Here is a 230686-nt window from a genome sequence, read left to right as displayed (position 1 = left end):
TACAAGCCGCTGCGCGAATGGATCGTCAAGGACATGGCGAAGATCGGCATCGAATGTTCGGTCGATAACGTCTTCATCACGTCAGGTTCGCAGCAGGCGTTGGATTATCTTGGCAAGCTGTTCCTGTCGCCGAATGATACCGCCTTGGTGACATGGCCGACCTATCTTGGTGCGCTTTCGGCCTTCAATGCCTATGAGCCGACCTACGATCAGCTGAATCCAGGCGGCAATCGCACGCCCGAGACCTATCGCGACAACGCGACGAAGGCCGGTGGCTCTGTCAAATTCGCCTATCTCTCGGCAGACTTCTCCAACCCGACAGGGGAGACGGTCGATCTCGCGGGCCGCAAGAAGCTGCTGGAACTCGCCGATGAACTCGATATCGCTGTCATCGAGGATGGCGCCTATCAGAACCTGCGTTTTGACGGTCAGCCGGTCACGCCAATCTTGGCGCTCGATATCGAACGCAACAGTGGCATCGAAAAGACGCGCACGATCTATTCCGGCAGTTTCTCCAAGACCTTGGCGCCGGGTCTTCGCGTCGGCTTCGTGGTCGCCGCGATGCCCGTCATTCGCAAGCTGGTGCTGATGAAGCAGGCGGCGGATCTGCATTCCTCGACCATCAACCAGATGGCGATCGAGCATGTCGCCTCGCGCGGCTTCGACAGCCAGGTTGCCAAGATTAAAGCCGCCTATAGCGCCCGCCGTGACGCCATGCTGACCGCGCTCGACAAGTACATGCCAAAGACGGCGCGCTGGACAAAGCCGGAAGGCGGCATGTTCATCTGGGTGACGCTGCCGGAAGGTCTCGATGGAGCGGAGCTTCTGGCGCAATCGCTCTCCACCGAGCGCGTGGCGTTCGTTCCAGGAAAAGCCTTCTTTGCCGATGGTTCGGGCAGCAATACGCTGCGTATCAGCTTCTCCTGCGCTAATGAGCAGATGATCGACGAGGGTATCAAGCGTCTCGGTCGCCTCATCGCCAATGCCGAAACCACGACCAGAGCGACGATGCCGATCGTGTGAGGGAAGGGAGGCAATCTCCTTTCTCGTAATGACAAAATGGTGCTGGCCGACTTTCAAAGCGGCCAGCACTCTAAGTAAGCCCTCGCTCCATCATCTTGATGTCTTTGCGCTGGTGCCACGCATCACGCAACACGTCCGCTTCCCATTCGAAGGATATGCGCTATGACGAGAACCTACCCCTTCCATCAGGTCGATGTGTTTTCCGCCAAGCCTTTGAAGGGCAATCCGCTTGCGGTGGTGTGCGATGCCGATGACTGGTCGGATGAGGAGATGGCGGCTTTCGCCAACTGGACGAATCTCAGCGAGACGACATTCCTGATGAAGCCGACGGTGGCTGATGCGGATTACCGTGTGAGGATATTCACCCCGACTGGAGAGCTGCCTTTTGCCGGTCATCCGACACTCGGAACCTGCCATGTTTATCGCTCGCATTCGGGAAACACCCACAAAAGCGAGATCGTCCAGCAATGTGAGGCGGGTCTGATCAAGATCAGGGTCACCGGCGAAAAGCTTGCTTTTGCCGCTCCGCCATTGCGGAAGTTCGGGCCGGTCGACCCGACATCTGTTTCGCAGGTCGCAGCGGCGCTGGGGCTAGCGCCCGAGCTAATCCTGGATACGAGCTGGACGGACAATGGGCCGGGCTGGCTCTCGTTGCTTCTTAGGAGCCGCGCCGATGTTCTTGCCATCGAGCCGGACTTCGTCGCGCTCGGCGGCTTCAAGGTGGGCGTTGTGGCGCAGTGCCGCGCTGAGGATGGGATCGATGCGGATTTCGAAGTGCGGGCGTTTTCGGACCGGGTGGAGGATCCGGTGACGGGCAGCCTCAATGCCGGTCTTGCGCAGTGGCTGATTGGTGCTGGTTTGGCGCCTGAGACCTATGTGGCGAGCCAGGGAACGGCTCTGGGTCGGGCAGGGCGTGTCAGCGTCGACAGGATCGGCGAGGATATCTGGATCGGTGGGCAGGTAACGACATTGATCGAGGGAAAGATCACGCTTTGACAGCGAATGTGACGGTCAAATCCTGTCTGTCACATACATGTTATGCAGGTATGTTTTAGCGGTCCCAGCTTCAAACGGGGACTGGACTTATGAAAACCCTTCTTTCCGCCTTCACCGCCATCGTGTCGCTCGGTCTATTGCTGGGCAGTGCCAATGCTGCCGATCTGGTGCTTTACACCAGCCAGCCGAATGAAGACGCCCAAGCGACCGTCGACGGCTTCAAGGCCGCCAATCCTGGCATCGATGTCGAGTGGGTCCGCGACGGAACCCCGAAGATCATGGCGAAGCTGATGGCCGAGATCGAGGCGGGCAATCCGGTTGCCGACATTCTGCTGATCGCCGATACCGTGACGCTGGAGCGCATGAAGCAGGCGGGCCAGTTGATGGCCTACAAATCGCCGGAAGCGGCCCATTACGATGCCTCGCTCTATGATGCGGATGGTTATTACTATTCCACCAAGCTCATCACCACCGGCATCATGTATAACACGCAAGCCGCGATGAAGCCGACGAGCTGGAAGGATCTGGAAAAGCCGGAAGCCAAAGGGCTCGTGACCATGCCAAGCCCGCTGACCTCGGGTGCGGCTTTGATCCATGCGCAGACGCTGGCGGCCGTACCCGGCCTCGGCTGGGATTACTATAAGGCGCTGAAAGACAATGGCGCGATCGCCGCTGGTGGTAACGGCGCCGTTCTGAAATCCGTCGCATCCGGCGAGAAGGCTTACGGCGTCGTCGTCGATTACATGCCGATCCGCGAGAAGGCGAAGGGCGCGCCGATCGAGTTCGTCTTCCCGAGCGAAGGCGTTTCCGCCGTGACCGAGCCGGTCGGCATTCTTGCCCACACCAAGCATGCGGACGCGGCCAAGAAGTTCGTGGATTACGTGCTCTCCACCAACGGCCAGGAAGGCTTCGTCAAGCTGGGCTACATCCCTGCGCGCAATGATGTCGCCCTGCCAGCTGGCTTTCCCGCTCGCGACCAGATCAAGGTGCTGCCGCTCAACCCGGCAGAAGCGCTCAAGAATTCCGAAAAGGACCTCAAAACCTTCTCCGATATCTTCGGCGGCTCCAAGGGCTGAACCTTCTCTATGCCAGCCTCTTCATCGCATGGAAACAGCCAGCCGCGCTGGCTGTTTCCTTTTGTCGTCACGGTCGTTTTCATGCTCAGCGCGCTGCCGCTGGGGCGACTGGCCTATACCGGCATCATCTCGTCACTCAAGGGTGACATGTGGCCGTTGCTGAGCGATCCGGCACTGTGGCAGGCCGTGCTCAACACGCTCTCCACCTCTTTCTTCGGCATGCTGATCTCGCTTGCGATTGGCGGCGGTTTTGCGCTGGCGCTGACGCTCTGCAATATTCGCGGGAAGTCCGTGTTGAGCTTCCTCTTCATGCTGCCGATGATGATCCCGCCGCAGGTGACGGCGCTCTCCTGGATCGGCATGACCGGGCCGTCCAGCACATTGTTGAAGGCAATCGGTCTTGCCCCGCCCATCGGCTCCGCCCAGCCGCTCTATTCAATCTTCGGCATTGCGCTTCTGCTCGGCGTTCAGCATGCGCCGCTGGTCTATCTCTCCTTGCGCGCCGGGCTGTTGGCACTGCCTCAGGATGGGATTGAGGCGGCGAAGCTTTCCGGCGCATCCTCATGGCAGGTGCTGAAGGATATCATCCTGCCGCTCTCCATGCCGGGGCTGATCGCCGGTGCCGCGATCGCCTTTGTCTCCGGTGTCGGCAATTTCGGCATTCCCGCCATTCTCGGCATACCGGCTTCGATCTTCACCCTGCCGACGTTGATCTATAGCCGCTTCTCCAGCTTCGGCAGCAGTACCTTTGGCGACATCGCGATGCTATCCGGCATGATCGCGATCATCTCCGTCCTCGGTCTTGCCATTCAGGAACGGGCGATGAAGGGACGCGACTACCGCATCATTGGTCTGTCGGGTAAGGCCGCCACGTTTCAGCTTGGCGGCTGGCGCTGGATTGTCGAAGCACTTCTTTGGCTCTCTATCCTCATCATCCTCGTTGCGCCTCTGACGGCGCTCGTCGCAAGCTCGCTTGCTCCGGCCTATGGCGTACCGCTGACGCTGAAGACGGCGACCATCCACGCCTATGAGGAAATCCTCTTGCGGCAGGCCGTGACCCGCACGGCCTTCATCAATTCGCTGTTTCTGGCCTCGGCCACCTCCTTATGTCTCCTTCTGGTGACTGTACTGACGGCCTATTTCCTTGTGCGTGGCAAAAGCCGGTTCATGTTCCTCTTGTCGGCGCTAGTGGATATTCCTTATGCGCTGCCCGGAGTGGTGATTTCCGTATCCTATGTGCTGCTCTTTGCGGCTCCGATCCCGCTCGTCGGCATCACGCTTTACGGCACGCTGTGGATCATTCTGCTGGCCTACTTCTCCTCCTTCTTCGCCGTGAGCCTCAAGCCGATGGTCAGTGCTTTCACCCAGTTCGACCCGGTGTTGGAGGAGGCGGCGAGGTTATCCGGTGCGGGCTTCTGGAGGCGGATGAAGGATATCATTCTGCCGCTCGTCGGCCCCGCCGCAGGCGCCTCCGTCATTCTGGTCTTTCTGATTGCCTGCAATGAATTGACCGTCTCCGCGCTGCTCTGGTCGGCGGGTACGCAGACCCTCGGCGTGGTGATCTATAATCTCGATGATAGCGGCAGTTTCGATCTCGCCTCGGCACTCTCGGTGCTGGTGGTGGCGATGGTGATCGTGCTGATGCTGCTGCTCGAACTGCTCGGCCGCAAGCTGCCGAAGGGAGTTGTGCCTTGGCGAAACTGATCCTCAACCGCCTGTCGAAAAGCTTTGGTGGTGGCAAGCCTGCGGTCAATGATGTGTCGATGACGATCCGCGAAGGCGGTTTTCTGGCGCTGCTTGGTCCTTCCGGCTGCGGCAAGACGACGGTGCTGCGGATGATTGCAGGTTTCGAGCAGCCGAGCGACGGCGCGATCCTTCTGGGTGAGCGGGTGCTGGCGGATGCCGGTAGCATGGTGCCGCCGGAGCGGCGCAATATGGCGATGGTCTTCCAATCCTATGCGCTGTGGCCGCATATGACGGTGGCGGAAAATACCGGCTATCCGCTAAAGGTGCGCGGCATTACCGGCGAGCGTTACCGCCGCAAGGTGATGGATGCGCTGGCAACCGTGCGGCTCGACGCTTACGCCGAGCGTCGCCCATCGGAGCTTTCGGGCGGACAGCGTCAGCGCGTCGCGCTTGCGCGCTGCCTCGTCACGGAGCCCGACGTCGTGCTTCTCGACGAGCCGCTTGCCAATCTCGATCGGCATCTGCGCCAGGAGATGGAAGAGACCTTTCGCGAGTTCCACGCCACATCCGGCGCGACAATGGTCTATGTCACGCATGATCAGGCCGAAGCCATGGCGCTTGCGACAGATGTTGCAGTGATGTCGGAAGGCAGGCTGTTGCAAATGGCGCCACCGGCGGAGCTATATGCAAGGCCTGAGGGAAGGCTCGTCGGCTCGCTGGTCGGGCAGGGCGCGATCATCTCGCTCGGCCTGCCCGATGACGCGCCACGGGCTTTGAATTGGAATGTACTAGAGGCGGCCATACAGGCTGATGCGCCTATGTCTCCAGCAAGTGATATTCTCATCCGCCCCCAGGATGTGCTTCACGACGCTGAGGGTGTCGCCTGCCGGGTGAGCAACATTCTGTATGAGGGCGAGCGTTATGCGCTGCGCCTCACCTTGCCCGATGGGCAGGTGTTGCGGGCCTATTCCCGGGAGCCTGCGGCACTCGGGGCGATCTATCCCATCGCCATCCGCTCGGCTTGGCGATTATAGCACGGGTCACTTGGCTTCCATCGAGAAGCGACTAAGTTGGGCATTCATTGGGAATGATTCATGTCGCTGCGGCTTGCCACCTTCAATATCGAAAATCTGATGACCCGGTTTGATTTCACCGGGTTTCGCAACCAGACCCGTCGCGATCGTGCCATGCAGCTTTTCGACGTGCGCGACGAGGCGACCTATAATGCGCTGGAAAGCGCGCGCATGTTGGCCTCCACCGATGACACGCGCCAGCTTTCGGCGCTCGCCATAGCCGATGCGGATGCCGACATTCTCTGCCTGCAGGAAGTCGATAACATGGCTGCCTTGCAGGCCTTCGAATATGGCTATCTCTACCGCATGGTTGGCAATGGCTACCGCCACAAATATCTCGTGGAAGGCAATGACAGCCGCGGCATCGATGTGGCGGTGGTCATGCGTGACGAGACCTTGGATGGCGAGAAGATCGAGCTTGTCGATATTCGCAGCCATGCGGCGCTCACCTATCGCAATCTCGACCTGTTCAATGACGAGCTGTCACTGACGAACGCCATCGATGACAAGATCTTCAAGCGCGACTGCCTGGAGCTTGAACTCAAGATTGGCGGCAAGCCATTCTCTCTCTTCGTCACACACCTGAAATCCATGAGCAATGCCCGCGAATCCACCGACGCGCGGCTCGGCACCATGCCGGTGCGCGAAGCGGAAGTGCGCGCCATCCGCCGTATCATCGAGGAGCGTTTCGGCGTAGATCAGGCGCGCCACAGCAATTTCGCCATCTGCGGCGACATGAACGATTATCAGGAGCGGGTGGTTATCAATGGCAATCGCCGGACCGGCTACAGCTTCACGCCGGTAGCGGAAGCGCGCAGCGCGCTCGACCTTCTGACCAAGGATGGCTTTGCCATCAACCCCATGCAGCGCCGGGACGTGATGGACCGCTGGACGCTGTATCACTCCAGAGGCCCGCAGGAGCAGCATCTTTGCCAGCTCGATTACATCCTGCTTTCGCAAAGCCTCGCCGAGCGGAATGCGTCACGCGTGCCGGAAATCATTCGCGGCGGTCAACCTTACCGCACCGTCTTCCCGCCGGGGCAGGAGGTGGAGCGCTATCCCCGCACCGGCTGGGATCGGCCGAAAGCATCGGACCACTGCCCGGTGGTGATGACGCTGGATCTGGGGTGAGGCCATTCGCCGGGCGTCGACGTAGGGGTAATCTGCGGGGCAGAGGCTCTAAAGGCCGGAAATAGAATTGTCTCGACCGAAGCCCAAGCGAGCCAACTTCTCTTGCAGCGCATCGTCCGTCGCTACCTCCAGGGATAACAGGCCTCGATAGGAATCGCCTGTTTCCCCGAGCGCCGACCAAAAGGCGGGCTCGGTCTTCAACCCTTGTTGCCGTAATAGCTTGATCGCGTTTTTGAAATTCTCACCGCCGAGAGCAAGAAGCCGCCTTTCGATCTCGAAGTGACGCCAGCCATTTTGAAGGGCAACCGGCTGAGGGCTTGCGAAGATCTCGAAATCCCAGCCATGCGTATGAAACGTCACGATGATTGGCCGGTCTTTGGATATCCATTGCCATATGCGCAAGTCGCTGATCGTGCCGTAAGCGTTCTGAACATCCGTCAAAAACGCGTTGGCGTCCGGCGCATGGCAGAGAATGTCGATATCGCTCTCCTCTGTCTCAACGCCAAGAGGCGGGGTCCCGGCGACCCTGGGGTCATAGGCTCTCAAGGCTTTCAGAACGCCAAGTTGCTGGACGGCGATTTCGAAATGAGGTCGCGTGATCTGCGTCATCCTAGCAGAAAGCCGTAAAAGCGTCTGATGTTCTGGCTTTGATCGGCCATTGCCACGGCCAAGTTTTCAGCGAGAGGCACCAAATTGAAGGCGCTTTACACGCCTTCGAACTTCACCGTCACGCCGCGCTGGCGGAAATAGGCCTGCATCAACTTCCGCCCGGAGCGGTTGTTGTGCGAAAGCTTCGACGCGTCGAAGGTCGCGTCCTTCAAGCCCTCGCGCTTCAGCGCGGCCTTCAGATTGGCGATGTGCAGATCGATATCGGCATTGTCCGCGCGCAGCGATTCGTAAATGCGATCCGTGGCGTCCGCTACCGTCAACTCGCTCATCGTCATGCTCCTGTTGGTTCCGGCTGATGCTCAACCCAAATAGGGTTGTCAGAGCCATACTTTTTCCAGCAGCGCAAGCTTTTTGCCAGCGCGTCGAGCGAATGCCGTGAACGCACAGAATAGCCAATTCCGATAGTTACGATGACATCTTGAAGGATTTTGAGGAGAAAGCTTCCTAAAAAGGAAACGTGACTGGTGCCCCCGGCAGGGTTCGAACCCGCGACCCCCTGATTACAAATTAGAGGATGACGACCCTCGCAAGCTGTTGGTTTTGTTGGGCGACGTTCCTAAACCCGAAAAACGACACGAAATCAGTGCTATATCATTTGACAAAACAAGACAACAGTAGACAATGAAGTCATGTCATTTGCCGCATTGTGTGTGGACACGATGTGGACACGGGGAATTTTTGAGGCATTGTGTATGGTTGGAAAGAGCAGTGGCTTTGTTAGTGACAAAGATATCGCAGGGTTGCCAGCACCTGCCACCGGCAACAAGATCTACTACGGAACGAAGGTGAACGGATTCGGTGTCCGAGTGACCGCAGCTGGCGCGCGATCGTTCATTCTCACCTATCGCATCGGCAGGCGTCAGCGCCGCATGACCATCGGGAGCTATCCAGCTTGGTCGCTAGCAAGTGCCATCAAAGAAGCAAAAGAACTCAGAAAGAAAATCGACACAGGCATCGACCCCCTTGGAGAAAGAGAGCAACAGCGTGACGCGGTAACAGTCGACAAGCTCTGTGACATCTTCATTGAAGAACATCTCCCGAAGAAGGCCTGGACCACTCAGCGGGACTACAAACAAATCATCGACACCTATATCCGACCAGACCTAAAGCATGTGCCTGTGGCTGATGTCGATTACATGCATGCCAACAAAATTTTCAGGAAGGTGAGCAAGTCAGGAAAGAAAACGGCGGCAAACCGCGTGATGTCGGTCATGTCGAAAATGTTCACCGAAGCTCAAAAAATGAAGCTCGCCACGATCAATCCTACAAAGGGCGTCGAGAAGAATGATGAGGCGAAACGCGAACGCTTCCTCGATTCTGCGGAAGTCACGCGGCTCATTGATGCCTTGGCGACCTTGGAGGATAAGCAAGCCGCCAATATCTTTCGGTTCATTCTGTTGACGGGCTGCAGAAAGACAGAGGCACTGGCGGCTGAGTGGTCGATGATTGATCTGTCAGATGGTACCTGGACGAAGCCAAGCCACCACACAAAGCAGAAAAAAGTGCATAAGGTTCCCTTGTCAGCCCCGGCTCGGCAGTTGCTCGCAGACATCGTTGCAGAACAAGGAAGCGAAGATGTTCGTTTTATATTTCCCGCGAAATTTGAATCGACCAAACCATCAACGACACAGCACCAAGGCCATCGCGTCAACGTCAAAAATCAATGGGCTCAAGTGCTGAAATCCGCAAAACTGAAGGATCTTAGAATCCATGATTTAAGGCATTCTTTTGCGAGTTTCCTCGTCGCTGAAGGTATGTCTCTTGCCCTCATCGGCAGGCTTCTGGGCCACACCCAGGCAGCAACGACACACCGTTATGCTCACCTTGCACTTGATCCTTTGCGGGCTGCTACCGAGCGCGTGGGCACAATCGTCAGCGCGAAATCGGGTTCGAGCAATGTTATCGATCTCAGAAAGGAATTGAAGTGAGCAAGGGATATCCGACCGAGTTGACGACACGCATCGAGCCAATGCGCCAGCCGCCGTTAACTGCTGACGCCGATGCTTTCCTTAAGGAGCAACTGGCACAGCGGGAGAAGGAGCTTCGTTCGAAGTTTTCTTTGCTGCTCCATCATTACGGCATTGAGCCGAACGATCCACAGATGCAAGGGAAACTGCTTTGGGCTCTGATTCATGATCATGTTCCCGGCTTCCAAATCAGAGATCATGAAGCGCTGGACAAAGGCCGTCCCGAGAAAACGATCAGTGAGAAGCTCCAACTGATCAGTGATGTTGCCCGCCTGCGCCTCGACAGCGGCAAGTCGATAATATCGGCGTGCAAGGAATTGATCGAGTCGGGTGCTTACAAAGGGCAATCGCCCGAGTCGCTCCAGAAGCGCTACAACGAAGCCCGGCGTATGCCGGTCGCTCAGATGTTCTCACAGTTGGGCCTCACAGATGAGAGACCGGATCTTTGGGCTTCGTTCGCAGACGCATATACCGGTAGCCGCGAAATCGAAGACCAAAACACACTAATGAGCAATCTTCCGAATAAAACAATATAATAAACGGAAGCATGTAATGTACCGTTTGTTTCGAACTTCTTCCGAGAAATAGTTTCGGATTATTCGGTATTATGATGATCGATCTGTCAATCATAGTGTCGTCGCTGTCAAGTTAACCAGCGAAAGCGACATATGATGACTAGCACAGATTTGCTCTCGGACTACGTTACTCGCGATGAGCTATCGAAAATCCTGACGATCAGTCCGCGCACGATTTACCGGTATAGCCAACTTCCAAACGGCTTGCCCTATGCAATGATTGGCGGGCGGGTCCACTACCGTATCAGTTCAGTCAAAAAGTGGCTGGAGTCGAGAGAGCGCCAACCGAACCCAACAGGCGCCAAGAATCGCCGGAGCGCCTGATATGACCGGGCGCAACTTTGAGAAGCTTCGCAGGGATCAGGCTGTCTTGCGTCTCGGATATGAGCCGCGTGACGGGATGAACCTCATCCCAGGCAAGATCCGAAAGAAAAAGAAGACAAAGGCGCAGCTCCGCGCTGAAGCCGCGAGCCTGACCAATCCAGACACGATGATTACGAAAATGATCGAGTGCCGCTGCGGCCATCGCGGGCGGGTTCGAGTTCCTTTGGCTCGCTCTGAAGGTCCATTCAAGTGCGTCGTGTGCGGTGAGGTGGCGCGATGAATGAATGGGTGGAGAAAGCACGCGGCCTTTCGTTTGGCATTGCCACTGGCTTCCGCGCTGCTGACGGTCGATTTGAAGAGGCATCTCGCGGTCATCAGTGGCTGATGTTCGAAGAGGATGAAGACACCGCGTTCTGGTGTCCCTTCAACAATCAAACGGCAACTTTGGAAGGTCGAGCGTTCGCCCTTAATGAGAGGGCAATCGTGAGGGCTACAACCTATTCTCTCGGCGCCAGCCTCGTTATTCACGGCAGCGTTGCGAAATGGATTCTGGCGCGGGGTCGAGGGATTTTCGTTCTGAACTGGCGCCACGCGTTCGACAAGCTGCGAGACGCGCCACGCATATCCTGCGACGACACAATCGTCTCTCTTTACCGTTCCCACATGAGACCTGAACGCATGCCTGTCATGACCGTTCGGAGAACCAGGCAAGCCGCATGAACGATCAGGCACAATTCGATAGGCCGTTGACGCCGCTGTCGGCCTACGAGCCTGACATGCGCGAAGGGCAACCAAAGACACCTATGATCAACGAAATCAAATGGTTTGATGATCTATCGCCGGTGCTTACTAGCTTGTTCCTCATCAAAGAGATGCTCGACCGTGGCACGATGTCGGTGGTCTACGGGCCTTCCAACTCTGGCAAAACGTTCTTCAGCCTGGATATCGCGTATCATGTAGCGGCTAGATCGACGTGGCGCGGTCGTCGCATCTCGGGCGGCACGGTGCTGTATCTTGCGGCAGAGGGTGGACGCGGAATTAACAACCGCATTAGCGCCCTCCGGTTGGCTCATTCAGATACTAGAGTCCCCCTCGCGATCAGGAGTGCCGGGCTGGACCTGTTGCACCCCGAAGCCGATGTGCAACGTGTAATCGATCTCGCTAATGAGATCGGCCCTGTAGCAATGATCGTCATCGATACCTTGTCGCGAGTTCTTGCGGGCGGTGACGAGAACGGACCTGTCGACATGACTGCTTTCGTCGGCAACGTGGATCGGATCCGGCAGGCGACTGGCGCACACATCATGATCGTTCATCACACAGGTAAGGATGCTGCCCGTGGTGCGCGTGGACACTCATCTCTGAGAGCTGCGACCGACACCGAGATCGAAATAAGTGCCGATGCCGGGACCGGCATGCGTACGGCAACCGTTCAGAAGCAACGTGATTATTCGGGTGGCCAGGAATTTCACTTCCAGCTTGAAAGCGTCGAACTCGGCCATGATCAGGACGGCGATCCGGTTCGCTCTTGCATCGTGGTTGACGTCGAGCAGCCCGACGCATCAACGGGGCGCAAGAAGATTTCGCCGGCTGATCAAGAAGCGCTTCGCTCGCTCGATGACGCTCTACAAGCGCACGGTCTTAAGCGCCAAGGCCCAGACTGGCCATCCTGCCAAGTCGTCAGCACTGAAAATTGGCGCACCCACTTCTACAAGCATTTTGATGACGACGAGCCAGAAACGAAGAAGAAGGCATTCCAGCGCGCTCGCAAAAGATTGCGGGACGGCGGGCATATTCAATTCTTCGATGATCATTACTGGATGTGCTTCGGCTGATCGGGACATACGGACACCCCTGTAGGGGGTTGTCCCGTCCCGTCCCGGTATTCAGCGGGACATTTGCCCCGATTGTCCCGTCCCGTCCCGATGTGTCCCGGTATGGATTGTATGTGTGGGGTGGTGTTTCGAACGCAGCGGACAGCAGCGCCCACATTTCCAAGGGCTGCAGAGATGGCATCTGATAAATAATCAGGGGATGATTGATCGAATTTCGTTGCATTATTCAATGATTTCAGTGCTTAATCGAAGTGTAGTGCGAGCGATATGATTCCGTGTCCACGCTGTGTCCAGTTTCCAGCGACGTTTTTCGCGGATTTCCATCAGTCGATGCAAATGAAACCGGCAAAGGAGACCTCAGCAATGCTCGAAATGGTGAAGATTTATCGGGTGACCGGCGACGAGGCAGAGATGCACGGCATTGATGCCAAGCGTGCTGTGAAAGAGCATCCGAACGAATGGTCGTTCCAGCCATGGTCGAAGGAAGAGAACCAAGCGGCGATGGCCAGGATCCTGAGGGAAGAACTCGAAGCTGACGCTTAGCCCATAGCTGGCCTTCAGCCAGGTGTGGTGCTGAGGATTTTGCCCCCGTACCCCCTTCACTCTGTCTGGGCCATCGCAAGCCGGGGGGTGGGGGGCAAAATTCCCGCCGAGTTCTGTAAGTCCACCCTCACACAATAGAGGCGCACATCACGGTATCCGAGCCTAATTTTTTTTAACTGTAGGAGAAATTCGATGTCCGGCATGATGCCATTAGATCGCGGAAGAACTGTCCAGGGACAGGCACAGGTAGTTCTCTTCAGCTCGGCTGGCGAGTGCTTCTGGATGGAAATAGGTGACGCACGCCGCGCGCTCGCGGAGCGCCCTACCGAATATTCCAAAGAGCCTTTTGCCGGGAAGACTTATGGTGCACCTCGTGATGTCTACGCAGTGACCATTTTTCACGGCGGCGCTGGTCCCCTCGAACGCCCATGGAATTGGTGATCCATGGCGGCAAGGCATGATGCTTTCCCCTACAGCACTGATCGCAGCGCGCGACCGTGAGGCCGCGAAACCTGGGCGGGTGAAGAAAAGCGGGCGCGGGTCCGGGGCCACGCCGAAGGTCAAGTCTGCAATCGAACTGCTGGTGTTTGGTGAACTCGAACCCAGGGACCGTTTGCGACAGGCTGCGGAAGGTGCTGGCTTGTCCGTCCGAGCCCTTCGCGCAGCAATGCTGAAGCCTGCCGTTGATGCCTACTACAAGCAGCAGCTCTCAAACTACCGGAACGGGCTGAAAGCCTCTGCGCTCAACACCGTCGAGAACATCATGACCGATCCGCAACTGATGAACACGGCGGCGGGAGCGAAAGTGCGCCTCGATGCGGCAAAGACCGCATTGAGTGACGATGCAGCAACCGGGATCAGCGTGCATGTGAACACGCAAGTAAACGTCACGCCTGGCTATGTCATCGATCTGACAGATCACGGCCCGTCGCCGGAAATCATCACCGTGGAGAACACATAGAATGGCCAAGCTGCCCACCATCCAGCCGCGCGGCTCGGTCACTCGCGGCGCTCAGTCTTCGGTATCTCCCAGCGAGATTTTGAACGTCTATCAGAGCTTGGCGTCCGGTTTCGATGCCATCGGGCAGACGTTCGAGGCCAAAGCGCTAGACGACGCCCGGATCGAAGGTGAGCAGGCGGTATCGCGTGATCCAAACGGCGCGCTGAAGGTGGATCTCAAGTCCAACATCACCGCGGCGGGTCGGATGTATAATCGGCAGGCCACTGTCGCATATGCAGCCAAGGCCGAAATCGACGCGAAGCAAGGCCTGCAGCAGTTGCAGCAAGAGGCGAACGGCGACCCTGAGTTCTTCAAGACCGGATCAAAGGCTTTCCGGGACCAAATGCTCGTGAACACGCCAAGAGAACTGCGAGGCACGGTAGGGACAATGCTCGACACGAACATCGGTGCCTATCAGGCCGGTGTCGAACAGCAGAAGTACCGCGCCGAAACCAGCATGCAGAGAAGCACGCTGATCGAATCCATCACCATGAAGGACAACGACCGCGCTGCCTTGGCGAGACAGGGCGGCTTGGATACCGAAGAGTACAAACGAGCTTATTCAGAAACGCGGACGCTGTGGAATGAGCTTTCCGCCAATCCGGTTTTCCAGATCAGCCCCAAGGAAGCTGAGCTAAAGCTGAAGCAGGCTGCTGATCGTGATGCTGGCGAAGCCATACTTGGCGAAGCCGAGCGCGCTCTTGAGAATGGCGGCGAGCTGGAAGCGAAGAAGCTGGCGGACCGGATTCTCACCGACACCAGCCTGTCTTTATCGCCCGCGTCCCGGCGACAGTATGCGGGTCTGGTGACTGGTATGATCAAAACCCACAAGTCAGAAGCGCGCGCAGCTGTCGAGCCGCTGAAAGACTTGGCAAAGGATCGCGTGAAGTCCTGGGAAGCCGGAATCGGGATCGACTCTGCTGATGACGTCGATCTCATCGAAACTATTCGCAAGGGTGATCCGGCATTTGCCCATTACCTCACGGGCAAGATGGCTTCTTCCCGCGAAAACCGTGCCATAAAGGCACTGTCTGACGGCCAGCAAGTCCAGCTGCTGGAGCAAACACACGGCGGCAACATTGTAGATCGCATCATCGGGGTAGAGAGCGGCGGAAACGCGAACGCGAAGAATCCGAACTCGTCGGCAACCGGCGCGGGCCAATTTATCGGCTCGACCTGGATGAACATGATGCGCCAGTATCGCCCTGATCTGGTCGCAGGGAAAAGCGCTGATCAGGTTCTCGCCATGCGCAGCGATCCGGCGCTCTCGCGAGAGATGACCGCTCGTTACGCTCAGGAGAACGCTCAATTCCTTCGCAATCAGGGCGTCGATACCACCGATGGGAACATCTATCTCGCTCACTTCCTCGGGCCGCGTGGTGCTGCCCAGGTTCTGAAGGCTGATCCGGGAGCTTCGGTCGCAAGCATCGTTGGCGAGGGTGTCGTCAATGCCAACGGTTTTTTGCGAGGCATGTCCGTCGCGGACCTTCGCGCATGGTCGATCAAGAAAATGGGCGGAGGATCTTCCCCCATTACGGCGGAGGCTGCGAAAACGCTACAGGGTGAAGTCACTTCAGACTTGAAATCGTCGCTCACCGACTGGAAGGCGCGTGTGGCACGCGGCGACATCCCTGACGCGTCGTCTCTCAGCCTCATGTCCCGGCAATTGTCGCTTGTCGATGATCAGAACCTCCGGGATGAATATGCCAGCATCTTCCGGAACAGTGAGGCATATCAGGGTGGATATGCTGGAGACCCTGCCGCTGTGGAGATGTTCATTTCTTCGCTTCAGGCGCGCGCTGCTGGACAAGGCCTATCGTTGGCCGAGCTGGAAGTCATGGATTCCTTCAAAGCTGGCAGCGAGGCGGCAGAGAAGGACAAGAAAAGTGACGGTCTCGGCTACGCCATGAAGGCTTACGAGGGATTCCCTCAGATGCCTTTGCTCGATGTCAACAATCCGGGCAGCTACGAGCAGACGCTGCGGCAATATCAGAGCGGGGTGAACATCGCTCAGTCGCGCGGCGAAATGCAAAATATCCCTGCATTTCGACCGGCTCAAGCGCAGGCCGTCGCAAGGATGTGGCAGACCGGCAATCCCGATCAGCTCAACTCGTTGACCAATGCAATGGCAACGTCGCTCACTCCTGAGACGCTGCGAGCGACACTTACAGACAAGCCGATCAAGGAGGCGTTGTCCGGCGCGATCCTCTCAAACGATCCCGTCAAGCACGCCGCCGCGATGCAGCAGCTCGATCTCCTGTCAGAGCGGTTGTCGATGCCGCAGCTCGAAGCCGACTTCGGCAAAGACGCTGTTGATCGCCTTCAGGATTGGCAGGCGAAAGTTCGGTATTTCACGCCAGAAGAGACGGCGGAATGGCTGAAGCAGCGCAATGATCCGAAGTGGTCGGAGCGCACGAAACCGCTGGTCCGTAAAGGCCAGGATGAGGCCCGCAAGGTCAGCGCTGCCGATGTTATCGACAAGCTCGACACGAACCGCCTGTTTGATGCTGGCGCTCCGCTGGATGAGCAGACCCGCCGAATGATGATGAACGATTACGTCACTCTTGTCGGGGAGCGAAATGCATCCCTCGATAATGTTGACACTGCCAAGAGCCAGGCCGTCGAGCGCATGAGCAAAGTCTGGGGCGTGACCGGCGCATACGGTGATCGCGGTGGCCGGATCATGCCGTATCCGCCAGAATCGTTCTATCCTGATGTGAATGGCTCGAAAGACTGGATCGGCAGAGAACTCGCGGGCATCGCGCAGGGCCGCAACATCGACGTTACTAACCTGTCACTGGTCAGTGACCAAAAAACGGAAGCTGCCGCCCAGCGTGGCGAGATGCCTGGGTATATGATCACAGCCATCGATCCGGCAACTGGCATGGAAGAGCTGCTGACAGATGAGCAAGGCCGTCCGATCCGCCATTTCTTTGATCCGAAGGCGGCACAACAGTCAGCTCTGATCTCTGCGCAAGAGTCGCGTCGGACGCGGAATGATCCATGGATCGTTCTCCCGGGCGGCACTGCCGTTGGCCCTCTCTATCTTGGCGGCGCTGATCCAGCCGACCTTCAGAACAGGCGGGAACGCATCAAGGAAATCCGTGGCGAGCAGAGCAATCGCATGGACCAGAAGCGCCGCGCCCGCGAGCAGATGCGGAATGCTGATATCCCGGGTATGCCGGTCGAGCCAGGAGCGAACTGATGCCTTCCATTGCTGACGAGTTTGTCCCGCTTCGGACCCGCGCACCACAGCAGGCGGAACAGGCTGAGCCTGCCCCAACTGTGATGCAGACATTGCGGGCTGCAGGTGTGTCGGCAAACATGCCTTACCGTGTCTGGTCGTACATGGCGAACCGTCAGAACGTCGCGACTGATCCGGCTTACAATCCCTTCGAAGACATCAAGGGCACAAAGTTCGAGACAGATCCCCAGCGCTTCGCGTACGCTCGGAATCGCGAAGAGACGCAAGCCATCATGCAGGAGCGTGATCGTGATGAGGAAGCCAGCGCCGTTCTCAGTCGATCCGGTTGGGCTGGCACTGTCGCTACCATCGGAATGGGGATGGCCGATCCCACCTTATTCTTTCCGGTCATAAAAGCGTTTTCCGGTGCCGCTGCTGGCTTCAATGCCTTGCGGCTTGGAGCTGATGTCGCGCTCGCTGGCGCAGCCGGATCGGCAATCAGCGAAGCTGGAATGATGGCAACCACACCCGACATGACGGCGGGTGATTTTGTCACGAACGTTGGAACTGCGACGATCCTTTCAGGGATACTCGGCGCGGGTGCAGGCGCACTGCTGACGGGTGCCGAGCGGAAGGCTGTCGAAGCGAAACTTCATCAGGATCGCATCGCGTGGGGAGATGATCTATCACCTGCACCGCAACCACAGTCAGCGGGTGCCGCTGCCAGCGACAGCCGAAATGTGCAGTTGGTGAAGACGCCGCTCGACATGCTCCCTGGCGGCGATCCTTTCGGCAAGCTGTCTCCCCCGCGTCGCCTTCTCAACTCCCCGTTCCAGTCGGCGCGGCGGGCGCTGGTCGATCTTGCGGAAACACCCTATCTGTTTCAGGGCAATGCCGATGGCGTGGCTGTGACCAGCGGCCCAGCGCTCGACCGCCAGATGAAGCTCATCATTCGCCGGAACCGTGTTGGGCTGTCCGACACGCTCGACAGCACATTCACGCGCTACCGGCTCGGCCAGGACGATGCCAACATCATGCAGAAAGCTGCGATGGGCATTGCTGACATTCGCGGCGCGACAGGAGGCAAGCTCACACGACAGGAATTCAAGTCTGCAATCGATGACGCGCTGCGCAGCGGCGACGCTCACCCGATCCCGGAGGTGGCTGAAGCCGCAACCTACATCCGCAACACAATCCTCAATCCTATGAGGGACCGAGCCATCAAGGCAGGCTTGCTGCCGGAGGGTGTCGAGCCGGAGACCGCCGCCAGTTACATGATGAGATCGTGGGACAAGGCGAAGGTGACGGCGCAGCGGCCCGCGGTTGTCGAACGCTTCACAGACTGGCTCGAAAGCGAGCAGGTTCGGAAAGCTTCTATACAGGACACGCTCTCTGACCTTGGTGGAAAACTCGATGCAGCAGAGGCTCGCATCATCGAGCTTGAACGCAAGGCCCAGGGCGGCACGCCGGACCATGTTGCGGCCCGAGCGGAGGCGGATGTTCTTCGAGGGCAGATCGAAACCCAGCTGACACAGTGGAAGGGAAAGAGCGCGACAGAAGCCCTGTCAGCGCTGAAGGCTCGCGATAAGGCCGGGGCAAGAGCGCCAGATCAAGCGCGGCTGACATCTGCGGACAAGGCCGTTACATCGGCCATGCGCCGTATTGTGGGCGGCGACAGAAACCTCTCGCGCGCGGAACTACGCGGCAGAGCCAGCGAGATCGTTGATCGCATTCTCGGCAACCCTGACGGCAGGCTCCCATATGATGACCAGTCTGCGCAGGGAAGCATGTCGCTCAGCGGCGATGCGCGCGGCCCGCTTGCATCACGTGAGTTCATGATCCCCGACGAGATGATCAGGGAATTTCTCGATACAGACATCGAGCGCACCCTGCAGCAGTTCCTCGACACCATCGTTCCCGACATCCTGCTGACCGAAAGGTTTGGTGATGTCGATATGACTGAGGCGTTCCGCAAGCTCAGAGATGAGCATGCTGCGCTCTCAGAGGGCGCGAAGTCCGAGAAGGCGCGCGGCAAGCTGAAGGCTCAGTATGATGCGGCAGTGGCCGATTTGGCTGCGATTCGCGACAGAGTCCGCGGAACCTACGGCAACACGACCGATCCTCGCATGCGCTTCTGGGGCCGAATGGCGACGAACGCCATGAAGGCAAACCAGATCACCGACATGGGCGGCGTGGTCCTGGCATCAATCCCTGACCTCGCGGGGCCGATCTTTCAATACGGTTTCACCGGTCCACTCAAGCATCAATTCAATCCGCTCGCGAAGCTGCTCGGAAGTCGAGAAATGAAAGAGCTCGCCAAAGCGTCGAAAGAAGAACTGCGCGCGTTGGGCATCGGTGTTGAAACCGTTCTTCAGGCGCGCAATGCTGCCATCTCGGATGTCTTCGACAAGATGCATGGTCCGACCAATCGGTTCGAGCGCGGGCTCGATAAGGCGAGCAACGCATTTTTCATTCTCAACATGCTCTCTCCTTGGACTGACGGCATGCAGCGCATAGCCGGCACCACAGCCATGGATCAGTTTAGCCGTGCCGTTGAAGCATCTGCTAAGGGGCGAGTGAGCAAGCCGCAGGCCCGTAAGCTGGCAGAAGCCGGTATCGATGGCACTATGGCGCAGCGTATCTGGTCCGAGCTGTCGTCAGACACCGGATCTAGCATGATCGACGGCGTGCGCCTCTCCAACACTGGCGAGTGGAAGGACGCAGGCGCACGTGACGCCTGGGAAGGCGCCATAGCGCGTGATGTTGACATGATGGTCATAAGCCCAGGTCAGGAGAAAAGCCTGATGCCCTCGCGCAATCCGGCTGTGGCGATGCTGCTGCAATACAAGACCTTCGTCATGGCCGCGAGCGAGCGTATTCTGTTTCGTGGACTCCAGGCGCGTGACGCTCAAGTGCTGCAGGGCTTCATCGCTGTGACCGCTCTCGGAATGATTGGCGAGTATGCCTATTCGATTGCCAGTGGTCGCGACATGCCAGCCAGCACCGGAGATTGGATCAAAGCAGGGATGAGCCGCAGCGGCGCCCTGGGTTGGATCGAAGAGGCCAATGCCATCGGGGCAAAGTGGACAGGCGGAACGACAGACCTTTACCGCGCCATCGGCGCCGAGGGTCAAGGATCCAGATATCAGAGCCGGGAGAAGCTGGGAATTCTTCTGGGTCCGACTGCCAACAAGCTTGAAGGTGTCATTCGGGCCGGAGCGAACGCGATCAATGGCGATTGGTCCGACGCCGACACGCGCCGGATGCGCCGCCTCGTCGCGGGCCAGAACCTTTTCTATCTCCGCCAGCTATTCGACAAGATCGGTGAAGAGTGACCAACGTTCACACAACAAAGGAGACGTGACATGCCCCAGACAGATTTGATCAACGCCATCAACTCCAAGAAAGCAGAGTACATTGCCGCGATCACCGCAGCGGAAACGGCGATGGAAAACCTTCGCGTGGCCCTCGACGCCGTGAACGGCGCCGGTGCAGCGCTGGAGAAGCTGGAGACACTCGCAACTCAATATGCGTTTGGGCGGGCTCCCAGCGGTCCGGCGTTTAACATGCAAAGCCTCACGCTACGCATCTCGGAGCGGATGGGGCGATCACTTGACCGCATGCCCAACCGATTCCAGCAGGGCTATTATGGTCGGCTGAGCTGGGTGACGGAAAATCCCCGCGCCGAGAACTGGACGGCGGAAGAGACCGCTTATGTCAACAACGCTTTCTCACACCTCTTGACGAAGCTCGCGGCCTGACATGACCGATATCAAGCATCCCGACGATATAGTGCTCGACCCGTTGCGCCACCCCTCAGTCGCCGGGATGCGATACAATGGCTACTGCTGGGTTGACGAACTAAGCGAAGATCGCCCGTTCGTTCCGATCATCAGGCAGGAGCAGCCTGGACAGGACATGTTCGGCGGCAGCGGTAAGCGCACACCACCGCGCGCTAAGAAAGTCCTGAAGACCCGCCGTCGCGGCCCACTGGCTTGAATAAACAATAGCTTACGTGATCTGTTCACCAGATTTCGGCTGTGCTTTGCGGTGCGATTTTCGAAATGTCACAGTTTGACGCAATCGAATGTCACACCGGAGCGAAGAATGTCTTCACAGAAAAAGCGACTGTCGTCACAGGATCTCAAAGCTCAGAAGCAACAGGCCGAGAGCAAGCTCGATGAGCTTCGTCAGCAGCAAGTCGAAGCCCTCGAAGAAGGTCGAGAGTTCGAGCATAACAGCGAAATCCTACTGGTCTCGGAACGGATCGACGCCCTCACTAAAGCGGTGGAGCGCGCCGACAAGCGCGAGCAGCAGGCCCGCGAGCAAGAGATCATTGATCTTGAGCGCAAACGACTCATTCAGATCAGAGATAAGGCTCTGTCGCTCCAGGAAAAGAGAGTCGAAGCATTGGCTGATGCTGAAGTCGCCATGGCATCGGTTGTCGAGTCACTGAAGCGGTTCCTTGGAGCGAGCGACGATATCGCTGCTACTATGGTCAAGGCAACGCCAATCCTCGAACGGCACAACGTGCAGTTTTCTGAGATCCAGGATTTCAGTCAGCCCAATGTCCATGCCCGGGCAGGAAGCTATTTGAGTTCTGCCCTGGCCGACCTCCTGCCGCTATACAACTCTCTTGGTCAGCTTGTTTGGCAATCCAGTCCGCCTCGTCATTCGTCCTGGAGTGATGGAGAAACGCGCGCTGTGTCCGGCGCTCTTTCTGGTGTGTTCGTGAAGAGCATCGACCGCGTCGTTGAACGGCTCGCGGAGACGCCTGATGAAGAAGGCTGAGCAGTATCTCTCCTTTCCAGATTTCTGCGAACGGTTCCGCATCACCCGGCGCACGCTCTACCGATGGATGGCCGATGAAACGTTTCCGAAGCCAGTTGTCGTAAACAAGCGCCGCTACTTCAAGCTTGCCGACATCGAGAAGTGGGAGCTGCAGCGATCTGGCGTAGACACAGATCTGCCTGCTGACATCGATGGTCTGCCAGTCGTCTCGAAGGTCATCACCGACTACAATCAGTTTGCTGATGCGCTCCGCAAGCGTCGTGAGGCTATGAAGATCACCTGCGCCGAACTCGACATGCTTGCTGGCATGCAGGAAGGATACTCGAACAAGCTCGAAAATCACCACCGGCCAGGATTTGGCCGCGGTGTCGGCAAGGACACATTCCCGCTCTGGATAGGAGGCCTGCGCGTCGGCATCATCCTTGTCGATCTGCCCAGGCGCGCCAACAAATTCAAAGCCAAAGCCCCTCCACCAGAAGACCCTGGTTCAACCCCCGCCCAGGAGAACGCGCATGCCTGACTTAACGCCCCTCGACATCGCCGGTATCGAACGTGACGCCGCATGGTTCTGGATCGACGCATTTCTGCTCTCTCAGGAGCACGGTATTGTATTCGATGCAGCTTACGTCGAAGATCGACTATTGCACCTGCGGCAGCACGACCCAGACGAGACAGCGAATATCATTGATCCACAGCAATGGGATCTCCATAACTCAGTTCGATACCCTTACATCGAGGCTGCGGCGAAAGAGATCGTCACCAAGATGACTCAGAAGTCCTGAATTTACCAAATTCCGTTTCCATCACTCAGCCCCGAGCTGGGCTGAGTGATGGAGAACGGTAATGTCGAAATCGGATAAGCTTTTCGTCACCGATGCCGAGTGTGCAGCTCGCATCGGTATTTCAACTGAAGACTTCAAGGCGATGCTGCCCACGCTGGAAAAGTCTGGTTTTCCCGTGAAAGACCCGTTGTTTAACGAGATGCACTATTGGCCTGCAGCCAAAGCATATCTCGATAAAAGGGCCGGTCTCGCATCGTCGTTCACTCGGCGCCGACCGCCTGAACCTGTTGTGAAGGATGGTAAACTCTGGTGAGCCGGGTGCGGCACCCCTAAATAGCCACTACTTTTGCTTGTCGTCAGCATAGCTGAGGCGTCTGCTGTTGCGGTCCGCGAGCCATTCCCCTGGCGTGCGAACCCGCTTCTGATCCATCCGGATATACGGGTAGCAGAGCGTGGAAAACTTGACGGACCAAGTGTCAATTCGACCGCTAATTTCGGCCACCTCCTCGATGAGCTTATCGCGCGCTGACCATGCCACTGACTGCGAATCGATTCGTCGGACCTTCATAATGACTTTCGACATATCCTCGATCAGCGTCTGCAAATGTGCGAGGACTTCATCACCGAACAAGAACCGCGCTTCTGATGTAGCGATCTGAAGTTTCATGCGGGCCTGAAGCGAAACGTCTACGGGGCCGCTATTCGAAAACTGATCCACTGCCTCTATGACGGCATCATAGATCTTCAGACGCCGTTCAAACAGATCCAGAAGAACTTTCTGATGAGCTGTGCGCCATTGCAGGAAAGCGATGATTCCTACACCTAGGGCTATGGCGGGTGTCAACAGTGCCTGCAGAACTTGGATCCATGCGGGGACTTCATTCATGGGGTCTTCCCGGCAGCTCGCAGTATCGCATCGCGAACCCAATCGCTAACTGATGCGGACCCAGCCTGTTTTGCAGCGTCGGCCAGCGTTTCAGCCTCTTCTTCTGTCAACATTACTACGAGTCTTTTGTCGCGCTTCAAGCGCGTAGGCACAGGCGGTCTTCCCATGAACGATGTCTCCTTATGTTGTGAAAATACAGCGAGCAGCTTTCGCACGCAATAACTACTGCAATAATTATTGACAAAGAATTAAATATGGTAATAACTATGCACATCAAAACAGAGGAGATTACCATGTCGAACATCACCGTTCCGGCAACCGCCGAAGGTATGTCTGAAATCCACATTGAGAACAGGATCACCGAACTGGCGTCGGAGATCTCGAAGCTGATGGAGCGCACCACCCAGCCAGCCACGCTTATCATCTTCCAAGCATCGACAGGCCTAAAGCCGCGCTATGAGGCGAGCGTCGGTGTCGGAGAGTCCCGGCTCTCAAGCGCTCTCACGGACGGAGTCGATAATCTGGACGCCGCTCGCTCGATCCTGGATCTGTTGAACTTCGCTTTGGATGCCATGAGCGGCGATGCGAACCTTAGAACCGAGGTCAATGCGCTACAGTTCGGAATGAACGGCCTGGGAAAACATCTGTCGGAAGCGAAGGCGGAGATCGAGAAGGCGCGGTCACTGGTAACGTGATTTTGCTGACACAGTGTGGACACGAAATTCGCGCTTGTGTCCACACGACTTCCGTAAACCCATAAACCATTGAATTATTTGTGGAAAACTGGTGCCCCCGGCAGGGTTCGAACCCGCGACCCCCTGATTACAAATCAGGTGCTCTACCAACTGAGCTACAAGGGCAAGCCAGTGCCGCCGAATTAGCAGATTCTCCTTTCATGTAAAGGGAAAACTTATCTGTGGCGTCAAAAGGCGAAACGCTGGCCTGGGATTCGTCTGAGCGAACGGCCTTTACTGACCGATCGATGTGGAAAGCGAGGAGCGCATGTTGGCGCCTGGAATGATGGGCAATCTTTTTTCGATGCCGCTTTCCACAATTTTGTCTCTCCTTCGCCTATCATGGTCACGCGCCGGACAAATTTGCGGGTGATGGGCTTCGGCGCGGCGTTTCAGTTCCTGTGCCTCTTCGGTGGTTCGGCGTTTTACGTTCAAAACCGCAGGCGAGGGGTGCCGTGGCGGGTGAAAATTGCGTATGATCCCGTTAGCCTTTGTGCGTGGTATCACCTGCAAAGGCGGATTTCGGTAATGCGAGTACAGGTGTTTCGGTGATCGATCCTTATGTTTTGCTGGGTGTTGAGCGCGAGGCTGATGAGGCTGCGATCAAGGCTGCCTATCGAAAGGCGGCGAAGAATGCCCACCCGGACAGCGGCGGCGATGCCGATCAGTTCGCCAAGCTGCAACTGGCCTATGACCTGTTGAAGGACCCGGTGCGCCGCAAGGTGTTCGACGATACCGGCTATGATCCGCAATTGGCTGACCCCAAGGATCTTAAGGGTCTGTTGATGCTAGAAACGCTGGTGAATGAGTTCATTCTCGATGAGCGTGAGCCGGGCAGTTTCGATCCCGTTGCCGCCATGCGGCGCAAGCTGACCGACGATATTCTCAAAAGCCGCTTCCATATCCTCGAGCTCGAACGCCATCGCACCCGTGTGCGCAAGCACATGGACCGGCTCGGCATGAAGCCGGAAACGGATGTGCTGGGCTCCATGCTGCGCGCACGCAGCCAGTCGCTCGCCGAAGCGATCCGCAATGCCGAGCATCAGATCGAGGTCATCGAGCAAGCCTATACGATGCTGGAAGGCTATTCCTATGAGCTGGAACGGGCGATCATGGCCGAGCCGGTGCTGAAGGGCGAGGCGGCGGAGTAAATCCGTCTGTCTCAGCGCCGCGGTGCAATCCCTGTTCGCGTGGATGACTCCGTCGCTCCGCTTCACGTTCATGTCCGGAACGTGATCGGCCTACACCGGACGTTTTTCAGGGGCCGTTGACCAGGGCGAGGATGAGCTGATGCACCGCGCCGCCATTGGTGAGTTCGACCTTGTCGAAATCCCGCCCGCGCTGGCGCTGCTCGTCGGAAAGCTCCTTCAGCCGCTGCTGTAAGACGGCGCGCACCTTCTGGCACTTCGGATCGTCTTCGGCGCGCAGACCGACGCTATAGGCTTCGATCTTCTTCACCATGTCGAGAATATGCTCGCCATGCACGCGTTCGTGCTTTTCCACGCCGGCAATGAAGCGCTGCCAGCTGGCGGCGACATCCGATGGCAGTTTCGCGGGCGCCTTCGGCCATGTGTAGATGATCGTCAGGTTGGGACGCGCGGTCGCCAGGACGCAGGAGCCATCAGGCTGCGGGCGGTAATCGCGCCGCCACGTCAGCTTGAAGGTGGTGTGGGCAACGGCCTGGACACCGGCCTGTGGCCCACGCTCGCCGATGGATCGGTAGAGCTCGATGCCGGAACTGCCCGATATGGCGTAGGTCTTTATCTGTTCGGAGGGCTGCCAATTGCCGGTTTGCGCCGTTGCGGCCATGGGTATCAGCGATGCCACGAGAAAGCCCGCAAGGGCGGCGAGGGGGCGCGAATGGGGCAAGCGGAAAGTCCTGTTGATCATTGAAGGGACGATAAGCGATGGGAGGGTGAGCGGGCAAGCGGCTTGCGAATGTGCTCGATGCTCATGTGCTTTGCCTGCGCACACCGCATGTTCCTCACGGAACGAGCGCCGGGACAATCGGCATACGGCGATGCATGGGACGTTTAGCGGCTCAATGGTCCAAGCCTCAATCGTGCATGAAAAAGGCCCCGGCGCTGAGAGCGCAGGGGCCGCTGATCGATCGCCCGAGGGCGCGTGCGATCGATCAATCGTCGAGCTTGTCGTAGTCCAGCTTCGGCGCGTTCTGCAGCGCTTCCTTGGTGGTGTCGACGTGCGCCTTCCACGTGCCGTTGTCATTGTTGATGGCAACGGAGGTCGGGTCGAGAACGACATAGCTTTCGTTGATGCCAAGGAAGCCGCCGACGCTGGCAACGATACCGATGACAGCCTTGCCATCGCCGATCACGACGTCTTCGATTTCGCCGATTTCTTCGTTCTGGGCATTGTAGATGTTCATGCCTTCGAGCTGATCAGCGGTCAGGTCGGTCTTCTGCACGTTTACAAACTTCAGCGGGCCAGCTGGCTTGGTGCCCATGGTGAAGCCTGGACCGGAGAGCATCGCGTCAGAGCCAGCAGCGGCAGGCGCAGGTGCAGCCGGAGCGGCAGGTGCAGCCGTCTGTGCGAAAGCGACGGAGGAGGTCAGTGCTGCAACGGCAGCGAGTGCGAAAACCTTGTTTTTCATGAATGTTTCTTCCCTTTTTTATGCTGAACCTTTCGTTCGGGGGAAGAACGGGTGGGTGCGGGTTTTGTTCCATATATTCAAAATTCAAACGATCCTAATTGATTTGTTTAGTTGTATGTCTAAGCTCGTTAAAACTGTGGGGTAGAGGACGTTGTTTTGAGAAGTTCGCTTAATAATAAAAAAATTCTTTCGGAAGTCGTGAGCTTGGAGGCTTGGCAACAAGCCACCGAACGAGCATCGCACATGAGCCTTCATGCGGACGTTGTCTTTAGGGAGGGGCGCATTGGTGGAGAAGATAACTCGAAATTGCGCTTCAAGTTGAGGGTGAAGCGCGCCGAACTAATCCTAATAATTCCGGAAACTGAACCAGTTTCAGTCGTTCGAAGTTCTGTTTCAAGAGATACTATTCTGGTGGCAGGAACGAAAGTTGCTACGCACAAAAAGAGCGCACTGAGCGCATTAAAGGCCAAGATGGGGATAGGGACACCAAACGGCGGCTATCCGCTTTCTGGCAACGCTGGATTCTCAGTCGATGGATCTAAAAGTTTAGAAGAGGTCATCGAACAGAAGCAGGCTTTTTCTGCCATCGATGTTGAGCAGTCGCTAACTCAGGAGGGACACTACAAATGGGAGCTGACTACGATTGTCGGACCTGCTCTCAGTGGTAGGCCTTGGGACTGTAATTTGCAGCCCCGTCTGATCCTGATTGATGAAAGAAAAGATCGAAGCAAAGGAATCCCACCGGTTGTGAACATACGTATTCGCTGCCTGAGGGAGGATCTACTAATCTCTGATATCGCGATTAAAGACGAGAGTAAGTGGAGGAAAATAATAGAAGGAAATGGCTTCAAAAATCGCTACATCGCTGCCGAAGCCTATATTAGGCAAATGTTGGCCAGAGAAGGTTTCGATCAAGCCGACATCTCAGACCCGTTTTGCGCGATAGACTTAGCTTACGTTTCCGTTGATCAGTCTGGATTATGAGATGCATTGGGCGGACAAGATTTTAGAAATATTTGACGCTGATACGACGGATCTCCGGAAACTTGCAATTATTGCTGGCGTAGATCCTCGTTACTTTTACGTCGGAACTGATCTTGAGGGCGCTGATATTCGGGGCCAAGACCTAAGGGGTATGCTTCTGACAAACCTAGATCTGTCTAAAGTAATTTATGACAGAGCAACACAGATCGATGTTGATACAGACACCGATTTTTTGGATGAAATAAAAAAATTAGAGATAAAAAAAGATGTTGTTGTGCTAACGAAACTAGGGGCGCAGGAGGAGAGGCTGGTTTGCTTCTTAAAATTATATATCGAAAATCCTGGATACGAAAAATTTATCGATGGATTTGTCAGCGAAAGGAGCGAGTTCTCCGCAAAATCGATATCTAATTTCAGGCAAGTATATAGAAGAGACTTGTTTGGGGAAACGATAAGTAAGCCTCAATTTTATCGATTCATAGACGTAATGATCAACATGTCTTTTCCTAAAAACCGAGCGAAATTGATCTTCAATTTAGCTAAGCACCTTGGTTATGATAAGAATGTTGTCCAGCTACTCAATAAAAGGCTTGTGCCCAACGCAACGATGTCTCCCTATTTAGGGAAAATTGAAGAAATGTTAGCTGAATGGAAAAGTAAGCGCTAAAAACAACGGTGCCTTTCACCACTCCCCATCCACAAACTTCAACGCATCGACTATCGACACCTTCCACAGCGACCAAACATGATCCCCATCGGTAATGCGCAATTCCGACTTGCGGTCATCGGCCTGTAGCGTTTCGTGCAGGGCGACTGCGCCGCGCCAGAGGTAGAAGCCGTCGTCGTCTCCGACGGTCAGGTAGGTGGCGGGGAGGTCCTGGGATTCGGCGATGTGTTGGGCGACGAGGGTGAATACATTTTTCTCATTGAACAGCCTTGCGTCGAAGGGCGTGCCGAAGGCGCCGGAGAAGTGGTCACCGGTGGAGGGGAGGACGATGCCGCTGGTGATGGTGGCGCGATCGACCCGGTGGAAGAAAGCGCTGTCCTGGATGAGTTTCAACTCGGCGGGTGTCTTGTCGAGATCGGAGGCGGGGACGTTCTGCCAGATGGCACCCGATAGGCTGGCAACGGCGGCGTAAAGATCTTCATGCGCATAGGCCAGATGCAGCGCGCCGAAGCCGCCCATGGAGAGGCCCGCAATGGCGCGGCCTTGCCTATCCTTGCGCACCGGCAGCGTCTTTTCCACATGCACACGCAGATCGCCGGTGATGGCGGTCTCGTAATCGCCGGGGCCGTCAACGGCGGCGGAATCCACATACCAGCTGTTCTTCACGCCCGGCATGACCACGACCAGCGGGCGGATCGAGCCTGCGGCGATCATATCGTCCAACGTCTTTTCGATATTACCGAGGTCGCGCCAGCTGTTCTGGTCGCCATCATGGCCGTGCAGCAGATAGAGAACCGGCCAGCCATTTTCCGGCGGCTGACCATCCGGGCGATAGATGTTCACCGGAAGATCGGCGTTCAGCGCATTGCTGTGGAAGGTGGCGTCAGTGAGCGTGCCGGCAAGGGCGGGTGCGGTGAGGCAAGCGAGAGCCAGGGCCGAAAGAGCAAGGGGGTGTCGCCGCATATCGCTTCTCCTTCCGTTTCATTGCGCGCAACGGGAATGCCGTCGCACGCTCGAAAGTTCCCGCGTTTCGTAAGGGCAACTATCGGCCCGGTCTGCCCGTCTTGCCTTTGGTTCGGCTCTTACGCTTCTGTTCGCCGGGGTCTTCATAGGAGCCGACGCCGACCTTGCCGCGTTTCAACGGGCGAGGATCGTCCTTGTCGCCGCTGGCGCGTTCCGGTTGGCCTTCCAGAAGTGGCGAGAAGCGCTTGCCGGATTCGGTTGCTGGCTTTTCCGGCACCGCGCCGCGAACGGGTTTTTCCGTGCGGCCGACGGTCATTTCGTCCAGCGTGTTCTTGCGGAACAGCGGTTTCACCATGTCCGTGCCGGGGCCCATGTCGTCCAGTGAGGGTTTGGCGAAGAGGGATTTGCCGTTGGTGTCGGCGGATGGGGTGCCCCCCTCTGTCCTGCCGGACATCTCCCCCTCACGGGGGGAGATCGACTCGCGGTTGGCGCTCGATCCAGTTTTTCTGGACCTGCTTCCGCTCTCTTGTGATCGTGCTTCGTCTTTCGCGATGGGATCGTCCATGGCGGCGAGTTCGGCGGCTTTGAGGCGCTTGATTTCGTCGCGCAGGCGAGCAGCCTTTTCGAAGTCGAGATCGGCAGCGGCATCGCGCATCTGTTTTTCCAGCGCGTTGAGATGGGCCTGCAGATTGTTGCCGACGAGGTGGCCGCCATCGGCAAAGCCCTTGCCGGAAACGCCGGAAATATCGGCCCTTACGTGGTCGCGTTCATAAACTGAATCAAGAATATCGGAGATCTTGGCCTTCACCGATTCCGGCGTGATGCCGTTTGCTTCATTATAGGCCATCTGCTTTTCGCGGCGGCGGCTGGTTTCTTCCATCGCCCGCTTCATCGAGCCGGTGATGTTATCCGCATAGAGGATGACCTTGCCATCGACGTTACGCGCCGCACGGCCAATCGTCTGGACGAGTGAGGTTTCGGAGCGCAGGAAGCCTTCCTTGTCCGCATCCAGAATGGCGACGAAAGCGCATTCAGGAATGTCGAGGCCTTCGCGCAGCAGGTTGATGCCCACCAGCACGTCGAAGGCGCCAAGGCGCAGGTCGCGGATGATTTCGATACGTTCCAGCGTGTCGATATCCGAGTGCATGTAGCGGACGCGCACGCCTTGCTCGTGCAGATATTCGGTCAGGTCTTCGGCCATGCGCTTGGTCAGCACGGTGCAGAGGGTGCGGTAGCCCTTGGCGGCAGTCTCGCGGATCTCGCCGAGAACGTCGTCCACCTGCGTGCGTGCGGAGCGTACTTCCACCGGCGGATCGATAAGACCGGTCGGGCGGATGACCTGCTCGGCAAAGACGCCGCCGGATTGTTCCAGCTCCCAGCCGCCGGGCGTGGCGGAGACGGAGACGGTCTGCGGACGCATGGCGTCCCATTCCTCGAAGCGCAGCGGGCGATTGTCCATGCAGGAGGGCAGGCGGAAACCGTATTCGGCCAGCGTCGCCTTGCGGCGGAAGTCGCCGCGATACATGCCGCCGATCTGCGGAATGGTGACGTGGGACTCGTCGATGAAGATCAGGGCATTGTCCGGGATATATTCAAACAGGGTCGGTGGCGGCTCTCCGGGGCTGCGGCCGGTGAGGTAGCGCGAATAGTTTTCGATGCCGTTGCACGAGCCGGTGGCTTCCAGCATTTCGATATCGTAGCGGGTGCGTTGTTCCAGGCGCTGCGCTTCCAGCAGGCGGCCCGCCTTTTCCAGCTCGGCCAGACGATGCTTCAGCTCTTCCTTGATGGACTTGATCGCGCCGTTCAGCGTCGGGCGCGGGGTCACATAGTGCGAGTTGGCGTAGATCTTGACCGATTGCAGATCGCCCGTCTTCTGGCCGGTCAGCGGATCGAATTCTGTGATGCTCTCGATCTCGTCTCCCCACATGGAAATGCGCCAGGCGGCATCTTCCAAGTGGGCGGGGAAAAGCTCAATCGTATCGCCGCGCACGCGGAAGGAGCCGCGCTGGAAATCCATGTCGCGCCGCTTGTATTGCTGGGCCACGAGGTCGGCCAGCAGCTGGCGCTGGTCCAGCTTGTCGCCCACCTGCATCTGGAAGGTCATGGCGGTGTAGGTTTCCACCGAGCCGATACCGTAAATGCAGGAGACGGAGGCGACGATGATACAGTCGTCTCGTTCCAGAATGGCGCGGGTGGCGGCGTGACGCATCCGGTCGATCTGTTCGTTGATCGAGGATTCCTTCTCGATATAGGTGTCCGAGCGCGGCACATAGGCTTCCGGCTGGTAGTAGTCGTAATAGGAGACGAAGTACTCGACCGCGTTGTTTGGGAAGAAGTTCTTGAATTCGGAATAGAGCTGGGCAGCCAGCGTCTTGTTCGGCGCCAGGATAACAGCGGGGCGCTGCGTCGCCTCGATGACCTTGGCCATGGTGAAGGTCTTGCCGGAGCCGGTGACACCCAGCAGCACCTGGGAGCGGTCGCCGGAATTGATGCCTTCCACCAGATCGGCAATCGCCGTCGGCTGGTCACCGGAGGGCTTGTACTCCGTCACCATTTCGATGGCGATGCCGCCTTCGGATTTCGGGGGGCGGACAGGGCGGTGCGGCGTCCACAGCTTCCCGTCCTTGAACAGAGGGTTGCCGCTTTCGATCAGCTTGGAGAGCGCATCCACCGTGGCCGTCACGGCACCGGGCGCCAGAGATTTGGCGTCCTCCAGCGAGACATCCATGCCAGCGACCGGGTTGAGACCGGCGGCGGCGCGGGTCTTCGGATCGGATGAGCCGCCGATGGACACGCCGCGCGAGGTCTTGGACGCCGTCGGCGTCTTGCTGGCCTTGGCGGCAGCCTTCTCGGCTTCCTTGCGCGCTTCGATCTCGATCTTCTTGCGGTGCTTACCCGCCTTTGAGGCGACTTCGCGCTGGGTTTCCACGGAGGTCGCTTCGGCTTCCGCTTCCAGCTGCTTCACCCAATCGGCAACAGAGCCTGAGAGGGGAGCGCCTTCAAAGGATGCCTGGGGCATCTCTTCGAAACCATTGGAGCTGGAGTGTTCGGAGGATTTTTTGGGTGATCTGGCCATGGGCAGAATATGGAGAGGATCATGTCCAAAAGGAAGGGGTGAAGGCTAAAAAACGAGTACAAAAAGGAAACGATGGGCGTGTGGAACAAGAGGTCGTCAACGGCGTTTCCACCGGCTTTTTAGCCCGCTTCGACGGGCAATGCGGTCCGACTGATGTCCGTCTTATCAAAACGTGTCTTCCATGGCTTACGAAGGAAAAGATAAACAGATATTGGTTTGGCATCGCCGTGGACGGCGGATCGAGGCCAAGTTTCAAGGCTTGTAGATAAGAGGTGATTCCATGCTCACGGCGCCCTGCAACGGTAGAGGATGCGCCAGGAATGGCGGCGGTGCAGAACGAGATCTTTGCGGCGGGCCTTCGAAAGGCGCCGACGGATGTCGCGATCGTCACGAAGACTTATATTTCGGACCCCGACCGGATCGCCTGCACGGTCGCTGTCGATGAGGATGGGGGCATTCTTGGCTTCCAGTCGCTGAAGCTCGCGACGGCTGCCGGTAATCCCTATGGCGTGGCAGAAGGTTGGGGCATCATTGGAACGCATGTCAGCCCTTCTGCTGGGCGAAGAGGTGTCGGTAAGGCTTTGTTCAAGGCTACGCTCGAGGCCGCCGAAGCTTTCGGGCTGAAAGATATCGATGCCAGCATCGGGGCGGATAATGAGATGGGCCAGGCCTATTACGAGGCGATTGGATTCAGGACATACCGAACGACGGAAGACCGGGTTTGCAAGGCTTACAGGATCGGGTGACGGCGATTGCTCGTCACCCTCATGTTCAGTTACTCAAGATCGTAGCGACAGAGACTTGTTTCGTCGCTGGATTTTCTGCACGGCAAGATCCAGCATCAGCATCACGATCAAACTGGTGCCGACCAGCGGGAAGATGACGCCGCCAATGGCGAGGATGGCGGCAAGCCCATAAAGGGTGCGTTTGCTCTGAGGCATGGGCGGAACGCCGAGCGAGCCTTTCGGGCGTCGCTTCCACCACATGACGCCGCCCGACACGGCGAGCAGGATGATGGCCACGCAGGCGAGCGCCAGCACGATCTGGTTCGCAAGGCCGAATTGCTGACCCAGATGCACATTAATGCCCCATTCCAGCCCGCGGCCAAGCGGCCCGTAATCGGCGTAGCGCATGTCGATCAGTGGCTTGCCGGTGTATTGATCCAGATGGATGACCCGCTGTTTGGAAAGATCGTCCGGGTAAATCGATCCGCTATAGACGCCCTCGGGCTTCGTCGGAAGCGCCACAGCATAGCCGCCAGCGAGGCCGAGATCATCGAAGCGCGCTATGGCTTTGTCTATCCCGATGGCGGCTGGCGTCTGGTTGCTAAGGTCATGGTTCATCGCCATGTGATCCATGGGCATGGCGGGCGAGGGCTCCATATGCTGACCATGATCGTGACTGTCGGAGGTCGGTATCTTTGCCTGTTCCAGCGACCATGAGGTTTTCGATACATCGTCGAGCCGCTCGCCCGACATCGGTACGTTGACGCGCACGCCTGCCGGATAGCCGAAGTTGCTGCCATTGGCCCATTCATTGACCTTCGCGCCCCAGACCCCGGACCATGGCATGCCGGTGATGGCGAGGAAGACGATGAAGGCGCCGACAAAGATGCCGGTCACGGCATGCATATCCCGCCAGAAGACACGCTTCTTCGGTGTGCCGCGAACCGAGACCACGCCGCCGGTCTGGTTGCGCGGCCACCAGAGATAGATGCCGGTTGCAACCAGCAGGATCGACCAGCCAGCGGCGATCTCGATCAGGTAGCGGGCATAGGTGCCGAAATATTTGAGGCTGTGGAGGGTGCGGACCGTCCACATGACGGTGCCGCGATCCGGCAGGGAGCCGAGGACTTCACCCGTATAGCCATTCACGTAGACGGCGCGCTTGCCCTCCGGGGTGCTCACGGTGACTTCCGTCGACGCGCCGGGATCAGCAGGTTTGGTGAGTTTGACGGCGGTGCCGGGGACAGCTGCGACAGCGTTGGCGATGATTGTGGAAGGTAGGGCGGCTGTCGCCGTATCTGCCACCTCTATCCGCTTCAGCTTGGAATGGAAGGCATTGTCCAACTCATCCCTGAAGAGATAGAGCCCGCCGGTGATGGCCAGCGTCATCATGAAGGGCAGGACGAAAAGACCGGGGTAAAAGTGCCAGCGCCAGACGGCGCGATAGAGATTGAGCGATGACTGCGCGCTCACGCGCTCACCCACGGAGGTGGTGCTGATCGACATTATTGGCTCCATAAAACGGTGCAGGCGGTCGCATCTATCCTGTTGGCGACGTGCCCGCTGGAGATTTCAACGCAGGTCGCATCGCAAAATTGCCGGGAGGGACCGGCAATTTCGGCGCGATACGCCCGTAATCAGCCAAGAGGCCGATTGTTCTCGGCGCCTCTCCCTATGCGGGGAAAGCGCCTTGGATCATGCGTGAGACGGAGAGGGTGGCCCGCGAGGCTGTTGCTCGCGCGTGGGCGGTGCAGAGATCTTGTTTTTGTTCCAGCGCCACAGGGTGACGTGAACATGCGGAACGACGCGCCCGGCAATTTCGGTCGGACTTGCCAGCAACGCGGTGAAGGACGCGGAGGCAAGGCGGCAGAGTGTGCCACAGCAGCTATTGGCGAGCTTTTCCGCAGGCGACTGCTTCTGCGTGCCGCCATCCGGCATATGAGCCGCGCAGATGATGTCATCGGCTGCAAGGGCCGTGGCCGCCATACTGCCGTGAGCCACGCCATTCGCAAGGCCTTGCAGCAGAAACAACAGCAAGGCCAGCACTGCGACAGCGCCAGCCGAACTGCGATCCTGCATGATCCTGCGAATAAGTTTCATGGACAATGAAGTGGCACAGTTTCGCCATCATGTCACTGCGGCAAAGGCGACACAGGAGGTCCTGCACCGGCTTTGCAAGGGCTAAGGCTTTTAGCAATTGATACAGCCGATCGAATGTGAGCTGCTCTGACGGTGTTTGGTCTATTCGCATTGCCGTGGTGGATTACAAATTGTCCATGTCGGCAAAATGCCGCAGTTTTGCAGCTTTTCCGCCGGAATTGGCTGGAATTCTCCCCTCCATCGATAGTTGGCAGGAGTGGCAGGCATGGCTCCGTTTTCTCCAACGATGGCGGCGATCCGCTATGGTTACGGTCTTGCGCCGGACCAGATACTCAGCCGCAATCCTGACGATCTGCTGGTGCAGCTCGTGGATGCGCCCTTGAAAGACAGCTTCTTTCCCGTCGGCGGTGCCTTCGATGCGCGGCAAAGGGCCGACGACCTCGCCAAGGGGTTTGAAGCGCTGAATATCGCCAAGAAAGATGCGGAAAGTGATCGCGAAGCCAGGCAGCAATTGCAGCGCAAGGCAGAGCAGAGCTTCCAGCGCGATAGCCTTGCCCGGGTGCTTCAGGCGGCATTCTCACCCTATGGGTTTCATGAGCGGCTGGCCGCATTTTGGTTCGACCATTTCTCTGTCAACGGACACAAATCGTTTCCGATGCGGATGATCACGCCACTCTATGAAGTGGAGGCCATTCGTCCGCATCTTGCGGGATCGTTTCGCGATCTGTTGCAGGCGTCAGTGCTGCATCCGGCGATGCTGATCTATCTCGATCAGGCGCAGTCGACCGGCCCGCAATCGGCAGCGGCGAAGAATCGCAAAAAGGGCCTGAATGAAAATCTCGGGCGCGAGTTGATCGAGTTGCACACGATGGGTGCAGGCAGCGGCTATACCCAGACCGATGTCCGATCCGCAGCACTGGTTCTGACCGGAATGACTGTGGATGATCGCTACGAGATGCTGTTTCGTCCTGGCATGGCAGAGCCGGGCGAGATGAAGGTATTGGGCGTCAAATATGGTGGCGAGCCGCGCTCTGCCGATGACTGTCTTGTCATGCTGGACGATCTGGCAAGCCGGACGGAGACGGCGCAGCACATCTGCCGCAAACTTGTCACCCACTTTATCGCCGACGATCCGCCGCCGGACGTGATCACCGCGATGGTCAAAGAATGGAAGGCGAGCAATGGCAATCTGGCCAAGGTCTACGCCGCGATGCTCGACCATCCGCGTGCGTGGCAGGACCCCGGCGCGAAGATGAAACTGCCATTCGACTATGTCGTCTCCGGACTTCGAGCGTTCGGCATTACCCGGAAGAATTGGCGCGAGCGAATGTCTCCGGATGGTGATGATAGCTATACGCCGTTCGATACGCCAATCGCAGCCGCAGCCCAGGAGGCGCTGAAGAGCAGCGGCCCAGGGATGACGCCAGTACTGTCGACCGACGGCGGACAGATGGTGATGGAAAAGCCGGCTGCGGATATGAAGGCTGCGATGCCATCCGCTCCGGCGCAGCTGCCAAAGCCAAAGGCCAGCCTTGCGCGCACGCTGACGCTTGCAGCCCTTCGCCGCATGGGCCAGCCGGTCTGGCAACCGCCGAGCCCAGCCGGTTTTGAGGAGGGCGTCGCGTCGTGGCTTTCGCCCAGCCAGATGAGCGAGCGCATCCTTTGGGCGCGCAAGGCATCCGGCACGCTTGGCAAGGATATGGAACCGAAGAAGCTTCTCGAAGTGTCGCTGGCCGATCAGGCGCGCGACGACACGATCCGTGTGGTGGGGCAGGCGCCGAACCGTGTCAGCGGATTGACGCTGGCGCTGTCTTCCCCCGAATTCAACAGGAGATAGGACATGGCCTTCTCTCAGGATATGATGTTGACCCGCCGCAGCTTCTTGATGACCGCTTGCTGTGCGGCCGCTGTGCCAGCTTTCTCTCCGGTCAGCTTTGCCGCAATGCCTGGCGAGAACCGTTTCGTCACGATCGTTCTGCGCGGTGCGATGGACGGGCTCGATCTGGTGCAGCCCTATGGCGACCCGGCCTTTGCTCAGTTTCGCCCGACATTGGCGTTGAAGCCCGACAACGGCCTGATCGATCTTGACGGTCACTTTGGCCTGAACCCTGCGGCTGACGCGCTAATGCCACTGTGGCAGGCGAAGGAACTGGCCTTCGTTCATGCGGTTTCGACGCCTTATCGCGACCAGCGCAGCCATTTCGATGGGCAGGATATGTTGGAGAGCGGTGCGGAGGCGGTGCATGGCGAACGCACCGGCTGGCTTAACCGGGCGCTTTCCGCCATTCCGCGATCTGAAGATCGCAAGGCTATCGATATCAATACATCGATGGAGCTTATTTTATCCGGTCCGAACGAGGCGGATGTCTGGGCCTCTAGCTCGAACATGACAATGGCGGCGGATGAGGTCGGTTTCTTCAAGCGGCTCTATGCCAATGATGCCGAGTTCAGCCGCGTGCTGGCCGAAGCGTTGCGAACCGACATGGCGGCGGAGCAGCTGTTCCAGGATGAGAAGCGCGGGGAGGGGATTCGCGATATTGCCAAACTTGCGGGCGGCATGCTGCGCGAAGACTACCGTATCGCCAGCTTCTCCGTCGATGGCTGGGATACGCATGCAGGCCAGAAGGCGCAATTTGCCCGCACCGTGAAAGACCTGACGATTGCGCTGACGACGCTGAAAGACGCGCTTGGACCCGACGTGTGGAAGAAGACCGTGGTTCTGGCGATGACCGAATTCGGCCGCACGGCAAGAGAAAACGGCACTGGCGGCACAGACCATGGCACGGGCGGCGTCGCAATTCTCGCCGGAGGTGGCATTCAGGGCGGCAGGGTATTGGGCAAATGGCCGGGGCTGGGTGACGGTCAGTTGCTGGACGACCGGGACCTGATGCCGACCGGCGATGTGCGCGAAATCGCTGCCGCGATGCTCTATCGTCAGTTCGATGTCGGTAGCGAAGCTCTGACCAATGGCGTTTTCCCGGGATTGGCTTTCGACAGGTCGTCAGCCTATCTCAAAATATGAGCAGCGTTTTATCGGATAGGTCTCTCTATCCTTCTTCCAGAAAGCGTTGGAACGCCTTCAGCGTCTCTTCGCTGACATGATGCTCAATTCCTTCGGCATCGGCCCGTGCCGTGTCAGGATCGATACCGAGACGACATAAGAAGGCTTCGACGATCTCGTGGCGGCGTCTCATCTGTGTTGCCAATTGCTGGCCCTCTTGCGTGAGGAAAATGCCGCGATAGCGCTGTTGCGTGATCAGTCCTTCTTCAGCGAGACGTTTCAACATCTTGGCGGCCGTTGGCTGCTTGACGCCGAGACGTTGGGCAATATCGATCTGACGTGCCTCCCCGGAATGCTCGATGAGGTCAGCAATCAGCTCGACATAGTCTTCCATGAGTTCGCTGCGCCGTGCCTCCCGGCTTTTCTGAAAGGCTTCAGCATGCGTTTCGACCTCGGTGGAGGACAGTCGGCTCTCGCTGGACGTGGTCTGCTTCATCGGTCGAGACTCTTTATGAACGCTTTGGTCACAAGCTGGCCCAGACTATGACTTTCTAAAGTATGAACGGAATGCTCTCAACCCAGGCCGGGGACCGGAACGCCAAAGGTCTGAAGCAACAGTACCACGTTGAGGCACAGGATGACGACGGTGCCGACAATGGCCGCGATGTCGATCAACCGCTTGTTGGCGAAGCTGCCCATGATCGCGGGATTACGCGTGAACATCACGAGCGCGATCATCGGAATCGGCAGGGCGAAGGATAGCACGACCTGGCTGTAGACGAGCGCATCGGTGGTATTGGCGCCCATCAGCACGACGACAAATGCCGGCAGCATGGTCACGAGGCGGCGCAGCCAGATCGGGATATGGAAACCGACGAAACCCTGCATGATCATCTGCCCTGCCATGGTGCCGACGGCGGAAGACGACATGCCCGAGGCCATCAGCGAAATGAGAAACACCGTCGCCGCGGCACCGCCCAACAAGGGTGTGAGCGTGTGATAGGCCGTTTCGATCTCCGCAACATCCGTATGGCCGGCATGGAACGCCGCCGAGGCCATCATCACCATCGCCATGTTGACCATGCCCGCGACGGCAAGAGCGATGACGCATTCCCAGTTGGAAAAGTGCAGAAGTTTCTTTCGCTCGGCGTCGTTGCGGGCCGTGGCACGATGCTGTGTGAGGCCCGAATGGAGATAGAGCGCGTGCGGCATGACCGTAGCGCCGATAATGCCGACCGCGATTGTCAGCGCCGTCGCATCCGGCATGGAGGGGGTGATCACGCCCAGACCGGCTGCCGCCCAGTCAACCGGTGCGATGAACATCTCGATGACGTAGCAAATTCCGATGATGGACACCAAGGCCCCGATGATCAGTTCCATGGGGCGGAAGCCGCGACCCTCGAACAGAAGAATACCATAGGTGACGACGGCTGTGACCGCCATGCCGGCAAGCAGCGGCATGCCGAAGAGCAATGATAGGCCGATCGCACCGCCAAGGAACTCTGCCAGATCGGTCGCCATGGCGGCGATTTCGCTGACGATCCACATGACGATCCTGACCGGTGTGGAGAACTGGTCGTGGCACATCTCCGCCAGATTGCGTCCGGTTACGATGCCGAGTTTGGCCGATAAGGCCTGGAACATCATTGCGATCAGATTTGCCATCAGGACGACCCACAGCAGCGAGTAGCCATAACCCGAGCCCGCCTGGATGTTCGTCGCGAAATTGCCGGGGTCCATATAGGCGATAGAGGCAACAACAGCCGGTCCTGCGAAGAGTAGCAGTGAGCCTACACCGCGCCTCTGCCCGGTCAGAACTTCTCGTATTTGTGCATCGGTTCGTTCCGACAGGGTCTGTCGCGTCACAGTGTCCGTCATAAGGTTCTCCACGTCGCTGCACTGCAACATAGCAAAGGCTAAGTCTCTGTCAACGAGCTATGATTGGGAGATAGAGCAAATTGAAACACCGTCCTCTAGGACTCGCTACCGAGTTTCTGAAAGGACGATGTGAAGACTTGCCAAGGCTTTATGAGGTGGGGGCAGTGTGAGAGATCGAAAGATGCGGACGCCTCTCTCAAAATTCGTTGGAGGCGAGCGACTTACAGATCACACCTCGATCGTGTCGACCGGGCTCTGTGGCGGAAGCGGTGCTGGCGTGCCGTTCTCATCCATCGCCACCATGATGAAGGTGCCAGCCGTGACCTTCTCCAATTTGTCGTAGCGTGAGCGCTGCGCCCATGCCTCGACGCAAAGGGTGATCGAGGTACGTCCGGTGCGGGTGATGTCCGTATAGATCGAGAGCGTATCGCCGATCTTGACCGGCAGTTCGAAGGCCATCTCCTTCACCGCTGCCGTCACCACGCGACAGCGTGCCCGTTCAGCGGCACGAATGCCGCTTGCCAAGTCCATCTGCGACATGACCCAGCCCCCAAAAATATCCCCTGCCGGGTTGGCATCGGCCGGCATGGCCAGCGTGCGAAGCGTCAGTTCACCGGTGGGCTTTGGGGTTTGGTTCATTGGGTTGTCTCTCCATGGCTGTTTGAAGTCTTGCGATTCTATAGCATCGTGCTTTCCGAAAATCGAAATCGATTTTCGGAAAGCACGATGCGTAGATTCAAATAGATAGAGCGACCTTTGTGTGCCCGATTGGACGCACGGCGCTTCGGGGTCGAAAGAGCTTACAACATGTCGCGTGAAAAGGGGCACCGCTTTTGTTGGATGGGTCGCTGTGTTTGGAAGGGAACCACCCTCTAAATCCAGATGTCATTCTCAGCAGTTCTCTCATGCTTTTGCTCTCCGGTATTGAGAACCCCTCTCGGTTCGATCAGGAGAAGTTTCACTTCCTCTTCGGCAAAGGGTTTGTGCTCGACACCCTTTTTCACCACAAACATCTCTCCGGCCTGCAGTGTGACATCTCCGTCACGGAAATCGATGCGAAGCGTGCCTTCCAGAACAATAAAGGTCTCGTCGGTGTCTGCGTGGTGATGCCATATGAAGTCGCCCTGTAGGCGTGCGATCTTGAACTGATAATCGTTCATTTCCGCAACGACGCGGGGTTGCCACCGCTCTCTCAACAGATCGAATTTTTCGGTGAAGCGAATGGGTGAGTAAGCTGTGGTCATCGAGGTCTCCCTTGTTGAAGGTCGACCCTAGCCAGCGAGGTCCTGAGCGTCTTGAACGATCTTGCAGCCCTACCGCGGCTCTCGTGTCAACGTGAGCCACCGTCCGGGCGATACGCCGAACGCGTTTGAGAACTGGCGCGTCATATGGCTCTGATCGGCAAAGCCTGCCGAAAACGCGGCATCCGCCAGGCCGGACCCGTTACGCAACGATGTCTTCACAGCATCCAGCCGTCGCATCGTGAGGTAGCGGTAGGGGCTTGTGCCGAAGAGAGCGCGAAAGTCGCGCGACAGGCTCCACCGGTCTCGGCCGCATATGGTCTCGATCTGTTCGAGAGTCACTGTCTGTGGGCGCTCGGCGAGATATTGCCGCGCCATTTCGGCGGATGAATAGTCCACCTGCTTCCTACGCCCCAGCGTGTGTGGGTTGGCCGCAGCCGCAAGGGCGTTGGCCAGTTCAAAGAGAGCATCTTCATATTCGAAGGTCTCGATCGGATCGTCTACCTCGCGCAGGATTCGGCGTGCGGCTGAAAGTAGCCTGCGATCTTCCGAGATGCCTCCCTGAATGTAGGGGAGCGGGCGTCCACCAAGTATGGACTGGATGGCGGCCGGTTCGACATAGGCGATGCGGTAATGGAATCCGTCATCCGTTCCCGCCTGCCCATCATGCGGCTCATCCGGGTGCAGGACTATGGTTCCGCCGGGAATACTGTTGCGCACGGCACCTCGATACTGGAAGCTCTGCACGCCGGACAGCGTACAGCCGATGGCATATGTATCGTGGCGATGCATTTCATAGCCACGCCCGGCAAAGAAGGCCTCGATCCGTTCGGGTCCAGCCGCGTCATTGGCCCGGCTTATCCAGCCTTGGCGAGTACGGGCTTGGTGACGCAGCAGCGATCCATGCCCGATATCTTTGCTCGATCCACCGGACAGACTCTCACGCCTTCGTCAAAAACTGCCGCGTTGCATAAAGCGCAATGGCGGCCGCATTCGAGACGTTCAGCGACTTGATCTCACCCGGCATGTCGAGGCGCGCCAGATGCGTGACCGTTTCGCGTGTCTTCTGACGCAGGCCTTTGCCTTCTGCACCGAGAACCAGAGCGATCTTGTCGCCGCTGAAGGTCTGCTCGATAGGGGCGGGGCCTTCCGAGTCGAGGCCGATGGAGGTGAAGCCGAGCTTGTGGAGTTCACCCAGAGCATCCGCCAGATTGGTGATCTGGATATAGGGGATCATTTCCAGCGCGCCGGATGCGGATTTTGCCAGCACGCCGGATTCGGTCGGGCTGTGGCGCATGGTCGTGATCAACGCGCCGGCGTTGAAGGCAACGGCTGAGCGCATGATGGCACCGACATTGTGCGGATCGGTGACCTGATCGAGGACCAGAATCAACGGGCTTTCCTTCAAAGCCGAAAGCTTGCGAACCGGCAGCGGCCGGGTTTCCAGCATCACGCCCTGATGGATGGCGTCCGGGCCGAGAACCTTGTCGATGTCCTGCGGTGCGACCATCTCGACCGGGAAGGGCTGGGCGTCAGCTTCACCTATTTCCAGGCGCGCGAAGGCATTTTGTGTCACGGACAGCTTGATGAGCTGCCTTTCCTTGTTGGCGAGGGCGGCACGCACCGTATGCAGGCCATAAAGATAGACCTGGTCGGCGCCAAGCTGCGGCGGCTTCCAGTCATCCCCGCCTTTGTTTCGGCGCTTCTGTTGGGGCGGCGTGGGGATTTCTCCGCGTTCGCGCTTACCGTCGCGCACAGCGCGTCGAAGATTGGCATAGTGCGTATCGCGGGTGGATTTGTCTTTGGGATCGTCTTTGCTCATGCCGCCTTATATCTCTGCCACGGCATCCGCGCCAGTCCCCACCGCGTCAGCTCGAGCCATCCACAGGGCTTTGACACCACTCGAATTTTTTCCTGAATTTTCGACACACATCGTGTTGACAGAACGATGAAGGGCCGTCATATACGCGGCCACAGACGACGAACGGCGCAGCGCCGAACGGACATCTGGACTAAGCTTGGTCGCTTGATCCTCGCAGAATATTGGAGGGATGCCCGAGTGGTTAAAGGGGACGGACTGTAAATCCGTTGGCTCAGCCTACGTTGGTTCAAATCCAACTCCCTCCACCATTCTGCACGGATCAAAATCACCGCCGCGGGTATAGCTCAATGGTAGAGCAGCAGCCTTCCAAGCTGAATACGCGGGTTCGATTCCCGCTACCCGCTCCAATGTTTCCAATGATTTAGAAGAATACCGTGTCGTTCGTGTCAGGTTCCGGTGTGTCCCTGCATTCGCAATTTTTCCAATTGCTTGCAGGTCGTCGCTACGGCCTTGCTCAAGTGCTTACACAGCTCACGCGTGTCTGACCGGCATTATCTCCTGCGATAGATGTTATTGTTCGAGCCGCTATCAGCCCAGTCCCTTCCGTTCTCGCGCCGCCAGTCGCACTTACCGGCATAAGGGTGGGATACATCGTTCTGGCCGTTATCGCATGACTGGCCACGTAAGCCTGCTCCACGATAGTCAAAGCGACTATATTGGTCGCCTACGCAACCACTCAATATGCCTATGGATACGAGGCAAATCGCTGCACCAAGAACTCTCATAGATTTATCTCCTCATGATGGAGAATAACTCTGTACGATGGGCGCAGTTCCCTTTTGAGGCAGGGGGCATGCGTTAGCTGTACGGCCGCGGGCCAAGGCCCAGGAGTGCATAAGAGAGACGCGCCGCCATCTTACAGCGACCGCTCATGCTTAGAGCGGGCTTGACTGTAGCAACTGCGGGTCCTCAATCCATGTTTAGATGGGTACCGCAAAACGGAGCGACGCGTCGGTGCAGGACAGGTTTCAGCTGGCAAGCGCTCGCTTCATGAGGAGCTGGAGCGACTGTATCAAATTGCCAGTTTCAGCAATGTGACTGGGTGAGCGCCCGAAAAGTTGTTGCAGCACCCACCGTTTTTGCTCGATGTCGGGTTTGATGGTGAAAGCGCCGCGATCTCCTTGCGTCAACTCAAGCCACCCGGCGCCCGGTATCAGCAACTCGCCCGACAGCACTGATGAGGGGACGGAAAGCTCGATTTGCTCCGTCGAGAGCGACGTAATTTGGGTGGAGAAGGTGTTTCCTCCGCTGCGGATTGTCGCCGGAATAGAGACCGCGATCGATTCTTCTTTCCCGAAGCGTGGAAGCTCCACGCAGACGATGAGGCTGATAAAGGAAATCAGCATTGCAACCGCAGACCAGACGAGATTGAGGATATCGGCTGGGGATAGTTCGGTCGGCCTGTCCAGGCCGAAGATCACTGACAGGATGGAGGCTGCGGACAGGCAGGCCACGATGCCGAAGAAGAGCGCTGTAGGCCTGTGAATGCGAATGGCGGAGCGATCTCCGCCTTTTTCCGTGACTTTGAAGGGTTTGCCGAAGGGGCTGCGGATCGCCTGGAGCAGGCACATGGTGACGGGCAGCGCCGTCAGCGCATGAGTCACTTCGGTGAATATTGGTAGTGTGCGACCGCCCGATATCCAGGCGGAGTAGATCCAGAAAATGAACAAGGAAGAAATGCCGTATTTCATGAACAGGAGTTCGTCGGCCTGAAGTGCGGCAACGCCTAGGAACCAGTAGATGGACGGCGCAAGCAAGAGGCACAGGATGAAGGGTTTGCAGAGCCAGTTCAAAAGTCCATGCAGGTAATGCAGGCGCTGACGCAGGGAAAACTTACCTCTCCAGAGCGGTCCGGTTTTCAACAGGCCGATCTGGATCGTTCCGAGACACCAGCGGGTCCGTTGGGTGATGTATTCCGGGATGCCTTCAGCCGAGAGGCCGACACTGAGTTTCTCGTTGAGCCAGCGGGTGACATAGCCTTTTTCCAGCAGCCGGTAGGTCAGCAGCATGTCTTCTGACAGCGCGTCATGCGGAAATCCGCCGAGTTCATTGACGTAGGCCCGGCGTACAACAAAGCTCGTACCGACACAGAAGGCACAATCGACGGCATCCTTGGCGGGCTGGAACGTGTCGAAAAAGACTCGCTGGTCGTCGACGAAGCTTCGGCTCAGTCCGAGATTGTGCTGTATAGGATCGGAGTTGAAATAGAATTGCGGTGTCTGCACCAATCCGATTTTCGGATCACGGAACATGCCGGCGACACGCAGCAGGAAATCTTCCTGAGGCGCGAAATCGGCGTCCAGCACCATGATCAAGTCCGATGGATTTTCCGTTGCATTCGTCGCTCTCAGAGCGTTGTCGAGATTGCCCGCCTTGGCATGCTTGTTATCCGGGCGGGTTAGATATTCGATGCCGACTGCCTGGCAATGGGCTCTCACTTCTTCCCGTCGCGTGTCGTCGCAGACGATGACATTCAGCTTCGGGTAGTTCATCGCTTTGGCGCAGAACATCGATTTCTCAAGAATGTGCAGAGGCTCGTTGTAGGTGCAGATGAATACCGTGACCGAGGGGAATGTATCCGTCGCAATCATGGCCTGCTGCGCCGCGTTCGCTTGCGGGGTGCGGTCGGCTCGTCTCAGCAGAATAATGATCGAGGCCAAGGCGTAGACGATCGAGATGGTTTCAAAGGTGAAATATATATATTGCCACACGGCCTCGAAAGTCAGTTCAGCCTCTGGCAACGTGTCGGCCGCGCGCCAGATGAGGTAGAGCGAAAGCGAAGTGAAGACGATTGCGCTGAATATATATCGATCGATCGGATTGTCTGGCGACGACAATTTCGAAAATGCCAGAAATCCAAGCGCTACGCCGATATCGAAGAGCAAGATTTCAAGAACATTGTTTTCTATCCCGAACAGCATGACGCCCTCTTTGATCGACGAAAGGGTTGAAATCCATCATGGCGAGAACCGTCCAGGCGGTCGCGCCAAGATGAGGCCAGCGATAGTAATTGAAGTCTCCTCCGCTGCCGTCCGCTCCGACGGTCAGCTTCGTGGAGATTTGCGGTCTGTCTGTTGCCAAGATGAGGCCGGTTGACGGATCGCGATTGGTCATGATGGTGTGGAGCAACTTCTCCGCTTTGCCGTGGTCTCCGAAGGTGGTGAAAAGAAGAGCAGCCTGAGCGCTTCCTTCCATCCACACGCCGTCACGATCATCGTTGAAATCATAGCCGTTCGCGACGGCATTCTTGATGTCGATGATTGAGCGTACGTCCTTCCAGGCCGGTAATTCATGCGGATCGATGGCGAGAAATGGCCAGAGTTGAACGTCGAGATAGGTGCCAGCATTGACATTGGGGATGTCTTCCGATGTCGTCCCGATGAGAAATCCCTTGCCAGGTCGGTACATGGACAGGACGAAATCCCTGCTGCTGCATCGCAAGCGCTTCCATTGCGGGTCTTGATCAATTTCGGTCAGCCATGATCCCAGCGCCGCAACGTCGATATTGTGCTCCGTCGACTTCCACGGCACGCGCGAGGGGGATGGCTCAAAACCGGCGAAGCCTCCTGCGACGCCATTTCCAGTATCGAACTGCGATACGAAGCGCGCCATTGATTTGGCCGACTGCAGATACCGATCGTCACCTGTTGCCGTGTAAAGATGCAGTTGTGAAAGGGCTGCCCAGGCCATGTTTCCAACCGCGGTGCTGGCCTGATATGCATCCTCCTGCCATCGTGCGGATTTTTCATCCCACCATCCAGCAAGGTTTACCGGTGTAGAGATGGCGCCTGACCGATAGGCGTTTCTCAACCGCCCATCGCTATAGTGTCGATCATGGTCCTGTGCCGTGATCAGCCCGTCGCCAATTCGTTTAGCCGATTCAAGATCGCCACATGCCAGAAATGCCATGCTGGCCAATGCGTTATCGTAAACGAATGCTACATCCTTCAGTGCCTTCGAGCGTTCGTCATCCGGCAAGGATGGATAACTCGCGATCAAGCCAGCGTTGCTATCCTGGTGTTTCTGCATAGAACTGCAGAGTTCTTTTGCCTGCTCCTGTTGCATGGCGAAGGCTCTCAACGGGGAGAGGGGAAGGAGCGCCAGCAGAAGAAGCATGAACCGGAACGTCATGGCGGTTAGTCCTGCTTTGAATCTAAGGAGCAAGTCCGGCAAGGACCGCTTCAGTTCCATTGCTCTCGTTGTTTATTTCGATGCAATCTTACGTCCCGAAAATCGATTCCGATTTTCGGGCTATGGTTGCAGATGCTGAGATTGAGGGATGGCTTAGATAGAGAGGGCTTTCATAAAGCGCGTCGCGATCTTTCAGATTCGCGCGTGACGCTCATCCGTTTTTCTATCGCAGGTCGCTATCGAAAAATGCTTCACGGCCTTTGCGCAATCCGCTTCAGGCCCACTCTATCCTCTTGCGTCGTCAGCTATTCCGAGGTGGTTCCAACGACCGAACGGGGCGATTGGCGGCTTCAAATTCGCGATCATCGGGCGCGAGCAATGAAGAGACCGCCAGATAGCCCTGACTGACGGTATTTTGCGCGTAGGTGAAAGCAGCTGTTGCGGTCGTCGCCGTATACTCCACGACGTCTCGGGCTACCTTCTCCAGGTCTTTGCGCAGCGGTCTGAGTTCCCGGGCCAGATATCGACCCCCGTCATAGACGCGATCCGCGCCCGCTGCCAACGCCGATTGGGCGTCATCGACCCACTGCCGCTTCAAGGATACGCTGACCCATGTTCCAACCGAACAGAACTTCGCCATTTGACGGCGGTCCTGTCGGCTGGCCTCATCTGGAGAAATATAGGCGTAGAGTTCACGGCGTTCTGTTGGCGGGAAAGGTACGGCGTAATCAAGATCGACCCGTTCCGTTGTCCGCGGCACCAGGCGTGTGACAACGCCGGTAAGGGGAGTACGGTCGTTGCCAATCGTGACGTTCACATTCGAGCCGACCGAAAGCGCCTGGGCTTCCCGCTCGGAGAAAATCGCCACAACAAAGGCGTTTTGGCAATTAATGGCCTCTGCCACGGTATCGCCAGGGCTCACCTGTTTTCCAACTTGTGCAACCGTACGATAAAGAACGGAAGATGGATCCGCGGCGATCTCCGCCTTGTTCAGTCGGGCAACACGCGCATCTTCCGCTCCCAGCAGAGTGGCTAATTCCGTCTTGCGCGTTTCCAGCGATGCCGCCTGCAACTCTATCTGGGAGTAATCGGCTTTCCTCGCCCTGATTTCCCGTTCGAGATTTGAAAGGGACTCGTTTTCCGTGCCGACATAGACCCGATTCTTCAGATTATCGAGAATGGCCTGAAGCCGGGCGGTATTGACGATTGCTGCCTCTGTGGAGGCTTCTTCTTCCGCCAACTTGTTCTCGATCTCCAACTGAGTTCCTGCAACCGCTCCTTTATCGATAAGTCGAAGCTGACGATTGAGGTTAATCTTGCTGGTTTCGGCTTTCAGCTTTGCCGACCTCATGGAGATATTAGCATTTTCGAGCGCGTTCTCCGATAGTGCGAGCACTGCCTGTCGTTGACTCTCCAAATCCCCTTCCATATCGGCGATGCGATCACGATAGTCAGCGAGGATTGATTTTTTAAGATCGAGTTCGTTTTGCAACGACCCCATCTGCATTTGAAGACCGATGAGTGTCGAGCGATCGACGCGATCATTTTGTATAATTGCAGAAAATGGTGATGCATCTCCCGCCGAGGTGCCGGCAAAACCAGTAACTGTGCCGCCAATCGGTGAGGTTAGCGGAGTAATGGGCGCGTTGACGACCGCTCTGCTTGATGAAGACGTAAATAAAGGCGGAGCAACGGACGACATGAATACGGCGGACACAACTCCGATCACGCCGTAAGACCCAATTTTTACTGAAGATAAGATGGTAGAGTCGCGTTTGTTTTCCTGCGGAACCATAGCATGTATCCTTTAAAAATACAGTTACAGGCTCCTCCCGATGCACTTATCTGGAGTTAAGAATTCGTTAACTTATATTTTTTGTCAACAATAAATTATAGATGTCGAAAATATTCATCAAAACATCTACTAACTCTATTTTTAATTAATCCTGCGGTTGCTTTTTCTATCTTAGGATGTCTCTTGGGTGTAAAATTTGGCTGACTTCTCACAACTGAAGCCGTTGCTAAATCGCTGAAAGCGAGCGTCTATAAATGCGCCAATATCGATGCGAGGGGGGAGCGTTCTATGACTTGCTCCGACGAGTGACAGTGGAGCTTGAAAGGACAATAGTCGCGCGCGGTAACGTGATGCCTCATCGGCGATCGGAGACGAAAGCAGTCAAGACCTATCAAAAGTCAGTTGATTATGCTTGGGAGGTCAATTGCCGCGCGACGCAAAGATTGAAACGCCTTCCGCTTGCAAAATCGCTTGGCGCGCGGCGTGTCACTATCAGCCAATTTTCATAAACAGCAACTGTGCAATGAACGCGGCCAGCAGCATGACGGTGAGTGCTGCGCCGATCTTTAGCTGTCGAGTGCGTCGCGTGCGGCCGCCGGACCAGTCATAGGCCATGGGTTCAGACATCCTTTTGGTTATTCGTTATGTCTAAAGTAGTGGTCTTCTATGCTTGCGTGAACCTGACGGCAATGACCAGAAGGGACAGGCGAGTTCTTCGACTTGTTTTAAAGTCGGGTGGCGGCGAAGCGAAGAATCACTCCGTCCACTCCTCCCTTCGTATCCTTGGTTTTCGATGGAGAATAGGAGCCCGGCAAATCCGTGTGCGGGCTCCTGTGCTCAAGAGTTGGCTCAGTTCTTTTAGCTGACGTAGGGCTGGACATAGGGCCAGACTTCGACAGCGCCATGGTAAAGCATATTGAGCGCGACGTAGACGATGACAGCGAGGCCGACATAGGAGATCCAGCGATAGCGGTGCAGCAGCTTGGCGACGAAGTTCGCGGCAAGGCCCATCAGCGCGATCGACACCACGAGACCGATAATGAGGACGGTCACGTGGTCCTGGGCCGCGCCGGCGACGGCCAGAACATTGTCCAGTGACATGGAAACGTCGGCAATGACGATCTGGGTGGCGGCCTGGAAGAACGTCTTATGACCTTTGGTCAGATCGGCTTCCGCATCCGTGACCGTTTCGCCTGCAGAGGCGTTCTGTTCGCGAAGTTCGCTCCACATCTTCCAGCACACCCAGACGAGCAGGAGCCCGCCGAAGAGTTGAAGGCCGACGATGGCAAGCAATTGCACGGTCAGCGCTGCAAAAGCGATACGCAGCACGGTGGCGGCGATGATGCCGACAAGGATCGCCTTGCGGCGCAGATGAGCGGGAAGGCCTGCGGCAGCAAGACCGATAACGATGGCATTGTCACCTGCGAGAACCAGGTCGATCGCGATGACCTGTAGGAAAGCGGTGAAGCCAGCTGCTGTAAAGATTTCCATTCTATATCCCGAAGCGTAAGCAAAGGGCCGCGCGAGAAGCGACGCCGAAGTGATGTGTAAAGAGCGGTAGAGCCTGTTCAAATCGCCGTATCCCCCTGGCGATCTCGTCTGGCAATATGACAGGAATTGGATTGACGTAAAGAGCAGGGGCCGCGCAGCCGCTCAACTGGCCCATTAAAGTGGTTGATAAACGGGTGGAACATCCCCATATGGCGCCAATCCAGCCGCTTTTGGCTGCCGATTCCGTGCCTCGACAATTAAGTCTTGCGCATTCGGTTACAAACCCTTAAACGGCGACACCAAACCGGTTCGCCGGGGAAACTACTTCACGTTCACAGGAAGCAATTCACATGGCAAAGAGCAAGTTTGAGCGGAATAAGCCGCACGTCAACATCGGCACGATCGGTCACGTTGACCACGGCAAGACGTCTTTGACTGCGGCGATCACGAAGTACTTCGGCGAGTTCAAGGCGTATGACCAGATCGACGCGGCTCCTGAAGAGAAGGCTCGTGGTATCACGATTTCGACGGCGCACGTTGAGTATGAGACGCCGAACCGTCACTACGCTCACGTTGACTGCCCCGGCCACGCCGACTACGTGAAGAACATGATCACCGGTGCAGCGCAGATGGACGGCGCGATCCTGGTTTGCTCCGCTGCTGACGGCCCGATGCCGCAGACGCGCGAGCACATCCTGCTTGCTCGCCAGGTTGGCGTTCCGGCGATCGTCGTGTTCCTCAACAAGGTCGACCAGGTTGACGACGCAGAACTTCTGGAGCTCGTCGAGCTTGAAGTTCGCGAACTTCTGTCGTCCTACGACTTCCCGGGCGACGACATTCCGATCGTCAAGGGTTCGGCACTGGCCGCTCTCGAAGATTCCGACAAGAAGATCGGCGAAGACGCCATCCGCGAGCTGATGGCTCAGGTTGACGCCTACATCCCGACGCCTGAGCGTCCGATCGACCAGCCGTTCCTGATGCCGATCGAAGACGTGTTCTCGATCTCTGGCCGTGGTACGGTTGTGACGGGCCGCGTTGAGCGTGGTATCGTCAAGGTTGGTGAAGAAGTCGAAATCGTCGGCATTCGTGCGACGTCGAAGACGACTGTTACCGGCGTTGAAATGTTCCGCAAGCTGCTCGACCAGGGCCAGGCTGGCGACAACATCGGTGCACTGGTTCGTGGCGTACAGCGCGATGGCGTTGAGCGTGGTCAGATCCTTTGCAAGCCAGGTTCGGTCAAGCCGCACAAGAAGTTCATGGCAGAAGCCTACATCCTGACGAAGGAAGAAGGCGGTCGTCATACGCCGTTCTTCACGAACTACCGTCCGCAGTTCTACTTCCGTACGACTGACGTTACCGGTATCGTTTCGCTTCCAGAAGGCACGGAAATGGTTATGCCTGGCGACAACGTGACTGTTGCCGTTGAGCTGATCGTTCCGATCGCGATGGAAGAAAAGCTGCGCTTCGCGATCCGCGAAGGCGGCCGTACCGTCGGCGCCGGCATCGTTGCTTCGATCATCGAGTAATCTTTTCCCGCAAGGGATTTGAGAAAGCCCCGCTGGAGACAGCGGGGCTTTTGCTTTTTCGGGTACATGAGATGTGTCTCCAACAGATTTGGCTGCTAGCCGGCAGAGTTGGGTCTGCGCTCGGACTTCGCGTAGAAACAAAAACATCCGGTGAGAGGACCCACCGGATGGACGTTCAAAGACCTATTGTCTGATGGTCGCCACTCCACCTCGTTGGGACTGGGGTGGTAATCGTCGCCTTCAGAACTCCTCCCACTGACCGGGGGAAGCAGCTGCCGCTGTTCTCCCGCTGAACGCTCTGCTCAACCTGCCGCCCAATGCGCGGGCAGGAGAGAGGATTGGCGGTGCATCGAGTGGTGCCGCGCGAAGGGCAGGGGCCGTATCGTCCAGCTTGAACCGAGTGATAAGGCGGGCAAGATTGGACGCCTCGTCGGCCAGGCGGTTGGAGGAGGCTGTCGATTCTTCCACCATGGCGGCATTCTGCTGCGTCATCTGGTCCATGTGATTGACCGCGGTGTTGACCTCCGACAATCCAGTGGACTGTTCCCGCGCTGCGGTGGCGATCGAGTGGACATGCTCGTTGATCTTGACCACATGGCTCTGGATCTGTCCCAGCGCTTCGCCCGTTGCCGTGACAAGCTTGACGCCGGACTTGACCTCGTCGCCGGAACGGGAAATCAGTGTCTTGATTTCCTTGGCGGCGTTGGCGGAGCGTTGTGCGAGTTCGCGGACCTCTTGGGCAACGACGGCAAAGCCCTTGCCAGCTTCGCCGGCACGGGCCGCTTCGACACCGGCGTTGAGGGCGAGGAGGTTGGTCTGGAACGCGATCTCGTCGATCACATTGATGATCTGTCCGATCTCACCCGATGCCTGTTCGATGCGACCCATGGCAGAGACGGCATTCTGCACCACCGCGCTGGACTGTTCGGTTGAGCGGCGTGCCTCATCAACCATATGGCTTGCTTCGGTTGCGCGCTCGGTGGAGTTCTTCACCGCTGCAGTGATTTCTTCGAGCGCCGCAGAGGTCTCTTCGAGAGAAGCTGCCTGCTGCTCGGTGCGCTTGGACAATTCTCCGGATGCCGTGCGCATCTCGCCAGCGCCACCGTTGATGGTTTCGATCGCAACGCGAACCTGTCCGAGGAGGTGACGGAGGTTCGCCATCGTGTGGTTGACGTTGTCGCGAAGTTCGGCAAAGGCACCCTGGAAGTCGCCATGCATGCCAGCCGTCAGATCGCCCTCCGAGAGGGCGGAGATCACGCGGCGGGTTTCCGCAACACCGCGATCGACGGAGGCAACCAGTTCATTGACCTGCGCTGCGAACCGGTCGAGATCGACATTGTTGTAGTGTTTGGTGATGCGCTTGGTGAAGTCGCCGGCCACCGCCGCCGAGACAACCTCACCGATATTGGACTGAAGGTCGGCGCTTTTTGCCTGCAGCGCTGCTTCTTGCGCATTCATCTCCCGTACCTTGATTGCGTTCTGCTTAAAGACTTCGACCGCGCGAGCCATCTCGCCGAGTTCGTTCTTCAATTCAGTGAAGGGCACGTCGACGTCGAGATCGCCGTCGGCCAGCCTGCGCATAACAGCTGTAGAGCTGCCAACAGGTTCGGCGATGCCACGATACAGCGCGAAGCCGCCAAACAGGGCGAAACCTGTGAGGCCGATCAATCCGCCGATGTTTACCCAGTCTGATGTTGAAACCGCTGCATCGCCGTCAGCACTGCGCGATGCCATCAGGGTGCGTTCGGTTTCCTGAATGTCACCAATGGTGCTGCGGATCTTGTCCATATAGGCTTTGCCAGCTCCCTGACCCTCAAGCTCTCTTGCCTGTTCGGAGCTGGCCGCATTGCGCATCAGAGCAATCTCTTTTTCCGCAATATTCGTGCGCCAGGCCTTCGCCTGTTCGTCAAGAGCGGCGAGCCTTTGCTGCTGGGCGGGGTTGTCCGCGGTCAATTCCCTTGCCTTGGCCAGTCCAGTCTCATAGTCCTTGATGCCACCGCGATAGGGATCCAGAAACTCGTCTTTGCCGGCGATAAGATAGCCGCGCAACCCCGTTTCCTGGTTGACGATGGCAACAAGAATGCTGTTCGTCGCCCGGTACATTTCATTGGTGTGCTGGATCCAGCCATTCGTCTTGTCGATAAAATGAATACTGCGATAGTTCAGAATGCTAACCGTCGCCGCGACAACGATAAGGATCGCGAAGGTGATCGTGATCTTGAGAGAGGTCTTCATATGTTGCAGTTGCTTCATCATGTGTCTTAGCCGAAGATGATCGAGGAGCACTAATGCGACCGACCAGCATGGCTGGACACCCGCACCGCCGAAAAAGCGCGCGGGAAGCCATCATCTCTTCCTGCAGCATGAATGTATTACGAAGGGCCGCTGCAACTCATTCGAGCGGCGTTGGTCCTGCGGTCTATCAACAGACACAGCAAGCCGAGCGTATAACGACACGATACCCAAATTGGTTCACCCGATTATTCGAATTTTTCTATCGAGATGCGAAATATATGCGATTAATACTTTGTTAATATTCTACAGGCGCCGCCTATACGAAGCGAACGCCTGTATGGTTGCGCATCTTCCTCCTTGTCTCTCTTGCGGGGCACAGGATTTAGGAAAAAAGCAAAAACACCCTTGCCAATCTCGGCGCTCCGCCTTAAAGGAGGCGCACACCGCACGGGCGAGGCGAAATGCTGAGTCTGGGTCGGTCTTAAAGGGGTATAGCTCAGTTGGTAGAGCGGCGGTCTCCAAAACCGCAGGTCGGGGGTTCGAGCCCCTCTGCCCCTGCCACTTCCTCACTCGCAAGCGCGCAACTTCGCTGCATGGCGGATGGGGTGCCGGGTATCCGGTGAATTCGCCGAATGTCGATTTCCTCTTGTTAAAAGGGGAATCGGTGTTTATGTAGGGTCAAAACAGACACGCGGTGCGTGGGGCTGATTAGTATCGGCTTTACGCGCCGTAATTGCGTGGGCAGTCAATGGCATCCAAAACCAACCCGTTTACGTTTCTGCAGCAGGTGCGCGCCGAAGCGTCGAAGATCACTTGGCCATCGCGCCGCGAGACCATGATTTCCACGGCTATGGTGCTGGTTATGGTCATTTTTGCGGCTCTGTTCTTCTTTGCGGCAGATCAGCTCATCGGCTGGTTGCTCAGCCTCGTGCTGAACGTCGGCCGCTAACGAATTGAACGGAGAATTATAATGGCAGCGCGTTGGTATATCGTTCAGGCCTACTCGAATTTCGAGAAGAAGGTTGCTGAATCGATCGAGGAAAAGGTTCGCCAGAAGGGTCTGGACCATTTGTTCGAGAAAATCCTCGTTCCGACCGAAAAGGTCGTCGAGGTGCGTCGTGGTCGCAAGGTCGATAGCGAGCGCAAGTTCTTTCCAGGTTACGTGCTGGTGCGCGCCAATCTGACGGATGAGGCCTATCACCTCATCAAGAATACGCCGAAAGTCACCGGCTTTCTCGGTTCCGACAACAAGCCGGTTCCGATCCCGGACTCCGAGGCCGACCGTATTCTCGGTCAGGTTCAGGAAGGTGTCGAGCGTCCGAAGTCTTCGGTCTCGTTCGAAATCGGCGAGCAGGTTCGCGTCTCCGACGGTCCGTTTGCATCGTTCAACGGTGTTGTTCAGGATGTCGATGAAGAGCGCTCGCGCCTCAAGGTCGAAGTTTCGATCTTCGGTCGCGCCACTCCGGTGGAGCTGGAATACAATCAGGTCGAGAAGGTCTGATAAGGTTTCGAAGGGCAGTTTTGTCCTTCATCAAATACATCAGGACAGTCGAGCAAGCATTTGCTTCGAAAGCTTGATGGGATGCGGCCACGGTCGCAGAACGCGTGGAAGATTGTCTGGCTCTTAAGCCGGGGCAGAGATCGAACCACGCAACCGCAGCCGCCGGATTTTCCGGCATATGGGCCGGGCAACCGGTTCGATTTGAAAGGCAGAGAGTAATGGCTAAGAAAGTTGCAGGCCAGCTCAAGTTGCAGGTAAAGGCAGGATCGGCCAACCCGTCCCCGCCAATCGGCCCTGCGCTTGGTCAGCGTGGCATTAACATCATGGAATTCTGCAAGGCGTTCAATGCCGCCACGCAGGAAATGGAAAAGGGTATGCCGATCCCGGTCGTCATCACCTATTACCAGGACAAGTCCTTCACCTTCGTCATGAAGCAGCCGCCGATGACGTACTGGCTGAAGAAGGAAGCGAAGATCACCTCCGGTTCCAAGACGCCTGGCAAGGGCGCCAAGGTCGGCTCCATCACCAAGGCTCAGGTCAAGACGATCGCAGAAGCCAAGATGAAGGATCTGAACGCAGCCAACATCGAAGGCGCAATGGCAATGGTTGAGGGCTCTGCCCGCGCCATGGGCCTGGAAGTGGTAGGTTGATCATGGCTAAGCTTGCAAAGCGCGTACAGAAGACCCGTGAAGGTGTCGACCCGAACAAGCTCTACGTCCTGACCGACGCCATCTCGATGGTCAAGGAACGGGCTGTCGCCAAGTTCGACGAAACCATCGAAGTTGCAATGAACCTCGGCGTTGACCCGCGTCACGCCGACCAGATGGTTCGTGGCGTTGTCAACCTGCCGAACGGCACAGGCCGCGACGTTCGCGTTGCTGTCTTCGCTCGTGGCGCCAAGGCTGACGAAGCCAAGGCTGCTGGTGCAGACATCGTTGGCGCTGAAGACCTGCTGGAAACGGTTCAGGGCGGCAAGATCGATTTCGACCGCGTTATCGCGACCCCTGACATGATGCCGCTCGTCGGCCGTCTCGGCAAGGTTCTCGGTCCGCGCGGCATGATGCCGAACCCGAAGGTCGGTACGGTTACGATGGATGTCGCTGGTGCCGTCAAGGCTTCCAAGGGCGGCGCTGTCGAGTTCCGCGTCGAAAAGGCCGGTATCGTTCACGCTGGCGTTGGCAAGGCTTCGTTCGATGCCAAGGCGCTGGAAGAAAACATCAAGGCTTTTGCTGACGCTGTCATCAAGGCCAAGCCTACGGGTGCAAAGGGCAACTACGTCAAGCGCGTAGCGATCTCCTCCACCATGGGCCCAGGCTTCAAGATCGACCCTTCGTCGGTTACGGCCTAATCCATTCGCCGCGCTTCTTAAATGAGGCGCGGCAACACAGATTTCCGGCTCGCAAGGGCCGGAAATTTCCGGGGTAACCCGGAATTCCTGTCCGAGATTGCAGGTGGCCGTTATCCTTAGGGATCTTGGCCTTAATCATTCAACCTGCATGAGACGGGTAAGAGCCCGGATTTTCGCATCGAGACGATGCTAAATAATCCGGTTCGAACCTGATGTGCCTGTGCCTGAAGCCGTTTGCGGCGACAGAGCGGGGGACAGGATCCTCAAGCGTCGCTTGGGATTTCGGTAACGAAATTCCTTGAGGCAAAGGCAAACCCGATGGGTGCACATTCAATGTGTAGTCATCTACTGGAGACAGACAGTGGAAAGAGCGGAAAAACGCGAATTCGTCACGGAGCTGAACGAAGTCTTCAAGGCTTCCGGTTCAGTTGTCGTGGCCCACTATGCTGGTGTCACAGTTGCGCAGATGAACGATTTTCGTTCGAAAATGCGTGCTGCTGGCGGCACCGTCAAGGTCGCGAAGAACCGCCTGGCCAAGATCGCTCTTCAGGGTACGGAGTCGGAAGGGATGTCAGATCTCTTCAAGGGACAGACGCTGATTGCATACAGCAATGACCCTATGATTGCTCCGAAAGTCGTCATGGACTTCGCCAAGACCAACGACAAGGTCGTTGTTTTGGGCGGCGCCATGGGCGCAACCACGCTCACAGCAGATGCAGTCAAGTCGCTCGCGACCCTGCCTTCGCTGGACGAGCTGCGTGCGAAGCTGCTGGGCCTTCTCAATGCCCCGGCAACTCGCGTCGCAACGGTTGTTGCAGCACCGGCAAGCCAGCTTGCTCGTGTGTTCTCGGCTTACTCCAAGAAGGACGAAGCCGCTTAAGGCGGTTTTTCGCTGTAAATATTCAAACCGGTTCGAACCGAATTAAAGGAACTGAAAAATGGCTGATCTCGCAAAGATCGTAGAAGACCTCTCCTCGCTGACCGTTCTGGAAGCTGCTGAGCTTTCCAAGCTTCTAGAAGAGAAGTGGGGCGTTTCCGCTGCTGCTCCTGTAGCAGTTGCTGCTGCTGGTGGCGCTGCTGCCGCTGCTGCTCCGGAAGAAGAAAAGACCGAGTTCGACGTTATCCTGGTTGACGCTGGCGCCAACAAGATCAACGTCATCAAGGAAGTCCGTGGCATCACCGGCCTCGGCCTGAAGGAAGCTAAGGACCTCGTTGAAGGCGCTCCGAAGCCTGTCAAGGAAGCTGTTTCCAAGGCTGAAGCTGCTGACCTCAAGAAGAAGCTTGAAGACGCCGGCGCTAAGGTCGACGTTAAGTAATCTTGCGATTGCTGATGGGAGAAGGAAAAATCCTTCTCCCATTATTGCTCTGTCTGAAACCGATTACCCAAGAACCGCCTGAAAACGGTTCTTGGGTAATGGGTTCTTCAAGAGAATGGTTCCGAACCGGCTCATCAGGCAATCCGGCCTGATCGATCCGGGAGGTGGAACGAGATTGATTTTACCCATTATTCGACGGGGTCGACTGGCCATCGGTTCCCGTCCGTTGCAGGCCCGGATGCAATTTTAAAGGAGCGACGATGGCTCAGACCCTTTCGTTTAACGGTCGTAGGCGCGTACGCAAGTTTTTCGGCAAAATTCCAGAAGTAGCGGAAATGCCGAACCTCATTGAGGTTCAGAAGGCTTCGTATGACCAATTCCTCATGGTTGACGAGCCCAAGGGCGGACGTCCCGACGAGGGATTGAATGCCGTATTCAAATCCGTATTCCCGATCACCGACTTCTCCGGCGCGTCCATGCTGGAATTCGTATCCTACGAATTCGAAGCACCGAAGTTCGATGTCGAGGAATGCCGTCAGCGCGATCTGACCTACGCAGCGCCGCTCAAGGTGACGCTGCGCCTCATCGTGTTCGATATCGACGAGGATACAGGCGCGAAGTCCATCAAGGACATCAAGGAACAGTCCGTCTACATGGGCGACATGCCGCTCATGACCAATAACGGCACGTTCATCGTGAACGGTACCGAGCGCGTTATTGTGTCTCAGATGCACCGTTCGCCGGGCGTCTTCTTCGACCATGACAAGGGCAAGAGCCATTCTTCCGGCAAGCTGCTCTTTGCTGCGCGCGTCATCCCTTACCGCGGTTCCTGGCTCGATATCGAGTTCGACGCAAAGGATGTCGTGTTCGCGCGTATCGACCGTCGCCGCAAGCTTCCCGTGACCTCGCTGCTTATGGCGCTTGGCATGGATGGCGAAGACATTCTGTCGACCTTCTACACCAAGGCGACCTATGTTCGCGAAGGTGACGGCTGGCGCATTCCGTTCCAGCCCGAGACGCTGAAGAACGCCAAGGTCATCACCGACATGATCGACGCCGATACCGGCGAAGTCGTTGTCGAGGGTGGCAAGAAGCTGACCCCGCGTCTGCTGCGTCAGTTGACCGAAAAGGGCCTGAAGGCTCTGAAGGCCAGTGACGAAGACCTGTACGGCAACTTCCTTGCCGAAGACATCGTCAACTACGAGACGGGTGAAATCTATCTCGAAGCCGGCGACGAAATCGACGACAAGGCACTGACCGTCATTCTCGGCCATGGCTTCGACGAGATTTCCGTCCTCAACATCGACCACGTCAATGTTGGCGCCTACATCCGCAACACGCTTGCTGCAGACAAGAACGAGAACCGTCAGGACGCTCTGTTCGATATCTACCGCGTGATGCGTCCAGGTGAACCGCCGACCATGGATTCTGCGGAAGCCATGTTCAACTCGCTGTTCTTCGACGCCGAGCGTTACGACCTTTCGGCCGTCGGTCGCGTCAAGATGAACATGCGTCTCGACCTCGACGTGGAAGACACCGTGCGCACGCTGCGCAAGGACGACATCCTGGCCGTGGTCAAGATGCTGGTCGAGCTGCGTGACGGCAAGGGCGAAATCGACGACATCGACAACCTCGGCAACCGCCGTGTTCGTTCTGTCGGTGAGTTGATGGAGAACCAGTATCGTCTGGGTCTGCTGCGCATGGAGCGCGCGATCAAGGAACGTATGTCCTCGATCGAAATCGACACCGTGATGCCGCAGGATCTGATCAACGCGAAGCCGGCCGCAGCTGCCGTTCGTGAATTCTTCGGCTCCTCGCAGCTGTCGCAGTTCATGGACCAGGTGAACCCGCTTTCGGAAATCACCCACAAGCGCCGTCTTTCGGCTCTTGGACCGGGCGGTCTGACCCGCGAGCGCGCAGGCTTCGAAGTCCGCGACGTTCACCCGACCCACTACGGCCGTATTTGCCCGATCGAAACGCCGGAAGGCCCGAACATCGGTCTGATCAACAGCCTGGCGACCTTCGCCCGCGTCAACAAGTACGGCTTCATTGAAAGCCCGTACCGCAAGATCGTGGACGGTAAGGTCACCACCGACGTGATCTACCTCTCCGCTATGGAAGAGGCGAAGTATTACGTTGCACAGGCCAATGCCGAACTCGACGCTGAAGGCGCATTCACGGAAGAATTCGTGGTCTGCCGTCATGCGGGCGAAGTTATGCTGGCTCCGCGCGACAACATCAACCTGATGGACGTTTCGCCGAAGCAGCTGGTTTCGGTTGCTGCGGCTCTCATTCCGTTCCTGGAAAACGACGACGCCAACCGCGCTCTCATGGGCTCGAACATGCAGCGTCAGGCCGTTCCGCTCCTGCGCGCCGAGGCACCGTTCGTCGGTACCGGCATGGAGCCGATCGTTGCCCGTGACTCCGGCGCCGCTATCGCAGCCCGTCGTGGCGGCGTGGTCGACCAGGTGGATGCGACCCGTATCGTTATCCGCGCAACGGAAGATCTCGATGCTGGCAAGTCCGGCGTTGATATCTACCGCCTGCAGAAGTTCCAGCGTTCCAACCAGAACACCTGCGTCAACCAGCGTCCGCTGGTTTCCGTTGGCGACGTTCTGAACAAGGGCGACATCATCGCGGACGGTCCTTCGACCGATCTCGGTGACCTGGCACTTGGCCGCAACGCGCTCGTCGCGTTCATGCCATGGAACGGTTACAACTACGAAGATTCGATCCTGATGTCCGAGCGCATCGTCTCCGACGACGTGTTCACCTCCATCCACATCGAAGAATTCGAAGTGATGGCCCGCGACACCAAGCTTGGTCCGGAAGAAATCACGCGCGACATTCCGAACGTTTCGGAAGAAGCGCTGAAGAACCTCGACGAAGCCGGTATCGTCTACATCGGTGCGGAAGTTCAGCCTGGCGATATCCTCGTCGGCAAGATCACGCCGAAGGGCGAAAGCCCGATGACGCCGGAAGAAAAGCTTCTGCGCGCCATCTTCGGTGAAAAGGCTTCCGACGTTCGCGACACCTCCATGCGCATGCCTCCGGGCACGTTCGGTACGGTCGTCGAAGTTCGCGTGTTCAACCGTCACGGCGTCGAAAAGGACGAACGTGCGATGGCTATCGAGCGCGAGGAAATCGAGCGCCTGGCCAAGGACCGCGACGACGAGCAGGCCATTCTGGACCGTAACGTCTATGGCCGTCTGGTCGACATGCTGCGCGGTCAGGTTTCGATTGCCGGTCCGAAGGGCTTCAAGAAGGGTGTTGAACTGTCCAACGCCGTCGTCTCCGAATATCCTCGCTCGCAGTGGTGGATGTTCGCTGTCGAGGACGAGAAGGTTCAGGCCGAGATCGAAGCTCTGCGTGGTCAGTACGACGAGTCCAAGTCGCGCCTTGAACAGCGCTTCATGGATAAGGTCGAGAAGGTCCAGCGCGGCGACGAAATGCCTCCGGGCGTCATGAAGATGGTCAAGGTCTTCGTTGCTGTTAAGCGCAAGATCCAGCCGGGCGACAAGATGGCTGGCCGTCACGGTAACAAGGGCGTTGTCTCGCGTATCGTGCCTGTCGAAGACATGCCGTTCCTGGAAGACGGTACGCATGTCGACATCTGCTTGAACCCGCTGGGCGTGCCTTCGCGCATGAACGTCGGTCAGATCCTCGAAACGCACCTCGCATGGGCTTGCGCCGGTATGGGCAAGAAGATCGGCGAGCTGCTCGACGAGTATCGCAAGACGATGGACATCACCGACCTGAAGAACGAGCTGACGGAAGTCTACGCGTCTGAAGCGAAGGACGAAGTGTCTTCCTTCGACGACGATGCGCTGGTGCGTCTGGCAGAACAGTCCCGCAAGGGAGTCTCCATCGCAACGCCGGTCTTCGACGGTGCGCATGAGCCTGACGTTGCTTCCATGCTGAAGCGCGCCGGTCTGCATGAGTCCGGTCAGTCGGTTCTCTATGATGGACGTACCGGTGAGGCTTTCGACCGCAAGGTGACTGTCGGCTACATGTACATGATCAAGCTGAACCACCTTGTCGACGACAAGATCCACGCTCGCTCGATCGGTCCTTACTCGCTCGTTACCCAGCAGCCTCTGGGCGGCAAGGCGCAGTTCGGTGGTCAGCGCTTCGGGGAAATGGAAGTCTGGGCTCTGGAAGCTTACGGCGCGGCCTACACGCTGCAGGAAATGCTCACTGTCAAGTCGGACGACGTGGCGGGCCGCACCAAGGTTTACGAAGCGATCGTCCGTGGAGACGACACCTTCGAAGCCGGTATTCCGGAGAGCTTCAACGTTCTCGTCAAGGAAATGCGGTCTCTGGGCCTCTCCGTCGAGCTGGAAAATTCCAAGCTCGAAGAGCAGCAGGCTGCCGATCAGCTGCCTGACGCGGCGGAATAAGATCAGAAAAGGCAGGCGCTTTGAAAAGAGCGCCTGCTGGTTTCGCTCACGGATGCGTGTTCGTGGGTGGACACTTTCGCCGCATTTTGCGGATAGATCCATGTTTGAAGCATTGGCCGATCAGCCCGGGAAAGATCGCGCCAGATGCAAGCAAGGGGCTCCATCCCCTTAAGGAGACAAGGCATGAACCAAGAGGTCATGAATCTTTTCAACCCGCAGGTGCCCGCGCAGCATTTCGATTCCATCCGGATTTCGATCGCTTCGCCGGAAAAAATCCTGTCGTGGTCCTACGGCGAGATCAAGAAGCCGGAAACCATCAACTACCGTACGTTCAAGCCTGAGCGTGACGGCCTGTTCTGCGCGCGCATTTTCGGACCAATCAAGGACTATGAGTGCCTGTGCGGTAAGTACAAGCGCATGAAGTACAAGGGCATCATCTGCGAAAAGTGCGGCGTCGAAGTCACGCTGTCGCGCGTTCGCCGTGAGCGTATGGGCCATATCGAGCTTGCCGCTCCGGTTGCCCATATCTGGTTCCTGAAGTCTCTGCCTTCGCGTATCTCGACGCTGCTCGACATGACGTTGAAGGATGTAGAGCGCGTTCTCTACTTCGAAAACTACATCGTGACCGAGCCTGGCCTGACTTCCCTGAAGCAGAACCAGCTTCTGTCCGAAGAAGAGTACATGATCGCCGTCGATGAATTTGGTGAAGACCAGTTCACGGCCATGATCGGTGCTGAAGCGATCTATGAAATGCTCGCTTCGATGAACCTTGAAAAGATCGCTGGCGATCTGCGTTCTGATCTGGCTGAGACCACCTCGGATCTCAAGCAGAAGAAGCTGATGAAGCGCCTGAAGATCGTCGAGAACTTCATGGAATCCGGCAACCGTCCGGAATGGATGATCATGAAGGTCGTTCCGGTGATCCCGCCGGATCTTCGTCCGCTGGTGCCGCTGGATGGCGGTCGCTTTGCGACGTCTGACCTCAACGATCTCTATCGTCGCGTCATCAACCGTAACAACCGTCTGAAGCGTCTTATCGAGCTTCGCGCACCGGGCATCATCATCCGCAACGAAAAGCGTATGTTGCAGGAATCCGTTGACGCGCTGTTCGACAACGGTCGTCGCGGTCGCGTCATCACGGGTGCCAACAAGCGTCCGCTGAAGTCGCTCTCCGACATGCTCAAGGGCAAGCAGGGCCGCTTCCGTCAGAACCTTCTTGGCAAGCGCGTCGACTATTCCGGCCGTTCGGTCATCGTGACCGGTCCGGAACTGAAGCTGCACCAGTGCGGCCTGCCGAAGAAGATGGCGCTCGAACTGTTTAAGCCGTTCATCTATGCCCGCCTTGACGCCAAGGGGTACTCCTCCACTGTCAAGCAGGCGAAGAAGCTGGTTGAAAAGGAAAAGCCGGAAGTCTGGGATATCCTCGACGAGGTCATCCGCGAGCATCCGGTTCTTCTGAACCGCGCACCGACGCTGCACCGTCTGGGCATCCAGGCTTTCGAACCGACGCTGGTCGAAGGCAAGGCAATCCAGCTGCATCCGCTCGTCTGCACGGCGTTCAACGCCGACTTCGACGGTGACCAGATGGCCGTGCACGTTCCGCTGTCGCTTGAAGCGCAGTTGGAAGCACGCGTGCTGATGATGTCGACCAACAACATTCTGCACCCGGCAAACGGCGCACCGATCATCGTTCCTTCGCAGGACATGGTTCTCGGCCTCTACTACCTCTCGATCATGAATGAGCGCGAGCCCGGCGAAGGCATGGCCTTCTCCGACATGGGCGAGTTGCATCATGCTCTGGAAAACAAGGTCGTGACGCTGCACGCGAAGATCCGTGGCCGCTTCAAGACCATGGATGCCGACGGCAAGCTGGTTTCCAAGATCTATGAAACGACGCCTGGACGCATGATCATCGGCGAACTTCTGCCGAAGAACGTGAACGTGCCGTTCGAGACCTGCAACCAGGAAATGACCAAGAAGAACATCTCCAAGATGATCGACACGGTCTACCGTCACTGCGGTCAGAAGGACACGGTCATTTTCTGCGACCGCATCATGCAGCTCGGCTTTACCCATGCCTGCCGCGCCGGCATTTCGTTCGGCAAGGACGACATGATCATTCCGGACACCAAGGCAAAGATCGTTGGCGACACCGAATCCCTGGTGAAGGAATACGAGCAGCAGTACAATGATGGTCTCATCACCCAGGGCGAAAAGTACAACAAGGTTGTCGACGCCTGGGGTAAGGCGACTGAAAAGGTCGCCGAAGAAATGATGGCGCGCATTAAGGCTGTGGAATTCGATCCGGAAACGGGCCGCCAGAAGCCGATGAACTCCATCTACATGATGAGCCACTCGGGCGCCCGCGGTTCACCGAACCAGATGCGTCAGCTCGGCGGTATGCGTGGTCTTATGGCCAAGCCATCGGGCGAAATTATCGAAACGCCGATCATCTCGAACTTCAAGGAAGGCCTGACCGTTAACGAGTACTTCAACTCGACTCACGGCGCCCGTAAGGGTCTTGCAGACACCGCCTTGAAGACGGCGAACTCCGGTTACCTGACACGTCGTCTCGTTGACGTTGCGCAGGACTGCATCGTCAACTCGCGTGATTGCGGCACCGACAAGGGCCTCACCATGACTGCCATCGTCGATGCCGGTCAGGTCGTTGCTTCGCTCGGCGCACGTATTCTCGGTCGTACATCGCTCGACGACATCGACAACCCGGTCACTGGCGAGAACATCGTCAAGGCTGGCACGCTGATCGACGAAGCCGACGTTGCTGTCATCGAGAAGGCTGGTATCCAGTCCGTCCGTATCCGCTCGGCTCTGACCTGCGAAATCCAAGTCGGTGTTTGCGGCGTCTGCTACGGTCGTGACCTTGCACGCGGTACGCCTGTCAACATGGGCGAAGCCGTGGGCGTTATCGCGGCTCAGTCGATCGGTGAGCCAGGCACGCAGCTGACCATGCGTACGTTCCACCTTGGTGGTACGGCCAACGTGGTTGACCAGTCGTTCCTGGAAGCGTCCTACGAAGGCACGATCCAGATCAAGAACCGCAACATCCTCCGCTCGTCGGAAGGTGTCCTCATCGCCATGGGCCGCAACATGTCGGTTACCATTCTCGATGAGCGTGGCGTCGAGCGTTCTTCGCAGCGCGTCGCCTACGGTTCGAAGCTGTTCGTGGATGATGGCGACAAGGTCAAGCGCGGTCAGCGTCTTGCAGAGTGGGACCCTTACACCCGTCCAATGATGACGGAAGTGGAAGGTACGGTTCACTTCGAAGATCTGGTCGATGGTCTTTCCGTCCTCGAAGCGACCGACGAATCCACCGGTATCACCAAGCGTCAGGTTATCGACTGGCGTTCGACGCCACGTGGTTCGGATCTGAAGCCTGCGATCGTCATCAAGGATGCGTCCGGCGCAGTTGCCAAGCTGTCTCGTGGCGGCGAAGCCCGCTTCCAGCTCTCGGTGGATGCTATTCTGTCGGTCGAGCCTGGTCAGAAGGTCTTCCAGGGTGACGTGCTTGCGCGTTCGCCGCTGGAAAGCGCCAAGACCAAGGACATCACCGGTGGTCTGCCGCGCGTTGCTGAACTCTTCGAAGCGCGTCGTCCGAAGGATCACGCTATCATCGCTGAAATCGATGGTACGATCCGTCTCGGCCGCGACTACAAGAACAAGCGCCGCGTTATGATCGAGCCTGCGGAAGATGGCGTCGAGCCAGTCGAATACCTGATCCCGAAGGGCAAGCCCTTCCACCTTCAGGAAGGCGACTACATCGAGAAGGGCGAGTACATTCTCGATGGTAACCCGGCACCGCACGACATTCTGGCGATCAAGGGCGTGGAGGCACTCGCTTCCTACCTCGTGAACGAAATCCAGGAAGTCTATCGTCTGCAGGGCGTTGTCATCAACGACAAGCACATCGAAGTCATCGTTCGTCAGATGCTGCAGAAGGTTGAGATCACGGATGCCGGCGACAGCCAGTACATCGTGGGCGACAACGTCGACCGCATCGAGATGGAAGACAACAACGATCGTCTGATCGAAGAAGGCAAGAAGCCTGCCTATGGCGAACCGGTTCTTCTCGGTATCACCAAGGCATCGCTGCAGACGCCGTCCTTCATCTCGGCTGCTTCGTTCCAGGAAACCACCAAGGTTCTCACGGAAGCTGCTATTGCCGGCAAGACGGACACGCTGCAGGGCCTCAAGGAAAACGTCATCGTTGGCCGCCTCATCCCGGCTGGTACCGGCGGCACCATGACGCAGATCCGCCGCATCGCGACGACCCGCGACGACCTCATCATCGAGGAGCGCAAGAAGAGCACTGGCTCTGCTTCCGCAAACCAGATGCTGCAGGACATGACGGACAAGGCACCGGCCGCCGAGTAAGGCAGTCATCGCAGGCACCTCGTGAGAGGGGCTCGCTCGTGGAGATACAAACGCCCGGAGCAATCCGGGCGTTTTTTGTTTTTGCACGGTGGCCCCAGATCGCCGGATTCCTTCTTGGAGGGCGGCGCAAATTGATGTGACTTGAACGATAGGGTTAACGGCCCTATCTTGAGGGCACTTCAATAGAGGAGACATGACGACGATGGATTTGACACTCGCAACCACTTTCCCTTTGGTTCTGCAGCGAGATGTTTTGTCCCATGGCTTCGTCGATTTCTCTTTCCGGTCTGTCTTGCATCAAGTCTGACGGCAAACCGCTTTTCGCCAACATCGACTTCAGTTTTACCTGTGAGCGCATCGGGCTCGTCGGGCGCAACGGCGTGGGCAAAACGACGCTCTTGCACGTGATTGCCGGTGACATGATGCCCTATGCCGGTCGCGTTTCTGTGTCTGGCGCGGTTGCGCTGATGCGCCAGGACGGGATGACCCGGCCCGATGCGACGCTTGCGGATCTCTTCGGTTTGCGGGAGGCGCTGGCGCTGCTCGACCGTGCGGCCGCGGGGCAGGCGAGTGTCGACGAACTAGCCGAAGCGGACTGGACGGCTGGCGCCAAGATGGAAGCGGCGCTCGAGCACTACGGTCTTTGCGCGGCTCCAGATACGCCGCTTGCTACGCTTTCGGGCGGGCAGCGCGTGCGGGCTGCACTCGCGGCGATCACCATGGCCGAGCCGGATTTTCTTTTGCTCGACGAGCCGACGAATAATCTCGACCGGGCAGGGCGGGACATGGTGGTCGAGCTTGTCCATCACTGGCGGCGCGGCGCCATCGTCGTCAGCCATGATCGTGAATTGCTGGAAGAGATGGATGCGATCGCCGAACTGACAACCCTTGGCATGTCCCGATATGGAGGGAGTTACAGCGCGTATCGTGCGCTCAAGCAGTTGGAACTGGATGCGGCGGCACATGACCTGTCGCATGCGGAAAGGGCAGGTCGTGAGGCGGCGCAACGCGCGCAGCAAGCCGCCGAGCGGAAAGCACGCAAGGACAGTGCTGGGGCAAAGAGCCGGAGTAGAGGCGATCAGCCGAAGATATTGATGGATGCAGCGAAGGGGCGGGCGGAAGCATCTGGTGGAGCAGGTGCGCGCTTGCGCGACGCCCGACGTGAGGCGGCGGAGGCAGCGCTGTCCTCCGCACGGTCCCGAATAGAAGTGCTTCAGCCGATCCGGATGGACATTTCCTCAACCAGCCTGGTCGCGGGCAGGATTGTTTTGCGGCTCGACGGCGTCTCAGGCGGATACGATCGATCGCAGCCCGTCATCCGCGACCTCTCCATGGCCATCACTGGGCCGGAACGCGTTGTGCTTGCAGGACCGAATGGAAGCGGGAAGACCACACTGCTGAAGATGATCTGTGGCGAGATGGCACCTTTCGAGGGCGTGGTGGACATGCGGGTCCCGTTTGCCGTTTTGGACCAGCATGTCCAGTGTGTTCGTGACGACCTGACCTTGCTCGAGAATTTCCGCCAGACCCATGCATCCGCGCTCGATGAAGAGGCTTATGCGGCTCTTGCCCGGTTCAAATTTCGTGCGGATGATGCGTTACGCGAGGCTGCCAGTTTGAGCGGCGGCGAACGCTTGCGGGCGGGGCTTGCCTGCACGCTTGGCGCCGTGACACCGCCGCAACTGCTGATCCTCGACGAGCCGACCAATCATCTCGACCTGGAAGGGATCGCTGCCCTCGAGGCGGCTCTGGCAGCCTATGACGGAGCCATCCTGGCCGTCAGTCACGACGACGCGTTCGTGAGGGCGCTTTCGCCAGATAGGGTCATCCAGTTGGATCGATAGAGCCCCCGTGCGTCCTATTGGACGTGCAAAGGATACGCTATTTCTCAGACCCCGAGCATTGTGCTTTGAGAAAATCGGCACTGATTTTCAAACCGGTGCTGTCGCTTCTTTGAGTTTCATGCGGACACCATATCTACGATTGCGTTGACGATCGGGCTCGTTTCGCACGGCGCATTTCATCTGGGAGAGGCGGGGTTGTCGGCTCTGGCTGTCTTGCCGGCACTGCTCGGCATGGTCGCGGGACAACGTCTTAGAAAGACACTTAGCCCGGCGACGTTCAAGCGCTGCTTTCTGGTGATGCTGGCCTTGCTCGGGCTGGAGATGATACTGCGAAGCGTCTGGTGACGGAGGAGAGGAGGGCGCGCGCTATCGCACGCCCCCATCGATTTTCAAGCAAAGCGGATGATCGAGACTTCGCCTTCCAGGGCGCCCTGATAGGCGGAAGCATGGGGTTCTTCGTCCGGCACTTCGGTGATCATGCCGATCTGGTCGAGGTCGGCTTCGAGAAAGCCTTCTTCCGACAGTGCATTCAAGGCTTCGCGCACGGCGGTGTCGTCGTCCGGTGCCTTGAGAATAACGTGGATGTCGATGCCGTCTTCGCCTTCGCGCTCATAGGCCTTGCCGATGATGACGAAGACCATAGCCTCGTCGCGTCCATTGTCGTTGTCGGGTTCGGTGATCATGACGCGATTCCTTTTGTCTTTGGTGGAGGGTGCCAGAGGTGAATCCATCTGACGTCTACGCCTGCCACGTGGTGCGTCCATCGCGACCCTGATCTTGGGCCGAATGGTGCTTCAAGGGAATCAATAGACGGCTTTTGTGAAAAGCCAAAGGGCGGAAGGTGAAAAACGATGGTGAGGGCAGGGGCTTTGTGATAAAAGCCTTTCAATATCCCGTAATGCAAGGCGTTCTCGCCCGCAGCGCGGGGACAAAATTCGGATTCACCCTTGACGAAAGCGGGCTAAGACAGTAGTACGCCCGCCATCGGAGCCGATGTGAAGTCTGGCCATCTGGGACGACTCGTCCTGGAGATCACTTCAAACAGGGGTCCAAAACACGTACGAGACACGAATGTTGCACGCAAGACGTAATCTTTACGTCCTCTGCTCTTGGTGGTCCATCCGTGGAAACCGGATCGGGCCACGTTTTGCGCATGAGGCTATGCGTGCTTCGTTGCCGGAAACGGTGTAACCGCCACCCGAAAGGTGGCTAAAGTAGTTTTTGCAAGGGATGGTTATATGCCTACCGTAAACCAGCTGATCCGTAAGCCGCGTCAGGCACAGGTAAAGCGCAACAAGGTTCCTGCTCTGCAGGAAAACCCACAGAAGCGTGGCGTTTGCACCCGCGTTTACACGACGACCCCAAAGAAGCCGAACTCGGCTCTTCGTAAGGTTGCCAAGATCCGCCTCACCAACGGCTTCGAAGTCATCGGTTACATTCCTGGTGAAGGTCACAACCTTCAGGAACACTCCGTTGTCATGATCCGTGGCGGCCGCGTCAAGGACTTGCCGGGCGTTCGTTACCACATCATCCGCGGTGTTCTCGATACCCAGGGCGTCAAGAACCGCAAGCAGCGCCGTTCGAAGTACGGTGCGAAGCGTCCGAAGTAATTCGGCAATAACAATTCGGCGCTGCGCGAGGTTCTCCGCGTGGTATAGCGTCAATAACAAATGAGAGACAAAGAGTATGTCCCGTCGCCATAGTGCAGAAAAGCGTGAGATCAATCCGGACCCGAAGTTCGGCGATCTGGTCGTCACCAAGTTCATGAATGCCATCATGCTTCACGGCAAGAAGTCTGTCGCCGAAAGCATCGTTTACGGCGCGTTCGACGCCGTGCAGGGCAAGACGAAGCAGGAGCCGCTCGGCGTGTTCCATTCCGCTCTCGACAACGTCGCCCCGCATGTTGAAGTCCGTTCTCGCCGCGTTGGTGGTGCGACATACCAGGTTCCGGTCGACGTTCGTCCGGAGCGCCGTCAGGCTCTCGCCATCCGTTGGCTGATCGCTGCTGCGCGCAAGCGCAACGAAACGACCATGGTCGATCGCCTCTCCGGCGAACTCATGGACGCTGCGAACAACCGCGGATCTGCTGTCAAGAAGCGTGAAGACACGCACAAGATGGCTGACGCTAACCGCGCATTCTCGCACTACCGCTGGTAATCTCAACGGTCGAAGATCGAAAGGCAGTCCATTATGGCTCGCGAATATAAAATCGAAGATTACCGTAACTTCGGTATCATGGCGCATATCGACGCCGGTAAGACGACCACCACCGAGCGTATTCTTTACTACACCGGTAAGTCGCACAAGATCGGTGAAGTTCACGATGGCGCAGCCACGATGGACTGGATGGAGCAGGAGCAGGAGCGTGGTATCACGATCACTTCTGCTGCTACCACGACCTTCTGGAAGGGTCGCGATGGCAAGATGCGCCGTTTCAACATCATCGACACCCCCGGCCACGTCGACTTCACCATCGAAGTCGAGCGTTCGCTGCGCGTTCTCGACGGCGCTATTGCGCTGCTCGATGCCAACGCCGGTGTTGAGCCGCAGACGGAAACCGTCTGGCGTCAGGCAGAGAAGTACAACGTTCCGCGTATGATCTTCTGCAACAAGATGGACAAGACGGGCGCTGACTTCTACCGCTCGGTAGAAATGATCAAGACCCGCCTCGGTGCCACCGCTGTCGTCATGCAGCTGCCGATCGGCGCTGAAACGGAATTCAAGGGCGTTGTCGACCTGATCGAGATGAATGCTCTCGTTTGGCGTGATGAATCGCTCGGCGCCCAGTGGGACGTCGTCGAAATTCCAGAAGACATGAAGGCCAAGGCTGAAGAATATCGCGAAAAGCTGATTGAGACCGTTGTCGAGATCGACGAAGAAGCGATGGAAGCTTACCTCGAAGGCAACTACCCGGACAACGACAAGATTCGCGAACTCGTTCGTCGCGGCACCATCGACGTGAAATTCCACCCGATGTTCTGCGGTACCGCGTTCAAGAACAAGGGCGTTCAGCCGCTTCTCGACGCTGTTGTCGATTACCTGCCTTCTCCGCTGGATATCCCTGCGATCAAGGGCATCGACTTCAAGACGGAAGCCGAAATCGAGCGTCACGCTGATGATTCCGAGCCGCTGTCCATGCTCGCGTTCAAGATCATGAACGACCCCTTCGTCGGTTCGCTCACCTTCGCACGCATCTACTCGGGCAAGCTCGAAAAGGGTACGTCCGTCATGAACACGGTCAAGGACAAGCGCGAGCGCGTCGGCCGTATGCTGCAGATGCACTCCAACTCGCGTGAAGACATCGAAGAAGCCTATGCTGGCGACATCGTTGCGCTTGCTGGCCTCAAGGAAACCACCACGGGTGACACGCTCTGCGATCCGCTGAAGCCTGTTATTCTCGAGCGTATGGAATTCCCTGAGCCGGTCATCCAGATCGCGATCGAGCCGAAGACCAAGGGCGACCAGGAAAAGATGGGCCTCGCGCTGAACCGCCTGGCAGCTGAAGATCCTTCGTTCCGCGTCAAGACGGACGAGGAATCCGGTCAGACGATCATCGCCGGCATGGGCGAACTTCACCTCGACATCATCGTCGACCGTATGCGTCGCGAGTTCAAGGTTGAAGCCACCGTTGGTGCTCCGCAGGTTGCTTACCGCGAAACGATCACCAAGTCGCACGAAGAAGACTACACGCACAAGAAGCAGTCCGGTGGTACCGGTCAGTTCGCGCGCGTCAAGCTTCTGTTCGAACCGAACCCAGAAGGCGAAGACTTCAAGTTCGAATCCAAGATCGTTGGCGGTGCTGTTCCGAAGGAATACATCCCAGGCGTTCAGAAGGGTATCGAAAGCGTTCTGTCTTCCGGTCCGCTTGCTGGCTTCCCGATGCTCGGCGTCAAGGCAACGCTTCTCGATGGTGCATACCACGACGTTGACTCGTCTGTTCTGGCGTTCGAAATCGCATCGCGTGCCTGCTTCCGTGAAGCAGCGAAGAAGGCTGGCGCACAGCTTCTCGAGCCGATGATGAAGGTCGAAGTCGTGACCCCTGAAGATTACGTCGGTGACGTGATCGGCGATCTGAACTCGCGTCGCGGTCAGATCCAGGGTCAGGAATCGCGTGGCATCACCATCGTGATCAGCGCTCACGTTCCGCTGGCTAACATGTTCAAGTACGTCGACAACCTTCGTTCGATGTCTCAGGGCCGTGCACAGTATTCGATGACCTTCGATCACTATGCGCCGGTTCCGAGCAACGTTGCTGCCGACATCCAGGCAAAGTACTCCGGTCAGAAGTGATCGGGGTACGCCCCAAACGAGATTTAGAGTTTATTCCCGCTTAGGGACAAGATGGAGAGCCACTAATGGCAAAGAGCAAGTTTGAGCGGAATAAGCCGCACGTCAACATCGGCACGATCGGTCACGTTGACCACGGCAAGACGTCTTTGACTGCGGCGATCACGAAGTACTTCGGCGAGTTCAAGGCGTATGACCAGATCGACGCGGCTCCTGAAGAGAAGGCTCGTGGTATCACGATTTCGACGGCGCACGTTGAGTATGAGACGCCGAACCGTCACTACGCTCACGTTGACTGCCCCGGCCACGCCGACTACGTGAAGAACATGATCACCGGTGCAGCGCAGATGGACGGCGCGATCCTGGTTTGCTCTGCTGCTGACGGCCCGATGCCGCAGACGCGCGAGCACATCCTGCTTGCTCGCCAGGTTGGCGTTCCGGCGATCGTCGTGTTCCTCAACAAGGTTGACCAGGTTGACGATGCAGAACTTCTCGAGCTCGTCGAGCTTGAAGTTCGCGAACTTCTGTCGTCCTACGACTTCCCGGGCGACGATATTCCGATCGTCAAGGGTTCGGCACTTGCCGCTCTTGAAGATTCCGACAAGAAGATCGGCGAAGACGCAATCCGCGAGCTGATGGCTCAGGTTGACGCCTACATCCCGACGCCTGAGCGTCCGATCGACCAGCCGTTCCTGATGCCGATCGAAGACGTGTTCTCGATCTCTGGCCGTGGTACGGTTGTGACGGGCCGCGTTGAGCGTGGTATCGTCAAGGTTGGTGAAGAAGTCGAAATCGTCGGCATCCGTGCGACGTCGAAGACGACTGTTACCGGCGTTGAAATGTTCCGCAAGCTGCTCGACCAGGGCCAGGCTGGCGACAACATCGGTGCACTGGTTCGTGGCGTACAGCGCGAAGGCGTTGAGCGTGGTCAGATCCTTTGCAAGCCAGGTTCGGTCAAGCCGCACAAGAAGTTCATGGCAGAAGCCTACATCCTGACGAAGGAAGAAGGCGGCCGTCATACGCCGTTCTTCACGAACTACCGTCCGCAGTTCTACTTCCGTACGACTGACGTTACCGGTATCGTTTCGCTTCCAGAAGGCACGGAAATGGTTATGCCTGGCGACAACGTGACTGTTGCCGTTGAGCTGATCGTTCCGATCGCGATGGAAGAAAAGCTGCGCTTCGCGATCCGCGAAGGCGGCCGTACCGTCGGCGCCGGCATCGTTGCTTCGATCATCGAGTAATCGATGACCGACGATGCCGTAAGCTTGCCGACGGCACTTAAGATTGCAGATGGCGCGTAAGCGCGATCTGCAGACGGCGCTGGCATCGTCGCCTCGATCGTCGGGTAATCTCGACGTCTGAAATTCTACCTGGCGGCGGTGCAAACACACCGCCGTCAGTTGTTTGATGAAAAAGCGTATCGGCGCTGCACTTTTAGTGCTTGAAAATTTCGGTGAAAGCGCGTAAACGCGCACTCACGTTCACCGCTGGATTCGCGATGCTTCGCGGTTCCCGGTGATTTCGCAATACAGACTACTGAAATGATTGGGGTGCGCCTTTCGCATTCCTCTCGATTTTTGAAAATCTGCGGCGCCACGATTAACTAGGTTCATGTATTTCCGCGTGCGGAAATCAATAATGAAGAACAAGGACAAGACGAATGAACGGCCAGAATATCCGTATCCGCCTCAAGGCGTTTGACCACCGGATCCTCGATGCCTCTACCCGTGAAATCGTGTCGACCGCCAAGCGCACCGGCGCCAGCGTTCGCGGCCCGGTTCCGCTGCCGACCCGCATTGAAAAATTCACTGTCAACCGCTCTCCCCACGTGGATAAGAAGAGCCGTGAGCAGTTCGAAATGCGGACGCACAAGCGTCTTCTCGATATCGTTGACCCCACCCCGCAGACTGTTGACGCGCTGATGAAGCTCGACCTCGCTGCTGGCGTTGACGTGGAAATCAAGCTCTAAGACCTCGGCCTGACCTTGCGAAAGTAAGGGCCGATATAACAAGGAAGGTACGTGGAGCAATCCAACGTCTTCCAATCCGGAGACCGGAAACATCGTGAGATGTCGAAGGGAACTCCCTAACAAAGGCCGAGCAGGGGGTTTCCCTTCAAGGCTCGCAAGAGGATTGAACCAATGCGTTCAGGTGTGATTGCACAGAAAGTGGGAATGACCCGCGTCTACAACGACGCTGGTGAGCATATTCCCGTAACGGTCCTGCGTCTGGATAACCTACAGGTTGTAGCCCAGCGTACGGAAGACAAGAATGGCTATACCGCAGTTCAGCTCGGTGCCGGCCAGTCCAAGGTCAAGAACACGACAAAGGCGCTGCGTGGCCATTTCGCCGCTGCTAATGTCGAGCCGAAAGCAAAGCTCGTCGAATTCCGGGTCTCCACCGAGAACCTGATCGACGTCGGTGCAACACTGACCGCAAATCATTTTCAAGCCGGCCAGCTGGTCGACGTAACCGGAACGACCATCGGTAAGGGTTTTGCCGGTGCGATGAAGCGTCACAACTTCGGTGGTGGCCGCGCTTCGCACGGTAACTCGATCTCTCACCGTGCGCACGGTTCTACGGGTTCCAACCAGGATCCGGGCCGCGTGTGGAAGGGTAAGCGCATGGCTGGTCATATGGGCCAGACCCGCGTCACCACCCAGAATCTGGAAGTGGTTTCGACCGATGAGGATCGCGGTTTGATCCTCGTGAAGGGCGCCGTTCCCGGTTCCAAGGGTTCCTGGATCATCGTCCGCGACGCCGTCAAGTCGGCTGCGAAGTAAGGGAGCCTCATCATGGAATTGAACGTCACGACCCTCGAGGGAAAAGACGCCGGCAAGGTAGCCCTGTCGGACGAAATTTTCGGCCTCGATCCACGCCAGGACATCCTGGCCCGCGTTGTGCGCTGGCAGCTTGCTAAGAAGCAGCAGGGCACGCACAAGACCAAGAACCGTTCGGAAGTTTCCCGCACGGGTGCAAAGATGTACAAGCAGAAGGGTACGGGCCGCGCTCGTCACCATTCGGCTCGCGCACCGCAGTTCCGCGGCGGCGGCAAGGCCCACGGCCCAGTCGTTCGCAGCCACGCTCACGACCTTCCAAAGAAGGTTCGCGCGCTCGGCCTGCGTCTCGCCCTGTCTGCAAAGGCAAAGGCTGAAGAACTGATCATTGTCGATCAGCTGATTGCATCGGACGCAAAGACAAAGGCTCTGCTGGGCAACTTCGCTTCGCTCGGCCTGACCAACGCTCTCGTTATCGGCGGCGCAGAACTTGATGGCAACTTCAAGCTCGCAGCTCAGAACATCCCGAATGTGGACGTTCTGCCGGTACAGGGCATCAATGTTTACGACATCCTGCGCCGTGGCAAGCTCGTGCTTTCCAAGGCTGCTGTAGAGGCTCTGGAGGAGCGGTTCAAATGACGGATCTTCGCCACTACGATGTGATCGTGTCTCCCTCGATCACGGAAAAGTCGACGCTGGTATCCGAACAGAACCAGGTCGTATTCAACGTCGCCAAGGACGCTTCCAAGCCTGAAATCAAGGCTGCCGTGGAAGCTCTCTTCGGCGTCAAGGTCACGGGTGTGAACACGCTTATCCGCAAGGGTAAGACGCGCCGTTTCCGTGGATTCGCTGGCAAGCAGAAAGACGTCAAGAAGGCGATCGTGACACTTGCTGAAGGTCAATCCATCGACGTGTCCACCGGACTCTAAAGGTTAGGCCCAAGCGGGCAAAGACCCAAAAGGGAACAAATACAATGGCATTGAAAAGTTTCAATCCGACCACACCTAGCCAGCGTCAGCTGGTTATTGTGGACCGCGCTTCGCTCTACAAGGGCAAGCCGGTAAAGGCTCTTACACAGGGCCTCAGCTCGAAGGGTGGCCGTAACAACCAGGGCCGGATCACCGTTCGTTTCCAGGGCGGCGGTCACAAGCGGACCTACCGTCTGGTTGACTTCAAGCGTCGTAAGTTCGACGTTGAAGGTACGGTTGAACGTCTGGAATATGACCCTAACCGCACCGCATTCATCGCGCTCGTGACATACACGGACGGCGAACAGGCTTACATTCTCGCGCCACAGCGTCTCGCTGCTGGTGACAAGGTGATCGCCTCCGACAAGGCAGTGGACGTAAAGCCCGGCAACACCATGCCGCTGCAGTTCATTCCGGTCGGCTCGATCATCCATAACGTCGAGATGAAGCCGGGCAAGGGCGGTCAGATCGCTCGCTCCGCCGGTACCTATGCACAGCTCGTTGGCCGCGATGCCGGCATGGCGATCCTGCGTCTCAACTCCGGTGAACAGCGTCTGGTGCACGGCTCTTGCCTCGCATCGATCGGTGCTGTTTCCAACGCTGACCACGGCAACATCAACGACGGCAAGGCCGGTCGTTCGCGTTGGCGCGGCAAGCGTCCGCATGTTCGCGGCGTTGTCATGAACCCGGTCGACCACCCGCACGGTGGTGGTGAAGGTCGCACGTCCGGTGGTCGTCATCCAGTGACGCCATGGGGCAAGCCCACCAAGGGCAAGCGTACCCGCTCGAACAAGTCGACTGACAAGTTCATCATGCGTTCGCGCCATCAGCGCAAGAAGTAAGAGAGGAAGTCTCAAGTGGCTCGTTCAGTATGGAAAGGTCCGTTTGTTGACGGCTATCTTCTCGCTAAGGCTGAGAAGGTGCGCGCAGGCGGACGTAGTGAAGTAATCAAGATCTGGAGCCGTCGCTCCACGATCCTGCCGCAGTTCGTTGGTCTGACCTTCGGTGTTTACAACGGCAGCAAGCATGTACCCGTCTCTGTCAACGAAGACATGGTCGGTCACAAGTTCGGTGAATTCTCTCCGACCCGGACCTATTACGGTCATGGCGCGGACAAGAAGGCAAAGAGGAAGTAATCATGGCGAAGGCTAAGACCGAACGCCGGCTGAAGGACAACGAGGCTCAGGCCGTTGCCCGTACGCTTCGCGTCAGCCCCCAGAAACTGAACCTGGTTGCCGCTCTTATCCGTGGCAAGAAGGTTGATCGCGCTCTCGCCGAGCTCGAGTTCTCGCGCAAGCGTATCGCTTCCACCGTCAAGAAGACGCTGGAATCGGCTATCGCAAACGCCGAAAACAACCATGACCTCGACGTCGACACGCTCGTCGTCGCCGAGGCCTATGTTGGCAAGTCCATCACCATGAAGCGTTTCCACGCTCGTGGCCGTGGCCGTGCATCGCGCATCGAAAAGCCGTTCTCGCACCTCACGATCGTTGTTCGTGAAGTCGAGGAAAAAGGGGAGGCCGCATAATGGGTCAGAAAATTAATCCAATCGGCTTCCGCCTGGGCATCAACCGTACGTGGGACAGCCGTTGGTACGCTGACACTGCCGAGTACGGCAATCTTCTGCATGAAGACCTCGCTATCCGTGCCTACCTCGTGAAGGAACTGAAGCAGGCTGGTATTGCAAAGGTTGTTATCGAGCGCCCACACAAGAAGTGCCGCGTTACGATCCACTCCGCTCGTCCGGGCCTCATCATCGGCAAGAAGGGCGCTGACATCGAGAAGCTTCGCAAGAAGATCTCCGAGATGACCAGCTCCGAAACGCACCTCAACATCGTTGAAGTGCGCAAGCCGGAAGTCGACGCAACGCTCGTTGCACAGTCGATCGCCCAGCAGCTGGAACGCCGCGTGGCTTTCCGTCGCGCCATGAAGCGCGCCGTACAGTCCGCTCTGCGCCTTGGCGCAGAAGGCATCAAGATCACCTGCGCAGGCCGTCTCGGCGGGGCGGAAATCGCTCGTACCGAATGGTACCGCGAAGGCCGCGTTCCGCTTCACACGCTGCGTGCAGACATTGACTACGGTACGGCTGAAGCCGAAACCGCATTCGGCATCTGCGGCATCAAGGTCTGGATCTTCAAGGGCGAAATCCTTGAGCACGATCCTATGGCGTCCGAGCGTCGTGCGCTCGAAGGCGATGCTCAGGGTCCTGCAAGCCGTGAGCGTGGCGATCGCAACGATCGTCGTCGCGAAAACGCTTGATTGACGCTGGCGAAAGATAAGCTCGGAGAAGTAAGAAAATGTTGCAGCCAAAGCGTACTAAGTACCGCAAGCAGTTCAAGGGACGCATCAAGGGCGTCGCCAAGGGCGGCTTTGACCTGGCATTCGGTGAATTCGGCTTGAAGTCGCAGGAACCGAACCGCGTGAATGCACGCGAGATCGAAGCGGCCCGCCGCGCGATCACGCGTTACATGAAGCGCGCAGGTCGCGTTTGGATCCGTGTATTCCCCGATACTCCGGTTACGGCTAAGCCGACCGAAGTTCGTATGGGTAAGGGCAAGGGTTCGGTTGATTACTGGGCATGCAAGGTCAAGCCCGGTCGTATGATGTTCGAGATCGACGGTGTTTCCGAGGAGATCGCCCGCGAGGCGCTTCGTCTCGGCGCTGCCAAGCTCTCGGTCAAGACGCGCTTCGTACAGCGCATCGCAGAGTAAGGAGCAAGGCACATGAAAGCCGAAGATATTCGCGGCCTCAGCGCCGACCAGCTCAAGGACAAGTTGGCTGACCTGAAGAAGGAACAGTTCAACCTGCGTTTCCAGAAGGCCACCGGCCAGCTGGAAAAGTCCTCGCGCATCAACGAAGTCCGTAAGGACATCGCCCGGATCAAAACCATTGCTGCCCAAAAGGCCGCAGAAGCCAAGGCCTAAGGAAGAATACTATGCCTAAACGCATTCTCCAGGGCGTCGTTGTATCCGACAAGAACGAGAAGACTGTCGTAGTTCGCGTTGAGCGCCGATTCGCTCACCCGCTGCTGCAGAAGACCGTTCGCCGTTCGAAGAAGTACAAGGCGCACGACGAAAACAATCAATACAAGGTCGGCGATGTGGTTTCCATTGAGGAATGCGCACCGATCTCCAAGGATAAGCGCTGGACGGTGGTTGCCGCTCACGCTTAATTTCAACGGAATCGCGCCAGGTCTATTGCACTTGGCGCGAAAATCTGTATGAAGCAGCGCAAGGACGCTCGTAACCCGAGCGTCTTTTGCTTTGATGCGCACGGAAGGTCCCTTTGGGAAACCACCCTGGCAAGTTTCTTCCGCGCAAAAACAGAGATTTCATAAGCTGGAACAGGGGGCGGCATCCATGATGTTCGCCCAACCGGTCCGGTAACAACAAGAAGGCGACCTGACATGATTCAGATGCAAACAAACCTCGACGTGGCGGATAATTCCGGCGCACGTCGTGTCATGTGCATCAAGGTGCTGGGCGGCTCCAAGCGCAAGTACGCTTCCGTGGGCGACATTATCGTCGTTTCCATCAAGGAAGCTATTCCGCGCGGCCGCGTCAAGAAGGGCGACGTGATGAAGGCGGTTGTTGTGCGTACCGCCAAGGACATCCGCCGCGCCGACGGCAGCGTCATCCGTTTCGATAACAACGCAGCTGTTCTTATCGACAACAAGAAAGAGCCGATCGGCACCCGTATCTTCGGACCGGTTCCTCGCGAGCTTCGCGGCAAGAACCACATGAAGATCATCTCGCTGGCTCCAGAAGTACTGTAAGGAGCACGAGCGATGCAGAAGATTCGTAAAGGCGACAAGGTTGTCGTATTGACCGGTAAGGACAAGGGCCGTACCGGCGAAGTAATCCAGGTAATGCCGAAGGAAGACCGTGCTGTTGTGCGTGGCGTCAATATGGTGAAGCGTCACCAGCGCCAGACCCAGAGCCAGGAAGCCGGCATTATCAACAAGGAAGCATCCTTGCACATCTCCAACATTGCCATCGCCGATAAGGATGGCAAGCCGACCCGCGTTGGCTTCAAGGTTGTAGAAGGCAAGAAGGTCCGTGTGGCCAAGCGTTCGGGAGAAGTCATCGATGGCTGAGACCAAGTACGAACCGCGTCTCAAGACGGAATACGTCAACCGTATCCGCGGCGCCATGCAGGAGAAGTTCTCCTACGCTAACGTCATGATGATCCCGAAGCTGGATAAGATCGTGATCAACATGGGTGTGGGTGAGGCGACTGCCGACTCCAAGAAGCCCACGGTTGCTGCAGGCGATCTGGCTGCGATTGCAGGTCAGAAGCCGGTCGTAACCCGCGCCCGCAACTCGATTGCTGGCTTCAAGGTTCGCGAAGGCATGCCTATCGGTGCGAAGGTTACTCTTCGCGGCGCACGCATGTACGAATTCCTTGATCGTCTGGTCAACATCGCGCTTCCGCGCGTTCGCGACTTCCGGGGCCTGAACCCGAAGAGCTTTGACGGCCGTGGCAACTTCGCCATGGGCATCAAGGAGCACATTGTGTTCCCAGAAATCAACTACGACAAGGTTGATCAGATGTGGGGCATGGACATCATCGTTTGCACGACGGCTCCGACCGACGACGAAGCACGGGCTCTTCTGACAGAGTTCAACTTCCCGTTCCGTCAGTAACCGTAACGACGAGCGTAGAAAAGGAACTCCGATATGGCGAAAACAAGCGCAGTTGAAAAGAACAAGCGCCGCCGCAAGACAGTTGCCTCCCAGGCCGGCAAGCGTGCCGCCCTCAAGGCCATCGTCATGAACCAGTCCCTTCCGATCGAAGAGCGGTTCCAGGCAACTCTGAAGCTCGCTTCGCTGCCGCGTGACGGCTCGAAGACGCGTATCCGCAACCGCTGCGAAGTAACGGGCCGTCCGCGCGCGTTCTATCGCAAGCTCAAGATGTCGCGTATCGCGCTTCGTGAGCTGGGCAATTCCGGCAAGGTGCCGGGCATTGTCAAGTCGAGCTGGTAAGGAGACGGGCACATGACCATGACTGATCCTTTGGGTGATATGCTCACCCGCATCCGCAATGGTGCTTCCCGTCGCAAGTCTTCGGTTAGCACGCCAGCTTCCAGCCTCCGCGCACGCGTTCTCGATGTGCTGCAGGCTGAAGGCTACATCCGCGGTTATTCCAAGGTCGAGTTTGAAAACGGCAAGTCCGAGTTCAACATCGAGCTGAAGTACTACGAAGGTGCGTCGGTGATCCGTGAGATCGGCCGCGTATCCAAGCCGGGCCGCCGAGTTTATGTCTCGGTCAAGTCCATTCCGCAGGTCGCGAACGGCCTCGGCATCACCATCCTTTCGACACCGAAGGGCGTGATGGCCGATCACCAGGCTCGCGAACAGAACGTTGGTGGCGAGGTTCTCTGCTCGGTCTTCTAAGGCCGAGCAAGGATCTCCGTAACGGACAGACAGGATAGAAATATGTCTCGTATCGGTAAAAAGCCCGTTCAGGTTCCCGCAGGTGTGACGGCCAACGTTGAAGGCCAGAAGATTACTGCCAAGGGTCCGAAGGGCGAACTGTTCTTCGTCGCAAATGACGATATCCAGCTCAAGCTGGAAGACAACGGCGTTTCGGTACAGCCGTCCAACAACACCAAGGAAGCTCGTTCCAAGTGGGGCATGTCCCGCACGATGATCGAGAACATCTTCAAGGGTGTTAAGGATGGCTACGAGCGCAAGCTCGAAATCAACGGCGTCGGTTACCGTGCCGCCATGCAGGGCAAGAACCTGCAGCTGGCTCTCGGTTTCTCGCATGACGTCGTTTACGAGCCGCCGCAGGGCATCACCATCGCCGTGCCGAAGCCGACGGAAATCATCGTTTCCGGCATCAACAAGCAGCAGGTCGGTCAGGTTGCCGCGGAAATCCGCGAATACCGTGGTCCCGAGCCCTACAAGGGCAAAGGCGTCAAGTACGCTGAAGAACGGATCGTCCGCAAAGAAGGCAAGAAGAAGTAAGGAACTCGCGAAATGGCTAGCAGGAAAGAAGCACTTGCACGTCGTGCGAACCGTGTACGCCGCCAGCTCAAGGCGGTTGCTAACGGTCGCCCGCGCCTGTCGGTTCATCGCTCGTCGAAGAACATCTACGCTCAGATCATCGATGATGTTGCAGGCAAGACGCTCGCGTCTGCCTCCACGCTCGAAGCCGATCTGCGCTCGTCGCTGAAGACCGGCGCTGACGTTGCGGCTGCTGCCGTCGTTGGCAAGCTGGTTGCCGAGCGCGCCGGCAAGGCTGGCGTCAAGGATGTCGTATTCGACCGTGGCGCATTCATCTATCACGGCCGCGTCAAGGCCCTGGCAGATGCTGCCCGCGAAGGCGGTCTGAACTTCTAAGACTTTATCCACCCGGGCGCATGGCGCACCGGGTGGATTTTCACCGGGCCAACCGGACTTCAGCAATGGAGCCGGAGGGCCTACTTTCGTTTGCCGTTCGATACCGGAAAAGAAAAAGGAAAAGGACAATGGCACAGGAAAAAAGAGGTTCTCGCGACGATCGCCAGAACCGCGAAGAACGCGATAGCGAATTCGTCGACAAGCTGGTCGCGATCAACCGCGTTGCAAAGGTTGTTAAGGGTGGCCGTCGTTTCGGCTTCGCCGCTCTCGTCGTCGTTGGCGACCAGAAGGGCCGCGTTGGCTTTGGTCACGGCAAGGCTCGTGAAGTTCCAGAAGCAATCCGCAAGGCAACTGAAGCTGCCAAGCGCGATCTGATCTTCGTTCCGCTGCGCGATGGCCGCACGCTGCACCACGACGTCAACGGTCGCCACGGCGCAGGCAAGGTTCTGCTTCGCTCCGCCAAGGCTGGTACCGGTATCATCGCTGGTGGTCCGATGCGCGCTGTTTTCGAAACGCTCGGCGTTCACGACGTTGTTGCCAAGTCCACGGGCTCTTCGAACCCGTACAACATGGTTCGCGCAACGTTCGACGCTCTGAAGCATCAGGTTCATCCGAAGGACATCGCTGCTCAGCGCGGTCTGAAGTATGCAACCCTTCAGGCACGTCGCGTCGCATCCGGCGTCGCTTCTGAAGAGTAAGGATCTGGATCATGGCCAAGAATACAACTGAAGCCAAGAAGACTGTTACGGTTGAACAGATCGGCAGCCCAAATCGCCGCCCGGAGATCCAGCGTCAGACGCTGATCGGCCTGGGTCTTAACAAGATGCACCGTCAGCGCACGCTGGAAGATACGCCTTCTGTTCGTGGCATGATCCGTGCGGTCCAGCATCTCGTTCGCGTCGTTGACGAGAAGTGAGACGGAGGAACCTATCATGAAACTCAATGAAATCAGAGACAACGAAGGCGCCACCAAGGACCGTATCCGCGTAGGTCGCGGTATCGGCTCCGGCAAGGGCAAGACCGGTGGTCGCGGCGTCAAGGGTCAGAAGGCTCGTTCGGGCGTTGCCATCAACGGCTTCGAAGGCGGTCAGATGCCAATCTACCGTCGTCTGCCGAAGCGCGGCTTCAACAACATTTTCGCTTCCGAATACGTGACCGTTTCGCTCGGCCGCGTTCAGGCTGCGATCGATGCTGGCAAGCTCGACGCCAAGGCAACGGTCGATGCCGCTGCTCTCAAGGCTGCTGGCGTGATCCGTCGTCCGAAGGACGGCGTGCGCATTCTGGCCGATGGCGAGCTGACGGCAAAGGTCGCTTTCGAAGTTGCCGGCGCTTCCAAGCCTGCGCTTGAAAAAATCGAGAAGGCTGGTGGCTCCATCAAGCTTCTCGTTGTTGCACCGGAAGCTTCCGAGTAATATATGATGTCTGAACGCCCGGGGTGTTTCGCCCCGGGCGTTTCTCTTTACGCTACGTAAGTCTTTGAAAATCTAATCGATTTGACGGAAATGCGCAGCGACTCATTGCGACTTGCCATGTCTCGCGCTCAAAATGCCGCAGCATGCAGCGCAAGTGAGAGCCTCACAGTCCTTGAACTCCCTTAGGGGAGGGGATAGGACATACGAAAACAAGGGTGAGGCATGATTGCGGCGTAACAGTCGCTTTCCGTCCGAAGCCCGGTTTTTGAACCAGTATCTTTATGGACCCTGCCGGAGACGCCGTTCACCGTGCTGCTGGACAGGGTCATGCGGAGAATTTTATGGCTTCAGCAGCGGAACAACTGGCCTCAAACCTGAATTTTTCGACCTTCGCCAAGGCTGAAGATCTGAAAAAGCGCCTCTGGTTTACCCTTGCCGCACTTCTCGTCTATCGCCTCGGCACGCATATTCCGCTTCCCGGTCTGAACCCGGAAGCCTATGCCCAGGCATTTCGCGGTCAGGCGAACGGCATTCTCGGTCTCTTCAACATGTTTGCGGGCGGCGCCGTCGAGCGCATGGCGATCTTCGCGCTCGGCATCATGCCTTACATCTCCGCTTCGATCATCGTGCAGCTGATGACCTCGGTCGTGCCGTCGCTGGAAGCGTTGAAGAAGGAAGGCGAAGCAGGCCGCAAGATCATCAACCAGTATACCCGCTACGGCACGGTCCTGCTCGGTACGCTCCAAGCGTATGGCATTGCCGTTGGTCTCGAAAGCGGTGCTGGCCTCGTTGTCGATCCGGGTTTGTTCTTCCGTGTCTCTACCGTGCTGACGCTGCTTGGCGGCACGATGTTCCTGATGTGGCTCGGTGAACAGATCACCTCGCGCGGTATCGGTAACGGTATTTCGCTGATCATCTTCGCGGGTATCGCTGCAGGTCTGCCGAAGGCTCTGGCCGGTACTCTGGAACTTGGCCGTACCGGTGCGCTGTCCACGACCCTGATTCTCACCGTTGTTGTCGTCGCAATCCTGGTGATCGCGCTGATCGTCTTCGTCGAACGCGCCCAACGCCGTCTGCTGATCCAGTATCCGAAGCGTCAGGTTGGTAACCGCATGTTCCAGGGCGATACGTCGCACCTGCCGCTGAAGCTGAACACTGCCGGTGTTATCCCTGCGATCTTCGCGTCTTCGCTGCTGCTCCTGCCAGCGACTGCTGCGGGCTTTACCAACAGCACGAACCTTCCGTCCTGGGCGACGACGATTATTGCGTCTCTCCAGCACGGCCAACCGCTCTTCATGCTGTTCTACGGCCTGCTGATTGCGTTCTTTGCCTTCTTCTACACGGCGATCGTGTTCAATCCGAAGGACACGGCAGATAACTTGAAGAAGCATGGCGGTTTCATCCCCGGCATTCGCCCGGGTGAGCGCACGGCAGAGTACATTGACTACGTGCTGACACGCATCACGGTCGTCGGCGCCATTTATCTTGTCTTCGTTTGTATCCTTCCTGAGACACTTATTGCCCGTACAGGCATACCGTTAGCCCTTGGTGGTACTTCGCTTTTGATCGTAGTCAGTGTAACTCTGGATACTGTTGCGCAAATCCAGGGCCACCTGATTGCTCAGCAATATGAGGGGCTGATCAAGAAATCGAAACTGCGTGGAGGAAAGAGGGGACGATGAGACTGATATTTTTGGGACCGCCAGGTGCAGGCAAGGGAACACAGGCCAAGCGTCTGACGGACAAGTACGGCATTCCGCAGCTTTCCACCGGCGATATGCTGCGTGCGGCTGTCACTGCTGGAACGGACATCGGCAAGCGCGCCAAGGCGGTGATGGATGCCGGTGGTCTCGTGTCGGACGATATCGTCAACCAGATCGTGTCCGAGCGGATCGAGCAGGCTGACTGTGCTAATGGATTCATTCTCGATGGCTACCCGCGCACCGTGCCGCAGGCCAAGGCTCTGAGCGAGAACCTGCAGCAGAAGAATATTCAGTTGGATGCGGTCATCGAGCTCAAGGTCGACGAGGAGGCGTTGGTGCGCCGAATCGAAAACCGCGTTGCCGAGACGGTTGCGGCTGGCGGCACCGTTCGCTCGGACGACAATCCGGAAGCATTCCGCAAGCGCCTCTCCGAATATCGCGAGAAGACTGCGCCTCTTTCCGAGTATTACCGCGAGCAGGGCGAACTCGTCGTGCTGGACGGCATGGCCGATGTGGATGCGGTGACCGCCGCAATCGCTGGCGCCTTGGAAAAGGATAACAGCCCGGCAGCTTCTGCTGCACGGATCTAAAGAATCTTGGCGGGGCCGGTTGCTTTTTTGAACCGATTCCGTTAAACACCGCGCCAACTCGCGACAACCCAAGCGACTGGCGCGGATTTTCCTTTAGGGAAGGAAGATCCGGGTTCGGTCGTTTTGACTTGTGACGAACAGGAATTTGAACTGGCGGCAGCATCGTGCCGCTCAAATGGAAGCACCACTTGCCGGATGGCAACTGGAACGCAAGGAGAATAGACGTGGCACGTATCGCTGGCGTCAACATCCCGACGGCTAAGCGCGTTGTTATCGCTTTGACCTATATTCACGGGATCGGTCCGAAATTCGCGCAGGAAATCATGGACAAGGTCGGTCTCGCAGCCGACAAGCGCGTTCATCAGCTGACGGACGCTGAAATCCTTCAGATCCGCGAAACCATCGACCGCGACTATCAGGTCGAGGGTGATCTTCGTCGCGAAACCGCGATGAACATCAAGCGTCTTATGGACCTCGGTTGTTACCGTGGCCTGCGCCACCGCCGCGGCCTTCCGGTTCGCGGTCAGCGCACGCACACCAACGCTCGTACCCGTAAGGGTCCGGCGAAGGCTATCGCGGGCAAGAAGAAGTAATTTTCCGTTTATGCGGAAGGGGAGGCTGGTGCGAACCGCGCCAGCCTTTCTGAGTTTGGCGCGATGCTCGCAAGCGGGTTGAGTGCCGGTGTAGCCGCTGGTGTTACGGCGGTGAAGAGATCAATGAAAGGACTGTCATGGCCAAGGAAGCCGCACGCGTACGCCGTCGCGAACGCAAAAATATCACGTCGGGTGTAGCGCACGTCAACTCGACCTTCAACAACACGATGATCACCATCACCGACGCACAGGGCAATGCGATTGCCTGGTCGTCTGCTGGTGCCAAGGGCTTCAAGGGTTCGCGTAAGTCGACCCCGTTCGCTGCCCAGATCGCTGCTGAAGATTGCGCTAAGAAGGCTCAGGAACACGGCATGAAGTCGCTTGAGGTCGAGGTTTGCGGTCCGGGTTCGGGTCGTGAGTCCGCACTTCGCGCTCTGCAGGCTGCCGGTTTCCTCATCACTTCCATCCGCGACGTGACGCCGATCCCGCACAACGGTTGCCGCCCGCGCAAGAAGCGCCGCGTCTAACGCGTTCTGTCTGGAGGTTCCGCCTTTCCATCGGTTTGGCGGAATTTTCGCGTAATCGGCGTGTGGTTGCCGGCGTGGCCGGTGTGCTTACGCTTGAAACCCTCCGATGAACCTTGGCGGTTCCTCTCGGTGATCATGCTCGGTCCGCCACGATTGGATGGTGGCGGCGAACGGAAGGTTTAAAGATGATTCAAAAGAATTGGCAGGAACTGATCAAGCCGAACAAGGTCGAGTTCACGTCCTCCAGCCGTACCAAGGCAACGCTTGTTGCTGAGCCGCTGGAGCGTGGTTTCGGTCTGACGCTCGGCAACGCGCTTCGCCGCGTACTCCTGTCGTCTCTGCGTGGCGCTGCTGTAACGGCCGTGCAGATCGACGGCGTTCTGCATGAATTCTCCTCCATCCCCGGCGTTCGGGAAGATGTGACGGATATCGTGCTCAACATCAAGGAAATCGCCATCAAGATGGACGGCGATGACTCCAAGCGCATGGTCGTGCGCAAGCAGGGCCCAGGTGCCGTGACCGCTGGCGATATCCAGACGGTTGGCGACATCGAGATCCTGAACCCAGACCATGTTATCTGCACGCTCGACGATGGCGCTGAAATCCGTATGGAATTCACCGTCAACAACGGCAAGGGCTATGTGCCTGCAGAGCGTAACCGCGCGGAAGATGCCCCGATCGGCCTCATCCCTGTGGACAGCCTTTATTCTCCGGTCAAGAAAGTGTCCTACAAGGTGGAAAACACCCGTGAAGGCCAGGTTCTTGACTATGACAAGCTGATCATGACGATCGAGACCAACGGTTCGGTTTCCGGTGAAGACGCCGTTGCCTTTGCAGCTCGCATTCTTCAGGACCAGCTTGGCGTCTTCGTCAACTTCGACGAGCCGCAGAAGGAAGCAGAAGAAGAATCGGTTACGGAACTGGCGTTCAACCCGGCACTTCTCAAGAAGGTCGACGAGCTCGAGCTGTCTGTTCGTTCGGCAAACTGCCTGAAGAACGACAACATCGTTTACATCGGCGATCTGATCCAGAAGACCGAAGCCGAAATGCTTCGCACGCCGAACTTCGGTCGCAAGTCGCTCAACGAAATCAAGGAAGTTCTCGCTTCCATGGGCCTGCATCTCGGCATGGAAGTGCCTGCATGGCCGCCAGAGAACATCGAAGATCTCGCTAAGCGTTACGAAGACCAGTACTAACAAAGAAAAGGCAGGCCCTCAAAGACTGCCTTTCCCCGTCAAACAGCAGACCAGTCGTCTGCATGTGCCAGGAAACGGCAGGACCGGATAGGGAACCTGCACTAAAGGAGAATAGCAATGCGCCACGGAAATTCAGGCCGCAAGCTCAATAGAACCGCCAGCCACCGCAAGGCAATGTTTGCCAACATGGCTGCTTCGCTCATCACCCATGAGCAGATCGTCACCACTCTGCCGAAGGCGAAGGAAATTCGCCCGATCGTGGAAAAGCTTGTTACGCTCGGCAAGCGCGGCGACCTGCACGCTCGTCGTCAGGCCATCTCGCAGATTAAGGACCAGGACGCCGTCCGTAAGCTCTTCGACGCGATTGCAGCTCGTTACGCAAACCGTAACGGTGGCTACATCCGCATCATGAAGGCCGGCTTCCGCCAGGGCGACAACGCAGCTATGGCTGTTGTTGAATTCGTCGAGCGCGATGTTGACGCCAAGGGCGCAGCCGACAAGGCTCGCGTTGCTGCTGAGACGGCTGCTGCCGAAGCTGCATAAGCTTCGCGCTTAAGCATTTAGACTTGAAGAGCCGGGTGAGCGATCACCCGGCTTTTTTTGTGCTTGTTTCGTCGAGTGCGTAAAGTGGTTCGTCGACGGCGGGCGGCTGCTGGAAGACCGGTTCGAAATGCCGCACAACTCCCAAGTTCGCGCGCTGCGCCTCAAGTCCGCTCGTAGCCGCGAGTATGACAACAACGGGGATTGCCTCCGGCGAAACGGGCTCGTGCAGGCAGACTTTGAGCCGTGGCGGCTTACAGGTCTAAAGGTGTTTTTTCGTTTTCGGGAAAGTGGCTTGCTCAGGCCGGAAGATTACGCGATGTCCGCGGGCATAATGTAACGCCCAGCGCCATCAGTTCTGCTCATCTGCTCACAAGACAATTCAAGCTCGTACCGATGCTACTATCGCTGCGCACCTTCGTTGTGCGGCTATTGCGAGATTCCCCGGCACTCCATCCACGGGATGCTTGATCGGCCTACTGATTGGCTGGAAAACGCGCGTCGCACAGCGTGACGAAGCGCTTCATGGAGTCGGGGTCTTTGGCGAAGATCACGGACATGGTGTCGACGTGCTTCTGCAGGTAAGTAAGTGCTTCCGATTTCGACATCCTGTTCTCTTCAAAGGATGCCTCCGCCATCGCAGCAAGTTTGTTAAACCTGCTCTCATAGTCCTTGGCCTGCGCTCTTGCCTTGGCGGATTTGGGACCGTCGTTCAACGCGTGGGCATTGATGATGAAGGTTGCACCGCACTGGAACATGTAGTCGGTTTCGGATGGGCCAGGTTTAATGGTGGATGCCGCCAGAGCCGGGGACGCGGATAGGCTTGCCAGAAGAATGAACATACCAATACGCAACGCCAGTTCCTTTCAAGAGAGGCAGAACGTTTCGTGGTCATCACGCATATCTTCACGACGTCATGTCGGTGACTGTCATAGGGCAGACGACGGAACAATAAACGTCATCTAGAGATCTGTAAATTGTCGTTTCTCATAGGATTTTTGACAGGAAACCATATCTTTAGGTGCGGGCCAAAGCGGAGTTTCTACTCCGGGATGAAGATTCGATGTTTAATATGTTTCAAATGGCAGACGATGGTGAACGTCATGATAACAAGTAGGGACCATGAACTCCATTTACCGAGGCTGACGGCTGACCATGCGCCGAGCTGGTTGGGGTAGCTCCAGATGGCGAAGAAGGTAGAAATGTTTTCCGCCAGCCAGACGAAGAAGCCGATGAGGATGAAGGAGAGAAGCAGTGGCATCTCTCTATCCTTGTCATAAGGGCGATAGGTGACGCTGGTACGGGCATAGAGGCCTAACGCACAGGCAGCGATATACCAGCGATAATCGCCGATATAGTGATGTGTGAAGAAGTTGGCGTAGATCGCAAGTGCGATCAGCGTCGCCATCCAGTAAGGTGGATGATGGCGAATTCGCAGGTCGAACAGCCGCCATGCTTGAATGATGTAGCTACCGACCGCTGCGTACATGAAGCCTGAGAATAAAGGTACACCGAAGACTTTGCTATATGCGAAGTCCTGGTATGACCATGATTGAATGCTGCCGGATGTCTTGAACAATTCCAGCGCGAAGCCAACAATATGAAAGAGAAAGATCGCCTTCGCCTCATCGAGCGTCTCAAGCTTGCTCCAGATCATGAAGATCTGGATCGTCAATGCGATGACGAGAAGGACATCGTAGCGTGGCACGCCAAATAGCCCTGCACGCGGCACCACAAAGATGGACAGGAAGAACAGCCCGGCAAACAAGCAGGCTCTGGCATTCTTCAGGCCGAAATAGAGAAATTCGATGACGAAGCGCCTTACGCCGCTCAAGCTTCCCCAAGGCCGGGCATCGCAGAGATAATGATCCAGGAATGACAGGCGTGTTGCCGGAAACATTGTATCGGATACCAAAGTGCAAGCTCCTGTTTAACGACTGGGCGACTTGGGTGAGGGAATCGGCGTGAAGCAGAATGATGATGATCGATAGCGGCAAATTTTACGCGTCCCGACTGCTGCTCCTGTCAAGCCTCATCCTCGTCATTCTGGCAGGATTGGCGTTGCGGCGTTACGGATACACGATCGGGTTGCCGTTCATCGTTGTCAAATATGGCGGTTCGGTGTTGTGGGGCGCTATGGTCTATCTTCTGGCGGCGCTGCTCTTTGTGAACCACAGGACGCGGCTTTTCATCATCGCTGTTGCGTGCTGCTTCTCTGTTGCTGTGGAGTTGCTGAGGCTGGTGCATTTCCCGGCGCTGGATGCATTCCGCGACACGGCGACCGGCACCTTGCTGCTGGGTCGCGTGTTTTCGCCATGGAACATCGTTTGTTATTTAGCCGGTGTCGGAATGGCTGCCGCTGTTACGCGGCAGTTCGAGAGGCTGTAGCGGCTTTGCGTGCTCTGCGCCGCGCCATGATTGTTGGCCGGATGAAACGATAGCCAATCAGGAGGATGGTAAGAGTGATATAGAACGCCGGCTCCAGCGTCAGGCTCTTGCGCGCCAGAACGAAATGAAGAAGGGCGACGATGAGCACCGGATAGGCGAGTTTGTGGAGCGTGTTCCAGCGCGAGCCCAGCTTGCGGATGGACCAGCGGTTGGATGTTAGCGCGAGCGGCAGAAGCATCGCCAATCCTGCCATGCCGAACATGATGTAGGGACGCTTGAGAATATCGCCGACGATGGAGCTGAAGATCAGCCCACGGTCGAGCGTGAGGTAAACGGCGAAATGCGCCAGCACATAATAGAAGGCCAGGAGGCCGAGCGCGCGTCGATAGGCAATCAGGTTGATGTTGAAAAGGTCGCGCAATGGTGTCACCAGCAGGCCGAGGCAAAGGAAGCGCAAAGCCCAGATGCCAAGCAGATGCTCGAAATCCTTGACGGGGTTGAAGCCAAGCCCGCCCGTTGCGGCGAGGTAAAAATACCAGAGGCCGGGACAGAGGCCGAGGATGTAGAGTGCCCAGATGGCGGCGGGCTGGTAGCGTTTGGGCAATGAGGGCAGGGGCAGGGCGAATGCCATGTCAATAATTCGCCTTCAAGTCCAGGCCGGTATAGAGGCTCGCAACGTCTTCATAGCCGTTGAACATCAGGGTCGGCCTGTTCTTGACACTGAAGAAGCCGCCTTCGCCTATGCGCTGCTCGGTGGCCTGGCTCCAGCGGGGATGGTCTACGTTGGGATTGACGTTGGAATAGAAGCCATATTCGCGTGCGTTTGAATTTTTCCAGGTGGTTTCGGGCTGCTTTTCCACCAGCGAAATGCGAACGATCGACTTGATGCCCTTGAAGCCGTACTTCCACGGGACCACAAGGCGGATCGGTGCACCGTTCTGGTTTGGCAAGGTCTCGCCATAGAGGCCGACCGCCAGGATGGTCAGTGGATGGCGGGCCTCGTCGAGGCGAAGGCCTTCGACATAGGGCCAGTTGAGTGGCTGGAAAAGCCCGCTCTGTCCCGGCATCTCATCAGGGCGAACAACGGTCTCGAAGGAGACGAATTTTGCACTGCCAAGTGGCTCGACCTTATCCAGCAGAGTTGCCAGCGGGAAGCCGATCCACGGGATCGCCATCGACCAGCCCTCGACACAGCGCATGCGATAAGGGCGTTCTTCGAGATCAAACTTCATCAGCTCTTCAAGTCCGAACTCCTTCGGCTTGCCGACCAGGCCGTCCACCTTCACCGTCCAGGGTGTCGGCTTGAACTTGCCCGCGTTTTCCTTCGGATCGGACTTGCCGACGCCGAATTCGTAGAAGTTGTTGTAGCTGGTGACGGCATCGAGAGGCGTCAGCTGTTCATCCAGCTTGTAGGCCCCGGGCTTCGCCGTCAGCGGCGCTGCGACCGCTTCGCGACCTGTCAACCCAATGGCCGCGAGGCCCGCCGCCGTGCCAAGAAAGTTGCGCCTTGAGAGATAGACGTCACGCGGCGTGATTTCGGTGGAGGCGATACGGGGAGGGCGATAGACGGGCATCAAAATCTCCTGAGAAACAGGTGCCGCACGGGATGTGCAGGATGAGGCAGGTTCGTATGATATGATCCTGATTTACGGCAAACAACAGGCGTCAGTTCATTCAATCGCGCGAAAGTGAAGGAAGGTTTCCAGGCGAATGAAAGAGGATATTTGCCTGGCTGGCTGAGTTACAACCTACCATTCAGATAGGCGGCCTTTGAAGTGCCTCGGTCCGTCCAAGGATAAGAGATATTTCGCCAATTTTTTTTCGTGGACGCAGGACCAACTGAAGTCTGGTATCGTTGTTCTCGCCTTCAAAAAGATCGAAAGCTCTTTGGTCCCGAAAACCGATCGAGTCTCTGCCCGTGTTGAACGAACACGGCAAAGGGCAGCTAACATACAATTTGTGTGCTCCACCATCCTCTGGACGCAAGAGGTCGACGCTTACCGTGATCCCAATGTCCGGCCTCGATATCAGGTCGCATTTTCCTCGGTGTGCGCAAATAGCTTCCCCGATCAAAGGTTCCTTCAACGATTTTAGCAGGAGGGCTGCCTGTACATGTTCAACTTTTTGCTCTGTTGTTTGAGCGCTGCAGGAGAATGACACCAAGAACGCTAACACTATCAATGCGTGATTCCATAATGAGACGTTCAGCGCAATTTTGTGGGAGACTATGGAGGTTCTCATGCGCGTCCTTTCTATGCGTTACGACGTGCAATATCGTTCTGAATGTCACTTCAAGTCTTGAGAAAATCAAGCTGCGCGCCTTACGATATGGTTGCAGATCACGGCACGAAGTCGACATCGAGTAGGACGGTCTCGTTCAGTCTTGGAAACCACCTTGGTCGCGCTTCAGCAGGATGCGCCTACACCGTTCGGCCCAACACGATGTAAAAGGTTTTGCCTTGCTTGAGATCGTTTCTCCTACTGACAGTCTTAAGTCTGTCGTTCATTCCTACTGGTTTATCGAAGATTTAACCGGTCGATATTCTCGCGATCTCATCCGCACAAGTCCGATCCCGCTGGCCGTATTGTCCATCAATATGGGTCGCCCCAATATGCTTGCGGAGGGTGGTACGGTGCCCGATGTGTCGCTGCTTGGGCTTCAGACACAAGCGCGCGCCTGGAAGTCTGTCCCCGGAACGAGATTCGTCATGATGATGCTGACGATCAAAGGCTTTGTTCGCCTGTTTCCGAATATGGGTATCGGCAGCGCGGACAGGCTGCTGGATTTCTCCGATGTGTTCGGTGATCCGTCCGCGCGAGTGCTGAAATCCAGTATTGGTGAAGGTCAGACGTCTCAACAAATTGCATCGGTTCTGGACGGGTGGATTGTCCAGAGAATGAGCAAGGGTTCTTCTTCCTTCGAAAGTCGGCAGCTTGCTGTCGCGTATGATGTGATCCGTGCGGGAGGGCTCGTTGAGGCTGCCGCTCAACATGTGGGTATGGGTTCCCGACAGTTACACCGATTGTTTGTGCGGCATATCGGAGTCGCACCCAAACAGGTCGCGGATATTGAACGGCTTCACCATAGCCTGAGTGAGGTTCAAAGGGGCGGGAAGAGTTCACTCGCGGGGTATAGCGACCAGAGCCACCAGATCAGGCAGTGGCGTCGCCGGCTAAACCTTACCCCTGGGGCCTACGCGGAGACCTCCGGTCAGCAAATGGAGCGCTATTTCGGTCAGGCGCGCAATGTGCCTCCGCTGTCCTACTATCTTTGAATGAGCTGTCCGATTTGTTCAATACGGCCTGACTTCTCTGGAAGAAGGTCATGCTTCATCGAAACAAATCTGCGGACCGATAGGTGAAGGATCATATTCCCCTTCATCTGCAACGGCTTCGCCGAGGAGCGAACATCGTGCGGCTTTTTCTTCTTCATCTTGGTACAATGCAGCCGGTCGATGTCCCGGTCCCAGCCTATCTGATCCAGACTCCTGAGGGTATCGTCATCCTTGTCGATACAGGATGGCCGCGTTCCTTTGTCGACAATCCTCGAAATCCACCCGGTTTGTCGGTTGAGATGTCTCCAGAAGACACGGTTCTGGCTCGTTTGGCACAGATCGGTCTCGCGCTCTCGGATGTGGACTATGTCATTTGTACCCATCTTGATGACGATCATTCGGGTAATCATGATCTTTTCCCGGGTACAGAGTTTATCATCCAGCGCGTTCATTACGATCTCGCCAAAAGTGGGCATGCGCGCTTTTCTGCCAATAGACCGGCCTGGGATCACCCGTCATTGAAGTACAAGCTCGTCGATGGCGATGTCGAGCTTGTTCCGGGCGTCGTGCTGCTGGACACGAGTGGGCATGTGCCAGGGCACCAGTCTGTCCTGGTTCGCCTTCCAACGTTTGGCAATGTCGTGCTTGCAGCCGATGCTGTCATGGCGCAATCGATGTCGGACGCGTCGACCCGTGAGATCTTCGTGACAGATATGGATGATGAATCTGCGATCCGGCGCAGCACCCAGAAAATCGCCAATGTGGCGGCAATGGAAGGAGCGGCGCTTGTTATTTATGGCCACGACTCCGAACAGTGGAAGACGTTGCGACATTCTCCTGATTTTTATGAGTAGCCATTTAAGCATGGCAGAGGCCCAAAGCAGCGCAGCAAAACAGTACCGTACCGAACCGTACTGTTTTGCCGCAAGGTGACAGTGACAGGAGTTTTCGAATGGAGTAGAAGACGCGTCAGATTTAAGCGGGCAGCGCATGCATGCGCCTGGGAGATGAGCCCGCGAGTTTGAGAGAACCGAGGAATAACGAGATGCCTGTCTATCGCTCCAGAACGACAACCCATGGCCGTAACATGGCGGGTGCGCGTGGCCTTTGGCGCGCCACCGGCATGAAGGATGGCGATTTCGGCAAGCCGATCATTGCAGTCGTCAACTCCTTTACCCAGTTCGTGCCTGGTCACGTTCACCTGAAGGATCTCGGCCAACTCGTCGCGCGCGAGATCGAGGCGGCTGGCGGTGTTGCCAAGGAATTCAATACGATCGCGGTGGATGATGGCATCGCCATGGGTCACGATGGCATGCTCTATTCTCTGCCATCGCGCGAGATCATCGCGGACTCGGTCGAGTATATGGTCAATGCGCATTGCGCCGACGCCATGGTCTGCATTTCCAACTGCGACAAGATCACCCCAGGCATGCTGAATGCTGCCATGCGTCTCAACATCCCGGCCGTGTTCGTCTCCGGTGGTCCCATGGAAGCCGGTAAGGCCGTTCTGCACGGTAAGAAAGTCGCGCTCGATCTGGTCGATGCCATGGTCGCGGCCGCCGACGACAAGGTTTCCGATGAAGACGTCAAGGTCATCGAGCGTTCCGCTTGTCCGACCTGCGGTTCCTGCTCGGGCATGTTTACCGCCAACTCGATGAACTGTTTGACCGAGGCGCTCGGCCTATCTTTGCCCGGCAACGGGTCCACGCTCGCAACGCACTCGGATCGCAAGCGCCTCTTCGTTGAAGCGGGTCACCTGATCGTCGATCTGGCACGTCGTTATTATGAGCAGGACGACGAAACCGTTCTGCCGCGCACCATCGCTTCCAAGGCGGCGTTCGAGAACGCCATGTCGCTCGATATCGCCATGGGTGGTTCCACCAACACCGTTCTGCATATTCTGGCGGCGGCCCATGAAGGCGGCGTTGACTTCACCATGGAAGATATCGACCGCCTGTCGCGCAAGGTACCTTGTCTTTCCAAGGTCGCGCCTGCCAAGCAGGACGTGCATATGGAAGACGTGCATCGGGCTGGCGGCATCATGCGTATTCTGGGTGAACTGGATCGCGGCGGTCTCATCAATCGCGATTGCCCCACGGTTCATGAGCCCACGCTCGGCGACGCTATCGACCGTTGGGATATTACCCGTACCAATTCCGAGACCGTACGCGAGTTCTTCAAGGCCGCGCCAGGTGGCGTGCCGACGCAGGTTGCCTTCAGCCAGTCTTCGCGCTGGGACGATCTCGATACCGATAGCGAAAATGGCGTCATCCGCTCAGTCGAAAAGCCTTTCTCCAAGGACGGCGGCCTTGCGGTTCTTTACGGCAACATCGCGTTGGATGGCTGCATCGTGAAGACAGCGGGCGTTGATGAAAGCATCCTCAAGTTCAACGGAACGGCTGTCGTTTACGAGAGCCAGGACGCGGCGGTGAAGGGTATTCTGTCTAACGAGGTTAAGGCTGGAGACGTCGTCGTCATCCGTTACGAAGGCCCGAAGGGCGGCCCGGGCATGCAGGAAATGCTCTATCCGACCAGCTACTTGAAGTCGAAGGGTCTCGGCAAGGCTTGCGCTTTGATCACCGATGGTCGTTTCTCCGGCGGTACGTCCGGCCTCTCCATCGGTCACGCTTCCCCGGAAGCGGCCCAGGGCGGCGCCATCGGTCTCGTGCGTCAGGGCGATCTCATCGAGATCGACATCCCGAACCGCACGATCAACCTCAAGGTTTCGGATGCCGAGTTGGCCGCGCGTCGCGCAGAGCAGGACCAGCTTGGCTGGAAGCCCGCCGAGTTCCGCAAGCGCAACGTCACGACAGCGTTGAAAGCCTATGCTGCTTTTGCATCTAGCGCTGACAAGGGTGCGGTTCGCATTCTGCCGGAGTGATTGTCTTCGGCTTTCTGGATAGTCCGGCTTAAATGGAAAACGCCCTACACGGGCGTTTTTTCTTTTTATCCAATGAATTAGTGGCTCTTGCGACGAGATTGAATCAAGTCACGATCGCCATGCCAGGGCTGGATCAGGGCTGGGACTTTGATCGTCTGCCTTGGTGGGTAGCCCATGCTTTCTCCCATCTCTGCCGGTTAAGCTTGTAGCGGATAAGGGGCACCATTCTGCTACGCTCGCAGCAATAGGCTCTGGTCGCGCCGTTGATTTCAAACCCGAGTTTCTCCAGCAGATGGCGAGATATCCTATTGTCTGCGATCGGATTGGCATGAAGCGTGTCTACCTTCAGGCCCTGAAACGCATGATCAATCACAAGACATGCGGCTTCCGAGGCATAACCCTTGCCCCAGTGACTTCGGGCAAGCCAGTAGCCAAACTCGCCAGCGATGCCGATGAGTCCGATAAGCTGCCCGTTATCGATGGCCCACACCGGGCTCTTCTTTGTTCGGACTCGCAAGATCAGCTCTCTTGCATCGGAGGCCGTAAAAGGCGTTGTGGTTTTGAGAAGGTTGCGAGTTACGAGTGGATCGTTGGTGATCCGTGCGAGACGTGCCGCATCGGCGATTTTCAGCGGTCGCAGCGAGAGGCGTCTCGACGTCAGCACGACAGGATAGGTGGCGACCGTCTTCATGTAGCCCATCATGCGCAAGCCGTGCGTCGATGCAACACTGGTCTCAGCATCGGAACAACCAGCCAATTGCGAACGTTGCCGCATCACATGCTAAAGGCTGGCGCGATCTTTCAGATTCGCTCTTACGCTTTAGTCCTTTGTTTGATCGCATGTCATTCGCGCAAAACCGCTGCAGCTTTGTGCGGACCGTGCTTTAGGGAGAATATCATGAAACGGGCAGTTGTGACCGGCGGCGCGGGCTTGATCGGGACGGGGGTTATCCAAGCTCTGTTGGATGACTGCTGGACCGTTGCGTCCTTCGACATCAAGGAGACGACCACATCGGCGCGCCACATTTTGTGCGACGTGGGCAATGAAACCTCTGTCCTTGCCGCTTTCGACCAGCTTGGTTGGAAAGGGCTTGAATTGCTCGTCAACAATGCCGGTATTGCAAGCCCGGTGACCGGGCCGATCCATGAGGTCTCGCTTGCCGACTGGCGGAAGGTGACCGACAGCCATCTGACGGGAGCCTTCCTGATGACGCGTTCCGCGGTGCCGATGATGAGCGAGGGTGCCAGCATCGTCAACATGGTCTCGACGCGCGCCTTCATGTCTGAGCCGGAGACCGAGGCTTATGCCGCTTCGAAGGGCGGACTTGTCGCTTTCACCCATGCGCTGGCTGTCAGTCTCGGGCCGAAGATCCGCGTAAATGCGATTGCGCCGGGGTGGGTTACGGATGAAACGGATCTCCGGAAGAAGGACAATGCGCAGCATCCGGTAGGCCGCGTCGGCAGGCCGAAGGATATCGCCGACGGAGTGCTCTATCTAGCCAACGCCGGCTTTATGACCGGCCAGGTGCTGGTGTTGGACGGCGGCATGACGCGGAAGATGATCTATGAGGAATAGACCCGGTGTTTCTTGAGAAAATGAATCAAGTCGCTGATATTTTGATTCAGGAAAGCACTGAAACGCATTGTTTCAAGAGTCCTTTTTGCGACCCAAGTTTTGCGAGTCACAAGGTGGTGATGCTGCTTCCTTTGACCGCGGCAGCGCTTACCTAGATAGACATGAAACGTCGCACAGCACTCGCTCTCTTTGCCTCCCTCCCTTTTGCCACAGCGGTTCGCGCGCAATCTTCAGGCGCGGCCGCCAAATTCGATCCCATTCTAGAAGGGGCGCGTTCTCTCCAGACGCTGAAGGCGGTGATCGTCAGCGTCGATGGCGAGGAGGTTGCCTCACGCGCCTATAATGGTTCGTCGCTGAATGGATCGACCAATATCAAGTCGGCCTCCAAGTCGATCGTTTCTGCCCTCGTCGGCATGGCGATCGATCGCAAGATTCTGGAGAGTGCTGATCAGCCAATCGCGTCGGTGCTCAGAGCCGACTTCCCGGCGAGTCCCGATCCGCGGTTGGAGCGCGTCACGATTGGCAATCTGCTGTCGATGCAGTCAGGTCTTGCGCGCATGTCGGGCCCGAATTACGGGCGTTGGGTCGCGAGCCGCAACTGGGTCCGCTCTGCGCTTGGTTCGGGCTTCGATGGCGAGCCGGGCGGTGGGATGCTCTATTCGACTGCATCGACACATCTTCTTTCGGCCATCCTGACGAAGGCCTCCGGCCGCTCGACGCTGGCGCTGGCGCGCGACTGGTTCAAGCCGCTCGACGGTTTTGCGATTGGAAGCTGGGAGCGCGATCCGCAGGGAATCTATCTCGGCGGAAACCAGATGGCGATGACGGCGCGTTCGCTGTTGGCGTTTGGAGAATTATACCGGCGCGGTGGCGTTACCGCAGATGGCGAGCGCATCCTCTCTCAGTCATGGATAGACCAATCCTGGACGCAGCGAACGAACTCCGTCTTCAATGGGGACGGTTATGGCTATTGCTGGTTCATTAAGGAGATGGCGGGCGAGAAAGTCTTTTACGCCTGGGGCTATGGCGGCCAGATGCTGTACATCGTGCCGTCAAAGAAACTGTCGGTGGTTATGACATCCCGAGAGGATGCACCATCAGCGCGCACAGGTTATCGGGATGCTTTGCATGGTTTGATGACGGACATCATCGCGGCGAGTTAAAGCGGGCGGTTGATGCTCTGGAATGCTTCACCCAGCTTGACCATGCGCTCGTCATAGGCCTTGGTCAGGCAGGCGACGTCCGCTTCACAGCTCTGGCGGTGCTTCAACCATTCGGCCTGTTCGGTTTTGAGCGTATCGCGTGCGCCCATGGCCATGAGTTGCGTGAGGATGTCGAAAGTTGTCGCCATTTTTACATCCTGATCATTCAGGGCGCGGTTCTCGCAGATGGTCTTTTCATCTGCCGCGAGATCGGTCTTGGAGCAATCGAAGCTCGCAGCGCCGACGGGGGATCCATGCGAGTAGGAAGCGCAAACAATAAACAGGGCCAGGGCATGTTTTCGAAACTGCATTTTTCTGTCTCGTCTTTTATTAAATCTTGGCGGTTCAATTCTCAGACCTCGAAACCAGTTCCAAAGAAAGTAAAGTGCTTTGCGCGTGAAGCGGTGCGCCATGATATTGCCGCCCTTTGATTTATAGGCTGAGACGCTATAACTGCATCCTATTGATGAAGATGAGGAATCACATGCAGCGCGTGTTGAAATTCATGGCCAACGGCTTTCTGGCGGCGTTGCTTCTCGCGCCTTTGGGCGCACAGGCGCAGGACGCCAAGGCGGTGCCGGCCAGCCGGACGGAAATGCAACTGTCATTCGCCCCCTTGGTCAAGCGCACCTCCGGTGCCGTGGTGAATGTTTATGCTGAGCGCATCGTCCAGCGCCGCGCCTCGCCCTTTGCAGGCGATCCCTTTTTCGAGCAGTTCTTTGGCCAGCAGCTGCCGAACCGCACGGAGAAGCAGTCTTCGCTCGGCTCCGGCGTCATCGTTTCGGCAAGTGGTCTGGTGGTGACCAACAATCACGTCATCGAAGGTGCCGACGATATAAAGGTGGCGCTCGCCGATGGTCGCGAGTTCTCTTCCAAGGTTTTGTTGAAGGATGACCGTGTCGATCTTGCGGTGTTGAAGATCGATGCCAAGGAACAGTTCCCCGTGCTGCCGCTCGGCAATTCGGATGCGACGGAAGTCGGCGATCTGGTGCTCGCCATCGGCAATCCCTTCGGTGTCGGTCAGACCGTCACGAGCGGTATCGTTTCTGCCTTGGCGCGCAATCAGGTGACACAGGGTGATTTCGGCTTCTTCATCCAGACGGACGCCTCGATCAACCCCGGCAACTCCGGTGGTGCGCTGATGAATATGAACGGCGAGCTGATCGGCATCAATACGGCGATCTTCTCGCGCGGCGGTGGCTCGAACGGGATCGGCTTTGCCATCCCTGCGAACCTGGTCAAGGTCTTCCTGGCTGCGGCTGAGAAGGGCGATAAGAGCTTCCAGCGTCCCTATGTTGGCGCAACATTCGATCCTGTCACCTCTGAAGTCGCGGAAGCGCTTGGGTTGAAGCGTGCTCGTGGCGCACTCGTCGTCAGCGTTGTAAAAGGTGGCCCTGCGGAGAAAGCCGGCATCGAGCCTGGCCAGGTGGTCACTGCGGTGAACGGCATCGAGGTGGAGCATCCGGATGCGCTGGGTTATCGCCTGACGACGGCAGGTATCGGCAAATCCGCCAAGATCGCGCTGATCGACAAGGGTAAGGAAAAAACCGTCACTATCGCATTGGATACCGCGCCTGAAACCGCACCGCGTGACGAGCGACTGCTGGAGGGCCGCAATCCTTTTGCCGGGGCCACGGTTGCCAATCTTTCGCCCAAGCTCGCCGATGAACTGCGTATGGTCGGAACACCCTCCGGTGTCGTGATCGTCGATGTGGCTCGCGGTTCGCCCGCTTCGCGCGTTGGCTTCCAGCCGAAGGATATCATCGTCTCGTTGAACGGTGCCGATATTACCTCAAGCGCGCAGATGCAGGAAGCGTTGCATGACGATCCGGGCTTCTGGCGTCTGGAAATCATTCGCGATGGTCAGCGCCTGCGGCAGTTCCTGCGATGAGTGGAGACCTCTTCGCACCTCAGATTCCAGCGGAGGTCGCCAACCGGCGGCCTCTGGCAGACAGGCTGCGTCCGACGACAATCGCCCAGGTCACAGGCCAGCCGCATCTGACGGGCGAAGAGGGCGTATTGCGCCGCATGATCGAGAGCGGTTCGCTTGGCTCGATGATTTTCTGGGGACCGCCCGGCACCGGCAAGACGACGGTTGCTCGGCTGCTCTCAGGGGAGGCCGGTCTGGCCTTCGAGCAGATTTCCGCAATTTTCTCCGGGGTGGCCGACCTGAAAAAGGTCTTCGAAGCTGCGCGCACACGGCGGATGAACGGACGGCAAACGCTGCTCTTCGTCGACGAAATCCATCGCTTCAACCGGGCTCAACAGGACAGTTTCCTACCGGTGATGGAAGATGGAACCATCATTCTGGTAGGCGCGACGACGGAGAACCCGTCCTTTGAACTGAATGCAGCTTTGCTGTCTCGCGCCCGTGTTCTGACCTTCAAGCCGCATGACGAAGAGAGTCTGCTGGAACTTCTGAAGCGCGCCGAGGAGGCGGAAGCCAAGCCGCTACCGCTCGATGAGGACGCGCGGCTCGCCCTCCTGCGGATGGCGGATGGTGACGGTCGCGCCGTTCTGACGCTTGCTGAAGAAGTCTGGCGTGCTGCGCGCGAAGGCGAGGTGTTCGATACCGAAGGGCTGACCCGCATCGTCCAGCGCCGTGCTCCGGTCTATGACAAGAGCCAGGACGGCCATTACAATCTGATCTCGGCGCTGCATAAGTCGGTGCGTGGCTCCGATCCTGATGCGGCACTCTATTATCTAGCGCGGATGCTCGATGCCGGTGAAGATCCGCTTTATCTCGGCAGGCGTCTCGTGCGCATGGCAGTTGAGGATATTGGGCTTGCCGACCCGCAGGCGCTGGTTATCTGCAATGCGGCGAAAGATGCCTATGATTATCTCGGCTCACCCGAAGGCGAACTGGCGCTAGCGCAGGCCTGCGTCTATCTGGCGACGGCACCCAAATCCAACGCGGTCTACACGGCCTACAAGAGCGCGATGCGGGCGGCCAAGGAGAACGGCTCGCTCCTGCCACCCAAGCATATTCTCAATGCGCCGACCAAACTGATGAAGGGCGAGGGTTATGGCGATGGCTATCGCTATGATCACGACGAGCCGGATGCCTTCTCAGGCCAGGATTACTTTCCCGAAAAGATGGGGCGCACCACCTTCTACGATCCGCCCGACCGGGGTTTCGAGCGCGACATTCGAAAGCGCCTGGATTGGTGGTCGAAGCTGAGACGGGAACGCAACCCTCGCTGAAGCGCCAGACAAGCTTTCGGACCGGCTGTCTGCGCTTCGCTTCTGGATTTTGCTGAGGGTTGATCAGGCGCTCTTGCGCTGGGCGGGGGCTGGATTTGCCGGCAGCAACTTCACAGACGACCCCGCCAAGCCATTGTGGCCTTCAGCATCGACAATGACATGCCAATTTCCTGACTCCGGAATTGCCATACGCACCGGTGACTTGCGTGCAACGCCGCCGACATATTTGAAATCCAAGAGTTCTGTGAATCTTTGAAAATTCCCTGCCGTCATCAGTCGAACATTTGCGACCGCGTTCAGAGATACTTCAATAATCGTACCTGAGCGAATCTCCTTGAGATCGTAATGGGTGTAGCGGAAATTTGGCTTGGGCATATCGATCTCGTGATTTTATTCTGCGCAAAGATCATGATTTCGATTTATTAATTCGCGATTACTCGATGCGTTTTGTATCTGAAAATTTTTACTGCAAAACATGACAATCTAACATCGCTACTTAAATATCATCTCATTGCGCTGTTGTTTCTAGTGCATTTTCTGAGTGATTACCTCCAAAATTGCAGTTACGCCTGCCGTCGCGTGCAATTTATAGTTTTTCAATTTTTAAATATCACAATAAATGATCACAATCAGGGGGAGTTTACATATGAAACATCTAACCACTTCCGCGAGGCTTTATGCGCTCGTCGCCTTGTTTCTGGGGATACTGACTGCCGCTCTGACATCAAGTCTCTTCGGTGGTTATGACGGGATGGAGCGTGAGCGGAAGGCTGGGCTGGAAGCGCTAACACATTCTGCCGTGGGCATTCTAGACCAATATTACCGCCTGGAGCAGAGCGGGACGCTGACCCGCGAGGCCGCCCAGCAACAGGCGAAAGCTTCTCTTGCCGCCATGCGTTACGACAATGGCAATGGCTACTTCTGGATCAATGACATGGGTCCGAAAATGGTTATGCACCCGGTCAAGCCGGAGTTGAACGGTGCCGATTTGACGAACAACAAGGACCCGAACGGCAAGTTCCTCTTTGTCGAGTTCGTGAATACCGTGAAGGCGAGCGGGAAGGGCTTTGTCGATTATCAATGGCCGAAGCCCGGCGCGCCCGATCCTGTGGGCAAATTCTCTTATGTCGAAGGTTTCGCGCCCTGGGGTTGGATTGTCGGCACGGGCGTTTATGTTGATGATCTGAACGCCATGTTCTGGCGCGAGGCAACACTCTATCTCGGCATCTGTCTGATCAGCGCTCTCGTTGTTTTGGGAGTCGCTACGGCTGTGGTGCGCAGTGTTACAGGTCCTATAGGCCGGTTGAAGACGAGTATGTCCCATATTGCGGACGGAAATGCCGAGGCGGAGGTGCCGTTTGTCGAGCGTCGCAACGAGATCGGCGCCATGGCCAAGACGCTGCTTGTTCTTCGTAACTCCGTGAATGAGCGCAGCCAGTTGCAGCGCCGTGAAGCCGAGCAGCAGCGAACGCTCGAAAACACCCGTCGTGAAAGCGAGGATGTGCTTCGCTCTGCCTCCGAGCGTCAGGCGCATGCTATAGCCTCTCTGGGCCATGCCATGGAAAATCTCGCGCGCGGCGATCTCACCGTTCAAGTGGGGCAGGTGGGCGCGGAATATGACAAGCTGCGCGCCGACTTCAACAGCGCCGTCGGCGCCCTTCGGGACGTGATAGCCACGATCTCGCGTAGCAGCGATGTGGTCAATGCCAGCGCCTCCGATATCAGCGAGGCGACGGGTAATCTTTCCCGCCGTACCGAACAGCAGGCAGCGGCGCTGGAAGAGACCGCAGCCGCGCTCGATGAGATTACGGCGACGGTTCGCACTGCCTCGGAGCGCGCAAACGAGGCGCGGCAGATGGTGACGGAGACGAAGCAAAGTGCAGGTCGCTCGGGCGATATCGTCCGCAACGCCGTGGAGGCCATGAACCGGATCGAGGAGTCGTCGCGCAAGATCGGTCAGATCATCGTCGTTATCGATGAGATTGCTTTCCAGACCAACCTGCTCGCCTTGAACGCGGGTGTGGAAGCCGCGCGCGCGGGCGAGGCGGGTCGCGGCTTTGCAGTCGTGGCGCAGGAGGTTCGCGAACTCGCACAGCGCTCTGCCAATGCTGCAAAGGAAATCAAGACGCTGATCAACAGCTCGGCGGAACAGGTCACTGGGGGTGTAACGCTCGTTCGGTCTACCGGCGAGGCGCTGGAGGAGATCGTGGCGCTGGTCAATCGGGTCGATGGTCACGTGAACTCGATTGCCACGGCTGCGCGCGAGCAGGCGACGGGGTTGCAGGAGATCAACACCTCCGTCAACCACATGGACCAGATGACGCAGCAGAATGCTGCAATGGTGGAAGAAACCACAGCCGCGAGCGAAACGCTTGCAGATGAGAGCCGCAAGCTTCATTCGCTCCTGGCGCGGTTTCAGCTTGGAAGTTTTTCTGCTGGAGGCTCCATGTCGCGGGCAGCCTGAGTTTCGCTTTCACACCGATAAGGGGCGTCGCTTGCGGCGCCCTTTTTTCGTTCTCTCCAACGGGACGAAAGCTCCGACGTTTTGGGCAGCTGCAAGGACGCTGTCTCATTTCAGGTCATACAAGCCTTTGCCGGTCACTTTCTTTGCTTTAGCAAAAAGGGTTCGTTTACCAGATTTCTTTAGAATTTGGCCTGATCGCCGCGTGTCGCGGTCGCTGAAGGTACAGGTTCTAGTATGGCGTATGTTTCCCTTCCGCGTCGTCTTGCGACGTTGATGACAATGTCGGCGGTGATCGTATCGTGCTCAGCGGAGGGGCTCGTGCCCCCCGCTGACGTCGATGGCGCAACACGGGTCAGCTCCATTCGCTCCTCCAGCCGGCAGAATTACAGCGCGCCGCCTGCACCCGTCAGCCAGAATGCACCCTTCAACGACTATTCGCAGCCAATGCCCGAGGCGCAGGCCTCACGGGATCCGCTGCTGAACTCTGGAGGCCAGGGCTACTCGACGCTTGATGCGCAGGCGAGCCGCCTTGCGCCCGTTCAGCCGCAGTCAACCCACGTGCCGTCACAGATGGCCGAGGGTGAGCAGGGCGTGAATATGGACGCTGGACTTGGTGTCGCGCCGGGGCGTAGCCTTGCCGAAGAGGAGGATATGCAAGTTTCCACTCCCGACAGCGCCGCCTATCCGCAGCAACGGGCGCCGCGTCAGCTGGCCAACCAGTCCCGCCTCATTCCGCCGCCATCCGCTGGTCAAAGGCAGGCTCCTCCCGTCGAAGAGGCCGCAATGCTGATGCCGGACAATCCGGCGCAGGAGCGCCGTATGTCACAACCACCCGGCATGATGCCGCCTTCTGAAGTGGCCTGCCGCACCGAGCTTCGCAGACTGGGTGTCGCCTTCCGCGATGTGGCGCGCATTGCCGATGGTCCGACATGCGGTATCGATTACCCGATCGAGCTCAGCGGTCTCGATAGCGGTGTTGCGATCCGCCCGGCGGTGAAGCTCAATTGCCAGGTGACGCTCGCCTTTGCCAAATGGGTCAAGTTCGAGCTCGTACCGTCGTCTCGCTTCCGTTATTTCTCCGGCGTTGGCCGCATCACGCCGATGGGTGGCTACTCCTGCCGCAAGATGAATTCCAGGGCGAGCAACCCCTGGTCTGAGCATGCCCGTGGCAATGCCATCGACATTGGAACGATTACCTTGAAGAACGGTAAGGAAATCGACGTTCGCACAAAGAGCTTCTTTGCATTTCGTGAGAAAGGGCTGCTGAAGGCAGTGCGCTCGGACAGCTGCAAATATTTCTCCACCGTACTCGGACCGGGTAGCGACCCCAACCACTGGAACCATTTTCACTTCGATCTGCGCACGCGCAAGTCCGGTTATCGCCACTGCGATTGACGGGAGTTGCTCTCCCGACTAGCCGCCGTAACCACCGTGTCCCTACAAAAAAACAGGGCAGAGTGCGGGGGTAGCCTCTGCCCAAAATAATACTTTTCAGTATGACTGCCATATGTCGCAAAATGTCGATCGGTGCTGAAAACCGGGCGGGCGTATTGTGGTGACTACAACAACGCGCCATGGCCATGGTTACGACATGAGCATCACAACTTCATGACACAGACGACAAGAGATGCAGCTGATGACGTCTACGGAACTGCAACAGGGGATCTTGTTTTCGCTTTCACGAACCGATTTTTTGTTCTGACGCATTTCCGGACACAAAACGGAGAACACTTTTCCTCGAAATGCTTTATATGAGCAGTTCAAGATCGTGCCGAAAGTTCATTCATGACGCCCTCCCGTAAACCTATCGTTTCCATCCGCAATTTGACGAAATCCTACGCCAACGGCTTTCAAGCTCTGAAAGGTGTTACGCTCGACATCTACGAGGGCGAGATCCTCGCGCTTCTGGGGCCAAACGGTGCTGGCAAGACCACGCTGATTTCGATCATATGCGGCCTCGTCAACCCGGGAGAGGGCAGTGTGCTTGTCGGCGGCAGTGATGTCGTCAAGGATTTTCGCAAGACACGCGCCTTGATCGGGCTCGTGCCGCAGGAGCTGACGACCGACCAGTTCGAGACGGTGTGGAACACGGTCTCGTTTTCCCGCGGATTGCATGGTTATCGAAAAGATCCGCAGCTCATCGAACGCGTTTTGAAATCCCTGTCCCTCTGGAACAAGAAGGATAACATGCTGCGCGAGCTCTCCGGCGGCATGAAGCGGCGCGTGCTGATTGCCAAGGCGCTGGCGCATGAGCCGAAGGTTCTATTTCTCGACGAGCCGACGGCTGGCGTCGACGTGGCGCTTCGGCGTGACATGTGGAAAGTGGTGGAAGAGCTTAGAGCGGCTGGCGTGACCATCATTCTGACGACCCACTATATCGAGGAAGCAGAGGAAATCGCCGATCGTGTTGGGGTGATCAATGGCGGCGAACTCCTGTTGGTCGAAGAGAAGACAGCGCTGATGCGCAAGCTCGGGCGCAAGCAGCTTTCGTTGGAACTGACGACGCCGGTCAGCACGCTGCCGGACAGCCTGTCGCCCTTCCGTCTGCAACTTTCGGAAGACGGAACCTGCCTGACCTATGAGTATGACGGCAATGGCGAACAGGGGCGCATCGCAGAGCTCCTCTCGGCACTTGGCGAGCAGGGCATTCATTTCAAGGATATTTCGACGCGGCAAAGCTCGCTCGAGGATATTTTCGTTGCATTGGTGGGAGGACAAAAATGAATTTCGAAGCCATCAAGTCCATCTACCTGTTCGAAATGGCGCGCACGCGTCGTACGCTTTTGCAAAGCGTGATTTCGCCGGTTATCTCGACATCGCTCTACTTTATCGTTTTCGGCACCGCGATCGGCTCGCGCATCCAAGAGGTCGAGGGCGTTTCCTACGGCGCTTTCATTACGCCGGGCCTCATCATGTTGACGCTGTTGACGCAGTGCGTCAGCAACGGCTCCTTCGGCATTTATTTCCCGAAATTCACCGGCACCGTCTATGAAATTCTCTCAGCACCGATCTCGATGACGGAGATATTGGCAGGCTATGTCGGGGCTGCGGCGACTAAGGGTCTGATGATCGGTACGATCATCCTGATTACGGCGTCTTTCTTCGTCGATATCTCGATTGCCCATCCCTTCATGATGGTGCTGTTCTTCGTGCTGACGGCAGTCAGTTTCAGCCTGTTCGGTTTCATCATCGGCATGTGGGCGTCGAATTTCGAGCAGCTCAACCTCATTCCGATGCTGGTCGTTCCGCCCTTGACCTTTCTTGGTGGCAGCTTCTATTCGATCAACATGCTGCCGCCCTTCTGGCAGACGGTTAGCCACTTCAACCCTGTGCTCTATCTGATCAGCGGTTTCCGCTGGAGCTTCTACGAGATCGCCGACGTCAATCCACTGATCAGCATCGTCATGATCGCGGGGTTCCTCGCTGTGTGCCTTGCGGTGATCAGCTGGATGTTCAAGACGGGTTACAAGCTTCGTAACTGACCGGTCTTATCGATCTCGGAGCGTCAGCTGGTCTGTCTGCATTTGCAGCGATCCAAGCGTCGAGAGGAAGGTCATGCCAAGCAGGCTTTGATCCAGTTGACCCTTCTGCGCGACGAGGGCAGGGATGTTGCGCCGAACAATTGGACCGACCGCGATCTCCGATAGATTAACGGGGGCTGCCGATGTCCGTCCATTGGCGGTCATCACCGAGACGGTGTAGTTCAGGTTGTCCGGGTTGATGCCGATTGCCTCGGCATCGGCATTGGAGAGGACGACGGAGCTTGCGCCGGTATCGACAAGCATATGGACAGAAACGCCGTTGATCGTGGCATCGGCCTCGAAATGACCGCCCATGGATTTGCTGAGGATGACTTCCTGAACACCATCGGACGTGGTCGTTACCACGGCGCGACCGGGAATGAGGCCTGCCAGCAGCCGATCACCGAACCGCTGCAGGTCTGCCCGGTAAAGATAGCCAGCGGCAAGCCCTAGGATGATGACAAGCCAGATGGCCAGTTGCCGCAGGACCGTCGGCAGGTTGCCGCGACTGCCTGCCAGAATGCCCGCCGATAGAAGGACAGCAATCGGCATCAGATAGAGCGCGCTGGCGAAGCGATCATTGTCGATGCCGAACGTGTGTCCGCTGCTGTTGTTGATGAGAAGAAGTGCCAGGCCGATGCCGAGGATGAGAAGAACCAGAGTCAGCCTGTTCATGCGCGTGCGCTCTCCATTCCTGTCACCATTGCCGTCTTGCGTCTGGGCAGTTCACCCATGATCCTGTGCCTTTCGGCGGCCGTAAAGCCGCTCCAGCCGGTGATTTCAGCGATTGTCCGGTAGCAACCGGTGCAAAGACCTTCCGGATTGAGTTGGCAGACCTGAATGCAAGGTGTTTCCATCGTCTTCATATCTGTTCTTCAGACGAGGAGAGCAAGAGCGACAAGCATCACGATCTCGGTGATTTGCTGTGTCGCGCCAATCGTGTCGCCCGTATGCCCCTCGATCTTGCGGAGGCACAGGTGTTTGAAGAGATAGGCGGCTGCGAACGAAGCGGCGATGGCGATTGTTGCTGCGATGATTGTGTAGGATGACCACAGCATCAGGCCGGACATGCCGATGCCGTAGGCGAGCGCGTGGTTTCGATCGGTTGATCCCGGCTGGCCAATGGATGCGGCGACACCGGCTTGCCGGGCAGGGGGAAGGCCATGCCAGTGCCAGACCATCATGGCACGGCTGAAGCTTGCCACAGCGATCAAAGAGGCGGCAATGGCCGTCCCTTGCGCGTCACGGATCAGGGTGGCAATGGCTGCAACTCTTATCATAAAGGAGAGGATCAGCGCGATGGCGCCGTAACTGCCAATGCGGCTGTCCTTCATGATGGTGAGGGAGTGTTCCTTGTCCGCGCCGCCACCGAAACCATCTGCGGTATCCGCCAGCCCATCCTCATGCAAGGCGCCGGTGATGGCGGTGGCAAGCGCTAAAGTCAGTGCTGCCGTCAGCAGCGGATCGGCATGCGCGTGGTGGAGGATGGCGACAAGGATGGCGGATGGCAGGGCGATCAGTAGCCCTGCGACCGGGAAGACACGGGTCGCAGCCAGCATGTCCACCTGGCGACCTTGGAAGAAGGTGTCATGCACGGGTATGCGGCTCAGAAAGCTCAGTGCGTGCATCACCCGCGTCAGAAAACCATTCAGGACCAATCCGCTCTCCGCCATTCGAACGACTGATGTCGCGCCTTTGACGAGCATACTGGCACCGCAAAACCGCTGCGTTGGTTTGCGCCACATGCTTTAGAGGTTGTCCCTCTGCCCGTCCCCGATTATGAGAGGCGCAACAAAGACCGATTTGCCGGAAAACACAAGTCTCCGGCATGAGAGAAAGATCGATACCATGAGCGTGAGCGGCCTGCCTTTCGACGATTTTCGTGTTCTTTTGCGTGACCTGCCGGGGCCTGATACGCATGCACTGGTTGCCGCAAAGGAGCGCAATGCACAGCTGACCAAGCCTGCCGGTTCGCTCGGACGTCTGGAAGAGATCGCCATGTGGCTTGCCGCGTGGTCGGGACGCGCGCCTGCCGTCAACCGACCGCTTGTGGCAATCTTTGCCGGCAACCATGGTGTGACACGCCATGGTGTCACGCCTTATCCGTCGTCCGTGACGCAGCAAATGGTGGAAAACTTCGCTGCAGGCGGAGCCGCGATCAACCAGATCTGCGTGACCCACGATCTTGGTCTCAAAATTTTCGATCTCGCGCTCGATTACCCGACCGGTGACATCACCTGCGAGGCAGCGCTCTCCGAGCGTGATTGCGCTGCGACCATGGCCTTTGGCATGGAAGCCATCGCCGGAGGCACCGATCTTCTGTGCATCGGGGAAATGGGCATCGGTAACACGACGATTGCTGCTGCCATCAATCTCGTGCTCTATGGCGGCACGGCTGAAGAGTGGACAGGTCCCGGCACGGGATCTCAGGGTGAATTCATGGAGCGCAAGGTCGCTGCCGTGAAGGCTGCGGTGGAATTCCACAAGGATCATCTCTCCGACCCTCTGGAAATTATGCGCAGACTGGGCGGGACGCGAAATTGCGGCCATGGCGGGTGCGATCCTTGCTGCCCGCGTGGAAAAGATTCCCGTGCTGATCGACGGCTATGTGGCCACTGCCGCTGCCGCTCTTCTCAAAGCCGCAAATCCTGCGGCTCTCGATCACTGCCTGATCGGCCATGTTTCCGGTGAGCCGGGCCATATGGCAGCGGTGGAGCGCCTCGGCAAGACGCCACTTCTGGCCCTTGGTATGCGTCTTGGTGAGGGAACGGGCGCGGCACTTGCCGCCGGCATCGTCAAGGCTGCCGCCGCCTGCCATTCCGGCATGGCGACATTTGCGCAGGCAGGCGTCGATACTGGCGTCCAGCACTGAGGCGATGATGGACAACCTTCCTAAGACGCCCTCGCCGGAGCCAGTCTTCCGCAAGGAAACCGGCTTTCGCCATCTGCTGGCCGCAACGCGCTATTCCTTCCAGGGGCTCACTCGCCTTTGGCAGGAAGCCGCGTTTCGCCATGAGGCGATCGCCTTTGGGGCAGGGCTTGTGTTTCTGGTCGGCATCGGGGCGCCGGCGGCGCATGCTTTCATCTTTATTCTGCTGATGCTTCTGCTCTTTTGCGTGGAAGCGTTGAATACGGCGATCGAGGAGATCGTCGACCGCGTTTCCCCCGAATTTTCCAGTGCGGCGCGCAACGCCAAGGATCTCGGATCCTTTGCAGTGTTCTGTCTGCTGCTCGCCAATGGCGGTTTTGTTCTTTACTCGCTGGTTTCGACGGTGTTGTTCAGCGTCGGCGCGGTCTGAACGATCAGGCGAAAGACCGTTTGCGGCGCTGTACCACCTGTACGTCTTCGACGGCAGGAACGGTCTGCAGGATGCGCTTGGCTGGCAGGATCGCGATGGTTTCCGTTCCCTCGCGCAGTTTCGATTTCAGCACGAAATGACCATCATGTTTTGAGAGAATGGCCTGAACGATGGGCAGCCCAAGACCCGTGCCCTGTTCTGCACTTTTGATAGCAATCGATCCCTGGCCAAAGGCTGAGAGCACGACGGGAATTTCCTCCTCGGGAATGCCAGGGCCGTTGTCCTTGATCGAGACATACTGACCACCGCGCGCCGTCCATCCGGCCTTGATGGAAATTTCTCCGCCCTGAGGGGTGAATTTGACGGCGTTGGACAGCAGGTTGAGGATGACCTGGCGAAGCGCCTTTTCGTCTGCCCAGACGCTCGGCAGGCTGCGCTCGAACTGCTGGACGATGCGGATATTCTTTCCACGTGCACGCAGCTGAATCATGCCGACACAGTCTTCGGCAATTTCGAGCAGGGAGACGGCCTCTTCCTGCAACTCATAGCGGCCTGCCTCGATACGGGAGAGATCGAGGATCTCGTTGATCAAATCAAGCAAATGCTGGCCGGAGCGGTGGATATCACCCGAGTACTCTTTGTAGAGCGGGTTGTTGAGCGGCCCGAGAATTTCCGATGCCATGACCTCGGAGAAGCCGAGGATGGCGTTGAGCGGTGTGCGCAGCTCATGCGACATGGATGCCAAAAAGCGGGACTTTGCGAGGTTGGCTTCCTCCGCCCGACGCCTTGCCTCATCCGACATGGACTTTGCCACTTCCAGTTCGGCAATAAGGTCGTCCTTTTCCGACTGGAAGGACAGAAGCTTGATGCTGGAATTGTGCAGACGCCTGGTGATGTAATGGCAAAACAGCATGGCCATGAAAAACATCAGGGCAAGGCCGATCGCCATCGGATCCTGAGAGGTGGCGGCACTGATGCCAAGCGCCATCAGGACGGGCAAGAAGGTCATCAAGATCGCACGCCGCAACATGAAGTTGGACATGGCGGTGATGGAGAGCGCAATCAGCAAAGTGGCGTCCTTATAGAACATCGGCAAGGCCGCGTCCTTGGCGTCCATCGGGTAGCCGGCGAAAAGCGCCCAGATTAGGCCGATGATGATCTGTACCGCAAGGAAGGTGCTGACCCAGCGGTTGACGTTTGCGGGCGTGATGGTTTGCTTCTGTGCCTTGCGCGCGAAGATCAGCGCGAGCGCGTGGCCGCTCAAGGCCAAAAGGGTCCAACCGACAATCTCGATATCGCGGGTGATGTAGATGCCGATACCGGTTGCCAGCAAAATGAAGAGGGGCATGATGGTTGCCCCGTGCAGCGTCTCTACGATATGCATCTGCAGCATTTCGCATTCGAAGGCCACAGTACCAGCCCCGCCATATTGCAGCCGCTCACGCGTCGACTTCACGGCATCGAACACAGCTTTGTTGCGCCGCGTGCGAGACCGATCGACGATGTTCTTGTCGGCAATGTTGCTGGCGCTCTTACTCATCTACTGAACGAAACCGATACGGGATGTTTTCAGGTTAGCGGTAAAGTCTTAAGAAGATGCTGCCGCGAAAGGATTTGTTTGCCATTTCTGCAAAGGGTTTGTTGGGATATGAGACGAAAGTCAGGCAGGAGATTTTCTCCGGTAAAGGACGGAATCATACTGCTTTTGCTGATCTTTTTTGGGGCATTGATTTTGGCGAAGATCGATGGCCTCAATGATCGGCAGTTCTCCGGCCGCTTCGTCGCGATCGATGGAGATACGCTTGCACTGGGTGCTTCCCGTTATCGGTTGATCGGCATCGATGCGCCTGAGCTTCGCCAGGATTGCGGCGCGGGGGATGGGATTTGGGCGTGTGGACAAGCGGCCAAGAATTTCGTGAGAGAGGTTCTGGAGACAGGCGAGATCGACTGTACAGGGAGTAGCAAGGACCGATATTCACGCTTCCTTGTCCGCTGTTCCGTGAATGGCATGGACTTGGGCAGTCTCATCGTCTCTGAAGGTCTGGCGGTGACCACGGAATACTTTCTCTACGCCAAGGAAGAGGAGCAAGCGAAGCAGGAGAAGCTTGGCCTCTGGAGTGGAGCATTCGAAAACCCCAAAGACTGGCGACGAGCGCAAAAGGCAGCGGAGACCGATGCGCCGCGGGCAGGGCCTTTGACGGTGCTTCGCCATGTCTTCGGCTGGTGACATGGGTATGACCGTGCAGAAGCAGGATGATATCCGCAAGGCTTTGATCGACAGGTTGCGCGACAGTATCGTGCGATGTCGGATCTGCCGGGATGCGCCGCTGAAGGGCGAGGGCGACCGGCTGCCGCATGAGCCCCGACCGGTCGCGATCATCTCGGCCAAAGCGAAAATTTTGATTGCCGGGCAGGCGCCTGGACTGCGTGTGCATGAAAGTGGTCTGCCATTCAATGATGCCTCCGGCGACCGCCTGCGGACATGGCTGAATGTCGACCGGGACAGGTTTTACGATCCGGACCGGTTTGCTATCGTGCCGATGGGCTTTTGCTTTCCCGGATACGACGAGCGCGGAAGCGACCTGCCGCCCCGGCAAGAATGTGCACCGCGCTGGCGCGATGAGGTCATGTCAGCCATGCCGCAGATCGAGCTTGTGCTGGCGATCGGTCAATATGCGCAAGCCTACCATCTTGGCGACCGACGCAAGAAAAGCATGACGGAAACGGTGCAAAACTGGCGCAACTATCTCCAGAGCAATATCGGAGTTCCTGTGCTGCCTTTGCCGCATCCCAGCTGGCGTAACACCTCTTGGTTGCGGAAGAACCCATGGTTCGATCAGGATGTGTTGCCCATACTTCGACAGCATGTGGAAATTCTGGCGGGATGAAACAAATTTCTTTTTATTCGTTTTTTTTAGTGTAAATAGAGGAAAATAATTCCGTAGGAGAGAAGATTGGACCGTCTCGACCGTAAAATTCTGCGTATTCTGCAAGAGGATTCCACACTGGCTGTTGCCGACCTTGCAAAGAAGGTCGGGCTTTCTACGACTCCCTGTTGGCGGCGTATCCAGAAGATGGAAGAGGATGGCGTCATCCGCCGTCGTGTCGCCATTCTGGATGCGACGAAGGTCAATACGAAGGTCACGGTTTTCGTTTCCATCCGGACGGCGTCCCATTCCATCGAGTGGCTAAAGCGCTTCTCGGAAGTCGTTTCCGAATTTCCGGAGGTGGTCGAATTCTACCGTATGAGCGGTGATGTGGATTATCTATTGCGCGTGGTCGTGCCGGATATTGCCGCCTACGATGCCTTCTACAAGCGGATGATCGCCAAGATCGAAATCCGCGATGTATCGTCGGCTTTTGCGATGGAGCAGATCAAGTACACGACCGAGTTGCCGCTCGATTATATGATCCTGGACAACCCTAAGTCCGGCGAGGAGTAACGTCGCCATTCGAGTGACGATCCATTCCCGCGCTGACTGCGGGAATGGACACAGCCATGTTCAGCCCTTGAGCTTCGCGATGACGAGATGGCCCGGTGTCGGCTCGCCATCCTGCATGCGCACATTGATATCGGTTATCTCGATGACGTCAAAGCCCGTGGCAGCCAGACGCTCGCGCACATAGGTTTCCGCGTGAGCAAAGCGCTGGTGCGCGCCGACGATGTAGGGTCTGCCAGCCATTTTATCGTCGGGGAGGGTCTCTGACGAAAATACGAAGATGCCGCCTTTCACCATATTTTCTGCGGCTCCGAAGAACACAGGTTCGAGGGCGCCGAGATAGGGCAGCACGTCCGTCGCGGTGATCAGATCGAAAGCCTCGTCGTCATTGTCTTCGAGGAAATCCTCGACTTCGGCGACGTAGAGCGTCTCATAGACATCCTTTTCATGGGCGATTTCAACCATGTTTTCGGAGATGTCTATGCCGGTGATATCGTCGGCCATGTCGCGAAGCGCTTCGCCCGTGAGACCGGTGCCGCAACCAAGATCCAGCATGCGCTTGAAGGGACCGAGTTCAAGCATCTGCAATCGTTGGCGCACCATCATGGGTACGGCATAGCCAAGCTGCTCGACGAGGATATCCTCGAAAGCTTCGGCATGCTGATCGAAGAGCGTTTCGACATAGGCGTCCGGTGCCTTGGGTGGCGCCTCGCCTCGTCCCATCGATGCGATGCGCACCGCGGCACCGCCATGATCTTCGGGATCGATTGCAAGAACCTCTTCGTAAGCCTTCACCGCGGCGTCGATATCCCCCGCCTTTTCGAGCGCAAGCGCGCGGTTATAGGCTTCTGCAAGAGCCTCTTCATCGATCTTGGCGTTCTTGGTCATGGCGTTCATCAGGCTCCGCTTCGTTGGAAGCCTGATTAAGCCGCAACGCTTTCGGGTGCAATGCCTGTTTTGGATCGCCCGCCGCTCGCCGAGACGACAGCCCCATCAGTGGAGGATGAACTCGCCCTTCAACGAGCGCCACTCCTGCGCCGAGATCAGCTTGCGGTGGACATAGCGCACCGAGTGCAGCGGGCCGTCCAGCTTCTCCTGCCAGAATTTGAGAAACCCGTGCATTTCCGGAAAGTCCGGAGCGAGGTCGTAGTTCTGCCAAAGGTAGCTTTGAAGAACCGAGGGGTGATCGGGCATGCGATAAAGAATTTCGGCTGTGGTGAGACCATAGCCCTTCAGCATCATTTCCATGTCTTGGTTCATGTGGCTGTTCCCGTTCTATTGATCGCCGACACACAGAAGTGTCATCGACAATGGGAACATGACATGGTTAATCGAACCTTGCCAAGAATGGTCCTTGTCACAAATTATTTATATTTCTCAGCGTGTTAGCAGCTAATCAGGCAGAGTGCTGCTAACGTCCTATCGCTTCAGATGCCGTGTCAACCTTGCTTCCACCGCTGCCCAGACGTGGCGCAGGATCTCCACCATGGAGAGGTAGAATATTGCCGCCCAGAGATAGGCCTGGAAGTCGAAAGTGCGGGAGTAGGCGTAACGCGTCTGGCCCATCAGATCGAAGACGGTGACGATCGATACAACCGCAGAACCCTTGATCATCAGGATGATCTCGTTGCCGTAGGGGCGTAGTGCCACGATCAGTGCCTGCGGCAAAATGATCTTCCAGAATGTCACCGGCTTGGGAATCCCAAGCGATGCCGCACCTTCATGCTGGCCCTTCGGCACACTTTCGATCGCACCACGCAGGATCTCGGCCTGATAGGCGGCGGTGTTCAGTGTCAGTGAAAGGAGGCCGCAATACCAGGCGTCCCGGAAGAACCACCACAGACCGACCGCTTCCAGTTCGGTGCGAAAGCCGCCCAGGCCGTAATAGATAAGGAACAGCTGCGCCAGAAGCGGCGTGCTGCGGAAGAGATAGACATAGGCAAATGCAATGGCGCTCACGATCCTGTTCTTCGACATGCGAGCGAAAGCGATCGGAGCAGAAAGGGCCGCGCCCAGGATGAGAGCAAGGCCGACGAGGCTGATGGTCGTGAACAGGCCATCAATATAGCGCCAGCCGTAGCGCTCGATCTTGTCCGGATCCCAATCCATGATCAGCGACAGCACAAGACCTGTGAAGAGGAGGGCCCAGAAAGCAACGATGACGCAGCCTATCACCTTGCTCGCGGAGAGCGGTTTGGGCGGCGGAGGCGGTGCTGGTCTTGCTTCGATCAGCTGATCGATATGGCTCATCGCTGCACCTCCGAGCGACGCGCCCAGCGGTCGATATACCCAATGCCGATTGAGGATATAAGAGCGAGAACGAGGTAGAGCATGCAGGCAATGCCGTAGAACAGAAACGCATCCTTGGTGACACGCGCGGCAATGCCAGTCTGGCGCAGGATATCCGCGAGCCCGATGATCGAGACGTAGGACGTATCTTTCAACAGAATGACCCAGAGATTGGTCATGCCGGGAAGAGCGATGCGAACAAGCTGAGGTATGATGACGAGAACCATGGTGCGGCTGCGCGACAGTCCAAGCGCGTCACCCGCCTCATATTGGCCCTTGGGAATGGCGCGAAACGCAGACAAGAGCACTTCGGACGCGTAAGACGAGAAGACGACCGAAAGCGCGATCATGCCCGCAACGAAGGCATTGATCTCGATAGGACCTGTAAAGCCCAGATACCCGGCGACCGTCTGGAGCAGGATCTGCATGCCGTAATAGACGATGAAGAGGGTCAGGAGCTCCGGGAGACCGCGGAAGATCGTGGTGTAGATTCCGACAGCCAGTCGAAGGGATTTTTCCTGCGATTGGGCGCCAAGCGCGATCAGGAAGCCCAGCAACAATCCGACAGGGAGTGTGGCGAGCGCCACAGAAATGGTCACCTTCACGCCGAAGGCAATTTCATCACCCCAGCCATCACCGCAGGTGAGCAGGGTGCCGTTGCCAAAAAGTGAGAAGATACCGACCGGACCACAGAAAGGGTCGAACAGATATGTGAGATAGGTCCAGAACGAACCTACGGCGGAAAACACTCCGCTCATGCCAATGTCCCCTGCGATCTGCGCCGCTATTCATATTTGTTTTATGAAAGTGTTCTCAAACAAAAATGGCGGGAGGGCAACCCTCCCGCCATGATATTTCAACATGAGAAACAGGCTTATTGGCCGTAAACGTCGAAATCGAAGTACTTGTCGTTGATCTCTTTGTACTTGCCGTTGGCACGGATTGCCTTGATGGCCGCGCTGAACTTGTCGGCGAGAGCCTTATCGCCCTTGCGAACGGCGATACCCGCGCCTTTGCCATTGATCTGTTCATCGACCGGCAGAGCCGTCAGGATCTTGCAGCATGCGCCAGCGTCCGACTTCACCCATTGCGACAGAACCACGATATCGTCGATGACGCCATCGATGCGGCCATTGGTGATGTCGAGCTTGTACTCGTCAGCCGTCGGATAGAGCTTCAGCTCGGAATCGGCCAGGTGCTTTTCAGCATAGTTGGCGTGGGTGGTGGAGCCTTGCGCACCGATCGTTTTGCCCTTGAGGTCTTCCACTGACTTGATCGGCGAGTCCTTCGGTACGGCAATGGCCGGAGGCGTGTTGTAGTACTTCTCAGAGAAGTCCACCTTTTCAAGGCGCTCAGGCGTGATCGACATGGAGGCAACAATGGCGTCGAACTTCTTGGCCTGGAGGGCAGGAATGATGCCGTCCCAGTCATTGGTGACGAAGGTGCATTCGGCCTTCATCTCTTCGCAGAGCGCCTTGGCGATATCGATATCGAAGCCGGTCAGCTTTCCGTCAGCTTCCAGAACGTTGAATGGCGGGTATGCGCCTTCCGTGCCGATGACGATCTTGTCCTGCGCCATGGCGGAGCCGGCGAACAGCGACAGAGCTGCAATGGAAGCTGCAGCAAACAGACGGGTGGGGTTCAGCATTGAGATCCTCTCTTTCGGCGATACGACGCACGCCTCATTTATGTTCTGCGTGCATGGAGATTTTAGCACTCCGCGCGGTCGAGAGCCGGTTGCGGATGCTTGCCGGGATACTCATCCCGTTGCAAAAAAAATGCAACATCATTGTTTTGCGCTGCGACAGCCTCCTCAAAGCATGCAGTCGCATTGCCGCTATCTGCTCAAATTTCAGGGAACAAAATTGGCGCTTATGCGTAATAAGGAAGCCTTATAGTTTTGGGCTACAATTCATTATTTCAGACGACGGTTCCCGATTTTCGGCCTCCGCCTCCAATTCCAGGAGGAATCTTCATGGGTATCACGCAAACCATTCAGTCGCTGACGCCTGCGCAGCGCAACACGGTCATCGCCAGCTTCCTCGGCTGGACGCTCGACGCCTTCGATTTCTTCATCCTTGTTTTTGTCATCAAGGACATCGCGAAGGAATTCAATACAAGCATCCCCGCGGTCTCGATCGCAATTTTCCTGACGCTTGCCATGCGGCCGATCGGCGCGCTGCTTTTTGGCCTTGCGTCCGACCGTTATGGTCGCCGCATCACGCTCATGGTCGATGTCCTTCTTTATTCGGCCCTTGAGCTTCTCTCCGGCTTCTCCACCGGGCTGACGATGTTTATCGTCCTGCGTCTGCTCTATGGCATCGCCATGGGCGGCGAATGGGGTGTGGGCGCTTCACTCACTATGGAAACGGTGCCGCCCCAGGCGCGTGGCTTCGTTTCCGGTCTGCTTCAGGCGGGCTACCCGGCAGGCTATTTGCTGGCGTCGATTGTCTTCTTTCTGCTCTACCCGATCATCGGCTGGCGCGGCATGTTCTTTGTTGGTGCCCTCCCAGCGCTGATCGTTCTCTATATCCGGCGCAGTGTGGAGGAATCACCGGCATTTCTCCAACGCCAGAAGCGGCCTCAGCAACCGTTCCTTACTGTCCTGAAGAAGAACGTTCCACTTTTCATCTGGACCGTTATCCTGATGACGGCGTTCAATTTCCTCAGCCACGGCACGCAGGATATCTACCCAACCTTCCTGGAAACGCAGCGTGGCTATGACAGTCACACGACAGGCGCCATTGCGATCGTCTATAACATCGGGGCGATTTGCGGCGGGCTGTTCTTCGGTGCTCTTTCGCAACAGATTGGCCGCCGGAAGGCAATTGTGATTGCCGCCCTCCTGGCCATTCCCGCCGCCTGGTTCTGGGTTTACGCGCCTGGCGCCTTCTTGCTTGCAATCGGTGCTTTCGTGCTGCAGTTTTTCGTTCAGGGTGCGTGGGGCGTTATCCCGGTTCACCTGAATGAACTCTCGCCGGACGAAGTGCGTGGCACATTCCCGGGCTTTGCCTACCAGCTCGGGAATCTGCTGGCCTCTGGCAACGCAACCTTGCAAACGACACTCGCCGCGCACTGGAACGGGGATTACGCGCTTGCGCTTTTCAGCGTTGCAATCGTCGTCGCCTGCGCCGTCGCCCTGCTGGCCGGGTTCGGATATGAAAAGCGCAACGTGCAGTTTGGCGTCACAGATGACCAAGCGGTTGAACCGGCGCACCCGACACGGGGAAGCACGGCTTGAATCTCGTGCTATGTGACGGCGGGCCAGTTCCCGCCGTCGCCTCGTGCGATAGGCATGGCTTCTGCTGTCACGAACCAGTCCCAGGCAATCAGGGCAGACCTCCCCGAAAATGCCTTTTTTCGTTCATTCCCGGTACATAAGAGCCTCTTCATCATTGGAACAAGACCGCACGCCGGGCGTTGTTCAGCGCCATTACGTGCAGACTGTGCCCCGATGCCGCAGGGCAGACTTAAATGAAGACGGCAGATGAGGAAGCGCCATGCTGAATAAGAATAAATTGATGACCGGGGTGGTTTTCCCCCTCATGTCGATTGCCATTGCAGTAGAGCCGGCATTTGTGGCCACGGTTGCGCATGCAGCGCCGATGGCGCAGGTTGAGCAACAGGGAACCGTGTCCAACGGTAATGGAGCCATCATTCTTGCGCAGGCCGAGGCGCCGCCGAACCCAGAAGAAGAATTGTTGAAGCGACGCCAGCGCGAGCAGCAGGGCGAACCCCAAGCCGAGCCTAAGCGCGAGCCTGAGCAGAAGCGCGAAGAAGCCCCGCAGCCTCCGAAGCGAGAAGCGGCACCTGAACCGCAGGCCGAGCAGCCGCAGGAGCGTCCACGCCGCGAAGCCGCGCCCGAAGGTGAGGCACGCCCAGAGCGCCCGCGCCGGGAAGCCGCTCCTGAAGCAGCGCCGCAAGCCGCCCCTGAACAGCAGCAGGAACGCCCGCGCCGTAAGCCAGCCGCAGAGGCGCAGCCGGAAGCAGAAGGGCAGCCAGGCGCTGAGCGTCCGCGTCGCGAAGCCGCTCCGGAAGCCGCACCACAGGCCGAGCCGGAACAGCAGCAGGAGCGCCCACGTCGCAAGCCTGCTGCCGAAGCGCAGCCGGAAGCAGAAGGCAAGCAGCCGCCGAAGCCAGAAGCCCCAGCCGCCAAGCCAGCGAACGAACCTGCAGCCACTGAAGCTGCGCCGGAAAAGCCTGCCAAGCCCGCAAAGCGCCCGGCAGCCCCGGAACCTGCCGAGGGTGCCGCACCGGTGCCTGCAGAGCCGCCGACACCGGGTCGTGCGCCTGCACCCGCAGAGCAGCCGAACCCAGCCCCCGGCCAGCAACCTTCCGAACAGCCACGCCCGCCTCGCGCCCAAAATGGCGAGCCGGCACCGGCCCCTGTTCCGGGTGCGCCGAAGCCTGCGCCGCTTGACGGTGCAGCAACAGGTCAGGCACCAGCCGGCGAGCCTGTTCCCGCCCAGGTCGCAACGCCACAGACGGAAGCGCCTCCCACGACGAAGGAGCAGTTGGACAAGGCCCGCGCCATTGCCAAGGACCCATCCAAGTCGGCTGATACCGTCGTTCTACCTGTCGACAAGGGAGCCGCCGTTCTCGACAGCGACAAGGAAGTCTATCGCAGCGGCAACGAGCAGCTTCGCGAACAACGTCGCCGTGAACGCGAGCAGGTTCAGGACTTCAAGGTTCCAACCTCGGATGCGGAAGCCCAGGCCGCTGCACGCCGTGACGGACAGCCTGCGCCGCAGATCAACATCCAGAACATCACCAACATCCAGGGTGAGCGTATCGACCGTCGTCCGCAGTTCGACCGTCCCGACGGCGTGCGGGAATGGCGCCCGCGCGATATGCCGCGCGACCGCGACATGGGCGACCGCGTCTTCCTGCAGTTCGGTGACCGCATCGTGGTCCGTGGCAGTGATGATGACCGATTCGTTAGCGAAGGCGCGAAGCCCTATTACGAGCGTCTGCCCGACGACCGGTACCGCGAGACGATCGAACGCTCTGACGGTACGCAGGTCGTGACCATTCGCAACCGTTACGGCGACGTCATCCAACGCTCCCGTATCGATGCCCGTGGCCGCGAATATGTGCTGTTCTACGCGCCGGAACTGGCGGATGAGCCCGACCGCGAATATGTCTACCGCGATCCGGGTCTCGACCTGCCGCCACTGCGCCTGCGCATCCCCGTCAATGAGTACATCATCGATACGTCGTCCGACGATGATCGTGACTACTATCGCTTCTTGGAGCAGCCACCGGTAGAGCCCGTTCAGCGCGTTTACTCGATGGATGAGGTCCGCTACTCGGCTCGCGTACGTGACATGGTGCGTCGTATCGACCTCGATACCATCACCTTTGCGACCGGCAGTGCCGAAATTCCAATGAGCCAGGCACGCTCGTTGCGCAAGGTTGCCGATGCGATGAACAAGGTGCTTGAAAAGAACCCGGCCGAAACCTTCCTGATCGAAGGTCATACCGACGCCGTGGGTTCGGATGAGAGCAACCTCGTTCTCTCTGACGAACGTGCAGAGTCTGTCGCCAAGGTCTTGACCGAAGTTTACGGCATCCCGCCGGAAAACCTGACAACCCAGGGCTACGGCGAGCGCTACCTGAAGGTCCAGACCCTTGGTCCGAACCAGGAGAACCGTCGCGTTACCATCCGCCGCATCACGCCGCTGGTGCGCCCGGTTGCGCAGAACTAACGTTCGTAGCGATCAATAAGAAGGCCCGGAAGCGATCAGCTTCCGGGCCTTTTCTTTTTCAGTCCCGGCTGTTCAGGCCAACGCGACAGCGATCTCGGCTGCCAGGCGCGCATTGTTGCGCACCAGCGAGATATTGGTGTCGAGGCTGCGGCCTTCGGTGATCTCGAAAATCTTTGCCAATAGATAGGGCGTGACCGCCTTGCCGCTGATGTTGTCTTCTTCGGCTGCCGACAATGCGCGCTCGATGTAGATTTCCATCTCGTCGCGGGCGATTTCGTCTTCTTGCGGCACCGGGTTGGCGATCAGCATGCCGCCTTCGAGGCCGAACTGTTCGCGGGTGGTTTGGAAGTTGGCGATCGCTGCCGGGCTGTTGAGCGTCAGCGGGCTTTTGAGGCCGGAAGCGCGCGACCAGAAGGCCGGGAATTCTTCCGAGCCATAGGTGACGACCGGAACGCCGTTGGTTTCCAGAACCTCAAGCGTCTTCGGCACATCCAGGATCGCCTTCGCGCCAGCGCAGACGACGATGACGCCGGTGCGCGCAAGCTCGGTCAGGTCTGCCGAAATATCGAAGCTCTCTTCCGCGCCGCGATGCACGCCGCCAATGCCGCCGGTGGCGAAGACCTTGATGCCCGCATGTTCGGCGGCAATCATGGTGGCTGCAACCGTCGTTGCGCCCGTGCGGCGCTCGGCAATCGCAAAGGCGATATCGGCACGCGAGACCTTCATGGCATCTTTGGTTTGCGCCAGCGCTTCCAGCTGATCCTTTTCGAGACCGATATGCAATGTGCCATGGATAACGGCGATGGTAGCCGGAATTGCGCCATTGTCGCGGATCAGGGTCTCCACGCCCTCGGCCATGCGGATATTGCCAGGATAGGGCATGCCGTGGGTGATGATGGTGGATTCAAGCGCAACGATGGGCGCGCCGCGCTGCTTGGCTGCAGCAACTTCTTCCGAATAGACGATCGGTAGGAGCGGGGAGGTGGTCTTGGTCATGGTCTCTTCCATTTCGTTTAAGCGATCTCTTCACACCATTTCTGCTTGCGGCACAAGCGCCAGGACGGCGGCAAGCGTCTCGGCGCTCAACTCGCTGGCCGTCGCAAACGGAGACTGGACCGTGATGGCGGCCGCGGCAGCACCGTGGCGCAGCGCTTCGGTGATGGGTTTGCCATTGGCAATTGCCGAGAGATAGCCGGACGCCATAGCGTCGCCCGCGCCCGTCACATCTTTCACGTCCTCGATCAAAGGTGGCGTCAGCACGGCGGTCCCGTTCTGGTCGAAAGCGACGACGCGTTTCGCGCCACTGGTAATCACACCGCCGCGAAGGCCGGTCTCCCTCAGCAGGGCTGGCCATTGTCTCGCATCGGTGACATTCTTGCCCGTCAGGGCGCGCGCCTCGGCCTCATTCATGAACAGCATGTCGATGCTGGCCAATGTCGATTTCATCCGGACAACCTTTGCCGGAGAAATGGCAATAGCCGCAAGACGCTTTTCACACGCGCGCGCCGCGGTGCCGATCGCGCCTAGCGTATCTTCTGGGAGGTTTGCATCGCAAAGGATGATGTCGGTGGCCTTGATCGCGTCGCGCACGGCGCGCACTTTAAGGCGACGCGGCGTGAAGAGCTTGTAGAGATCCATATCCGCGATGGCGATAACGAGGTTGCCGTCGCGCTCGAGAATCGCCGTATAACTCGGCGTGCTGCGGTCCAAGAAGGTGAATGGCGTATCCTCGACGCCTGCATCACGGGCTGCTGCGGCAACGGTCGCGCCATTCCCATCACCGCCGCGTGGTGCGATGAGCCTCACCTGAAATCCCAGCCGGGACAGGTTGCGGGCCGCATTGAAACCGCCACCGCCGGCTTCTTCCATCCAGGAGCCCGGATTGCTGGCGCCTTGCACCGTTTCCGTCTCGATCATGCCGCGCCTGTCGATATGCGCGCCGCCCAGAACGAGTATTTTCTTCACGTTCATCCATCCTTCTTTCCGAGACGGACAAACGCGTCCGATTCGGTGTTTTCTGGTTCCATCCAACCGGCCCCGCAGCCTTCGTAAAAGCCTTCACCAAAGAAAAACAAAAGCAGAACGAACGGCTTAACGCTGTTTGTTTTCAAAGGACTGATGTGCTGTTGTGGAATGAGAACAAAAAGAGTACATACTGTTTCCACACTGCTTCGTTGCCTGTGCGGCTTCAATAACCTAAAGGTGGTTCAGATGGCACAAAATTCTTTGCGTCTTGTAGAGGACAATTCGGTGGATAAAAGCAAGGCACTGGAAGCGGCGCTCTCCCAGATCGAACGTTCGTTCGGCAAGGGATCGATCATGAAGCTCGGTTCCAATGAAAACGTCATCGAGGTCGAGACTGTTTCGACAGGATCTCTCAGCCTCGATATCGCGCTCGGCATCGGCGGTTTGCCGAAGGGGCGTATCATTGAAATTTATGGACCGGAAAGCTCCGGTAAAACGACGTTGGCATTGCAGACCATTGCGGAAGCCCAGAAGAAGGGCGGTATCTGCGCCTTCGTGGACGCCGAGCATGCACTCGATCCGGTCTATGCCCGCAAGCTTGGTGTCGATCTTCAGAACCTTCTGATCTCGCAGCCCGACACGGGCGAGCAGGCACTTGAAATCACCGACACGCTGGTGCGCTCCGGCGCGGTGGACGTGCTTGTGGTCGACTCCGTTGCTGCTCTGACGCCACGCGCTGAAATCGAAGGTGAGATGGGCGACAGCCTGCCGGGTCTTCAGGCCCGCCTGATGAGCCAGGCGCTGCGCAAGCTGACAGCGTCGATCTCGAAATCCAAGACGATGGTGATCTTCATCAACCAGATCCGCATGAAGATCGGTGTGATGTTCGGTTCGCCGGAAACGACGACGGGTGGTAATGCTCTGAAATTCTATGCCTCGGTGCGTCTCGACATTCGCCGTATCGGCTCGGTCAAGGAGCGTGAAGAGGTTGTCGGCAACCAGACGCGCGTCAAGGTCGTCAAGAACAAGATGGCGCCTCCCTTCAAGCAGGTTGAGTTCGACATCATGTATGGCGAAGGCGTTTCCAAGACGGGCGAGCTTGTCGATCTCGGCGTGAAGGCTGGCATCGTCGAAAAGTCTGGCGCATGGTTCTCTTATAACAGCCAGAGGCTGGGGCAGGGACGTGAAAACGCCAAGTCTTTCCTGCGCGACAATCCCGCTGTCGCCAACGAGATCGAGTTGGCACTTCGCCAGAATGCCGGCCTGATCGCCGATCGGTTCCTTGAGAACGGCGGACCGGAAGCCGATGCGGATGGTGTAGAGCCAGACGCATGATGATCCGCTGCCGGGCTTTCTCCGGCATCGTTGTCCATCTCTAATCGATCCAAGGCCGTGCGATCCACTCGCGCGGCCTTCGTCGTTTTGCTGCCTCATTCTGGCAAAGCCCAGCCCTCTTTGGCTGGACAGGCGGGATGGTGGACGATAAAAGCCTGTGACTTTTTTATTATCGCTGCGTGAGCGTGGCAATGAAGGACTTCGTATGAGCGGTGTGAATGAAATCCGGTCGACTTTCCTCGACTACTTCAAGAAGAACGGCCATGAGATTGTGCCATCCAGCCCTCTGGTGCCGCGCAACGACCCGACCCTGATGTTCACCAATGCGGGCATGGTGCAGTTCAAGAACGTTTTCACCGGTCTTGAATCCCGTCCCTATTCCAAGGCTGCCTCTTCGCAGAAGTGCGTTCGCGCTGGCGGTAAACATAACGACCTCGATAATGTCGGTTATACCGCGCGCCACCACACCTTCTTCGAAATGCTCGGCAACTTTTCTTTCGGTGACTATTTCAAGGAAGAGGCGATCACGCACGCCTGGAACCTGATCACCAAGGAATTCGGTATCGATAAGAACCGTCTTCTGGTGACGGTCTATCATACCGATGACGAAGCCTTCGATCTCTGGAAGAAGATCGCCGGTTTTTCAGACGACCGCATCATTCGCATTCCCACGAGCGATAACTTCTGGGCCATGGGCGATACCGGTCCTTGCGGTCCTTGCTCGGAGATCTTCTATGACCACGGCGATCATATCTGGGGCGGACCTCCTGGCTCTGCCGAGGAGGATGGCGACCGGTTCATCGAGATCTGGAATCTCGTCTTCATGCAGTACGAGCAGGTGACGAAGGAAGAGCGCATCAACCTGCCGCGTCCATCCATCGACACGGGCATGGGCCTTGAGCGCATCTCCGCTCTGCTGCAGGGCAAGCATGACAATTACGATACCGACCTTTTCCGCGCCCTGATTTCCGCGTCCGTCGAAGCGACCGGCGTTCCGGCTGAAGGCGAGAAGCGCGCAAGCCACCGGGTCATCGCCGACCATCTGCGTTCCTCCGCGTTCCTGATTGCCGATGGCGTTCTGCCGTCGAATGAAGGCCGCGGCTATGTTCTGCGCCGCATCATGCGCCGTGCCATGCGTCATGCCGAGCTCCTGGGTTCCAAGGAGCCGCTGATCTGGAAGCTTTTGCCGACGCTCGTTCAGCAGATGGGCCGCGCCTATCCGGAACTGGTGCGCGCCGAAGCGCTGATCTCGGAGACGCTGAAGCTTGAAGAAACCCGCTTCCGCAAGACGCTGGAGCGTGGTCTGTCGCTTCTGTCCGACGCGACGTCCGACCTTTCCAAGGGCGGCATGCTGGACGGCGAGACCGCCTTCAAGCTTTACGACACCTATGGCTTCCCGCTCGATCTGACGCAGGACGCACTGCGCGCCCGCGAAATCGGTGTGGACATTGCAGGCTTTACCGACGCGATGGAGCGCCAGAAGGCGGAAGCCCGCTCGCACTGGGCCGGCTCCGGCGACAAGGCAACCGAAACCGTCTGGTTCGAACTGAAGGAAAAGTTCGGCGCGACCGAGTTCCTGGGCTACGATACCGAAACCGCTGAAGGTGTCATTCAGGCGATCGTCAAGGACGGCAAGTCGATTGATGCTGCGGCCGAAGGCGATACCGTCCAGATCGTCGTCAACCAGACGCCATTTTATGGCGAGTCCGGCGGTCAGATGGGCGACACCGGTGTGATTTCCTCCGACACCGGTAGCTTCACGGTCACCGATACGCAGAAGAAGGGCGAGGGCCTCTTCGTCCATATCGGCAAGGTTGCCAAGGGCGGCGTCAAGCTTGGTGATGCCGTGCAATTGACCGTTGATCACGATCGCCGTTCGCGCCTTCGTGCCAACCACTCGGCAACCCATCTGCTGCATGAAGCGCTTCGCGAAGTTCTCGGAACCCATGTGGCGCAGAAGGGCTCACTTGTGGCACCAGAGCGCCTGCGCTTCGACGTATCTCATCCGAAGCCGATGACGGCGGATGAGCTCAAGATCGTCGAGGAGATGGCGAACGAGATCATTCTCCAGAACTCCCCGGTCGTTACGCGCTTGATGAGCGTGGACGATGCGATTGCCGAAGGTGCGATGGCGCTCTTTGGCGAAAAATATGGCGATGAGGTACGCGTCGTCTCGATGGGCACCGGTATTCATGGCGCCAAGGCCAACCGGCCGTACTCTGTCGAACTCTGTGGCGGCACGCATGTCTCCGCCACGGGACAAATCGGCCTCGTGCGTATTCTTGGCGAAAGCGCCGTGGGTGCGGGTGTGCGCCGTGTGGAAGCTGTCACAGGACCAGGTGCGCTTGCCTATCTTGCCGAGCAGGATGAACGGGTGAAGGCGCTCGCTTCGTCACTGCGCGTGCAGCCAGGCGAGGTGATCTCGCGCGTCGAGGGTCTGCTGGACGAGCGCAAGAAACTCGAGCGTGAACTGGCCGATGCCCGTCGCAAGCTCGCAATGGGTGGTAGTTCGGCCGAAGGTTCTGCCGGTGACATCAGAGAAGTCGGTGGTGTGAAGTTCATGGCGAAGGCCATGTCTGGCATCGACGCCAAGGATCTCAAGGGCCTTGCCGACGACGCCAAGACCAATCTCGGCTCTGGCGTGGTGCTGCTCATCGCCGTTTCCGAGGATGGCAAGGCGAGTGCCGTTGCTGCGGTCACCGAAGACCTGACATCGCGTTTCAGCGCGGTCGATCTGGTGCGCACGGCTTCTGCCGCGCTTGGTGGAAAGGGCGGCGGTGGACGTCCGGACATGGCGCAGGCCGGTGGTCCGGATGGATCGAAGGCCAGTGAAGCCATTGAGGCCGTGGCCGCTTCTCTCGCAGGCTGATCTCGTCCAACGCTACGAGGTGGCTTTGTCGCTGCCTCGCTTTTGACTGTGCGTTTATAGGGCCGGAACATCGAGGCTGATGTTCCGGCCCTTTCTATTTTGATGATGGTTTCAAGGCTGAAGGGTGGCCGCTGGTGACGTGACGGTACCGTCAGGAACCTTTCTTCGTGCGTCAGCAGCTGGGACGGAGGACGATCCTCCACAGCAGCGTGTTTCGCCCACAGGCGCCGCTGCAGAGCGTTTGGGCTGAACAAGCCTCAACTGCCTTGCAGCGGCATGATCGCGCTCTGAATGATGAAAAATGGGAGCCGTATCAGCGATGCCCGGTTCGATTGGCGCAGCGGCTGGATATGCTACCCGCATCCCGCTGGCTTCCCGGCTGTCGCCTTCTTTACGGAGGGTTTCTTTTTGGCTCAGGAACCGGTGCGATGCCATTTGCATTGTCTTATCAACAGAGGAGACAATCATGGAAGATTATTTAGAACTTCGACAGCAGATTGCTCAGGATCTCGATACGCTGAGTCGTACCGAAAGCCCGAAATCGATCTTCGAAATCGCAGATGATTACCTGAAGGGCAATCCGTCTCTGAAGCGGGAATTGGTGGAGGATATTATCAAGGAAGAGGCGGACAAGAGAAACATTTCCATTCACTGAACGGACAGTGGGGCTTCACGCAGAGCTTCAGGAAAATCGCCTAGAGAATTGAAGACAAAGAAAAACCCGCCGAAGCGGGTTTTTCTTTTGGTGCGGTCGAGAAGACTCGAACTTCCACGGGTTGCCCCACAGCGACCTCAACGCTGCGCGTCTACCAATTCCGCCACGACCGCATCGTGGTAGGGTCGACTTGCGCCGACGGGGGTGCATGTAGCAAAAGGATTTTGGGTGCACAAGAGTGCCGTGACAGTTTTTTGAAATTAAAAACAGGCATTTCCCTCCCTATATGGAAGAAGCCCGGAAATGCCGGGCTTGCAGCCTGAATTCCATTCTGCCAGAAGGCTGTGGAAAGGACATTTACATGCTCACACGCACCGATCTTACTTCCACAATGTACCCTAGAGCCGGTTCTCCTGCCGTGCGCTGGCGAATCTCCGACGGGCTGGTGCCTTATGAGCAGGCGATTGAGGAGATGGAGCGTGAAGTGGCGGCAATCGCCGCAGGCGAGGCAGACGAGCTTGTATGGCTCCTTGAACATCCACCGCTCTATACGGCGGGCACCAGTGCCGATTCGTCCGACCTGATCGAGCCGGACCGCTTTCCCGTCTTCGAGACGGGGCGGGGCGGGGAGTATACCTATCACGGCCCAGGCCAGCGAGTGGTCTATGTGATGCTCGATCTGAAGCGCAGGCGCCAGGATGTGCGCGCCTATGTGGCGGCATTGGAGGAAGTCATCATCCGCACGCTCGACAAGATGAACGTCAGGGGCGAGCGGCGTGAGGATCGAGTGGGTGTCTGGGTTCGTCGGCCGGAAAAGCCGCTTCTGCCGGATGGCTCCATGTCCGAGGACAAGATCGCTGCGCTCGGGATTCGCTTGCGCAAGTGGGTCAGCTTCCATGGCCTGTCGATCAATGTCGATCCCGAGCTTAGCCATTTCGGTGGCATCGTTCCCTGCGGCATCACCCAATACGGCGTCACCAGCCTCGTCGATCTTGGCCTGCTGGTGATGATCAACGACGTCGATGTCTTTCTACGTGAGGCCTTTGAGGAGGTCTTTGGCGCTACCGCAAACGAGAAAGGCCGGATTCCGGCCTAACCCGTGGCGAATTCGACCTTGGTTCTGTTAACCTGAAGCCTATTTAACAGGGTTTTCAGGACTTCTTTTCAAGACTTAGCCGTCGGTTCCACTTTTCGGGTCTACGATATCAGCGTTGCAGGGCTGTGTATGAAATTCGGTTTTTTGTAAGCCGAGCGGTCGTTCAATGATCCTCAAGCGGCCCGTCGCGACGATCTCATCCAGCGGTGCGGGCCGGCCAAGCAAGTAGCCCTGTGCTTCCCCGCATCCTTCCAGCTTAAGAAGGGAAAGTTGTTCCTGCGTCTCAACGCCCTCGGCTAGTACTGGGATCCTGAGACCCTTGCCGAGTGCCAGAACGGTGCGAATGATGGTCAAGGCTTCTTCGTTGCTGTGCGCTTCGTCAATGAAAGAGCGGTCGAGCTTGATCTTGCTGAAGGGGAACGAGCGAAGCGTGTCGATCGAGGAGTAACCTATACCGAAGTCGTCAAGCGCAACAGAGACCCCGTATGACTTGATTTGGCGAAGCATGTGAAAGGCGCGCTCGCGATCTTTCAAGATGGCGGTCTCTGTGAGTTCCAGTTCCAGTCGATGCGGTGGAAGTCCGGTTTCAAGAAGGATGCTCATCACGAGCTTGGGCAGATCTCCTGCGGCAAACTGTACGGCGGACAGGTTGACGGCCACTTTACAGGCTGGTTCCCATGAGGCGGCCGCGGCACAGGCGGTTCGTAGCACCCACTCGCCCAGTTGCAGGATGAGGCCGTTTTCCTCCGCTAGCGGAATAAAGTCTGAAGGCGGGATGAAACCACGCTCTGGATGTTTCCATCGCAGCAGGGCTTCATATCCTGTGATCTCGCCGGTCGAAACGGATGTCTGCACCTGATAGTGGACTGAAAGTTGATCGCGAGCCAGTGCTTTGCGCAAGTCCGCTGCCATAGCACGTCGGGCCTTGATAGCGGTGTCCATGCCCGTCTCGTAGAAAAAGACCCGCTTTTCCGTCAGTTGCGACTTTGCTCTATACATGGCGAGGTCTGCGTTACTGACGAGCGTTTCCTTCGTGGTGGCGTTGTCGGGGTAGATGGCGACGCCGAAGCTCGCGCCAACGACAATTTGGGCCTCGTCGACGTTGATTGGACTGAACATCACCGTTTCAAGACGGTCCAGAAACCCATTGATGCCGACCAGTTCGTCGTCTCGAATACGGAATAGAGCGGCAAACTCGTCGCCGCCAACGCGGGCAACGAACTCGCCCTGGTCTTCTCGAACCAGATTTTTGAGCCGCAGACCAAGGTCGGTCAACACGTCATCGCCCACATGATGGCCGCGGGTGTCGTTGATCTCTTTGAACCTGTTAAGATCAATGCCGATCATGGCTATCCTGATCTTTTGCGTATCGGCGAGTGCAAGTTCTTCCTCCAGCTTCTCGTTGAAGTTGGCGCGATTGGGAAGGCCCGTCAGCGCGTCGTACAAGGCCATCTGGCGAAGATGCGCGATTGTCTCGGCGCGTGTGCTATTGTCGATGAGGTAGCTCACCAGACCGCAGGAGACGATGACGAAAGCCATACCGGAAATCGCGATTGCCAGAGTCCAAAGCGAATCCGGATTGGAGAAGGATCCATCGACGAACATCGGTTCGACCTGGAATGCAGTCATCCCTGTGAAATGCAAGACGGCAATTGCAAGCGTCAGGACCACCGCCATGGCGTTGCTGCCCCTTCGCATACCGAAATGCAGCGCGACCGAAGACAGACCCACGGAAAGAATGATCGAGGCGACGAGGCAGGTCCTGTCCCAGGATACAATTCCTTGAACTCGGTAGGCAATCATGCCGGTATAATGCATCGCGGCGATGGCGAGCCCGATGATCGCGCCGCCCAAGGCGGGCATGATCGGATTGCGTTTGCTGGCTGCCATGGCAAAACCGATCGCATTGCCAAATAGCACGACCAAAAGCGAAACGACGGTCAACGACAAATCGAAGCCGATGGGTACGCCTGCATCATAGCCAAGCATGGCGACGAAATGCGTGCACCAGATCGCGACGCCTGCGGAAAGCGCCGTCATGGCCTGCCAGCCGATGCGCTGTGTCCCGGTCGCCGTTATCGTTTTACTGAACAGGCGGGACGTCACCCATGAACCTGTACCGCATAAGAGCACTGCCACAAGCACGAGCCAGATGTTGTGTTTGTAGACGATGCATCCCAGCACGGTCATCATTACAGTCGCCTCTCGTTGTAAGGCACTGCGTCAGCGCGAACGCAGTAGCCGTCTACTGCGTTTGCAGGCTTGTTGGCAATGTTTGGTTTTACGACACAACGAGTTAATGATTTATATGTGAGAACGAGTGAATTTTATAATCTTCACAAAGACTTAGCTCAATCGTAAGTAGACTACTCATCTTGGCTTTACGCATCCTTTGATAGAAATTGATGCACTCAAAACCATATGTGTTCAGGCCGGTTGCATTTCCCGGATCACAGCGTCGTCGATCTCTTGAGCGCGCAGGAAAGCGGGGCGCTGACCAAGGCGGCCCAGATAATCACTGAATGCTTGGCGCTTCTCCAGCGAGCCGAATTGCTGCCCCCATACGATATGAGAGCCCACATAGACGTCAGCGGCCGTAAAGCTGTCACCAGCAATGAAGGGGTTTTGCGTCACGGCATATTCGAGCGTATCCATCAGGTCTTCGAAGCGGCCGCATCCGGCCATGCGATACTTATCTTCTGGTATTATCAGCCCCAACGCACGGTTGGTGATACCCATTTCCAGCGGCCCGGCTGCGAAGAAGAGCCAGCGATAGTAAAGGCCACGATCGCCGGTCGGCGGCGCAAGACCCTTCTCTGGAAAGGCGTCCGCCAAATAGGCGCAGATCGCCGCGCATTCTGTGACGACTACCTTGCCGTGCTTGATCGCAGGCACTTTGCCCATGGGATTGATCGCTGTGTATTCGCCAGCCTTCATATCGCTGCCGAAGCCGATGATCCTGGTGTCGTAAGGCGCGCCCACTTCCTCCAGCATCCAACGGATGATGCGTCCGCGTGACATGGGGTGGGTGTAGAATGTCAGATCGCTCATGTCTCTCTCCCTTATTATGGGAGTTTGCTCCGGCTGCATGACGTAATCAAGACATGCCTTAAGTCCTAAAGCATGTCGCGAACTGTCAGATTCGCTCATACGCTTCAGGTCCTCGCTATCGCATAGCCGCTGCACAGTTTTGTTTGGACCATGTCTTAAAAGAAAACCCGGCGCGAAGGCCGGGTTTTCGAAGATCTCTAAAGTGTAGTTGCCGATCAGGCAGCCATGGCCTTCTTGAGGTTTTCGTCGATCTTGTCGAGGAAGGCTGTGGTGGAGAGCCAAGGCTGATCCGGACCGATGAGGAGCGCGAGATCCTTGGTCATGTAGCCGGCTTCGACGGTGTCGACGCAGACGGTTTCCAGCGTCGTGGCGAACTTTGCCAGTTCTGCGTTGTCGTCCAGCTTGGCGCGGTGGGCAAGACCACGGGTCCATGCGAAGATCGACGCGATGGAGTTGGTCGAGGTTTCCTGGCCCTTCTGGTGCTGGCGGTAGTGGCGCGTCACCGTGCCGTGCGCCGCTTCAGCTTCGACGGTCCGGCCATCCGGAGACAGGAGAACGGAGGTCATCAGGCCGAGAGAGCCGAAGCCCTGTGCCACGGTATCCGACTGAACGTCGCCGTCGTAGTTTTTGCAGGCCCAGATGTAGCCACCGGACCACTTCAGCGCGGAAGCGACCATGTCGTCGATCAGGCGGTGCTCATAGGTGATGCCAGCTTCGTCGAACTGCGCCTTGAATTCGGTCTGGTAGACTTCCTCGAAGATATCCTTGAAACGACCGTCATAGGCCTTGAGGATGGTGTTCTTCGTGGAGAGGTAAACAGGCCACTTGCGCATCAGGCCGTAGTTCATGGATGCGCGGGCGAATTCGCGGATGGATTCGTCGAGGTTGTACATGGCAAGAGCCACGCCAGCGCTCGGAGCGTCGAACACGTCCTTCTCGATGACCTGGCCGTCTTCACCGACGAACTTGATCGTCAGCTTGCCCTTGCCGGGGAACTTGAAGTCTGTTGCCTTATACTGGTCGCCGAAAGCGTGACGACCAACAACGATCGGCTGGGTCCAGCCGGGCACCAGGCGGGGAACGTTCTTGCAGATGATCGGCTCGCGGAAAATGACGCCGCCGAGGATGTTGCGGATCGTGCCGTTCGGGCTCTTCCACATCTGCTTGAGGTTGAATTCCTCAACACGGGCTTCGTCCGGCGTGATGGTTGCGCACTTGATGCCAACGCCGTGCTTCTTGATGGCGTGTGCCGCGTCGACCGTCACCTGGTCATTGGTAGCGTCGCGGTTTTCGACGGAAAGGTCGTAGTATTCGATATCGAGATCGAGGTAAGGCAGGATCAGCTTGTCCTTGATGAGCTGCCAGATGATACGGGTCATTTCGTCGCCGTCGAGATCGACGACCGGATTGGCTACCTTGATCTTTGTCATGAATTCCTCACCTTCGAGAGCGGTTGCGCCCAATCGAGCGCCATAAGGGCAAATATCCCGTGGCGCTATAGCATTGCGAGCGGCAGAGGCAAAGCCATTGGCCAGTTTTTTTGGCCTTTCTAAAAGGCTGCTTACCGCATTGCCAAAACACATTCGCAGATTAGATTCAGGCGAATCGCTTACGTTGGGTAAGCCGAAGTTTCAGGACGTCATCATGCAGAAAGTTCTGCTCGCCATTGCCGCAATATTCCTTTCGTCCAGCGCCTTTGCCGCCGATCCCACCGAGCCGGTGAAGAAGGTCATGGACATTACGGTAAAGAACTGGTCCGGCGAGGCGGACGACTGGAAATATATCTTCGACGAAGATCTGCTGACGACGCTTTTCAGCAAGGCATTCATTGCTCAGTACCGCGAAGCCTCGAAGAAGCCCGCCTACGAGGCAGAGGCAGGCGAGAAGGGTGATCCCTTCGGTTATGATGTTGTGACCAATTCGCAGGATGGCTGCCCGTTGCAGGACGTCAACATTTCAGCGGCGCCGCCCAAGGATGGCGTGAGCGATGTCACCGTCAAGTTTAAGCTGTGGGCCTGCATGGATGAGGCCGAGATGAAGGCGACCGTCGATCAGGTCAATTTCGACGTGATCGAAGAAGATGGTAAGCCGGTCATCAACGACATTCATCGCGTTGGCGACGAGGGGCAAGACTCCTTGCAGCAAGAGATGGCAAACATCATCAAGGGCGAATAAGCCTGCTCCAATCACGCCTTGCCTTTGATTTGCGCGGAAAACTGTGCCAGTGAAGCCTAAAAATTGGAAGGCGACTATGGCAGGTACAAACAGCGATCTCGAACTCATTGCCGAAGGCCCGGCGATCATTCTGGTCGAGCCCCAGCTTGGCGAAAACATCGGTATGGTGGCGCGCGCCATGGCCAATTTTGGCCTGGCCGAGCTGCGTCTGGTCAATCCGCGCGATGGCTGGCCGAGCGAGAAGGCGCGCGCTGCCGCATCCAAGGCCGACCACGTCATCGATGCCACCAAGGTGTATGACACGCTGGAGGATGCGGTTCGTGATCTGAATTTCGTCTATGCGACGACGGCGCGTGAACGCTACGGCTTCAAGCCGGTCCGCGCGCCAGTCACGGCGACTGAAACCTTGCGCGCCAAGTTCAAGGCAGGTGAGAGAACCGGGATCATGTTCGGCCGCGAGCGCTGGGGTCTGACGAATGAGGAGGTCGCGCTTGCCGACGAAATCGTGACGTTCCCCGTCAACCCCGCCTTCGCGTCGCTCAACATCGCTCAAGCTGTGTTGCTGATGTCTTACGAGTGGATGAAGTCCGGCATGGAGGATCTTGCGGAGACCGCATTCCAATCCGTGCAGCAACGGCCTTCCACCAAGGAACAGGTCTTCGGCCTATTCGACCAGATCGAAGAGGCACTGGACGCGCGCGGATATTTCCATCCGGCTGAAAAAAAGCCAAAAATGGTCGACAATCTGCGCGCTGTTCTGTCGCGACGGGGATTTACGGAGCAGGAAATCAGCGTGTTTCGCGGCGTGATCAAATCGCTGGACGCGTTTCCGCGCCGCTGGCCGAAGCGGACAGAGAAAAGCGCCGAAGGCGAGGGGACACCAACGAATGGCTCTGGTGACAACGACTGATCTTCCCGTTTCCAAGCCGGTTCTCGTCTTTGATTCCGGCATCGGCGGGCTGACGGTTTTGCGCGAGGCGCGGGTTTTGATGCCCGAGCGCGGCTTCATCTATGTCGCCGATGATGCGGGGTTTCCTTATGGTGGATGGGAAGAGGATGGGTTGCGCCAACGCATTCTCTCGCTGTTCGCCCAATTGCTCGACACCTATCAGCCGGAAATCTGCATCATCGCCTGCAATACGGCCTTCACGCTTGCCGGCGCAGACTTGCGGGCCGCTTTTCCCGATATGACCTTCGTCGGAACGGTGCCGGCCATAAAGCCAGCGGCAGAGCGCACGCGCTCAGGCCTTGTCTCTGTGCTGGCAACACCCGGTACGGTGAAGCGCGCCTATACGCGAGACCTCATCCAGTCTTTCGCCACGCAATGTCATGTGCGCCTCGTCGGTTCCGAAAATCTGGCACGGATGGCGGAAAGCTGGATAAGGGGTGATAGCGTCTTGGATGAGGACGTTTTGGCGGAAATCTCACCGTGCTTTATCGAGGATCAGGGCCGAAGGACCGACATCGTGGTGCTGGCCTGTACGCATTATCCTTTTATGGCAAACGTCTTTCGCAGGCTTGCACCGTGGCCGGTGGACTGGCTCGATCCGGCGGAAGCGATTGCCCGGCAGGCACGCCGCAAGGTCGAGGTGATACAGGGAGCGGAACATCCTGATGGCTTCGATTTCGCCATCTTCACATCCGGTCAGCCGGATTTCACCACGAGAAGGCTGATGCAAGGCTTCGGTTTGAAAGTCGACCGTCGCTAAGCACAAGCTGCTACGCTGATGAATGTCACTGGCGCCTCCTGTGACATTTTTGCATTGATATACGGTCATCAATACAATTCGCGATTGAACCTCTTGCAGGCGAATCGAAGATGTGTCAGAAAAATCGGGCCCGCAACTCAAGAAACAGGAGGCGTTAGATGACTACATTTAAGCATTTTTGCCTCTCTGGTATGGTTATGCCCGTGGCCCCGGTGATGTCCGGATCCAAGCTCCGCGCATACCGACGTGGAATCGCGATCTAAGCTTTTCCCTGCCTTTGCAGGCGCTTTCACTATACATCACGGTGTGTCGATAGTCTTTTGACCTCGCAGTCTGTTGCTGCGCAGAACGTTTCCGCACGCCTTTTTCATCACAAGAGGACCTGGTTGCTATCGAGCGCCGGGACGGATGACTTATGTCTAAACAACAATCTTTGAGTGTAAATGATCTTTCCAGGACAGTTGAGGAGCTGGTTCGCAGCTTCGGTGCGTGGGCTACGCTGAAAGCGGCAGTTCTCGGTGCCATGAAGCATCGGCGGACGAGAAACCACGCCACCCATCTGAGCGATCGGCTTCGGCGAGATGTCGGCCTGCTGGTGCGAGAGCCAATGCCAGGCCAACCGCTGGTACCGCCCTGGTTTCCGCGATTTTAGAGCGTTATGCGTCCTAAAGCATGGTCAGCGCAAAACTGTGCAGCGGTTTTGCGATATCGACATGCGATAACACGGACCTAAAGCGTATAAGCGAATCTGAAAGATCGCGACACGCTTTAGTGGACGCATAAACGGCCTTTAAATGATGCGTCATGCATTTCGGAGATCGATGCAGATTTCGGGCCGATGCTCTAAGCACTGATGCGGCTTCTCTCTCGTGAGGGTCCGCATGCGGTTCTATTCCTGCTGAGGCTGCGCACCCTTCAGGGCGGGATTTTTCAGGTCGATGCGGCTTGTCTCTTCGGGGAGGAATTGTGGCCCGACGATACGCACCTTGCTGTTTTTCGGGTCGTAGTCCCTCTCGGGAGCAGGGGGAGCCTTGGCCTCGACCTGCGGAGCAGGTTCTGGCGAAGCCGGTTTGGGGTTCTCGGTCTTCGGCGCGGGAATCCGGGTGATCCCGGAATAGGATCGATCAGGAGACGATTGTGGTGCGCTCGCCTGTTCATTCTGCTTCTTCATCTCTTGATGATAGGCCGCCATGTTGCATGAACAGGAGGGAGAGCGTGTCGCCGGTGAGCCGTTGCGATAGGCAAAGGCTGTTGGCATAGACTTGTAAGGCTGACCGGTCTTGGCTGACACCATATCCGAACTCTCTTGTCCGACCATGGAATGGTAGAAGAGTTCCGTTTCGGTGCCGGGACACATGCGCTCGCATTGCGCAGCCTGAGCGCCGAAATCCATCGGCGTGGCGTTGGAGGATATGGGGAAGAAGGCCCCGTCGCAGGTGCGCACGCAGAGCGTCCTCAAGCCACCCTCGGTCGGCATATCTGGTGTCGGGCCGTAGTTGCCGATGTCCCTTTGGTTGTCGTTGAAGGGATCGGTGTAGCCGCGGGGTTGAGCATCCAATCCCGGGTCGGTCGACGCATAATCGGGTGGACGACGATCAAGGCAGCCCTCCGCATCAAGCGCTGCCATGATGCGATCCCAACGATCAGCCGCTTCGGTGCGACGGCTCGCGAGCATACGATTGCGGTCTTGAGCAATCATGTCCCGCTCGGCTTCGGCCTGCGCCAGTGCATCCGCGATGTCACCGCAGATTTGCGCATTCGGGTTTCCATAAACGATAACGCTGCCGGAGGAGCAGCCATAGCTTCGCAGATCGTTCTTGATGCGCCGGATCACGAGGTTCTGCTGCGTCAGCGCATTGGCAAATTGCCGGACCTGCGCTGTGGTGCCGATAACCTGGGTGGACTCTGCTGGTTGCCTGAGCTGGGCCTCAAGCGTTTCGCAGATGTCCTGCGCCTCGGCGGCAAGGGGCGCGATGAGAAATGCCGCTATCACGGAACCGATGAGACGGTTACGGCGTGGCGCCGTGCGCCCCTTCGATTTCTGCAGGCCCGTCAGCATTCAGTCGGCATCCCTTTCAACATCAACCACCAACGTTCGCGTTAGGATTAAGTTCAGGATAGCATAGGGCTGTGCCGCAATGCGGCAACAGCAGTTTCAAAATTGCGTTAATTCGAAGTGACGCACTATCTTCGTCGCTCGCGACCATCACACCGAAGGGTGTGAAGCCTGGACGGCTGCAAGCGCTGCCATGTTGACCACGCCGCGCGATGTGACAGTGGGCGACAGGATGTGTGCCGGCAAGGCCGTGCCAAGCAGGATTGGCCCGACATGTAGGCCCTCCGTCATCGTGCGAACGATGCCGAGCGAAATATTGGCAGAATCGAGGTTCGGGAAGACCAACAGGTTTGCCTCACCGGACAAAGCGCTATTGGGCATGGCGCGCTTGCGCAGTATTTCGGACAATGCCGAACCGCCCTGCATTTCGCCATCGATTTCCAGTTCTGGCGCCTTGTCGCGGACGAGTTGAAGTGCGGCGCGCATTTTGCGGGCGCTTGCGGAATCGCGCGAACCGAAGTTCGAATGGCTGGCGAGCGCGATCTTCGGTGTGATGCCGAAGCGCTTGATTTCCTTGGCCGCGAGGATCGCCATTTCGGCGACGTCTTCCGAACTCGGATCGTAATTGACGAAGGTGTCGGTCATGAACAGCGCGCCACGCTGGGTGATCAGCAGGCTCAGACCGGCAAAAGACTGCACGCCTTCGCGCTTGCCGATGATCTGGTTGACGTCGCGCAGATGGCGGTCGAAGCGTCCTTCCAGACCGCAGATCAGAGCATCGGCCTCGCCACGCTTGACCGAGAGGGCGCCGATGACAGTGGTGTTGGTACGCACGATCGTGCGCGCCGCTTCCGGGTTGATACCAGCACGACCGACAAGCGCGAAGTAATCATCGACATACCCGCGGTAGCGCGGATCGTCTTCCGGATTGACTACGGCAAAATCAGCGTTCGGGCGGATGCGCAGGCCGAAGCGCTTCAGGCGCGTTTCGATGATCTGCGGACGGCCGATCAGGATCGGGATGCCTGTACCTTCCTCCAGAAGAACCTGAGCGGCCCGCAGCACGCGCTCGTCTTCGCCTTCGGCAAAGATGATGCGCTTCTTTTCCGCGCTCTTGGCACTGTTGAAGATCGGCTTCATGATGAAGCCGGAACGCCAGACAAAGCGGTTCAACTGATCGAGATAGGCATCGAAATCGGTGATGGGTCGCGAAGCGACGCCGCTTGCGGCCGCAGCACGCGCAACGGCGGGCGCAATGCGCAGGATAAGACGCGGGTCGAAAGGCGAAGGGATGAGGTAGTTCGGGCCGAAGATCGGTGTCTCTTCGCTATAGGCCTTGGCTGCAACCTCGGAGACTTCCTCGCGCGCCAGTTCGGCGATCGCGCGCACAGCCGCCATCTTCATTTCTTCATTGATGCTGGTTGCGCCGCAATCCAGCGCACCACGGAAGATGTAAGGGAAGCAGAGAACGTTGTTGACCTGGTTCGGGAAATCCGAACGGCCAGTGCAGATCATCGCATCGGGACGCGCGGCACGCGCTTCCTCCGGCATGATTTCGGGCTTTGGATTGGCGAGCGCCAGGATCAGCGGCTTTTCCGCCATCTTCGCCAGCAGCTCCGGCTTCAGAACACCAGCGGCCGACAGACCGAGGAACACGTCCGCGCCATCGATGGATTCTGCCAGCGCGCGCTTGTCGGTTTTCTGCGCGTAGACTTCCTTCCACTCGTCCATCAGCGTGTTGCGGCCATCATAAACGAGGCCTTCAATATCGTGGACCCAGATGTTTTCGCGCTTGGCACCCATCACGACCAGCAGGTTGAGGCAGGCGAGGGCCGCGGCACCGGCACCGGACGCAACGATCTTGACGTCGGACAAGGACTTGCCGGCGAGTTCCAAGGCATTGGTAACGGCTGCGGCAACGATGATTGCCGTTCCGTGCTGGTCGTCATGGAAGACCGGGATGTTCATCTTGGCGCGCAGTTGACGCTCGACTTCGAAACACTCAGGAGCCTTGATGTCTTCAAGGTTGATGCCGCCGAAGGTGGGCTCAAGGGCGGAGATGGTGGAGACCATATCGTTGATGCCGGGCGCGTCGATTTCGATATCGAAGACGTCGATACCGGCAAATTTCTTGAAAAGAACGGCCTTGCCTTCCATGACCGGCTTGGACGCCAGCGGGCCGATATTGCCGAGGCCGAGCACGGCGGTGCCGTTCGAAATCACAGCCACCAGGTTTGCGCGCGCCGTATACTCGGCCGCAGTTTCCGGATTTTCATGAATGGCAAGGCACGGGGCCGCGACGCCCGGTGAGTAGGCAAGTGCCAGGTCGCGCTGGTTGCCGAGCGGCTTGGAAGCCTGAATTTCGAGTTTACCCGGGCGCGGATAGCGGTGGTAGAAGAGCGCCTGCTCATCCAGATCCGCATTGCTGCTCTTGTTTTGCGTCGTGCCCTTGTCCTGAGAACTCATCTTTTTCACCGCTTTATTTCAATTTTCGCGAAGGTCTTTGCATACAGCAAACAGTCCGACGGTACAGCCGTTTATTTGGCGCGTGGCATGCAAAAGCGCGAAAGTCGATATTCGCAAAAAGACCAGCGTCAGACCATGGAAATGCCGCTTTGTCATCTTGCTGAAACACGAGTCTGTTTTTCCAAAAGATGAAAGATTTCCAAACGCCTTTCATGAGACGAGGGGATGAGACCATGGCCACGCAGACCGAAACCAGACACTTCAGGACGCTCTTCATTTCCGATGTGCATCTTGGCTCGAAAGCGGCCAAGACGGATTTCCTGCTGGACTTTTTGAAGTATCACGAAGCGGACACGATCGTTCTGGTCGGGGACATTATCGACGGTTGGCGCCTTCGTCGCAGCTGGTACTGGCCGCAAGGCTGCAATGACGTAGTGCAGAAGCTTTTGCGCAAGGCGCGCAAGGGCGCGCGCATTGTCTATATCCCTGGAAACCACGACGAATTCCTGCGGGAGTTTCCCGGCACCCATTTCGGCGGCATCGAAGTGGCCGAGCGCATGATCCACGAGGCGGCAGACGGCAAGAAGTATCTCGTGCTGCATGGGGACGAGTTCGATGTCGTTGTGCGCAATGCACGCCTTCTCGCCTATCTCGGTGACTGGGCTTACGATGCGGCCATCGCCATCAATGTCGCAATCGCAGCCGTTCGCCGCCGCATCGGCCTGCCTTACTGGTCCTTCTCCGCCTGGGCCAAGCTGCAGGTGAAGCATGCGGTCAACTTCATCGGCGAGTTCCAGCGCGTGGTGGCCGATGAAGCCCGGCGCAACAAGGTGGATGGCGTGATCTGCGGCCATATTCACCATGCGGTGATGGAGGATATCGACGGGATCCGCTACATCAATACAGGTGACTGGGTGGGAAAGCTGCACGGCAATTGCCGAGACCATGGACGGCACCTTCGAACTGATCACCTGGATGCAGACCAGTGAGACGACGGCAGAGCCGACGGTTCGCCAAATGGAGCCGGTCGCATTCCCCAAGCTGATCGACTCCAAGGCGGCTTGATAAGGTCTCTCCCGACAGCATCGGCCCGGGAATCGGAGCCGATGTCAAAAAGCGGGGTGCTTGAATTTGAAGGGCGCTCCAACGGTGCGTTTATCCCCATAATTCGGGGTGCGGCGGATGCACGAAAGATCCGTCATAGACGAGACCCGGCTCTCGATCGCGCGCCAGGAGCAGCGGGCCGTCCAGATCCGCAAAGGCGGTGTCCTGTGCCAGAAGGACGGCGGGCGCCATGGCAAGCGACGTTCCCAGCATGCAGCCCACCATGATCGTGTATCCCAAGCGCTCGGCCTCCTGCTTCATCACCAGCGCTTCGGTGAGGCCGCCCGTCTTGTCGAGCTTGATGTTGATCGCGTCATAGCGATCTCGAAGCGACGCCAGGTCTCTGGTGAGATGAACGCTCTCATCCGCGCAAATGGCAACGGGGCGTTTTATCGTTGCGAGAAACGCGTCATTTCCTGCGGGAAGAGGCTGCTCGATAAGCGAGATGCCCAGTTCCGCCGCGATGGCCATGTGGTGCTCGATGTTTTCTTCACGCCATCCCTCATTGGCATCGACGATGATCCTGGCATCCGGTGCCGCTGCGCGAACGGCGCGTAACCGCGCCTCGTCGTCCTCGGTCCCGGTCTTGATCTTCAACAGTGGACGATGGGCGTTCTCTCTTGTTTTCGTCGCCATCGTCTCGGCATCGGCAAGCGAAATCGTATAGGCGGTCAGAAGCGGCGTCGGTACCGACGGCAAAAAGTGGGACGAAGCCGGTTTGCCGGAGAGTTTCGCTTCCAGATCCCATAAAGCGCAGTCGACGGCATTGCGTGCGGCACCCGGCTTCATCGCTTGCTGAAGATGCTCTTTGTCGAGCCCGGAGGCGATCGCCTTCGCCGCCGCTTCAATATCTGCCAGAACGCCGTCGATTGTTTCTCCATAGCGCGGGTAGGGGACGCATTCTCCCTGACCTTTGACGCCATCCTGCGTGATGGTGCACGTCGCCACGTTGATTTCGGTGCGGCTTCCGCGCGAAATGGTGAAGCTTCCTGCAACCGGGAAGACTTGTGCTGTGGCTTCGAGGTAACGGCCCATCAAAATTGCCTTATAGTTGGGGGGAAAACCATGGAACCTGCAAAATATGTATCCATTTACGGTGCACCGCTGTGGCTTGCTGGTCCGGCAAACGATATGAATCGTCAAGAGAATCTTTCAGTAAGCTGCATTCGCTCGGAGAAATATGCAAGAACAGGAACCAGGCAAGCGGGTGGAACAGGCTGCAATCTCGGCGGATAATAACGCGGAGCGCGGCGGTGTGCGCTATGTGCTCTCCGGTTCCTGGCGCAATGCAAATATCTCTTCCGTGCTGCCCGAACTCGAAAAAATCGAAAAAGCAGGTGCGTCTGGGCCGATCAGGATCGACCTTTCCGGTGTCGATAATATCGATACGACGGGTGCGTGGATCCTCCACCGGCTGCGCAGTCGCCTGGAGAAGTCCGGTTCGGAGGTGAGCTTCGAGGGCAACGAGAAGGTCGAGGAGATCATCAACTCGCTTCCCGATGAAGCGCCGCTGCCGCCAAAGGATACGCACAAGCAAAGCATCGTCAGCCGTATTTTTGATCCCATTGGACGCAATGTCATCCAGGCAGGGTCGGACTTCATGGCGGGCATGTTCATTCTCGGCTCTGCCGTTCGTGGCGCGCAGATGAAGCTTGGCCGAGGGCGGGGTGTTTCACCGGCGGCTATCGTCAACCAGATCGATCACATGGGCGTTCGAGCGGTGCCCATCATTACGCTGATGTCGTTCTTGATCGGTGCGATCATCGCCCAGCAGGGCGCGTTCCAGTTGCGGTACTTCGGCGCCGAAGTCTTCGTTGTCGACCTTGTGGGTATTCTGCAGCTGCGCGAAATCGGCGTTCTTCTGACGTCCATCATGATCGCGGGTCGGTCCGGCAGTGCGATCACCGCTGAAATCGGTTCGATGAAGATGCGCGAGGAAATCGATGCGCTCAAGGTCATCGGTCTCAACCCGGTGGGCGTTCTGGTGTTCCCGCGTCTGGTGGCGCTGACCATCGCCTTGCCGCTTCTCACCATCATCGCCAATTTCTCTGCACTGTTTGGCGCTGCCATCGTGTCGTTGCTCTACTCCGGCATCACCTTCGAAGTGTTTCTCTCGCGTCTTCATGCCGCTGTTGAAAGCTCGACGATCGCGTCCGGCATGATAAAGGCGCCGTTCATGGCTCTTATCATCGGCATCGTTGCAGCCGTCGAAGGTATGAAGGTTGGCGGCAGCGCGGAATCGCTCGGTCAGCACGTGACGTCATCGGTGGTCAAGTCGATCTTCGTCGTGATCCTCGTCGATGCCGTCTTTGCCATCTTCTATTCAGCCATCGATTTCTGAGGAGAGGGCTGTGGATCAAGGGCAAGCAGTCGACAACAAGAAAGCCAGCAACGAGGATCGCGAAGTCGTGCTCTCGGTCCAAGGCGTGACCGTCAGCTTTGGCGATAAGGTGGTGCTCGATCATCTCGATCTCGATGTCTATCGCGGTGAAATCCTCGGCTTCATCGGCCCGTCCGGTGCAGGCAAGTCGGTATTGATGCGTACGGTGCTGCGGCTTCTGCCGCGCCAGGGCGGCACCATCAAGATTCTCGGTACGGATTACGACAAGGCATCGGATGAAGAGCGCATGGCGCTCGATACGCGTCTTGGCGTTCTATTCCAGCAAGGTGCGTTGTTCTCCGGTTTGACCGTGAAAGAGAACATTCAACTGCCGATGCGCGAATATCTCGATCTGCCGCAAAAGCTCATGGATGAGCTTGCTGCCTTGAAGATCGAGATGGTGGGTCTGAAGCCGGATGCGGGCGACAAGTTTCCTTCCGAACTCTCGGGCGGTATGATCAAGCGCGCAGCGCTAGCGCGCGCTCTGGCGCTCGATCCGGATCTGGTTTTCCTGGACGAGCCGACATCGGGTCTCGATCCGATCGGTGCTGCAGAATTTGATATGCTGATTGCGCGCCTGCGCGATTCGATGGGTCTGACCGTCTACATGGTGACCCACGATCTCGACAGCCTGTTTTCAGTTTGCGACCGCATCGCCGTTCTCGGCAACAACAAGGTGGCAGTCGAAGGTACACTTGAGGATATGTTCAATAACGACGATCTTTGGGTCCAATCATATTTCCGCGGAAAGCGGGCTCGCGCCGTCGTCCTTCCGGATGGCACGCAACAGATTCCGGGGAGTAACGGATAGGCATGGAAACCAAGGCGAATTACACCATTGTCGGTATCTTCACGCTCATCGTGGTCGCGGCGGCGTTTGGCTTCGTTTATTGGATGGCCGAGTTCGGTCGTGGCGGTCCCACAGCACAGCTGACGATCCGCATCCCCGGCTCGGCAAACGGCTTGTCTGTTGGTTCTCCCGTGCGGTTCAACGGTATTCCCGTTGGTACGGTGCGTGGTCTTTCGATCGACCGTGACGATCCGGCTTACTCGATTGCCTACACGGAAGTGCAGGCGGATGCGCCGGTCTTTCCATCCACCCGTGCCGTTCTGGAAATCCAGGGCCTGACGGGCGCTGCCTATATCGAGCTTTCCGGCGGACGCAGCAATGAAGAGCGGATTCTCCAGAAGTCGTTTGAGACCGGTGTTCCTGCTGAACTGACGGCTGATTTATCGAGCGTGACCAACCTCTTGGCAACAGCCGACAAGATCCTCAAGCGTGCGGATGGGGCGATCGGTGAGCTGCAGGGCTTCGTGCAGGATGCGCGCGGACCGTTGACGGAAACCGTTCGCAATGCCGAGAAATTCTCCGCTGCACTGGCTTCTAATTCCGACGGAATCGAAAACTTCCTCGAAAGCCTGAGCTCGCTGTCGACCACCGTGCAGTCGGTGTCCGTTCGTCTCGATGGCACGCTGACGGCGGTCGAAGATCTGGTGAAGGCGGTGGACTCGCAGAAGATCGATTCGATCCTCACCAATGTCGACAAGGTTACGTCGGACGTTGCGGCCTCATCCGGTGGCATTCAGGATGTCATGGACACCGTCCAGCGCACGTCTCGCAATTTCGAGCAGGCTAGCGCTGAAGTTCAGACCGTGGTGAAACGCGCGGACGAGTTGCTGGCTTCTGTCGATGCGGCCAAGGTCAGCAACACGGTGGACGACGTGTCAGCCGCAACCGCTGACGCACGTCAGGCAATTTCGACGTTCCGTCAGATCGCCGATGACGTTGGGACGCGCCGCCAGGATATCGATCAGGCGATTGCCGACTTCACCGACATGTCTCGCAAGCTGAACTTGGCTTCCAGTCGCGTCGACGGCATTCTAGCGAAAGTCGATGGCATGCTTGGAACCGATGACGCCAATTCGCTTTTTGCCAAGGCGCGTGAGACGCTCGCTTCCTTCAAGGCTGTGGCGGACAACCTCAATGCGCGTATTGGTCCGATTGCCGACAATCTTACGCGGTTCTCGAATTCGGGTTTGAGAGACTTCCAGGCGCTGATCAACAATACGCGCCAGACGGTCGACAATCTCAACAATACGATCACCAATTTCGACCGCGATCCGCAGCGTCTGATCTTCGGTGGCGAGAACGTAAAACAATATGATGGCCGGACACGGCGTTGATGGGGGGTAGTGGTTCTATGATTTCACCGATGGACGTGCGGGGACTTGTCCCGACTTCGATGAAGTTTGCTCTGATGATGCCCCTTCTTGGTGCACTCCTGGCGGGCTGTGGCGGCGGTGCCAAGAACGATACGTTCGATTTGTCCGTGTCGCCGGCACCTGTAACGCAGGCGCCATCGCTGAAGTCGCGCCAGCTTCTGATCGCGGAACCGACCGCCTTGAAGGCACTGGACAGCGAGAATATCGTTGTAAGGCTTTCCAATTCGGAGGTTCAGTATCTCGCGAATTCGCAATGGAGCGACCGCCTGCCGCGCATGGTGCAGTCGAAGCTGGTCGAGGCCTTCCAGGATACGGGTCGCCTCGGCGGTGTCGGGCGTCCAGGGCAGGGACTGGCGATCGACTATCAGGTCGTGACCGATATCCGCGCCTTCGAGATCGACACCAAGAATAATGTCGCCAATATCGAGATTTCGGTACAGTTGCTGAATGATCGCAACGGCACCGTTCGGGCGCAGAACGTGTTCCGGGCGAGCACACGTGTCAGCGGCACGGGCAATGCCAACCTCGTCAAGGCGCTGGACTCGGCTTTCGCTGCCGCGTCTCGCGAGATTGTGGCCTGGACGTTGAAGGCGCTTTAATTGGCGTCCAATATTGAAAGATGAACGCCGCGACATCATACGATACGCGGCGTTTTTCTTTGCGATCGCATTTGGGTCAAACCCGAAGGCTCATTTGGCTGTCGCTTCTTTCCGCCATTCCGGCAGGGGAAAGATCGTGTCGTAAGCCCAGTTGAAGACGAAAGCGTAGACGACGTAAAACAGCGCGAAGGATACGTCCATGATAAGCGCGTGGATGATGCCGATGCCGAGGTACCAGGCGATGAAAGGCATCAGGACGATCAGAAGTCCAAGCTCGAATAGAACGGCATGGACGACGCGGATTGTTGGCGTCTTCAGCGTCGTGCCACGCAGGCCCTGCAAGGTGTGGTCGAAGCCGAGATTGTAGAGATAATTCCAAGCCGTTGCGACAGTGGCGCTGACGATGCCGACAATGCCGATGTCGCTCATCGGCATATGGAAGACGACCGCGCCAAGTGGAATGACGAGAGCAAGGCCGATAATTTCAAAGCTGAGGGCGTGGCGTATACGATCGCCTATGCTGCGCATGGGGAAACTCCCGAGATAACCAAATCGGGCCGTCCCGAATGCTGTTGCCGACATGGCCGAGGTCGTCCTCGCCCCGACGATATAAGCGGAAGCCGGGTTTGCTTCAAGTCTTCCCCTCTCAGGCCGATTCAGCACCCAGCGCTTAGCGCATAAAAAAAGCGCCTCGCAGGAGACGCTTCTTCTTTTTTCAATGTCCGGAAGCGGTTTAGCGCTTGGAAACCGGAACGTAGTCGCGCTTTGCAGCACCGGTGTAGAGCTGGCGCGGGCGACCGATACGCTGCTGCGGATCTTCGATCATCTCGTTCCACTGAGCAATCCAGCCGACGGTGCGGGCGAGAGCGAAGAGAACCGTGAACATGGTCGTGGGGAAGCCAAGCGCCTTGAGCGTGATGCCGGAATAGAAGTCGACGTTCGGGTACAGCTTCTTCTCGACGAAGTAGGGGTCCGAAAGCGCGATCTTCTCGAGTTCGAGAGCGACCTGCATGATCGGATCGTCGGAGTTGCCGGTGGCTTCCAGCACTTCGTACATCGTCTTCTGCATGATCTTGGCGCGCGGATCGTAGTTTTTGTAGACGCGGTGGCCAAAGCCCATCAGGCGGAACGGATCGTTCTTGTCCTTGGCGCGGGCGATGTATTCAGGAATACGATCGACGGTGCCGATTTCGTTCAGCATGTTCAGCGCTGCTTCGTTGGCGCCGCCGTGAGCGGGGCCCCAGAGGCAGGCAATGCCGGCTGCAATACATGCGAACGGGTTTGCGCCCGAGGAACCGGCCAGACGAACGGTCGAGGTGGACGCGTTCTGCTCATGGTCGGCATGAAGGATGAAGATGCGATCCATGGCGCGGGCCAGAACTGGGTCCACCTTGTACTCTTCGCACGGAACGGCAAAGCACATGTGCAGGAAGTTCGATGCGTAATCGAGATCGTTCTTCGGGTAAACGAAGGGCTGGCCGATATGGTACTTGTAGGCCATGGCCGCGATCGTCGGCATCTTGGCGATCATGCGCAGGGAAGCAACCATGCGCTGGTGCGGATCGGTGATGTCCGTCGAGTCGTGGTAGAAGGCGGAGAGAGCGCCGACGGTGCCGCACATGACAGCCATTGGGTGGGCGTCGCGACGATAGCCGGTGAAGAAGCGGCTCATCTGTTCATGCACCATGGTGTGACGCGTCACACGGGTGTCGAAGTCCTTCTTCTGAGCCGTCGTCGGCAGTTCGCCGTAAAGCAGCAGATAGCAGGTCTCGAGGAAGTCGCCCTGTTCGGCAAGCTGCTCGATCGGGTAACCGCGGTGCAGCAGAACGCCTTCATCACCATCGATATATGTGATCTTGGATTCGCACGAGGCGGTAGAGGTGAAACCGGGATCGTAGGTGAAGGAGCCGGTGTGTTTGTACAGAGTGCCGATATCGACGACGTGCGGGCCAATCGTACCTTCTCGTACAGGAAGATCGACCGTCTTGTCGCCGAGGGTCACTGTAGCGCTTTTTTCCGTCATACCATACCTCCGAATATGCAGGCGATGCGGGTTGACGCATCGGCCAATTAAGCGTCACGGATTTAGCTATATGATCCGTGCGACGATGCCAAGCTATCCAAAAGGCAAATTGTGCATCGCGGAATTGGAATATGCCCATCTAATCGATTTTGCCACTTTACTGTTTCGTTTTAAGTCAATGCTTCCTTAATCGGCGCGCTGGATTGCAATCCGAATCGCGAGGCTGCAAATTGGCCTAAGGGACCGAGGGGCGGCACTTGAACGAGTACGGGGAACGGCAGCAGTTCCGCTTGCTGGAGACGGGCACGCCTGCGAGGGTCGAGCTCGATGGCATCAATTTGCCTGCCGGTCTGGCGAGTACCGATATTGTAATCTTCTCTCCACCGCATCCTGCGCATCAAGGCTTTGCGCAGCGATTGCGATCGACCTTATCGCGCTGCATCGCCGAGGAGCTCCAGTACCGGCAGGGCTTCCTTTTCATCCCTGTGCTGGTCGGCGCGGGCGCGGCACTCTGGTTTTCGCTTTCCTCTCCACCGTCCGACGTCGTTCTCTTTGTAAGCAGCCTTTGCGTCATCCCCATTGCCATTATCATGCGTCATCGACAAACCGTGGTCTCGTTCATGGTTGCCGTGCTTGCACTTCTGCTGCTTGGCATGTTGCTAGCGAACTGGGAGACCCGCCGTGCAGGGACGACGGTTCTCGACAGTGCCGTGACCACTACAATTACTGGCACAGTGGAGAGGCGGGAGGTGGATGCCAAGGGCTACTGGCGCTATACGATTGCCCTGACTTCGACGAGTGGTCCCTCTCTGGCACGGCTGCCAAACCGGATCTCTGTTCTCGCCCGCAGTCGCGAACAACCCATCGCGGTTGGGGCCGGTATTACCGGCAAGGCGCGTCTTTCGCCACCATCCGGTCCCGCGCTGCCCGGCCTCAACGACTTTGCATTTTCCGCCTATTTCGACGGGATTGGTGCAACCGGATTCTTTTATAGCGCACCCACGGCCTTGCCGACGCAAAGGGAGAGCGAGGACAAAGACAGCTGGTTAGACGCAGCCGATTCCTGGCTTTACGCGTTGCGCTCCGCCATTGCGGAACGCATACGCAGCGTCATCGGCGGTGATGCGGGCGCTTTTGCGGCCTCGATCATCACGGACGAGCGCCGTGCGATTTCCAGTGAAACAATGGAAGCGTTGCGTGTGTCGGGGCTCGCCCATATCGTCGCTATATCCGGGCTCAACATGGCGCTGGCCTCCGGCATCTTCTTCGTTGGCATGCGCATGGTTTTCAGCCTTCTTCCGGGTTTCTCGCAACGCTATCCCGTGAAGAAGATCTCGGCATTTGCGGCGCTGTTGATGACATTCGCCTATTACTTGATCTCAGGTTTTGCCGTTTCCGCCGAGCGGGCATGGCTGATGATGTCGATCATGCTAGCCGCGGTTCTCGTGAACCGGCCGTCGATCAGCCTTCGCAATGTCGCGCTTGCCGCAATCGTCATCATTGCGATTTCGCCGCACGAGATCATGGGTCCGAGTTTCCAGATGTCCTTTGCCGCAACGCTGGCACTGGTTGCGGCGTATTCGTTCTGGAGCAGATGGCGGGGCAATCGAGAGCGTCTCATTGTTGCGCGACCACCCTTGTGGCTGGTGGCATCCTCCAAAGCGGGTACCATTGTTGGGGGGGTGGTCATCACCTCGCTGATCGGAGGCGTCTCGACCGCGATTTACTCCATCGAGCATTTCCACCGGATCACCACCTATGGCCTGGCCGCCAATCTCGCGGCTATGCCGGTCATGTCCATCATCGTCATGCCATCTGCGCTGATTGCCATGCTGCTAATGCCCTTCGGTCTCGACGCACCGTTCCTGAAGCTGATGGGTTACGGCATGGCGATGGTGATCGACATTGCCAAAACCGTATCCAGCTGGGGCGGAGACGCCACAATCGGGCGGCAGCACCCCTGGTTTCTCATCGTCTCTACGGTCGGTTTTCTTCTGCTGACTTTGCTGCGGACACGGCTCGCTCTCGTGGGGCTTCCTTTTCTCCTTGCCGGTCTCGTGTTGGTGCCGGTTGAGCTGAATAAGGCGAAGCCCGACCTCTTGATCTACGAGGATGGCCTTCTTGTCGCATTTCGCACGGATCAGGCCGTCGCCACAACGAAGCGTCAGGCGAAGGGATTTGTCTATGAACAGTGGGCGAGGGCGGTGCCGCTGCCAGACAAGCATGTGGCGCCTGTCATCTTTGATGACAACGCAGCGAGCGATGAAGAGACCACGGTACAGGCATCGACGCGCCGCCAACCTGTTCTGACCGATCAGCAGAAGCAACAGGCCCGCGAAAAGATGCTACTGGCTCTCGAGCGGACAAATGTTTTCTCGTGCCAGAGAAATGCGTGGTGCGTGGGACAGCATGAGACTGGCGTCAGGGTCGCTGCCATTTCGAACACCGCCTTCACCGGAACCGCCTGTGATGTGGCGGATATCGTCGTCACCTCGCGCTTCGTGCCCTTCACGACTTGTCGCTCAGGCGCGATATTGATCAGCGCCACCACATTACGCAAGACAGGTTCGCTGGAGCTTTGGCTGAATGAAAGTGGAGCGCCCGTCGCGGCTGCACGCGCGGCGATGCAAGGCGTCGCCAGACCCTGGTCCGTCCACCGCGCTTACGACTGGCGCAGCAAGACGTTTGACGGAGAGGTGCCGCCGCATATTGAAACGATGCTGGCGGCCGAGCCGTAACTCGTTGCCTCTAAACGGCGTTTGAACGCCGATCCTCAATGATCTCGCCCGACGCCCGCGCTTCCTCCTCATGCTCCGGATCACGCCACGGTTCAGAGACCGCTGCCTGCTCCCATTCCCTCATCGCTGGCAAACCAAGGAGGCGCGTCTTGTAAGCCTCCGCTGCTGGCGACAGTGCGGTGCCGTAAGTCTGGAAGCGAAAGGCAACGGGGCAGAAGAAGGCGTCAAAGGCGGTGAAATTGACACCGGTCAGAAACGGTCCGCCAAAAGTGTCCAGCACCTGCTGCCAGAGCGTGTCGATGCGCGCTATATCCTTGCGGAGCGCGTCGCTTGCGGGGACTGGCCGGATGCGCAAGCCTACGCTCATCGGGTGCAGATTGCGCAGGGATTGGAAGCCGGAATGCATCTCGGCGGCGGCAGAGCGCGACCAGGCCCGCGCCTTGGCATCCTCAGCCCAAACACCATCATGCCGTTCGGCGAGATATTCCACGATTGCAAGCGAGTCCCAGACGGTGACATCGCCATCCACCAGGCAGGGCACCTTGCCGGAGGGGGTGAAGTGCATGAAGCTGTTCTTTGGATCGGGATCGTTGAAGGGGACGAGGCGCTCATTGAAAGGGATGCTCAATGTCCGCATTAGAACCCAAGGCCGGAGCGACCAGGAGGAGTAGTTCTTATTGGCGATGTAGAGATCGTACATGTTGTCTCCTCTTGGTGATAAGGCGGCTCGTATCGCAGGCAATTGGCCAAAGCGTAAGTGCTTGCAAAGGTCGTAACGCATGAGCGGGAGGACATACAGGCCTAGTCTGTCATGTCAGATATCATATGATTTGATGTGTTCGCCGCTCTCACGCGTCTGGAGACAGAAGCAGAATGAACTTCATTCGCTCGTCATGGTTTGATGAGCAGACATGAAGTGAATGGAGTGTTCGAGATGGACGTCAAATCTGGCGGTTGTGCCTGTGGTAAGGTGAGGCTTTCGATGGTGGGTAAGCCCTACCGTGTCGGCCTTTGTCACTGTATGGATTGCCGCAAACATCACGGCGCGCTCTTCCACGCATCAGCGATCTTTCCTGAGGATGCCGTGACAATCGAAGGGGAAACGCACAGCTATAATGGCCGCTTCTTCTGCCCCAATTGCGGCTCGCCCGTCTTTGGGAAAAGCGACGACGAAATCGAGGTGAATATCGGTTCTCTGGATTCACCAGATCAGTTCGAGCCGACCTACGAGCTTTGGACGATCCGCCGTGAAGCCTGGTTGCCGGATTTCCCGACGCTGCGACAGTATGATCAGGATCGAGAATCGACCGGCAGGACTGAGGAGGGGCGATGATGTCACGCGTCACATGCTGCGGCGTCCTTAGGCTGAAACCATAGATGTGGGCGCCTCTATAAACAGGCAGTCCAATTCCGCCTTCCGACTGCTGACAAAGGCCCGAAAACCTTTCCGGGTCATGGTCGGGACTGAACCGGCCACCCATAAGACCTTGACACAGGAATCCTCTGGCCGAGCCCGCGAATGACCCAAAGTAAACGTTAAAGGCCTATCATCACCCTAAAGGCAGGCCAATCGCCTGCCTCTAACGTTCAACTCGGGATGTTCTTGCCCCTCGAAAGCGATGGGAGCAACGCCAACGCCGCTCGCTATCGCTCAATGATAGCGACGAATGAGACCGACCAGCTTGCCCTGAATCTTGACCCGATCAGGTCCAAAGATGCGGGTTTCATAAGCGGGGTTTGCAGCCTCCAAAGCGATGGAAGCGCCCTTGCGACGGAAGCGCTTCAAGGTGGCTTCCTCGTCGTCTACGAGTGCAACGATGATATCGCCGGGGTTGGCGGTGCTGCCGTTGCGGATGATGACGGTATCGCCATCGAAAATGCCAGCCTCGATCATCGAGTCGCCCTTGACCTCGAGCGCGTAGTGCTCCCCCGTACCGAGCATATCGACGGGTACGGCGACATCGTGGGTGTTGTTCTGGATGGCGGAGATCGGCACACCGGCGGCGATGCGTCCCATCACAGGGACGGTGACAGCGGACGAGCTCTGATCGTTTGCGGGCTTCTGGGCCGGGGCAGGCTCCTGCGGTTTGGCTTTCCCGAGGCTACCCTCTATCACGCTTGGCGAGAAACCGCGCGGCGGCTTCTGTGAGGGTGCGGAATAGGCTTCGGGAAGCTTGATGACCTCCAGCGCTCTTGCCCGGTTCGGCAGGCGGCGGATGAAGCCACGCTCCTCCAACGCAGTGATCAGGCGGTGAATACCAGACTTCGAGGCGAGATCGAGGGCATCTTTCATCTCATCGAAAGATGGGGGCACGCCGGACTCTTTCATTCGCTCATGAATGAAAAGAAGCAGTTCCTGCTGTTTGCGCGTGAGCATGAAGAAAACCCTTGGAATGCGTGGCGAAGATTCGTGAAACAAATACAGAACGAACACTATATGTTCCATATGTGTTCTGCAATCCCTTAAAATTCCGCAAACGTTTCCGTCTGATCAATTCGCGGTCCTGTCATCCGCGCAATGGTAGAAGTTTATAGCTTCTTTACGGTGTCGCGTATCTTTTTCGTCTCCAGGTTGATGATCTCATTTTTACGGGTATCTACGAGCTGCTTCGAGGATCATCCGATCCGGTCATCCTGTGGGATGAAGGCCAAGCCATTCGAAGCATTATCAACAAAATCATCAGGGCTCCACGGCGCTGCTTCGTAGCGTCTTTTCTTGGGGCAAGGACATTTTTATGAAGCTCATTAGGTTCACCCTTATCGGAATGCTGATTGCGCTGGCCGGTTGCCAGACACTCGACCCCAATTCACCGGAAGCCTTGAAGCGGAAGGAGTATGACCGGCTGCTCCTGAACACGACGATGGCCAACTGCAAGCTCATCGTTCAGCTCAATCAGAAGCGTGTTTCGCAAAACAAGGAGCCGACGCGCGACAACAACTGTGCAAGGATTCTGAAGAACCACGCGCTTGGTGGCGTTCATCCGGCGAGCTTCGTCCCCGATATAGCTGTGAACGGTATTCCCATTCCGATCGGCGGACTGATCAAGCTCGCCATCGTTGCCGACCGAAACCAGCGTGAGAAGAAGGCCTGGGAGGCATCGCTACCGGCTTGGGTTTCCTCCGGTGGTGAGAACAGCGAGAACGTCTATCGCATGTTGCTGGCGCAAGGTTTCAAGCCTGAAGAATTGGAAGGGCTGAAGGGAAGTGCTGGATTTTCCGACGCCGTGCGCGCGGTCGGGCCGTTCGTGCAATTTTCAGAGGCCAATCCCGATGTCGTCCGGAGGGCGAATGCCGGCTAAAAGGCAGCGGTCGGTGCTCCGGCCGCAGCTTCCCTCATCCCGTGACACGTGGCGCACTTGCTGATAATGCCTGTGCAACATCGCAAGTTAAGCGGTTGCCGGCGATGTCCGGCGCATGTGTCGTGAGGAATGAGATGACTGTGAAGAACAATTTGAAAGTGGTCGCCGGCGAGGGCAAAGGTGCTGTCGCCTTTTCCAACACGGAACGGTTTTCGCTGATTGCCGGCCCGTGCCAGATGGAGAGCCGCGACCACGCCTTCATGATTGCCGGCACGCTCCATGAGCTTTGTGGCAAGCTCGGCATCGGGCTTGTCTATAAGTCATCCTTCGACAAGGCCAATCGCACATCGCTCTCCGGCAAGCGCGGCATCGGTCTCGGCAAGGCCATGGAGATCTTTGCCGATCTCAAGAAGGAATTCGGGTTTCCGGTACTGACGGATATCCATACCGAAGAGCAATGCACCATTGTCGCCGAAACCGTCGATGTTCTGCAAATCCCGGCCTTCCTTAGCCGCCAGACCGATCTTCTCATCGCAGCCGCGAAGACCGGTCGCGTGATCAATGTGAAGAAGGGGCAGTTCCTGGCGCCCTGGGATATGAAGAATGTGCTGGCGAAGTTGAATGAGAGCGGCAATCCGAACGTTCTTCTCTGCGAACGCGGTGCGTCTTTCGGCTACAACACGCTTGTCTCCGATATGCGCTCGCTGCCGATCATGGCCTCGCTCGGCGCGCCGGTGGTTTTCGATGCGACGCATTCCGTGCAGCAGCCAGGCGGGCAGGGCGGGTCGACCGGTGGTCAGCGCGAATTCGTTGAGACATTGTCGCGTGCGGCGGTTGCCGTTGGCATTGCAGGTCTGTTTGTCGAGACCCATGAAGACCCTGACAATGCGCCGTCCGATGGTCCGAATATGGTCCATCTGAAGGACATGCCGAAGCTTCTGGAGAAGCTTCTGGCGTTTGATGCTATCGCCAAGGCCGCCTGATTTTGGCCTAACCAATTTTTATCTATGGTGCGACGCCTGATGTGGGGCGTCGTCATTGTAAATTCTTCCGCTTCGTCTACAGCGAAGCGGCAATGACATCCGACTCGTTTCAGTCACCTTTATCCGCGATCCGGCCTGAAAACGGCTTCACAGTTTTGCCGATGCGCTCTAAGACAAGCGACTGAAATTCATCTGTTCCAGTCCCAAGGGAGAGACCATGACAGCCATTACCGACATCATCGCACGCGAAATCCTCGATAGCCGTGGCAATCCCACGGTCGAGGTCGATGTGTACCTCGAAGACGGCTCCTTCGGTCGCGCCGCCGTTCCATCTGGCGCATCCACCGGCGCTCACGAGGCAGTCGAGCTGCGCGATGGCGGACAACGCTATGGCGGCAAGGGCGTTGAAAAGGCCGTCGAGGCCGTCAACACCGAAATCTTCGATGCGCTTGGTGGCTTCGATGCCGAAAGCCAGATCCACATCGACCAGACGCTGATCGCGCTCGATGGTACGCCGAACAAGTCTCGCCTCGGCGCAAACGCCATCCTCGGCGTATCGCTGGCTGTTGCCAAGGCTGCCGCCGAAACGACCGGCCTGCCGCTTTATCGCTACGTCGGCGGCCCGAACGCCCACCTGCTGCCCGTTCCGATGATGAACATCATCAATGGCGGCGCGCATGCCGACAACCCGATCGACTTCCAGGAATTCATGATCATGCCGGTCGGCGCGGAAAGCATCCGTGACGCGGTGCGCATCGGTGCGGAAATCTTCCATGTTCTGAAAAAGGAACTGGCAGCCCAGGGCCACAACACCAATGTGGGTGATGAAGGCGGTTTCGCGCCAGGCCTGAAGAGCGCGCCGGAAGCGCTGGACTTCATCATGAAGTCGGTTGAAAAGGCTGGCTACAAGCCGGGCGACGACGTTGGCCTTGCTCTCGACTGCGCGTCGACCGAGTTCTTCAAGAACGGCAAATACGAGATGGAAGGCGAGGGCCGTACGCTCGAGCCGGAAGCCATGGCTGATTACCTTGCAGAACTCGCTGGCAAATACCCGATCATCTCCATTGAAGACGGCATGGCCGAAGACGATTGGGAAGGCTGGAAGTACCTGACCGACAAGATCGGCTCCAAGGTACAGCTCGTCGGCGACGACCTCTTCGTCACCAACTCCGCGCGCCTGCGCGACGGCATCAAGATGGGCGTTGCCAACTCCATCCTCGTCAAGGTCAACCAGATCGGTTCTCTGACCGAGACGCTCGACGCTGTCGAGACAGCGCACAAGGCCCGCTACACGGCGGTCATGTCTCACCGTTCGGGTGAAACGGAAGACTCCACGATTGCCGATCTCGCGGTCGCCACCAACTGCGGTCAGATCAAGACCGGCTCGCTGTCGCGCTCCGACCGTCTGGCAAAGTATAATCAGCTGATCCGCATCGAAGAGATGCTGGGTCCGCAGGCTGCTTACGCTGGCCGTTCCATTCTTCGCGGCTGATTTGGCTACGAGATGACAGGAGGGTTCTTTCGGAGAACCCATTAATAGAAAACCCGCCGATGGCCTCGGCGGGTTTTTCTTTTGGGGTGTTGCTTTACTTTGCTCTCCACCCACCGGTGGAGGGTAGCGGCGCGTTAAAGTGCCTTCTTGATCTTTTCGGCGTGAGCCTTGAGTACCTCTATATCGGCCATCGCGCCGCTGTGAGGCTTCAGAGGTTCTCCATCCTTGCGCGGTACGACGTGGAAGTGCAGGTGGAAGACCGTCTGGCCTGCGGCGGGTTCGTTGAACTGCGCGATGTAGACGCCGTCCGCATCGAAGGCGTCCTTGGTGGCGACGGCGAGTTTTTGAACGACGGGGATCGTCTTTGTCAGCACCTCAGGATCGGCATCGAGAATATTGCGCGAGCCGGTCTTCGGGATCACCAGCAGGTGACCCGGGGCTTGGGGCATCACGTCCATGAAGGCGAGTGTATGGTCGTCTTCGTAGACCTTGACGCACGGGATTTCACCCCGGAGGATTTTTGCGAAGATGTTATTGTCATCGTAGGCTGTCACGGGCTGCTCCCTCAAAACTCTTTAGTCGTCGTCTTCCTGCCGTTCGCTTTTGCGAAACGGGCTGTGATCTTCAAGATAGTCGTTGATCTGTTCGACTTCGCTGCGCTCCCGCTCCAGATAATCGGCGATGGCGTGGCGAAGACCGGGATGGGCAATGTAGTGGGCGGAATGGGTGGTCACCGGCGTGTAGCCGCGTGCCAGCTTATGCTCGCCCTGAGCGCCTGCCTCCACGCGCTTCAAGCCCTTGGAAAGCGCGAAGTCGATCGCCTGATGGTAGCAGACTTCGAAATGCAGGAAGGGATGGTCTTCGATGCAGCCCCAGTGGCGGCCGTACAGTGCATCGCCGCCAATGAAGTTGATGGCGCCCGCAACATATTTACCTTCACGCTTGGCCATCACCAGCAGGATATCGTCTGCCATGCGTTCGCCGATCAGGGAATAGAAAGCGCGGGTAAGGTAAGGCTTGCCCCATTTGCGGCTGCCGGTATCCATGTAGAAGGTGAAGAATTGATCCCAGATGTCTTCGGTCAGGTCGCTGCCGGTGAGCCAGTCGATCTCGATGCCGTTTTCCAGCGCTGCGCGCCGTTCCTTCTTGAGGGTCTTGCGCTTGCGCGATGACAGGGCGTCGAGGAAATCGGTATGATCGCGATAGCCTTCATTGATGAAATGAAACTGCTGATCGGTGCGATGCAGAAAACCTTCATCCTCCAGTGTTTCGATCTCGTCTTCATTTGCAAATGTCACATGTGCCGAAGAGATGCCGAGCTTCTCTGTCACCTGCTGGAGACCAGAGGCGAGAACCTGCTGCAAGGCTGCCGCGTCCAATCCGGTCGTCAACAGGCGTGGACCGGTTGCCGGTGTGAAGGGAACGGAGCATTGGAGCTTCGGATAATAGCGTCCGCCCGCCCGTTCAAAAGCGTCGGCCCAACCCTGGTCGAAGACATATTCGCCGCGGCTGTGGTTTTTCAGATAGCCTGGAACGGCACCCATCAATTCGCCGTCACTGCGTTCCAGCAACAGGTGCTGACCGAGCCAGCCGGTCATGGCTGTGGCCGAGCTGGAATCTTCCAGAGAAGAAAGGAAGGCGTGCGAGATGAAGGGATTATAGGGAGCGGCGATAGCCGATCTGGATGCTCCGGAAAGCCTGTTCCAGCTTTCCGGAGCGATGTCCTTGAAGGACTGTGCAACGCGAATGGTATATTCGTCGCTCATGCGCTGGCTGACTGGTCCTTCATGTCGGGGACAAATCCCTCGAACGTTATCTGGTCAGCATATGTATAGGACTTCTCCAAGGCATTTTCATCCCGCACGGTCCAGGTAATCACCGGAACGCTGAGCTTTCTCTGCGCTTCGATGAAACTGTTGGGCAGATGGCCCCAGAAGTAGGAGATGAAATCGAGGCCGATCTGCATCGCCTCGTCATGCTTGAAGAAGTCTTCCGGGTTGGCACCCTCGGCGGTTAGCCCCAACGGCCATGGAGACCCTGCGGCCTTCAGGTCCTTCAGCAGATGATGATCGAAGCTCATCAGTGCCACATGACCCTCATAGCCCTCCAGCTCTTCGAGAACGGCTTCAGCGAAACCATCATCGACGCCTTCGCCATCGCGGCCCTTAAGCTCGATGACGAGCGGCACCTTGCCGGCGCAGAGTTTCAACAGTTGTTTCAGAGTGGGGACGCGATCCTTTGTCTGGCCGATCGACAGCATTCCAAGTTCGGCAGATGTGCGCTCGCGCACGTCTCCCTTGATGCCGGTGAGGCGGGTCATTTCGTCGTCGTGGAAAACAACTGGGACGCTATCGGCTGCCAGTTGCACATCGCATTCGATGGCATAGCCGGATTCGATGGCGCGGGTGAAGGCCGAGAGCGTGTTCTCCCAAACCTCCTTGTTGAGATCGTGGTAGCCACGGTGGGCGACGGGTTGGGCCGTCAGCCAGGACAGTTTCAATGTCATGCGTCGATTTCCAAGATGGCATCGACTTCGACGGCAGCGTTGAACGGCAGCGACGCCATACCGACGGCAGCGCGCGCATGCTTGCCAGCGTCACCGAGAACATTGGCGATGAGGTTGGAGGCGCCGTTGATGACGAGATGCTGTTCGGTAAATTCCGGCACCGAAGCGACGAAGCCGTTCAGCTTCAGCACGCGGCGCACTTTGGAGAGATCGCCGTTCAGCGCGGCCTTGACCTGCGCCAGAATGTTGACGGCGCAAAGCTCGGCTGCCTTTTGCGCGGTTGCGACATCGACATCGCGACCCACATGGCCCGTCACCGCAATCTTGCCGGATTCCATCGGCAGTTGTCCGGAAATATAAAGCAGATTGCCACTGATCGTGAAGGGAACGTAGTTGGCAGCAGGGGCTGCTGCGGCAGGGAGAGTGTATCCGAGTTCCTTGAGGCGAGCTTCGATGGCGTCTGACATTTTTTCCGTTTCCGCTTTGGTTGTAAATCTTTCAAAAATCCGGCATTCAGGTCATGATGTCGAAAAGCCGGACGGTTGCTTGTACAGTATGAGCGATGAGTCCAACAGGAGTTATTGAATGATCGTCAGGAACCTCGCTCTCGTTCTTGCCGCTGGCGTGGGCTTCGTGCCCAGCATCGCAAGTGCCGTGCCTGCCAGCGTTCCCAATCTGATCTCCCATCGCGCCGTCTACGATCTCGAACTCAAGGACGCGTCGGATCGCTCCGGCATCGAGGGCATGACCGGACGCATGGTCTATGAGTTCACAGGCTCGTCCTGCAAGGGTTACAAGACCGACTTCCGCTTCGTCACGCAGATCAATACGGGTGACGCGGTGCGGATGACAGATCAGCAGACCACGACATTCGAAGATGCCGTGTCGAAGAAATTCACCTTCGAGACCAAATCCTTCACCGACGACAAGCTCGACAAGGAAGTGATCGGATCCGCCTCAGACGTCGACGGGAAGATGAAGGTGGATCTGACCAAGCCGGATCCGCGCGAAATCGATCTCGTTCCCGGCGAATTTCCGACCGAGCATATGTATCAGGTCATCGAAAACGCCAAGCTCGGCAAACGTATCTTCGAGTCTCGCGTCTTTGACGGCTCGGATGACGGCGACGAGAGCCTGATCACATCGACGCTTGTTGGCAAGCAGCAGACGCCGAAGGATGGCGATTCTGAAGCGAGTGTTGCCGGCGATTTCGCCAAGGCACCCTTCTGGCCGGTGACGATTGCTTATTACAATGACAAGACCGGAACGGATTCGCTGCCGATCTATCGCATGTCGTTCAAGCTTTACGAGAACGGAATCACCCGCGATCTGACGATGGATTATGGTGACTTCGTTCTGATCGGCAAGCTCGCCAAGCTTGATGTCCTGGCGCCAGAGACCTGCGAAGCGCCGCCCGTGCGCTGAATCTGAGTTTACTTCGAGCAAACTGGCGTTTTTTGACGCCGCGTGCTTGCAATTTGGCTAAGGTCGCTGTATGCGGCACACCATTCCACACGCGAAGCTTGGGGTGTTCCGGGAGAAATCCGGTTCATTCCGCCCGGTGGTACCGGTCAAACGGTGCTGTTCGCTTCGCGGGGGTTCAACCGGAAAAGGAGTTACAAGGCATGGCATTGCCCGATTTTTCTATGCGCCAGCTTCTGGAAGCTGGTGTTCACTTCGGCCACCAGACACATCGCTGGAACCCGAAGATGAAGCCGTACATTTTCGGCGACCGTAACAACATCCACATCATCGACCTGGCTCAGACCGTTCCGATGCTGTCGCGCGCGCTTCAGGTCGTTTCCGACACCGTTGCTCGTGGTGGCCGCGTTCTGTTCGTTGGCACGAAGCGTCAGGCTTCCGAAATCATCGCAGACAGCGCAAAGCGCTCCGCTCAGTACTACGTCAACTCGCGTTGGCTCGGCGGCATGATGACCAACTGGAAGACGATTTCGAACTCGATCCAGCGTCTTCGCAAGGTCGACGAAATCCTGAACTCGGATGCTTCCGGCTACTCCAAGAAGGAGCGTCTGAACCTCGAGCGCGAACGCGAAAAGCTTGAAAAAGCTCTCGGCGGTATCCGCGATATGGGTGGCGTTCCGGACCTGATGTTCATCATCGACACCAACAAGGAAAAGATCGCGATCGAAGAAGCCAAGCGTCTTGGCATTCCGGTTGTCGCCATCATCGACTCCAACTGCGACCCGGACCACATCGATTTCCCGATCCCCGGTAACGACGACGCTTCGCGCGCCATTTCGCTTTACTGCGATCTGATCGCTCGCGCTGCCATCGATGGTATCGCACGTCAGCAGGGCGCTTCCGGCCGTGACCTCGGTGCCGCTGAAGAAGCTCCGGTCGAGCCTGCTCTCGAAGACGAAGCCAACGCCTGATATTGGCCTTTCGGCGGCGCTCATCGCGCCGCCTTCTCCATCAGGATAAGACAAGGCCGTTCTGGACTGCACGTTCGACGGCCTTGTTCGTTTCAAGCCGCATTACCCCGTTGATCGAGCGATCGGTCCGATAAGGGGAACAGCGGCTGGTTTCAAAAGTTTCGTGGCGGCTGTTTCACCAGCCTGTCACAGTTCCGGGTACATTCGTTCCCACAATCCGATTTCGGCCTGGCAAGACTGCCGTGACCGACCGAACCGACAAGAGGCACACAATGAGCGAAATCACCGCCGCAATGGTAAAGGAACTGCGCGAAAAGTCTGGCGCAGGCATGATGGATTGCAAAAAGGCGCTGGCTGAAACCAACGGCGACATGGAAGCGGCAATCGACTGGCTGCGCGCCAAGGGTATCGCCAAGGCTGACAAGAAGTCTGGCCGTACCGCTGCTGAAGGTCTCATCGGTATCGCGTCTGCCGGCCACAAGGCTGTTGTTGTCGAAATCAACTCCGAAACCGACTTCGTTGCCCGTAACGACGCATTCCAGGATATCGTCCGTGGCGTTGCTTCCGTTGCGCTGACGACCAACGGTTCCGTCGATGCGATCGCTGCCGCCACCTATCCGGCAACCGGCAAGTCGGTTTCCGACACCATCAAGGACGCGATCGCCACGATCGGTGAAAACATGGCCCTGCGTCGCGCAGCTCTGCTGGAAGTCGAGCACGGCGTCGTTGCGACCTACGTTCACAACGCTGCCGGCGACGGTATCGGCAAGCTCGGCGTTCTGGTTGCCCTGAAGTCTGTAGGCGACAAGGCTGTCCTGACCTCGATCGGCCGCCAGGTTGCCATGCACGTTGCTGCGACCAACCCGCTTGCTATTCGTGCCGAAGAAGTCGACGCTGCTGTTGCTGAACGCGAACGCAACGTCTTCATCGAACAGGCTCGCGAATCCGGCAAGCCGGAAGCCATCATCGAAAAGATGGTCGATGGCCGCATGCGCAAGTTCTTCGAAGAAGTTGCTCTTCTGTCCCAGGCTTTCGTTATCAACCCCGACCTGACGGTTGAGGCTGCTATCAAGGAAGCCGAAAAGGAAGCCGGCGCCAAGATCGAAGTTGTCGGCATGGCTCGCCTGCTTCTCGGCGAAGGCATCGAGAAGGAAGAAAGCGATTTCGCTGCAGAAGTTGCAGCTGTCGCAAAGGGCTGATCCCTTTACCCAAATGTTGGAAAACTCGGGGGCATCGCGTGACAACGCGGTGCCCTTCGTGTATCCGCGTTGCGGTTACAGTCCGCTTTGCCCGGAAAAAGTTTGCAGATGTTCTTGCGGCTCCGGACTTTTTATGTTTCGCCTGCCATTGCCGCAAAGCCGCTCAAGGATCTTTGCGCGACCTGCTTAAAGGAGTCATGATGTCTTCCAAGCCGCTCTATAAACGTGTTCTGCTCAAGGCGTCCGGCGAAGCCCTCATGGGCGATCAGGGGTTCGGCATTGATGTTGCCGTCGCTGACCGTATTGCCTCCGATATTGCGGAAGCGCGCGCCATGGGCGTCGAAGTGGGCGTCGTCGTCGGCGGAGGGAATATTTTTCGAGGTGTAGCAGTTGCCTCCAAGGGCGGCGATCGCGTGACCGGCGACCACATGGGCATGCTGGCAACCGTCATCAATGCGCTGGCGCTTGCAACATCTCTGCGCAAGCTGGAGATCGATACGGTTGTTCTCTCTGCCATCGCCATGCCGGAGATTTGCGAGAGCTTTTCGCAGCGCGCTGCCATTCACCATCTGTCGCAGGGCAGGGTTGTGATTTTCGCTGGCGGTACCGGCAATCCCTTCTTCACCACCGATTCCGCTGCGGCTCTTCGTGCCGCTGAAATGGGGGCGGAAGCCATCTTCAAGGGAACGCAGGTCGACGGCATCTATTCGGCCGATCCGAAGAAGGATCCGACTGCAACCCGCTTCGACCAATTGACCCATTCCGAAGTGCTGGCCAAGGGCCTGGCTGTGATGGACGTGGCGGCGGTTGCGCTTGCGCGTGAAAACCATATTCCGATCATCGTGTTCTCGATCCATGAGAAGGGCGGCTTTGCGCAAATATTGACGGGCGGCGGTCTCAAGACCATCGTGCACGACGCATAATCACCGGCGGCGCGAAGCGCGCCGGTCAAGATAATGGGCCGTCAAGGCCAGAACGAAATGGAGTATCTAGATGAGTGGTATTGACCTGAATGATATCAAGCGCCGCATGGACGGTGCCATCAACGCGTTCAAGAGCGATATCGCATCGCTGCGCACCGGACGCGCTTCTGCGAACATTCTCGACCCTGTCACGGTCGACGCTTATGGCTCTCGCGTGCCGCTTTCGCAGGTCGCCAACATCACCGTTCCTGAGCCGCGCATGCTTGGCGTGAACATCTGGGACAAGACCATGGTTGGTGCTGTGGACCGCGCTATTCGCGAATCCAATCTTGGTCTCAACCCGATTGTCGATGGCCAGAATCTGCGTATTCCGCTTCCCGAGCTTAATGAAGAGCGTCGTAAGTCGCTCGTCAAGGTTGCTCACGATTATGCCGAAAAGTCCAAGGTTGCGATTCGCCATGTTCGCCGTGACGGCATGGAAGGTCTAAAAAAGGCCGAAAAGGACGGTGACATCGGTCAGGACGAAAGCCGTGGCAAGTCTGACAAAGTTCAGAAAATGACAGACGACACGATTTCTGAAATTGATCGCTTGCTCGCTGAGAAAGAAAAGGAAATCATGCAGGTATAATCGGCTTTGCGCCGAGCCTCGCATTGATTAACCTCGTTAAACTCCGCACTGTCTGAATGGATTGAGATGTCGGAAACCGCACCTTCCCCGTTACCTGAACATGTCGCCATCATCATGGATGGTAACGGTCGTTGGGCCAAGCAGCGCGGTTTGCCGCGCATCATGGGCCATCGGCGGGGAGTAGAGGCCGTCCGCGAGACCGTTCGGACCGCGGGCGAATGCGGTTTGAAGTATCTTACGCTTTTCGCCTTTTCGTCGGAGAATTGGCGCCGGCCTCAATCGGAAGTTTCGGATCTTCTCGGTCTTCTCAAGGCATTCATTCGTCGTGACCTTGCTGAACTTCACAAGGAAAATGTGCGTGTTCGCGTGATCGGCGACAGGGCAGGGCTCAAGGATGATATCCGTGCTCTGCTGGAGGAGGCCGAGCAGACGACGCGTGACAACACCGCGCTTACCCTCATCATCGCATTCAACTACGGTTCGCGTGATGAAATTTCGCGCGCGGCGGCGTCGCTTGCCCGCGATGTCGCGGAAGGCCGGATCGATGCGTCCGCGATCACGCCAGAAGCGATTTCCGCCCGGCTTGATACGGCAGGCATTCCTGATCCGGACCTCATTATCCGAACCAGCGGCGAGGAGCGTCTGTCGAACTTTCTGTTGTGGCAGGCAGCCTATTCCGAATTTCTCTTCATTCCGGACTACTGGCCTGATTTCAATCGCCAGACCCTCGTGGCTGCGATCGATCAGTACATGACGAGGGACCGTCGCTTCGGCGGACTGTCCACTCAAGTTGCGATGGCGGGCGCCTGATGAGCCGCGAATTAAAGCTGCGGATCATTTCGGGCATCGTCATGGCCGCGGTCATTCTGACGGCTACCTGGTATGGCGGGATTATGTTCCGCGCTGTCGCGGGCCTGCTGTCTCTCCTCATCTATTATGAGTGGAGCACGATCACGAAGCTTTCCGATACCAATCCGACGGGCTACGCCTGGGGATGGTTTTCCGTCGCGGTGATGAGTGGCAATACGATCTTTGGCGAAAGTTCTCTCGATCTTCCATTGCTGTCGGGTTGTGCGATCACCGCTGCTCTGTTTCCGATTCTTCGTGGCCCGAACTGGTGGCTTGTTGGCGGTATCGTTTATTCGGCGCTGAGCGGCATTTCGCTTGCAGCCATTCGCGGCGAGGAATCAACCGGCCTTGTTGCCATGCTCTTCGTCTTCGCCATCGTTTGGGCGACGGATATCCTTGCCTATTTCGTCGGCCGTGCGATCGGTGGCCCGAAGCTTGCGCCTTCGATCTCGCCGGGGAAAACATGGTCTGGTGCTGCTGGCGGAACGTTTTTCGGCCTGGTTGCGGGCGGCGCTGTTGCGCTTGCCTATCATGGAAGCATCTCGCTGACCGTACTGTTGCTGGCGCTGGCGCTTTCCATCTTCAGCCAGATCGGCGACTTGTTTGAATCTTTCATCAAGCGCCGGTTCGGGGTGAAGGACTCCAGCAATCTTATCCCAGGCCATGGTGGGTTTATGGACCGGGTTGACGGTCTTGTTTTCGCCTGCTTTACCGTATTCCTGATTGCAGTGGTTCACGCGGCAGTAACCGGTGATGTGCCAGGATCGGGCGACGGTATCTTGCTCGGCTTCTGATCTGGCTAGATACGTGACAAGAGACGCGACGTAAGGGAATCGGGAACAATATGGACACTGTGATGGCTGCGGTTAATTTTCTAACCGGTTATATGGTGCCATTTATCCTGGTAATCTCGCTCTTGGTCTTCGTCCACGAAATGGGACATTACCTCGTTGGACGGTGGTGCGGCATTCGATCCACGGCGTTTTCGGTGGGTTTCGGGCCGGAATTGATCGGCTTTACCGACAAGCGCGGCACGCGCTGGAAGATCTCCGCCGTTCCACTTGGCGGCTATGTCAAATTCTTCGGTGACGAGGATGCATCCAGCAAGCCGGACAGCGATGGTCTTTCCGGGCTGACGCTTGAGGAGAGAGCGCAGACGCTTGCCGGTGCAAAGCTCTGGAAGCGTGCGGCCACTGTTGCTGCTGGCCCCATCGCCAATTTCATTCTGGCGATCCTGATCTTCACGGTCCTCTTCACGATCTATGGCCGGATGATTTCCGATCCGGTCGTGTCCGAGGTGCGTCCTGACAGCGCTGCCCAGGCAGCAGGCATTCTGCCGGGCGATCGCCTGATCGCGATCGACGGCGAAAAGGTGCAGACGTTTGAGGACGTCCGACGCTATGTTTCCATCCGCCCGGGCACGCAGATCAATGTCACTGTCGAGAGAGACGGTCGCGATCTGTCTCTGCCTATGGTTCCGACCCGCACGGAAACGACGGATCAGTTCGGCAATAAGATCGAGCTTGGTATCATTGGCATCACCACCGACCAGACGCGTGGCAATTTCCGTCATGTGAGCTACACGCCTGTGGAGGCGCTCGTCGAGGGTGTGCGGGAAACCGGCCATGTCATCACCGGCACCTTCAACTATATCGGCAACCTCGTCACGGGACGGATGAATGCCGATCAGCTTGGCGGGCCGGTGCGTGTGGCGCAGGCATCGGGGCAGGTGGCAACGCTTGGCGTGGGGGCGCTGATCCAGCTTGCCGCCGTTCTGTCAATTTCCATTGGACTACTGAACCTCATGCCCGTTCCCATTCTGGACGGCGGCCATCTGGTGTTTTATGCGATAGAGGCGGTGCGTGGCAGACCTGTCGGATCGGGCGCGCAGGAAGTCGCATTTCGTATCGGGCTTGCGATGATTTTCAGTCTGATGGTTTTTGCGACTTGGAACGATATCAGCAGCTTGATTGGCTAAAGAGCGATTTCGAGCTGCTTTTTTAAGAGGGTGTTTACCTTGTTTTGAAGCCAAAGTGGCGATTGGGCCACGGTGACTTGCGAAGTAAACAGAAATTAACGGTCGGGCTTGCTTGTAGAGGAAAAGCAGGTAAAACGACGCAGATGGCCGGAGTCGGGTTCCGCCCGCTGAGGGACAACGGGAAAAGGTAAGATTTGAAATGAAGGCTGGTTCAAGATTTTTGAACGCGGTATCAGCGGTTGCGCTGTCTGCTGGTGTTTCTTCGATTGCAGCTTTGGGGGTACTTGCTTCTGCCGGTGTTGCCAATGCAGCTGTCGTCAGCAGAATTGATGTTCGGGGTGCTGAACGCGCCGGTGCAGATGCTGTTCGCTCCAACATTACGATCGCTCCCGGTCGCAATTTTTCCAATTCCGATATCGATGAATCGGTAAAGCGTCTTTACGCAACGGGCTACTTCTCCAACGTCAGCATGCGCGTGGCAGGCAATGCCCTCGTGGTGACGGTCAGCGAGAACAACCTCGTCAATCAGGTGGTCTTCAACGGCAACCGCAAGATCAAGGACGACAAGCTGCAGGCTATCGTCCAGACGCAGTCTCTTGGACCTTATGATCAGACGGTCGTGACGGCTGATATTGCGCGCATCAAAGAAGCCTATGCTAATATCGGTCGCAGCGAAGTCGAGGTTACGACGCAGGTCGTGCCGGTCGGTCAGGGTCGCGTTAATCTTGCTTTCCAGATCAATGAGGGCGAGCGCACCAAGATCGCGCGCATCGACTTCGTCGGCAACAATGCCTATAGCGATGGCCGTCTGGCCGCCGTGATCAACACCAAGAAGTCCAACATGCTGTCGTTCCTGACACGCAAGGACGTCTACAATGAAGACAAGCTGCGCGCTGACGAAGAGTCGCTGCGTCAGTTCTACTACAACCGTGGCTACGCCGATTTCCGCGTCGTGTCCTCGAACGCCGTCCTAGACGAGGCGACCAACGAGTACACCGTCACCATTACGGTGGATGAAGGCCAGCGTTACAACTTTGGCAATGTGGCCGTTGAGTCGACGGTGCCTGGCATCGATGGGTCGCAACTTCAGGGTCTTGTCGACACAAAGCCCGGCTCTTACTACAGTGCCAAGGAAGTGCAGCAGAGCATGGAAGCGATTTCCAAGCGCGTTGCTGCGGAAGGCTATCCCTTTGCCCGTGTGACGCCGCGTGGCGACCGTGACCTCGCAGGCAACACGATTGGCGTGACCTATATCGTCGATCAGGGCGAGCGCGCCTATGTCGAACGCATCGAAATCCGTGGCAACACGCGTACGCGTGACTACGTCATTCGCCGCGAGTTCGACATCAGCGAAGGTGACGCGTTCAACCAGACCGTTATCAGCGCTGCAAAGCGTCGTCTTGAAGCGCTTGGTTATTTCTCCAAGGTCAATATCAGCACCTCGCAGGGCAGCGCTCCCGACCGCGTTGTGATCGTTGTGGATGTCGAAGACCAGCCGACAGGCTCCTTCGGTATCGGTGCGGGCTACTCGCAGAATGACGGTGCGCTACTGGAAGCGTCGATCGAAGAAAAGAACTTCCTTGGTCGCGGTCAGTATATCCGCGTTGCCGCAGGTGCCGGTCAGGATGATGCGCGCAGCTACACGCTGTCCTTCACCGAGCCGTACTTCCTTGGCTATCGTCTTGCAGCCGGTTTTGACATCTTCAAAAGCCAGAGCAGCAAGGAAGAGTTCTACAATTACGACGAACAGGGTTTCACGCTCCGCGTTACCGCGCCGATTACGGAAAACCTTGGTACGACGTTCAAGTACACCTATAAGCAGTTCAACTATGATGGTAAGGGCGACTGGAACAACCCGAACAATCTTGCAGCTCCTTATCGTGACCTGATTGCAGGTGGTGACTGGACGCAGTCGATCATTTCGAACACGCTGAATTACAACACGCTGGACGACCGCAACATGCCACGCGAAGGCTGGCAGGCTGCGCTGACCAACGAGTTTGCGGGTCTTGGTGGCGATTCGGAATACTACAAGATCTACGGCAAGGTTCGCTATTACCACTCGCTTTCGGACGAGTATGACATCATTGGCTCGCTTACGGGTCAGGCTGGTTATGTGGTTCCAACAGGCGACAACCTTTACGTTTTCGACCAGTTCAAGATTGGCGGCCGTGTGATCCGTGGCTTCAAGAACGATGGTATCGGTCCGCGTATCGGTTCCGACGCGATCGGCGGCACGACGTATTTTGCGGCTTCGGCTGAAGTCACCGCGCCTATGCCGCTCGTTCCGGAAGATGTTGGCCTGCGTCTCGCTGGCTTCGTCGATGCTGGCACGCTCTATGGCAACAAGGTTGCGAATTCGGCTGGCGTCCAGGATGACAGCTCGATCCGTGCATCTGCCGGTATCGGCATCATGTGGGCGTCTCCGTTCGGTCCGCTGCGCGTCGATTACGCTGTGCCGATTGCCAAGGAAAGCTACGACGAGGAACAGCGTTTCCGGTTTGGCATGTCCAACACTTTCTGATATCGGCAGTCCAGAACTGCGAGTTTGAATGTTCTGGAGTATCCGTGTGATGGACTACAACGCTTTTTTTCCGCCTCATGAAGGCCTGCGATTGAAAGATATCGCAGTCCGTCTTGGGGCGGAACTGTCTGATGAGGCCTTTGGCGATAGAGTCGTAAGGTCAATTGCGCCGGTATCGCGCGCCAAGCCGGATCAGCTCTGTTACATCCTGTCTCGCAAGAACCGGGATGAGTTGCTGACATGCGACGCGGCAGCCGTCATTTGTGACGAGTCGCTGAAGAGCATCGTGCCGAATCATATTCCGGCTCTTATCTGCAAGAACCCCCACACGATCTTCGCCCAGGCCGGTGAGCTTCTGCATCCTTCTGCGATGCGGCCTTCTGCCGTCACGCCTGACGAGACGGCAGTGTCGGCTTCCGCCTATGTTGATCCGAGTGCCAAGCTCGAGTCCGGGGTGATCGTCGAGCCTTTCGCCGTCATCGGTGCGAATGTTCATATCGGTTCAGGGACGCGGATCGGGCCTGGGGCTATCATTGGTGCCGAGGTTCAGATCGGCCGCGACTGCACGATTGCCGGTGGCGCGAGCGTTCTTTCGGCTCTTCTGGGTAATGGCGTTATCATCCACAATGGCGTGCGTATCGGCCAGGATGGTTTCGGCTATGCACCTGGACCGCGCGGCATGATCAAGATCGTGCAGATTGGGCGCGTCATCATTCAGGACAATGTCGAAATCGGCGCGAATACGACAGTCGACCGCGGTACGATGGATGACACCGTGATCGGTGAAGGTACGAAGATCGATAATCAAGTTCAGATCGGGCACAATGTCCGCATCGGCCGCCACTGCGGCATCGTCAGCAAGGTCGGCATAGCGGGAAGCACCCGTATCGGCGACGGCGTGATGATCGGCGGCGCCGCTGGCATCAATGGTCACATCACAATTGGCGATGGTGCGCAGATCGCGGCCATGAGTGGCGTTGTGTCTGACGTTCCCGCAGGCGCGAAGGTGGGCGGGACGCCCGCGCGCCCAATAAAACATTTCCTGCGCGATATGGCCGATATTCTCGCCCGCGCAGAAGAACGCGATAGGAAAACAGGAGACAAGAATGTCTGAAGAGACGAAAACGACGCTTGGCGCGGCTGACATCCTTGAGGTGATGAAGCTGCTGCCGCATCGTTATCCCTTTTTGCTGATCGACAAGATCATCGACATTGACGGCGATAATTCTGCGATCGGCATCAAGAATGTGACGGTCAACGAGCCGCATTTCACCGGTCATTTTCCCGATCGTCCGATTATGCCTGGTGTTCTGATCGTTGAGGCGATGGCGCAGACGGCAGGCGCCATCTGTGCTCGCAACAAGGATGGCGGCGGTTACCTCGTCTATTTCATGACGATCGACAATGCGCGTTTCCGCAAGCCCGTGGTACCGGGTGACCGTCTGGAAATTCACGTCGTCAAGCAGCGTCAGCGCGGTAATGTCTGGAAATTCCATTGCGAAGCCAAGGTCGATGGCGCTCTCGTTGCGGAGGCGGATGTCGGCGCAATGATGATCCCAGAGGATCAGCAATGAGTGCGGTTGCGGCTTCGGCCAGGATCCATCCGATGGCGGTCGTCGAGGACGGCGCGATCATCGGTGAGAATGTCGAGATCGCTGCGTTCGCCCATGTTGGCGCAAAGGTCACGCTGCGCGACGGCGTCAAGCTGTTGAATCATGCGGTGGTCACGGGTCGTACAGTGGTGGGTGAGGATACGGTCATCCATCCCATGGCCGTGATCGGCGGTCAGCCGCAGGCGATCCGTCACGATGGCTCCGAGACGACGCTTGATATCGGCGCGCGTTGCACGATCCGCGAAGGTGTGACGATGAACACCGGCAGCTCGGATGGGGGCGGCAGAACAGTTGTCGGCGACGATAACCTCTTCCTCGCCAATTCGCATGTCGCGCATGATTGCATTCTCGGCAACGAGATCATCCTGTCGAACAACGTCATGCTGGCCGGCCATGTTCGCATTGAGGACAAGGCTATCCTCGGCGGCGGCTGCGCGGTGCACCAGTTCACCCGTATTGGTCGCCAAGCCTTCATCGGTGGGCTCTCGGCTGTCAGCTACGATGTCATTCCTTACGGCATGCTGAACGGCAATCCGGGTGTCTTAAGCGGGCTTAACGTCGTCGGCATGACGCGTGCGGGCATCGAACGTGCGGATATCCACACCGTTCGCCGGGCGTACAAGCAGATTTTCGAGAGCGAAGGCAATGTGCGCGCCAACGCGGCCGCCATTCGCGAGGACTATCTCGATTGCCCTCAAGCGCTTGAAATCGTCGATTTCATCGCTGCGGCCAATGACCGGGCGATTTCCTCGCCGAACCGCGGTAAGTAACGCGGTGGCTGTGGGCGGCCAGCGTCTGGCGATCATCGCCGGTAGTGGTTCTCTTCCCCTTTATGTGGCGCTTGCCGCACGATCGGCGGGGGAGAACCCACTGATCATCCGTCTGAAGAACGAAGCCGATCTCGACTGGTCGCAGTTCGAAAATACCTCGATCAGTGTCGGCGACGTCAAAGGCCTGGGTCAGCTTCTCAGCCGCTACGGCATTGATCGAGTGGTTCTTTCCGGTGGCGTGGCACGGCGTCCCGAGTGGCGGGAGATCCGGCCGAACCTGAAGATGATCGCCAAGATGCCGTCGATAATCCGCACGCTGTTGTCCGGCGGTGATGACACCGTCCTGCAGATGGTGATTGGCCTCATCGAAGCGCAGGGCGCTCGCGTGATCGGCGCCCATGAGATTGCACCTGCCCTTCTTGCCACCACCGGTCCGCTTGGCAAGATCAAGCCGAGCGATGAGGATCGCAAAGATATCGCAAAAGCCGCTCAGGCGGCGCTGGCGCTCGGCGTGCTGGATGTCGGGCAGGGTGCTGTCTCCGTCGGTGGACGTATCGTTGCCATGGAAGGCGTTGAGGGTACCGATGGCATGCTGGAGCGGGTGGCTTCTCTTCGTGCAGCAGGGCGCATCTCGCAGCGCCGCAAGGGCGTGCTCGTTAAGCTGTGCAAACCGCAGCAGGATATCCGTGCCGATCTTCCCACCATCGGACCTTCGACCGTCGACAACGTAGCGAAGGCTGGCCTTGCCGGCATAGCGGTGGAGGCGGGCAGGGCGTTTATCCTCGATCGCGATGAGATGTTGAAAGCCGCCGATGCGGCAGGCTTGTTCGTTTGCGGCATCGACACGGCGCTTGAGGGAGACATGATGTGACGGATGGCGTGCTGAAACTTGCTGTCGTGGCCGGCGAAGTCTCCGGCGATCTCTTGGGCGCCGATCTCGTTCGTGCACTGAAAACACAATTTCCGGGGCAGGTAGAGCTTTTTGGCGTCGGCGGTGAACAGCTGACGGCGCAAGGCCTGACGTCGCTGTTCGACTACTCCGAATTGTCGATCATGGGCTTCACTCAGGTTTTGAAGAAGCTGCCGCAACTGATTTCCCGCATCAAGGAGACGGCGAACGCGATTATCGCCTATAAGCCGGATGCGCTGCTGATCATCGATAGTCCCGATTTTACGCACCGCGTTGCGAAGCGTGTACGAAAGGCGCTGCCAAACCTGCCGGTGGTAAACTATGTTTGCCCAAGCGTCTGGGCGTGGAAAGAATACCGCGCGACCGCGATGCTCTCTTACGTCGATCACGTTCTGGCGCTGTTGCCTTTCGAACCGGAAGCAATGCAGCGCCTTGGCGGTCCGACAACCACTTTCGTCGGTCACCGGCTAAGTGTCGATGCGGACGTTCTGGCGGTCCGTGCAGCGCGTGCTCTGCGTTTCGTGCCAACTGCTGGCGAAGCGCGGACGATCCTTCTTCTACCGGGCTCGCGCTCAACGGAAACGACCAGACTGATGGAGCCGTTCAAGCAGGCGGCACAGGCATTCGTCGAGCGGAACGGACCAACGCGATTTGTGTTGCCCACCGTGCCCAGACAGGAGCAGCGGATCAGGGACCTTGCCGCCTCTTGGCCTGAGGCGATCCGGCCGGAGATCGGCACCGACACGGCATTTAAGTGGCGTTGTTTTGCCGAGGCGGATGCGGCGATCGCAGCGTCGGGTACAGTGATCCTTGAACTCGCGCTCTGCCATGTCCCGGTCGTGTCTGTTTACAAGACCGACTGGATTTTCACGATGCTGAGCAAGCGGGTGAAGACGTGGACCGGCGCTTTACCCAATCTGATCGCCGATTATGCCGTCGTGCCGGAATATTTCAATGAAGTGGTCCGTTCAGGCTCCATGTTGCGCTGGGCGGAGAGATTATCTTCAGACACGATCCAACGCCGCGCCATGTTGGAGGGTTTTGAGCTGGTGCAGAACAGGCTACAGACCGAGATTCCGCCGGGTGAACGGGGCGCTGCAATCTTGCTTGAAACGATCAGAAGGAAGACAGATCGGAAAGACCGTTAAGGCGGAACAAGTGGGCGAACTCTCGTCGTACGCAAAAAAACGTCGCTCGTTCTCAACCTGCCCTGCTTAATCTATTGCGTCAGACAGCTCGGACCCGCTCGCTGAACCGTGATAAGGCGAAGAAAGACAGTTTGAAAGTAGCTGTTTTTTCTTGAGCAAGAAGCATCTAGATGCCTGATAAGATCGCACTCACCAAAATCATCGACATTAGGTAGCTGATCATCATGAAGTTTCTTCGTAGATTTTTCGACGCAATCAAGCAGATGGCAAAGCGTGGCGTATACGGCGGAGACCTCATTTATCAAATCGATATATCTCATAACCAAAGTCGCCGTGGTCTCGTCCAGTTAATAAGGCTGCCCAATTTCACCTACACCGGACGCATTCGGCTGCACCTCAATGAGGCTTCCATGATATACGGGATTTCTCTCATGGAGTTAAAAGATTTATCTCAGGAGATTGTGAAAGCGCTCGACGCCGTCGAAAAAGACCGGGCTTTAATGGCTGCAAAGAAGACTGAGAGCAACTCTACCAGCAATTTTTGAGAAAACCGAAACTGTTCAACCTCAGCGATTGGCATGCTTCGTTTGCACAGCGCACTATCTCAACGATTTGCGTTGCATCGAAAGAACGTACGCTATCGAGAAGGTCAGCTTGCTGGTCCCCTACTTGATCTCGTCTTGTCCCGATCCGAACCGAAGTTAGCCTTGATATTTCATTGCTCAATTTTGTTATACATCGTCCTTATCTTGCTTTTGACACCGCGATTTCAGACCATCATCAAACAAAACGCCGAGATTGAAAGTTCAGTCTCGGGGTTTCTGATTCTACTCAATACTATTTGAGCCTTAGAAGAAGCCTTTGTGCTGCCACCAGCCACCATTGCGGGGCTTGGGCTCTTCGCCATCGGGGTTTTTGTTCTCAGGAAGAGGTCATCACCGAACTCTTCCGTGTTCAGACAGAAAATCCAAGACCGCTTTGATGCGTGAGGGAAGCGGACCTCCTTCCCCTACATAGACGCCGTAGAAGACTTCTTTGTCTCCAGTGTTGCAGTGAGACAATAGAGGAACAAGTCGTCCGGCCAAGACGTCGTCGCGGATCGTGAACTCGGCCAGCATCGCCAGGCCAGCACCTGTAACAGCCAGTCGTCTCACGCCTTCTCCATCGCTGATCTGGAGACTTCCGGTCACAGGTATCACGACGGCGTCATCATTTTCGCGCAGCCTCCAGCCCGGCTCTGACCGAACATAGCTAAACCCCAGTAAGTTGTGGTTTTGCAAGTCAGCGACTTCGAGTGGTTTGCCGTATTTTTCGAGATAAGATGGGGCCGCCACGATTGTCAGAGCAGTTTCTCCGAGCTTACGAGCAATCAGGCTGGACGTTTTCAGAGGTCCTGTCCGAATGGCTATGTCGGTACGTTCAGCCAGTAGATCAACCAGCATATCCGTGAGCGAGATGTCCAGCGTCACAGCAGGATAAAGCTCCATGAATTGCGGTAGTACGGGTGCCAGTATGTGATTGAAATAGGAAGCGCTGGTGCTGATGCGCACACGACCGGCTGGTTGCTCACCCTGGCTTGCTCTTTGCTCCGCTTCGGTGACATCTGCAAGGATGCGCTTCGCGGCCTCGTAAAAGGTGCACCCCTCAGGTGTCAGTTGAAATTGTCGGGTCGAGCGATTGAACAGTCTGGTCCTAAGTCTGGCTTCGAGACGTGCGATCAACTTGCTTACGGCTGAGGGCGTTAAACGCACTTGCCTCGCTGCAGCAGAAAACCCACCCGCCTCTATGACGGCGACGAACACTTCCATCTCGGTAAAGCGATTGATCTCGTGCCGGGCCATGATGACTTCATATCACAAGTGAGGTTCCTTTCGGCGGTCTATTTCATTTTTGGCATACTGTCTAGAAATGATGGTGTTTTCAGAAAGGAAGGCGATATGGAGTATCGATCACTTGGAAGGTCCGGGCTGAAAGTGCCTGTATTGAGCTTTGGCGCAGGTACGTTAGGTGGGGCCGGGCCGTTGTTCAGCAATTGGGGTAACTCGGACGCAAATGAGGCTCGACGTCTTGTCGATATTTGTCTGGATGCAGGCGTCAATCTTTTCGATACGGCTGATGTATACTCCAACGGCGCCTCGGAGGAGGTTCTCGGAGAGGCGGTCAAAAACCGCAGGGACAGAGTTCTTATCTCGACCAAAACCAGCCTTCCCATGGGAGATGGCCCGAACGACGCCGGCTCTTCTCGCCTTAGATTGTTGCGCTCCGTTGATGATGCGTTGAAACGTCTTCAGACGGATTACATCGATCTGCTACAGCTTCACGCCTTCGATGCCGCCACACCTGTCGAGGAGGTTTTATCGACGCTCGACACGTTGGTACGCTCGGGAAAAGTTCGATATATCGGCGTGTCGAATTTTTCTGGCTGGCAGATTATGAAATCGCTTGCGGTGGCTGACCGTTACGGCTGGCCGAGATACGTCGCCAACCAGGTGTATTATTCGCTCGTGGGCCGAGATTACGAGTGGGATCTTATGCCGCTTGGAAAAGATCAGGGACTGGGAGCCATTGTCTGGAGCCCTCTCGGGTGGGGTCGATTGACCGGGAAAATAAGGCGCGGCGCGCCGTTGCCCGAAACAAGCCGTTTGCATGCCACGGCGAGTTTCGGTCCACCGGTTGAGGAGGAATACATGTACCGTGTTATAGATGTGCTTGAAACGATCGCGAGCGAAACGGCAAAGACAGTGCCGCAAGTCGCACTCAATTGGCTGCTCAGTCGCCCGACCGTATCGTCTGTGATCATTGGTGCCAGAAACGAAGTTCAACTCAGGGAGAATCTCGGCGCGGTTGGTTGGAGCCTCACCAGTGACCAGATTGCAGCTCTCGATCAAGCCAGTGCCGTGTCGGCTCCCTATCCCCATTTTCCCTATCGGAACCAGGAAGGTTTTGCGCGGCTCGATCCTCCTCTTGTCGGCTGAACGACCAAGGCGTGTGCACCTTGGTCTTGTTTTTGAAAAAAGAGGAGACGGGGTGTTCAAGCGGTGTGTTAAACCCCAAAGCCCCGGGGTTTAACGCTCCAACGACGATGCCTCATTTCTGGCGGGTCACCGCTCCGATCGTGTTGACGAGGATGCGGGACGCGGTCAGTGCGGATAATCCGTCGATATCGGCGGGTGGATAAAATTCGACGAGGTTGAACCCTGCAATTTTTGCCCGAGTGGTCACCCCAGTAATCAGGTCGATGATCTGTGTATAGGTCAGGCCACCGGGCGTTCTTGCCGCGACGCCGGGCATGATGCTGGGATCGATGCTATCGCAGTCGAGCGTGATGACGACTTGGGCGCCGTCCGGGACGTGACGAAGGGCAGCGGTCACACCAAGGGCGTGAACCTCACGCGCTGTTACAAAGTGGCTTCCATAGTTTCTTGCAGCATCGACATCGGCTTTTCGCGCGCTACCAACACTTCGAAGTCCGACCTGCACCATGCCGGCCACATGCGCCATTTCACTCGCTCGGCGCATGGCACTCGAATATCCGTAGCGTTCTCCCTGAACCTCGTCACGCCAGTCGATATGCGCGTCGATCTGTAAGACCCAGACCGGTCCAGCTGTCTCGAAAGCGGCAAGAAAGGGATAGGTCACGGAGCAATCGCCACCGATGAGGATTGGAACAGCGCTCAAGGCTAGGATTTCTCGCGTCTTTGCTTTTATGCGCTGTCGATTGCCTTCATTGTCATGCATCGCAGTTTCGATGTTGCCAATATCGACGCAATTTATCGGACCGTCATTAAAGAGCGGGCCACCGAGATCGAAATCCCAGTGCTCGATCAACGAGGCGTCCTCCTGGCTTGCCGCTCTGATCTGATCGGCCGCTGTTTCATGACCACTGCTGCCTTGATCCGGATAGGCGCTGCCATGGGCTGCGCCGAAGATAACCATGCGTGCGGGTTTGCCGTCAGCGAGTTGCGGAGGGAACCCGAGAAATGAATGTGCAGCGCTCATTCTGTGACCAATCCTGTTCGAGATGTCGCCGATGCGGCGATGATGTCCCGCGACGAATAAGGTATCAAAGCGTGGGAGCAAATCTCGATGATCGCGACACGCGCCCACCGTTATCTTCGAACAGAAAATGAAAAAACCCCGAGACTGGAAATCCAATCTCGGGGCTTTTTAGTTTAATCGCTGCAATTCAAGGCTTAAAAGAAGCCCTTGCGTTGCCACCAGCCGCCCTTGCGGGGCTTTGGCTCTTCGCCATCGGTGCTGTCGTTCTTGCCGGATGAGGTCACGACCGGTTCGGACGAGGAGACATTATCGCCACGGTTGGCGCGGATCGGCTTTGCAGCCTCGTCCGTTTCCTCTTGCGCCGTTTCGACAGCAGGTTCAGGAGCCTGCGGAGCAGGTGCTGGCGCTGCTGGAGCTTCGGCAACTGGCGCGTCCTGCGGGGCAGGGGCAGTTTCGGCAGCAGGTGCCTCAGCGGCCGGTGCTTCTGTCTCGACCTTGGCCTCGACAGCCTCCTCGGCCTTTTCCTTGGCCTTGCGCGTGCGACGCGGCTTCTTCGGCTTTTCGGCTTCGTCAACCTCAGGCGCTTCGGCCTCGGCAGCATCTACCGCCGCCGTTACAGGCTCAACGCCTTCGACTCCAGCGGTGGCTTCGTTCTCCTCAACGCCGTCATCGGCATCGGCCTGATCGCTATCGCCATTTTCGGCGTCCAGCAAGTTACCGTTTTCGTCGCGGTTGCGACGGCCGCCACGCTTGCCACGGCGACGGCGCTTGCGCTTGCCTTCGTCCTGACCGCCGTTTTCGCCTTCGCTACGGGTTTCTGCGGCATCAGCCTGATCTTCGGTGGCGTCGTCGCCATCCTCATCATCGCCTTCAGCCGATGCGTCGTCACTGGCATCCGCCTGAACGTCGCCATTCTGACCATTGCCCTTGCCGCGACGACGGCGACGACGCTTGCGCTTGCGCTTTCCGTCTTCACTGTTTTCAGCCTGGGGCTGCCGTGGCTCGGCGCTTTGCACCTTTGCTACGACTTCCTCTTCGTCTTCTTCCTCCTCGGCTTCGATGACGATATCGTCTTCGTCTTCCTCGAAAGTCGGAAGAGCCTGTAGGAGGTTTTCGATTTTTACCGGGTTTTCAACGGCTTCGCCGCGATCGATGGCGAAGTGCTGTGCACCGACGCTGGCATCCGCCGCGATGATGATCGAGACGCCGAAGCGCTCTTCATAATCGACGATCGTGCCGCGCTTGTGGTTGAGCAGGTAGAGCGCCGTCTCAGGCGTCGTGCGCACTGTGATGTTGTGGGTCGTATTTCGCAACAGATATTCCTCGACACCACGCAGAACGTGGAGCGCGATGGAGGATTCCGAGCGAACATGGCCCGTGCCGCCGCAATGCGAGCAGATCTGAGTGGTGGATTCGAGAACCGAAGCGCGGATGCGCTGGCGCGACATTTCCAGAAGACCGAAATGCGAGATACGGCCAACCTGAATGCGGGCGCGGTCGTTCTTGAGGCAGTCCTTCAGCTTCTTTTCGACGGCGCGATTGTTGCGCTTTTCTTCCATGTCGATGAAGTCGATGACGACCAGACCGGCAAGGTCACGCAGGCGAAGCTGACGAGCAACTTCTTCCGCAGCCTCAAGATTGGTCGCAAGTGCCGTCTCTTCGATCGAGTGTTCGCGCGTCGAGCGACCGGAGTTGACGTCGATCGAAACCAGGGCTTCCGTCTGGTTGATGATCAGATAGCCACCGGACTTCAGCGTGACCTGCGGCTGAAGCATGCGGTCGAGCTGCGCTTCGATACCGGAGCGTGAGAAGATCGGATGAATATCGCGATAAGGCTGAACCACCTTGGCATGGCTCGGCATCAGCATCTTCATGAAGTCTTTCGCTTCACGATAGCCTTCCTCACCGGAAACGATGATCTCGCTGATGTCCTTGTTATAGAGATCGCGGATCGAGCGCTTGATCAGCGAGCCTTCCTCGTAAACGAGGCAAGGGGCTGTGGAGTTCAGCGTCAGCGTGCGGACGTTCTCCCACAAGCGCATCAGATATTCGAAGTCGCGCTTGATTTCGACGCGGGTGCGGTTAGCACCGGCGGTGCGCAGAATAACGCCCATGCCGTTCGGCACTTCGAGATCGCGGGCGATCTCCTTCAGGCGCTTGCGGTCTGCAGGCTGGGTGATCTTGCGGGAAATACCGCCGCCCCGTGCCGTGTTCGGCATGAGAACAGAGTAACGTCCGGCGAGGGACAGGTAAGTCGTCAGCGCCGCACCCTTGTTGCCGCGTTCTTCCTTGGCAACCTGCACCAGCAGGATCTGGCGACGCTTGATGACTTCCTGAATGCGGTACTGCTTGCGCGGCTTGCGCATGGCGCGGTCTGGAACTTCTTCCATCGCGTCTTCCGCGCCGACCGACTCGATCACTTCTTTCTCGTGATGATCGTCGTCATCATCATCGTCATCGTCGCCAACGCGTTCGACGTCCTCGGAAATCGTGTCGGTGTCGACCATGGCCGCCATTTCGCCGCCCTTGGAGCCATCCTCATCGGAGGCTTCATCGGCAGACGCCTCAGTCGAAGCCTCTTCAGCATCGGTCTTCTTCTTTGCACGGGGACGGCGCGTGCGCTTCTTCGGCTTTTCTTCTTCCGCAGGCTGCTCTCCGGCAACCACTTCTTCCGTAATGGCGACGGTTTCCTCGAAGGCTACGACCTCTTCGGAGGCAACTGGTTCTTCAGCCTTCTCCTCGGACGCTGCCACGATGCCGATATCCGGCTGGTCAGCCTTGGAAAGATCGATGGTGGGTTCATTAGGCGCGTCAGCCGGTTCGAAGTCATCGCCACGGCGATGCTCTTCGGCTTCCGCCTTTAGAAGTGCCTGACGGTCGGCCAGCGGGATCTGGTAATAGTCGGGGTGAATTTCGGCGAAGGCCAGAAATCCATGACGATTGCCGCCGTAATCCACGAACGCTGCCTGAAGCGACGGTTCGACGCGTGTCACTTTCGCCAGATAGATATTGCCGCGTATCTGTTTCTTATGTTCGGATTCGAAATCGAATTCTTCAATGCGATTTCCACGAACTACGACTACGCGCGTCTCCTCTTCGTGGGAGGCGTCGATAAGCATTTTGTCTGCCATGTAAGCTGTGCTCCTCGGCGCAGCCTTGTCATATACGAGAATAGGCCTGCCGCGGGGACAGGCCTTTCATCTTTTTCCAAGGGTGTGCCGGAAATGAAGTGTTCCGCCCGACGCATGTAAACTGGCAGCATCCGGACAACGTGCAAGGCGAGGTGCCTGCTCCCTGTATCCGGTTCATATGAAAGCTGCTGCAACGACATCATTGGCCAAGCGAGAACGACTATAATAAATAGACTCCTGGGAGTCCGATGAAAATGCTCTCCTCAGAGCGATCAGTGGCATGCCACCGGGTATGTCTCCGGCCACAGCCGGATTGATCCAGTTTCAGGATAAAAATGAAGCGACGGCAGATGATTGCCCGAAATTCAGCGCCAGAGTCATTCTCGATTGGCAGCCGGCGGGAATCTATCCCGTCAACATTTTTAACCCTCAATCTTGTTGTATGGTTTCTCCGTCATAATAGCAATAGGCAGGCTAAATATGTCATATCATTGATGGAATTTCGCGGTTAAGAAATGCTTCATCAAGGCTTGCGAATGTTGCAGCCGAGCGCGAATAAGGCCATCTTCATCAGGGGAAGACGGCGATTTTGGCTGAGAAGCCGATGATGTTCGCGCTAAACGACATAAAACTCAAAAGATATTGGCGACGATGAAAATTCAGGCGCGGGCGGCAGGGACATCAAAAAGGCGATCTTTGTTTTCGCGAATCACGCGTTATGCGCGTGCCGTGTTTCCAATCCTGCTTCTTGCTGTTGTCGCAGGCGAGGAGGCGCAGGCCGCGCCAGCATTCGTTGCGAACGCAGCACGTATCATCGGCGATGAGGCACGCACGCGTATCGTGCTCGATTTCAACGCAGAACCTGAATTTGAGGTCCACTATCTCGATTCGCCAGCGCGGATCGTGGTGGACTTGCCAGCTGTGAGCTTCGCATTTCCTGCCAAGGATCTGAAGGCGACCGGGCTTTTCAGCGACGTCCGCTTCGGCAGCATGGGTGAGGGCAGTGCGCGTCTGGTGCTGACCGCAAAGAAGCCGGTTCAGGTTGCCGTTGCCAAGGTGCAGCCGGAGGAGGGTGGCAAGGTCTTCCGCTTCATTCTCGATACCGAAATCGCTTCGAAACAGAAATTCGCCGATCTGTTGAAAAACCAGGATTGGCAGGCGCTCGCACCAGCGACGACTGCATCCGTTACGCCCGATATCATCCCGACATCACCGCACCAGTCGGACTTTGTCATTGCCGTAGACGCTGGCCATGGCGGTATCGATGCAGGTGCCAAGGGCGGGGTCAGCGGCACGGATGAAAAGGTCATCACGCTGTCCTTCGCCAAGCAGTTGACCGACCGTCTCAACCGTTTACCTGGCATCAAAGCCTTTCTGACGCGGGATGACGACACATTCCTGGCTCTTTCCGAACGTGTCACGATTGCGCGCCAACACAGCGCCAATCTCTTTATTTCCGTCCATGCGGACACGCTGAGCCAGAAAGGCATAAGGGGCGCGACGGTTTATACGATTTCAGACCGCGCATCGGACCGCATGGCGCAGAACCTTGCGGAGCGTGAAAACCTCTCCGACCAGATCGCCGGTGTGACCGTCTCCAATGCGCAGCCGGAAGTCGCCGATATCCTGCTCGATCTGACGCGACGTGAGACCCAGGCTTTCTCGGTGACGCTTGCGGAAAACATCGTTTCCTCCTTCGAGGGGCAGGTTGGGCTGATCAACAATCCGCACCGCTACGCCGGGTTTCAGGTGTTGCGCGCCCATGATGTGCCGTCGGTGCTGTTGGAACTTGGCTTTCTCTCCAACCCAGAGGATGAAAAGCTGCTTCTGGATGAAAGCTGGCGCGACAAGGTGGCTGAACGTTTGGCCGATGCGGTGACCAAGTATCGCGCCCAGGCTCTTGCCAATGGCGGCTGAGCCGTTACGCGCTGTGACGCTTTTGCGACGGTCGTCGAAAAGCGGAGCAACTTGACCGCCCCGCATTCGCATTTGATGGGCAAAGCCCTATTTTACTCACATTCAACGCGTTACTCGGGGTCAGGATTCGGCAGCAAAGCGGGACTCGCTTGCGATTGCGCGAACACGATCTCTCGATAACATGAGCGGGAATGCTTAATCCCCGACTTGTCATCGGTTAAGCGGTGTGCAAAACGGCACGCTACATGTAAAATTGCGCGCCTACGGGCAGGCGCAAAGTGCGATTCGAAGTATCGGTAGCCTCATATGATCAGACTTATTGGATATTTCTTCGGCTTGGCGAGCACACTTTTTCTCGTGGTCGCGGCTGGCGTTGCCCTTTACCTGGTAACGATCACGAAGGATCTGCCTGATTATGCGGTTCTGAACAGCTACGAGCCGCCGGTCACGACCCGCGTTCACGCCGGTAATGGCGCGCTGATGACCGAATATGCCGAACAGCGCCGACTGTTCCTGCCGATCCAGGCTATCCCGGATCGCGTCAAGGCCGCTTTCCTTTCAGCAGAAGACAAGAACTTCTATCAGCATCCCGGTATCGACGTGACCGGCTTTGCACGTGCGGCTCTTGCCTATGTGACCGGTGGACCGACGCAGGGTGGCTCGACCATCACGCAGCAGGTGGCGAAGAACTTCCTGCTTACCAACGAGCAGACGATGGAGCGCAAGGCGAAGGAAGCCATCCTTTCCTTCCGTATCGAGCAGGCTTACAGCAAGGACAAGATCCTTGAACTCTACCTCAACGAAATCTTTTTCGGCCTGAACTCCTACGGTATTGCCAGCGCCTCGCTGACCTATTTCAACAAGTCCGTGACTGAGTTGACCATTGCCGAGACGGCTTATCTCGCGGCTCTGCCAAAAGGCCCGGCCAACTATCATCCATTCCGCCGCGAAAAAGCCGCTGTCGAGCGCCGCAACTGGGTGATCGACCGCATGGCCGAGAATGGCTACATCACGAAAGCGGATGCCGAGGAAGCCAAGCAGCAGCCCCTGGGTGTGAACGTTCGCCGCGGTGGCCCACAGCTTGCCGGTTCGGACTATTTCGCTGAAGAAGTGCGTCGTCAGATCGTCGACCAGTTCGGCGCAGACAAGCTGCTCAAGGGCGGCCTTTCGGTACGCACCTCGTTCGACCCTGAAATCCAGATGGAAGCGCGTAAAGCGCTACAGGATGGTCTCATCGATTATGATGAGCGTCGCGGTTTCCATGGCCCGGTCGAGCAGATCGACATCAATGGCGATTGGGCTGCGGCTCTTTCCAAGTTGAAGCCCTTGCGCGACGTACCAGAATGGCGACTGGCCGTGGTGCTGGCCGCAACGGCAGATGGCGTCGATATCGGTCTTCGCCCGGACGCGGACAGCGACGTTGCCGATAAAAATGCGCGCGGCCGGATCAAGCCGGAAGACATGAAATGGGCTTATCGCGATTCCAAGGGTCAGCGCAGCACGGCCAAGTCTCCGGCTGGCGTGCTGAAGGCCGGCGACGTCGTCTATGTGGAGAAGGTCTCCGGCCAGGGTGATTCCTATCGTCTTCGCCAGCCGCCGAAAGTGCAGGGCGGCATGGTGGTGATGGATCCACATACTGGCCGTGTTCTTGCGATCGTCGGCGGTTTCTCCTACGCGCAATCGGAATTCAATCGTGCGACGCAGGCCATGCGTCAGCCTGGCTCGTCTTTCAAGCCATTCATTTACGCGGCAGCGCTGGACAATGGTTACACTCCGGCATCGGTCGTCATGGATGCACCGCTCGAAGTTGTGTCCGGCGGTGAAGTCTGGCGGCCACAAAACTACGGCGGCGAGGTCGCAGGTCCGTCTACACTGCGTCTCGGCATCGAAAAATCCCGCAACCTGATGACGGTTCGTCTGGCGCAGGACATGGGCATGAACCTGGTGGCGGAATATGCCGACAGCTTCGGTATCTACGACAAGATGCCCCCTCTGCTCGCCATGTCGCTGGGTTCAGGCGAGACCACCGTCATGCGCATGGTTTCGGCCTATTCCGTGATTGCCAATGGCGGCAAGCAGATCAAGCCGACTGTGATCGACCGTATTCAGGACCGCTACGGCAAGACGATCTTCCGCCATGAGGATCGCGCCTGCGATGGCTGTAATGCGACGGTATGGCAGAACCAGAATGAGCCGACGATCATCGACAAGCGCGAGCAGGTTCTCGACCCGATGACGGCCTATCAGGTTACCTCCATGATGGAAGGCGTCGTGCAGCGCGGTACGGCTGCCGGCAAGATCAAGGTCGATCTTCCCGTCGCTGGCAAGACCGGCACCACCAATGATGAAAAAGACGCCTGGTTCGTCGGTTACACGCCGGATCTCGTGGCAGGACTTTACATCGGCTTTGACAGCCCGGCACCTCTCGGCCGTGGTGGTACAGGTGGTTCTCTTGCCGCGCCGATCTTTGGTGAGTTCATCTCCCAGGCCGCAAAGCATCTGCCGCACAGCAAGTTCATCGTGCCCAATGGCATGAATTTCATTGCCGTCAATCGCAAGACGGGCATGGCGGCCATGCAGGGTGAGCCCGATACGATCATGGAAGCCTTCAAGCCCGGTACGGGTCCTGCCTCCACCTTCGACGTGATCGGCATGGATGGCAACATGTCGCAGGAAGAGATCCTGAGGGAATCGCCACAGGCACATCAAGCCATCACTGGCGGCGGTGGCGGTCTCTACTAATTCAAATCAACGCATGGCGAGGGGCGCGGGTCTTTACATCCGCGCCCCTCGCATTTATTCACCCAAGCAGTTTTCAAGAAGGCGAAGAATCTGCGAAATGCGCAATGAAATCGTAAACGTAGTCGACGAAATCAAGCAGGCCATAAGCCTGCTGAGGAGGCATCTTTGACTGGGACCAGGCGATAAGACGACTGGACTGGTTGAATAACAAGGCAGAGGATCCGACCCTCTGGAACGATGCAGGCGAAGCGCAGAAGCTGATGCGCGAACGCCAGCAACTGGATGAATCCATCACGGGCGTCAGAACGCTCGAGCAGCAGGTCAACGATAATATCGAGTTGATCGAGATGGGTGAGGCCGAAGGCGACGAGGACATCGTGCGCGAGGCCGAAGAGGCACTGAAGGCGCTGCGCAGCGAAGCAAACCGCCGCCAGGTGGAGGCCATGCTTTCGGGCGAAGCCGATTCCAACGACACCTATGTCGAAGTGCATTCAGGCGCCGGTGGTACGGAAAGCCAGGACTGGGCCAGCATGCTCTTGCGTATGTATACGCGCTGGGCTGAGCGTCAGGGCTTCAAGGTGGAAGTCCTTGAAGTGCATGATGGCGAAGAAGCGGGCATCAAGTCGGCAACCATTCTGGTCAAGGGCCACAATGCCTTTGGTTGGATGAAGACCGAATCCGGCGTTCACCGCCTCGTTCGTATCTCGCCCTATGACAGCAATGCGCGTCGTCACACGTCGTTCTCCTCCATCTGGGTCTATCCCGTCGTGGACGACTCGATCCAGATCGACATCAATGAGAGCGATTGCCGCATCGATACCTATCGTTCGTCGGGTGCCGGTGGACAGCACGTCAACACGACCGACTCGGCTGTGCGTATTACCCATATTCCGACGGGTATTGCGGTTGCCTGTCAGCAGGAGCGCTCACAGCACAAGAACCGCGCCAAGGCGTGGGAAATGCTGCGCTCTCGCCTCTACGAGGTGGAGTTGCAGAAGCGCGAAGAGGCTGCCAATGCGCAGGCCGCGTCAAAGACGGATATCGGCTGGGGTCATCAGATCCGCTCTTATGTTCTGCAGCCATATCAGCTGGTCAAGGACCTGCGTACAGGCGTGGAAAGCACCTCGCCCAGCAGCGTCCTCGACGGTGATCTGAACGAGTTCATGGAGGCAGCCCTTGCACACCGCATCAGCGGTGGGGCGGGCGTGGAAGTTTCCGACATCGATTGATGGTTGTTGAGTTGGTTTCGATATCAGAACCTTCCGTGGCGCTGGCTGCGGGAGGGTTTTCTTTGTGGCAAAGCGAAGCCGAGGGAGAATGCGGTGAAACAGGCGCTCTACATTGTCGATGTGCAGCCGAGCTTCCATCCGCCGTCACGTCTCGTTGAAGAGATCGCAAGGCTCGCAACGACAATGCCGAGCGTTGCGAGCGTCGAGCGGCATGATGAGAGCATCACACCGTTTGAGCGGCAACTGGGATGGACGCCCGGCAAGCATGACGAGTCGCTTGTGGCCGCAGACCGTATCTTCATCAAATATGGCTATGCGCCGCCGAAGGAAGCCGTCGATTACCTTCTGGCGCTACAACTCGATCGTGTTCTTGTCTGCGGGATACAGGCCGATACCTGCGTGCTCGCGGCCGGTTTTTCCTTCTTCGATGCGGGGCTGTCTCCCACGCTGCTTCCATGGTTGACGGTCGGCTCCAGTCTTGACCGAACGGGCGCGCTGGGTGCGCGCTTGTGGAAGCATCACTTTGGTGCGGTGCTGAGTGGGCCAGACGAGATTTGATCTTAAAGCGTGTCGCGATCTTTCAGATTCGCTTATACGCTTTAGGTCCTTGTTATCGCATGTCGTTATCGCAAAACCGCTGCACACTTTTGCGCTGACCATGCTTTAGGAAGCAACGGCCAAGGCGCGTCCTGATGGTCTTGCCAAGCCGGAGCTGAAGATACACTGAGGAACGACGTCCTTCGTTTAGTTTGACGCCTTCTCGATTTTCATGTCGCCCAACTCATCGATCAGAATCGTCCAGGCGTCCGGCTCCTTCTGCGCCGGGTCGGTCTTGAGATGGACTGTCACAAAGAGACCGGGAAGACTTGAGGCGCCGGCGGAACTTTCAGGGCGGATGTCGGTCACATATGCCTTCATCTGCGTGAATTCTTCAAGCTCGAGTGTCTCGACAAGGGCAGGGCCATTTGCGGTGTAGGCGATCTGCTGCAGATAAATTTTCGCGGTCCCATCCGGTTGGCGCATGGCGACGACCTTGTAATAGCCGCGCGTCGGTTCTGGACGCGAGGCCGCGCCTTTGTCTGTCGTCTGAGGAGACTTTGCCGTGTCCTCCGCGGCTTCGCGCTCCCACATGCCGCTGCTGGCGACGAAGATGGTGGAGACAGGCAGGGCATCGATGCCGGGGATGTCGGCGAAGGCCTGACCGAAGCCGCCAAGCAGAAGGGCTGCTGCGAAAAGAGCTTTCATGGTCCTGTCCCTCATCAGTTGGTGAACTGTTCGGCGAGAATTCGGTCGGACCAGGAGCGATCCGGATCTGAGAGAATTCTGGCCGTCCTGTCCTGTGAAAGCGCGATCTTGACGCTGCGAACGGACTTTACTTCGCGGTGGTCGGCAACAGCGTTTACCGGACGCTTTTCGCTTTCTTGAACGTGAATATCGACCGTCACCTTATTGGGGAGCAGTGCACCGCGCCAGCGTCGTGGACGGAAGGGGCTGACAGGGGTGAGAGCGAGCAGCGGGGATTCGAGCGGCAGGATTGGGCCGTGGGCGGAAAAGTTGTAAGCGGTTGAGCCGGCGGGCGTCGCCACCATCACACCATCGCAGATCAGCTCTTCCAGCCGGGTCTTGCCATCGATATCGACGCGAAGCTTCGCTGCCTGATGGGACTGACGGAAGAGGCTCACCTCGTTCATGGCAAGGGCGGAGACTTCGTTGCCGTCCTCATCCACTGTCGTCATTCTAAGCGGATGGAAATCATTGCCGGTGGCCACGGCAATGCGCTCATGCAGCCGTCCCACCCGGTAATCGTTCATCAGGAAACCGACGGAGCCGCGGTTCATGCCGTAGACCCGCTTTCCCAGGTTCATCGTCTCATTCAAGACCTGAAGCATGAAGCCATCGCCGCCGAGTGCCACGATCACATCCGCGTCGTCGAATGAGGCATTGCCATATTCGCGGATCAGCTCTTCTCTCGCTGCCTGCGCGTGGTCCGCGGAAGAGGCGACAAAGGAAATGTTATGTACTGAACGCGACATGCCGCCATCCTGATTGATGATCTCTGGTACATGAAGAGACATGTGATGGACAAGCTCTTTCAAGGTCCAATCGACCATTCGCCATCCTGAAGGGTGCCAGTCTCGGCAATGGTGCGCGGCTCACTCTCGTCCGATTCGCAATCTCGCCTTAATTATTAACAACCGGGCGTCGAAGACCGGAACAAAAGCAAACTCTCTCCGTTCTTTCAGCACAATGGAGATCGTAACATGACGTCACAAGGTACTTCTGGTCGCCGCAGAATTCTTGAGGCCGCAAACAAGGCCTCCATTACCACATACAAACCCATTATCGTCCCTCTTACAGGTACCTATGTGGCGATGATCTTTCGCAGAGACCTCAAGATTGCGTCTAAACTGGCAAAAAGTTAGTCGAAACCGGGCGTGACCTTACGCTGCCAATGACTGGTAGCCGGAACGCCGTAGAGATAGCGAAGGAGAATGACATGAAGAAAGTTCTCATTATCGCCGCTGCGATGGTCGTTTCCGCAGGCGCAGCGTTTGCAGAATGCGCAAAGAGCATCGAAACGACGGCTGGCGCACCCGGCGTTGATCGGGAGTTCAAAACGGCAAGTATTGCTCCGCCGACTGAGCCTGCTCAAAAACCCGTTCTTGTTTTGAGAAAAACAGACAGGCTACCAGGCAATATGGAAACCGCCATTGTTGCCTCTCCAGAAAGCGCGCTGGCGCGAATGCAGTGAAGCAGCAGCGTGTTGCGCAGTTTATTCCCGCGTTGGGAGATACTCGACGCGGGCTCTTGTGTGAAGGGCAGTTGTTGTTAGACGCGCCTTTTGTGTGCTTTGTGCGCCGCTGCCGACAGCACCAGACGCCGCCGTCCTATTTAGCGCACAACAGTGCCTTTATTGTCCGTGTCTTATCACCGCTCAGGAATCAAGCCTGAGCGATAGCTGTCGGCCGCCATTCTTTTTCAAAATATAGAGCGGCTTGGACATCATCTCTGTCTTGCGGCGCAAATCACGGCGTCGCTCTTCAGCGCGCTCTCTCAAATTTCTGGATTGCGCAACAAGAGCCAGTGCCTGCTCAATGGATCTCTCTGACGTCGTCATCATGGACCTCCTGTTTGTTCCCTTTATGTTCTCATTCCGAGCCAGGAATGTCAAGGGATTCCGATTCGCCGACCTGAACTGCCGGAGGCGTCATGAATTACCGCAATGATTGGGTCGTGGCTTTTCGGAGCGCGCACTGATCGCAAGGCTGCCGTACAGCGGTGGGGATTCGATCGATAAAAAAGAAAAGGTCCGGCGTGGCCGGACCTTTGATCTTTCACACTGCAACTTTCCGTTTCAGGAGAGGGCTCGGTCTTCTGTGAAGCTGTCTTCGGACAGGCGACCGCTTGCAAGTGCAACGATAGCAAGAACTGCGTGTTGACGATCCCAGCCAGCACTTTCGGCAACCTCAAGCAGTCCATTGATGGATGGCTCAAGGGCGAACTGGCATTCCGCCTGGTAATCCATAGTGTCGATCTTGAGCGACGGTGGATTGATCAAAGCGCGCATACAGCACTCCATTCTGGCGCATATCCCTCTCCCCAATATGGGGACATGCGTGAAATTCACAAGCTTTGAAACTCAACGTCGTGACGACGTCAAGCGATTTCAAGCCACGAATCCCCCAGCGCTGCGGAGATTCTTTTATATTAGAGGTTCTGTCAACCGCAGGAGACTCGTTATGCGTCGCTTCTGCTTTGGCGAAAGGGACGCTTTCGCCAGATGAGGAGGGCCATAACATAGAGCGCAAAGGTGACAAACCACACGAGCGGGAAGGCTAGAAAAATGGCGGCATATCCGCATCCGCCGTCAAAGCAGGTTCCAAAGGTGGCGGTTTGCACCACGGTCCTTGCCACAAAGAAGGAAACGAATCCGGTCCCCGCAACGCCTGACAGCAACAACACGATATTGGTAAACAGTCTCATGCTGGGAGAGTATGAATAAGAATGAGACGTCTTTGCGGACATCACGTAATAAGCTGCGGTCTGGTTGATGATTTCATCGACCACGTTCTCACTCTATCAGCGCCTGACGAAACACGTCGTTCTTCAGGAGGCCTTCACTAAGTGCGACGGCGCTCTGCTGGCGAGGTTGCTGCTGATCCCAGCCGATTGCGTTTTGCTGACGAAAGCCGAGGTTCGATCTTAAAAACATATGATTCGAATATTGGTTTGTCAGCTCAGGCGATTTCCGGCAATTTCCTAAACGTCGTCAGCGTGGCGAACAGGGACTTTCGTCATAGGAGTGCTAACATCTTCTCAGTCTCCAATACGATCGGGATGTAAGCGTTACGGTGATTCTATGTTGAAGCTTATGGCATCGCTCTTTGAACCGTTGTGTTTTCATCACGGCGAAACGAAAGTCCCCAGCAGTTAGAGGATGGCAGTTGTGCTGTCATCTTGAACGATACGATATCTGCCTTCGGGCGAGTTCTCACTTGGTCTACCGTCCGATGACCATGTTGGCTGCGAACAGACCATCGGCCGCATTTTGTATTAAGCCGAGGGACACTCGTCTTTTTTGATGCGCAGGGGAGAACGCGGAGAGAATCGCGCGAGCAGAAACTGTTCGCAACGCACCAAAAAATTCATCTCATTTATTGAAAGATTTTACGTAATCCTCTGCAACATCAGACGTTTGCAGAGAGAGATTGGTGGGTGATGTAGGGCTCGAACCTACGACCCGCTGATTAAGAGTCAGCTGCTCTACCAACTGAGCTAATCACCCGACCGGCACCGTGTGGCGGTGTGAGGGGGCGTATAAAGGGGTTCATTTCCCTTGTCTAGCGCCAATGATGAAATATTCCGATTTTTCTTTAGAGGAGGACGCCGTTTTCAGAAAAAAGCCCGGAAATCCGGGCTTCTTTCGTCAAAGATTTTTTTCGGCGACCTAGCGTCTTATCGCTCGCGCCACGGCGATCAAGATGCAGGCACCGATGAAGCCTGCAATCAGATATCCAATCCAGCCGCCCAAAACGATTCCGAACACCGACAGGATGGCGTTGGCGATGACCGCGCCCACGATCCCGAGAATGATGTTCATCAAAACACCCATATTGCTCTTCATGAACTGCTCTGCGAGCCAACCGGCGATGCCACCGATGATAATTGCTGCGAGCCAACCGATACCTGCAGATTCCATGATTACCCTCCATCTATGGACACTAATTGCTTGTGCACTCTTTAATGATTGAAACTGGAAGAGGTTCCATGGCTTACGCATGGTGTGGCTGTTGAATTGCCTTATACGGCATTTATCTAGGCCAAAGGATTCGGCAGGAGCAGAAGGGTATTTGTGATGACGTTATCGATGAGTGAGAACAAGTGGCTTCGTTCTCTCCTTCTCCTTCCCTTTATATGTGTGCTGTTGTCGTCTTTCGCCTTCGCGCAGCAAGACCCGGCCCAAGCGCCGGCCGCTGCAACCATGCCGGTGGTGGAGCGGTCGACGAAGGAACTCGATACGTACAAAGCCACTCTTGCCGATATCACTCGTCAACTGGAGGATGGAGCGAGAGACGACACCCGGCTCGTCGATCTTAAGGGCAAGTCGGACGATCTGTCGGCTTCCGTGAACAGCATCGTTTCCACGCTTCGCGGGCGGCTTGATGAAATCAACGCCCGTATCACCTCGCTCGGTGAACCGCCGAAAGAGGGCGCGCCACCGGAAGCCAGCGTGGTGACTGACGAGCGCAACAGGCTGAATTCCGAAAAGTCGCAGATCAACGCCGTGCTTGGCGATGCCGAGGCTGTTGCCGGTCGCGCCACAGCCTTGTCGAACAACATCACCTCCATTCGCCGCGCGCTGTTTGCCGCAACGCTGTTCAAGCGGACAGAGATTTCACTGCCTGTTCTGGCCGAAGCGGGCAGGGAGTTTATCGACGAGGTGTCGACGCTCAGCAGCTCTTTCACGGGCTGGTCGGTCTTTGTCTGGAACTACAAGCGGCTCTCCATGTTCGGCGCCGTCTCTCTGTCGGTTCTGGCGGCCCTTCTGTTCCTCGTGGGCGGATACCGCCTTCTCGGACACCGCATGGAGCGCCGCGCCTTCTCGGGCGAACCGTCCTATCTCCGCCGCTTATCCGTCGCCTTCTGGTCGACGACGGTGCAATCCATGTCGGTCTTCCTCTTCATGGTGACCTCGGGCTTCTTTCTGGATAATTTCGGCGTCTTGCGACCCGATATAGCGCCGATCGTTTATGTGGCGATGTCGGTTATTGCGTTTGTCTACTTTGTTTCGCGACTGACCTACGCGATCTTCGCGCCGACGCAGCCGGAATGGCGTCTTCTGCACGTCTCAAATAGCGGCGCGCATACCATCTCGTCGGCCATGCTTGTCATGGCGATCGTCAACGGCCTGGATTACCTGTTCAGTACGATCAGTGAAACACTCAATTCACCGCTGATTTTGACGGTTGCGAAAAGCTTCGTGGCCTCGATCATCATCGGCGTCATTCTCTTTGCCTTGTCGTTCCTCAAGCCCGTTATCGGGGAGGGTGAGGATGCCGAGAGCGGTCACAAGCGCATGCCGCGCTGGCTTGCTATTCTGCTGCGTGTGGGCGGCCTGTTGCTCATTGGCGCTTGCCTCACGGGCTATGTGGGGCTCGCACGCTTCCTCGCCACTCAGATCGTTGCAACGGGCGCTGTGGTGGCCACCGTCTATATCGGCATTTTGTCCGGCAAAGCGATCTCGCGTCAGGGCGCCTTCGGTGAAACGCTGGCGGGTCGTTATCTCGGACGCCGCTTTGGGCTTGGAGCAGTGGCGCTCGATCAGGCCGGTCTTGTCGCTGGTCTCGGTATCTACGTCATCGCATTGGCCTTTGGCATACCGCTGGTTCTGTTCTCCTGGGGCTTTCAACCGGGCGACATAGAGAACTGGGCCTTCAGCCTGCTGACGGGTTTCAAGGTCGGCAATACGTCGATTTCGCTCATCAGCATTTTTACTGGTATCGTGGTCTTCATCGTCGGTTATGCGGTGACGCGCTGGTTCCAGAAGTGGCTCGACCGCAACGTGATGGCGCGCGGCCAAGTCGATGCCGGCGTTCGAAATTCGGTCGGCACGGGTTATCGGCTATCTCGGGATTGTCGTTGCCGCCATTTTCGGTATCTCGTCGGCGGGTCTCGATCTTTCCAGCCTCGCGCTCGTCGCCTCGGCCTTGTCGGTCGGTATCGGTTTCGGCCTGCAAAACATCGTCTCGAACTTCGTCTCTGGCCTCATTCTTCTCGTCGAGCGACCATTCAAGGTGGGTGACTGGGTGGTGACGGGTACGGTTGAGGGTACCGTCAAGCGGCTGTCCGTGCGCGCGACCGAGATCGAGACCTTCCGCGGCCAATCGATCATCGTGCCGAATTCGGAGTTCATCAATTCGTCCGTCGGTAACTGGACGCATCGAAACCGCATCCAGCGCGCTGAAATTCCGGTGTCGGTTGCCTATGAAACCGATCCGCAGAAGGTGATGGATATCCTGCTGGAACTGGTGAAGAAGCAGACGCCGGTCTTGAGAAATCCGGAGCCGCATGTGGAATTTCTGCGCTTCGGTGATTTCTCGCTCGATTTCGAGCTTCGCTTTCACCTCGCCGATTTGTCTCATGGGCTGACTGTCAAAAACAGCCTGCGCATGGAAATTTTGAAGCGCTTCCGGGAGGAGGGCATCAGCATCCCGATGCCACAGCGGAATCTGAACATTCACATGGAAGGCGAGACAAACCCGCAGATCCTGGCGGCGCTTCTATCGGAAGAGGGCGACAAGGCTATCGTCTCTCATACCGGTGCGGCAACTGCTCCGAAACAAGAGGCGCTGAAGCCCGAGGTTTCCAGGCCGCAGGCGGAGGAAGAAAAGCCTGCAGAGGCAAAGGCTGAGGAGCCGAAATCGTCAGCCGCGAAGCCGCGGAAATGAGCATTCTCGCATCTTGAAAATCGTCAAAAGGCTCGCCGTCGCGGCGAGCCTTTTGCATGTCGTAATCAGGCGTTTGGGCGACGATGCGACATTGCATAGTCTGCGCCATAGGTTCGGAAAAAGCCGCGTTCATGCGGATGACATGCCTCAAGGGGAACTATGACTATGAAGACACATGCGCGGGCGGTGGTTATCGGTGGCGGCGTTGTCGGCGTTTCGACGCTCTACCATCTTGCCAAAAAAGGCTGGACCGATTCTGTTCTGATCGAGCGCAAGGAACTGACATCCGGCTCCACGTGGCACGCCGCTGGCCTGCTTCCGCTGTTCAATATGAGCTATTCGGTGGGCCAGATCCACAAATACTCGGTCAAGTTCTACGAAGAGCTGCAGCAGGAAACCGGCATGAATGTCGGCTTCTCCAAGGTTTCCAACATTCGTCTCGCCCGCACCAAGGACCGCTGGGACGAATATATGTATTACACCGGCATCGCTGAAACGATCGGCGTCAACGTCAAGCTTCTGACGCCGGAAGAGGTGAAGGAAGTCTGGCCGCTCTGTGAGACCGACGGTCTGCTCGGCGCCATCCAGCATCCGGACGATGGCTATATCCAGCCGGCGGATCTGACCCAGGCACTGGCAAAGGGCGCGCGCGACAAGGGTGCGACGATCTACAGAAACACCACCGTCACCGCCATCGAGCAGACCGAAGACGGTCACTGGAAGGTGACGACGGACAAGGGCGAAATCATCGCCGAGCACGTCATCTCCTGTACCGGTTCGTTTGCCCGCAAGACGGGCGAAATGGTCGGCATCAATATTCCGGTCATCCCTGTCGAGCATCAGTACATCGTCAGCGAGCCGCATCCCGACATTCTGGAGCGCCGCAAGCAGGGGCTGCCGGAAATGGGCGTTCTGCGCGAGTCGGACAGTGCCTGGTACATGCGCGAAGAAGCCGGCGGCCTGATCCTCGGACCTTACGAAGTGGGCGCGCCCGTCTGTTATGTCGACGGCCCGTCGGCCGACAGCGAATACGAACTCTTCCAGGAAGAGCTCGACCGTTTGATGCCGCACATCGAAAGCGCCATCGCGCGCGTTCCGGCCTTCGGTGAAGTCGGCATCAAGAAGGTCTATAACGGCGCGATCGCCTACACGCCGGATGGCAACCCGATCGTCGGGCCCGCTCCAGGCCTCAAGAATTTCTGGCTGAACGAAGGTCACTCCTTCGGTATTACCGCAGCAGGCGGTGCCGGCTGGCAGCTGGCGGAATGGATCGTCGATGGCGAGCCGACGCTCGACCTCACCGGTGTCGATCCGCGTCGCTTCGGCCCCTATGCGACCGAAGGTTATCTGATTGCCAAGAACGAAGAAGCCTATGCCAACGTCTTCACCATGCACTATCCAGATGAGGAGCGGTCTGCCGCCCGTCCGCTGAAGACGACGCCGATCTATGACCGCCTGAAGAAGCTGGGTGGCGTCTTCGGCTCCGTCTATGGTTGGGAGCGTGCCAACTGGTATGCACCGGAGGGGTATGCACTGAAGGAAGAAGAGCTTGGCGTCGGTGCCGATGTCATCACCAATCACAATCACGCGCCGCCGCTGGAAGACGGCCGCATCGTGGAAAAGTGGTCCTTCCGTCGCTCGAATTATTTTGAGCATGTCGGCAACGAGGTGAAGAACGTCAACCAGAATGTCGGCGTTCTCGATATGTCGGCCTTTGCCAAGATGGAAGTGTCCGGCCCTGGCGCACGCGCCTGGCTCGAATCCATTCTTGCCAATGCCATTCCGAAGAAGCGTGGCCGCATCGCGCTAACGCATCTTCTGACGCCGAATGGCGGCGTGAAGGCCGAGTTCACCGTCTATGAATGGGCACCGGGCCGCTTCTATCTGGTTTCTGCCGGTGGCCTGGAATCTGTCGATCATGACACGCTGCGCCGCCTTGCGCCAACCGATGGCTCCGTCACTCTCCAACCGATCACGCAGAAATACGGCGTTCTGGCTCTGGCCGGTCCGAAGTCGCGAGACGTGCTGAAGAAGCTGACGCGCACCAGCCTTGAGAACAAGGACTTCCCATGGCTGACCGCCAAGGAAATCTCTGTTGGCGTTGCGACAGCCCATGCACTGCGTGTCAACTTCGTCGGCGAACTCGGTTGGGAGCTGCATCACCCGATCGAAATGCAAAACTACATCTTCGATCGTCTGATGGAAGCCGGTGCCGAGTTCGGTATCAAGCCCTTCGGCATTCGCGCCATGGTCTCCATGTCGCTGGAGAAATCCTATCGCAATATGGGTCGCGAACTCTCGGTCGAGTACAATGCCTACTCGTCTGGTCTCGACCGCTTCATCAAGCCTGAGAAGCAGTTCATCGGTCGCGATGCGGTTGTGGCTGGCAAGGAAAAGGGTCTGCCGTGGATCTTCTCTACGCTGATCGTTAGCGGTAACACCACTGTCGATGCGCGTGGTTCGGAAGCTATTCTGAACGATGCGGGCGAGGTTGTCGGTCGCGCAACGAGTGGCGGCTTCGGCTGGCGTATCGGCAAGTCCGTTGCACTGGCGATGCTCGCTCCCGACTACGCAACGATCGGCACCAAGCTGAAGATCAAGATCCTTGGCGATCTCTACGATGCGGAAGTTGTGGGCGAAAGCCCGTTCGATCCCGACAACGCGGTGCTGCGCGCGTAACGCGACACGGCTTTTCCGAAAAAGAGAGGGCCCCGTGGATACGGAGCCCTTTTTCTTTTGGGAGAGATGCCGACATTTCCTGCGTGGTGCTTGGCCTAACGACAAAGATGAACGCCGGGGACCGGGGCTGATCGTCAACGAGCGCGCTGAGCTATCCTTGCAGTGACGCGACCGACCTTCAGCCTCTCAATCGTATGGCCTTGCATTCCGCGCCAGCGGGCAGTTCAGGCGCATGCGGCGGGCGGATGATGAGGCAGTTGGATTTCGCCATGATCTTCATCATCGACGAATCCTGCTTGGTGAAAGCTTCCGCGACCGGCCTGCCATCTTCTTCATGGATAAAACGGGCGCGTAAATAATCCTGGCGCACGTCATTGGCCTTCAAAGCGGTTGCAGTCTTGACCGTGATTTCGCGAGAACGCGAAGGTTGGTGGCCGAGCTTCTGGATCAGGGGTTCCAGAAAAAGCAGGCTGCAGACGAGGCTGGCGACGGGATTTCCGGGCAGACCCAGCACCTGCATCGGACCAATGCTGCCGACCATCAGCGGCTTGCCGGGTCTCATGGCGATGCGCCAGAAGTCCAGTGCCATACCTTCCGCCTTCAGCGCGGCTTGGACGAGGTCATGATCGCCGACCGAGGCTCCGCCGAGGGTGACAAGGATATCGGCCTTGGCAGCGATGGCCTTGCCGATTGCCGCGCGGATCAGTGTATCGTCATCTTTAACGATGCCGAGATCCAGTACGTCGGCGCCAGCCTGGCGGGCGAGGGCGGCAACACCGAATGTGTTCGAAGCAATGATTTGCGCCACCTGCGGTTCGCCGCCCGGTGGGACGAGCTCGTCGCCTGTGGCGAGGATCGCAACCAGCGGCTTGCGATAAACCGCGACCTCGGCGTGGTTCATTGCAGCCGCGACGGTCAGATCGGCGAAACTCAGGCATGTACCGGCATCAAGCACGGTTTCATCTTGCATGAAGTCTTGCCCGCGCGGCCTGATGTGTCGCCCCTGAGTGACATTGAAGGCGGTGCGGATGTGGTTGTCCTCTATAACCTCTGCGTCTTCCTGAATAAGCACGCTATCCGCGCCCTCTGGCACGGGCGCCCCGGTGAAGATGCGCACTGTCTCACGCGCGCCGACTGTGCCTTGGAACGCATGTCCGGCAGAGGCTGTCCCGATAACCGTCAACTCAGAGCCGATTGCTGGCGCGTCAGCGGCGCGCAAAGCGTAGCCGTCCATGGCTGACGAATCGAACGGCGGTTGTGTGATCCGCGCCTTAAGGTCTGATGCCAGCACTCTGTCAGCAGCAGCGGCAAGACCAATGCGTTCGACCGTGGAGACGGGCTCGGCGGCATCCAGCAGGCGTTGGAGGGCGTTCGCGACGGGGAGAAGGGGTTTCATGCGTTTCCTCTTCAGTGGCTGGATAGAGAGCCCGTTGCTGCCCCCCGACGATAATGGAGGTCCGCGCCTTCAAGCTTTGTAGTCGCCGGATTTCCCGCCGCTTTTTTCCAGGAGCCTGATCGAGCCGATTTCCATGCCTTTGTCGGCGGCCTTCGCCATGTCGTAGATCGTCAGGCATGCAATGGAAACGGCGGTGAGCGCTTCCATCTCAACGCCGGTCTTGCCGGAGAGCTTGACGGTTGCCTGAACTCTCAAGCCGGGCAGGGCGGCATCCTCGGAGATATCCACCGAAACTTTGGTCAGCATCAGCGGATGGCAAAGCGGGATGAGATTGGATGTCTGCTTGGCCGCCATGATGCCGGCAAGGCGTGCGGTTCCGATGACGTCACCCTTCTTGGCATTGCCCTCGCGGATCAAGGCCAGCGTTTCGGGCTTCATTTTCACGAAGCCCTCAGCAATAGCGGTTCTCACCGTGTCGAGCTTGTCGCCCACATCGACCATATGGGCTTCGCCGGACGCGCCGATGTGGGTCAATCCTTGCGTACTCATTCCGCAGCCATGACGTCGCTTTGGCCCGTCAGGAGGGCACACGTCGCGGCGGTGACATCGTCCTTGCGCATCAGGCTTTCACCCACCAGGAATGTGCTGATGTTACATGTCTTCAGCCGCAGGCAATCCTCATAGGTGAAGATGCCGCTTTCGCCGACCAGCAGCTTGTCGGATGGCACCAGCTTGGCCAGACGCTCACTGTTTTCCAGGCTGACCTCGAAGGTGCGCAGGTTGCGGTTGTTTACGCCGAGCATGGGCGAGGTGAGCTTGAGTGCGCGCTCAGTTTCCTCTTCGTCATGCACTTCGACCAGAACGTCCATACCAAGCGCGAAGGCTTCATCCTCGAGACGTCTTGCCTCGTCATCGGACAGCGACGCCATGATCAGCAGGATGCAGTCTGCACCCCAGGCGCGGGCTTCGTGCACCTGATAGGTCTCGAACATAAAGTCTTTGCGAAGAGCGGGCAGGGTGCAGGCATTGCGGGCGGCGGTCAGAAATTCCGGCGCACCTTGAAAGCTTGGCGTATCCGTCAGAACCGAGAGGCAGGCGGCGCCACCAGCTTCGTAAGCCTTCGCCAACGCCGGTGGATCGAAATCGGGACGGATGAGGCCCTTGGACGGGCTTGCCTTCTTGATCTCGGCAATCAAACCAAAGACGCCGTCCGCCTGCTTGCGCTTCAGCGCGTTGTAGAAGCCGCGAGGGGCGGTCTGATCCGCCGCCATGGCCTTCAGATCGGCGAGCGAAACCTTCGCCTTAGCGGCTGTGATTTCCTCGCGCTTGTAGGCTTCGATTTTTCTCAGAATATCGCTCATCTTCGCCTTACTCTTCGTTGGAGACTGCGACCAGCCTGTCGAGCGCTGCGGCAGCCTTGCCTTCATCCAGGGAGGCGCTGGCAATCTTCATGCCATCGCTCAGTGTTTCGGCTTTGCCGGCAACAACGAGTGCTGCTGCCGCATTGCAAAGAGAAACATCGCGATAGGCATTTTTATGGCCGGAGAGAACACCGCGAAGCGCATTGGCGTTGAACATGCCGTCTCCACCCTTCAGGTCGTCGATCGTCGCCGACGATACGCCGAAATCCTTCGGCGTCAGGTCAAAGGTGCGGATCTTGCCATTTTCGAGCGCCGCGACATGGGTAACACCCGTCGTGGTGATCTCGTCCATGCCGTCGCCGTGTACGACCCAGATCGATTCCGAGCCGAGATCGCGGAGAACCTCGGCGATCGGCTGAAGCCAGCGCGGAGAGAAGACGCCGAGCAGCTGACGCTTTGCGCCTGCCGGGTTCGAGAGCGGGCCGAGTAGGTTGAAAATCGTTCGGGTACCGAGTTCGACTCGTGTCGGGCCGACATGGCGCATGGCCGAATGGTGCAACTGCGCGAACATGAAGCCAAGGCCAGCCTCGTTGATGCAACGGCTGATGAGATCAGGCCCAATGTCCAGTTTGACGCCAAGGGCTGACAGTGCATCGGCGGTACCGGATTTCGAGCTTAACGCTTTGTTGCCATGCTTCGCGACGGGAAGTCCGGTGCCTGCCACGATGATCGCTGCAAGCGTCGAGATGTTGTAGGTGCCAAGACCATCGCCACCGGTGCCCACGATATCCACCGCGTGGGCGGGGGCGGCGACGGGCAGCATGCGGGCACGCATCGAAGACACGGCGCCGACGATTTCATCGACCGTTTCGCCGCGCACGCGTAGCGCCATGAGAAAACCGCCGATCTGGGACGGCGTGGCCTCGCCGGACATCAGAATGTCGAAGGCTTGGCGGGCCTCCTCCCGGTTCAGGCTTTCGCCATTTGCCACCTTGGCGATCAGCGGCTTCAGTTCGGCCATGTTCCCGTCCCCCGGCTTATCAGTATGCGGTCATCGCCTGGTCTGCGAGGGCCTGATTGATGCTGACACCGTAGTCGTTCTGAAGGCGACTGACCATCTGATCCAGCATGTCATCGCCAGCGGCCTTTGCCATAGCGGTGATCTGACGATCGTCGCTGTTCAGTGCATCGGCAGGGGCGTTGGTATTCACCTCGGTGACCTTGAACAGAATGCGACCCGAACCATCGGCGTTGACCGCTGTGCCGACAAGGCCGTCAGCGCCGGCGAAGATTGCCGAAACCGCCTGCTGGCCAAACAGCGCATCGTCGCTGTTGCGGCGCAGCCCCATCTTGGTTTCCACGGCAAGACCCATTTCGCTGGCGATCGTTTGCAGCGACTCGCCCTTTTCGACGCGGTTTTTCAGCTCTTCGGCCTTGGCGGTCAAAGCACTGCGCTGTTGTTCCGCCGTCCAGTCGGCGACAACGCGGTCGCGAACTTCATCCAGCGTACGGTCACGCGGCGGGATGATCTGATCCACGTCGAACCAGACATAGCCTTCACGACCGATATTGACGGCGGGTGCTTCTGTGCCGGGCTCCGTCTTGAAGACTTCCGTCAAGAGCGCAGGGGTTGGTAGGCCCTCGACCGGATTACCCTTGTCGTCTTCACCATTGGCGTCGATGGCGTTGATCGTCACCGGCTTCAGGTTCAGCTGGGTTGCGGCGTCGGCAAGCGAGGAGCCGCCGCCACGCAGATCTTCATAGCGATCATGCACACTGTTCAGTTGATCCGCGGCACTGGCGGTAGCCAGTTCGGTGCGGATTTCTTCCTTGGCTTCGTCCAGCGTTTTCGTGCTGTCGCCCTTAATGCCGGTGATGCGCAGGATAACAGGCCCGAACGCACCATCGACCACCGGCGAAATGCCGCCATCCTTCTGAACGGCGAAGGCTGCGTCGGCAATCGACGAATCGGGCATGGTTTCCTTGGTGAATTCACCGAGGAGCACGTCAGCCGGCTGTTTTCCCTGATCCTTGACGACCTGATCGTAAGTCGTCGTGCCTGCGCGAATTTGCGTTGCGGCGGCTTCGGCCATTTCCTTGTTCGGGAAGACCAGTTGCTCGACGGTGCGACGACCGGCGGTGCGGAACTTGTCCTTGTTCTTCTCGTAATAGTCAGCAACCTGAGCGTCGGTAATAGCGCTCTGGTTGGCGATATCGGAAGGCTCGAGCTTCACATAGGTGAACTTGCGATATTCGGGAGCGCGATACTGCGCCTTGTGACTCTCGAACCAGGCGGCCAGCACGTCGTCCGCGGGGGCTTTGACCGGATCGATATTGGCGTTCGACAACAGCAGATAGTCGATGGAGCGCTGCTCGTTGCGATACTGCTTCAACGCGTCAACCAGAACCTGCGGCGGCGTGAAGCCGTCGGAGATGGCGTCAACAATCTGACTGCGAACAGCGACCTTGCTACGCTCCTTGACATAATCGTCTTCGTTGAAGCCCGCGCCGCGCAGACGCTGGCTGAAGAGCTGGCGGTCAAACTGGCCACCAGGAGACTTGAAAGCCGGATCTTCCGCGATGAGGTTTACCAAGCGGTCTTCCGACAGGCCGAGCTTCATATTCTCAGCCAATTGATCGAGAGACGCCCCGGCTGCAAGCTGGCTGAAAACCTGACGATCGATGCCGAAGGCTCTGGCCTGTTCCGTGGTCAGGCGGGTGCCGAACTGCTGGCCGATCTCTGCCATCTGACGCTGATAGGCGAAGCGAAACTGGTTGGGTGTCACTGTCTGATCACCCACCGTCATGACGGCATGAGAGTTGCTCGAAACGAGTGATGCCGACACACCCCAGATGCCGAAAGAGACGACAAGAAGAAGAAGGAGCAGCTTTGCCGCCAGAGTTCTGGAAGCGTTTCTCAGGGAATCGAGCATCGTTATGCAAACCTCACACTATGCGCCCGTTATGCCGGGTCTATGGGGGTTCCTTAGAGCGTTTTATTGGTAAATGGAAGCAGTTCTGTTGGTGCGGACGAGTCAACTGATCGTGCGAACGGAAGGATGCTATCCCTAGGCGTTAGAGCCGGCTGCTTTTCGAGATCGACGGAGCGCTTCCACTTTAAGAGCTGTGGAGACGGCGGCTCGCTGCGACGCGGTGCCGATTGATTCCGTTACGCTGACTTAGCTCGCAGACATCAAAAAGCCGCCTCGTGTGAGACGGCTTTCCACCACAGTCATATTGATTGGCTACAAATCAGAACGATCTGCTGCGTTCCATCATTTCCTTGAACTCTTCATCTTCTTTTCGAAGTTCGGAAACGACAGAGACCACCGAGGCAACAAACATCGCGCTGATCAACGCGGAAAGAACTGTCAAAACGGTGATCATCGTGTGTTACTCCGGTGTGATCAGGTTTCCCCGATGGATCAATAGTAGTTCATGTACTGGTAGCGGGAGGTCAGCTGAGGGAAGCTCGCTTCCTGCTGCTGTGGCTTCTGCGCGTACAGGCTGAACGTTGTCGCAACCATCGCGATCAGAAGCATTGTCCAGGCAGTGCTGATGACGCCGATCTTCGCTGAAGTAGACCGATTTTCTTTTGCAAACATGTGATTGTTCCTTTGCCTGCGAACTGAACGCCTGACATCGAGTCGGGTTCCGAAAGACTGTTAAAAATCGATTAGCATTGCGCCTCTGAAGCTTCCTTGAATGTCGCGTTCATCTGGCGTTCAGAAAATCGGCAGTTCACGTCAATCCATAAAGACCTGTTCCACCACAAAAGAGGTGGCGACTGTCAGGATCACAATGAATGCCAGCATTTCCATCTCCACTTGGGCCTCAGGCCCGATGCGTTATCGATGGTCCATCTTATAGAGCATCGCTTTGAAGCTGCGCTGAATGCTCTATTCATCCGCTATTCACATGAGGTTTAAACGCTTTAAGACTTGTTGCGACGTTCCCGATTCATCTCCTCGCGTTTTACGCCCTGTTCTTGCCGCGTCTCGTTATCCTAAAACCGCTGGATACTTTGCTGGGCATGCTTTGGTCTTGCAGATGCGATGCCGACGTGACAAAAGGCCGACAAAGACGGAAGTATCGAGAGCGGTATGACGATTGCCTTTTATCCTGGATCTTTCGATCCGATGACCAACGGACATCTGGATGTTCTCATCCAGTCGTTGAACGTCGCGTCGACCGTGATCGTCGCCATCGGCGTTCATCCGGGCAAGGTGCCGATGTTCAGCTTTGAAGAGCGTGCCGATCTGATCCGCCAATCCTTGAGCGACGTCCTGCCTGCTGCGAAAGACCGGCTGAAGGTCGTCTCTTTTGGCAACCTCGTTGTCGATGCTGCCAGGGAACATGGTGCGAGCCTTCTTGTTCGAGGCCTGAGAGATGGTACCGACCTCGATTATGAAATGCAGATGGCCGGCATGAACCGTCAGATGGCGCCCGATATTCAGACGGTGTTCTTACCCGCTGGAACTGCGTCGCGGCCCATTACCGCCACATTGGTCCGTCAGATCGCAGCCATGGGCGGCAATGTCGAGGCCTTTGTGCCCAAAGCCGTGCTTGAAGCCCTTAACACAAAGCTGAAACGTTAGTTTCGGCGCACAGGTGGAGCCAATTCGAATGAAATTGCTGAAGTTTGCCTTTGCAGGCGCTATGTTCGTCAGCGCGATTGCCGCAAGCACGATTGCGTCCGCTGCCGATCTTCTGACCATTCAACTGAAAGACGGCCCGGTCGTCATTCAGCTTATGCCGGAGGTTGCGCCGAAGCATGTGGCGCAGATCGAGGCGCTGGCCAAAAAGGGTGCCTATGATGGCGTTGCCTTCCACCGCGTCATCAACGGCTTCATGGCGCAGACCGGCGACGTGCAGTACGGCAATATGAACAAAGGCTTCGATGCGCGCCGCGCAGGCACCGGCGGCTCCGACCTGCCGGATATCCCAGCCGAATTCTCGAAGGTTCCCTTCGAGCGTGGCACCGTCGGCATGGCGCGATCCCAAAACCCCAATTCCGCGAATTCGCAGTTCTTCATCATGTTCGACCAGGGGCCATTCCTCAACGGTCAATATACCGTGGTCGGCAAGGTGATCTCTGGCATGGAATATGTCGACAAGATCAAGCGTGGCGCCGGTGGAAACGGCGAAGTCTCCGATCCTGACCGAATGGTCAAGGTGACAGTGACGAAGAAGTAACGTCGCTAAGACCACGTCAACGGGCGTTCTGCCCTCTAGCCCAACCCTAGCAAGGAGAGATATCATGGCCGAGATCAAGGATCCGGAAAACACCCTCATCATGGAAACGACCACCGGTAAGGTTGTTATCCAGCTTCTGCCGGAGGTTGCTCCTGGCCACGTTGCCCGCATCAAGGAACTGGTTTCCGAGCAGGCCTATGACGGCGTGGTCTTCCACCGCGTCATCGCCGATTTCATGGCGCAGACCGGTGACGTGAAGTTCGGCAAGAAGGGGTCTGCCGATTTCAACCCGGCACGTGCCGGCATGGGCGGCTCCGAGAAGCCGGACCTGAAGGCTGAATTCTCCGCCATTCCGCATGTTCGCGGCACCTGCTCCATGGCGCGTTCGCAGAGCCCGAATTCCGCCAACTCACAGTTCTTCATCTGCTTTACGGATTCTCCTTGGCTGAATAAGCAGTACACGGTCTGGGGTCAGGTCATCGAGGGCATGGAAGCCATCGACAAGATCAAGAAGGGCGAGCCTGTGAAGGATCCCGATTCGATCGTATCGATCCGTCTGGCGTCCGCTGCCTGAGGAACATGATGTCTCCCGCTTTGCTGAGAAGCAGGGCGGGTGGACGTTTTGCCTATCGCGCTTTATTTCCTCTTCGCGTCATCCTCGGGGCAAGCCCCTGGATGATGTCGAGTGGGGAGGTAGCGCTTTCGCGACCAAAGACCCGCCGGCAGTTGGCTGCGAGGCGGGTTTTGATATTCTGAGTGTTTCGCTTGCTTTTCTGTCGAAGGATGCGAAGCGACAATAGACGGATTTCATAAGAGCCTTTGAATGCGTGTTGACCTGTTCGATTTCGATCTCCCCGAGGAGAATATTGCGCTGCGCCCGGCCAATCCGCGCGACAGTGCCCGCCTGCTCGTGGTGGAGCCGAATACGGATCGGATGACGGATCATCAGGTCTTCGAGCTGCCGAGCTTTCTCAAGCCCGGTGACGCCTTGGTCTTCAATGATACGCGGGTCATTCCCGCCCAACTCGAAGGTGTGCGGTTGCGCGATGGCGCGCAGGAAACGCCGGTTTCGGCAACGCTTCACATGCGTGCCGATGCCAGCCGGTGGAAGGCGTTTGCGCGGCCGGGTAAACGAATCAAGGCTGGCGATCGCATCCGCTTCGGCTATGAGCGTGACAATGCCTGCGGTCTTGCTTTCCTTGAAGCGGTGGTCGAGGAAAAGGGCGAGGAGGGCGAAATCACGCTGCTCTTCGATATATCCGGTCCCGTTCTGGATGAGGCGATCGCTTCCGTCGGACATATCCCGCTGCCGCCCTACATCGCCGCGAAGCGCGCTGAAGATGCGCAAGACCAGACCGATTACCAGACCATCTATGCCCGCGAAAAAGGAGCTGTTGCCGCACCGACCGCCGGTCTGCATTTCACGCCGGCACTCTTCGATGCGCTGGACAAGGCTGGCGTCGAGCGCCATTTCGTGACGCTGCATGTCGGGGCGGGGACGTTCCTGCCGGTAAAGGCGGATGATACCAATGATCACAAGATGCATCTTGAGATCGGCTACGTCTCGGACGAGACGGCTGAGAAGCTGAATGCGGTCAAGGCGAGAGGCGGGCGCATTGTCTGTGTCGGCACCACATCGCTGCGGCTGATCGAAAGCGCGGCGGGTGACGACGGGCTAATCCGTCCCTGGTCGGGCGCTACCGGTATCTTCATCACGCCAGGATATCGCTTCAAGGCGGTCGATGTTCTGATGACGAATTTTCACCTGCCGAAATCCACGCTCTTCATGCTGGTTTCGGCCTTCTGCGGATTGGAGACGATGCGGGCCGCTTACGCCCATGCCATCGAAACCGGCTACCGCTTCTATTCCTATGGCGATTCCAGCCTGTTGTTCCGGAAAGTCTGATGCACGAGAACTTCACCTTCACCCTTAAAGCAACCAGCGGCGGCACCCGTCTCGGCGAAGTGGCAATGCCGCGCGGTGTCATCCGCACGCCTGCCTTCATGCCTGTCGGCACGGTCGGCACGGTCAAGGCCATGTATCTGGATCAGGTGCGTGACCTAGGCGCCGATATCATTCTCGGCAATACTTACCACCTGATGCTGCGCCCCGGCCCGGAGCGCGTCGCGCGTCTCGGCGGCCTGCATGAGCTGATCCGCTGGCCGCATCCAATCCTGACCGACAGCGGCGGCTTCCAGGTGATGTCGCTCTCAGGTCTGCGCAAGCTGGACGAGCAAGGCGTGACCTTCAAGAGCCATGTCGATGGCTCGTTGCACCATATGTCGCCGGAGCGCTCCATCGAGATCCAAGGGCTGCTTGATTCGGATATCCAGATGCAGCTCGACGAGTGTGTGGCGCTTCCGGCCGAGCGCAAGGAAATCGAGCGTGCCATGGAAATGTCGCTGCGCTGGGCAGAACGCTGCCGTGTCGCTTTCGGTGAGCAGCCGGGCAAGGCGATGTTCGGTATCGTTCAGGGTGGCGACCAGCCGGATTTGCGCATCCGCTCTGCCGAAGGCCTGAAGCAGCTCGATCTCAAGGGGTATGCGGTTGGTGGCCTCGCTGTCGGCGAACCGCAGGATGTGATGCTTGCGATGCTGGACACGACGTTGCCGGTTTTGCCGACGGAAAAGCCGCGTTACCTGATGGGCGTCGGCACGCCGGACGACATTTTGAAGTCGGTGGCACGTGGCATCGACATGTTCGACTGTGTCATGCCAACCCGTTCGGGCCGCCACGGTCTCGCCTTCACCCGTCGGGGCAGGGTGAATATCCGCAATGCTCGCCACGCCGAAGACATGCGTCCGCTGGACGAGCAGTCCAATTGCCCGGCATCGCGCGATTACTCGCGTGCCTATCTGCACCACTTGGTGCGTTCCAATGAAGCGCTCGGCGGCATGCTTTTGTCCTGGCACAATCTCGCCTATTATCAGGAGTTGATGCAGGGGATTCGCAAATCGATCGAAGAAGGTCGCTTTGCGGATTTCTACGCGGAGACCATTGAAATGTGGGCGAAAGGCGATATCGATCCGGTGTGACAATCATCATCGGATAGCTGAATGCTGAACGCGCCATACGTTCTTTTTCGTGACGATACGACCGGCACCGTGACATTGTTTACGGAGCCGGAGGAGATCATCGCTGCGCATGAGGTGGACGCGTTCTTTCCTGCCCTTGAACGGATGCAAGCGGCGAGGGCTGAAGGTAAGTATTTAGCCGGCTACATGTCCTATGAGGCCGGTTACCTCTTCGAGCCGAAGCTTGCACCTCTCGCAGAGGGAAGGCGACAGACCCCGCTCCTGTGGTTTGGCGTCTTCAAGTCGCCGAACGGTGGCACTTCAGAAGTTTCCAAGCCATTGAATATCATGGCATCCGATGAATTTTTGAGTGATCTCAAACCGTCTTGGTCGTTCACTGAATACGAGCAGCAGTTCAATAGATTGCACCAGCATTTGCGCCAGGGAGATTGTTACCAGGCTAACCTTACCATGCCTATCACCGGGCGGTGGCACGGCGATCCGCTTTCGGGTTTCTGGTCGTTGATCGACCGACAGCCGGTAAAATATGGTGCGCTGATCGATCTCGGCGGTCCTGTGATCCTGTCGCGCTCTCCCGAACTCTTCTTTTCCGTCGATGCGGAAGGCTGGATCGAAACTCATCCGATGAAGGGCACCGTCAAACGCGGTTCGTCAGCGGAAGACGACGCTGCTCTTATTGCAGCCATGAGGCAGGACGAGAAGACGCTGGCGGAAAACCGCATGATCGTTGACCTACTGCGCAATGATATCTCCCGGATCACGGAAGTCGGCACGCTGGATGTCCCGAAGCTGTTCGACATCGAGACTTATCCAACCGTTCACCAGATGGTCAGCCACGTGCGCGCCAAGCTTTCACCCGATATGAGCATTGCCGATATCTTCGCCGCACTTTTCCCTTGCGGTTCAGTGACGGGGGCGCCGAAAATGCGGGCGATGGAAATCCTTCATGATCTCGAGATCGCGCCGCGCGACGTTTACTGCGGTGCCATCGGGATGATATCGCCAAGCGGCGACATGCGGTTTTCCGTGGCGATCCGTACCATCACTCTGTTTGAAGACGGACGGGCGACCTTCAATGTCGGTGGCGGGATCGTTTTCGATTCAACTGCGCAGTCGGAATATGACGAATGTCTCCTCAAGGCGAAGTTTGCAGCTGGGGAACGCAAACTCGCCTGAGCCGGCCAAAGGTTTGAAGCAGCGGACAAAGAGACACCATTGCCGTCATGCAAGTGTCATATCGTGCTCTTAGAGACTGTGAGCATTGGGTACACCCCGGCCTGGATTAAAACCATGACTTCCTGGGTCATGGGATTTGTCGGGAAGGCCGTCTTTCTTTGTTTTCTCAAGGATATCGTTCCATGACATCATTCCGCTCTGTCGCGTCCCGTCGGCTTGCTGCCGCCTTGGCGGCATCGATCTTCATCTTTCCTGTTGCTGCGATGGCTGAAAGCACCGCTGCTGCAAACGGCGTTAGCTACGCCAACAAGGGTTTGGTCGCTGTCGGTCGGATCCCCGCCAGCCAGCGCGACAAGTTTGGCGAGACCTTCGGCTCTGGCTCCGGCATGGCTATCGATGTCACCAGTTGGAAGAAGGATGGCGATGGCTATCGCGGTTCTCTCTGGCTGTTGCCGGACCGTGGCTACAATGTCGAAGGCACGACGGATTACAATGCGCGCATCAACAAGATCGACGTAACGTTGACACCTGCAACGGGCGCGAGCCTGCCTGTTGACAAGCAGCAAGCCGGTGTGCAAGCGAACCTTGCCGATACGCTGCTCTTGACCGATGAGCAGGGCAAGAACATGACTGGCCTCGATCCAGAGGCTGGCACGCGCCCGGCCAATGGAACGACACCGGTGTTGCCTTTCGCTTCTACCGGCAAGGTTTCTCTCGATGCCGAGGCGGTGGTACGTCTGACCGATGGCTCTTTCCTGATCAGCGATGAATATGGCCCTTATATTTATCACTTTTCCGCAGAAGGTAAGATGATCTCGGCCACGCAGCCGCCGAAGGCGCTGCTGCCAATGCGCAAGGGTGAGATCAACTTCTCTTCCAACAATGTCGGCGAAGGCGGCAAGAAGCCTGATCCGAAGGATCCAGAAACCGGACGTCAGAACAATCAGGGTCTGGAAGGCATGTCGCTGACCCCGGATGGCAAGTACCTTATCGCCGTTCTGCAATCGGCGACCCGTCAGGATGGCGGAGATTCGTCATCCACCCGCGACCACACCCGCGCACTGGTCTATGATGCGAGCGACGTCGATCATTTGAAGCTCGTCCATGAATATGTCGTGCCGCTGCCGAAGTTCGATGGCAAGGACAAGACGCTCGTCGCGGCACAAAGCGAGATCCTGGCCTTGTCGGACAAGGCATTCCTGATGCTGGCGCGTGACAGCAATAATGGTCAGGGTCTGAAGGGCGATACATCGGTCTACCGCAAAATAGAACTCGTCGATGTCTCCGGAGCCACGGACATTGCCGGTGGTGAGTTCGATGATGTAAAGCCGGTTGCACCAAAAGGGGTTCTGGACAGCGCGATCAAGCCAGCAGTTCTGCATGACTTCATCGATCTCAACGACGCCAAGGAGCTTGCTCGTTTCGGTCTGCACAATGGCGCGCCGAACGACAAGAACAACCTGTCGGAGAAGTGGGAGGCAATGTCGATTGCAAGCGTCCTCGACCCTTCCTCACCTGACGACTATTTCCTCTTCGTTGCCAATGACAACGACTTCCTGACGCAGGACGGTTTCCAGGTGGGCAAACCTTACAAGGCGGAAGGTGGTGCCGATGTGGACACCATGTTCCAGGTGTTCCGCGTGACGCTGCCGGGCGTCGCCAAAAAATAAGCGATACCAATCTGTTTAGAGCCGCACCGAAGACATTCGGCGCGGCTCTTTCTATCTGGCTTAGTCGTCGTCGATGTCTTCGAAATCTTGGGGGCCGGAGGTGGTGGAATGGAAGACCGGCACGAAGAGCCGCATATAGACGAGCCTGACGCTCCAGCCCTGTTCCACAGCCTCTGCCCACGCCTTTTTGCGCCCCGGCTTCTTGAAGCCCTTGGCAATCGCCTTTTTCTCGCTCTTTGCGAAGGTCTTCGGTTGCAGAATGTTTTCCGGCGAACACAGGGCAAAGCCCTTCTGGAAAGCCGGGGGCGGATTGGGTGTCATTGTCATGTCTATCAGCCTGCGTGGAGGAAGCGGATCGCTTCGTCCCTGCGATGGAGGTAAAGCAGGGTTCTCAGGTTCTTGCCGCGCTCGCTCACGAGCTCGGCGTCTTTTTCGATCATATAGGCGGCGTCCTTGCGGGCGATTTCCAGCAGGTCCGCATGGGCCTCGAGGCTGGCTATCCGAAAGCCGGGCGTGCCGGATTGACGGGTGCCGAGGAGTTCGCCTTCACCGCGCAGCTTCAGGTCCTCTTCGGCAATCAGGAAGCCGTCTTCGCTGTCGCGGAGGATGGAAAGCCGTGCCTTGCCGTTTTCGCTGAGCGGACCTTTGTAAAGCAGGATGCAGGTGGAAGCTTCGTCGCCACGGCCGACACGACCGCGCAACTGGTGAAGCTGGGCCAGGCCGAAACGTTCGGCATGTTCGATCACCATGATTGTGGCGTCCGGTACATCGACACCGACCTCAACGACAGTCGTAGCGACCAGCAAGCGGGTTTCGCCGCTCTTGAAGGCCAGCATCGCGGCATCCTTTTCGGGGCCGCTCATCCGTCCGTGGATCAGACCGATATTGGCGCGCAGAGATTGCGACAGCACCGCATGCCGCTCTTCCGCCGACATCAGGTCGGACTCCTCCGACTCCTCGACCAGCGGGCAGATCCAGTAGGCCTTCTTGCCCTCCGCCAACGCACTGCGCAGCCGGTCGACGATGTCGCCGATCCGCTCACTGGGAATGGTCACGGTCTGGATCGGCTTCCGGCCTGCGGGCTTTTCCGTCAGCTTGGAGACATCCATATCGCCGAAGGCGGCGAGAACCAGCGTTCGCGGGATGGGCGTTGCCGTCATGACCAGCATATGCGGCGTGATGCCCTTGGCGGTGAGGCGCAGCCGCTGATGCACGCCGAAGCGATGCTGTTCATCCACGACGGCCAGAACGAGATTCTTATAGGAGACGCTGTCCTGAAACAGAGCATGCGTGCCGATAACGATCTGCGCTTCGCCGGAAGCGATCCGCTCCTCAATCTCGCGGCGCTCCTTACCCTTGGTCCTGCCGGTCAGTACCTCGCAGGAAATGCCCGCAGCGGCGGCATATTTCGAGATTGTCGCGAAGTGCTGGCGCGCCAGAATTTCGGTCGGCGCCATCAGCACGGCCTGTCCACCGGCCTCCACAGCCGTTGCCATCGCCATCAGCGCCACCAGGGTTTTGCCTGCACCGACATCGCCCTGAAGCAGCCGGAGCATGCGGTCTTCGCCTGCCATATCGGTCAGAATGTCTTTCACCGCGGCGCTCTGGCTGGCGGTCAGCGAGAAGGGCAGGCTTGCGAGAATACGCGCCGCGAAATCGCCCTTGGCGCGGATGGGCTGACCAGCGACTTTGCGCAGTCTTTGGCGAACGAGCGCTAGCGAAAGCTGTCCGGCCAGGAACTCGTCATAGGCAAGCCTGCGGCGGGCAGGGGCTTGCGGATCGATATCGGCGCCGTCGCGTGGATCGTGCAACTCGCGGAAGGCATCGGCCACATGCGGGAAGCTCTGGCGCGTCGCAAGCGTCTCGTCGATCCATTCGGGAAAGACCGGAAGGCGCTGAAGCGCGGTATCGATGGACCGCTTCAAAATCTTGGGCGAGAGGCCCGCTGTCATGGGATAGACGGCTTCGACCAGCGGCAGGTTATCGGCCTCCGAGACCTTCACCATGAAGTCCGGATGAACCATGGAAGCGCGGCCGTTGAACCAATCTATCTTGCCGCTGACCATCACCTCTTCATCGATGGGAAGCGCCTTTGACAACCAGTCGCCGCGCGCACGGAAAAAGGTGAGCGCCAGTTCCCCGGTCTCGTCATGCAGGAAGACGCGATAGGGTGCAGAGCGATTGCCGGGCGGCGCGGGCTGGTGCCGGTCGATGCGTCCCTGAATGGTGACAATGGCGCCCTGCGGTGCAAGCGCGATGCCCGGACGGTTGCGCCGGTCGATGATATTGGACGGCGCATGAAACAGAAGATCGATGACCCGTGTGTCTTCCGCATTCTCCCGGCCCAAAAGTTTCGCCAACAGATCGGCAAGCTTCGGCCCGACGCCGGCAAGCGAAGAGACTGTGGCAAAGAGGGGATCGAGTATGGCGGGGCGCATGGGCTGCAAAATCGGGGAAGGCGGGGGCCATTGCAAGAGTGGCAGGCGAATAAACCGCGTTTATCACCGGCAGTTTTTATGCCCCGTGCCGCATATTTGCACAAATAGCGGTTCCCAAGCGTTCCTGTCCTGTTCTATAGGAGAACGAAAATCAACAATTTGTTGAATTTCCAACAAACAGGTGACTGCGATGACTGGACTGGTGCGCACGAGTGCCGACCTCGAACCGAGACGTCGGCGGATTCTCTATCGTTGCTGGCACCGCGGCATTCGCGAGATGGATCTGGTGCTTGGCCAGTTTGCCGAGGACAATATCGGTGACCTTTCGGAAGCGGAACTCGATGAGCTTGAAGTGATCATGGCCGAGGAGGATAACGATCTCGTCAAGATGGTGACGGGTGCTCTGCCGATCCCTGAAAAATTCCAGACGCCTCTCTTCATGAAAATCGCCTCCTATCGCCCGGATTTCGATCCGGTCACCTCCGAGACAACGAAAGCCTGATTGATGATCGCCGGGATTGATGTGAAGCTGGTGGCATCGGCCGATACGCCGCTGACCATTGGAAATGTGCCGTCCGGAATGGAGGCGCTTCTCCTGGCGGATATGGCGCGCAGCGGAACATCCGTCGCCTATGTCATGTCGGATGGACAGCGCGTCGCCGATCTGGAGCAGATTCTGGGGTTTGTTGCTCCGGATATTCCGGTGCTCACATTGCCCGCATGGGACTGCCTGCCTTACGATCGCGTGTCACCGAGTGCCGACACCTCGGCGCGCCGACTGGCTGCACTTTCGGGCCTTATCCAGCATCAGAAGAAGCCGCATCCGGCGATCGTTCTCGTCACGGTCAACGCCATGCTGCAAAAGATGGCGCCGCGAGACGTCATCGAAAGCCTCGCCTTCTCTGCCAAGCCCGGCAACCAGATCCGCATGGACGACATTGCTGCTCGGCTGGAGCGCAACGGTTTCGATCGTGTTGCGACGGTTCGCGAGGTTGGCGAATTCGCTGTGCGCGGCGGCATTCTCGATGTCTTCGTTCCCGGCACGGAAGAGCCGGTGCGTCTCGATTTCTTCGGCGATACGCTGGAGAGCATCCGCACCTTCGACCCAGCCAGCCAGCGCACCATCGGCCAGGCTCGCTCGCTTGATCTCAACCCGATGAGTGAAGTGACGCTGACGCCTGATACGATCAGCCGCTTCCGCAAGAATTATCTGTCGCTCTTCGGTGCCGCCACCCGCGACGATTCACTCTATCAGGCTGTTTCGGAAGGTCGGCGTTATGCCGGCATGGAGCACTGGCTGCCGCTTTTTTACGAGAAGTTGGAAACCGCTTTCGATTATCTGCAGGGCTTCCGTATCGTCACCGATCACACCGCGCGCGAGGCGGCTGTCGAGCGCTCGAAGCTGGTGCATGATTACTTCGAGGCGCGGCGCAATTCCGGCCAGACCAAGGGTGCCACGCAAGGCGCTCCCTACAAGCCGGTTTCACCCAGCCAGCTCTATCTCGGCGGCAAGAGCTTCGATGAGGCGCTGAATTCGGTCAACGCGGTGCGTCTGACGCCCTTCAACGAGCAGGATTCCAACGACAGGCCCGTTGCGACACTCGACGCGCATGTCGGCCCGCGCTGGGCAAAGCCTCCTGCGGAGGGTGGCAGCGAAGACCGTGTCAATGTCTTCGATCTGGCGGTCAAGCACATTGCCGAGCGTCGCTCCAAGGGCTGGAAGGTTTTGATCACCGGTTGGTCGGAAGGCTCTCTGGATCGTCTGCTACAGGTTTTGAACGAGCACGGGCTTGAAAAAATCAAGCCGATCTCGGCATTGAAGGAGATCGAAAAGCTCGGCAAGGGCGAGGCGGCGTCGGCGGTTCTCAGCCTTGAAGCCGGTTTTGAGACGAGCTTCGGCACGAGCAATCTCGCTGTTATCGGCGAGCAGGATATTCTCGGCGATCGTATGGTGCGCCGGTCCAAGCGCCGCAAGCGCGGTGCCGACTTCATTTCGGAAGTGGCGGGACTGGATGAAGGCTCGCTCGTCGTTCACGCCGAGCATGGTATCGGCCGGTTCGTTGGGCTTCGCACCATTGAGGCCGCGGGCGCGCCGCGTGATTGCCTGGAACTGCATTACGCGGACGATGCCAAGCTGTTTCTGCCAGTCGAAAACATCGATCTTCTGTCCCGCTATGGATCGGATGCGGCGGAAGCCCAGCTCGACAAGCTTGGCGGTGGCGCATGGCAGATGCGCAAGGCGAAGCTCAAGAAGCGCCTTCTCGATATGGCTGGCGATCTTATCCGGATTGCTGCCGCTCGTCTCGTGCGCCAGGCTCCGGTGTTGACGGCCCCCGATGGCCTCTATGACGAGTTCGCCGCACGCTTCCCGTATGATGAAACCGAAGATCAGATGAATGCCATCGACTCGATCCGGGATGATCTTGGCGCTGGTCGTCCGATGGACCGTCTGATCTGCGGTGACGTGGGCTTTGGCAAGACGGAAGTGGCGCTGCGCGCGGCTTTCCTTGCGGCCATGAATGGCGTGCAGGTGGCTGTCGTCGTGCCGACAACGCTTCTGGCGCGTCAGCATTTCCGCACCTTCTCCGAACGCTTCCGCGGACTTCCGATCCGCGTGCAGCAGGCCTCACGCCTTGTCGGCGCCAAGGAGCTTAATCTGGTGAAGAAGGAAGTGGCGGAAGGCAAGACCGATATCGTCGTCGGCACGCATGCGTTGCTGGGGCAGGGGATCACCTTTGCCAATCTGGGCCTTCTGATCATCGATGAAGAGCAGCATTTCGGCGTCAAGCACAAGGAGCGGCTGAAGGAGTTGAAGAGCGATGTTCACGTTCTGACGCTGTCGGCGACGCCAATCCCGCGCACCCTGCAACTGGCGATGACCGGTGTGCGCGAGCTGTCGTTGATCACGACGCCGCCGGTCGACCGTATGGCCGTGCGCACCTTCATTTCGCCCTTCGATCCGCTTGTCATCCGCGAAACGCTGATGCGCGAGCATTATCGCGGCGGCCAGAGCTTCTATGTTTGCCCGCGTCTGGCGGATCTCGCCGACATTCACGCCTTCCTGCAATCGGATGTGCCGGAACTGAAGGTTGCTGTTGCCCATGGCCAGATGCCGGCCGGCGAGCTGGAAGACATCATGAATGCCTTCTATGACGGTAAGTATGATGTCCTGCTTTCAACCACCATCGTTGAATCCGGCCTTGATGTACCGACCGCCAATACGCTGATCGTGCATCGCGCGGACATGTTTGGTCTTGCACAGCTTTATCAGCTGCGTGGTCGTGTCGGTCGCTCCAAGGTTCGCGCCTTCGCGCTCTTCACGCTGCCGGTCAACAAGGTGCTGACGACGATGGCCGAGCGTCGACTGAAGGTATTGCAGTCTCTCGACACGCTCGGCGCTGGCTTCCAGCTTGCCAGCCATGACCTCGACATTCGCGGTGCCGGCAATCTGCTCGGCGAGGAGCAATCTGGCCACATCAAGGAAGTCGGTTTCGAGCTTTACCAGCAGATGCTGGAAGAGGCGGTTGCCGAGGTGAAGGGCGAGGACGACGTCATCGATACCGGCTGGTCGCCGCAAATCTCCGTCGGCACGTCCGTTATGATTCCGGAAAGCTATGTGCCTGATCTGCACCTGCGCATGGGGCTTTACCGTCGCCTTGGCGAGTTGACCGACCTAAACGAGATCGACGGTTTCGGCGCAGAGATGATCGACCGCTTCGGGCCTCTGCCGAAGGAAGTGCAGCACCTGTTGAAAATCGTCTACGTCAAGTCGCTCTGCCGTACCGCCAACGTCGAGAAGCTCGATGCCGGTCCGAAGGGTGTTGTCGTGCAGTTCCGCAACAAGGAGTTTCCGAACCCTGCGGCACTTGTCGGCTACATCGCCAAGCAGGGCTCCATGGCGAAGATCAGGCCTGACCACAGCGTCTTCCTTACCCGTGATCTGCCGACGCCTGAAAAGCGCTTGGCCGGCGCGGCGATGATCATGACCCAGCTTGCGGAACTGGCAAAATCTTGATGCCGACAGGATTTCTTACAAGGAATTAATCAAACGGACATGTAGCGGTAGTCTTCCGGGGCGTAGTCTCTTCTTCATCAGCACAGGACGATGTGCTGAACCATTTTAAGGAGCAGGACTATGTGGACATTGAAGAATAGATTTGTCACCGCTGGTCTGGTTGCTTTGACAATTGCGGGCACCACAATTGCCACCACCAGCCAAGCTGAAGCACGCAACAATTTTGGCCGCGGCCTTGCCGCCGGTATTGCTGGTACACTCGTCGGTGGCGCGCTGCTGTCTGCTGCGCATGACAGGCCGGTTTATGGCACGCCTGTTTACGCCGAACCAACCTATTACGGACCGCCCCCTGTCGTTTACGAGCCCGTTTATCCCCGTTGCCATGTTGCATGGCGTCAGGACGGATTTGGCGACATGTATCGCGTCCGTGTCTGCGATTGATGTGAGCTGATATTGTAAGACTAAAACGATAAAGCTTTTTAATAGAGTATTTTTAAACGGGGCGGGCCGGTTATCGGTCCGCCTCCGTTCTTTCATCAGGCAGCATAACGGCCGTTACATTCTGATCCGATGCGGCAACAGAGTTTGGCAGTGGCACGTTCCGCTGCTTTTCGCGCATCAACGTCAGCAGGCCGGACCCCACGATGAGTGCTATCCCGACGAGCATCCAACCGTCTACTCTGTCTCCGAAGATCAGGTATCCGAAGAGGATGGCCCAGAGCATCTGGCTATACTGCGTCGGGCCGATCACGGCAGCAGGGGCGTGTTGCGCGGCGTACATAATGAGGACATTGGCAAGCGCCGCCAGCAGCCCGTAACCCGCCAGCATCAGCCATTGTTCGGCGTTCGGAAGGGTGAAGGAGGGGATCATCAACACGCCGCAGACTGCAAGACAGCCAAGAACGCCCGCGCCATAGAGCGAGATGTTCTTTTCTCTTGGTCCGATCGCGCGGAAGATGACGATGGAGATCGCTCCGCCCATGCCGCCGATGATTGCCCCGAGATGACCGATGGAGAGTTCGCGGAAGCCTGGTCTGAGAATGATGAGGACGCCGGCAAAGCCGATGATGACCGCCGACCAGCGCTTGATGCCGACCTGCTCCTTCAGAAAGATCACCGACATGATGGTGACGAAGGACGGAAGCAAGAAGATCAGGGCGAAGGCTTCCGCCATGGCAAGATGGGTGAACGCGACAACGCTTCCGATGGTGCTGGCACCGGTGGCGAAGAAGCGCAAGAGCCAAAGAGACCGGTTGGTCGTGCGGACGATATCCGTCCAGGCATCGTTGCGCTTGCGGATAAAGGGCAGCGCGAGCAGCCCAAAGAAGGCTCCGAAGAAGCCCGACTCGACGGGCGGCAATTGGCCGTCGATGAGCTTGACGCTTGCGTCACTGAAAGCATAGGCCGCGAAGGCGGCAAAGGCGAGCAATATGCCCTTCAACCTGCTGTCTGGCACGAAATCACCGCTGGATTATTGGGTCGAAGATAACAGCGGCGAGGAAGCGTTACTCACGCCATTTCGGCACTGCGATCAGTTCATTGCCCTATGCTCTTCTGCTTTCATTTTGGCAATATCCCGCAGTGCATTAATTAGAACGTCCGGCGTTTGTGCGCCGCTGACGGCATATTTCTGATCGAGAATAAAGAAGGGGACGCCAGAAACGCCCATTTGCTGCGCTGCGTCAATTTCAGCCTTGATCGTATCCTTGTCCGCATCCGAAGCCAGCAGACGGCGAACGAGTTCTCTGTCCATCCCGGCTTCACCTGCTATGTCGATCAGCACAGCGTGGTCGCCGATATTGCGGCCTTCCTCGAAGTTGGCCTTGAACAAGGCCGTTACGATTTTGTCCTGAAGGGCGCGGTCCTCGGCATGGGCCCAGAGCGAAAGCCGGTGCGCATCAAGCGTGTTCGGACCGATTTTGATCGCGTCGAAATCATAGGCAATGCCGACTTCACGACCCAGTTCGGTCAGCATTTTATGGGCCTGCTCGACGCGATCCTTGCCGCCTAGCTTCTTTTCCAGCTCGACCTTCTGATCGACGCCTTCGGGTGGATAATCCGGGTTCAACTGGTATGGGCGCCAGTTGATGTCGACGCTCACCTCGTCCTGGACCTCAGCTAAGGCCAGATCGAGACGTGCCTTCCCGAGATAGCACCAGGGACACACCATGTCCGAGACAATGTCGATGACAATGCGTTGCATGGTGTTGTTCCTTCCTGTGCTTGAATAGACGCCTCATCTAGATAGTCCTTGCTTGCGGCACAAGGCGTTACCAAAAGGGAACCGTCGCGGATGGAGCGGCGCAGCTGTTTTTACTGCGCGCGCGCATCCCACCATGTCTGCTTCTGGTTTCCGGTCAGAGGTGTCTTCTCCGGCCGGTCGATATATTTCCAGCGGGCAACCCATTGTGCGCCGATATAGTAGAGCGGAATCACATAATGGCCGGCCGTCAGAAGGCGGTCGTAGGCGCGCACGGCAACCTCGAAATCTTCCGTCTCCCGCGCTTGCAGCAAAGCCTCGATCATCCGATCGATATCCGGGTCCGCAACGCCGGCATAATTGAAGCTGCCATTGGCGTTCTTGGAGACCGAGCCCCAGCGATTGATCTGTTCTGCACCCGGCGACAAGGACGAGGGGAAGGAGCGGATGATCATATCATAATCGAAGCTGTTCGAGCGGGACTGGTACTGTCCATCATCCACGGAACGGATCGCCATATCGACGCCGATCAACTTCAAAGACCGCTGATAGGCAAGCGCGATACGCTCCTGTGCCGGGTTTTGCGTCATGATCTCGAAGCTCAGAGGCTTGCCGTCCTTGTCGACCATCTTGCCATTCTTGATGGTGAAGCCCGCCTCTCCGAGCTTGGCAACGGCTTTCTTGAGGACATTGCGGTCTGCGCCCGAGCCGTCCGTCGTCGGCATTTCGTAGGTGCCTGCCAGGATTTCCGGCGGCAGACGCTTTGCGGCGTCGCCGAGCAGCGCCAGTTCCTTCTCGTTGGCCGGGTTGCCATAGGCACCGAGCTTGGAGTTCTGCCAGAAGCTTTGGGTTCGCTTGAAGGCGCCACCGAGAATGTTTCGGTTCATCCACTCGAAATCGAGCACGTAGGACAGCCCCTCGCGCACCTTCTCGTCGGCGAAGATCGGGCGGCGGGTGTTGAAAACCAGACCGAACATGCCAGATGGAAGACCGGGTTCGAAGACATCCTTGACGATATCGCCGCGCTGAACTGCAGGGAAGTTATAAGCCTGGCCCCAGTGTGACGTGTCGGACGTACCGTTGATCGCGTCGCCTTCCGGATAAATGTCGATATCGCCCTTCTTGAAGGCTTCGAACATCGTCGTCACCTGCAGGAAATAGGTAACGCTGATTTCATCGTAATTATCGAAACCGACCTTGGAAGGAATGTCCTTTCCCCAATAATTCTTATCCCTTTCCCAGACGATCTGTTCGCCAGGGCGCAAGGATTTTATTTTGTAGGGACCGGAGCCGATCACCGGTCCCAGCCCTGCCTGCTCGAAGGTTTTGGCATCGATGGCGTGGGCCGGGAGGATCGGCGTGGAGGACGCCAATATGAGCGGCGTCTCGCGATTGGCTTTTTCATTGAAGGTGAAGCGAACGCTATGCTCGCCCACCTTTTCCATCTTGGCCACGCCATTCAGGCGGCTGTCGAATGGCGGGCGGCCTTTTTCTTTCAAAAGATTGAAGCTGAAGATCACGTCTTCCGGCGTGACAGGCTTGCCATCCTGCCAGTGGGCCTTCGGATTAAGATTGAATTGGATATAGGTGCGGTCATCGTCCCACTCGGCGCTTTCCGCCAAAAGACCATAAAGCGTGAACGGCTCGTCATGGGAGCGCTGCATCAGCGGCTCATAAAGAAGATTTCCGAATTCCGGGTCCCAAACGCCGCGCGCGGTGGTACGCATTCCTTTGAGAACGAAGGGATTGAGGGCATCGAAAGTGCCGACGACGCCATAGGAAACGCGGCCACCTTTCTTTACGTCCGGGTTCACATAAGGAAGATTTTTAAAGTCCGCAGGCAGGGCGGGTTTACCGTGCATCGAAATGCCGTGAAGCGGTTCAGCCATCGCCATGCCAGAGATCAGAAGGGCGGGAATGAGCGCCAAAAGGCTTCGCATGTCACTATCCTGTCGCATTCGGGCTTTTGATTCCAAGGTCGCGGGACCTGAACTCAAATCGCCTGTCTTGTTTGATTCCCGCGCAAATGTATCACAGCGGACAGGGGCATCCGATCACGGAAATCTTGTCGGATACAAGGAAAAAGTAAAAGAAATGCTGGATATCAGGTCGAACGGGATGTAACAGGAGTCCCGAAACACTCGGGTCACGCATTTGCCTCATTTAAACGACAGTGGAACGGGCAGACGGATACCGGCGATGTTGAGCGGCGCTCACATGAAGCGCTGCTTCGCATAAATTCAGGAGACGGAACTCTTATGATGCAAACTGCAAACACATTCACCCGGGCGGCCCTGTCTGCTCTCGTTCTTTCTCTGGGCGCCGTGTCTGCACCGGCTGTTTCTCAGGCTCAGCAGGCTGCCGCCCCGGCAGGCGCTCCGCCGCTCGGCTGGTTCAAGACCTGCAGCAAGCAGGAAGACAATGATGTTTGCGTTGTGCAGAATATCGTTCTTGCCCAGAACGGCCAGATGATTACCGCCGTTGGCCTCATCAGCGTCGAAGGCAAGGTCAACCGCAAAATCCTTCAGGTCTCCGTTCCGACTGCACGTCTTCTGCCTCCGGGCGTCGTCATGCAGATCGATGGCGGCAAGGGCCAGAAGCTTGATTACGCTGTTTGCCTTCCCGATAAGTGCACGGCTGAAGTCCAGCTGACGGATGCAATGATTGCGAGCCTGAAGAAGGGCAACGAAGTCGTCTTCACCTCGATCAACTTCCGTCGTGCGCCGAACCCCATCAAGATTGCACTGAACGGCTTCACCGGTGCTTATGACGGCCAGCCGATCAGCCAGTCTCAGCTTGCCGAAAGCCAGCGTTCGCTGCAGGAAGGCATGCAGAAGAAGGCTGAAGAAGCTCGCAAGAAGCTGGAAGCAGCACAGGAGGCCGCTAAGGCCAAGCCTGCAAACTAATTGGTCTGCAGAGACCAAAAAAGAACCGGCTTCGTTTGAGGCCGGTTTTTTCATGTCTAAAGCGTGTCGCTATCTTTCAGATTCGCTCACACGCTTTAGGTCTTCGTTTTATCGCATGTCGTTATCGCAAAACCGCTACACACTTTTGCTCGGCATGCTTTAGGTTTTGGAACTCGCTGACTCAGTGCGTCATGGCCGATTTTGGCCTCAGCTCACCATCGGGCGTCGTGTCGAATATCCGAGTGATATTCGGGTTGCGCAATGGCTGTTCGCTCTCGTCATGCACAAGGTTCTGCTCCGAGACGTAAGCGACATACTCAGTCTCATCGTTTTCCGCCAGCAGATGGTAGAACGGCTGGTCGCGGTCGGGGCGTATCTCAGCCGGGATTGCGTTCCACCATTCCTCGGTATTCGCGTATTCGGGATCAACGTCGAATATCACACCGCGGAACGGAAACACCTTGTGGCGAACGACTTCGCCGATGGTAAATTTTGCGTTTCGTTGTTTCATGGCATGTCATCCTTTCCCCATACAATTTGGGGTATTATGCGGAAATATCAAGATGTAGCGGTCTCAAGCGCCCAATCAGCGGATTGTTTCCCAAAGGTGCCGTTGCGAGGACCACGCCTCCTGTCACAAGTACAATGCCTACCGCATGATATGGTTCGAATGTCTCGCCAAGAAACAGCACGGCCATGACAATGGATACCGGTGGCATCATGTAGAGAGTAATGCCGGCTGTCACCGGTCCGAAGACGCGGACCGTATGCGTGAAGCAGTAGAAGGCCGCAATCGACGCAAAGAGAATGATGCCACCGATCTTTGCCCAGGCCATTGGCGTAGAGGGTAATAGGCCGCCGCTAAGAAGTTCCACGCCGGCAAGCGGCGCCAGAACAAGAGCGCCGGAAAAGGCGATCGTGCCGAAGAGGCTCAGAGATGCAAGATTGCGCGCGGCGGGATCGCGCAGGAGCACAGAGTAGATCGCAAAGGCGATGGCCCCGCTCAAGATCGCGAGATCGCCAATGTTGAAATTCAACGCCCAGAGCTGTGAGATATCTCCCTTCAGCACGATCTCTGCGACGCCGGCAAAGGCAATGAGCATGCCTATAAGCTCCAGCCGCCTGATTGGCCGACCCTGGAAGATACGCTGAAAGATAATGATGAAGAGTGACGATGTCGTGTAAATCAGCGTGCCGTTTGCAGCTGAGGTTTTCGTCAGGCCCCAATAGACGACGCCACCACAGACCGCCATGCCGAGCGCGCCAAGAACAAACCAGAGCATTGTGTTCTTTCGGACAAAGGTCACGCAGGCGCGCCAGTCGCCCAGAATGAAGGGCATGACGAAGATGGTGGAGAGGGACCAGCGCAGAAAGGCGGCGATAAAGGGCGAGACGTCGCCGCTGATGCCGCGGCCGAATATCACGTTGCTGGAGAAGAAGAAGGGAACGGCCAGAAAGATCAGCCAGTCACGAAGGCGAGGGGACGGGGCGGAACTCATGGGCATTTCCATTTTCGTATTTCGTCAGAGGGACCTTGCCCATCTATTGCTTGAAAAGAGAAAGGCGCCCCGCAGGGCGCCTCTATCCGTCGAATGGTCTTGTGATCCCATCCATGTCGGCGCGGGGGCTTGGAAAGGCGCTCCGAAGAGCGCCTCACGCAAACCTTTAAGCCGAATAGTACATGTCGAACTCGACTGGATGCGGAGTCATTTCGAAACGCATGACTTCCTGCATCTTCAGTTCGATGAAGGCATCGATCTGGTCGTCGTCGAACACACCGCCAGCGGTCAGGAACTTGCGGTCCTTGTCGAGGCTTTCAAGCGCTTCGCGCAGGCTTCCGCAGACCGTTGGGATCTTCTTCAGTTCCTTTGGCGGCAGGTCGTAGAGATCCTTGTCCATGGGCTTGCCGGGATGGATCTTGTTCTTGATGCCGTCAAGGCCCGCCATCAGCATGGCAGCGAAGCCGAGATAGGGGTTCTGCGTCGGGTCCGGGAAGCGGACTTCGACGCGCTTTGCCTTCGGGTTGGAGCCGAACGGAATGCGGCAGGATGCCGAGCGGTTGCGCGCAGAGTATGCCAGCAGAACAGGTGCTTCGTAGCCCGGGACCAGACGCTTGTAGGAGTTGGTCGTCGGGTTGGTGAAGGCGTTAATCGCCTTGGCATGCTTGATGATGCCGCCGATGTAATAGAGGCAGGTCTCGGAGAGGCCAGCATATTCATCGCCTGCGAAGGTTGGCTTGCCGCCCTTCCAGATGGACTGGTGAACGTGCATGCCCGAGCCGTTGTCGCCATAGATAGGCTTCGGCATGAAGGTTGCCGTCTTGCCGTAAGCGTTCGCAACCTGGTGAACCACATACTTGTAGATCTGCATCTTGTCGGCGCTGGAGACCAGGGTGTCAAACTTGACGCCGAGTTCG

212 protein-coding genes, 6 tRNA genes and 3 pseudogenes (2 of these 221 running past the window's edge) are annotated in these 230686 nt (G+C 57.5%); 141 read left to right on the top strand and 80 right to left on the bottom strand.

Features of this window, described 5'->3' with window-relative positions:
• The 6 genes from QE435_RS22475 to QE435_RS22450 form a co-directional block, all read left to right on the top strand.
• Positions 1 to 1023, top strand: the 3' portion of a protein-coding gene (locus QE435_RS22475) for a PLP-dependent aminotransferase family protein (protein ID WP_349042699.1). The gene continues 222 nt to the left of window position 1, outside the view; the window shows 1023 of its 1245 coding nt (coding positions 223-1245); the start codon falls outside the window, past its left edge; the stop codon is at positions 1021 to 1023.
• 162 nt (positions 1024 to 1185) lie between these two features.
• On the top strand, positions 1186 to 2019 hold the full coding sequence (locus tag QE435_RS22470; RefSeq protein ID WP_349042698.1) for a PhzF family phenazine biosynthesis protein: 834 nt from the start codon (positions 1186 to 1188) through the stop codon (positions 2017 to 2019).
• Between the two features lie 89 nt (positions 2020 to 2108).
• Positions 2109 to 3095 carry an ABC transporter substrate-binding protein gene (locus tag QE435_RS22465; protein ID WP_349042697.1) on the top strand — a complete coding sequence of 329 codons (987 nt, stop codon included), beginning with the start codon at positions 2109 to 2111 and terminating at the stop codon, positions 3093 to 3095.
• A 9-nt stretch (positions 3096 to 3104) separates the two neighbouring features.
• Positions 3105 to 4799, top strand: coding sequence for an iron ABC transporter permease (locus tag QE435_RS22460; RefSeq protein WP_349042696.1), 1695 nt, complete (start codon positions 3105 to 3107; stop codon positions 4797 to 4799).
• Positions 4787 to 5815: an ABC transporter ATP-binding protein gene (locus QE435_RS22455; protein WP_306933321.1), complete on the top strand. Its 1029-nt coding sequence runs from the start codon at positions 4787 to 4789 to the stop codon at positions 5813 to 5815. The genes QE435_RS22460 and QE435_RS22455 overlap by 13 nt, the downstream gene beginning before the upstream one ends.
• Positions 5816 to 5875: 60 nt before the next feature.
• Complete coding sequence (locus QE435_RS22450) at positions 5876 to 6985, top strand: endonuclease/exonuclease/phosphatase family protein (RefSeq protein ID WP_306933320.1); 1110 nt, start codon at positions 5876 to 5878, stop codon at positions 6983 to 6985.
• Positions 6986 to 7033: 48 nt separating this feature from the next.
• Here QE435_RS22450 and QE435_RS22445 read toward each other — a convergent pair whose 3' ends face one another.
• A complete protein-coding gene (locus tag QE435_RS22445) occupies positions 7034 to 7594 on the bottom strand; it encodes a DUF4269 domain-containing protein (RefSeq protein ID WP_306933318.1) in 561 nt (186 codons plus the stop codon).
• 95 nt (positions 7595 to 7689) lie between these two features.
• Positions 7690 to 7923, bottom strand: coding sequence for a hypothetical protein (locus tag QE435_RS22440; RefSeq protein WP_306933316.1), 234 nt, complete (start codon positions 7921 to 7923; stop codon positions 7690 to 7692).
• A 423-nt stretch (positions 7924 to 8346) separates the two neighbouring features.
• Between QE435_RS22440 and QE435_RS22435 the strand changes: the two genes are divergently transcribed.
• From QE435_RS22435 to QE435_RS22375, 13 genes are all read left to right on the top strand, one after another.
• A complete protein-coding gene (locus QE435_RS22435) occupies positions 8347 to 9582 on the top strand; it encodes a site-specific integrase (protein WP_349042695.1) in 1236 nt (411 codons plus the stop codon).
• Positions 9579 to 10157, top strand: coding sequence for a hypothetical protein (locus QE435_RS22430; RefSeq protein WP_349042694.1), 579 nt, complete (start codon positions 9579 to 9581; stop codon positions 10155 to 10157). Before QE435_RS22435 ends, QE435_RS22430 begins: the two co-directional genes overlap by 4 nt.
• 1079 nt (positions 10158 to 11236) lie before the next feature.
• The gene (locus QE435_RS22425; RefSeq protein ID WP_349042693.1) at positions 11237 to 12355 is read left to right on the top strand and encodes a helicase RepA family protein; all 1119 of its coding nucleotides are present in this window, start codon (positions 11237 to 11239) and stop codon (positions 12353 to 12355) included.
• A 363-nt stretch (positions 12356 to 12718) separates the two neighbouring features.
• On the top strand, positions 12719 to 12898 hold the full coding sequence (locus tag QE435_RS22420; RefSeq protein WP_349042692.1) for a hypothetical protein: 180 nt from the start codon (positions 12719 to 12721) through the stop codon (positions 12896 to 12898).
• A 457-nt stretch (positions 12899 to 13355) separates the two neighbouring features.
• Entirely contained in the window at positions 13356 to 13859 is a 504-nt protein-coding gene (locus QE435_RS22415; protein WP_349042691.1) for a hypothetical protein, read from the top strand.
• A gap of 1 nt (position 13860) precedes the next feature.
• Positions 13861 to 17103 carry a hypothetical protein gene (locus QE435_RS22410; RefSeq protein WP_349042690.1) on the top strand — a complete coding sequence of 1081 codons (3243 nt, stop codon included), beginning with the start codon at positions 13861 to 13863 and terminating at the stop codon, positions 17101 to 17103.
• Positions 17103 to 20417 (top strand): hypothetical protein, encoded by a 3315-nt coding sequence (locus tag QE435_RS22405; protein WP_349042689.1) that lies wholly within the window; start codon positions 17103 to 17105, stop codon positions 20415 to 20417. Before QE435_RS22410 ends, QE435_RS22405 begins: the two co-directional genes overlap by 1 nt.
• A 30-nt stretch (positions 20418 to 20447) precedes the next feature.
• Entirely contained in the window at positions 20448 to 20843 is a 396-nt protein-coding gene (locus QE435_RS22400) for a hypothetical protein (RefSeq protein ID WP_349042688.1), read from the top strand.
• Position 20844: 1 nt separating this feature from the next.
• Positions 20845 to 21081, top strand: coding sequence for a hypothetical protein (locus tag QE435_RS22395; RefSeq protein ID WP_349042687.1), 237 nt, complete (start codon positions 20845 to 20847; stop codon positions 21079 to 21081).
• A gap of 108 nt (positions 21082 to 21189) precedes the next feature.
• Positions 21190 to 21873, top strand: a complete 684-nt coding sequence (locus tag QE435_RS22390) for a hypothetical protein (protein ID WP_349042686.1) — start codon at positions 21190 to 21192, stop codon at positions 21871 to 21873.
• Positions 21860 to 22393, top strand: coding sequence for a helix-turn-helix domain-containing protein (locus QE435_RS22385; protein ID WP_349042685.1), 534 nt, complete (start codon positions 21860 to 21862; stop codon positions 22391 to 22393). The genes QE435_RS22390 and QE435_RS22385 overlap by 14 nt, the downstream gene beginning before the upstream one ends.
• Positions 22386 to 22655, top strand: a complete 270-nt coding sequence (locus QE435_RS22380; RefSeq protein ID WP_349042684.1) for a hypothetical protein — start codon at positions 22386 to 22388, stop codon at positions 22653 to 22655. The genes QE435_RS22385 and QE435_RS22380 overlap by 8 nt, the downstream gene beginning before the upstream one ends.
• Positions 22656 to 22716: 61 nt before the next feature.
• The gene (locus QE435_RS22375) at positions 22717 to 22968 is read left to right on the top strand and encodes a winged helix-turn-helix domain-containing protein (RefSeq protein WP_349042683.1); all 252 of its coding nucleotides are present in this window, start codon (positions 22717 to 22719) and stop codon (positions 22966 to 22968) included.
• 27 nt (positions 22969 to 22995) lie between these two features.
• Here the strand turns inward: QE435_RS22375 and QE435_RS22370 are convergent, their stop codons facing one another.
• On the bottom strand, positions 22996 to 23541 hold the full coding sequence (locus tag QE435_RS22370; protein WP_349042682.1) for a hypothetical protein: 546 nt from the start codon (positions 23539 to 23541) through the stop codon (positions 22996 to 22998).
• A gap of 293 nt (positions 23542 to 23834) precedes the next feature.
• Here QE435_RS22370 and QE435_RS22365 point away from each other — a divergent pair, with 293 nt between their 5' ends.
• Positions 23835 to 24236, top strand: coding sequence for a hypothetical protein (locus QE435_RS22365; protein ID WP_349042681.1), 402 nt, complete (start codon positions 23835 to 23837; stop codon positions 24234 to 24236).
• A gap of 89 nt (positions 24237 to 24325) precedes the next feature.
• On the opposite strand, the gene QE435_RS22360 is transcribed toward QE435_RS22365, so the two are convergent.
• Positions 24326 to 24401, bottom strand: a tRNA-Thr gene (locus QE435_RS22360).
• 422 nt (positions 24402 to 24823) lie between these two features.
• Between QE435_RS22360 and QE435_RS22355 the strand changes: the two genes are divergently transcribed.
• Positions 24824 to 25426 (top strand): J domain-containing protein, encoded by a 603-nt coding sequence (locus QE435_RS22355; protein WP_306933314.1) that lies wholly within the window; start codon positions 24824 to 24826, stop codon positions 25424 to 25426.
• 106 nt (positions 25427 to 25532) lie between these two features.
• On the opposite strand, the gene QE435_RS22350 is transcribed toward QE435_RS22355, so the two are convergent.
• Positions 25533 to 26084: a DUF922 domain-containing protein gene (locus tag QE435_RS22350; RefSeq protein ID WP_349042937.1), complete on the bottom strand. Its 552-nt coding sequence runs from the start codon at positions 26082 to 26084 to the stop codon at positions 25533 to 25535.
• A gap of 325 nt (positions 26085 to 26409) precedes the next feature.
• Entirely contained in the window at positions 26410 to 26886 is a 477-nt protein-coding gene (locus QE435_RS22345) for a PRC-barrel domain-containing protein (protein WP_306933311.1), read from the bottom strand.
• Positions 26887 to 27042: 156 nt separating this feature from the next.
• Here QE435_RS22345 and QE435_RS22340 point away from each other — a divergent pair, with 156 nt between their 5' ends.
• Positions 27043 to 27870 carry a hypothetical protein gene (locus QE435_RS22340; protein ID WP_349042680.1) on the top strand — a complete coding sequence of 276 codons (828 nt, stop codon included), beginning with the start codon at positions 27043 to 27045 and terminating at the stop codon, positions 27868 to 27870.
• A 1-nt stretch (position 27871) separates the two neighbouring features.
• A complete protein-coding gene (locus QE435_RS22335) occupies positions 27872 to 28537 on the top strand; it encodes a hypothetical protein (protein WP_309771226.1) in 666 nt (221 codons plus the stop codon).
• Between the two features lie 15 nt (positions 28538 to 28552).
• On the opposite strand, the gene QE435_RS22330 is transcribed toward QE435_RS22335, so the two are convergent.
• Entirely contained in the window at positions 28553 to 29500 is a 948-nt protein-coding gene (locus QE435_RS22330) for an alpha/beta hydrolase family protein (protein WP_349042679.1), read from the bottom strand.
• Positions 29501 to 29579: 79 nt separating this feature from the next.
• Positions 29580 to 32576, bottom strand: a complete 2997-nt coding sequence (gene uvrB / locus QE435_RS22325) for an excinuclease ABC subunit UvrB (RefSeq protein WP_349042678.1) — start codon at positions 32574 to 32576, stop codon at positions 29580 to 29582.
• Between the two features lie 320 nt (positions 32577 to 32896).
• Here uvrB and QE435_RS22320 point away from each other — a divergent pair, with 320 nt between their 5' ends.
• Positions 32897 to 33322 carry a GNAT family N-acetyltransferase gene (locus QE435_RS22320; protein WP_349042677.1) on the top strand — a complete coding sequence of 142 codons (426 nt, stop codon included), beginning with the start codon at positions 32897 to 32899 and terminating at the stop codon, positions 33320 to 33322.
• 33 nt (positions 33323 to 33355) lie between these two features.
• On the opposite strand, the gene QE435_RS22315 is transcribed toward QE435_RS22320, so the two are convergent.
• Positions 33356 to 34807 carry a PepSY domain-containing protein gene (locus QE435_RS22315; RefSeq protein ID WP_349042676.1) on the bottom strand — a complete coding sequence of 484 codons (1452 nt, stop codon included), beginning with the start codon at positions 34805 to 34807 and terminating at the stop codon, positions 33356 to 33358.
• 189 nt (positions 34808 to 34996) lie between these two features.
• Positions 34997 to 35401, bottom strand: coding sequence for a DUF2946 domain-containing protein (locus QE435_RS22310; RefSeq protein WP_349042936.1), 405 nt, complete (start codon positions 35399 to 35401; stop codon positions 34997 to 34999).
• A gap of 265 nt (positions 35402 to 35666) precedes the next feature.
• On the opposite strand from QE435_RS22310, the gene QE435_RS22305 reads away from it, so the two are divergent.
• Both QE435_RS22305 and QE435_RS22300 read left to right on the top strand, forming a co-directional pair.
• Positions 35667 to 37238, top strand: coding sequence for a DUF1800 domain-containing protein (locus QE435_RS22305; protein ID WP_349042675.1), 1572 nt, complete (start codon positions 35667 to 35669; stop codon positions 37236 to 37238).
• Positions 37239 to 37241: 3 nt separating this feature from the next.
• Entirely contained in the window at positions 37242 to 38423 is a 1182-nt protein-coding gene (locus tag QE435_RS22300; protein ID WP_349042674.1) for a DUF1501 domain-containing protein, read from the top strand.
• A gap of 25 nt (positions 38424 to 38448) precedes the next feature.
• Here QE435_RS22300 and mntR read toward each other — a convergent pair whose 3' ends face one another.
• The 6 genes from mntR to rlmB all read right to left on the bottom strand — a co-directional run bounded on the left by mntR (position 38449) and on the right by rlmB (position 43343).
• Positions 38449 to 38898, bottom strand: a complete 450-nt coding sequence (gene mntR, locus QE435_RS22295; protein WP_309771218.1) for a manganese-binding transcriptional regulator MntR — start codon at positions 38896 to 38898, stop codon at positions 38449 to 38451.
• A gap of 77 nt (positions 38899 to 38975) precedes the next feature.
• Positions 38976 to 40280, bottom strand: a complete 1305-nt coding sequence (locus tag QE435_RS22290; RefSeq protein WP_349042673.1) for an Nramp family divalent metal transporter — start codon at positions 40278 to 40280, stop codon at positions 38976 to 38978.
• 228 nt (positions 40281 to 40508) lie between these two features.
• Complete coding sequence (locus QE435_RS22285) at positions 40509 to 40919, bottom strand: acyl-CoA thioesterase (RefSeq protein ID WP_306933287.1); 411 nt, start codon at positions 40917 to 40919, stop codon at positions 40509 to 40511.
• A 233-nt stretch (positions 40920 to 41152) separates the two neighbouring features.
• Positions 41153 to 41524 (bottom strand): cupin domain-containing protein, encoded by a 372-nt coding sequence (locus QE435_RS22280; RefSeq protein ID WP_349042672.1) that lies wholly within the window; start codon positions 41522 to 41524, stop codon positions 41153 to 41155.
• A 69-nt stretch (positions 41525 to 41593) separates the two neighbouring features.
• Positions 41594 to 42346 (bottom strand): AraC family transcriptional regulator, encoded by a 753-nt coding sequence (locus tag QE435_RS22275; RefSeq protein WP_349042935.1) that lies wholly within the window; start codon positions 42344 to 42346, stop codon positions 41594 to 41596.
• Between the two features lie 115 nt (positions 42347 to 42461).
• Complete coding sequence (gene rlmB, locus QE435_RS22270; protein WP_349042671.1) at positions 42462 to 43343, bottom strand: 23S rRNA (guanosine(2251)-2'-O)-methyltransferase RlmB; 882 nt, start codon at positions 43341 to 43343, stop codon at positions 42462 to 42464.
• A 223-nt stretch (positions 43344 to 43566) separates the two neighbouring features.
• Here rlmB and QE435_RS22265 point away from each other — a divergent pair.
• Positions 43567 to 43651, top strand: a tRNA-Tyr gene (locus tag QE435_RS22265).
• 25 nt (positions 43652 to 43676) lie between these two features.
• Positions 43677 to 43750, top strand: a tRNA-Gly gene (locus QE435_RS22260).
• Positions 43751 to 44371: 621 nt separating this feature from the next.
• On the opposite strand, the gene QE435_RS22255 is transcribed toward QE435_RS22260, so the two are convergent.
• The 5 genes from QE435_RS22255 to QE435_RS22235 all read right to left on the bottom strand — a co-directional run bounded on the left by QE435_RS22255 (position 44372) and on the right by QE435_RS22235 (position 50820).
• Positions 44372 to 46324: a glycosyltransferase family 2 protein gene (locus tag QE435_RS22255; RefSeq protein WP_349042670.1), complete on the bottom strand. Its 1953-nt coding sequence runs from the start codon at positions 46322 to 46324 to the stop codon at positions 44372 to 44374.
• Positions 46293 to 47534 carry a hypothetical protein gene (locus tag QE435_RS22250; RefSeq protein ID WP_349042669.1) on the bottom strand — a complete coding sequence of 414 codons (1242 nt, stop codon included), beginning with the start codon at positions 47532 to 47534 and terminating at the stop codon, positions 46293 to 46295. The genes QE435_RS22255 and QE435_RS22250 overlap by 32 nt, the downstream gene beginning before the upstream one ends.
• A gap of 301 nt (positions 47535 to 47835) precedes the next feature.
• The gene (locus QE435_RS22245; protein ID WP_349042668.1) at positions 47836 to 49329 is read right to left on the bottom strand and encodes an HlyD family efflux transporter periplasmic adaptor subunit; all 1494 of its coding nucleotides are present in this window, start codon (positions 49327 to 49329) and stop codon (positions 47836 to 47838) included.
• A 492-nt stretch (positions 49330 to 49821) separates the two neighbouring features.
• Positions 49822 to 49944, bottom strand: a complete 123-nt coding sequence (locus QE435_RS22240) for a hypothetical protein (protein ID WP_309771211.1) — start codon at positions 49942 to 49944, stop codon at positions 49822 to 49824.
• A gap of 243 nt (positions 49945 to 50187) precedes the next feature.
• Positions 50188 to 50820, bottom strand: a complete 633-nt coding sequence (locus QE435_RS22235) for a TerC family protein (RefSeq protein ID WP_306933271.1) — start codon at positions 50818 to 50820, stop codon at positions 50188 to 50190.
• A 350-nt stretch (positions 50821 to 51170) separates the two neighbouring features.
• On the opposite strand from QE435_RS22235, the gene tuf (QE435_RS22230) reads away from it, so the two are divergent.
• Positions 51171 to 52346: an elongation factor Tu gene (tuf, locus tag QE435_RS22230; protein ID WP_306933249.1), complete on the top strand. Its 1176-nt coding sequence runs from the start codon at positions 51171 to 51173 to the stop codon at positions 52344 to 52346.
• Between the two features lie 240 nt (positions 52347 to 52586).
• Here tuf (QE435_RS22230) and QE435_RS22225 read toward each other — a convergent pair whose 3' ends face one another.
• Positions 52587 to 54581: a methyl-accepting chemotaxis protein gene (locus QE435_RS22225; RefSeq protein ID WP_349042667.1), complete on the bottom strand. Its 1995-nt coding sequence runs from the start codon at positions 54579 to 54581 to the stop codon at positions 52587 to 52589.
• A 485-nt stretch (positions 54582 to 55066) separates the two neighbouring features.
• Between QE435_RS22225 and QE435_RS22220 the strand changes: the two genes are divergently transcribed.
• The 11 genes from QE435_RS22220 (at position 55067) to QE435_RS22170 (ending at position 69727) form a co-directional block, all read left to right on the top strand.
• Positions 55067 to 55142, top strand: a tRNA-Trp gene (locus QE435_RS22220).
• 187 nt (positions 55143 to 55329) lie between these two features.
• Positions 55330 to 55530: a preprotein translocase subunit SecE gene (gene secE, locus QE435_RS22215; RefSeq protein ID WP_003523719.1), complete on the top strand. Its 201-nt coding sequence runs from the start codon at positions 55330 to 55332 to the stop codon at positions 55528 to 55530.
• 21 nt (positions 55531 to 55551) lie between these two features.
• A complete protein-coding gene (gene nusG, locus QE435_RS22210) occupies positions 55552 to 56082 on the top strand; it encodes a transcription termination/antitermination protein NusG (protein ID WP_296075560.1) in 531 nt (176 codons plus the stop codon).
• Between the two features lie 218 nt (positions 56083 to 56300).
• The gene (rplK, locus tag QE435_RS22205) at positions 56301 to 56732 is read left to right on the top strand and encodes a 50S ribosomal protein L11 (RefSeq protein WP_062588826.1); all 432 of its coding nucleotides are present in this window, start codon (positions 56301 to 56303) and stop codon (positions 56730 to 56732) included.
• Positions 56733 to 56734: 2 nt separating this feature from the next.
• A complete protein-coding gene (rplA, locus tag QE435_RS22200; protein WP_296075533.1) occupies positions 56735 to 57430 on the top strand; it encodes a 50S ribosomal protein L1 in 696 nt (231 codons plus the stop codon).
• 361 nt (positions 57431 to 57791) lie between these two features.
• Positions 57792 to 58310, top strand: coding sequence for a 50S ribosomal protein L10 (gene rplJ / locus QE435_RS22195; protein WP_306933260.1), 519 nt, complete (start codon positions 57792 to 57794; stop codon positions 58308 to 58310).
• A gap of 58 nt (positions 58311 to 58368) precedes the next feature.
• Positions 58369 to 58746, top strand: coding sequence for a 50S ribosomal protein L7/L12 (rplL, locus tag QE435_RS22190; protein ID WP_004442635.1), 378 nt, complete (start codon positions 58369 to 58371; stop codon positions 58744 to 58746).
• Positions 58747 to 59006: 260 nt separating this feature from the next.
• A complete protein-coding gene (gene rpoB, locus QE435_RS22185; protein ID WP_349042666.1) occupies positions 59007 to 63146 on the top strand; it encodes a DNA-directed RNA polymerase subunit beta in 4140 nt (1379 codons plus the stop codon).
• A gap of 183 nt (positions 63147 to 63329) precedes the next feature.
• Entirely contained in the window at positions 63330 to 67538 is a 4209-nt protein-coding gene (gene rpoC, locus QE435_RS22180; RefSeq protein WP_309771209.1) for a DNA-directed RNA polymerase subunit beta', read from the top strand.
• A gap of 260 nt (positions 67539 to 67798) precedes the next feature.
• A complete protein-coding gene (locus QE435_RS22175) occupies positions 67799 to 69382 on the top strand; it encodes an ABC-F family ATP-binding cassette domain-containing protein (protein WP_349042665.1) in 1584 nt (527 codons plus the stop codon).
• Positions 69383 to 69511: 129 nt separating this feature from the next.
• Positions 69512 to 69727: a TSUP family transporter gene (locus tag QE435_RS22170; protein WP_349042934.1), complete on the top strand. Its 216-nt coding sequence runs from the start codon at positions 69512 to 69514 to the stop codon at positions 69725 to 69727.
• A gap of 44 nt (positions 69728 to 69771) precedes the next feature.
• On the opposite strand, the gene QE435_RS22165 is transcribed toward QE435_RS22170, so the two are convergent.
• The gene (locus tag QE435_RS22165; protein WP_349042664.1) at positions 69772 to 70065 is read right to left on the bottom strand and encodes a transcriptional regulator; all 294 of its coding nucleotides are present in this window, start codon (positions 70063 to 70065) and stop codon (positions 69772 to 69774) included.
• A 555-nt stretch (positions 70066 to 70620) separates the two neighbouring features.
• Here QE435_RS22165 and rpsL point away from each other — a divergent pair.
• The 31 genes from rpsL (at position 70621) to rplQ (ending at position 90327) form a co-directional block, all read left to right on the top strand.
• Positions 70621 to 70992: a 30S ribosomal protein S12 gene (gene rpsL / locus QE435_RS22160; RefSeq protein ID WP_003507760.1), complete on the top strand. Its 372-nt coding sequence runs from the start codon at positions 70621 to 70623 to the stop codon at positions 70990 to 70992.
• 76 nt (positions 70993 to 71068) lie between these two features.
• On the top strand, positions 71069 to 71539 hold the full coding sequence (gene rpsG, locus QE435_RS22155; protein WP_062425165.1) for a 30S ribosomal protein S7: 471 nt from the start codon (positions 71069 to 71071) through the stop codon (positions 71537 to 71539).
• A 33-nt stretch (positions 71540 to 71572) separates the two neighbouring features.
• Entirely contained in the window at positions 71573 to 73672 is a 2100-nt protein-coding gene (gene fusA / locus QE435_RS22150) for an elongation factor G (protein ID WP_306933251.1), read from the top strand.
• Positions 73673 to 73737: 65 nt separating this feature from the next.
• Entirely contained in the window at positions 73738 to 74913 is a 1176-nt protein-coding gene (gene tuf, locus QE435_RS22145) for an elongation factor Tu (protein ID WP_349042663.1), read from the top strand.
• A gap of 419 nt (positions 74914 to 75332) precedes the next feature.
• Positions 75333 to 75641 carry a 30S ribosomal protein S10 gene (gene rpsJ, locus QE435_RS22140; RefSeq protein ID WP_003507767.1) on the top strand — a complete coding sequence of 103 codons (309 nt, stop codon included), beginning with the start codon at positions 75333 to 75335 and terminating at the stop codon, positions 75639 to 75641.
• 171 nt (positions 75642 to 75812) lie between these two features.
• Positions 75813 to 76454 carry a 50S ribosomal protein L3 gene (gene rplC, locus QE435_RS22135; protein ID WP_306933247.1) on the top strand — a complete coding sequence of 214 codons (642 nt, stop codon included), beginning with the start codon at positions 75813 to 75815 and terminating at the stop codon, positions 76452 to 76454.
• A 12-nt stretch (positions 76455 to 76466) separates the two neighbouring features.
• Positions 76467 to 77087 (top strand): 50S ribosomal protein L4, encoded by a 621-nt coding sequence (gene rplD / locus QE435_RS22130; RefSeq protein ID WP_296038476.1) that lies wholly within the window; start codon positions 76467 to 76469, stop codon positions 77085 to 77087.
• Complete coding sequence (locus QE435_RS22125) at positions 77084 to 77377, top strand: 50S ribosomal protein L23 (RefSeq protein WP_027677427.1); 294 nt, start codon at positions 77084 to 77086, stop codon at positions 77375 to 77377. The genes rplD and QE435_RS22125 overlap by 4 nt, the downstream gene beginning before the upstream one ends.
• Before the next feature lie 44 nt (positions 77378 to 77421).
• Positions 77422 to 78258 (top strand): 50S ribosomal protein L2, encoded by an 837-nt coding sequence (rplB, locus tag QE435_RS22120; RefSeq protein WP_062427534.1) that lies wholly within the window; start codon positions 77422 to 77424, stop codon positions 78256 to 78258.
• Positions 78259 to 78273: 15 nt separating this feature from the next.
• Positions 78274 to 78552, top strand: a complete 279-nt coding sequence (rpsS, locus tag QE435_RS22115; protein ID WP_027677425.1) for a 30S ribosomal protein S19 — start codon at positions 78274 to 78276, stop codon at positions 78550 to 78552.
• Between the two features lie 2 nt (positions 78553 to 78554).
• On the top strand, positions 78555 to 78944 hold the full coding sequence (rplV, locus tag QE435_RS22110; protein WP_306933243.1) for a 50S ribosomal protein L22: 390 nt from the start codon (positions 78555 to 78557) through the stop codon (positions 78942 to 78944).
• Entirely contained in the window at positions 78944 to 79675 is a 732-nt protein-coding gene (rpsC, locus tag QE435_RS22105; protein ID WP_296038473.1) for a 30S ribosomal protein S3, read from the top strand. Before rplV ends, rpsC begins: the two co-directional genes overlap by 1 nt.
• 38 nt (positions 79676 to 79713) lie before the next feature.
• Complete coding sequence (gene rplP / locus QE435_RS22100) at positions 79714 to 80127, top strand: 50S ribosomal protein L16 (protein ID WP_027677422.1); 414 nt, start codon at positions 79714 to 79716, stop codon at positions 80125 to 80127.
• A gap of 12 nt (positions 80128 to 80139) precedes the next feature.
• The gene (gene rpmC / locus QE435_RS22095) at positions 80140 to 80340 is read left to right on the top strand and encodes a 50S ribosomal protein L29 (RefSeq protein ID WP_027677421.1); all 201 of its coding nucleotides are present in this window, start codon (positions 80140 to 80142) and stop codon (positions 80338 to 80340) included.
• An 11-nt stretch (positions 80341 to 80351) separates the two neighbouring features.
• Positions 80352 to 80588, top strand: coding sequence for a 30S ribosomal protein S17 (rpsQ, locus tag QE435_RS22090; protein ID WP_027677420.1), 237 nt, complete (start codon positions 80352 to 80354; stop codon positions 80586 to 80588).
• Positions 80589 to 80822: 234 nt separating this feature from the next.
• Positions 80823 to 81191, top strand: coding sequence for a 50S ribosomal protein L14 (rplN, locus tag QE435_RS22085; protein ID WP_027677419.1), 369 nt, complete (start codon positions 80823 to 80825; stop codon positions 81189 to 81191).
• Positions 81192 to 81203: 12 nt separating this feature from the next.
• On the top strand, positions 81204 to 81512 hold the full coding sequence (rplX, locus tag QE435_RS22080; RefSeq protein ID WP_062427531.1) for a 50S ribosomal protein L24: 309 nt from the start codon (positions 81204 to 81206) through the stop codon (positions 81510 to 81512).
• The gene (gene rplE / locus QE435_RS22075) at positions 81505 to 82062 is read left to right on the top strand and encodes a 50S ribosomal protein L5 (protein WP_062427530.1); all 558 of its coding nucleotides are present in this window, start codon (positions 81505 to 81507) and stop codon (positions 82060 to 82062) included. The genes rplX and rplE overlap by 8 nt, the downstream gene beginning before the upstream one ends.
• A 33-nt stretch (positions 82063 to 82095) precedes the next feature.
• Complete coding sequence (gene rpsN / locus QE435_RS22070; RefSeq protein ID WP_062427529.1) at positions 82096 to 82401, top strand: 30S ribosomal protein S14; 306 nt, start codon at positions 82096 to 82098, stop codon at positions 82399 to 82401.
• A gap of 12 nt (positions 82402 to 82413) precedes the next feature.
• Complete coding sequence (rpsH, locus tag QE435_RS22065) at positions 82414 to 82812, top strand: 30S ribosomal protein S8 (protein WP_309771207.1); 399 nt, start codon at positions 82414 to 82416, stop codon at positions 82810 to 82812.
• 42 nt (positions 82813 to 82854) lie between these two features.
• Complete coding sequence (gene rplF / locus QE435_RS22060; protein WP_062427527.1) at positions 82855 to 83388, top strand: 50S ribosomal protein L6; 534 nt, start codon at positions 82855 to 82857, stop codon at positions 83386 to 83388.
• A gap of 12 nt (positions 83389 to 83400) precedes the next feature.
• Positions 83401 to 83763: a 50S ribosomal protein L18 gene (gene rplR, locus QE435_RS22055; protein ID WP_062427526.1), complete on the top strand. Its 363-nt coding sequence runs from the start codon at positions 83401 to 83403 to the stop codon at positions 83761 to 83763.
• A gap of 128 nt (positions 83764 to 83891) precedes the next feature.
• Positions 83892 to 84461, top strand: coding sequence for a 30S ribosomal protein S5 (gene rpsE, locus QE435_RS22050; RefSeq protein WP_027677412.1), 570 nt, complete (start codon positions 83892 to 83894; stop codon positions 84459 to 84461).
• An 11-nt stretch (positions 84462 to 84472) separates the two neighbouring features.
• Positions 84473 to 84679 (top strand): 50S ribosomal protein L30, encoded by a 207-nt coding sequence (rpmD, locus tag QE435_RS22045; protein ID WP_062440744.1) that lies wholly within the window; start codon positions 84473 to 84475, stop codon positions 84677 to 84679.
• 16 nt (positions 84680 to 84695) lie between these two features.
• Positions 84696 to 85175, top strand: coding sequence for a 50S ribosomal protein L15 (gene rplO, locus QE435_RS22040; protein ID WP_306933230.1), 480 nt, complete (start codon positions 84696 to 84698; stop codon positions 85173 to 85175).
• A 341-nt stretch (positions 85176 to 85516) separates the two neighbouring features.
• A complete protein-coding gene (gene secY / locus QE435_RS22035; RefSeq protein ID WP_306933228.1) occupies positions 85517 to 86857 on the top strand; it encodes a preprotein translocase subunit SecY in 1341 nt (446 codons plus the stop codon).
• On the top strand, positions 86854 to 87468 hold the full coding sequence (locus tag QE435_RS22030) for an adenylate kinase (RefSeq protein ID WP_306933226.1): 615 nt from the start codon (positions 86854 to 86856) through the stop codon (positions 87466 to 87468). Before secY ends, QE435_RS22030 begins: the two co-directional genes overlap by 4 nt.
• 224 nt (positions 87469 to 87692) lie before the next feature.
• Positions 87693 to 88061, top strand: a complete 369-nt coding sequence (rpsM, locus tag QE435_RS22025) for a 30S ribosomal protein S13 (RefSeq protein ID WP_306933224.1) — start codon at positions 87693 to 87695, stop codon at positions 88059 to 88061.
• 137 nt (positions 88062 to 88198) lie between these two features.
• Positions 88199 to 88588 carry a 30S ribosomal protein S11 gene (rpsK, locus tag QE435_RS22020; RefSeq protein ID WP_062427519.1) on the top strand — a complete coding sequence of 130 codons (390 nt, stop codon included), beginning with the start codon at positions 88199 to 88201 and terminating at the stop codon, positions 88586 to 88588.
• A 185-nt stretch (positions 88589 to 88773) separates the two neighbouring features.
• Complete coding sequence (locus QE435_RS22015; RefSeq protein ID WP_003495228.1) at positions 88774 to 89784, top strand: DNA-directed RNA polymerase subunit alpha; 1011 nt, start codon at positions 88774 to 88776, stop codon at positions 89782 to 89784.
• A 117-nt stretch (positions 89785 to 89901) separates the two neighbouring features.
• Positions 89902 to 90327, top strand: coding sequence for a 50S ribosomal protein L17 (gene rplQ / locus QE435_RS22010; RefSeq protein WP_062427518.1), 426 nt, complete (start codon positions 89902 to 89904; stop codon positions 90325 to 90327).
• A gap of 473 nt (positions 90328 to 90800) precedes the next feature.
• On the opposite strand, the gene QE435_RS22005 is transcribed toward rplQ, so the two are convergent.
• Positions 90801 to 91178 carry a hypothetical protein gene (locus tag QE435_RS22005; RefSeq protein ID WP_349042662.1) on the bottom strand — a complete coding sequence of 126 codons (378 nt, stop codon included), beginning with the start codon at positions 91176 to 91178 and terminating at the stop codon, positions 90801 to 90803.
• Between the two features lie 188 nt (positions 91179 to 91366).
• Entirely contained in the window at positions 91367 to 92224 is an 858-nt protein-coding gene (locus QE435_RS22000; RefSeq protein ID WP_349042933.1) for a DUF817 domain-containing protein, read from the bottom strand.
• 80 nt (positions 92225 to 92304) lie between these two features.
• Here QE435_RS22000 and QE435_RS21995 point away from each other — a divergent pair, with 80 nt between their 5' ends.
• Complete coding sequence (locus QE435_RS21995) at positions 92305 to 92712, top strand: DUF2809 domain-containing protein (RefSeq protein ID WP_349042932.1); 408 nt, start codon at positions 92305 to 92307, stop codon at positions 92710 to 92712.
• On the opposite strand, the gene msrQ is transcribed toward QE435_RS21995, so the two are convergent.
• Positions 92687 to 93343, bottom strand: a complete 657-nt coding sequence (msrQ, locus tag QE435_RS21990; RefSeq protein WP_349042661.1) for a protein-methionine-sulfoxide reductase heme-binding subunit MsrQ — start codon at positions 93341 to 93343, stop codon at positions 92687 to 92689. The two genes, QE435_RS21995 and msrQ, sit on opposite strands and share 26 nt — an antisense overlap.
• A 1-nt stretch (position 93344) precedes the next feature.
• Complete coding sequence (gene msrP, locus QE435_RS21985; protein ID WP_349042660.1) at positions 93345 to 94286, bottom strand: protein-methionine-sulfoxide reductase catalytic subunit MsrP; 942 nt, start codon at positions 94284 to 94286, stop codon at positions 93345 to 93347.
• Between the two features lie 885 nt (positions 94287 to 95171).
• Between msrP and QE435_RS21980 the strand changes: the two genes are divergently transcribed.
• From QE435_RS21980 to ilvD, 3 genes are all read left to right on the top strand, one after another.
• Positions 95172 to 95987 (top strand): helix-turn-helix domain-containing protein, encoded by an 816-nt coding sequence (locus QE435_RS21980; RefSeq protein WP_349042659.1) that lies wholly within the window; start codon positions 95172 to 95174, stop codon positions 95985 to 95987.
• Positions 95988 to 96124: 137 nt separating this feature from the next.
• On the top strand, positions 96125 to 96841 hold the full coding sequence (locus QE435_RS21975; protein ID WP_349042658.1) for an N-acyl homoserine lactonase family protein: 717 nt from the start codon (positions 96125 to 96127) through the stop codon (positions 96839 to 96841).
• A 191-nt stretch (positions 96842 to 97032) separates the two neighbouring features.
• A complete protein-coding gene (gene ilvD / locus QE435_RS21970; protein ID WP_306933208.1) occupies positions 97033 to 98868 on the top strand; it encodes a dihydroxy-acid dehydratase in 1836 nt (611 codons plus the stop codon).
• A 133-nt stretch (positions 98869 to 99001) separates the two neighbouring features.
• Here ilvD and QE435_RS21965 read toward each other — a convergent pair whose 3' ends face one another.
• A complete protein-coding gene (locus QE435_RS21965; protein WP_349042657.1) occupies positions 99002 to 99559 on the bottom strand; it encodes a GNAT family N-acetyltransferase in 558 nt (185 codons plus the stop codon).
• A gap of 207 nt (positions 99560 to 99766) precedes the next feature.
• Between QE435_RS21965 and QE435_RS21960 the strand changes: the two genes are divergently transcribed.
• Positions 99767 to 100444 (top strand): SDR family oxidoreductase, encoded by a 678-nt coding sequence (locus tag QE435_RS21960; protein ID WP_349042656.1) that lies wholly within the window; start codon positions 99767 to 99769, stop codon positions 100442 to 100444.
• Between the two features lie 161 nt (positions 100445 to 100605).
• Positions 100606 to 101607 (top strand): serine hydrolase, encoded by a 1002-nt coding sequence (locus QE435_RS21955; protein WP_349042655.1) that lies wholly within the window; start codon positions 100606 to 100608, stop codon positions 101605 to 101607.
• On the opposite strand, the gene QE435_RS21950 is transcribed toward QE435_RS21955, so the two are convergent.
• Entirely contained in the window at positions 101604 to 101957 is a 354-nt protein-coding gene (locus QE435_RS21950; protein WP_306934838.1) for a lysozyme inhibitor LprI family protein, read from the bottom strand. The genes QE435_RS21955 and QE435_RS21950 overlap by 4 nt on opposite strands.
• 173 nt (positions 101958 to 102130) lie before the next feature.
• Here QE435_RS21950 and QE435_RS21945 point away from each other — a divergent pair, with 173 nt between their 5' ends.
• Positions 102131 to 103537, top strand: coding sequence for a DegQ family serine endoprotease (locus QE435_RS21945; RefSeq protein WP_306933201.1), 1407 nt, complete (start codon positions 102131 to 102133; stop codon positions 103535 to 103537).
• Positions 103534 to 104850, top strand: coding sequence for a replication-associated recombination protein A (locus QE435_RS21940; RefSeq protein ID WP_349042654.1), 1317 nt, complete (start codon positions 103534 to 103536; stop codon positions 104848 to 104850). The genes QE435_RS21945 and QE435_RS21940 overlap by 4 nt, the downstream gene beginning before the upstream one ends.
• 63 nt (positions 104851 to 104913) lie before the next feature.
• Here QE435_RS21940 and QE435_RS21935 read toward each other — a convergent pair whose 3' ends face one another.
• A complete protein-coding gene (locus QE435_RS21935) occupies positions 104914 to 105225 on the bottom strand; it encodes a DUF1883 domain-containing protein (protein ID WP_349042653.1) in 312 nt (103 codons plus the stop codon).
• 271 nt (positions 105226 to 105496) lie between these two features.
• Between QE435_RS21935 and QE435_RS21930 the strand changes: the two genes are divergently transcribed.
• From QE435_RS21930 to QE435_RS21915, 4 genes are all read left to right on the top strand, one after another.
• Positions 105497 to 107314, top strand: coding sequence for a methyl-accepting chemotaxis protein (locus QE435_RS21930; RefSeq protein WP_309771193.1), 1818 nt, complete (start codon positions 105497 to 105499; stop codon positions 107312 to 107314).
• Positions 107315 to 107548: 234 nt separating this feature from the next.
• Positions 107549 to 108709, top strand: coding sequence for an extensin family protein (locus QE435_RS21925; RefSeq protein ID WP_349042652.1), 1161 nt, complete (start codon positions 107549 to 107551; stop codon positions 108707 to 108709).
• Between the two features lie 390 nt (positions 108710 to 109099).
• A complete protein-coding gene (locus tag QE435_RS21920) occupies positions 109100 to 110038 on the top strand; it encodes an ABC transporter ATP-binding protein (RefSeq protein ID WP_309771191.1) in 939 nt (312 codons plus the stop codon).
• Positions 110035 to 110796 (top strand): ABC transporter permease, encoded by a 762-nt coding sequence (locus tag QE435_RS21915; RefSeq protein WP_309771190.1) that lies wholly within the window; start codon positions 110035 to 110037, stop codon positions 110794 to 110796. Before QE435_RS21920 ends, QE435_RS21915 begins: the two co-directional genes overlap by 4 nt.
• 6 nt (positions 110797 to 110802) lie before the next feature.
• On the opposite strand, the gene QE435_RS21910 is transcribed toward QE435_RS21915, so the two are convergent.
• From QE435_RS21910 to cobS, 3 genes are read right to left on the bottom strand one after another with little or no spacing between them, the layout of a single operon-like run.
• Positions 110803 to 111510, bottom strand: coding sequence for a TIGR02281 family clan AA aspartic protease (locus QE435_RS21910; RefSeq protein WP_309771189.1), 708 nt, complete (start codon positions 111508 to 111510; stop codon positions 110803 to 110805).
• Complete coding sequence (locus QE435_RS21905) at positions 111507 to 111701, bottom strand: DUF1289 domain-containing protein (RefSeq protein ID WP_349042651.1); 195 nt, start codon at positions 111699 to 111701, stop codon at positions 111507 to 111509. Before QE435_RS21905 ends, QE435_RS21910 begins: the two co-directional genes overlap by 4 nt.
• 9 nt (positions 111702 to 111710) lie before the next feature.
• Positions 111711 to 112463 (bottom strand): adenosylcobinamide-GDP ribazoletransferase, encoded by a 753-nt coding sequence (gene cobS, locus QE435_RS21900; RefSeq protein ID WP_349042931.1) that lies wholly within the window; start codon positions 112461 to 112463, stop codon positions 111711 to 111713.
• Between the two features lie 220 nt (positions 112464 to 112683).
• On the opposite strand from cobS, the pseudogene cobT reads away from it, so the two are divergent.
• A pseudogene (cobT, locus tag QE435_RS21895) lies at positions 112684 to 113707 on the top strand (nicotinate-nucleotide--dimethylbenzimidazole phosphoribosyltransferase).
• A gap of 7 nt (positions 113708 to 113714) precedes the next feature.
• A complete protein-coding gene (locus tag QE435_RS21890; protein ID WP_349042650.1) occupies positions 113715 to 114134 on the top strand; it encodes a diacylglycerol kinase in 420 nt (139 codons plus the stop codon).
• A 4-nt stretch (positions 114135 to 114138) separates the two neighbouring features.
• On the opposite strand, the gene QE435_RS21885 is transcribed toward QE435_RS21890, so the two are convergent.
• Entirely contained in the window at positions 114139 to 115674 is a 1536-nt protein-coding gene (locus QE435_RS21885; RefSeq protein ID WP_349042649.1) for a HAMP domain-containing sensor histidine kinase, read from the bottom strand.
• Between the two features lie 192 nt (positions 115675 to 115866).
• On the opposite strand from QE435_RS21885, the gene QE435_RS21880 reads away from it, so the two are divergent.
• The 3 genes from QE435_RS21880 (at position 115867) to QE435_RS21870 (ending at position 117577) form a co-directional block, all read left to right on the top strand.
• On the top strand, positions 115867 to 116361 hold the full coding sequence (locus tag QE435_RS21880; protein ID WP_349042648.1) for a thermonuclease family protein: 495 nt from the start codon (positions 115867 to 115869) through the stop codon (positions 116359 to 116361).
• A 7-nt stretch (positions 116362 to 116368) separates the two neighbouring features.
• Positions 116369 to 117022, top strand: coding sequence for a uracil-DNA glycosylase family protein (locus tag QE435_RS21875; protein ID WP_349042930.1), 654 nt, complete (start codon positions 116369 to 116371; stop codon positions 117020 to 117022).
• A gap of 66 nt (positions 117023 to 117088) precedes the next feature.
• The gene (locus QE435_RS21870; protein ID WP_027677373.1) at positions 117089 to 117577 is read left to right on the top strand and encodes an Lrp/AsnC family transcriptional regulator; all 489 of its coding nucleotides are present in this window, start codon (positions 117089 to 117091) and stop codon (positions 117575 to 117577) included.
• A gap of 60 nt (positions 117578 to 117637) precedes the next feature.
• On the opposite strand, the gene QE435_RS21865 is transcribed toward QE435_RS21870, so the two are convergent.
• The 5 genes from QE435_RS21865 to QE435_RS21845 form a co-directional block, all read right to left on the bottom strand.
• Positions 117638 to 118462: a class I SAM-dependent methyltransferase gene (locus QE435_RS21865; RefSeq protein ID WP_349042929.1), complete on the bottom strand. Its 825-nt coding sequence runs from the start codon at positions 118460 to 118462 to the stop codon at positions 117638 to 117640.
• A 105-nt stretch (positions 118463 to 118567) separates the two neighbouring features.
• On the bottom strand, positions 118568 to 118834 hold the full coding sequence (locus tag QE435_RS21860) for an usg protein (protein WP_062440802.1): 267 nt from the start codon (positions 118832 to 118834) through the stop codon (positions 118568 to 118570).
• Positions 118835 to 118993: 159 nt separating this feature from the next.
• On the bottom strand, positions 118994 to 119824 hold the full coding sequence (locus QE435_RS21855) for an ABC transporter permease (protein WP_349042647.1): 831 nt from the start codon (positions 119822 to 119824) through the stop codon (positions 118994 to 118996).
• Positions 119821 to 120621 carry an ABC transporter permease gene (locus QE435_RS21850; RefSeq protein WP_349042646.1) on the bottom strand — a complete coding sequence of 267 codons (801 nt, stop codon included), beginning with the start codon at positions 120619 to 120621 and terminating at the stop codon, positions 119821 to 119823. Before QE435_RS21850 ends, QE435_RS21855 begins: the two co-directional genes overlap by 4 nt.
• A gap of 116 nt (positions 120622 to 120737) precedes the next feature.
• The gene (locus QE435_RS21845; protein WP_306933172.1) at positions 120738 to 121511 is read right to left on the bottom strand and encodes an ABC transporter substrate-binding protein; all 774 of its coding nucleotides are present in this window, start codon (positions 121509 to 121511) and stop codon (positions 120738 to 120740) included.
• 327 nt (positions 121512 to 121838) lie between these two features.
• Here QE435_RS21845 and QE435_RS21840 point away from each other — a divergent pair, with 327 nt between their 5' ends.
• Both QE435_RS21840 and QE435_RS21835 read left to right on the top strand, forming a co-directional pair.
• Positions 121839 to 123104 carry an MFS transporter gene (locus QE435_RS21840; protein ID WP_349042645.1) on the top strand — a complete coding sequence of 422 codons (1266 nt, stop codon included), beginning with the start codon at positions 121839 to 121841 and terminating at the stop codon, positions 123102 to 123104.
• Positions 123105 to 123363: 259 nt separating this feature from the next.
• Complete coding sequence (locus tag QE435_RS21835; RefSeq protein ID WP_349042644.1) at positions 123364 to 125571, top strand: OmpA family protein; 2208 nt, start codon at positions 123364 to 123366, stop codon at positions 125569 to 125571.
• Positions 125572 to 125643: 72 nt separating this feature from the next.
• Here QE435_RS21835 and QE435_RS21830 read toward each other — a convergent pair whose 3' ends face one another.
• On the bottom strand, positions 125644 to 126567 hold the full coding sequence (locus QE435_RS21830; protein ID WP_349042643.1) for a pseudouridine-5'-phosphate glycosidase: 924 nt from the start codon (positions 126565 to 126567) through the stop codon (positions 125644 to 125646).
• A gap of 30 nt (positions 126568 to 126597) precedes the next feature.
• The gene (locus tag QE435_RS21825) at positions 126598 to 127536 is read right to left on the bottom strand and encodes a carbohydrate kinase family protein (RefSeq protein ID WP_306934834.1); all 939 of its coding nucleotides are present in this window, start codon (positions 127534 to 127536) and stop codon (positions 126598 to 126600) included.
• Positions 127537 to 127782: 246 nt separating this feature from the next.
• On the opposite strand from QE435_RS21825, the gene recA reads away from it, so the two are divergent.
• The 3 genes from recA (at position 127783) to QE435_RS21810 (ending at position 132395) form a co-directional block, all read left to right on the top strand.
• Complete coding sequence (gene recA / locus QE435_RS21820) at positions 127783 to 128871, top strand: recombinase RecA (RefSeq protein ID WP_306933164.1); 1089 nt, start codon at positions 127783 to 127785, stop codon at positions 128869 to 128871.
• A gap of 205 nt (positions 128872 to 129076) precedes the next feature.
• Complete coding sequence (gene alaS / locus QE435_RS21815; protein ID WP_349042642.1) at positions 129077 to 131740, top strand: alanine--tRNA ligase; 2664 nt, start codon at positions 129077 to 129079, stop codon at positions 131738 to 131740.
• Positions 131741 to 132206: 466 nt separating this feature from the next.
• Positions 132207 to 132395 (top strand): hypothetical protein, encoded by a 189-nt coding sequence (locus tag QE435_RS21810; RefSeq protein ID WP_349042641.1) that lies wholly within the window; start codon positions 132207 to 132209, stop codon positions 132393 to 132395.
• 88 nt (positions 132396 to 132483) lie between these two features.
• Here the strand turns inward: QE435_RS21810 and QE435_RS21805 are convergent.
• A tRNA-Leu gene (locus QE435_RS21805) sits at positions 132484 to 132568 on the bottom strand.
• Between the two features lie 188 nt (positions 132569 to 132756).
• Between QE435_RS21805 and lipB the strand changes: the two genes are divergently transcribed.
• Entirely contained in the window at positions 132757 to 133491 is a 735-nt protein-coding gene (gene lipB, locus QE435_RS21800; protein ID WP_306933158.1) for a lipoyl(octanoyl) transferase LipB, read from the top strand.
• Positions 133492 to 133566: 75 nt separating this feature from the next.
• On the opposite strand, the gene QE435_RS21795 is transcribed toward lipB, so the two are convergent.
• The 3 genes from QE435_RS21795 to QE435_RS21785 form a co-directional block, all read right to left on the bottom strand.
• Positions 133567 to 135684 (bottom strand): EAL domain-containing protein, encoded by a 2118-nt coding sequence (locus QE435_RS21795; protein ID WP_349042640.1) that lies wholly within the window; start codon positions 135682 to 135684, stop codon positions 133567 to 133569.
• Positions 135685 to 135918: 234 nt separating this feature from the next.
• Positions 135919 to 136542: a glutathione S-transferase family protein gene (locus QE435_RS21790; protein WP_349042639.1), complete on the bottom strand. Its 624-nt coding sequence runs from the start codon at positions 136540 to 136542 to the stop codon at positions 135919 to 135921.
• Between the two features lie 215 nt (positions 136543 to 136757).
• Positions 136758 to 137972 (bottom strand): NADP-dependent isocitrate dehydrogenase, encoded by a 1215-nt coding sequence (locus tag QE435_RS21785; RefSeq protein WP_309771172.1) that lies wholly within the window; start codon positions 137970 to 137972, stop codon positions 136758 to 136760.
• Between the two features lie 214 nt (positions 137973 to 138186).
• Between QE435_RS21785 and QE435_RS21780 the strand changes: the two genes are divergently transcribed.
• The 3 genes from QE435_RS21780 to murI all read left to right on the top strand — a co-directional run bounded on the left by QE435_RS21780 (position 138187) and on the right by murI (position 140426).
• Entirely contained in the window at positions 138187 to 138717 is a 531-nt protein-coding gene (locus tag QE435_RS21780; RefSeq protein ID WP_349042638.1) for a hypothetical protein, read from the top strand.
• 76 nt (positions 138718 to 138793) lie between these two features.
• A complete protein-coding gene (locus QE435_RS21775) occupies positions 138794 to 139627 on the top strand; it encodes an RNA methyltransferase (RefSeq protein WP_306933146.1) in 834 nt (277 codons plus the stop codon).
• Positions 139605 to 140426 carry a glutamate racemase gene (murI, locus tag QE435_RS21770; protein ID WP_349042637.1) on the top strand — a complete coding sequence of 274 codons (822 nt, stop codon included), beginning with the start codon at positions 139605 to 139607 and terminating at the stop codon, positions 140424 to 140426. The genes QE435_RS21775 and murI overlap by 23 nt, the downstream gene beginning before the upstream one ends.
• Before the next feature lie 889 nt (positions 140427 to 141315).
• Here the strand turns inward: murI and QE435_RS21765 are convergent.
• Together QE435_RS21765 and QE435_RS21760 are read right to left on the bottom strand one after the other, a co-directional pair.
• On the bottom strand, positions 141316 to 142485 hold the full coding sequence (locus QE435_RS21765; protein ID WP_349042636.1) for a DUF2865 domain-containing protein: 1170 nt from the start codon (positions 142483 to 142485) through the stop codon (positions 141316 to 141318).
• A 147-nt stretch (positions 142486 to 142632) separates the two neighbouring features.
• Complete coding sequence (locus QE435_RS21760) at positions 142633 to 144948, bottom strand: NADP-dependent malic enzyme (RefSeq protein ID WP_306933141.1); 2316 nt, start codon at positions 144946 to 144948, stop codon at positions 142633 to 142635.
• Between the two features lie 233 nt (positions 144949 to 145181).
• Here QE435_RS21760 and QE435_RS21755 point away from each other — a divergent pair.
• Positions 145182 to 146013, top strand: a pseudogene (locus QE435_RS21755) (UDP-2,3-diacylglucosamine diphosphatase).
• Positions 146014 to 146103: 90 nt separating this feature from the next.
• On the opposite strand, the gene dgcA reads toward QE435_RS21755, so the two are convergent.
• Positions 146104 to 147087, bottom strand: a complete 984-nt coding sequence (dgcA, locus tag QE435_RS21750) for an N-acetyl-D-Glu racemase DgcA (RefSeq protein ID WP_349042635.1) — start codon at positions 147085 to 147087, stop codon at positions 146104 to 146106.
• Between the two features lie 145 nt (positions 147088 to 147232).
• On the opposite strand from dgcA, the gene QE435_RS21745 reads away from it, so the two are divergent.
• Genes QE435_RS21745 through QE435_RS21730 form a run of 4 tightly spaced genes read left to right on the top strand, consistent with a single transcriptional unit; the run spans position 147233 to position 151254 of the window.
• The gene (locus QE435_RS21745) at positions 147233 to 148393 is read left to right on the top strand and encodes an MlaE family lipid ABC transporter permease subunit (protein WP_349042634.1); all 1161 of its coding nucleotides are present in this window, start codon (positions 147233 to 147235) and stop codon (positions 148391 to 148393) included.
• 10 nt (positions 148394 to 148403) lie between these two features.
• Positions 148404 to 149243 (top strand): ABC transporter ATP-binding protein, encoded by an 840-nt coding sequence (locus QE435_RS21740; RefSeq protein ID WP_349042633.1) that lies wholly within the window; start codon positions 148404 to 148406, stop codon positions 149241 to 149243.
• A gap of 2 nt (positions 149244 to 149245) precedes the next feature.
• Complete coding sequence (locus QE435_RS21735) at positions 149246 to 150616, top strand: MlaD family protein (protein ID WP_309771168.1); 1371 nt, start codon at positions 149246 to 149248, stop codon at positions 150614 to 150616.
• Between the two features lie 59 nt (positions 150617 to 150675).
• Positions 150676 to 151254: an ABC-type transport auxiliary lipoprotein family protein gene (locus QE435_RS21730; RefSeq protein ID WP_309771167.1), complete on the top strand. Its 579-nt coding sequence runs from the start codon at positions 150676 to 150678 to the stop codon at positions 151252 to 151254.
• A 90-nt stretch (positions 151255 to 151344) separates the two neighbouring features.
• Here the strand turns inward: QE435_RS21730 and QE435_RS21725 are convergent, their stop codons facing one another.
• Both QE435_RS21725 and gltA read right to left on the bottom strand, forming a co-directional pair.
• Positions 151345 to 151782, bottom strand: coding sequence for a PACE efflux transporter (locus QE435_RS21725; protein WP_349042632.1), 438 nt, complete (start codon positions 151780 to 151782; stop codon positions 151345 to 151347).
• Positions 151783 to 151987: 205 nt separating this feature from the next.
• A complete protein-coding gene (gene gltA, locus QE435_RS21720) occupies positions 151988 to 153277 on the bottom strand; it encodes a citrate synthase (protein ID WP_340195164.1) in 1290 nt (429 codons plus the stop codon).
• 257 nt (positions 153278 to 153534) lie between these two features.
• Here gltA and QE435_RS21715 point away from each other — a divergent pair, with 257 nt between their 5' ends.
• A complete protein-coding gene (locus tag QE435_RS21715) occupies positions 153535 to 156015 on the top strand; it encodes a ComEC/Rec2 family competence protein (RefSeq protein ID WP_349042631.1) in 2481 nt (826 codons plus the stop codon).
• A 10-nt stretch (positions 156016 to 156025) separates the two neighbouring features.
• Here the strand turns inward: QE435_RS21715 and QE435_RS21710 are convergent, their stop codons facing one another.
• Positions 156026 to 156715, bottom strand: a complete 690-nt coding sequence (locus tag QE435_RS21710) for a glutathione S-transferase family protein (protein WP_349042630.1) — start codon at positions 156713 to 156715, stop codon at positions 156026 to 156028.
• Positions 156716 to 156949: 234 nt separating this feature from the next.
• On the opposite strand from QE435_RS21710, the gene QE435_RS21705 reads away from it, so the two are divergent.
• Positions 156950 to 157348, top strand: a complete 399-nt coding sequence (locus tag QE435_RS21705) for a GFA family protein (protein ID WP_306933118.1) — start codon at positions 156950 to 156952, stop codon at positions 157346 to 157348.
• Positions 157349 to 157666: 318 nt separating this feature from the next.
• On the opposite strand, the gene lexA is transcribed toward QE435_RS21705, so the two are convergent.
• Positions 157667 to 158392: a transcriptional repressor LexA gene (gene lexA, locus QE435_RS21700; protein WP_349042629.1), complete on the bottom strand. Its 726-nt coding sequence runs from the start codon at positions 158390 to 158392 to the stop codon at positions 157667 to 157669.
• Between the two features lie 358 nt (positions 158393 to 158750).
• Between lexA and QE435_RS21695 the strand changes: the two genes are divergently transcribed.
• The 3 genes from QE435_RS21695 to eno all read left to right on the top strand — a co-directional run bounded on the left by QE435_RS21695 (position 158751) and on the right by eno (position 161789).
• Complete coding sequence (locus QE435_RS21695; protein ID WP_309771163.1) at positions 158751 to 159314, top strand: hypothetical protein; 564 nt, start codon at positions 158751 to 158753, stop codon at positions 159312 to 159314.
• Between the two features lie 134 nt (positions 159315 to 159448).
• Positions 159449 to 160297, top strand: coding sequence for a 3-deoxy-8-phosphooctulonate synthase (gene kdsA, locus QE435_RS21690; protein ID WP_349042628.1), 849 nt, complete (start codon positions 159449 to 159451; stop codon positions 160295 to 160297).
• A gap of 217 nt (positions 160298 to 160514) precedes the next feature.
• Positions 160515 to 161789 carry a phosphopyruvate hydratase gene (gene eno / locus QE435_RS21685; protein WP_306933112.1) on the top strand — a complete coding sequence of 425 codons (1275 nt, stop codon included), beginning with the start codon at positions 160515 to 160517 and terminating at the stop codon, positions 161787 to 161789.
• Between the two features lie 134 nt (positions 161790 to 161923).
• Here the strand turns inward: eno and QE435_RS21680 are convergent, their stop codons facing one another.
• From QE435_RS21680 to QE435_RS21665, 4 genes are read right to left on the bottom strand one after another with little or no spacing between them, the layout of a single operon-like run.
• Positions 161924 to 162343 (bottom strand): HIT family protein, encoded by a 420-nt coding sequence (locus QE435_RS21680; protein WP_349042627.1) that lies wholly within the window; start codon positions 162341 to 162343, stop codon positions 161924 to 161926.
• Positions 162344 to 162364: 21 nt separating this feature from the next.
• Positions 162365 to 163555 (bottom strand): GNAT family N-acetyltransferase, encoded by a 1191-nt coding sequence (locus QE435_RS21675; protein WP_349042626.1) that lies wholly within the window; start codon positions 163553 to 163555, stop codon positions 162365 to 162367.
• Positions 163552 to 164295, bottom strand: a complete 744-nt coding sequence (locus QE435_RS21670) for a glycerophosphodiester phosphodiesterase (protein ID WP_349042625.1) — start codon at positions 164293 to 164295, stop codon at positions 163552 to 163554. The genes QE435_RS21675 and QE435_RS21670 overlap by 4 nt, the downstream gene beginning before the upstream one ends.
• Complete coding sequence (locus QE435_RS21665) at positions 164292 to 164762, bottom strand: RidA family protein (protein ID WP_349042624.1); 471 nt, start codon at positions 164760 to 164762, stop codon at positions 164292 to 164294. Before QE435_RS21665 ends, QE435_RS21670 begins: the two co-directional genes overlap by 4 nt.
• A gap of 118 nt (positions 164763 to 164880) precedes the next feature.
• Here QE435_RS21665 and QE435_RS21660 point away from each other — a divergent pair, with 118 nt between their 5' ends.
• The 15 genes from QE435_RS21660 (at position 164881) to QE435_RS21590 (ending at position 179775) form a co-directional block, all read left to right on the top strand.
• Complete coding sequence (locus tag QE435_RS21660; RefSeq protein ID WP_349042623.1) at positions 164881 to 165720, top strand: cell envelope integrity EipB family protein; 840 nt, start codon at positions 164881 to 164883, stop codon at positions 165718 to 165720.
• A gap of 200 nt (positions 165721 to 165920) precedes the next feature.
• Positions 165921 to 166688, top strand: coding sequence for a 30S ribosomal protein S2 (gene rpsB, locus QE435_RS21655; protein WP_306933100.1), 768 nt, complete (start codon positions 165921 to 165923; stop codon positions 166686 to 166688).
• Positions 166689 to 166960: 272 nt separating this feature from the next.
• Positions 166961 to 167887 carry a translation elongation factor Ts gene (gene tsf, locus QE435_RS21650; RefSeq protein WP_062427449.1) on the top strand — a complete coding sequence of 309 codons (927 nt, stop codon included), beginning with the start codon at positions 166961 to 166963 and terminating at the stop codon, positions 167885 to 167887.
• Between the two features lie 200 nt (positions 167888 to 168087).
• The gene (pyrH, locus tag QE435_RS21645) at positions 168088 to 168810 is read left to right on the top strand and encodes a UMP kinase (RefSeq protein ID WP_306934833.1); all 723 of its coding nucleotides are present in this window, start codon (positions 168088 to 168090) and stop codon (positions 168808 to 168810) included.
• Positions 168811 to 168880: 70 nt separating this feature from the next.
• Positions 168881 to 169438, top strand: a complete 558-nt coding sequence (gene frr, locus QE435_RS21640; RefSeq protein ID WP_306933098.1) for a ribosome recycling factor — start codon at positions 168881 to 168883, stop codon at positions 169436 to 169438.
• 66 nt (positions 169439 to 169504) lie between these two features.
• Positions 169505 to 170248, top strand: a complete 744-nt coding sequence (locus QE435_RS21635; RefSeq protein WP_306933096.1) for an isoprenyl transferase — start codon at positions 169505 to 169507, stop codon at positions 170246 to 170248.
• Positions 170248 to 171081: a phosphatidate cytidylyltransferase gene (locus QE435_RS21630; RefSeq protein WP_306933094.1), complete on the top strand. Its 834-nt coding sequence runs from the start codon at positions 170248 to 170250 to the stop codon at positions 171079 to 171081. The genes QE435_RS21635 and QE435_RS21630 overlap by 1 nt, the downstream gene beginning before the upstream one ends.
• Positions 171082 to 171143: 62 nt before the next feature.
• On the top strand, positions 171144 to 172265 hold the full coding sequence (rseP, locus tag QE435_RS21625) for an RIP metalloprotease RseP (protein ID WP_306933092.1): 1122 nt from the start codon (positions 171144 to 171146) through the stop codon (positions 172263 to 172265).
• A 199-nt stretch (positions 172266 to 172464) separates the two neighbouring features.
• Entirely contained in the window at positions 172465 to 174789 is a 2325-nt protein-coding gene (gene bamA / locus QE435_RS21620; protein ID WP_349042622.1) for an outer membrane protein assembly factor BamA, read from the top strand.
• 49 nt (positions 174790 to 174838) lie between these two features.
• Positions 174839 to 175903 (top strand): UDP-3-O-(3-hydroxymyristoyl)glucosamine N-acyltransferase, encoded by a 1065-nt coding sequence (lpxD, locus tag QE435_RS21615; protein ID WP_349042621.1) that lies wholly within the window; start codon positions 174839 to 174841, stop codon positions 175901 to 175903.
• Positions 175896 to 176363 carry a 3-hydroxyacyl-ACP dehydratase FabZ gene (gene fabZ / locus QE435_RS21610; RefSeq protein WP_062598479.1) on the top strand — a complete coding sequence of 156 codons (468 nt, stop codon included), beginning with the start codon at positions 175896 to 175898 and terminating at the stop codon, positions 176361 to 176363. Before lpxD ends, fabZ begins: the two co-directional genes overlap by 8 nt.
• Complete coding sequence (gene lpxA / locus QE435_RS21605; RefSeq protein WP_306933088.1) at positions 176360 to 177172, top strand: acyl-ACP--UDP-N-acetylglucosamine O-acyltransferase; 813 nt, start codon at positions 176360 to 176362, stop codon at positions 177170 to 177172. The genes fabZ and lpxA overlap by 4 nt, the downstream gene beginning before the upstream one ends.
• On the top strand, positions 177135 to 178043 hold the full coding sequence (locus QE435_RS21600; protein ID WP_349042620.1) for an LpxI family protein: 909 nt from the start codon (positions 177135 to 177137) through the stop codon (positions 178041 to 178043). Before lpxA ends, QE435_RS21600 begins: the two co-directional genes overlap by 38 nt.
• The gene (lpxB, locus tag QE435_RS21595) at positions 178040 to 179230 is read left to right on the top strand and encodes a lipid-A-disaccharide synthase (protein WP_349042619.1); all 1191 of its coding nucleotides are present in this window, start codon (positions 178040 to 178042) and stop codon (positions 179228 to 179230) included. The genes QE435_RS21600 and lpxB overlap by 4 nt, the downstream gene beginning before the upstream one ends.
• Before the next feature lie 224 nt (positions 179231 to 179454).
• Positions 179455 to 179775, top strand: coding sequence for a hypothetical protein (locus QE435_RS21590; RefSeq protein WP_349042618.1), 321 nt, complete (start codon positions 179455 to 179457; stop codon positions 179773 to 179775).
• 390 nt (positions 179776 to 180165) lie between these two features.
• On the opposite strand, the gene QE435_RS21585 is transcribed toward QE435_RS21590, so the two are convergent.
• Positions 180166 to 181071, bottom strand: a complete 906-nt coding sequence (locus QE435_RS21585) for a LysR family transcriptional regulator (protein WP_349042617.1) — start codon at positions 181069 to 181071, stop codon at positions 180166 to 180168.
• Between the two features lie 96 nt (positions 181072 to 181167).
• Between QE435_RS21585 and QE435_RS21580 the strand changes: the two genes are divergently transcribed.
• Positions 181168 to 182205, top strand: a complete 1038-nt coding sequence (locus tag QE435_RS21580) for an aldo/keto reductase (protein ID WP_349042928.1) — start codon at positions 181168 to 181170, stop codon at positions 182203 to 182205.
• Positions 182206 to 182317: 112 nt separating this feature from the next.
• Here QE435_RS21580 and QE435_RS21575 read toward each other — a convergent pair whose 3' ends face one another.
• Both QE435_RS21575 and QE435_RS21570 read right to left on the bottom strand, forming a co-directional pair.
• Positions 182318 to 183229, bottom strand: a complete 912-nt coding sequence (locus QE435_RS21575) for an agmatinase (protein ID WP_349042616.1) — start codon at positions 183227 to 183229, stop codon at positions 182318 to 182320.
• Positions 183230 to 183423: 194 nt separating this feature from the next.
• Positions 183424 to 186360: an Rne/Rng family ribonuclease gene (locus tag QE435_RS21570; protein WP_349042615.1), complete on the bottom strand. Its 2937-nt coding sequence runs from the start codon at positions 186358 to 186360 to the stop codon at positions 183424 to 183426.
• A gap of 651 nt (positions 186361 to 187011) precedes the next feature.
• Between QE435_RS21570 and QE435_RS21565 the strand changes: the two genes are divergently transcribed.
• The 4 genes from QE435_RS21565 (at position 187012) to QE435_RS21550 (ending at position 192806) form a co-directional block, all read left to right on the top strand.
• The gene (locus QE435_RS21565; protein ID WP_349042614.1) at positions 187012 to 188277 is read left to right on the top strand and encodes an N-acetylmuramoyl-L-alanine amidase; all 1266 of its coding nucleotides are present in this window, start codon (positions 187012 to 187014) and stop codon (positions 188275 to 188277) included.
• Between the two features lie 306 nt (positions 188278 to 188583).
• Positions 188584 to 191019 (top strand): penicillin-binding protein 1A, encoded by a 2436-nt coding sequence (locus QE435_RS21560; RefSeq protein WP_349042613.1) that lies wholly within the window; start codon positions 188584 to 188586, stop codon positions 191017 to 191019.
• A 97-nt stretch (positions 191020 to 191116) separates the two neighbouring features.
• Positions 191117 to 192248, top strand: a protein-coding gene (gene prfB / locus QE435_RS21555; RefSeq protein WP_306933073.1) for a peptide chain release factor 2 whose coding sequence is annotated in 2 segments (ribosomal slippage) — positions 191117 to 191185 and positions 191187 to 192248 — 1131 coding nt in all. Because the reading frame shifts where the segments join, the coding sequence is not laid out codon by codon here.
• Between the two features lie 93 nt (positions 192249 to 192341).
• Positions 192342 to 192806, top strand: coding sequence for a cysteine hydrolase family protein (locus tag QE435_RS21550; RefSeq protein WP_349042612.1), 465 nt, complete (start codon positions 192342 to 192344; stop codon positions 192804 to 192806).
• Between the two features lie 186 nt (positions 192807 to 192992).
• Here the strand turns inward: QE435_RS21550 and QE435_RS21545 are convergent, their stop codons facing one another.
• Both QE435_RS21545 and QE435_RS21540 read right to left on the bottom strand, forming a co-directional pair.
• The gene (locus QE435_RS21545; RefSeq protein WP_349042611.1) at positions 192993 to 193493 is read right to left on the bottom strand and encodes a hypothetical protein; all 501 of its coding nucleotides are present in this window, start codon (positions 193491 to 193493) and stop codon (positions 192993 to 192995) included.
• A gap of 14 nt (positions 193494 to 193507) precedes the next feature.
• The gene (locus tag QE435_RS21540; RefSeq protein ID WP_306934830.1) at positions 193508 to 194281 is read right to left on the bottom strand and encodes an NAD kinase; all 774 of its coding nucleotides are present in this window, start codon (positions 194279 to 194281) and stop codon (positions 193508 to 193510) included.
• Between the two features lie 464 nt (positions 194282 to 194745).
• Here QE435_RS21540 and QE435_RS21535 point away from each other — a divergent pair, with 464 nt between their 5' ends.
• Positions 194746 to 195000 (top strand): hypothetical protein, encoded by a 255-nt coding sequence (locus tag QE435_RS21535; RefSeq protein WP_306933068.1) that lies wholly within the window; start codon positions 194746 to 194748, stop codon positions 194998 to 195000.
• A gap of 603 nt (positions 195001 to 195603) precedes the next feature.
• Here the strand turns inward: QE435_RS21535 and QE435_RS21530 are convergent.
• From QE435_RS21530 to QE435_RS21515, 4 genes are all read right to left on the bottom strand, one after another.
• A complete protein-coding gene (locus QE435_RS21530; RefSeq protein ID WP_349042610.1) occupies positions 195604 to 195816 on the bottom strand; it encodes a hypothetical protein in 213 nt (70 codons plus the stop codon).
• 170 nt (positions 195817 to 195986) lie between these two features.
• Entirely contained in the window at positions 195987 to 196316 is a 330-nt protein-coding gene (locus QE435_RS21525) for a hypothetical protein (protein WP_349042609.1), read from the bottom strand.
• Positions 196317 to 196958: 642 nt separating this feature from the next.
• Positions 196959 to 197034, bottom strand: a tRNA-Lys gene (locus QE435_RS21520).
• 162 nt (positions 197035 to 197196) lie between these two features.
• Complete coding sequence (locus QE435_RS21515) at positions 197197 to 197448, bottom strand: GlsB/YeaQ/YmgE family stress response membrane protein (RefSeq protein WP_062427424.1); 252 nt, start codon at positions 197446 to 197448, stop codon at positions 197197 to 197199.
• 282 nt (positions 197449 to 197730) lie between these two features.
• Between QE435_RS21515 and QE435_RS21510 the strand changes: the two are divergent.
• Positions 197731 to 200197: pseudogene (locus QE435_RS21510) on the top strand (mechanosensitive ion channel family protein).
• 165 nt (positions 200198 to 200362) lie between these two features.
• Complete coding sequence (locus QE435_RS21505; protein ID WP_349042927.1) at positions 200363 to 202876, top strand: FAD-dependent oxidoreductase; 2514 nt, start codon at positions 200363 to 200365, stop codon at positions 202874 to 202876.
• Positions 202877 to 203054: 178 nt separating this feature from the next.
• On the opposite strand, the gene glp is transcribed toward QE435_RS21505, so the two are convergent.
• The 7 genes from glp to QE435_RS21470 form a co-directional block, all read right to left on the bottom strand.
• Entirely contained in the window at positions 203055 to 204272 is a 1218-nt protein-coding gene (gene glp, locus QE435_RS21500; protein WP_349042608.1) for a gephyrin-like molybdotransferase Glp, read from the bottom strand.
• Positions 204273 to 204341: 69 nt separating this feature from the next.
• Positions 204342 to 204821 carry a cyclic pyranopterin monophosphate synthase MoaC gene (gene moaC, locus QE435_RS21495; protein WP_349042607.1) on the bottom strand — a complete coding sequence of 160 codons (480 nt, stop codon included), beginning with the start codon at positions 204819 to 204821 and terminating at the stop codon, positions 204342 to 204344.
• Positions 204818 to 205633, bottom strand: coding sequence for an indole-3-glycerol phosphate synthase TrpC (trpC, locus tag QE435_RS21490; RefSeq protein ID WP_349042606.1), 816 nt, complete (start codon positions 205631 to 205633; stop codon positions 204818 to 204820). Before trpC ends, moaC begins: the two co-directional genes overlap by 4 nt.
• 7 nt (positions 205634 to 205640) lie before the next feature.
• On the bottom strand, positions 205641 to 206654 hold the full coding sequence (gene trpD / locus QE435_RS21485) for an anthranilate phosphoribosyltransferase (protein ID WP_349042605.1): 1014 nt from the start codon (positions 206652 to 206654) through the stop codon (positions 205641 to 205643).
• Between the two features lie 19 nt (positions 206655 to 206673).
• Positions 206674 to 208566 carry a peptidyl-prolyl cis-trans isomerase gene (locus QE435_RS21480; RefSeq protein WP_349042604.1) on the bottom strand — a complete coding sequence of 631 codons (1893 nt, stop codon included), beginning with the start codon at positions 208564 to 208566 and terminating at the stop codon, positions 206674 to 206676.
• Positions 208567 to 208885: 319 nt separating this feature from the next.
• Positions 208886 to 209020, bottom strand: a complete 135-nt coding sequence (locus QE435_RS21475) for a hypothetical protein (RefSeq protein WP_306933054.1) — start codon at positions 209018 to 209020, stop codon at positions 208886 to 208888.
• Positions 209021 to 209058: 38 nt separating this feature from the next.
• Positions 209059 to 209238, bottom strand: a complete 180-nt coding sequence (locus QE435_RS21470) for a hypothetical protein (RefSeq protein WP_309771136.1) — start codon at positions 209236 to 209238, stop codon at positions 209059 to 209061.
• Between the two features lie 498 nt (positions 209239 to 209736).
• Between QE435_RS21470 and coaD the strand changes: the two genes are divergently transcribed.
• The 7 genes from coaD to QE435_RS21435 all read left to right on the top strand — a co-directional run bounded on the left by coaD (position 209737) and on the right by QE435_RS21435 (position 216711).
• On the top strand, positions 209737 to 210231 hold the full coding sequence (gene coaD / locus QE435_RS21465; protein ID WP_306933049.1) for a pantetheine-phosphate adenylyltransferase: 495 nt from the start codon (positions 209737 to 209739) through the stop codon (positions 210229 to 210231).
• 28 nt (positions 210232 to 210259) lie between these two features.
• Complete coding sequence (locus tag QE435_RS21460; RefSeq protein ID WP_309771135.1) at positions 210260 to 210829, top strand: peptidylprolyl isomerase; 570 nt, start codon at positions 210260 to 210262, stop codon at positions 210827 to 210829.
• Between the two features lie 64 nt (positions 210830 to 210893).
• Positions 210894 to 211403, top strand: a complete 510-nt coding sequence (locus QE435_RS21455; RefSeq protein WP_296018550.1) for a peptidylprolyl isomerase — start codon at positions 210894 to 210896, stop codon at positions 211401 to 211403.
• A gap of 249 nt (positions 211404 to 211652) precedes the next feature.
• A complete protein-coding gene (queA, locus tag QE435_RS21450; protein WP_349042603.1) occupies positions 211653 to 212735 on the top strand; it encodes a tRNA preQ1(34) S-adenosylmethionine ribosyltransferase-isomerase QueA in 1083 nt (360 codons plus the stop codon).
• Entirely contained in the window at positions 212735 to 213865 is a 1131-nt protein-coding gene (gene tgt, locus QE435_RS21445) for a tRNA guanosine(34) transglycosylase Tgt (protein WP_349042602.1), read from the top strand. Before queA ends, tgt begins: the two co-directional genes overlap by 1 nt.
• A gap of 21 nt (positions 213866 to 213886) precedes the next feature.
• A complete protein-coding gene (locus QE435_RS21440) occupies positions 213887 to 215041 on the top strand; it encodes an aminodeoxychorismate synthase component I (RefSeq protein ID WP_349042601.1) in 1155 nt (384 codons plus the stop codon).
• Between the two features lie 182 nt (positions 215042 to 215223).
• The gene (locus tag QE435_RS21435; RefSeq protein ID WP_349042600.1) at positions 215224 to 216711 is read left to right on the top strand and encodes an esterase-like activity of phytase family protein; all 1488 of its coding nucleotides are present in this window, start codon (positions 215224 to 215226) and stop codon (positions 216709 to 216711) included.
• A gap of 60 nt (positions 216712 to 216771) precedes the next feature.
• On the opposite strand, the gene QE435_RS21430 is transcribed toward QE435_RS21435, so the two are convergent.
• Together QE435_RS21430 and recG are read right to left on the bottom strand one after the other, a co-directional pair.
• Positions 216772 to 217038 (bottom strand): hypothetical protein, encoded by a 267-nt coding sequence (locus QE435_RS21430; protein WP_349042599.1) that lies wholly within the window; start codon positions 217036 to 217038, stop codon positions 216772 to 216774.
• A gap of 5 nt (positions 217039 to 217043) precedes the next feature.
• On the bottom strand, positions 217044 to 219149 hold the full coding sequence (recG, locus tag QE435_RS21425; RefSeq protein WP_349042598.1) for an ATP-dependent DNA helicase RecG: 2106 nt from the start codon (positions 219147 to 219149) through the stop codon (positions 217044 to 217046).
• Between the two features lie 190 nt (positions 219150 to 219339).
• On the opposite strand from recG, the gene QE435_RS21420 reads away from it, so the two are divergent.
• The 3 genes from QE435_RS21420 (at position 219340) to QE435_RS21410 (ending at position 223605) form a co-directional block, all read left to right on the top strand.
• Positions 219340 to 219651 carry a succinate dehydrogenase assembly factor 2 gene (locus QE435_RS21420; RefSeq protein ID WP_306933034.1) on the top strand — a complete coding sequence of 104 codons (312 nt, stop codon included), beginning with the start codon at positions 219340 to 219342 and terminating at the stop codon, positions 219649 to 219651.
• Between the two features lie 3 nt (positions 219652 to 219654).
• A complete protein-coding gene (gene mfd, locus QE435_RS21415) occupies positions 219655 to 223164 on the top strand; it encodes a transcription-repair coupling factor (RefSeq protein ID WP_349042597.1) in 3510 nt (1169 codons plus the stop codon).
• A 120-nt stretch (positions 223165 to 223284) separates the two neighbouring features.
• Positions 223285 to 223605: a hypothetical protein gene (locus QE435_RS21410; RefSeq protein WP_062427406.1), complete on the top strand. Its 321-nt coding sequence runs from the start codon at positions 223285 to 223287 to the stop codon at positions 223603 to 223605.
• Between the two features lie 70 nt (positions 223606 to 223675).
• Here the strand turns inward: QE435_RS21410 and QE435_RS21405 are convergent, their stop codons facing one another.
• The 3 genes from QE435_RS21405 to QE435_RS21395 form a co-directional block, all read right to left on the bottom strand.
• Entirely contained in the window at positions 223676 to 224620 is a 945-nt protein-coding gene (locus tag QE435_RS21405) for a DMT family transporter (RefSeq protein WP_306933029.1), read from the bottom strand.
• Between the two features lie 75 nt (positions 224621 to 224695).
• Entirely contained in the window at positions 224696 to 225367 is a 672-nt protein-coding gene (locus QE435_RS21400; RefSeq protein WP_349042596.1) for a DsbA family protein, read from the bottom strand.
• Positions 225368 to 225477: 110 nt separating this feature from the next.
• The gene (locus QE435_RS21395) at positions 225478 to 227304 is read right to left on the bottom strand and encodes an extracellular solute-binding protein (RefSeq protein ID WP_349042595.1); all 1827 of its coding nucleotides are present in this window, start codon (positions 227302 to 227304) and stop codon (positions 225478 to 225480) included.
• 318 nt (positions 227305 to 227622) lie between these two features.
• Between QE435_RS21395 and QE435_RS21390 the strand changes: the two genes are divergently transcribed.
• Positions 227623 to 228270: an invasion associated locus B family protein gene (locus QE435_RS21390; protein WP_306933022.1), complete on the top strand. Its 648-nt coding sequence runs from the start codon at positions 227623 to 227625 to the stop codon at positions 228268 to 228270.
• Between the two features lie 181 nt (positions 228271 to 228451).
• On the opposite strand, the gene hspQ is transcribed toward QE435_RS21390, so the two are convergent.
• The 3 genes from hspQ to glnA all read right to left on the bottom strand — a co-directional run.
• Complete coding sequence (gene hspQ, locus QE435_RS21385; protein WP_062427401.1) at positions 228452 to 228781, bottom strand: heat shock protein HspQ; 330 nt, start codon at positions 228779 to 228781, stop codon at positions 228452 to 228454.
• Between the two features lie 34 nt (positions 228782 to 228815).
• Positions 228816 to 229769 carry a DMT family transporter gene (locus tag QE435_RS21380; protein WP_349042594.1) on the bottom strand — a complete coding sequence of 318 codons (954 nt, stop codon included), beginning with the start codon at positions 229767 to 229769 and terminating at the stop codon, positions 228816 to 228818.
• 166 nt (positions 229770 to 229935) lie between these two features.
• Positions 229936 to 230686 carry the 3' portion of a type I glutamate--ammonia ligase gene (gene glnA / locus QE435_RS21375; RefSeq protein ID WP_306933016.1) on the bottom strand. 659 nt of this gene lie beyond the right edge of the window, so the window shows 751 of its 1410 coding nt (coding positions 660-1410); its start codon lies beyond the right edge, outside the window; it ends in the stop codon at positions 229936 to 229938.

It is taken from the genome of Agrobacterium sp. SORGH_AS 787 (assembly GCF_030819035.1).
GTDB classification, from domain to species: domain Bacteria; phylum Pseudomonadota; class Alphaproteobacteria; order Rhizobiales; family Rhizobiaceae; genus Agrobacterium; species Agrobacterium larrymoorei_B.
Note: the sequence above shows the minus strand (reverse complement) of the source record. Positions and strands in the feature narration are given on the sequence as shown.

Excerpts from the sequence above, each read along its gene's own strand:
- QE435_RS22470 (WP_349042698.1), top strand. The coding sequence starts at position 1,186 with ATGACGAGAACCTACCCCTTCCATCAGGTCGATGTGTTTTCCGCCAAG.
- QE435_RS22465 (WP_349042697.1), top strand. The coding sequence starts at position 2,109 with ATGAAAACCCTTCTTTCCGCCTTCACCGCCATCGTGTCGCTCGGTCTA.
- QE435_RS22460 (WP_349042696.1), top strand. The coding sequence starts at position 3,105 with ATGCCAGCCTCTTCATCGCATGGAAACAGCCAGCCGCGCTGGCTGTTT.
- QE435_RS22450 (WP_306933320.1), top strand. The coding sequence starts at position 5,876 with ATGTCGCTGCGGCTTGCCACCTTCAATATCGAAAATCTGATGACCCGG.
- QE435_RS22445 (WP_306933318.1), bottom strand. The coding sequence starts at position 7,594 with ATGACGCAGATCACGCGACCTCATTTCGAAATCGCCGTCCAGCAACTT.
- QE435_RS22440 (WP_306933316.1), bottom strand. The coding sequence starts at position 7,923 with ATGAGCGAGTTGACGGTAGCGGACGCCACGGATCGCATTTACGAATCG.
- QE435_RS22435 (WP_349042695.1), top strand. The coding sequence starts at position 8,347 with ATGGTTGGAAAGAGCAGTGGCTTTGTTAGTGACAAAGATATCGCAGGG.
- QE435_RS22425 (WP_349042693.1), top strand. The coding sequence starts at position 11,237 with ATGAACGATCAGGCACAATTCGATAGGCCGTTGACGCCGCTGTCGGCC.
- QE435_RS22420 (WP_349042692.1), top strand. The coding sequence starts at position 12,719 with ATGCTCGAAATGGTGAAGATTTATCGGGTGACCGGCGACGAGGCAGAG.
- QE435_RS22415 (WP_349042691.1), top strand. The coding sequence starts at position 13,356 with ATGATGCTTTCCCCTACAGCACTGATCGCAGCGCGCGACCGTGAGGCC.
- QE435_RS22410 (WP_349042690.1), top strand. The coding sequence starts at position 13,861 with ATGGCCAAGCTGCCCACCATCCAGCCGCGCGGCTCGGTCACTCGCGGC.
- QE435_RS22405 (WP_349042689.1), top strand. The coding sequence starts at position 17,103 with ATGCCTTCCATTGCTGACGAGTTTGTCCCGCTTCGGACCCGCGCACCA.
- QE435_RS22400 (WP_349042688.1), top strand. The coding sequence starts at position 20,448 with ATGCCCCAGACAGATTTGATCAACGCCATCAACTCCAAGAAAGCAGAG.
- QE435_RS22395 (WP_349042687.1), top strand. The coding sequence starts at position 20,845 with ATGACCGATATCAAGCATCCCGACGATATAGTGCTCGACCCGTTGCGC.
- QE435_RS22390 (WP_349042686.1), top strand. The coding sequence starts at position 21,190 with ATGTCTTCACAGAAAAAGCGACTGTCGTCACAGGATCTCAAAGCTCAG.
- QE435_RS22385 (WP_349042685.1), top strand. The coding sequence starts at position 21,860 with ATGAAGAAGGCTGAGCAGTATCTCTCCTTTCCAGATTTCTGCGAACGG.
- QE435_RS22380 (WP_349042684.1), top strand. The coding sequence starts at position 22,386 with ATGCCTGACTTAACGCCCCTCGACATCGCCGGTATCGAACGTGACGCC.
- QE435_RS22375 (WP_349042683.1), top strand. The coding sequence starts at position 22,717 with ATGTCGAAATCGGATAAGCTTTTCGTCACCGATGCCGAGTGTGCAGCT.
- QE435_RS22370 (WP_349042682.1), bottom strand. The coding sequence starts at position 23,541 with ATGAATGAAGTCCCCGCATGGATCCAAGTTCTGCAGGCACTGTTGACA.
- QE435_RS22365 (WP_349042681.1), top strand. The coding sequence starts at position 23,835 with ATGTCGAACATCACCGTTCCGGCAACCGCCGAAGGTATGTCTGAAATC.
- QE435_RS22350 (WP_349042937.1), bottom strand. The coding sequence starts at position 26,084 with ATGGCCGCAACGGCGCAAACCGGCAATTGGCAGCCCTCCGAACAGATA.
- QE435_RS22345 (WP_306933311.1), bottom strand. The coding sequence starts at position 26,886 with ATGAAAAACAAGGTTTTCGCACTCGCTGCCGTTGCAGCACTGACCTCC.
- QE435_RS22335 (WP_309771226.1), top strand. The coding sequence starts at position 27,872 with ATGCATTGGGCGGACAAGATTTTAGAAATATTTGACGCTGATACGACG.
- QE435_RS22330 (WP_349042679.1), bottom strand. The coding sequence starts at position 29,500 with ATGCGGCGACACCCCCTTGCTCTTTCGGCCCTGGCTCTCGCTTGCCTC.
- uvrB (WP_349042678.1), bottom strand. The coding sequence starts at position 32,576 with ATGGCCAGATCACCCAAAAAATCCTCCGAACACTCCAGCTCCAATGGT.
- QE435_RS22320 (WP_349042677.1), top strand. The coding sequence starts at position 32,897 with ATGGCGGCGGTGCAGAACGAGATCTTTGCGGCGGGCCTTCGAAAGGCG.
- QE435_RS22315 (WP_349042676.1), bottom strand. The coding sequence starts at position 34,807 with ATGTCGATCAGCACCACCTCCGTGGGTGAGCGCGTGAGCGCGCAGTCA.
- QE435_RS22310 (WP_349042936.1), bottom strand. The coding sequence starts at position 35,401 with ATGAAACTTATTCGCAGGATCATGCAGGATCGCAGTTCGGCTGGCGCT.
- QE435_RS22305 (WP_349042675.1), top strand. The coding sequence starts at position 35,667 with ATGGCTCCGTTTTCTCCAACGATGGCGGCGATCCGCTATGGTTACGGT.
- QE435_RS22300 (WP_349042674.1), top strand. The coding sequence starts at position 37,242 with ATGGCCTTCTCTCAGGATATGATGTTGACCCGCCGCAGCTTCTTGATG.
- mntR (WP_309771218.1), bottom strand. The coding sequence starts at position 38,898 with ATGAAGCAGACCACGTCCAGCGAGAGCCGACTGTCCTCCACCGAGGTC.
- QE435_RS22290 (WP_349042673.1), bottom strand. The coding sequence starts at position 40,280 with ATGACGGACACTGTGACGCGACAGACCCTGTCGGAACGAACCGATGCA.
- QE435_RS22285 (WP_306933287.1), bottom strand. The coding sequence starts at position 40,919 with ATGAACCAAACCCCAAAGCCCACCGGTGAACTGACGCTTCGCACGCTG.
- QE435_RS22280 (WP_349042672.1), bottom strand. The coding sequence starts at position 41,524 with ATGACCACAGCTTACTCACCCATTCGCTTCACCGAAAAATTCGATCTG.
- rlmB (WP_349042671.1), bottom strand. The coding sequence starts at position 43,343 with ATGAGCAAAGACGATCCCAAAGACAAATCCACCCGCGATACGCACTAT.
- QE435_RS22255 (WP_349042670.1), bottom strand. The coding sequence starts at position 46,324 with ATGCTGTTCGGGATAGAAAACAATGTTCTTGAAATCTTGCTCTTCGAT.
- QE435_RS22250 (WP_349042669.1), bottom strand. The coding sequence starts at position 47,534 with ATGACGTTCCGGTTCATGCTTCTTCTGCTGGCGCTCCTTCCCCTCTCC.
- QE435_RS22245 (WP_349042668.1), bottom strand. The coding sequence starts at position 49,329 with ATGGTTCCGCAGGAAAACAAACGCGACTCTACCATCTTATCTTCAGTA.
- QE435_RS22240 (WP_309771211.1), bottom strand. The coding sequence starts at position 49,944 with ATGGCCTATGACTGGTCCGGCGGCCGCACGCGACGCACTCGACAGCTA.
- QE435_RS22235 (WP_306933271.1), bottom strand. The coding sequence starts at position 50,820 with ATGGAAATCTTTACAGCAGCTGGCTTCACCGCTTTCCTACAGGTCATC.
- tuf (WP_306933249.1), top strand. The coding sequence starts at position 51,171 with ATGGCAAAGAGCAAGTTTGAGCGGAATAAGCCGCACGTCAACATCGGC.
- QE435_RS22225 (WP_349042667.1), bottom strand. The coding sequence starts at position 54,581 with ATGAAGACCTCTCTCAAGATCACGATCACCTTCGCGATCCTTATCGTT.
- secE (WP_003523719.1), top strand. The coding sequence starts at position 55,330 with ATGGCATCCAAAACCAACCCGTTTACGTTTCTGCAGCAGGTGCGCGCC.
- nusG (WP_296075560.1), top strand. The coding sequence starts at position 55,552 with ATGGCAGCGCGTTGGTATATCGTTCAGGCCTACTCGAATTTCGAGAAG.
- rplK (WP_062588826.1), top strand. The coding sequence starts at position 56,301 with ATGGCTAAGAAAGTTGCAGGCCAGCTCAAGTTGCAGGTAAAGGCAGGA.
- rplA (WP_296075533.1), top strand. The coding sequence starts at position 56,735 with ATGGCTAAGCTTGCAAAGCGCGTACAGAAGACCCGTGAAGGTGTCGAC.
- rplL (WP_004442635.1), top strand. The coding sequence starts at position 58,369 with ATGGCTGATCTCGCAAAGATCGTAGAAGACCTCTCCTCGCTGACCGTT.
- rpoB (WP_349042666.1), top strand. The coding sequence starts at position 59,007 with ATGGCTCAGACCCTTTCGTTTAACGGTCGTAGGCGCGTACGCAAGTTT.
- rpoC (WP_309771209.1), top strand. The coding sequence starts at position 63,330 with ATGAACCAAGAGGTCATGAATCTTTTCAACCCGCAGGTGCCCGCGCAG.
- QE435_RS22175 (WP_349042665.1), top strand. The coding sequence starts at position 67,799 with ATGGCTTCGTCGATTTCTCTTTCCGGTCTGTCTTGCATCAAGTCTGAC.
- QE435_RS22165 (WP_349042664.1), bottom strand. The coding sequence starts at position 70,065 with ATGATCACCGAACCCGACAACGACAATGGACGCGACGAGGCTATGGTC.
- rpsL (WP_003507760.1), top strand. The coding sequence starts at position 70,621 with ATGCCTACCGTAAACCAGCTGATCCGTAAGCCGCGTCAGGCACAGGTA.
- rpsG (WP_062425165.1), top strand. The coding sequence starts at position 71,069 with ATGTCCCGTCGCCATAGTGCAGAAAAGCGTGAGATCAATCCGGACCCG.
- fusA (WP_306933251.1), top strand. The coding sequence starts at position 71,573 with ATGGCTCGCGAATATAAAATCGAAGATTACCGTAACTTCGGTATCATG.
- tuf (WP_349042663.1), top strand. The coding sequence starts at position 73,738 with ATGGCAAAGAGCAAGTTTGAGCGGAATAAGCCGCACGTCAACATCGGC.
- rpsJ (WP_003507767.1), top strand. The coding sequence starts at position 75,333 with ATGAACGGCCAGAATATCCGTATCCGCCTCAAGGCGTTTGACCACCGG.
- rplC (WP_306933247.1), top strand. The coding sequence starts at position 75,813 with ATGCGTTCAGGTGTGATTGCACAGAAAGTGGGAATGACCCGCGTCTAC.
- rplD (WP_296038476.1), top strand. The coding sequence starts at position 76,467 with ATGGAATTGAACGTCACGACCCTCGAGGGAAAAGACGCCGGCAAGGTA.
- QE435_RS22125 (WP_027677427.1), top strand. The coding sequence starts at position 77,084 with ATGACGGATCTTCGCCACTACGATGTGATCGTGTCTCCCTCGATCACG.
- rplB (WP_062427534.1), top strand. The coding sequence starts at position 77,422 with ATGGCATTGAAAAGTTTCAATCCGACCACACCTAGCCAGCGTCAGCTG.
- rplV (WP_306933243.1), top strand. The coding sequence starts at position 78,555 with ATGGCGAAGGCTAAGACCGAACGCCGGCTGAAGGACAACGAGGCTCAG.
- rpsC (WP_296038473.1), top strand. The coding sequence starts at position 78,944 with ATGGGTCAGAAAATTAATCCAATCGGCTTCCGCCTGGGCATCAACCGT.
- rplP (WP_027677422.1), top strand. The coding sequence starts at position 79,714 with ATGTTGCAGCCAAAGCGTACTAAGTACCGCAAGCAGTTCAAGGGACGC.
- rpmC (WP_027677421.1), top strand. The coding sequence starts at position 80,140 with ATGAAAGCCGAAGATATTCGCGGCCTCAGCGCCGACCAGCTCAAGGAC.
- rpsQ (WP_027677420.1), top strand. The coding sequence starts at position 80,352 with ATGCCTAAACGCATTCTCCAGGGCGTCGTTGTATCCGACAAGAACGAG.
- rplN (WP_027677419.1), top strand. The coding sequence starts at position 80,823 with ATGATTCAGATGCAAACAAACCTCGACGTGGCGGATAATTCCGGCGCA.
- rplX (WP_062427531.1), top strand. The coding sequence starts at position 81,204 with ATGCAGAAGATTCGTAAAGGCGACAAGGTTGTCGTATTGACCGGTAAG.
- rplE (WP_062427530.1), top strand. The coding sequence starts at position 81,505 with ATGGCTGAGACCAAGTACGAACCGCGTCTCAAGACGGAATACGTCAAC.
- rpsN (WP_062427529.1), top strand. The coding sequence starts at position 82,096 with ATGGCGAAAACAAGCGCAGTTGAAAAGAACAAGCGCCGCCGCAAGACA.
- rpsH (WP_309771207.1), top strand. The coding sequence starts at position 82,414 with ATGACCATGACTGATCCTTTGGGTGATATGCTCACCCGCATCCGCAAT.
- rplF (WP_062427527.1), top strand. The coding sequence starts at position 82,855 with ATGTCTCGTATCGGTAAAAAGCCCGTTCAGGTTCCCGCAGGTGTGACG.
- rplR (WP_062427526.1), top strand. The coding sequence starts at position 83,401 with ATGGCTAGCAGGAAAGAAGCACTTGCACGTCGTGCGAACCGTGTACGC.
- rpsE (WP_027677412.1), top strand. The coding sequence starts at position 83,892 with ATGGCACAGGAAAAAAGAGGTTCTCGCGACGATCGCCAGAACCGCGAA.
- rpmD (WP_062440744.1), top strand. The coding sequence starts at position 84,473 with ATGGCCAAGAATACAACTGAAGCCAAGAAGACTGTTACGGTTGAACAG.
- rplO (WP_306933230.1), top strand. The coding sequence starts at position 84,696 with ATGAAACTCAATGAAATCAGAGACAACGAAGGCGCCACCAAGGACCGT.
- secY (WP_306933228.1), top strand. The coding sequence starts at position 85,517 with ATGGCTTCAGCAGCGGAACAACTGGCCTCAAACCTGAATTTTTCGACC.
- QE435_RS22030 (WP_306933226.1), top strand. The coding sequence starts at position 86,854 with ATGAGACTGATATTTTTGGGACCGCCAGGTGCAGGCAAGGGAACACAG.
- rpsK (WP_062427519.1), top strand. The coding sequence starts at position 88,199 with ATGGCCAAGGAAGCCGCACGCGTACGCCGTCGCGAACGCAAAAATATC.
- QE435_RS22015 (WP_003495228.1), top strand. The coding sequence starts at position 88,774 with ATGATTCAAAAGAATTGGCAGGAACTGATCAAGCCGAACAAGGTCGAG.
- rplQ (WP_062427518.1), top strand. The coding sequence starts at position 89,902 with ATGCGCCACGGAAATTCAGGCCGCAAGCTCAATAGAACCGCCAGCCAC.
- QE435_RS22000 (WP_349042933.1), bottom strand. The coding sequence starts at position 92,224 with ATGTTTCCGGCAACACGCCTGTCATTCCTGGATCATTATCTCTGCGAT.
- QE435_RS21995 (WP_349042932.1), top strand. The coding sequence starts at position 92,305 with ATGATCGATAGCGGCAAATTTTACGCGTCCCGACTGCTGCTCCTGTCA.
- msrQ (WP_349042661.1), bottom strand. The coding sequence starts at position 93,343 with ATGGCATTCGCCCTGCCCCTGCCCTCATTGCCCAAACGCTACCAGCCC.
- msrP (WP_349042660.1), bottom strand. The coding sequence starts at position 94,286 with ATGCCCGTCTATCGCCCTCCCCGTATCGCCTCCACCGAAATCACGCCG.
- ilvD (WP_306933208.1), top strand. The coding sequence starts at position 97,033 with ATGCCTGTCTATCGCTCCAGAACGACAACCCATGGCCGTAACATGGCG.
- QE435_RS21965 (WP_349042657.1), bottom strand. The coding sequence starts at position 99,559 with ATGAAGACGGTCGCCACCTATCCTGTCGTGCTGACGTCGAGACGCCTC.
- QE435_RS21960 (WP_349042656.1), top strand. The coding sequence starts at position 99,767 with ATGAAACGGGCAGTTGTGACCGGCGGCGCGGGCTTGATCGGGACGGGG.
- QE435_RS21955 (WP_349042655.1), top strand. The coding sequence starts at position 100,606 with ATGAAACGTCGCACAGCACTCGCTCTCTTTGCCTCCCTCCCTTTTGCC.
- QE435_RS21950 (WP_306934838.1), bottom strand. The coding sequence starts at position 101,957 with ATGCAGTTTCGAAAACATGCCCTGGCCCTGTTTATTGTTTGCGCTTCC.
- QE435_RS21945 (WP_306933201.1), top strand. The coding sequence starts at position 102,131 with ATGCAGCGCGTGTTGAAATTCATGGCCAACGGCTTTCTGGCGGCGTTG.
- QE435_RS21940 (WP_349042654.1), top strand. The coding sequence starts at position 103,534 with ATGAGTGGAGACCTCTTCGCACCTCAGATTCCAGCGGAGGTCGCCAAC.
- QE435_RS21935 (WP_349042653.1), bottom strand. The coding sequence starts at position 105,225 with ATGCCCAAGCCAAATTTCCGCTACACCCATTACGATCTCAAGGAGATT.
- QE435_RS21930 (WP_309771193.1), top strand. The coding sequence starts at position 105,497 with ATGAAACATCTAACCACTTCCGCGAGGCTTTATGCGCTCGTCGCCTTG.
- QE435_RS21925 (WP_349042652.1), top strand. The coding sequence starts at position 107,549 with ATGGCGTATGTTTCCCTTCCGCGTCGTCTTGCGACGTTGATGACAATG.
- QE435_RS21920 (WP_309771191.1), top strand. The coding sequence starts at position 109,100 with ATGACGCCCTCCCGTAAACCTATCGTTTCCATCCGCAATTTGACGAAA.
- QE435_RS21915 (WP_309771190.1), top strand. The coding sequence starts at position 110,035 with ATGAATTTCGAAGCCATCAAGTCCATCTACCTGTTCGAAATGGCGCGC.
- QE435_RS21910 (WP_309771189.1), bottom strand. The coding sequence starts at position 111,510 with ATGAACAGGCTGACTCTGGTTCTTCTCATCCTCGGCATCGGCCTGGCA.
- QE435_RS21905 (WP_349042651.1), bottom strand. The coding sequence starts at position 111,701 with ATGAAGACGATGGAAACACCTTGCATTCAGGTCTGCCAACTCAATCCG.
- cobS (WP_349042931.1), bottom strand. The coding sequence starts at position 112,463 with ATGCACGCACTGAGCTTTCTGAGCCGCATACCCGTGCATGACACCTTC.
- QE435_RS21890 (WP_349042650.1), top strand. The coding sequence starts at position 113,715 with ATGGACAACCTTCCTAAGACGCCCTCGCCGGAGCCAGTCTTCCGCAAG.
- QE435_RS21885 (WP_349042649.1), bottom strand. The coding sequence starts at position 115,674 with ATGAGTAAGAGCGCCAGCAACATTGCCGACAAGAACATCGTCGATCGG.
- QE435_RS21875 (WP_349042930.1), top strand. The coding sequence starts at position 116,369 with ATGACCGTGCAGAAGCAGGATGATATCCGCAAGGCTTTGATCGACAGG.
- QE435_RS21865 (WP_349042929.1), bottom strand. The coding sequence starts at position 118,462 with ATGACCAAGAACGCCAAGATCGATGAAGAGGCTCTTGCAGAAGCCTAT.
- QE435_RS21860 (WP_062440802.1), bottom strand. The coding sequence starts at position 118,834 with ATGAACCAAGACATGGAAATGATGCTGAAGGGCTATGGTCTCACCACA.
- QE435_RS21855 (WP_349042647.1), bottom strand. The coding sequence starts at position 119,824 with ATGAGCCATATCGATCAGCTGATCGAAGCAAGACCAGCACCGCCTCCG.
- QE435_RS21850 (WP_349042646.1), bottom strand. The coding sequence starts at position 120,621 with ATGAGCGGAGTGTTTTCCGCCGTAGGTTCGTTCTGGACCTATCTCACA.
- QE435_RS21845 (WP_306933172.1), bottom strand. The coding sequence starts at position 121,511 with ATGCTGAACCCCACCCGTCTGTTTGCTGCAGCTTCCATTGCAGCTCTG.
- QE435_RS21840 (WP_349042645.1), top strand. The coding sequence starts at position 121,839 with ATGGGTATCACGCAAACCATTCAGTCGCTGACGCCTGCGCAGCGCAAC.
- QE435_RS21835 (WP_349042644.1), top strand. The coding sequence starts at position 123,364 with ATGCTGAATAAGAATAAATTGATGACCGGGGTGGTTTTCCCCCTCATG.
- QE435_RS21830 (WP_349042643.1), bottom strand. The coding sequence starts at position 126,567 with ATGACCAAGACCACCTCCCCGCTCCTACCGATCGTCTATTCGGAAGAA.
- recA (WP_306933164.1), top strand. The coding sequence starts at position 127,783 with ATGGCACAAAATTCTTTGCGTCTTGTAGAGGACAATTCGGTGGATAAA.
- alaS (WP_349042642.1), top strand. The coding sequence starts at position 129,077 with ATGAGCGGTGTGAATGAAATCCGGTCGACTTTCCTCGACTACTTCAAG.
- QE435_RS21810 (WP_349042641.1), top strand. The coding sequence starts at position 132,207 with ATGGAAGATTATTTAGAACTTCGACAGCAGATTGCTCAGGATCTCGAT.
- lipB (WP_306933158.1), top strand. The coding sequence starts at position 132,757 with ATGCTCACACGCACCGATCTTACTTCCACAATGTACCCTAGAGCCGGT.
- QE435_RS21795 (WP_349042640.1), bottom strand. The coding sequence starts at position 135,684 with ATGATGACCGTGCTGGGATGCATCGTCTACAAACACAACATCTGGCTC.
- QE435_RS21790 (WP_349042639.1), bottom strand. The coding sequence starts at position 136,542 with ATGAGCGATCTGACATTCTACACCCACCCCATGTCACGCGGACGCATC.
- QE435_RS21785 (WP_309771172.1), bottom strand. The coding sequence starts at position 137,972 with ATGACAAAGATCAAGGTAGCCAATCCGGTCGTCGATCTCGACGGCGAC.
- QE435_RS21780 (WP_349042638.1), top strand. The coding sequence starts at position 138,187 with ATGCAGAAAGTTCTGCTCGCCATTGCCGCAATATTCCTTTCGTCCAGC.
- QE435_RS21775 (WP_306933146.1), top strand. The coding sequence starts at position 138,794 with ATGGCAGGTACAAACAGCGATCTCGAACTCATTGCCGAAGGCCCGGCG.
- murI (WP_349042637.1), top strand. The coding sequence starts at position 139,605 with ATGGCTCTGGTGACAACGACTGATCTTCCCGTTTCCAAGCCGGTTCTC.
- QE435_RS21765 (WP_349042636.1), bottom strand. The coding sequence starts at position 142,485 with ATGCTGACGGGCCTGCAGAAATCGAAGGGGCGCACGGCGCCACGCCGT.
- QE435_RS21760 (WP_306933141.1), bottom strand. The coding sequence starts at position 144,948 with ATGAGTTCTCAGGACAAGGGCACGACGCAAAACAAGAGCAGCAATGCG.
- dgcA (WP_349042635.1), bottom strand. The coding sequence starts at position 147,087 with ATGGGCCGTTACCTCGAAGCCACAGCACAAGTCTTCCCGGTTGCAGGA.
- QE435_RS21745 (WP_349042634.1), top strand. The coding sequence starts at position 147,233 with ATGCAAGAACAGGAACCAGGCAAGCGGGTGGAACAGGCTGCAATCTCG.
- QE435_RS21735 (WP_309771168.1), top strand. The coding sequence starts at position 149,246 with ATGGAAACCAAGGCGAATTACACCATTGTCGGTATCTTCACGCTCATC.
- QE435_RS21730 (WP_309771167.1), top strand. The coding sequence starts at position 150,676 with ATGAAGTTTGCTCTGATGATGCCCCTTCTTGGTGCACTCCTGGCGGGC.
- QE435_RS21725 (WP_349042632.1), bottom strand. The coding sequence starts at position 151,782 with ATGCGCAGCATAGGCGATCGTATACGCCACGCCCTCAGCTTTGAAATT.
- gltA (WP_340195164.1), bottom strand. The coding sequence starts at position 153,277 with ATGACGGAAAAAAGCGCTACAGTGACCCTCGGCGACAAGACGGTCGAT.
- QE435_RS21710 (WP_349042630.1), bottom strand. The coding sequence starts at position 156,715 with ATGTACGATCTCTACATCGCCAATAAGAACTACTCCTCCTGGTCGCTC.
- QE435_RS21705 (WP_306933118.1), top strand. The coding sequence starts at position 156,950 with ATGGACGTCAAATCTGGCGGTTGTGCCTGTGGTAAGGTGAGGCTTTCG.
- lexA (WP_349042629.1), bottom strand. The coding sequence starts at position 158,392 with ATGCTCACGCGCAAACAGCAGGAACTGCTTCTTTTCATTCATGAGCGA.
- QE435_RS21695 (WP_309771163.1), top strand. The coding sequence starts at position 158,751 with ATGAAGCTCATTAGGTTCACCCTTATCGGAATGCTGATTGCGCTGGCC.
- kdsA (WP_349042628.1), top strand. The coding sequence starts at position 159,449 with ATGACTGTGAAGAACAATTTGAAAGTGGTCGCCGGCGAGGGCAAAGGT.
- eno (WP_306933112.1), top strand. The coding sequence starts at position 160,515 with ATGACAGCCATTACCGACATCATCGCACGCGAAATCCTCGATAGCCGT.
- QE435_RS21675 (WP_349042626.1), bottom strand. The coding sequence starts at position 163,555 with ATGAGCGACGAATATACCATTCGCGTTGCACAGTCCTTCAAGGACATC.
- QE435_RS21670 (WP_349042625.1), bottom strand. The coding sequence starts at position 164,295 with ATGACATTGAAACTGTCCTGGCTGACGGCCCAACCCGTCGCCCACCGT.
- QE435_RS21665 (WP_349042624.1), bottom strand. The coding sequence starts at position 164,762 with ATGTCAGACGCCATCGAAGCTCGCCTCAAGGAACTCGGATACACTCTC.
- QE435_RS21660 (WP_349042623.1), top strand. The coding sequence starts at position 164,881 with ATGATCGTCAGGAACCTCGCTCTCGTTCTTGCCGCTGGCGTGGGCTTC.
- rpsB (WP_306933100.1), top strand. The coding sequence starts at position 165,921 with ATGGCATTGCCCGATTTTTCTATGCGCCAGCTTCTGGAAGCTGGTGTT.
- tsf (WP_062427449.1), top strand. The coding sequence starts at position 166,961 with ATGAGCGAAATCACCGCCGCAATGGTAAAGGAACTGCGCGAAAAGTCT.
- pyrH (WP_306934833.1), top strand. The coding sequence starts at position 168,088 with ATGTCTTCCAAGCCGCTCTATAAACGTGTTCTGCTCAAGGCGTCCGGC.
- frr (WP_306933098.1), top strand. The coding sequence starts at position 168,881 with ATGAGTGGTATTGACCTGAATGATATCAAGCGCCGCATGGACGGTGCC.
- QE435_RS21635 (WP_306933096.1), top strand. The coding sequence starts at position 169,505 with ATGTCGGAAACCGCACCTTCCCCGTTACCTGAACATGTCGCCATCATC.
- QE435_RS21630 (WP_306933094.1), top strand. The coding sequence starts at position 170,248 with ATGAGCCGCGAATTAAAGCTGCGGATCATTTCGGGCATCGTCATGGCC.
- rseP (WP_306933092.1), top strand. The coding sequence starts at position 171,144 with ATGGCTGCGGTTAATTTTCTAACCGGTTATATGGTGCCATTTATCCTG.
- bamA (WP_349042622.1), top strand. The coding sequence starts at position 172,465 with ATGAAGGCTGGTTCAAGATTTTTGAACGCGGTATCAGCGGTTGCGCTG.
- lpxD (WP_349042621.1), top strand. The coding sequence starts at position 174,839 with ATGGACTACAACGCTTTTTTTCCGCCTCATGAAGGCCTGCGATTGAAA.
- fabZ (WP_062598479.1), top strand. The coding sequence starts at position 175,896 with ATGTCTGAAGAGACGAAAACGACGCTTGGCGCGGCTGACATCCTTGAG.
- lpxA (WP_306933088.1), top strand. The coding sequence starts at position 176,360 with ATGAGTGCGGTTGCGGCTTCGGCCAGGATCCATCCGATGGCGGTCGTC.
- QE435_RS21600 (WP_349042620.1), top strand. The coding sequence starts at position 177,135 with ATGACCGGGCGATTTCCTCGCCGAACCGCGGTAAGTAACGCGGTGGCT.
- QE435_RS21590 (WP_349042618.1), top strand. The coding sequence starts at position 179,455 with ATGAAGTTTCTTCGTAGATTTTTCGACGCAATCAAGCAGATGGCAAAG.
- QE435_RS21585 (WP_349042617.1), bottom strand. The coding sequence starts at position 181,071 with ATGGCCCGGCACGAGATCAATCGCTTTACCGAGATGGAAGTGTTCGTC.
- QE435_RS21580 (WP_349042928.1), top strand. The coding sequence starts at position 181,168 with ATGGAGTATCGATCACTTGGAAGGTCCGGGCTGAAAGTGCCTGTATTG.
- QE435_RS21575 (WP_349042616.1), bottom strand. The coding sequence starts at position 183,229 with ATGAGCGCTGCACATTCATTTCTCGGGTTCCCTCCGCAACTCGCTGAC.
- QE435_RS21570 (WP_349042615.1), bottom strand. The coding sequence starts at position 186,360 with ATGGCAGACAAAATGCTTATCGACGCCTCCCACGAAGAGGAGACGCGC.
- QE435_RS21565 (WP_349042614.1), top strand. The coding sequence starts at position 187,012 with ATGAAAATTCAGGCGCGGGCGGCAGGGACATCAAAAAGGCGATCTTTG.
- QE435_RS21560 (WP_349042613.1), top strand. The coding sequence starts at position 188,584 with ATGATCAGACTTATTGGATATTTCTTCGGCTTGGCGAGCACACTTTTT.
- QE435_RS21545 (WP_349042611.1), bottom strand. The coding sequence starts at position 193,493 with ATGAAAGCTCTTTTCGCAGCAGCCCTTCTGCTTGGCGGCTTCGGTCAG.
- QE435_RS21540 (WP_306934830.1), bottom strand. The coding sequence starts at position 194,281 with ATGTCGCGTTCAGTACATAACATTTCCTTTGTCGCCTCTTCCGCGGAC.
- QE435_RS21535 (WP_306933068.1), top strand. The coding sequence starts at position 194,746 with ATGAAGAAAGTTCTCATTATCGCCGCTGCGATGGTCGTTTCCGCAGGC.
- QE435_RS21530 (WP_349042610.1), bottom strand. The coding sequence starts at position 195,816 with ATGCGCGCTTTGATCAATCCACCGTCGCTCAAGATCGACACTATGGAT.
- QE435_RS21515 (WP_062427424.1), bottom strand. The coding sequence starts at position 197,448 with ATGGAATCTGCAGGTATCGGTTGGCTCGCAGCAATTATCATCGGTGGC.
- QE435_RS21505 (WP_349042927.1), top strand. The coding sequence starts at position 200,363 with ATGAAGACACATGCGCGGGCGGTGGTTATCGGTGGCGGCGTTGTCGGC.
- glp (WP_349042608.1), bottom strand. The coding sequence starts at position 204,272 with ATGAAACCCCTTCTCCCCGTCGCGAACGCCCTCCAACGCCTGCTGGAT.
- moaC (WP_349042607.1), bottom strand. The coding sequence starts at position 204,821 with ATGAGTACGCAAGGATTGACCCACATCGGCGCGTCCGGCGAAGCCCAT.
- trpC (WP_349042606.1), bottom strand. The coding sequence starts at position 205,633 with ATGAGCGATATTCTGAGAAAAATCGAAGCCTACAAGCGCGAGGAAATC.
- trpD (WP_349042605.1), bottom strand. The coding sequence starts at position 206,654 with ATGGCCGAACTGAAGCCGCTGATCGCCAAGGTGGCAAATGGCGAAAGC.
- QE435_RS21480 (WP_349042604.1), bottom strand. The coding sequence starts at position 208,566 with ATGCTCGATTCCCTGAGAAACGCTTCCAGAACTCTGGCGGCAAAGCTG.
- QE435_RS21475 (WP_306933054.1), bottom strand. The coding sequence starts at position 209,020 with ATGATCACCGTTTTGACAGTTCTTTCCGCGTTGATCAGCGCGATGTTT.
- QE435_RS21470 (WP_309771136.1), bottom strand. The coding sequence starts at position 209,238 with ATGTTTGCAAAAGAAAATCGGTCTACTTCAGCGAAGATCGGCGTCATC.
- coaD (WP_306933049.1), top strand. The coding sequence starts at position 209,737 with ATGACGATTGCCTTTTATCCTGGATCTTTCGATCCGATGACCAACGGA.
- QE435_RS21460 (WP_309771135.1), top strand. The coding sequence starts at position 210,260 with ATGAAATTGCTGAAGTTTGCCTTTGCAGGCGCTATGTTCGTCAGCGCG.
- QE435_RS21455 (WP_296018550.1), top strand. The coding sequence starts at position 210,894 with ATGGCCGAGATCAAGGATCCGGAAAACACCCTCATCATGGAAACGACC.
- queA (WP_349042603.1), top strand. The coding sequence starts at position 211,653 with ATGCGTGTTGACCTGTTCGATTTCGATCTCCCCGAGGAGAATATTGCG.
- tgt (WP_349042602.1), top strand. The coding sequence starts at position 212,735 with ATGCACGAGAACTTCACCTTCACCCTTAAAGCAACCAGCGGCGGCACC.
- QE435_RS21440 (WP_349042601.1), top strand. The coding sequence starts at position 213,887 with ATGCTGAACGCGCCATACGTTCTTTTTCGTGACGATACGACCGGCACC.
- QE435_RS21435 (WP_349042600.1), top strand. The coding sequence starts at position 215,224 with ATGACATCATTCCGCTCTGTCGCGTCCCGTCGGCTTGCTGCCGCCTTG.
- QE435_RS21430 (WP_349042599.1), bottom strand. The coding sequence starts at position 217,038 with ATGACAATGACACCCAATCCGCCCCCGGCTTTCCAGAAGGGCTTTGCC.
- recG (WP_349042598.1), bottom strand. The coding sequence starts at position 219,149 with ATGCGCCCCGCCATACTCGATCCCCTCTTTGCCACAGTCTCTTCGCTT.
- QE435_RS21420 (WP_306933034.1), top strand. The coding sequence starts at position 219,340 with ATGACTGGACTGGTGCGCACGAGTGCCGACCTCGAACCGAGACGTCGG.
- mfd (WP_349042597.1), top strand. The coding sequence starts at position 219,655 with ATGATCGCCGGGATTGATGTGAAGCTGGTGGCATCGGCCGATACGCCG.
- QE435_RS21410 (WP_062427406.1), top strand. The coding sequence starts at position 223,285 with ATGTGGACATTGAAGAATAGATTTGTCACCGCTGGTCTGGTTGCTTTG.
- QE435_RS21400 (WP_349042596.1), bottom strand. The coding sequence starts at position 225,367 with ATGCAACGCATTGTCATCGACATTGTCTCGGACATGGTGTGTCCCTGG.
- QE435_RS21395 (WP_349042595.1), bottom strand. The coding sequence starts at position 227,304 with ATGCGAAGCCTTTTGGCGCTCATTCCCGCCCTTCTGATCTCTGGCATG.
- QE435_RS21390 (WP_306933022.1), top strand. The coding sequence starts at position 227,623 with ATGATGCAAACTGCAAACACATTCACCCGGGCGGCCCTGTCTGCTCTC.
- hspQ (WP_062427401.1), bottom strand. The coding sequence starts at position 228,781 with ATGAAACAACGAAACGCAAAATTTACCATCGGCGAAGTCGTTCGCCAC.
- QE435_RS21380 (WP_349042594.1), bottom strand. The coding sequence starts at position 229,769 with ATGAGTTCCGCCCCGTCCCCTCGCCTTCGTGACTGGCTGATCTTTCTG.